221 protein-coding genes, 1 tRNA gene and 1 other RNA gene (2 of these 223 cut by a window edge) are annotated in these 230,686 nt (G+C 37.5%); 123 read left to right on the top strand and 100 right to left on the bottom strand.

Translation table 11 applies throughout. The features are described from left to right. The 4 genes in view from DKG77_RS08910 to DKG77_RS08895 are tightly spaced (each overlapping or abutting the next) and all read left to right on the top strand, a layout consistent with a single transcriptional unit that may run on beyond the window. Positions 1 to 369: the 3' end of an MFS transporter gene (locus tag DKG77_RS08910; RefSeq protein ID WP_109662286.1), read on the top strand. The gene continues 915 nt to the left of window position 1, outside the view; 369 of the gene's 1,284 nt are visible here — the last part of the coding sequence; its start codon lies beyond the left edge, outside the window; the stop codon is at positions 367 to 369. After that, a complete protein-coding gene (locus DKG77_RS08905) occupies positions 359 to 1,966 on the top strand; it encodes a glycoside hydrolase family 3 protein (RefSeq protein WP_109662284.1) in 1,608 nt (535 codons plus the stop codon). Before DKG77_RS08910 ends, DKG77_RS08905 begins: the two co-directional genes overlap by 11 nt. Next, positions 1,963 to 2,628 (top strand): class I SAM-dependent methyltransferase, encoded by a 666-nt coding sequence (locus tag DKG77_RS08900; protein WP_109662282.1) that lies wholly within the window; start codon positions 1,963 to 1,965, stop codon positions 2,626 to 2,628. Before DKG77_RS08905 ends, DKG77_RS08900 begins: the two co-directional genes overlap by 4 nt. Next, positions 2,628 to 3,710: an anhydro-N-acetylmuramic acid kinase gene (locus tag DKG77_RS08895; protein ID WP_109662281.1), complete on the top strand. Its 1,083-nt coding sequence runs from the start codon at positions 2,628 to 2,630 to the stop codon at positions 3,708 to 3,710. Before DKG77_RS08900 ends, DKG77_RS08895 begins: the two co-directional genes overlap by 1 nt. Here DKG77_RS08895 and DKG77_RS08890 read toward each other — a convergent pair. The 4 genes from DKG77_RS08890 to DKG77_RS08875 all read right to left on the bottom strand — a co-directional run bounded on the left by DKG77_RS08890 (position 3,707) and on the right by DKG77_RS08875 (position 8,493). Beyond that, the gene (locus tag DKG77_RS08890; protein WP_109662279.1) at positions 3,707 to 4,915 is read right to left on the bottom strand and encodes a multidrug effflux MFS transporter; all 1,209 of its coding nucleotides are present in this window, start codon (positions 4,913 to 4,915) and stop codon (positions 3,707 to 3,709) included. The two genes, DKG77_RS08895 and DKG77_RS08890, sit on opposite strands and share 4 nt — an antisense overlap. Positions 4,916 to 5,011: 96 nt before the next feature. Then, a complete protein-coding gene (locus tag DKG77_RS08885; RefSeq protein WP_109662276.1) occupies positions 5,012 to 6,553 on the bottom strand; it encodes an acyl-CoA carboxylase subunit beta in 1,542 nt (513 codons plus the stop codon). Between the two features lie 5 nt (positions 6,554 to 6,558). Further along, complete coding sequence (locus DKG77_RS08880; RefSeq protein ID WP_109662274.1) at positions 6,559 to 8,001, bottom strand: acetyl-CoA carboxylase biotin carboxylase subunit; 1,443 nt, start codon at positions 7,999 to 8,001, stop codon at positions 6,559 to 6,561. A gap of 6 nt (positions 8,002 to 8,007) precedes the next feature. Beyond that, entirely contained in the window at positions 8,008 to 8,493 is a 486-nt protein-coding gene (locus tag DKG77_RS08875) for an acyl-CoA carboxylase biotin carboxyl carrier protein subunit (RefSeq protein ID WP_109662273.1), read from the bottom strand. A 193-nt stretch (positions 8,494 to 8,686) separates the two neighbouring features. On the opposite strand from DKG77_RS08875, the gene udk reads away from it, so the two are divergent. The 11 genes from udk (at position 8,687) to DKG77_RS08820 (ending at position 18,961) form a co-directional block, all read left to right on the top strand. Further along, a complete protein-coding gene (gene udk, locus DKG77_RS08870) occupies positions 8,687 to 9,295 on the top strand; it encodes a uridine kinase (RefSeq protein ID WP_109662271.1) in 609 nt (202 codons plus the stop codon). Positions 9,296 to 9,298: 3 nt separating this feature from the next. Further along, positions 9,299 to 9,631 carry an FtsB family cell division protein gene (locus DKG77_RS08865; RefSeq protein ID WP_109662269.1) on the top strand — a complete coding sequence of 111 codons (333 nt, stop codon included), beginning with the start codon at positions 9,299 to 9,301 and terminating at the stop codon, positions 9,629 to 9,631. Beyond that, the gene (locus tag DKG77_RS08860) at positions 9,624 to 11,021 is read left to right on the top strand and encodes a methylmalonyl-CoA mutase subunit beta (protein WP_109662267.1); all 1,398 of its coding nucleotides are present in this window, start codon (positions 9,624 to 9,626) and stop codon (positions 11,019 to 11,021) included. Before DKG77_RS08865 ends, DKG77_RS08860 begins: the two co-directional genes overlap by 8 nt. Next, on the top strand, positions 11,014 to 13,080 hold the full coding sequence (gene scpA / locus DKG77_RS08855) for a methylmalonyl-CoA mutase (protein WP_109662265.1): 2,067 nt from the start codon (positions 11,014 to 11,016) through the stop codon (positions 13,078 to 13,080). The genes DKG77_RS08860 and scpA overlap by 8 nt, the downstream gene beginning before the upstream one ends. Before the next feature lie 135 nt (positions 13,081 to 13,215). Then, entirely contained in the window at positions 13,216 to 13,989 is a 774-nt protein-coding gene (locus DKG77_RS08850) for a ParA family protein (protein ID WP_109662263.1), read from the top strand. Then, complete coding sequence (locus DKG77_RS08845) at positions 13,990 to 14,904, top strand: ParB/RepB/Spo0J family partition protein (RefSeq protein WP_109662261.1); 915 nt, start codon at positions 13,990 to 13,992, stop codon at positions 14,902 to 14,904. Beyond that, positions 14,897 to 15,538 carry a DUF5683 domain-containing protein gene (locus tag DKG77_RS08840; RefSeq protein ID WP_417935469.1) on the top strand — a complete coding sequence of 214 codons (642 nt, stop codon included), beginning with the start codon at positions 14,897 to 14,899 and terminating at the stop codon, positions 15,536 to 15,538. Before DKG77_RS08845 ends, DKG77_RS08840 begins: the two co-directional genes overlap by 8 nt. Positions 15,539 to 15,541: 3 nt before the next feature. Further along, positions 15,542 to 16,243 (top strand): 4-hydroxy-tetrahydrodipicolinate reductase, encoded by a 702-nt coding sequence (dapB, locus tag DKG77_RS08835; RefSeq protein WP_109662258.1) that lies wholly within the window; start codon positions 15,542 to 15,544, stop codon positions 16,241 to 16,243. 48 nt (positions 16,244 to 16,291) lie between these two features. Next, positions 16,292 to 18,031, top strand: a complete 1,740-nt coding sequence (gene lepB, locus DKG77_RS08830; RefSeq protein WP_109662256.1) for a signal peptidase I — start codon at positions 16,292 to 16,294, stop codon at positions 18,029 to 18,031. Continuing rightward, positions 18,028 to 18,660 carry a WbqC family protein gene (locus DKG77_RS08825; protein ID WP_109662254.1) on the top strand — a complete coding sequence of 211 codons (633 nt, stop codon included), beginning with the start codon at positions 18,028 to 18,030 and terminating at the stop codon, positions 18,658 to 18,660. Before lepB ends, DKG77_RS08825 begins: the two co-directional genes overlap by 4 nt. Continuing rightward, on the top strand, positions 18,653 to 18,961 hold the full coding sequence (locus DKG77_RS08820) for a DUF6122 family protein (protein WP_109662253.1): 309 nt from the start codon (positions 18,653 to 18,655) through the stop codon (positions 18,959 to 18,961). Before DKG77_RS08825 ends, DKG77_RS08820 begins: the two co-directional genes overlap by 8 nt. Here DKG77_RS08820 and DKG77_RS08815 read toward each other — a convergent pair. The 6 genes from DKG77_RS08815 to DKG77_RS08785 all read right to left on the bottom strand — a co-directional run bounded on the left by DKG77_RS08815 (position 18,953) and on the right by DKG77_RS08785 (position 25,117). Further along, positions 18,953 to 19,993 carry an endonuclease/exonuclease/phosphatase family protein gene (locus tag DKG77_RS08815; RefSeq protein WP_109662251.1) on the bottom strand — a complete coding sequence of 347 codons (1,041 nt, stop codon included), beginning with the start codon at positions 19,991 to 19,993 and terminating at the stop codon, positions 18,953 to 18,955. The two genes, DKG77_RS08820 and DKG77_RS08815, sit on opposite strands and share 9 nt — an antisense overlap. A gap of 3 nt (positions 19,994 to 19,996) precedes the next feature. Further along, a complete protein-coding gene (locus DKG77_RS08810; protein ID WP_109662249.1) occupies positions 19,997 to 20,863 on the bottom strand; it encodes a rhomboid family intramembrane serine protease in 867 nt (288 codons plus the stop codon). Positions 20,864 to 20,866: 3 nt separating this feature from the next. After that, positions 20,867 to 21,607 carry a rhomboid family intramembrane serine protease gene (locus DKG77_RS08805; protein WP_109662247.1) on the bottom strand — a complete coding sequence of 247 codons (741 nt, stop codon included), beginning with the start codon at positions 21,605 to 21,607 and terminating at the stop codon, positions 20,867 to 20,869. Next, complete coding sequence (gene mutL, locus DKG77_RS08800) at positions 21,608 to 23,455, bottom strand: DNA mismatch repair endonuclease MutL (RefSeq protein ID WP_109662245.1); 1,848 nt, start codon at positions 23,453 to 23,455, stop codon at positions 21,608 to 21,610. Between the two features lie 413 nt (positions 23,456 to 23,868). Beyond that, positions 23,869 to 24,351, bottom strand: coding sequence for a 6,7-dimethyl-8-ribityllumazine synthase (ribH, locus tag DKG77_RS08790; RefSeq protein WP_109662242.1), 483 nt, complete (start codon positions 24,349 to 24,351; stop codon positions 23,869 to 23,871). Between the two features lie 4 nt (positions 24,352 to 24,355). Then, positions 24,356 to 25,117 (bottom strand): tetratricopeptide repeat protein, encoded by a 762-nt coding sequence (locus tag DKG77_RS08785; protein WP_109662240.1) that lies wholly within the window; start codon positions 25,115 to 25,117, stop codon positions 24,356 to 24,358. A 126-nt stretch (positions 25,118 to 25,243) separates the two neighbouring features. Here DKG77_RS08785 and recF point away from each other — a divergent pair, with 126 nt between their 5' ends. Genes recF through DKG77_RS08765 form a run of 4 tightly spaced genes read left to right on the top strand, consistent with a single transcriptional unit; the run spans position 25,244 to position 27,577 of the window. Continuing rightward, positions 25,244 to 26,323: a DNA replication/repair protein RecF gene (gene recF / locus DKG77_RS08780; RefSeq protein ID WP_109662239.1), complete on the top strand. Its 1,080-nt coding sequence runs from the start codon at positions 25,244 to 25,246 to the stop codon at positions 26,321 to 26,323. Position 26,324: 1 nt separating this feature from the next. Further along, complete coding sequence (locus tag DKG77_RS08775) at positions 26,325 to 26,747, top strand: hypothetical protein (RefSeq protein ID WP_109662237.1); 423 nt, start codon at positions 26,325 to 26,327, stop codon at positions 26,745 to 26,747. Beyond that, positions 26,747 to 27,043 (top strand): DciA family protein, encoded by a 297-nt coding sequence (locus DKG77_RS08770; protein ID WP_109662235.1) that lies wholly within the window; start codon positions 26,747 to 26,749, stop codon positions 27,041 to 27,043. Before DKG77_RS08775 ends, DKG77_RS08770 begins: the two co-directional genes overlap by 1 nt. Positions 27,044 to 27,070: 27 nt before the next feature. After that, the gene (locus DKG77_RS08765; RefSeq protein WP_243414893.1) at positions 27,071 to 27,577 is read left to right on the top strand and encodes a GNAT family N-acetyltransferase; all 507 of its coding nucleotides are present in this window, start codon (positions 27,071 to 27,073) and stop codon (positions 27,575 to 27,577) included. Between the two features lie 54 nt (positions 27,578 to 27,631). On the opposite strand, the gene DKG77_RS08760 is transcribed toward DKG77_RS08765, so the two are convergent. Further along, positions 27,632 to 28,051 (bottom strand): nucleoside-diphosphate kinase, encoded by a 420-nt coding sequence (locus DKG77_RS08760; RefSeq protein WP_109662234.1) that lies wholly within the window; start codon positions 28,049 to 28,051, stop codon positions 27,632 to 27,634. A 256-nt stretch (positions 28,052 to 28,307) separates the two neighbouring features. On the opposite strand from DKG77_RS08760, the gene DKG77_RS08750 reads away from it, so the two are divergent. The 6 genes from DKG77_RS08750 to DKG77_RS08725 all read left to right on the top strand — a co-directional run bounded on the left by DKG77_RS08750 (position 28,308) and on the right by DKG77_RS08725 (position 36,527). Then, complete coding sequence (locus tag DKG77_RS08750) at positions 28,308 to 29,324, top strand: DHH family phosphoesterase (protein ID WP_109662230.1); 1,017 nt, start codon at positions 28,308 to 28,310, stop codon at positions 29,322 to 29,324. Next, on the top strand, positions 29,321 to 29,878 hold the full coding sequence (gene gldI, locus DKG77_RS08745) for a gliding motility-associated peptidyl-prolyl isomerase GldI (protein WP_109662228.1): 558 nt from the start codon (positions 29,321 to 29,323) through the stop codon (positions 29,876 to 29,878). The genes DKG77_RS08750 and gldI overlap by 4 nt, the downstream gene beginning before the upstream one ends. A 5-nt stretch (positions 29,879 to 29,883) precedes the next feature. Continuing rightward, positions 29,884 to 30,993: a peptidylprolyl isomerase gene (locus DKG77_RS08740; RefSeq protein WP_109662227.1), complete on the top strand. Its 1,110-nt coding sequence runs from the start codon at positions 29,884 to 29,886 to the stop codon at positions 30,991 to 30,993. A 155-nt stretch (positions 30,994 to 31,148) separates the two neighbouring features. After that, on the top strand, positions 31,149 to 32,216 hold the full coding sequence (locus DKG77_RS08735; RefSeq protein WP_109662225.1) for a DUF3810 domain-containing protein: 1,068 nt from the start codon (positions 31,149 to 31,151) through the stop codon (positions 32,214 to 32,216). A 64-nt stretch (positions 32,217 to 32,280) separates the two neighbouring features. After that, entirely contained in the window at positions 32,281 to 35,223 is a 2,943-nt protein-coding gene (locus tag DKG77_RS08730) for an amidohydrolase family protein (protein ID WP_109662223.1), read from the top strand. An 11-nt stretch (positions 35,224 to 35,234) separates the two neighbouring features. Continuing rightward, positions 35,235 to 36,527 carry an amidohydrolase family protein gene (locus tag DKG77_RS08725; protein ID WP_109662221.1) on the top strand — a complete coding sequence of 431 codons (1,293 nt, stop codon included), beginning with the start codon at positions 35,235 to 35,237 and terminating at the stop codon, positions 36,525 to 36,527. Between the two features lie 46 nt (positions 36,528 to 36,573). On the opposite strand, the gene DKG77_RS08720 is transcribed toward DKG77_RS08725, so the two are convergent. Continuing rightward, a complete protein-coding gene (locus DKG77_RS08720) occupies positions 36,574 to 37,377 on the bottom strand; it encodes a DUF6503 family protein (RefSeq protein ID WP_109662219.1) in 804 nt (267 codons plus the stop codon). A 67-nt stretch (positions 37,378 to 37,444) separates the two neighbouring features. Between DKG77_RS08720 and DKG77_RS08715 the strand changes: the two genes are divergently transcribed. The 12 genes from DKG77_RS08715 to DKG77_RS08660 all read left to right on the top strand — a co-directional run bounded on the left by DKG77_RS08715 (position 37,445) and on the right by DKG77_RS08660 (position 52,938). Next, complete coding sequence (locus tag DKG77_RS08715) at positions 37,445 to 38,248, top strand: TrmH family RNA methyltransferase (protein WP_109662218.1); 804 nt, start codon at positions 37,445 to 37,447, stop codon at positions 38,246 to 38,248. Positions 38,249 to 38,251: 3 nt separating this feature from the next. Then, the gene (locus DKG77_RS08710; RefSeq protein WP_109662216.1) at positions 38,252 to 39,484 is read left to right on the top strand and encodes a M48 family metallopeptidase; all 1,233 of its coding nucleotides are present in this window, start codon (positions 38,252 to 38,254) and stop codon (positions 39,482 to 39,484) included. 44 nt (positions 39,485 to 39,528) lie between these two features. Further along, positions 39,529 to 41,733, top strand: a complete 2,205-nt coding sequence (locus DKG77_RS08705) for a RelA/SpoT family protein (RefSeq protein WP_109662214.1) — start codon at positions 39,529 to 39,531, stop codon at positions 41,731 to 41,733. A 45-nt stretch (positions 41,734 to 41,778) separates the two neighbouring features. Next, on the top strand, positions 41,779 to 42,234 hold the full coding sequence (locus tag DKG77_RS08700; protein WP_109662212.1) for a Fur family transcriptional regulator: 456 nt from the start codon (positions 41,779 to 41,781) through the stop codon (positions 42,232 to 42,234). 12 nt (positions 42,235 to 42,246) lie between these two features. Then, the gene (locus tag DKG77_RS08695; protein ID WP_109662210.1) at positions 42,247 to 43,515 is read left to right on the top strand and encodes an adenylosuccinate synthase; all 1,269 of its coding nucleotides are present in this window, start codon (positions 42,247 to 42,249) and stop codon (positions 43,513 to 43,515) included. Positions 43,516 to 43,582: 67 nt separating this feature from the next. After that, complete coding sequence (locus DKG77_RS08690) at positions 43,583 to 45,283, top strand: OstA-like protein (RefSeq protein ID WP_109662208.1); 1,701 nt, start codon at positions 43,583 to 43,585, stop codon at positions 45,281 to 45,283. Next, positions 45,283 to 46,479 carry an aspartate aminotransferase family protein gene (locus tag DKG77_RS08685; protein WP_109662206.1) on the top strand — a complete coding sequence of 399 codons (1,197 nt, stop codon included), beginning with the start codon at positions 45,283 to 45,285 and terminating at the stop codon, positions 46,477 to 46,479. The genes DKG77_RS08690 and DKG77_RS08685 overlap by 1 nt, the downstream gene beginning before the upstream one ends. An 86-nt stretch (positions 46,480 to 46,565) precedes the next feature. Beyond that, positions 46,566 to 47,966, top strand: a complete 1,401-nt coding sequence (locus DKG77_RS08680) for a tetratricopeptide repeat protein (protein ID WP_109662204.1) — start codon at positions 46,566 to 46,568, stop codon at positions 47,964 to 47,966. Positions 47,967 to 47,990: 24 nt separating this feature from the next. Further along, positions 47,991 to 48,908 (top strand): polyprenyl-phosphate transporter, encoded by a 918-nt coding sequence (locus DKG77_RS08675; protein WP_109662203.1) that lies wholly within the window; start codon positions 47,991 to 47,993, stop codon positions 48,906 to 48,908. Positions 48,909 to 48,926: 18 nt separating this feature from the next. Next, positions 48,927 to 49,964: a DUF368 domain-containing protein gene (locus tag DKG77_RS08670; RefSeq protein ID WP_109662201.1), complete on the top strand. Its 1,038-nt coding sequence runs from the start codon at positions 48,927 to 48,929 to the stop codon at positions 49,962 to 49,964. After that, positions 49,918 to 50,670 carry a shikimate dehydrogenase family protein gene (locus tag DKG77_RS08665; protein ID WP_109662200.1) on the top strand — a complete coding sequence of 251 codons (753 nt, stop codon included), beginning with the start codon at positions 49,918 to 49,920 and terminating at the stop codon, positions 50,668 to 50,670. Before DKG77_RS08670 ends, DKG77_RS08665 begins: the two co-directional genes overlap by 47 nt. A 138-nt stretch (positions 50,671 to 50,808) precedes the next feature. Next, positions 50,809 to 52,938, top strand: coding sequence for a DUF349 domain-containing protein (locus tag DKG77_RS08660; protein ID WP_417935477.1), 2,130 nt, complete (start codon positions 50,809 to 50,811; stop codon positions 52,936 to 52,938). A gap of 81 nt (positions 52,939 to 53,019) precedes the next feature. Here the strand turns inward: DKG77_RS08660 and DKG77_RS08655 are convergent, their stop codons facing one another. From DKG77_RS08655 to DKG77_RS08635, 5 genes are all read right to left on the bottom strand, one after another. Next, positions 53,020 to 53,439, bottom strand: a complete 420-nt coding sequence (locus DKG77_RS08655; protein ID WP_109662198.1) for a CBS domain-containing protein — start codon at positions 53,437 to 53,439, stop codon at positions 53,020 to 53,022. Positions 53,440 to 53,510: 71 nt separating this feature from the next. After that, positions 53,511 to 55,082: a ribonuclease Y gene (rny, locus tag DKG77_RS08650; protein ID WP_109662196.1), complete on the bottom strand. Its 1,572-nt coding sequence runs from the start codon at positions 55,080 to 55,082 to the stop codon at positions 53,511 to 53,513. A 51-nt stretch (positions 55,083 to 55,133) separates the two neighbouring features. Next, positions 55,134 to 55,243: non-coding RNA, 6S RNA (gene ssrS / locus DKG77_RS08645), on the bottom strand. A gap of 55 nt (positions 55,244 to 55,298) precedes the next feature. Beyond that, complete coding sequence (locus DKG77_RS08640) at positions 55,299 to 55,592, bottom strand: cell division protein ZapA (protein ID WP_109662195.1); 294 nt, start codon at positions 55,590 to 55,592, stop codon at positions 55,299 to 55,301. 14 nt (positions 55,593 to 55,606) lie between these two features. Next, on the bottom strand, positions 55,607 to 55,897 hold the full coding sequence (locus tag DKG77_RS08635; protein ID WP_109662193.1) for a hypothetical protein: 291 nt from the start codon (positions 55,895 to 55,897) through the stop codon (positions 55,607 to 55,609). 166 nt (positions 55,898 to 56,063) lie between these two features. Here DKG77_RS08635 and DKG77_RS08630 point away from each other — a divergent pair, with 166 nt between their 5' ends. The 3 genes from DKG77_RS08630 to DKG77_RS08620 are packed head-to-tail and all read left to right on the top strand — an operon-like array spanning position 56,064 to position 60,891. Beyond that, on the top strand, positions 56,064 to 57,755 hold the full coding sequence (locus tag DKG77_RS08630) for a M23 family metallopeptidase (protein WP_109662191.1): 1,692 nt from the start codon (positions 56,064 to 56,066) through the stop codon (positions 57,753 to 57,755). Next, positions 57,709 to 60,228: a TonB-dependent receptor gene (locus tag DKG77_RS08625; RefSeq protein WP_417935468.1), complete on the top strand. Its 2,520-nt coding sequence runs from the start codon at positions 57,709 to 57,711 to the stop codon at positions 60,226 to 60,228. Before DKG77_RS08630 ends, DKG77_RS08625 begins: the two co-directional genes overlap by 47 nt. Positions 60,229 to 60,237: 9 nt before the next feature. Continuing rightward, positions 60,238 to 60,891 (top strand): hypothetical protein, encoded by a 654-nt coding sequence (locus DKG77_RS08620; RefSeq protein ID WP_109663689.1) that lies wholly within the window; start codon positions 60,238 to 60,240, stop codon positions 60,889 to 60,891. Here DKG77_RS08620 and DKG77_RS08615 read toward each other — a convergent pair. Beyond that, a complete protein-coding gene (locus DKG77_RS08615) occupies positions 60,888 to 62,036 on the bottom strand; it encodes a cysteine desulfurase family protein (RefSeq protein ID WP_109662189.1) in 1,149 nt (382 codons plus the stop codon). The genes DKG77_RS08620 and DKG77_RS08615 overlap by 4 nt on opposite strands. 110 nt (positions 62,037 to 62,146) lie before the next feature. On the opposite strand from DKG77_RS08615, the gene DKG77_RS08610 reads away from it, so the two are divergent. Then, positions 62,147 to 62,662, top strand: coding sequence for a hypothetical protein (locus DKG77_RS08610; protein ID WP_109662187.1), 516 nt, complete (start codon positions 62,147 to 62,149; stop codon positions 62,660 to 62,662). On the opposite strand, the gene DKG77_RS08605 is transcribed toward DKG77_RS08610, so the two are convergent. After that, complete coding sequence (locus DKG77_RS08605) at positions 62,659 to 63,201, bottom strand: Smr/MutS family protein (RefSeq protein WP_109663687.1); 543 nt, start codon at positions 63,199 to 63,201, stop codon at positions 62,659 to 62,661. The two genes, DKG77_RS08610 and DKG77_RS08605, sit on opposite strands and share 4 nt — an antisense overlap. A gap of 26 nt (positions 63,202 to 63,227) precedes the next feature. Here DKG77_RS08605 and DKG77_RS08600 point away from each other — a divergent pair, with 26 nt between their 5' ends. Genes DKG77_RS08600 through DKG77_RS08585 form a run of 4 tightly spaced genes read left to right on the top strand, consistent with a single transcriptional unit; the run spans position 63,228 to position 64,633 of the window. Beyond that, entirely contained in the window at positions 63,228 to 63,596 is a 369-nt protein-coding gene (locus DKG77_RS08600) for a DUF2752 domain-containing protein (protein ID WP_313789837.1), read from the top strand. Between the two features lie 10 nt (positions 63,597 to 63,606). Next, positions 63,607 to 63,939, top strand: a complete 333-nt coding sequence (locus DKG77_RS08595) for a CCC motif membrane protein (RefSeq protein ID WP_109662186.1) — start codon at positions 63,607 to 63,609, stop codon at positions 63,937 to 63,939. 24 nt (positions 63,940 to 63,963) lie between these two features. Further along, positions 63,964 to 64,251 carry a CD225/dispanin family protein gene (locus DKG77_RS08590; protein WP_109662184.1) on the top strand — a complete coding sequence of 96 codons (288 nt, stop codon included), beginning with the start codon at positions 63,964 to 63,966 and terminating at the stop codon, positions 64,249 to 64,251. After that, on the top strand, positions 64,235 to 64,633 hold the full coding sequence (locus DKG77_RS08585) for a DUF2752 domain-containing protein (protein ID WP_109662182.1): 399 nt from the start codon (positions 64,235 to 64,237) through the stop codon (positions 64,631 to 64,633). Before DKG77_RS08590 ends, DKG77_RS08585 begins: the two co-directional genes overlap by 17 nt. Here the strand turns inward: DKG77_RS08585 and DKG77_RS08580 are convergent. Further along, positions 64,630 to 66,831 (bottom strand): RecQ family ATP-dependent DNA helicase, encoded by a 2,202-nt coding sequence (locus tag DKG77_RS08580; RefSeq protein WP_109662181.1) that lies wholly within the window; start codon positions 66,829 to 66,831, stop codon positions 64,630 to 64,632. The genes DKG77_RS08585 and DKG77_RS08580 overlap by 4 nt on opposite strands. Positions 66,832 to 67,020: 189 nt before the next feature. Here DKG77_RS08580 and DKG77_RS08575 point away from each other — a divergent pair, with 189 nt between their 5' ends. From DKG77_RS08575 to lptB, 4 genes are read left to right on the top strand one after another with little or no spacing between them, the layout of a single operon-like run. After that, positions 67,021 to 67,986, top strand: coding sequence for a KpsF/GutQ family sugar-phosphate isomerase (locus DKG77_RS08575; protein WP_109662179.1), 966 nt, complete (start codon positions 67,021 to 67,023; stop codon positions 67,984 to 67,986). Then, positions 67,986 to 68,819 carry a twin-arginine translocase subunit TatC gene (gene tatC, locus DKG77_RS08570; RefSeq protein ID WP_109662177.1) on the top strand — a complete coding sequence of 278 codons (834 nt, stop codon included), beginning with the start codon at positions 67,986 to 67,988 and terminating at the stop codon, positions 68,817 to 68,819. Before DKG77_RS08575 ends, tatC begins: the two co-directional genes overlap by 1 nt. Next, entirely contained in the window at positions 68,809 to 69,159 is a 351-nt protein-coding gene (locus DKG77_RS08565; RefSeq protein WP_109662175.1) for a carboxymuconolactone decarboxylase family protein, read from the top strand. Before tatC ends, DKG77_RS08565 begins: the two co-directional genes overlap by 11 nt. Positions 69,160 to 69,215: 56 nt before the next feature. Further along, positions 69,216 to 69,956, top strand: coding sequence for an LPS export ABC transporter ATP-binding protein (gene lptB / locus DKG77_RS08560; protein WP_109662174.1), 741 nt, complete (start codon positions 69,216 to 69,218; stop codon positions 69,954 to 69,956). Here the strand turns inward: lptB and DKG77_RS08555 are convergent. Beyond that, entirely contained in the window at positions 69,953 to 70,684 is a 732-nt protein-coding gene (locus DKG77_RS08555) for a CDP-alcohol phosphatidyltransferase family protein (RefSeq protein ID WP_109662172.1), read from the bottom strand. The two genes, lptB and DKG77_RS08555, sit on opposite strands and share 4 nt — an antisense overlap. A 101-nt stretch (positions 70,685 to 70,785) precedes the next feature. Between DKG77_RS08555 and DKG77_RS08550 the strand changes: the two genes are divergently transcribed. From DKG77_RS08550 to DKG77_RS08510, 10 genes are all read left to right on the top strand, one after another. Next, complete coding sequence (locus DKG77_RS08550; RefSeq protein ID WP_109662170.1) at positions 70,786 to 71,955, top strand: lipoprotein N-acyltransferase Lnb domain-containing protein; 1,170 nt, start codon at positions 70,786 to 70,788, stop codon at positions 71,953 to 71,955. A gap of 23 nt (positions 71,956 to 71,978) precedes the next feature. Further along, a complete protein-coding gene (locus DKG77_RS08545; RefSeq protein ID WP_109662168.1) occupies positions 71,979 to 73,856 on the top strand; it encodes an ABC-F family ATP-binding cassette domain-containing protein in 1,878 nt (625 codons plus the stop codon). 4 nt (positions 73,857 to 73,860) lie between these two features. After that, on the top strand, positions 73,861 to 74,361 hold the full coding sequence (locus DKG77_RS08540) for a hypothetical protein (protein WP_109662167.1): 501 nt from the start codon (positions 73,861 to 73,863) through the stop codon (positions 74,359 to 74,361). Positions 74,362 to 74,395: 34 nt separating this feature from the next. After that, positions 74,396 to 74,530 (top strand): hypothetical protein, encoded by a 135-nt coding sequence (locus DKG77_RS17215; RefSeq protein WP_279305971.1) that lies wholly within the window; start codon positions 74,396 to 74,398, stop codon positions 74,528 to 74,530. After that, complete coding sequence (locus DKG77_RS08535) at positions 74,527 to 75,084, top strand: cob(I)yrinic acid a,c-diamide adenosyltransferase (protein WP_109662165.1); 558 nt, start codon at positions 74,527 to 74,529, stop codon at positions 75,082 to 75,084. The genes DKG77_RS17215 and DKG77_RS08535 overlap by 4 nt, the downstream gene beginning before the upstream one ends. Positions 75,085 to 75,208: 124 nt before the next feature. Then, on the top strand, positions 75,209 to 75,433 hold the full coding sequence (locus DKG77_RS08530; RefSeq protein ID WP_013551418.1) for a DUF2795 domain-containing protein: 225 nt from the start codon (positions 75,209 to 75,211) through the stop codon (positions 75,431 to 75,433). Between the two features lie 133 nt (positions 75,434 to 75,566). After that, positions 75,567 to 78,929 (top strand): preprotein translocase subunit SecA, encoded by a 3,363-nt coding sequence (secA, locus tag DKG77_RS08525; RefSeq protein ID WP_109662163.1) that lies wholly within the window; start codon positions 75,567 to 75,569, stop codon positions 78,927 to 78,929. A gap of 163 nt (positions 78,930 to 79,092) precedes the next feature. Then, positions 79,093 to 80,310 carry a sensor histidine kinase gene (locus DKG77_RS08520; protein ID WP_109663683.1) on the top strand — a complete coding sequence of 406 codons (1,218 nt, stop codon included), beginning with the start codon at positions 79,093 to 79,095 and terminating at the stop codon, positions 80,308 to 80,310. A 41-nt stretch (positions 80,311 to 80,351) separates the two neighbouring features. Next, a complete protein-coding gene (locus DKG77_RS08515; RefSeq protein ID WP_109662162.1) occupies positions 80,352 to 82,865 on the top strand; it encodes a M14 metallopeptidase family protein in 2,514 nt (837 codons plus the stop codon). A gap of 7 nt (positions 82,866 to 82,872) precedes the next feature. Continuing rightward, on the top strand, positions 82,873 to 84,450 hold the full coding sequence (locus tag DKG77_RS08510) for an amidohydrolase family protein (RefSeq protein WP_109662160.1): 1,578 nt from the start codon (positions 82,873 to 82,875) through the stop codon (positions 84,448 to 84,450). A 252-nt stretch (positions 84,451 to 84,702) separates the two neighbouring features. Here DKG77_RS08510 and DKG77_RS08505 read toward each other — a convergent pair whose 3' ends face one another. Continuing rightward, the gene (locus DKG77_RS08505; protein WP_109662159.1) at positions 84,703 to 84,930 is read right to left on the bottom strand and encodes a hypothetical protein; all 228 of its coding nucleotides are present in this window, start codon (positions 84,928 to 84,930) and stop codon (positions 84,703 to 84,705) included. Positions 84,931 to 85,112: 182 nt separating this feature from the next. Beyond that, positions 85,113 to 85,793: a peptidoglycan DD-metalloendopeptidase family protein gene (locus DKG77_RS08500; protein ID WP_109662157.1), complete on the bottom strand. Its 681-nt coding sequence runs from the start codon at positions 85,791 to 85,793 to the stop codon at positions 85,113 to 85,115. 87 nt (positions 85,794 to 85,880) lie between these two features. Between DKG77_RS08500 and msrA the strand changes: the two genes are divergently transcribed. Further along, positions 85,881 to 86,564, top strand: coding sequence for a peptide-methionine (S)-S-oxide reductase MsrA (gene msrA, locus DKG77_RS08495; protein WP_109663681.1), 684 nt, complete (start codon positions 85,881 to 85,883; stop codon positions 86,562 to 86,564). A 181-nt stretch (positions 86,565 to 86,745) separates the two neighbouring features. Here msrA and DKG77_RS08490 read toward each other — a convergent pair whose 3' ends face one another. The 4 genes from DKG77_RS08490 to DKG77_RS08475 form a co-directional block, all read right to left on the bottom strand. Next, a complete protein-coding gene (locus DKG77_RS08490) occupies positions 86,746 to 88,215 on the bottom strand; it encodes a DUF4097 family beta strand repeat-containing protein (RefSeq protein WP_109662155.1) in 1,470 nt (489 codons plus the stop codon). Next, positions 88,187 to 88,780 carry a hypothetical protein gene (locus DKG77_RS08485; RefSeq protein ID WP_109662153.1) on the bottom strand — a complete coding sequence of 198 codons (594 nt, stop codon included), beginning with the start codon at positions 88,778 to 88,780 and terminating at the stop codon, positions 88,187 to 88,189. Before DKG77_RS08485 ends, DKG77_RS08490 begins: the two co-directional genes overlap by 29 nt. Further along, positions 88,764 to 89,306 (bottom strand): RNA polymerase sigma factor, encoded by a 543-nt coding sequence (locus DKG77_RS08480; RefSeq protein WP_109662151.1) that lies wholly within the window; start codon positions 89,304 to 89,306, stop codon positions 88,764 to 88,766. The genes DKG77_RS08485 and DKG77_RS08480 overlap by 17 nt, the downstream gene beginning before the upstream one ends. A 151-nt stretch (positions 89,307 to 89,457) precedes the next feature. Continuing rightward, on the bottom strand, positions 89,458 to 89,883 hold the full coding sequence (locus DKG77_RS08475; RefSeq protein ID WP_109662150.1) for an organic hydroperoxide resistance protein: 426 nt from the start codon (positions 89,881 to 89,883) through the stop codon (positions 89,458 to 89,460). Between the two features lie 186 nt (positions 89,884 to 90,069). On the opposite strand from DKG77_RS08475, the gene meaB reads away from it, so the two are divergent. Genes meaB through DKG77_RS08460 form a run of 3 tightly spaced genes read left to right on the top strand, consistent with a single transcriptional unit; the run spans position 90,070 to position 92,966 of the window. Continuing rightward, positions 90,070 to 91,116: a methylmalonyl Co-A mutase-associated GTPase MeaB gene (gene meaB, locus DKG77_RS08470; protein WP_109662148.1), complete on the top strand. Its 1,047-nt coding sequence runs from the start codon at positions 90,070 to 90,072 to the stop codon at positions 91,114 to 91,116. Between the two features lie 34 nt (positions 91,117 to 91,150). After that, positions 91,151 to 92,113, top strand: a complete 963-nt coding sequence (locus DKG77_RS08465; protein ID WP_109662146.1) for a glycosyltransferase family 2 protein — start codon at positions 91,151 to 91,153, stop codon at positions 92,111 to 92,113. After that, the gene (locus tag DKG77_RS08460) at positions 92,094 to 92,966 is read left to right on the top strand and encodes a lysylphosphatidylglycerol synthase transmembrane domain-containing protein (protein ID WP_109662144.1); all 873 of its coding nucleotides are present in this window, start codon (positions 92,094 to 92,096) and stop codon (positions 92,964 to 92,966) included. Before DKG77_RS08465 ends, DKG77_RS08460 begins: the two co-directional genes overlap by 20 nt. On the opposite strand, the gene DKG77_RS08455 is transcribed toward DKG77_RS08460, so the two are convergent. The 5 genes from DKG77_RS08455 to mazG form a co-directional block, all read right to left on the bottom strand. Beyond that, entirely contained in the window at positions 92,963 to 94,621 is a 1,659-nt protein-coding gene (locus DKG77_RS08455; protein WP_109662143.1) for an ArnT family glycosyltransferase, read from the bottom strand. The two genes, DKG77_RS08460 and DKG77_RS08455, sit on opposite strands and share 4 nt — an antisense overlap. Continuing rightward, on the bottom strand, positions 94,618 to 95,187 hold the full coding sequence (locus tag DKG77_RS08450; protein ID WP_109662140.1) for a phosphatase PAP2 family protein: 570 nt from the start codon (positions 95,185 to 95,187) through the stop codon (positions 94,618 to 94,620). Before DKG77_RS08450 ends, DKG77_RS08455 begins: the two co-directional genes overlap by 4 nt. Next, positions 95,187 to 95,417, bottom strand: a complete 231-nt coding sequence (locus DKG77_RS08445; protein ID WP_109662139.1) for a hypothetical protein — start codon at positions 95,415 to 95,417, stop codon at positions 95,187 to 95,189. The genes DKG77_RS08450 and DKG77_RS08445 overlap by 1 nt, the downstream gene beginning before the upstream one ends. Before the next feature lie 36 nt (positions 95,418 to 95,453). Beyond that, positions 95,454 to 96,821 carry an MATE family efflux transporter gene (locus DKG77_RS08440; RefSeq protein WP_109662137.1) on the bottom strand — a complete coding sequence of 456 codons (1,368 nt, stop codon included), beginning with the start codon at positions 96,819 to 96,821 and terminating at the stop codon, positions 95,454 to 95,456. Between the two features lie 96 nt (positions 96,822 to 96,917). Beyond that, positions 96,918 to 97,691: a nucleoside triphosphate pyrophosphohydrolase gene (mazG, locus tag DKG77_RS08435; RefSeq protein ID WP_109662135.1), complete on the bottom strand. Its 774-nt coding sequence runs from the start codon at positions 97,689 to 97,691 to the stop codon at positions 96,918 to 96,920. A 159-nt stretch (positions 97,692 to 97,850) separates the two neighbouring features. Between mazG and bglX the strand changes: the two genes are divergently transcribed. Genes bglX through DKG77_RS08420 form a run of 3 tightly spaced genes read left to right on the top strand, consistent with a single transcriptional unit; the run spans position 97,851 to position 102,273 of the window. Further along, positions 97,851 to 100,037 (top strand): beta-glucosidase BglX, encoded by a 2,187-nt coding sequence (gene bglX / locus DKG77_RS08430; RefSeq protein ID WP_243414892.1) that lies wholly within the window; start codon positions 97,851 to 97,853, stop codon positions 100,035 to 100,037. 11 nt (positions 100,038 to 100,048) lie between these two features. Further along, positions 100,049 to 100,705, top strand: a complete 657-nt coding sequence (locus tag DKG77_RS08425) for a GDSL-type esterase/lipase family protein (protein WP_109662131.1) — start codon at positions 100,049 to 100,051, stop codon at positions 100,703 to 100,705. Between the two features lie 2 nt (positions 100,706 to 100,707). Continuing rightward, a complete protein-coding gene (locus tag DKG77_RS08420) occupies positions 100,708 to 102,273 on the top strand; it encodes a family 20 glycosylhydrolase (protein WP_109662129.1) in 1,566 nt (521 codons plus the stop codon). A gap of 3 nt (positions 102,274 to 102,276) precedes the next feature. On the opposite strand, the gene DKG77_RS08415 is transcribed toward DKG77_RS08420, so the two are convergent. From DKG77_RS08415 to ruvX, 3 genes are read right to left on the bottom strand one after another with little or no spacing between them, the layout of a single operon-like run. After that, positions 102,277 to 102,720: a DUF5606 family protein gene (locus DKG77_RS08415; RefSeq protein WP_109662127.1), complete on the bottom strand. Its 444-nt coding sequence runs from the start codon at positions 102,718 to 102,720 to the stop codon at positions 102,277 to 102,279. A gap of 53 nt (positions 102,721 to 102,773) precedes the next feature. After that, positions 102,774 to 103,364 carry a peptide deformylase gene (def, locus tag DKG77_RS08410; RefSeq protein ID WP_109662125.1) on the bottom strand — a complete coding sequence of 197 codons (591 nt, stop codon included), beginning with the start codon at positions 103,362 to 103,364 and terminating at the stop codon, positions 102,774 to 102,776. A 4-nt stretch (positions 103,365 to 103,368) separates the two neighbouring features. After that, the gene (gene ruvX, locus DKG77_RS08405) at positions 103,369 to 103,779 is read right to left on the bottom strand and encodes a Holliday junction resolvase RuvX (protein ID WP_109662123.1); all 411 of its coding nucleotides are present in this window, start codon (positions 103,777 to 103,779) and stop codon (positions 103,369 to 103,371) included. 99 nt (positions 103,780 to 103,878) lie between these two features. On the opposite strand from ruvX, the gene DKG77_RS08400 reads away from it, so the two are divergent. Both DKG77_RS08400 and DKG77_RS08390 read left to right on the top strand, forming a co-directional pair. Further along, positions 103,879 to 104,694: a 2,3,4,5-tetrahydropyridine-2,6-dicarboxylate N-succinyltransferase gene (locus tag DKG77_RS08400; RefSeq protein WP_109662122.1), complete on the top strand. Its 816-nt coding sequence runs from the start codon at positions 103,879 to 103,881 to the stop codon at positions 104,692 to 104,694. Between the two features lie 267 nt (positions 104,695 to 104,961). Further along, positions 104,962 to 105,765 (top strand): glycosyltransferase family 2 protein, encoded by an 804-nt coding sequence (locus DKG77_RS08390; protein WP_109662118.1) that lies wholly within the window; start codon positions 104,962 to 104,964, stop codon positions 105,763 to 105,765. On the opposite strand, the gene DKG77_RS08385 is transcribed toward DKG77_RS08390, so the two are convergent. Beyond that, on the bottom strand, positions 105,747 to 106,583 hold the full coding sequence (locus tag DKG77_RS08385; RefSeq protein ID WP_417935467.1) for a glycosyltransferase family 2 protein: 837 nt from the start codon (positions 106,581 to 106,583) through the stop codon (positions 105,747 to 105,749). The genes DKG77_RS08390 and DKG77_RS08385 overlap by 19 nt on opposite strands. 61 nt (positions 106,584 to 106,644) lie before the next feature. Here DKG77_RS08385 and DKG77_RS08380 point away from each other — a divergent pair, with 61 nt between their 5' ends. The 6 genes from DKG77_RS08380 to DKG77_RS08355 are packed head-to-tail and all read left to right on the top strand — an operon-like array spanning position 106,645 to position 112,087. Next, positions 106,645 to 107,460, top strand: coding sequence for a zinc-binding alcohol dehydrogenase (locus DKG77_RS08380; RefSeq protein ID WP_109662114.1), 816 nt, complete (start codon positions 106,645 to 106,647; stop codon positions 107,458 to 107,460). Position 107,461: 1 nt separating this feature from the next. Next, complete coding sequence (locus DKG77_RS08375; protein ID WP_109662113.1) at positions 107,462 to 108,022, top strand: L-threonylcarbamoyladenylate synthase; 561 nt, start codon at positions 107,462 to 107,464, stop codon at positions 108,020 to 108,022. Between the two features lies 1 nt (position 108,023). Next, on the top strand, positions 108,024 to 109,448 hold the full coding sequence (locus DKG77_RS08370; protein WP_109662111.1) for a CCA tRNA nucleotidyltransferase: 1,425 nt from the start codon (positions 108,024 to 108,026) through the stop codon (positions 109,446 to 109,448). Position 109,449: 1 nt separating this feature from the next. Beyond that, positions 109,450 to 110,463: a COX15/CtaA family protein gene (locus tag DKG77_RS08365; RefSeq protein ID WP_109662110.1), complete on the top strand. Its 1,014-nt coding sequence runs from the start codon at positions 109,450 to 109,452 to the stop codon at positions 110,461 to 110,463. A 43-nt stretch (positions 110,464 to 110,506) separates the two neighbouring features. After that, the gene (locus tag DKG77_RS08360; RefSeq protein WP_109662108.1) at positions 110,507 to 111,001 is read left to right on the top strand and encodes an IS1096 element passenger TnpR family protein; all 495 of its coding nucleotides are present in this window, start codon (positions 110,507 to 110,509) and stop codon (positions 110,999 to 111,001) included. 27 nt (positions 111,002 to 111,028) lie between these two features. Further along, positions 111,029 to 112,087: a nucleoid-associated protein gene (locus DKG77_RS08355; RefSeq protein WP_109662106.1), complete on the top strand. Its 1,059-nt coding sequence runs from the start codon at positions 111,029 to 111,031 to the stop codon at positions 112,085 to 112,087. On the opposite strand, the gene DKG77_RS08350 is transcribed toward DKG77_RS08355, so the two are convergent. After that, positions 112,084 to 113,160, bottom strand: a complete 1,077-nt coding sequence (locus DKG77_RS08350) for a hypothetical protein (RefSeq protein WP_109662104.1) — start codon at positions 113,158 to 113,160, stop codon at positions 112,084 to 112,086. The two genes, DKG77_RS08355 and DKG77_RS08350, sit on opposite strands and share 4 nt — an antisense overlap. Positions 113,161 to 113,235: 75 nt before the next feature. Here DKG77_RS08350 and DKG77_RS08345 point away from each other — a divergent pair, with 75 nt between their 5' ends. Genes DKG77_RS08345 through DKG77_RS08320 form a run of 6 tightly spaced genes read left to right on the top strand, consistent with a single transcriptional unit; the run spans position 113,236 to position 123,073 of the window. Then, the gene (locus tag DKG77_RS08345; RefSeq protein WP_109662102.1) at positions 113,236 to 114,132 is read left to right on the top strand and encodes an ABC transporter ATP-binding protein; all 897 of its coding nucleotides are present in this window, start codon (positions 113,236 to 113,238) and stop codon (positions 114,130 to 114,132) included. Between the two features lie 12 nt (positions 114,133 to 114,144). After that, positions 114,145 to 114,978 carry an ABC transporter permease gene (locus DKG77_RS08340; protein WP_109662101.1) on the top strand — a complete coding sequence of 278 codons (834 nt, stop codon included), beginning with the start codon at positions 114,145 to 114,147 and terminating at the stop codon, positions 114,976 to 114,978. 29 nt (positions 114,979 to 115,007) lie between these two features. Next, positions 115,008 to 117,722, top strand: a complete 2,715-nt coding sequence (locus DKG77_RS08335) for a T9SS type B sorting domain-containing protein (protein ID WP_109662099.1) — start codon at positions 115,008 to 115,010, stop codon at positions 117,720 to 117,722. A gap of 47 nt (positions 117,723 to 117,769) precedes the next feature. Then, entirely contained in the window at positions 117,770 to 119,512 is a 1,743-nt protein-coding gene (locus DKG77_RS08330) for a T9SS type B sorting domain-containing protein (RefSeq protein ID WP_133248440.1), read from the top strand. A gap of 43 nt (positions 119,513 to 119,555) precedes the next feature. Beyond that, positions 119,556 to 121,541 carry an excinuclease ABC subunit UvrB gene (uvrB, locus tag DKG77_RS08325; protein ID WP_109662095.1) on the top strand — a complete coding sequence of 662 codons (1,986 nt, stop codon included), beginning with the start codon at positions 119,556 to 119,558 and terminating at the stop codon, positions 121,539 to 121,541. Beyond that, a complete protein-coding gene (locus DKG77_RS08320) occupies positions 121,538 to 123,073 on the top strand; it encodes a M20/M25/M40 family metallo-hydrolase (RefSeq protein ID WP_109662094.1) in 1,536 nt (511 codons plus the stop codon). The genes uvrB and DKG77_RS08320 overlap by 4 nt, the downstream gene beginning before the upstream one ends. Before the next feature lie 134 nt (positions 123,074 to 123,207). Here the strand turns inward: DKG77_RS08320 and DKG77_RS08315 are convergent, their stop codons facing one another. From DKG77_RS08315 to DKG77_RS08300, 4 genes are all read right to left on the bottom strand, one after another. Continuing rightward, on the bottom strand, positions 123,208 to 123,633 hold the full coding sequence (locus DKG77_RS08315) for an Hsp20/alpha crystallin family protein (protein ID WP_109662092.1): 426 nt from the start codon (positions 123,631 to 123,633) through the stop codon (positions 123,208 to 123,210). A 117-nt stretch (positions 123,634 to 123,750) separates the two neighbouring features. Continuing rightward, on the bottom strand, positions 123,751 to 124,152 hold the full coding sequence (locus DKG77_RS08310; protein ID WP_109662090.1) for a hypothetical protein: 402 nt from the start codon (positions 124,150 to 124,152) through the stop codon (positions 123,751 to 123,753). 235 nt (positions 124,153 to 124,387) lie between these two features. Then, positions 124,388 to 125,581 (bottom strand): ADP-forming succinate--CoA ligase subunit beta, encoded by a 1,194-nt coding sequence (gene sucC, locus DKG77_RS08305; protein ID WP_109662089.1) that lies wholly within the window; start codon positions 125,579 to 125,581, stop codon positions 124,388 to 124,390. A gap of 145 nt (positions 125,582 to 125,726) precedes the next feature. After that, a complete protein-coding gene (locus tag DKG77_RS08300; RefSeq protein ID WP_243414891.1) occupies positions 125,727 to 126,368 on the bottom strand; it encodes an LON peptidase substrate-binding domain-containing protein in 642 nt (213 codons plus the stop codon). A 162-nt stretch (positions 126,369 to 126,530) separates the two neighbouring features. Between DKG77_RS08300 and lysA the strand changes: the two genes are divergently transcribed. From lysA to DKG77_RS08285, 3 genes are all read left to right on the top strand, one after another. After that, entirely contained in the window at positions 126,531 to 127,769 is a 1,239-nt protein-coding gene (gene lysA, locus DKG77_RS08295; RefSeq protein ID WP_109662085.1) for a diaminopimelate decarboxylase, read from the top strand. Position 127,770: 1 nt separating this feature from the next. Further along, on the top strand, positions 127,771 to 128,184 hold the full coding sequence (locus DKG77_RS08290) for a DUF3995 domain-containing protein (RefSeq protein ID WP_109662083.1): 414 nt from the start codon (positions 127,771 to 127,773) through the stop codon (positions 128,182 to 128,184). Between the two features lie 69 nt (positions 128,185 to 128,253). Next, the gene (locus DKG77_RS08285) at positions 128,254 to 128,784 is read left to right on the top strand and encodes a thioredoxin family protein (protein WP_109662081.1); all 531 of its coding nucleotides are present in this window, start codon (positions 128,254 to 128,256) and stop codon (positions 128,782 to 128,784) included. Between the two features lie 12 nt (positions 128,785 to 128,796). Here DKG77_RS08285 and DKG77_RS08280 read toward each other — a convergent pair whose 3' ends face one another. Together DKG77_RS08280 and guaB are read right to left on the bottom strand one after the other, a co-directional pair. Continuing rightward, complete coding sequence (locus DKG77_RS08280) at positions 128,797 to 129,882, bottom strand: DUF819 family protein (protein WP_109663680.1); 1,086 nt, start codon at positions 129,880 to 129,882, stop codon at positions 128,797 to 128,799. Positions 129,883 to 130,032: 150 nt separating this feature from the next. Then, positions 130,033 to 131,505, bottom strand: coding sequence for an IMP dehydrogenase (gene guaB, locus DKG77_RS08275; RefSeq protein ID WP_109662079.1), 1,473 nt, complete (start codon positions 131,503 to 131,505; stop codon positions 130,033 to 130,035). Positions 131,506 to 131,645: 140 nt separating this feature from the next. Between guaB and DKG77_RS17260 the strand changes: the two genes are divergently transcribed. Continuing rightward, positions 131,646 to 131,996: a DUF6686 family protein gene (locus DKG77_RS17260; protein ID WP_109662077.1), complete on the top strand. Its 351-nt coding sequence runs from the start codon at positions 131,646 to 131,648 to the stop codon at positions 131,994 to 131,996. Positions 131,997 to 132,068: 72 nt separating this feature from the next. On the opposite strand, the gene DKG77_RS08265 is transcribed toward DKG77_RS17260, so the two are convergent. The 8 genes from DKG77_RS08265 to DKG77_RS08230 all read right to left on the bottom strand — a co-directional run bounded on the left by DKG77_RS08265 (position 132,069) and on the right by DKG77_RS08230 (position 138,086). Continuing rightward, entirely contained in the window at positions 132,069 to 132,563 is a 495-nt protein-coding gene (locus tag DKG77_RS08265; protein WP_109662075.1) for a hypothetical protein, read from the bottom strand. Continuing rightward, on the bottom strand, positions 132,563 to 133,093 hold the full coding sequence (locus DKG77_RS08260) for an FMN-binding protein (protein ID WP_109662074.1): 531 nt from the start codon (positions 133,091 to 133,093) through the stop codon (positions 132,563 to 132,565). The genes DKG77_RS08265 and DKG77_RS08260 overlap by 1 nt, the downstream gene beginning before the upstream one ends. Before the next feature lie 80 nt (positions 133,094 to 133,173). Continuing rightward, positions 133,174 to 134,352, bottom strand: a complete 1,179-nt coding sequence (locus tag DKG77_RS08255; RefSeq protein WP_109662072.1) for a hypothetical protein — start codon at positions 134,350 to 134,352, stop codon at positions 133,174 to 133,176. Between the two features lie 154 nt (positions 134,353 to 134,506). Further along, on the bottom strand, positions 134,507 to 135,370 hold the full coding sequence (locus DKG77_RS08250; protein WP_109662070.1) for a hydroxymethylglutaryl-CoA lyase: 864 nt from the start codon (positions 135,368 to 135,370) through the stop codon (positions 134,507 to 134,509). A gap of 21 nt (positions 135,371 to 135,391) precedes the next feature. Next, positions 135,392 to 136,015 (bottom strand): LysE family translocator, encoded by a 624-nt coding sequence (locus tag DKG77_RS08245; protein ID WP_243414890.1) that lies wholly within the window; start codon positions 136,013 to 136,015, stop codon positions 135,392 to 135,394. 57 nt (positions 136,016 to 136,072) lie between these two features. Next, a complete protein-coding gene (locus DKG77_RS08240; protein WP_109662066.1) occupies positions 136,073 to 136,609 on the bottom strand; it encodes a DinB family protein in 537 nt (178 codons plus the stop codon). A gap of 13 nt (positions 136,610 to 136,622) precedes the next feature. Beyond that, complete coding sequence (locus DKG77_RS08235; RefSeq protein WP_109662064.1) at positions 136,623 to 137,660, bottom strand: quinone-dependent dihydroorotate dehydrogenase; 1,038 nt, start codon at positions 137,658 to 137,660, stop codon at positions 136,623 to 136,625. A gap of 54 nt (positions 137,661 to 137,714) precedes the next feature. Then, the gene (locus tag DKG77_RS08230) at positions 137,715 to 138,086 is read right to left on the bottom strand and encodes a hypothetical protein (RefSeq protein ID WP_133248439.1); all 372 of its coding nucleotides are present in this window, start codon (positions 138,084 to 138,086) and stop codon (positions 137,715 to 137,717) included. Between the two features lie 146 nt (positions 138,087 to 138,232). Between DKG77_RS08230 and pepT the strand changes: the two genes are divergently transcribed. The 3 genes from pepT (at position 138,233) to DKG77_RS08215 (ending at position 140,738) form a co-directional block, all read left to right on the top strand. Next, entirely contained in the window at positions 138,233 to 139,462 is a 1,230-nt protein-coding gene (gene pepT / locus DKG77_RS08225) for a peptidase T (RefSeq protein ID WP_109662059.1), read from the top strand. Position 139,463: 1 nt separating this feature from the next. Further along, positions 139,464 to 140,057, top strand: a complete 594-nt coding sequence (locus tag DKG77_RS08220) for a YdeI/OmpD-associated family protein (protein WP_109662057.1) — start codon at positions 139,464 to 139,466, stop codon at positions 140,055 to 140,057. Positions 140,058 to 140,261: 204 nt separating this feature from the next. Next, positions 140,262 to 140,738, top strand: a complete 477-nt coding sequence (locus tag DKG77_RS08215; protein WP_109662055.1) for a cupin domain-containing protein — start codon at positions 140,262 to 140,264, stop codon at positions 140,736 to 140,738. Positions 140,739 to 140,907: 169 nt separating this feature from the next. Here the strand turns inward: DKG77_RS08215 and DKG77_RS08210 are convergent, their stop codons facing one another. The 4 genes from DKG77_RS08210 to nusB form a co-directional block, all read right to left on the bottom strand. Beyond that, a complete protein-coding gene (locus DKG77_RS08210) occupies positions 140,908 to 142,257 on the bottom strand; it encodes a Gfo/Idh/MocA family protein (RefSeq protein ID WP_109662053.1) in 1,350 nt (449 codons plus the stop codon). A 102-nt stretch (positions 142,258 to 142,359) separates the two neighbouring features. Continuing rightward, entirely contained in the window at positions 142,360 to 142,647 is a 288-nt protein-coding gene (gene yajC, locus DKG77_RS08205; RefSeq protein ID WP_109662052.1) for a preprotein translocase subunit YajC, read from the bottom strand. A 13-nt stretch (positions 142,648 to 142,660) separates the two neighbouring features. Then, entirely contained in the window at positions 142,661 to 143,140 is a 480-nt protein-coding gene (locus tag DKG77_RS08200) for a DUF1573 domain-containing protein (protein ID WP_109662049.1), read from the bottom strand. 39 nt (positions 143,141 to 143,179) lie between these two features. Continuing rightward, positions 143,180 to 144,127: a transcription antitermination factor NusB gene (gene nusB / locus DKG77_RS08195; RefSeq protein WP_109662048.1), complete on the bottom strand. Its 948-nt coding sequence runs from the start codon at positions 144,125 to 144,127 to the stop codon at positions 143,180 to 143,182. Between the two features lie 180 nt (positions 144,128 to 144,307). Here nusB and DKG77_RS08190 point away from each other — a divergent pair, with 180 nt between their 5' ends. The 6 genes from DKG77_RS08190 (at position 144,308) to DKG77_RS08165 (ending at position 150,609) form a co-directional block, all read left to right on the top strand. Continuing rightward, complete coding sequence (locus DKG77_RS08190) at positions 144,308 to 146,059, top strand: ABC transporter ATP-binding protein (protein ID WP_109662046.1); 1,752 nt, start codon at positions 144,308 to 144,310, stop codon at positions 146,057 to 146,059. Positions 146,060 to 146,140: 81 nt separating this feature from the next. Beyond that, complete coding sequence (locus DKG77_RS08185; protein ID WP_109662044.1) at positions 146,141 to 146,515, top strand: PUR family DNA/RNA-binding protein; 375 nt, start codon at positions 146,141 to 146,143, stop codon at positions 146,513 to 146,515. Between the two features lie 86 nt (positions 146,516 to 146,601). Then, entirely contained in the window at positions 146,602 to 149,118 is a 2,517-nt protein-coding gene (locus tag DKG77_RS08180; protein ID WP_109662042.1) for a M14 family metallopeptidase, read from the top strand. 45 nt (positions 149,119 to 149,163) lie between these two features. Beyond that, entirely contained in the window at positions 149,164 to 149,724 is a 561-nt protein-coding gene (locus DKG77_RS08175; RefSeq protein WP_109662040.1) for a thioredoxin family protein, read from the top strand. Between the two features lie 36 nt (positions 149,725 to 149,760). Beyond that, entirely contained in the window at positions 149,761 to 150,081 is a 321-nt protein-coding gene (locus DKG77_RS08170; RefSeq protein WP_109662038.1) for a cupin domain-containing protein, read from the top strand. A gap of 6 nt (positions 150,082 to 150,087) precedes the next feature. Continuing rightward, positions 150,088 to 150,609: a GNAT family N-acetyltransferase gene (locus DKG77_RS08165; protein WP_109662036.1), complete on the top strand. Its 522-nt coding sequence runs from the start codon at positions 150,088 to 150,090 to the stop codon at positions 150,607 to 150,609. 1 nt (position 150,610) lies between these two features. Here the strand turns inward: DKG77_RS08165 and DKG77_RS08160 are convergent, their stop codons facing one another. Continuing rightward, entirely contained in the window at positions 150,611 to 151,153 is a 543-nt protein-coding gene (locus tag DKG77_RS08160; protein ID WP_109662034.1) for a YfiT family bacillithiol transferase, read from the bottom strand. Positions 151,154 to 151,317: 164 nt separating this feature from the next. On the opposite strand from DKG77_RS08160, the gene DKG77_RS08155 reads away from it, so the two are divergent. Beyond that, positions 151,318 to 151,956 (top strand): peroxiredoxin, encoded by a 639-nt coding sequence (locus tag DKG77_RS08155; RefSeq protein WP_109662032.1) that lies wholly within the window; start codon positions 151,318 to 151,320, stop codon positions 151,954 to 151,956. A 91-nt stretch (positions 151,957 to 152,047) separates the two neighbouring features. Further along, entirely contained in the window at positions 152,048 to 152,242 is a 195-nt protein-coding gene (locus DKG77_RS08150) for a cold-shock protein (protein ID WP_055397609.1), read from the top strand. Between the two features lie 492 nt (positions 152,243 to 152,734). Here DKG77_RS08150 and DKG77_RS08145 read toward each other — a convergent pair whose 3' ends face one another. After that, positions 152,735 to 153,667 carry a peptidylprolyl isomerase gene (locus DKG77_RS08145; RefSeq protein ID WP_109662030.1) on the bottom strand — a complete coding sequence of 311 codons (933 nt, stop codon included), beginning with the start codon at positions 153,665 to 153,667 and terminating at the stop codon, positions 152,735 to 152,737. Between the two features lie 216 nt (positions 153,668 to 153,883). Between DKG77_RS08145 and DKG77_RS08140 the strand changes: the two genes are divergently transcribed. Then, positions 153,884 to 154,219 (top strand): DUF1272 domain-containing protein, encoded by a 336-nt coding sequence (locus tag DKG77_RS08140; RefSeq protein WP_313789804.1) that lies wholly within the window; start codon positions 153,884 to 153,886, stop codon positions 154,217 to 154,219. A gap of 46 nt (positions 154,220 to 154,265) precedes the next feature. Here the strand turns inward: DKG77_RS08140 and DKG77_RS08135 are convergent, their stop codons facing one another. Beyond that, positions 154,266 to 155,663, bottom strand: a complete 1,398-nt coding sequence (locus DKG77_RS08135) for a M20/M25/M40 family metallo-hydrolase (RefSeq protein ID WP_109662026.1) — start codon at positions 155,661 to 155,663, stop codon at positions 154,266 to 154,268. After that, entirely contained in the window at positions 155,663 to 156,544 is an 882-nt protein-coding gene (locus DKG77_RS08130; RefSeq protein ID WP_109663678.1) for a PPK2 family polyphosphate kinase, read from the bottom strand. The genes DKG77_RS08135 and DKG77_RS08130 overlap by 1 nt, the downstream gene beginning before the upstream one ends. Before the next feature lie 178 nt (positions 156,545 to 156,722). Here DKG77_RS08130 and DKG77_RS08125 point away from each other — a divergent pair, with 178 nt between their 5' ends. Beyond that, a complete protein-coding gene (locus DKG77_RS08125; protein ID WP_133248438.1) occupies positions 156,723 to 157,436 on the top strand; it encodes a hypothetical protein in 714 nt (237 codons plus the stop codon). Here the strand turns inward: DKG77_RS08125 and DKG77_RS08120 are convergent, their stop codons facing one another. From DKG77_RS08120 to DKG77_RS08075, 10 genes are all read right to left on the bottom strand, one after another. Beyond that, complete coding sequence (locus tag DKG77_RS08120) at positions 157,437 to 158,600, bottom strand: sigma-54-dependent transcriptional regulator (RefSeq protein ID WP_109662022.1); 1,164 nt, start codon at positions 158,598 to 158,600, stop codon at positions 157,437 to 157,439. A gap of 10 nt (positions 158,601 to 158,610) precedes the next feature. After that, entirely contained in the window at positions 158,611 to 159,453 is an 843-nt protein-coding gene (locus tag DKG77_RS08115) for a DUF6268 family outer membrane beta-barrel protein (protein WP_109662021.1), read from the bottom strand. A 50-nt stretch (positions 159,454 to 159,503) separates the two neighbouring features. Next, the gene (locus tag DKG77_RS08110) at positions 159,504 to 160,403 is read right to left on the bottom strand and encodes a mechanosensitive ion channel family protein (RefSeq protein WP_109662019.1); all 900 of its coding nucleotides are present in this window, start codon (positions 160,401 to 160,403) and stop codon (positions 159,504 to 159,506) included. Positions 160,404 to 160,409: 6 nt separating this feature from the next. Beyond that, entirely contained in the window at positions 160,410 to 161,753 is a 1,344-nt protein-coding gene (locus DKG77_RS08105) for an ABC transporter permease (protein ID WP_109662017.1), read from the bottom strand. Next, entirely contained in the window at positions 161,743 to 162,681 is a 939-nt protein-coding gene (locus DKG77_RS08100; RefSeq protein ID WP_109662015.1) for an ABC transporter ATP-binding protein, read from the bottom strand. The genes DKG77_RS08105 and DKG77_RS08100 overlap by 11 nt, the downstream gene beginning before the upstream one ends. A gap of 181 nt (positions 162,682 to 162,862) precedes the next feature. After that, entirely contained in the window at positions 162,863 to 163,978 is a 1,116-nt protein-coding gene (gene dnaJ, locus DKG77_RS08095; RefSeq protein ID WP_109662014.1) for a molecular chaperone DnaJ, read from the bottom strand. 6 nt (positions 163,979 to 163,984) lie between these two features. After that, positions 163,985 to 164,560 carry a nucleotide exchange factor GrpE gene (locus tag DKG77_RS08090; protein ID WP_109662012.1) on the bottom strand — a complete coding sequence of 192 codons (576 nt, stop codon included), beginning with the start codon at positions 164,558 to 164,560 and terminating at the stop codon, positions 163,985 to 163,987. Positions 164,561 to 164,694: 134 nt separating this feature from the next. Further along, complete coding sequence (locus DKG77_RS08085; protein WP_313789799.1) at positions 164,695 to 165,708, bottom strand: TIGR01777 family oxidoreductase; 1,014 nt, start codon at positions 165,706 to 165,708, stop codon at positions 164,695 to 164,697. Between the two features lie 84 nt (positions 165,709 to 165,792). Continuing rightward, the gene (gene mnmC2, locus DKG77_RS08080; RefSeq protein WP_109662010.1) at positions 165,793 to 166,455 is read right to left on the bottom strand and encodes a tRNA (5-methylaminomethyl-2-thiouridine)(34)-methyltransferase MnmC2; all 663 of its coding nucleotides are present in this window, start codon (positions 166,453 to 166,455) and stop codon (positions 165,793 to 165,795) included. Position 166,456: 1 nt separating this feature from the next. Then, positions 166,457 to 166,915, bottom strand: a complete 459-nt coding sequence (locus tag DKG77_RS08075; RefSeq protein ID WP_109662008.1) for a DUF4920 domain-containing protein — start codon at positions 166,913 to 166,915, stop codon at positions 166,457 to 166,459. Positions 166,916 to 167,031: 116 nt separating this feature from the next. Between DKG77_RS08075 and DKG77_RS08070 the strand changes: the two genes are divergently transcribed. Continuing rightward, the gene (locus DKG77_RS08070; RefSeq protein ID WP_109663674.1) at positions 167,032 to 168,090 is read left to right on the top strand and encodes a branched-chain amino acid aminotransferase; all 1,059 of its coding nucleotides are present in this window, start codon (positions 167,032 to 167,034) and stop codon (positions 168,088 to 168,090) included. Positions 168,091 to 168,117: 27 nt separating this feature from the next. Here DKG77_RS08070 and DKG77_RS08065 read toward each other — a convergent pair whose 3' ends face one another. After that, positions 168,118 to 168,504, bottom strand: coding sequence for a pyrophosphohydrolase domain-containing protein (locus DKG77_RS08065; protein WP_109662006.1), 387 nt, complete (start codon positions 168,502 to 168,504; stop codon positions 168,118 to 168,120). Between the two features lie 539 nt (positions 168,505 to 169,043). On the opposite strand from DKG77_RS08065, the gene crcB reads away from it, so the two are divergent. The 4 genes from crcB to DKG77_RS08035 all read left to right on the top strand — a co-directional run bounded on the left by crcB (position 169,044) and on the right by DKG77_RS08035 (position 172,488). Further along, positions 169,044 to 169,418 (top strand): fluoride efflux transporter CrcB, encoded by a 375-nt coding sequence (gene crcB, locus DKG77_RS08050; protein WP_109662002.1) that lies wholly within the window; start codon positions 169,044 to 169,046, stop codon positions 169,416 to 169,418. A gap of 268 nt (positions 169,419 to 169,686) precedes the next feature. Then, complete coding sequence (locus DKG77_RS08045) at positions 169,687 to 170,025, top strand: P-II family nitrogen regulator (RefSeq protein ID WP_109662000.1); 339 nt, start codon at positions 169,687 to 169,689, stop codon at positions 170,023 to 170,025. A gap of 32 nt (positions 170,026 to 170,057) precedes the next feature. Further along, complete coding sequence (locus DKG77_RS08040; RefSeq protein WP_109661998.1) at positions 170,058 to 171,314, top strand: ammonium transporter; 1,257 nt, start codon at positions 170,058 to 170,060, stop codon at positions 171,312 to 171,314. A 112-nt stretch (positions 171,315 to 171,426) separates the two neighbouring features. Further along, on the top strand, positions 171,427 to 172,488 hold the full coding sequence (locus tag DKG77_RS08035) for an outer membrane beta-barrel protein (RefSeq protein WP_109661996.1): 1,062 nt from the start codon (positions 171,427 to 171,429) through the stop codon (positions 172,486 to 172,488). Between the two features lie 60 nt (positions 172,489 to 172,548). Here the strand turns inward: DKG77_RS08035 and DKG77_RS08030 are convergent, their stop codons facing one another. Beyond that, positions 172,549 to 173,187: a DUF1684 domain-containing protein gene (locus tag DKG77_RS08030; RefSeq protein WP_109661994.1), complete on the bottom strand. Its 639-nt coding sequence runs from the start codon at positions 173,185 to 173,187 to the stop codon at positions 172,549 to 172,551. A gap of 86 nt (positions 173,188 to 173,273) precedes the next feature. Between DKG77_RS08030 and DKG77_RS08025 the strand changes: the two genes are divergently transcribed. Further along, entirely contained in the window at positions 173,274 to 174,011 is a 738-nt protein-coding gene (locus DKG77_RS08025; RefSeq protein ID WP_109661993.1) for a DJ-1/PfpI family protein, read from the top strand. On the opposite strand, the gene DKG77_RS08020 is transcribed toward DKG77_RS08025, so the two are convergent. Together DKG77_RS08020 and DKG77_RS08015 are read right to left on the bottom strand one after the other, a co-directional pair. Then, complete coding sequence (locus DKG77_RS08020; protein ID WP_109661991.1) at positions 173,998 to 175,413, bottom strand: alpha/beta hydrolase; 1,416 nt, start codon at positions 175,411 to 175,413, stop codon at positions 173,998 to 174,000. The two genes, DKG77_RS08025 and DKG77_RS08020, sit on opposite strands and share 14 nt — an antisense overlap. A 62-nt stretch (positions 175,414 to 175,475) precedes the next feature. Further along, positions 175,476 to 175,928 carry an Lrp/AsnC family transcriptional regulator gene (locus DKG77_RS08015; protein ID WP_109661988.1) on the bottom strand — a complete coding sequence of 151 codons (453 nt, stop codon included), beginning with the start codon at positions 175,926 to 175,928 and terminating at the stop codon, positions 175,476 to 175,478. A 122-nt stretch (positions 175,929 to 176,050) separates the two neighbouring features. On the opposite strand from DKG77_RS08015, the gene DKG77_RS08010 reads away from it, so the two are divergent. Beyond that, positions 176,051 to 176,452 (top strand): hypothetical protein, encoded by a 402-nt coding sequence (locus DKG77_RS08010; protein WP_109661987.1) that lies wholly within the window; start codon positions 176,051 to 176,053, stop codon positions 176,450 to 176,452. A 19-nt stretch (positions 176,453 to 176,471) separates the two neighbouring features. On the opposite strand, the gene DKG77_RS08005 is transcribed toward DKG77_RS08010, so the two are convergent. Then, complete coding sequence (locus DKG77_RS08005) at positions 176,472 to 179,918, bottom strand: methylmalonyl-CoA mutase family protein (protein ID WP_109661985.1); 3,447 nt, start codon at positions 179,916 to 179,918, stop codon at positions 176,472 to 176,474. Positions 179,919 to 180,060: 142 nt separating this feature from the next. On the opposite strand from DKG77_RS08005, the gene purU reads away from it, so the two are divergent. The 3 genes from purU (at position 180,061) to DKG77_RS07990 (ending at position 183,571) form a co-directional block, all read left to right on the top strand. Next, positions 180,061 to 180,909 carry a formyltetrahydrofolate deformylase gene (gene purU / locus DKG77_RS08000; protein WP_109661983.1) on the top strand — a complete coding sequence of 283 codons (849 nt, stop codon included), beginning with the start codon at positions 180,061 to 180,063 and terminating at the stop codon, positions 180,907 to 180,909. Between the two features lie 69 nt (positions 180,910 to 180,978). After that, positions 180,979 to 181,683: a DUF4197 domain-containing protein gene (locus tag DKG77_RS07995; RefSeq protein ID WP_109661981.1), complete on the top strand. Its 705-nt coding sequence runs from the start codon at positions 180,979 to 180,981 to the stop codon at positions 181,681 to 181,683. A gap of 364 nt (positions 181,684 to 182,047) precedes the next feature. After that, a complete protein-coding gene (locus DKG77_RS07990; protein ID WP_109661979.1) occupies positions 182,048 to 183,571 on the top strand; it encodes a helix-turn-helix domain-containing protein in 1,524 nt (507 codons plus the stop codon). A 177-nt stretch (positions 183,572 to 183,748) separates the two neighbouring features. On the opposite strand, the gene DKG77_RS07985 is transcribed toward DKG77_RS07990, so the two are convergent. Both DKG77_RS07985 and DKG77_RS07980 read right to left on the bottom strand, forming a co-directional pair. After that, the gene (locus tag DKG77_RS07985) at positions 183,749 to 184,255 is read right to left on the bottom strand and encodes a hypothetical protein (protein WP_109661977.1); all 507 of its coding nucleotides are present in this window, start codon (positions 184,253 to 184,255) and stop codon (positions 183,749 to 183,751) included. A 6-nt stretch (positions 184,256 to 184,261) separates the two neighbouring features. Further along, positions 184,262 to 185,044: an alpha/beta fold hydrolase gene (locus DKG77_RS07980; RefSeq protein WP_109661975.1), complete on the bottom strand. Its 783-nt coding sequence runs from the start codon at positions 185,042 to 185,044 to the stop codon at positions 184,262 to 184,264. Between the two features lie 177 nt (positions 185,045 to 185,221). Here DKG77_RS07980 and DKG77_RS07975 point away from each other — a divergent pair, with 177 nt between their 5' ends. Next, positions 185,222 to 185,416: a hypothetical protein gene (locus DKG77_RS07975; protein ID WP_109661973.1), complete on the top strand. Its 195-nt coding sequence runs from the start codon at positions 185,222 to 185,224 to the stop codon at positions 185,414 to 185,416. 7 nt (positions 185,417 to 185,423) lie between these two features. On the opposite strand, the gene pyrF is transcribed toward DKG77_RS07975, so the two are convergent. The 9 genes from pyrF to DKG77_RS07930 all read right to left on the bottom strand — a co-directional run bounded on the left by pyrF (position 185,424) and on the right by DKG77_RS07930 (position 194,344). Further along, positions 185,424 to 186,242, bottom strand: a complete 819-nt coding sequence (gene pyrF, locus DKG77_RS07970; RefSeq protein WP_109661971.1) for an orotidine-5'-phosphate decarboxylase — start codon at positions 186,240 to 186,242, stop codon at positions 185,424 to 185,426. A 3-nt stretch (positions 186,243 to 186,245) separates the two neighbouring features. Further along, complete coding sequence (gene prfA / locus DKG77_RS07965; RefSeq protein ID WP_109661969.1) at positions 186,246 to 187,322, bottom strand: peptide chain release factor 1; 1,077 nt, start codon at positions 187,320 to 187,322, stop codon at positions 186,246 to 186,248. Between the two features lie 68 nt (positions 187,323 to 187,390). Beyond that, positions 187,391 to 188,626 carry a DUF3570 domain-containing protein gene (locus tag DKG77_RS07960; RefSeq protein ID WP_109663672.1) on the bottom strand — a complete coding sequence of 412 codons (1,236 nt, stop codon included), beginning with the start codon at positions 188,624 to 188,626 and terminating at the stop codon, positions 187,391 to 187,393. An 85-nt stretch (positions 188,627 to 188,711) separates the two neighbouring features. After that, a complete protein-coding gene (locus tag DKG77_RS07955) occupies positions 188,712 to 188,921 on the bottom strand; it encodes a DUF4266 domain-containing protein (protein WP_109661967.1) in 210 nt (69 codons plus the stop codon). A gap of 9 nt (positions 188,922 to 188,930) precedes the next feature. Beyond that, positions 188,931 to 189,926, bottom strand: a complete 996-nt coding sequence (locus DKG77_RS07950) for an FAD:protein FMN transferase (RefSeq protein ID WP_109661965.1) — start codon at positions 189,924 to 189,926, stop codon at positions 188,931 to 188,933. Beyond that, entirely contained in the window at positions 189,923 to 190,360 is a 438-nt protein-coding gene (locus DKG77_RS07945; protein ID WP_109661963.1) for a thioredoxin family protein, read from the bottom strand. Before DKG77_RS07945 ends, DKG77_RS07950 begins: the two co-directional genes overlap by 4 nt. 20 nt (positions 190,361 to 190,380) lie before the next feature. Next, positions 190,381 to 190,836 carry a QcrA and Rieske domain-containing protein gene (locus DKG77_RS07940; RefSeq protein WP_109661962.1) on the bottom strand — a complete coding sequence of 152 codons (456 nt, stop codon included), beginning with the start codon at positions 190,834 to 190,836 and terminating at the stop codon, positions 190,381 to 190,383. A gap of 46 nt (positions 190,837 to 190,882) precedes the next feature. Beyond that, positions 190,883 to 192,061 (bottom strand): AIR synthase related protein, encoded by a 1,179-nt coding sequence (locus DKG77_RS07935; RefSeq protein ID WP_109661960.1) that lies wholly within the window; start codon positions 192,059 to 192,061, stop codon positions 190,883 to 190,885. Between the two features lie 96 nt (positions 192,062 to 192,157). Then, on the bottom strand, positions 192,158 to 194,344 hold the full coding sequence (locus DKG77_RS07930) for a glutamine synthetase III family protein (RefSeq protein ID WP_109661958.1): 2,187 nt from the start codon (positions 194,342 to 194,344) through the stop codon (positions 192,158 to 192,160). Positions 194,345 to 194,555: 211 nt separating this feature from the next. Here DKG77_RS07930 and DKG77_RS07925 point away from each other — a divergent pair, with 211 nt between their 5' ends. Next, complete coding sequence (locus DKG77_RS07925) at positions 194,556 to 195,566, top strand: glutamine synthetase beta-grasp domain-containing protein (RefSeq protein WP_109661956.1); 1,011 nt, start codon at positions 194,556 to 194,558, stop codon at positions 195,564 to 195,566. A 53-nt stretch (positions 195,567 to 195,619) separates the two neighbouring features. On the opposite strand, the gene DKG77_RS07920 is transcribed toward DKG77_RS07925, so the two are convergent. Further along, on the bottom strand, positions 195,620 to 196,558 hold the full coding sequence (locus DKG77_RS07920) for a calcium/sodium antiporter (protein WP_109663670.1): 939 nt from the start codon (positions 196,556 to 196,558) through the stop codon (positions 195,620 to 195,622). A 525-nt stretch (positions 196,559 to 197,083) separates the two neighbouring features. Here DKG77_RS07920 and DKG77_RS07915 point away from each other — a divergent pair. From DKG77_RS07915 to DKG77_RS07905, 3 genes are all read left to right on the top strand, one after another. Then, positions 197,084 to 198,418 (top strand): SPFH domain-containing protein, encoded by a 1,335-nt coding sequence (locus tag DKG77_RS07915; RefSeq protein WP_109661955.1) that lies wholly within the window; start codon positions 197,084 to 197,086, stop codon positions 198,416 to 198,418. Positions 198,419 to 198,542: 124 nt separating this feature from the next. Further along, a complete protein-coding gene (locus DKG77_RS07910; protein ID WP_109661952.1) occupies positions 198,543 to 200,324 on the top strand; it encodes a DUF885 domain-containing protein in 1,782 nt (593 codons plus the stop codon). A gap of 91 nt (positions 200,325 to 200,415) precedes the next feature. Further along, positions 200,416 to 200,559 (top strand): SsrA-binding protein, encoded by a 144-nt coding sequence (locus DKG77_RS07905; protein WP_109661950.1) that lies wholly within the window; start codon positions 200,416 to 200,418, stop codon positions 200,557 to 200,559. Here the strand turns inward: DKG77_RS07905 and DKG77_RS07900 are convergent. Continuing rightward, complete coding sequence (locus DKG77_RS07900; RefSeq protein ID WP_109661948.1) at positions 200,556 to 201,068, bottom strand: adenine phosphoribosyltransferase; 513 nt, start codon at positions 201,066 to 201,068, stop codon at positions 200,556 to 200,558. The genes DKG77_RS07905 and DKG77_RS07900 overlap by 4 nt on opposite strands. 63 nt (positions 201,069 to 201,131) lie before the next feature. Here DKG77_RS07900 and DKG77_RS07895 point away from each other — a divergent pair. Then, positions 201,132 to 201,205 (top strand) — tRNA-Arg (locus tag DKG77_RS07895). Positions 201,206 to 201,308: 103 nt separating this feature from the next. On the opposite strand, the gene DKG77_RS07890 is transcribed toward DKG77_RS07895, so the two are convergent. The 9 genes from DKG77_RS07890 to DKG77_RS07850 all read right to left on the bottom strand — a co-directional run bounded on the left by DKG77_RS07890 (position 201,309) and on the right by DKG77_RS07850 (position 209,064). Continuing rightward, complete coding sequence (locus tag DKG77_RS07890; RefSeq protein ID WP_133248437.1) at positions 201,309 to 201,932, bottom strand: hypothetical protein; 624 nt, start codon at positions 201,930 to 201,932, stop codon at positions 201,309 to 201,311. An 86-nt stretch (positions 201,933 to 202,018) separates the two neighbouring features. Continuing rightward, the gene (locus DKG77_RS07885; RefSeq protein ID WP_243414889.1) at positions 202,019 to 202,690 is read right to left on the bottom strand and encodes an NAD(P)H-dependent oxidoreductase; all 672 of its coding nucleotides are present in this window, start codon (positions 202,688 to 202,690) and stop codon (positions 202,019 to 202,021) included. A gap of 9 nt (positions 202,691 to 202,699) precedes the next feature. Then, positions 202,700 to 203,428 (bottom strand): GNAT family N-acetyltransferase, encoded by a 729-nt coding sequence (locus DKG77_RS07880; protein ID WP_109661944.1) that lies wholly within the window; start codon positions 203,426 to 203,428, stop codon positions 202,700 to 202,702. Between the two features lie 2 nt (positions 203,429 to 203,430). Continuing rightward, the gene (locus DKG77_RS07875) at positions 203,431 to 203,880 is read right to left on the bottom strand and encodes a DMT family transporter (RefSeq protein ID WP_109661942.1); all 450 of its coding nucleotides are present in this window, start codon (positions 203,878 to 203,880) and stop codon (positions 203,431 to 203,433) included. A gap of 80 nt (positions 203,881 to 203,960) precedes the next feature. Continuing rightward, positions 203,961 to 204,554, bottom strand: a complete 594-nt coding sequence (locus DKG77_RS07870; protein ID WP_109661940.1) for a Crp/Fnr family transcriptional regulator — start codon at positions 204,552 to 204,554, stop codon at positions 203,961 to 203,963. 220 nt (positions 204,555 to 204,774) lie between these two features. Continuing rightward, on the bottom strand, positions 204,775 to 205,629 hold the full coding sequence (locus DKG77_RS07865) for an SDR family NAD(P)-dependent oxidoreductase (protein WP_109661938.1): 855 nt from the start codon (positions 205,627 to 205,629) through the stop codon (positions 204,775 to 204,777). Between the two features lie 41 nt (positions 205,630 to 205,670). Next, on the bottom strand, positions 205,671 to 207,674 hold the full coding sequence (locus tag DKG77_RS07860; protein WP_165819368.1) for an MBL fold metallo-hydrolase: 2,004 nt from the start codon (positions 207,672 to 207,674) through the stop codon (positions 205,671 to 205,673). Positions 207,675 to 207,922: 248 nt separating this feature from the next. After that, a complete protein-coding gene (locus DKG77_RS07855) occupies positions 207,923 to 208,324 on the bottom strand; it encodes a MarR family winged helix-turn-helix transcriptional regulator (RefSeq protein ID WP_109661934.1) in 402 nt (133 codons plus the stop codon). Between the two features lie 122 nt (positions 208,325 to 208,446). Next, a complete protein-coding gene (locus DKG77_RS07850; RefSeq protein ID WP_109661932.1) occupies positions 208,447 to 209,064 on the bottom strand; it encodes a hypothetical protein in 618 nt (205 codons plus the stop codon). Positions 209,065 to 209,425: 361 nt separating this feature from the next. Here DKG77_RS07850 and DKG77_RS07845 point away from each other — a divergent pair, with 361 nt between their 5' ends. The 10 genes from DKG77_RS07845 (at position 209,426) to DKG77_RS07800 (ending at position 228,438) form a co-directional block, all read left to right on the top strand. Beyond that, on the top strand, positions 209,426 to 212,242 hold the full coding sequence (locus DKG77_RS07845) for a helix-turn-helix and ligand-binding sensor domain-containing protein (protein ID WP_109661931.1): 2,817 nt from the start codon (positions 209,426 to 209,428) through the stop codon (positions 212,240 to 212,242). 312 nt (positions 212,243 to 212,554) lie between these two features. Further along, on the top strand, positions 212,555 to 215,746 hold the full coding sequence (locus DKG77_RS07840; protein WP_109661929.1) for a glycoside hydrolase family 2 TIM barrel-domain containing protein: 3,192 nt from the start codon (positions 212,555 to 212,557) through the stop codon (positions 215,744 to 215,746). A 12-nt stretch (positions 215,747 to 215,758) separates the two neighbouring features. Beyond that, on the top strand, positions 215,759 to 217,180 hold the full coding sequence (locus DKG77_RS07835; protein ID WP_109661927.1) for a glycosyl hydrolase family 16: 1,422 nt from the start codon (positions 215,759 to 215,761) through the stop codon (positions 217,178 to 217,180). Between the two features lie 35 nt (positions 217,181 to 217,215). After that, positions 217,216 to 218,055: a glycoside hydrolase family 16 protein gene (locus tag DKG77_RS07830; protein ID WP_109663667.1), complete on the top strand. Its 840-nt coding sequence runs from the start codon at positions 217,216 to 217,218 to the stop codon at positions 218,053 to 218,055. Positions 218,056 to 218,077: 22 nt separating this feature from the next. Further along, a complete protein-coding gene (locus DKG77_RS07825) occupies positions 218,078 to 221,053 on the top strand; it encodes a carbohydrate binding domain-containing protein (protein ID WP_109661925.1) in 2,976 nt (991 codons plus the stop codon). A 263-nt stretch (positions 221,054 to 221,316) separates the two neighbouring features. Further along, positions 221,317 to 223,056: a glycoside hydrolase family 3 protein gene (locus DKG77_RS07820; protein WP_109663665.1), complete on the top strand. Its 1,740-nt coding sequence runs from the start codon at positions 221,317 to 221,319 to the stop codon at positions 223,054 to 223,056. A gap of 76 nt (positions 223,057 to 223,132) precedes the next feature. Then, positions 223,133 to 224,425, top strand: coding sequence for a glycosyl hydrolase family 17 protein (locus DKG77_RS07815; protein ID WP_109661923.1), 1,293 nt, complete (start codon positions 223,133 to 223,135; stop codon positions 224,423 to 224,425). A 7-nt stretch (positions 224,426 to 224,432) separates the two neighbouring features. Beyond that, positions 224,433 to 225,929 (top strand): glycoside hydrolase family 30 protein, encoded by a 1,497-nt coding sequence (locus tag DKG77_RS07810; protein ID WP_243414888.1) that lies wholly within the window; start codon positions 224,433 to 224,435, stop codon positions 225,927 to 225,929. A gap of 12 nt (positions 225,930 to 225,941) precedes the next feature. Beyond that, positions 225,942 to 227,507 (top strand): MFS transporter, encoded by a 1,566-nt coding sequence (locus DKG77_RS07805; RefSeq protein WP_109661918.1) that lies wholly within the window; start codon positions 225,942 to 225,944, stop codon positions 227,505 to 227,507. 43 nt (positions 227,508 to 227,550) lie between these two features. Beyond that, positions 227,551 to 228,438, top strand: a complete 888-nt coding sequence (locus DKG77_RS07800) for a glycoside hydrolase family 17 protein (protein WP_109661916.1) — start codon at positions 227,551 to 227,553, stop codon at positions 228,436 to 228,438. 25 nt (positions 228,439 to 228,463) lie between these two features. Here the strand turns inward: DKG77_RS07800 and DKG77_RS07795 are convergent, their stop codons facing one another. The 4 genes in view from DKG77_RS07795 to DKG77_RS07780 are tightly spaced (at most 27 nt apart) and all read right to left on the bottom strand, a layout consistent with a single transcriptional unit that may run on beyond the window. Beyond that, positions 228,464 to 228,739 carry an ATP-dependent Clp protease adaptor ClpS gene (locus DKG77_RS07795; RefSeq protein ID WP_109663663.1) on the bottom strand — a complete coding sequence of 92 codons (276 nt, stop codon included), beginning with the start codon at positions 228,737 to 228,739 and terminating at the stop codon, positions 228,464 to 228,466. A gap of 20 nt (positions 228,740 to 228,759) precedes the next feature. Further along, positions 228,760 to 229,596, bottom strand: a complete 837-nt coding sequence (gene prmA / locus DKG77_RS07790) for a 50S ribosomal protein L11 methyltransferase (protein ID WP_109661914.1) — start codon at positions 229,594 to 229,596, stop codon at positions 228,760 to 228,762. An 11-nt stretch (positions 229,597 to 229,607) separates the two neighbouring features. Next, positions 229,608 to 230,357, bottom strand: coding sequence for a triose-phosphate isomerase (gene tpiA / locus DKG77_RS07785; RefSeq protein ID WP_109661912.1), 750 nt, complete (start codon positions 230,355 to 230,357; stop codon positions 229,608 to 229,610). 27 nt (positions 230,358 to 230,384) lie between these two features. After that, on the bottom strand, positions 230,385 to 230,686 hold the end of the coding sequence (locus tag DKG77_RS07780) for a BT_3928 family protein (RefSeq protein WP_109661910.1). Its footprint extends 793 nt past the window's final position; only the last 302 of its 1,095 coding nucleotides appear in the window; the start codon falls outside the window, past its right edge — the gene reads right to left on this strand; its stop codon occupies positions 230,385 to 230,387.

The following is a 230,686-nucleotide window of genomic DNA, read 5'->3' as shown; positions in this document are numbered from 1 at the left end:
GCTCTAAATTTACCAAACGCGCTCTATGCTATTCTTGCCGTCACTCAATCTACAAGTCTATTTGCAGTAGTAGGAACAGTGGTCATTGAACAGTTTGGTTACGGATTTGGGTTTGCGGCTTTCCTCATTTACCTCATATATGTTGCCGAAGGAGTCTCTAAAACTTCGCATTATGCCATAGCTACAGGTTTTATGGCCTTGGGAATGATGATTCCTGGGATGTTGAGCGGATATATTCAAGAATGGTTGGGGTATGATGGATTCTTTCTCTGGGTAGTCATTGCGGCACTCCCGGCGTTTTTGGTTCTTAGGTATTTAAAATACCCAGAAGATTATGGTAAAAAAACCAATGTAAGCGATGCCCAATAGTCTACCTTCCTATTCCAGTGCAACAAAAGAACTAACCCTAAAACAAAAAGTTGGTCAATTGTTCATGCCTGCTGCATTTATAAATGATAGTGAGGAAGAAATTCAAAAGATTGAAAACTCAATTAGGACAAATAATATAGGGGCTGTTTGTTTTTTTCATAGTAGAGCAAGTGCTGCCACCAATTTTGAAGGCAAAAAGAAAGTAGTTTACAATGATGATAGTTATGTAAGATTAAAACATCTTATTTCTAGGTATCAAAAAGCTGCAAACGTTCCTTTACTCATTGCAATTGATGCGGAATGGGGCTTGGCCATGCGTATAGAAAAAACACCGCAATACCCCTATGCAATTACCTTAGGTGCCATACAAGATAATAACGATTTAATTTTTGAAGTTGGAAAGCAAATAGCACTAAACTGCAAAGAAGCAGGTGTTCATTGGAATTTAGCCCCAGTAGTAGATATTAATAATAATCCAGCAAACCCAGTTATTGGATATCGATCTTTCGGTGATGATAAAAACTTGGTTTTAACAAAGGCTGAGGCCTATGTAAAAGGGATGGAGAGTGTTGGGGTTTTAGGCGCGCTTAAACATTTTCCCGGGCATGGCGATACGGCCACCGATTCACATCTGGGCTTACCTATAATCAACAAATCAAGAGAAGAATTATTGGAAAATGAGCTATATCCCTATCAGAAGCTCATAAAAAAAGGTGTTGATGCAGTGATGATAGGCCACTTATCTGTCCCTGGGTTGGACGATTCTGGAAATCCGTCCACGACCTCATCAAAAATCATAACCGACTTGTTGAGAACAGATATGGGGTTTGAAGGTGTTATTATTTCGGATGCCTTGAACATGCACGCCGTATCAAAAAAATATAAGGAAAAAGGTATCTTGGAGGCTACTGCCTTTATAGCGGGGATGGATGTGATGTGCTTCTCTGAAAACTCAAAAGAAGGGATTGAAAAAATAACTTCCAGTGCTACAGAAAAAAGAATTGAAGAAAGCTTTAAAAGAGTTTGGAGGTTAAAAGAACGAGCTTTTTTAGACACTCATGAAGAAAAGAATATCAACCTTCAATCATCAGAGTTAAACAAGAAAATAGCGGAGCACAGCATTACGGAGCTTTTTGGAAACCTAGATGTAACAAAAGAAATCCGAACAAATGATTTCCTCAACATTTCATTGAAAAATCAAGTAGAAAATGTTTTCTCCAAAAAAATTGAAGAGAAATTTGGTCAAAAACACCATCAAATAGAGACCACCACAATGGACACGGTAAAGAGCTTAGTATCCAAACACAAAAATGTTGTTTTAGCGCTCTTTCCTCCATCCATGAAACCAAAAAACAAGTTCGGAATTGATGAAAAATTGTTGGAATTCATCAATTCTTTAACAAGCAAAAAAAATGTGTTGATCTATCTCTTTGGAAACCCTTATGTACTTGATTTACTAAAGTTTAAATCCAATACAAATGTTATGGTAGTTTATCAAGATTTTTCAGAATTCCAAGAAGTTGCTTACCAACATTTTGATGGAAAAATAGAGGCTCGTGGAAAACTCCCCATAACACTTAAAACCTTTCAAGTATGAAATCAGATATCATTTCGTCATGGGAAAAGAATGCTTCTGAATGGATTAAGGTAATTCAGGATAATCAGATTCCTTCCAGAAAATTCACCAACAAGGCAATTTTGGAAACCGTTGCCAGTCTTGATTGTAAAAAGTTAGCGGACATTGGTTGCGGTGAAGGGTGGCTTACACATGAAATTAGCAAAATGGGGCGCCAAGCTATTGGCTTCGATGCCATAGAAGATCTGATTGTCGAAGCCAAAAAAAAGCATTTGGGCAATTATCATGTGCTCACTTTTGAGGATATCATAGAGGGAAAGCCTATTCCCAATGCCCCTTTTGATGCAGCTGTTTTTAATTTTTGTCTTTATTTGGAGGAAGGGCTACAAGAGCTTCTGGAAAATACACTAAAGTCCATTTCGGATAATGGATTCATCATAATTCAAACCTTGCACCCATTTTTTCTGATACAGAATGAACTTCCATATAAGAGTCAATGGCTATCTGATGCTTGGAAAGGTTTACCTGGTAATTTTGAAGATGGTCATTCTTGGTTTGCCAGAACATTTGAAAATTGGCTAGATGTACTTGGAAGGTTTAAAAGCGTGAAGATAAATTTTCAAGAAGTATTGAATAAAGATGAAAAACCTATTTCATTAATCATTAAAATCGAAAAACAATAATGGAAAAATACAAGGTTCTAGGGTTAATGTCCGGTACTTCTTTAGATGGTTTGGATCTAGCCTATTGTCATCTTTGGCTAAACAATGGTAATTGGGAGTTTTCCATAGAAAACACTAAAGATGTTAGTTATACGGAAAAAATGAGGGACTACCTTAAAAATGCAATTCACCTATCCGAGCAAGACCATGATCAATTGCATAAGGACTATGGCATATGGTTAGGAGAACAAGCTAAGAGTTTTATTGAACAACATAATTTAGAAGTCGATTTTATTGCGAGCCATGGGCATACCTCTCATCATAGGCCAGAAGAGGGTTTTACTTTTCAGTTGGGGGATGGACAGTTGCTAGCCGATGGCAGTGAAAAACAAGTTGTATGTGATTTTAGAACCAAAGATGTCTCCTTAGGAGGACAAGGCGCTCCATTGGTCCCCATTGGGGATCGATTGTTATTTCACGATTATGATTTTTGCCTGAATTTAGGAGGGATAAGCAATATTTCTTTTGAGAAAAACGGGGAGAGAATTGCATACGATATTGGGATGGCCAATATGCCTTTAAATTATGTTACCCAAAAAATGGGATTGGCTTATGATGAAGGGGGCAAGCTGGCCAGAACCGGAAGGGTAGATAGACCATTGGCCAGAAAGCTTAACCAATTAGCGTATTACAAGCTACCCTATCCTAAATCTACAGGTTACGAGTTGTTTACAGAGGAGATTGTTCCTTTGATTAAAGCTTCTGGAGCTTCTCATATTAATTTGCTTCATACATTTATCCATCATAATTGCGAACAAATTGCCATAGAAATCCACAAACATGCCACAAAACAACGTAGTAAACTATTTGTAGCAGGAGGTGGGGCTCTAAATCATTTTTTTATAGACACGCTTAAAGAAAAACTTGGAGCATCAATAGATATTGTTATTCTTTCCAAAACGTTGATTACGTTTAAGGAAGCTTTGGTTTTTGCCTTAATGGGAGTACTTCGTCTGGAAGGTAAAATCAACGTGCTTAGCTCGGTAACTGGGGCGAGAGAAGATTCCTGTAGCGGAGAGGTTTTTTTCCCTAAAAACTCCTAGGCCGCAGCAATTCTTTTTGGTTTTTTAACCATCATCAATGTAAACAAAGAAAACAGGCCACAGACGGCTAAGCCAACAAAGAGTGGCCAAACACTGTCCTTTACAAAATCTCCTATAAATGTTGCGATAGGAATTGCCAACAAGGTAGAAACAAAACCATTAATAGCTGCTCCAATTCCTGCAATATGACCTATAGGCTCCATAGCAATGGAACGGTAGTTTCCCCACATGAAACCTAAACAGAAAAACTGCGCCGAAAGAAACGCAACCAACACAAAAATACTGGGGTTGGGTGAATTCCAAAATAGGAATGTGTACATGATTGCTATAACACAAAAAGCGATAAGCGCCAACCGTGAAAGCTTACGCATGCCAAATTTCATTACCAAGGTGCCATTTAACAATGTTGAAAGCCCTATAGAAATTGCCAGTCCAGCAAAAATATAAGGAAACGCCTCTTTTAATCCGTATTGATTTTCAAAAACATGCTGTGCGGCACTTAAATACACTAAAAAAGCTCCTGTCACCATGCCAGACATTAAGGTGTAAACGATAGTCTCCCTGTACTTTAAAAACTCTTTGGCGCCATCAATAAACACAGTACTGGAAATTGGAATCTTATATTCTGGGCGAAGCGTTTCAGCTTGCCTCTTCCAAAACCAAAAACAGACAACGAGCCCAAAAATTAACTGGATGTAAAAAATTGCTTTCCATCCCAAACTATCAAGAATGATTTTCCCAATTGCCGGTGCCACAACTGGTATTAAAATAAAGAAAGCAACCACAAAGGACATCACTTTGGCCATATAATCTCCTTTATAGGTATCCCTAATAATGGATATTGCAAGTGTTCTAGGGCCCGAAAGACCAATTCCTTGCAAAATTCTACCTAAAACCATTATTTCAAGAGAAGGAGCAAACAAGCAAATTATGCTCGCAATAACAAACAAGGTAAAACCCAAATAAACCATTGGTTTTCTCCCATAACTATCGGATAATGGTCCAAAGAACAATTGCCCAACTCCAAGTCCCAAAAAAATCATGGTGATTAACAACTGGTTATCTATTGGGTCAAGACTATTTATTGCCACTCCAATGTTTGAAATAGCGGGTAGAATAGCATCAATGGCAAGTGCCACAATTGACATTAAAGCAGCCATTAAAGCTATAAACTCAAAATTGGGTTTCTGGGTTTCTTTTTGCATTGTGCAAAACTAGGCATACCCAGCTTAGCGGTGAAGCTTTTTAAGAGGTATTTATATTATATTTATACAAGTCCGTCAGCTAGAAATACCAGCAAATCAAAGGGGAATGTTCCCGTGCTTTTTCTTTGGTGTCTGTACTTGTTTTTTCTCCAACATGGCAAAAGCCTTCAATAGTTTTCGCCTCGTATTTTTGGGAAGAATTACCTCATCTATAAACCCTCTTTGAGCTGCTCTGTATGGGTTTGCAAACTTTTCCGCATACTCGGCCTCTTTTTCAGCTAATTTTTCTACTGGATCCTTTGCTGCTGAAATTTCTCGTCTAAAAATAATCTCACTAGCTCCTTTTGCGCCCATTACCGCTATTTCTGCATTGGGCCATGCAAAATTGAAATCAGCTCCTATGTGTTTGGAATTCATAACATCGTAAGCGCCGCCATATGCTTTTCTGGTAATAACGGTGACTCGCGGTACCGTTGCCTCGCTTAGAGCATACAAAAGCTTTGCTCCATGCATGATAATACCGTTCCACTCTTGATCTGTACCGGGCAGGAAACCAGGAACATCCACTAAAACCAACAGCGGAATATTAAAGGCGTCGCAAAAACGGGTGAAACGAGCCGCCTTTCTAGAGCTTTGCACCCCTAGTACCCCCGCCAAAAACATAGGTTGGTTAGCAATAATTCCTATACTTCTACCTCCTAATCTTGCAAAACCAACTATTATGTTTTCTGCATAATCCTTATGGATTTCATAAAAAGTATCCCTGTCTATAATCCCATTGATTACATCATGCATATTATAGGGCTTATTAGGATTATCAGGCACCATACCCGATAGTTCCTCTCTTACTTCATCTGCTAACTTATATGCTTTTGATTTTGGTAATTCTGTATTGTTTTGAGGCAAATAGTCCAAGAGGTTTCTAATATCATCCAAACAAGTGGCATCATTGGAAGAAGTTTTATGAGCAACTCCAGATTTTATGGCATGTGCGCTGGCACCTCCCAATTCTTCCGATGTTACCTCTTCATTGGTCACCGTTTTTACCACATTAGGACCAGTAACGAACATATAGCTGGTCTCTTCTACCATCACAATAAAATCGGTCATTGCTGGCGAATACACGGCACCACCTGCACACGGCCCCATAACTGCAGATATTTGAGGGATTACTCCTGATGCCTGCACATTTCTGTAAAATATATCGGCATACCCACCAAGAGACCTAACTCCTTCTTGGATTCGGGCACCACCAGAATCGTTCAATCCAATGATCGGTGCACCCACTTTCATGGCTAAATCCATCACCTTACATATTTTTTCAGCATGGGTCTCAGACAGGGCACCTCCAAAAACGGTAAAGTCCTGTGCATAAACATAAACCAATCGCCCATTAATGGTTCCATAGCCCGTTACCACACCATCTCCATAATATATTTCCTTTTCCATACCAAAATCAGTGGTACGATGGGTTACCAGGACTCCCATTTCTTCAAAAGAGCCTTCATCCAACAAATATTGTATTCGTTCCCTGGCAGTTAATTTTTTCTTTTGGTGTTGCTTTTCAATTCGTTTTTCGCCCCCTCCTAAATGAGCCTGAGCTACTTTGTCCTTTAATATTTTTATTTTGGAATCCATACGAATTAGTTTGAAGGTAATTTTACTGTTTTTTGGTCTTCTAGGTATTGATACAGGGCCACCATAGCTGCTATTTCCGCCTCATCCTTATTTTCTTGTTCAAGAATTTCAGGAGAATAATAGTTTTTTACAAAATGAGTGTCAAAATTCCCTGACCTGAATGCATCATGTTTAAAAACGAAAGTTCCAAAAGGCAGTGTGGTCTGTACTCCTTTTACTTTGTAGTTTTGAATAGCATCAAGTATTAATTCAATTGTCTCTTCTCTTGTTTCACCGTATGTAATCAATTTTGAAAGCATTGGGTCATAATAAATTGGAATATCCATTCCTTCTTCAAAACCATTGTCAACCCTTATTCCTTCTCCCACTGGTAACTTATAAACTTCCAAATTACCAACACTGGGCAAGAAGTCGTTCAAGGGATCCTCTGCATAAACCCTTAATTCCATTGCATGACCATGTATCTTTAAATCTTCTTGTTTTAGAGGTAGCTCTTCTCCCCTAGCGACTTTTATTTGCAACTCTACCAAATCAACTCCAGAAATCAATTCTGTAACCGGATGCTCCACCTGTAACCTGGTATTCATCTCTAAAAAGTAGAAGTTTAAATCAGCGTCCATTAAAAACTCCACCGTACCTGCTCCCACATAATCGCAAGCTTCAGCAACTTTAGTTGCAGCTATACCCATTTCTTGCCTAAGTTCTGGAGTCAATACTGAAGAGGGAGCTTCTTCTACAACCTTTTGATGTCGTCTTTGGATACTACATTCCCTTTCAAAAAAGTGTAAAACATTACCATGGGTATCTGCCATTACTTGAATCTCAATATGTCTAGGGGAGGTCACATATTTTTCCACAAAAACGGAACCGTCGCCAAAGGCGGATGTGGCTTCGCTAATGGCTCGTTTCATCTGAGACTCAAGGTCCTCTTCCTTTTCAACAATTCGCATCCCTTTTCCCCCTCCTCCAGCAGAAGCCTTTATTAAAACTGGATATCCAATCTCATTTGCAATTTCATGTGCTTTGGCCACATCGGTTATGGCTTCATCAATACCAGGTACCATGGGAATATTATATGCTTTTACAGCTTCTTTGGCTGCCAGCTTGCTACCCATTATCCGAATGGCCTTGGATTTTGGACCAATGAAAGTAAGTCCTTTCTTTTCCACAGCTTCTGCAAAATCTGCATTTTCACTTAAAAAACCATATCCAGGATGGATTCCATCAACGTTTAGTTTTAAAGCTACTTCAATGATTTTATCCCCTAACAAATAAGATTTGTTAGATGGTGCCTCTCCAATACAGACTGCTTCATCTGCAAAACGGACATGCGGAGCATTTCTGTCGGCTTCTGAAAACACCGCTACGGTGCTTATCCCCATTTTCTTTGCGGTCTTCATAACCCGTAAGGCAATTTCTCCGCGATTTGCAATCAATATTTTTTTCATAGTTGACTATTGAAATTCAATCAGTAATTGTTTTTTTTCCACAGCTTCTCCCTTTTTTATAGCAATTTTCTTGATCACACCGTTTCTTGGAGAAGTAATAATATTTTCCATTTTCATCGCTTCCAAAATCAACAACTGATCATCTTCTTTAACCTCTTCTCCCTCTTTAACCAGTATGTCCAAAATCAAACCTGGCATTGGAGCGGCTATGGAATCTATGTTTTTAGACCCATTAGTGGCGAAACCCATTTTTTTAATGAGCACTTCCAAAGGAGTGTCTATTGAGATTTGGTGCTCATTACCATTTACTTTTATTGCATAAAACCTATTGTTAAAATCTGTTTTCACAATTTGAATATGGTACGAAATTCCATTTTTTAACAAGTGTAATTTACCATTGCTTGTCTTTAAAATGTCCAAAGCGGAAATATCGTCGTCGGAGAGCTGAAAATCAAAGTTTTCATTGACCTTTATAACATAGGAATTTTCCATAAAAAAAGTTGTTACAGGTTATCTAGATAAATATAAGGTTAAAGCCTTAATCCAATACAAAACTAGCCCTAGAAACTTTCAAGGTTTATGATAAACGTCATTCATTTTTTTATAAATACATACTATCTATGCAAGAATATTAGCTGATTGCAAATCTTATCAAATGCTTACTTTTGAGATTTAAATTATCATTATGCTGATTTTAGGGATTGCCGGTGGTACCGGGTGTGGAAAAACTACTGTGGTCAATCAAATAGTTGATGAACTGCCAGAGAATGAAGTGGGAGTCATTTCACAAGACTCCTATTACAACGATCTTTCCCACTTGAGCAAAGAAGAACGGGAAAAAGTTAATTTTGACCACCCAAATTCCATAGATTTTGACCTATTGATTTCTCATCTTGAAAAATTAAGACAAGGTAAATCAATCCATAAACCTATATATTCTTTTGTTGAGGAGACACGTTTAGAAAAGACTATTTTAACAGCTCCAAGAAAGGTAATGATTGTTGAAGGTATATTGGTTTTAAGTAATCCTAAGCTCCGTAATATGTTCGATATAAAAATATACGTGCATGCAGATTCTGATGAGCGTTTGATCAGAAGATTGCAACGCGATATAAAAGAACGAGGGCATGACCTTGAAAAAGCACTGACCAGGTATCAAACAGCTGTAAAACCAATGCATCAGCAGTTTATAGAGCCTTCAAAAGAATTTGCAGACATCATCATACCAAATAACCACTATAATACCGTAGCTGTAGACATTGTGCGGACCATTATAAATGATAGATTAGGTTAAGTAATGGGCTTTAAAGAAATAAAAAATAAAAAATGGTTTAAAGTTATGACCAATATGTACGTTTTGGTTTTGACCATTTTTGTGATTTGGATGGTTTTTTTTGACACCAATTCTTTGATGATACATTTAGAATTACGGAATGAGGTTAAAAAATTAGAGAAGCAAAAAGAGTTTTTACAAGGTGAGATCAACAAGGACAAAGAGATTCTTGAAAAACTTTCTGACAAAGGTGAACTGGAAAAATTTGCTCGAGAAAAGTATTACATGAAAAAAGAAAATGAAGAGATTTTTTTGATTGAGTACGAGGATAGCTTAAAGACAAAAAAGAATGAGTAAGCAAGGATTGTTTGATGAATTTCCTGAAGTTTCCGCCAAACAATGGAAACAGAAAATTCAATTCGATTTAAAGGGAGCGGATTATAATGAAACTTTACTTTGGGAATCCCTAGAAGGTATAAAAGTAAAACCTTTTTACCATGCCGAAGATGTAGAAAATGTGAAGACCTTTAGACTTCCAAAAGATCACAATTGGAAAATAGCACAAGCTATTTTTGCCGGTGAGTCCAAAAAAGCAAACACCAAGGCCATAGATTGCTTAAAAAGAGGAGCTGAAAGTATACTTTTTACCATTCCAAATGAGAACATCGATTTTAAGGAACTACTTTCTGGAATAGATATAGAACGTACCCCTATTCATCTGGACTTTAAGTTTTTGAATATTGAATCAATCAAAAAACTACTAGAATATACAGATGGGAAAAAGTCGGAAATAACGCTGAATGTTGATTTAATCGGCAACTTAGCCAAAGAAGGGAATTGGTTCTATAGCTTGGAACAGGATCATGCCGTTTTAGAAGAGGTTCATAATCTTACATCTGGTGTAAAGGAAATTACCGCAATTGGTGTTGATACTACTGGGTATCAAAATGCCGGAGCTAATATGGTGCAACAATTAGCTTATGGCTTGGCACATGCCAATGAATACTTAAACCATTTTTCCAATATTACTCCAAACGCACTCAATAGGCCTTTTTCGATAACCTTTAAAGTTGCAACTAGCGGAAATTACTTCTTCGAAATAGCAAAACTCAGAGCGTTAAGATGGTTGTGGCAAAGCCTAACATCAAAATACGGAATTGAAAGTAATTGCCACATTCTGGCAATTCCTTCCAAACGGAACAAAACGTTGTACGATTACAATGTTAACATGCTAAGGACAACATCAGAATGTATGTCCGCCATACTTGGAGGAGCAGATACTGTAGCTAATTCATCGTATGATGCCATTTATCACAAAGACAATGAATTTGGTGAACGTATTGCCAGAAACCAACTGTTGCTGCTAAAAGAGGAAAGTTATTTCAATCAAGTATCAAAAGCTGCCGAAGGAACATATTACATCGAATCTTTGACTCAACAACTTGCAGAAAAAGCATTGGAGCTTTTTAAACAAATTGAAAATTCAGGAGGGTTTTTGAGTGAATTGAAAAAAGGGGTAATCCAACGAAAAATAAAAGAGAGCTCCCAAAAAGAACAACAACTTTTCAATACCAAAGAAATAACATTGGTCGGGACCAATAAATATCAAAACCAGCAAGATCGAATGAAGGATGATTTAGAGCTCTATCCTTTTGTAAAAACCCAACCAAGAAAAACAATTGTAGAGCCTATTATTGAAAAACGATTGGCAGAAGTATTAGAACAAAAAAGACTTGATGATGAGTAGAAAGAATCTTCAGAATCTGTCATTGTCCTCGACGGCAAAACCTGCAGAGACAGAAACCCAAAAGAATTTTGCCGCCGGTATCTCTCCATTTTTGCGTGGCCCATACTCCACCATGTATGTTCGCAGGCCTTGGACCATACGGCAATATGCCGGATTTTCAACGGCAGAAGAAAGTAATGCCTTTTACAGAAGAAATTTAGAAGCCGGGCAAAAAGGGCTATCAGTTGCCTTTGACCTTCCTACTCATAGAGGCTATGACAGTGATAACGAACGTGTAGTTGGCGATGTTGGAAAAGCTGGGGTTGCAATAGATTCAGTGGAAGACATGAAAGTTCTCTTTGATGGAATTCCTTTAGATAAAATGTCAGTTTCCATGACAATGAATGGGGCCGTTTTGCCTATTATGGCCTTTTACATTGTTGCTGCCGAAGAACAAGGTGTTTCCATGCAACATCTATCCGGAACCATCCAAAACGATATACTTAAAGAATTTATGGTGCGGAACACCTATATCTATCCACCATCACCGTCTATGCAATTAGTGGCTGATATTTTTGGGTTTACCAGCAAACACATGCCAAAATTTAATAGTATCAGTATTTCTGGTTATCATATGCATGAGGCCGGTGCACCAGCCGCGTTGGAATTAGCCTATACACTTTCTGACGGAATTGAATACATCCGAACAGGTTTAAAAGCAGGACTTCAAATAGATGATTTTGCACCTCGCCTTTCTTTTTTCTGGGGAATTGGAATGAATCATTTTACAGAAATTGCCAAAATGAGGGCAGGTAGAATGCTTTGGGCAAAATTGGTGAAAAAATTCAATCCAAAAAATGAAAAATCCTTAATGCTACGCACCCATAGCCAGACCAGTGGTTGGAGTTTAACAGAACAAGACCCTTTTAACAATGTTGCCAGAACTACAATTGAAGCTATGTCCGCAGCCTTTGGCGGAACACAAAGTTTGCATACCAATGCTTTGGATGAAGCAATAGCATTACCAACGGATTTTTCGGCAAGAATTGCTCGGAATACCCAAATTTACCTTCAACAGGAAACACATATCACTAAAACCGTTGACCCTTGGGCAGGAAGTCATGCAGTAGAGGCTTTGACAGCACAAATAGCAAAAGAAGCCTGGAGACTTATTGAAGAAGTAGAAGAGCTTGGCGGAATGACCAAGGCAATAGAAGCTGGTATTCCAAAAATGAGGATTGAAGAGGCAGCGGCTAAAAAACAAGCAAGAATAGACAGCGCCCAAGATACTATTCTAGGAGTGAACAAATACCGTTTAGAAGATGAGGACGACCTCCAAATTTTAGAGGTTGACAATGATAAGGTCCGTAAACAGCAGGTAGCACAACTACAACAGATCAGAACCAGCAGAGATGAAGAAGCGGTCCAAAAAGCTTTGGATCAAATCACTCTAGCATCCAAGAAAGTAATCAAAAATGACTCCGAGCGAGAAAATTTGTTAGCTTTAGCCATAGAAGCAGCAAAAGCCCGAGCCACCCTAGGAGAAATTAGCGATGCGATGGAAAAGGCATTTGGGCGTTACAGGGCAAAAATCCAATCATTTACAGGAGTGTATTCCAAAGAAATCAAAAATGACGCAAGTTTTGAAGAGGCCAAAAAAATGGCGGATGACTTTGCTTTGGAAGAAGGAAGAAGACCAAGAATTATGATAGCAAAAATGGGGCAAGATGGGCATGACCGTGGAGCAAAAGTAGTTGCCACCGGTTATGCAGATCTTGGTTTTGATGTAGACATTGGTCCACTTTTTCAGACCCCAGCGGAAGTAGCAAAACAAGCTGTAGAAAACGATGTTCATATTCTAGGAATATCTTCTCTGGCAGGTGGGCATAAAACTTTGGTTCCTGAAGTAATCCAAGAGTTGAAAAACTTTGGAAGAGAGGACATTATGGTCATTGTTGGAGGCGTCATTCCTAAACAAGATTATGAACACCTACTAAAACATGGTGCGGTTGCGGTATTCGGACCAGGCACAAAAATCAGCAGTGCGGCTATTGAAATCTTAAAGATTTTAATGGACTAAAACCACTTAACATCCTAATTACTAAAACTTTAACTTTCTTTAACGCTCAATGTTAAGGTTATTCACCTAGTGTTAACAAAATACATTTTTTAGCATCCTAAATAATCGTATTTTTAGCCTCTAACTTACTATGAAATGGGCAAGATTATTGCTATTGCAAATCAGAAGGGTGGAGTAGGTAAAACGACCACTACCGTTAACCTAGCTGCCTCGCTGGGTGTATTGGAAAAAAAAGTATTGCTAATTGATGCAGATCCCCAGGCCAATGCAACATCGGGTTTAGGTGTTGATGTGGACAGTATAGAAAAAGGAACATACCAGTTGCTGGAACATACCAAGACAGTGGATGATGTAATTATATCAACAGATTCTCCAAATGTGGACCTTATTCCGGCTCATATTGATCTTGTAGCAATTGAAATAGAATTGGTTGACAAGGACAACAGGGAGTACATGTTGAAAGAAGCTCTTAAAAATTTGGGAGATAGATATGATTTCATTTTAATTGATTGCGCTCCTTCTCTAGGTTTGTTGACTTTGAATGCTCTTACTGCGGCAGATTCAGTTATGATTCCAATACAATGCGAATATTTTGCTTTAGAAGGCTTAGGAAAGCTATTGAACACAATAAAGAGCGTTCAAAAGATTCATAATAACGATTTGGATATAGAAGGTATGTTGTTGACCATGTATGATTCAAGGTTGCGACTTTCGAACCAAGTTGTGGAAGAAGTTAAAAAACACTTTGCGGACATGGTTTTTGACACCATAATCCAAAGGAATGTTAGGTTGAGTGAAGCGCCAAGTTATGGTGAAAGCATTATAAAATACGATGCCAGTAGCAAAGGCGCCACAAATTATCTAAACCTGGCCAACGAAGTATTGAAGAAAAATAAGGAGAAAGTTTAAATGGCGAAGGCAACTAAAAAGCAGGCTTTAGGAAGAGGTCTCTCCGCTCTATTGAAAGATCCAGAGAATGACATTCAATCAGTTTCGGATAAGAATGCGGATAAGGTCATTGGCAATGTAGTTGAGTTAGAGATCGATTCTATTGAGGTAAATCCTTTTCAACCACGTTCCAATTTTAATGATGAAGCTCTTAAGGAGCTTGCAAGTTCAATTAGAGAATTGGGAATTATCCAACCTATAACGGTAAGAAAGCTCGATTTCAACAAATTTCAGTTGGTTTCTGGTGAAAGAAGGTTCAGAGCTTCTAAGTTGGTAGGGTTAAAAACTATTCCATCTTATATTCGTATTGCAAACGATCAAGAATCATTGGAAATGGCCTTGGTGGAGAACATACAACGCCAAGATCTGGACCCTATCGAAATTGCACTATCGTATCAACGACTTATAGATGAGATTGAGGTTACCCAAGAAAAATTAAGTGATCGTGTAGGCAAAAAGCGTTCTACCATTACCAACTATTTGCGTTTACTTAAACTACACCCCATCATTCAAACAGGAATGAGAGATGGTTTTGTGAGCATGGGTCATGGTCGGGCTCTTATCAATATTGAAAAGAAAAAAGACCAAATCAATATTTACGAAAAAGTGGTTTCTGAAGGGCTTTCAGTCAGAGAAACAGAGCATTTGGTGAAAGCATATAAAGAATCAAAAAACGGAAACCCTGCTGAAATAAAAAAAACAACCTCTAAAGAAGTTCCAAATTTTGTCAGCAAAGGCATGGATGCTTTAAAGCAACATCTTTCCACCAAAGTTGATATTACCACCTCTCAAAATGGAAAAGGCAAAATTGTGATTCCCTTTCATTCTAAAGAAGAATTTCAGCGTTTAAGAAAACTATTGACAGGTGGTGAGTAAACGCTTTTTTTTACTATTTTTTTCATTGCTTTTTGTGCAGTTTTCTTTTTCCCAAGAAGATGAAGTAGTACCGCGTCCCAATGAAATAGATTCATTGGCGCAAGATTTGGAGGGTGATGGCATTACAATTCAAGAGGTCACATATCAAAAGAAAAGGATAAATCCACTTGCGCCCAGTAAAGCCGCATTTTACTCGGCCATACTGCCGGGATTAGGTCAAATTTACAACAAGCGCTATTGGAAAGCCCCTATAGTTTGGGGAGCCATTGGAACAGGAATTTATGTCTATTCCTTCAACAATACAGAGTATAACAAGGCTCGAGATGCATTTAAGAGAAGACGGACCGGTTTTACAGATGATGAATTTTATGACATTAACGGTGACGGAAGCGGTCCAGATATCTCTGATGATGCTTTGCAAGATGCACAAGAGGCCAGACAAAGAGATAGAGATTTATCTTTACTGGTTACCATAGCGCTATATGCACTAAACATAATAGATGCAAATGTAGATGCACATCTTAAACAATATAATGTTGATGATGATTTATCTCTTGATTTTAAACCTTATTTAGACCTTAACCCCCTGACCAATAGTCCAAATTACGGAATTGCTCTGGTGGTAAAATTTTAGTTTATGAATATTGGATTGTTTGGATATGGGAAAATGGGGCAAATGATTGAGCAAATAGCTCAAGACAGAGGGCATTCCATAGTTGCTAAGATAGATGTGGAGACAGAAGAAGTAGATTATAAAAAGATTGATATTGCTATTGACTTTAGCACTCCAGATGCTGCATTTAATAACATAACCACCTGTTTTGAACAGAATATCCCCGTTATTTCCGGGACTACTGGATGGTTATCAAATTATGATAAGGCAGTGCGTATCTGTAATGAGAAAAATGGAGCATTTATATATGCCTCCAATTTTAGTTTGGGCGTTAATGTTTTTTTTGAATTAAATTCATATTTGGCCAAAATGATGTCCAATTTAAATCAATATAAGATTGAAATGGAGGAAATTCATCATACCCAGAAATTGGATGCACCAAGTGGCACAGCCATCACATTGGCAGATGGAATTGTAGAAAACACTGAGTATACTGGATGGGAATTGGATAAATCTGACGAAAAGAAGATTCCAATCACCTCTAAGCGTGAAGGATCCGTGCCAGGCACTCATTCCATTTCATACAATAGCATGGTAGATAGTATTGAAATTAAACATACTGCCCACGGTCGACAAGGTTTCGCATTAGGGGCCGTTATAGCTGCCGAGTGGATCCAGGGTAAAACTGGTGTGTTTTCTATGAAAGATGTGTTAAATCTTAACTAAAAAAAGTAACAACAATATAGACTTGCAGTCTTACAAATAAATTTCTTTATGAACGGTACACAGTGGATCATTTTTATTTTAGTTGTACAAGTCATACATTTTTTAGGCACTTGGAAACTCTATGTAAAAGCAGGAAGAAAAGCATGGGAAGCAGCAATTCCAATATACAATGGTTTTGTTTTAATGAAAATAATAAACAGACCTTGGTGGTGGGTTTTACTGTTGTTCATTCCAATTATCAATCTATTGATGTTCCCTGTTGTCTGGGTAGAAACCATAAGAAGTTTTGGAAAAACCAAACTTTTGGATACATGGCTGGTTATTCTAACACTTGGGTTTTACATCTATTATGTAAACTATGCGGAGGATGTAAAATATATTGAAGACCGAGACTTAAAACCAAGAACAGGCCTAGGAGAATGGGTAAGCTCCATTGTTTTTGCCATTGTTGCTGCAACCTTTGTTCACACCTATTTTATTCAGCCATATGTAATTCCTACAGGTTCATTGGAGCGCACCCTTAGGATAGGGGATTTTTTATTCGTAAGTAAGTTTCATTACGGCGCAAGAATACCGATGACCACATTGGCTCTCCCAATGGTTCATGATACCATTCCCGGCCTAAAAAAGAGATCCTATGTAGCAGATGTTGATCCTGCAACATATAAAACCTCATGGAAGAATAAACTACAGTTACCCTACATGCGCCTTCCAGGATTCAACACCATCAAAAAAAATGATATTGTTGTCTTTAGCTTGCCGTCAGACACTTTGTACCAATTTTTTAAGGCAGAAAAAGCCGTTAAAAAGCCAATAGATAAAAAATCCAACTATGTTAAGAGATGCGTTGGAACCCCTGGGGACTCGTTGGCAGTCATAGACGGCTTTGTTCATATCAATGGGAAGAAATTTCAACTTTCAGATAGAGCAAAAGTGATGTACGATTATACCATTTATTCGCAAAAGGGGGTCTCCAGTAGATTGCTGGCCGAAGTTGATGCTTCAGATTACCTTAGAAAATATATCACCCCTAGCCTAAACCAAAATCAATATGATGCGCTATCCGGTTTTGCTCTGGGCGCTAACCAAACTCCAGATGGCAAAATTGAACTAATAACAAGGGAAAAAGGTATTCCTACTGCTGTTATAAGACAGTTAAGATTGTCCCTGACCGAAGAAAAACCAAGGTCAAGAATTGCGAATTTAACCGATGAAATGGTTACAACTTTGCAAAACAACCAAGATATAGATTCGGTAGTAAGAACAAATGAAGGTAAAGGAGTTTATGCAGGGGCTTACCCTCAAAAACCGAATTTTTATCCATGGAACAATGACAATTTTGGCCCTATTTATATTCCCAAAGCGGGCGCCACCGTTAAAATAGATCACAAAACGATACCACTTTACAAAAAAATAATAAGGGACTACGAATACAATGATGTAAAAGTCACCGGACAAAAGGTACTGATCAATGGGAAAGAGGCGACCTCTTACACATTTAAGCAAGACTATTATTGGATGATGGGTGACAATCGTGATCACTCAGAAGACAGCAGAACATGGGGGCATGTTCCAGCCAACCATATAGTTGGAAAGCCAGTATTTCTATGGTTAAGCTTTGATAATTTTAATGATGGCCTATTAAAATGGCGCCCTCGTTGGGATCGTATTTTTACCACCGTTGGCGGCAGTGGACAACCAGTGTCCTATCTGAAGTACTTTTTAATTGTACTTGCAGGGTGGTTCGTATTTGACTTTTTTAGAAAACGGAGAAAAAAGAATTCTTGAGTTTATTAATTCACCCTACTTATTTTCCTAACATTGCTACTTTTTCCCTAATTGCTCAAAAGAGCATTATTTGGGAAGCATGCGATAATTTTCAGAAACAGACCTATAGAAATCGCTGTTATATCTGTACTGATCAAGGGAGACATATGCTCAATATCCCAATAAAACACCTAAAGGGAAAGCAAGACCATCAAAAATATCATGAGATTGAAATGGATAATAGTTTCAATTGGCAAAAACAACATTGGCGAACTTTGGAAACCGCTTACAGAACATCTCCTTTTTTTGAGTTTTATGAAGATGATCTAAAACCATTATTTGAAGAGGCTAAAGGTTCTCTTTTTGATTTTAATCTAAAGACGATAAAAACCATAGCTGATTGTTTGGGCATTGAAACACCAACAAAAAAAACCACTATGTACAAACTATCACCTTCTAATAATGCTGATGTTAGATTCTTAGCAGAGTCAAAAAGGAAGTTAAATATTGAAATGGTTGAGTATTCACAAGTTTTTGAGGAAAGACATGGTTTTATAGGCAACCTTAGCATTTTGGATTTATTGTTTAATGAAGGAACAAATGCACTTGCGTATTTAAAAAATCAATCCTTGAACTTTTTAGATGCTTAGGTTCGTCATCCATTATGGTATTCATTTTATTGTTCCCATTCTAATAGGGATTTTATTTTTTAAGGACAATAGAATTAAGGTAATACTTATTCTTTTAGCAGGAATCGTAATTGACCTGGATCACATTCTTGCTGAACCAATATTTGACCCAAACCGTTGCAGTATCAATTTTCACCCATTACATGGCTACTGGGCCATTATGCTGTATTGTATTCTTCCTTTTTTTAAACAAACCAAAATTATAGGTTTGGCCCTTATCATCCACATTATTGCGGATGTAATGGATTGCTTTTTAATCTGATTTAAGGCGAAGTGTAGCCATGACCGGATAATGGTCAGACAATTTCTCATCAAAGTTTTTATGTGAGACAACTTCAAAAGCCGGATCAGAAAAAATGAAATCTATCCGAATAGGGAATCCCAGTAAATCGTATGTACGTCCAAATCCCCTTCCTTTTTCCAAAAAAGAATCGGTCAACCCACCTTTAATAGTTTTATATATGTTGGAATATTGCGTGTTATTAAAGTCTCCCACCACAATTTTTTTATAATGATTTTCTTCCATGTTTTGCCTAATTAAATTGGCCTGCTCATATTGCTTAAGCATAACTCTTTCAGATTTGGCAAGTAATTTAGATGATTCCTCACTTCTTATTGCGTCAATCTGAGGTATTATCCTAAACGACTGCAAGTGAATGTTATAAACTCTTATCGTGTCTTTCTTATATAAAATATCAGCATAAATAGCACTATTTGAGCTTTTTGGAAAATTAATAGAATCAATAGCTATAATTGGATATTTTGAATAAACTGCCTGAATTACTTTGGTAGCTGGAACTCCATAAACATGATCAACATATTCATATTTGTATTGACTCAATGCTTTACTTCTTTTCATTCCATAAAAACATTCCTGAAAGCAAAGAATATCTGGGTTCTTTTTTGTGACGAATTCCAGTATGAGACTATCAACATTTTCAGTATTTAACTGTCCATGGTCATTAAAATTCCTAGAGTTGAAAGACATTATGGACAAATCTTTGACATTCACATTTTTCTCTTTCTTAGAAAATTGATAAAAAGGTCCTAGGATAACATACCAAAGTAAAAGCAGTACAGCAGATAACAAAAAATGTCTTTTCTTTCTAAGAGACCAATAGAACAAAAATCCAATATTGGCATAGACCAAAAATGGCACAACTAGACTAATTGCAGAGATCGTTGGCATGAAAGTAACTGAAACATACGGCACCAGAAATGAGATGGTGGTCACCAGAGCACAAAGTATATTTGTAAGGTAAATAGCTTTATCAAAAAAGGGGAGTTGTTTCACGTACTAATTCTCTTTACCCGCTTTAAACAAAAAGTCTTTTTCATCCTTGGATAGGCTCTCATAGCCAGACTTACTTATCTTATCCAAAATCGCATCTATTTTACGTTGATGAGCTTGTTTATCATAATCAGCTGAACTCTTACCTTTTGTAGCATTCTTTTTGTAAACTGTTTTAAGGGGTCCTTTTTTTTCTTTGGTTTTAAGTAATTGAACTGCCGCTTCTCTAAACTTGGTAAAGCCAGAACCAATATCATTTCCGTTCAACAGCTGTCTTGCGTATATGTATCCAAGTAGTGCACCTCCCAAATGCGCCAATCTTCCACCCACATTTCCGCCATAGGCAATTTGTATCAAATCAACCAAAACAAAAAATACTCCTACGTACCAAAGCTTTACATTAAAGAAGATAATGCGTACTTCTTGATTTGGTATATAAGCACATATAAAAATTAATACAGCCGTAACTCCTGCCGAGGCACCTATCAAAGCCGTGTTTGTATTTAACAGGGTTGGAAAAACATTATAGCTGAGCAAGAAAATTAGTCCCCCAACAATAACCCCTAAAAAGTACACATTGATAAAACGTTGATTATCAAAAAGGTTTAGAAAAATTCTACCGGCAAAATAGAGCATGATCATATTCCAAAAGATATGACCCAAACCAGCATGAAAAAAAGAGTATGTGACTATAGACCATGGTTGTCCAAAAAATTCCATGAAATCTTTAGGTAACTGAAACCATTCAGACACTGAATTGCCAAGTAAAGCCAAAGACAGCCCATCTAAAATAAAGACCAGAACATTGACCGTAATCAGTTTTTCAGCAATGTTGAGCCTAGCAAAATTATATTTTAATCCACCGTGTGCCATAGCCTAATTCCAACGGTTTTGGTTAAACTGATTTTTCTTCCAATACCACATCATAATGAAGCCAATTAACGCTCCTCCAATATGGGCAAAATGGGCAATCCCTGTATTGATATTGCCAATTCCAAAGAATAGGTCCGCCGCCAACAACAAAGGCACAAAATACTTCGCCTTAATGGGCACAGGCAAAAATATCAGCATCAATTTTGCTTCTGAATACATAAATGCAAATGCCACCAAAATCCCATAAATAGCACCAGAAGCTCCAACAGCCCTTCCATAAAATGCATTTCCAAAATTGTCTATTACTCCTGAGGGAACATATTCTTTAAGCTTGTTTAAATTAGCTCCATAAGGGCTTTGAAGAGCTTCCATCATTTGAGATTTCTCAAATCCAGCTCCAATTAATGCATTAATCCCTTCATTAAAATAATAATAATTTACGCCTGTATACAACAGCGCAGATCCAAGCCCTGCTGAAAAATAAAAGAACAAAAACTTGTTCCTGCCCCAAGCTTGCTCCAAAGGAGTTCCAAATGCCCATAATGCATACATATTAAATACAATATGCATAAGGCTGCCGTGCATAAACATATGGGTAATTATTTGCCACCATTCAAAGCTAGTATTCTTAGGAAACCATAGGGACAATAACTGATACATTTGATCCCCATATAATTGTGTGGCCACAAATAAAATCACGTTGATAATCAACAAGTGTTTTACAGCCTCCGTTAATCTACCCATTTAATTAAACTTTTTTTCAATATCTCCTTCAGAGATTATGGTGTATGTCATTTTTTGGGACGGACTCAATGAAGGTTCCTTACAACCGAACAAGTCATTCACCAAACCTAATTGTGAATCTTTATCCAGTATTTCCCCCGTTTTCACCGCCAGGTTTTTAGAAAGTGCCTTGGCCAACAATTCTGCTTGAGAAATTGAGTTCCCATCAAACCCTTCCTTGTAATCTGCTATTAAACGATCCAATACCATGCCAATTCCGCTTTCGGAAATAATCAAGGGTACGCCTGTCACTTTAACAGTCTCTTCTTCCAAGTTTTCAAAAGCAAAACCAACATTTACCAGACTCTCTTTGATCTCTTTTAAAATGGTCAATTCTTGTTTACTGAAGGTGAGTTCCAAAGGAAATAATAGTTGTTGGCTAACACCTTCTTTTACAGTGATTTCAGTTAGAAATTTTTCAAAAAGCACCCGTTCATGAGCGCGATTTTGATTAACGACCAGCATACCAGATTTAATGGTACTGACTATATATTTTCTTCTAAGCTGAAAAGTGGTGCCAACGTGCTCTTGTGATTCAGTATCAGAATAAAATGTTCCTTGTACTTCTGTGTCCGATTCAATTTCTATACTGCTAAAATTATCTGTACCTAGTTCGGCGTTTAAGCCTTCATATAGGTTCTCCCACCCTTTTGTGCTTGTTTTTTGGTATCTAGATTTAGGGCTTGTACTTTCTACTGTTTCTTGAAAAGGATTAAAAGAAGCGTCTATGGTAACTTTTGGCAACACAGCGCCTTTTTCCTTGTATGCGTAAGGTGTGTCAAGGTTAGGGTCATGTTCAAAATCCAGAACTGGAGCTACATTAAACTGTCCTAGGCTATGTTTTATTGTTGAACGAATAATTGCGTACATAGTATTCTCATCATCAAACTTCACTTCTGTTTTTGTGGGATGTATGTTGATATCTATAGATGCTGGATCTACATCTAAAAACAAAAAGTATCCAGGATACAGGTCAGACTTTATAAGCCCTTCAAACGCTGCCACCACGGCATGATGCAAATATGGGCTTTTTATATACCTATTATTGGCAAAGAAGAACTGCTCTCCCCTACTCTTTTTGGCAAATTCCGGTTTACATACAAATCCAGAAATTTTAACCACTTCAGTCTCTTCGTTGACAGGTACCAAACGATCTCCCATTTTATTTCCAAAAACATTGCTTATTCGCTGTCTGTATTTGGTCTTTGGAAGATTAAATAGTTCTGATCCATTGTTATAGTAGTGAAATTCGATGTTTGGGTGAACCAACGCCACTCGCTGAAATTCATCAGTAATATGCCTTGATTCCACTTGGTTTGATTTTAAAAAATTGCGTCTTGCGGGAATATTAAAAAAAAGGTTTTTAACCGCTATTGATGTTCCCTTGGCAGTGGCAATCACTTCTTGAGACACTATTTTACTGCCTTCAATCTTTAGGTGGGTCCCAACTTCGGCATTGTCCATCCGTGTTTGCATATCTACATGTGCAATTGCTGCAATGGAGGCTAAGGCTTCCCCTCGGAATCCTTTTGTTCGTAAATTAAATAAATCTTGCGCCGTCGATATTTTTGATGTAGCGTGCCTTTCAAAAGAGAGCCTGGCATCTGTCTCGCTCATTCCAGAACCATCGTCCACAACTTGTATAAGCGCCTTACCTCCATCTTTTATAATCAATTTGATAATGGTGGCGCCCGAATCTATGGCATTCTCCAATAGTTCTTTTACAACTGAAGCCGGTCGCTGAACCACTTCCCCTGCTGCAATTTGATTTGCGACATGGTCTGGCAAGAGTTTAATGATATCTGCCATTAGGGATTCAGGAATATGGATAAATCAAAGTCAATGATGAAGAGGAATAGCAATATTAAGACACCTACAATAACTATGAAACGAATTTTCAGGTTTTTGTCCCCTTCATTTTTCAAGTCATCAAATGCTGAGGAAAATTTATTTTTTAGGCCTCTTTGCGTATTCGCAGTACTTCTATATTTATCAAGTTTATGTTCTATTTTATACGGATTACCTTCACCTTTATAATAACGTGGTGAATAATTGTAGGTTCTATTTTTTCTAAGTTTTAGAAAATTTCGCATTACATCGTTTTCCGTGTAATCTCAAAGGTACTCAAAATCGAAAAACAGGATTAGGAAGTACTGCCAAAAAATGTTAACAGTCTAACATTGATTTAAGTTTCTATCCTGCCTACTATGGAAAATACAACACTACTTTCCCAATGTTGCCATTTTAATAGCGGCAATAGCGGCTTCAGTCCCCTTGTTACCATGTTTTCCCCCACTACGATCTATGGCTTGCTGTAGGGTGTTATCTGTAAGTACACAAAATATAACAGGTATATCATAAGCAACGTTTAGGTCCTTTATACCTTGAGCCGCTGCACTACAAACAAAATCAAAGTGACTGGTCTCTCCACGAATAACGCTACCAATTGCAATTACTACATCTACTTTCTGGGTGTTGAGCATTTTTTTGGAACCAAAGGTAAGCTCATAAGTTCCTGGAACATTCCATCTAAGAATATTATCTGTTAAAGCTCCACAATCCATCAAAGCCTCCAAGGCACCATTATATAGCCCTTCCGTAATATTATCATTCCACTCAGAAACAACGATCCCAAACCGAAGTTCTTTCGCGTTTGGGATCGTTGTCTTATCGTAAGCAGATAAGTTTTTGTTTTCAGTGGCCATATACCTAATTTTTGGCTAGCCCAATAAGTACATCTATACCATTTGCCTCTTGAGAAGAAGAAAATTCATTTTTAATGCGCTCAAAAAAGCCCAATGCTTTTTCTTTTTGGTTTAAATCCATCGCAATAACACCAGCTTTGTATAAAAATCTTGGTGCCGTATACTCATTATTGCTATGTGCAATCGCTTTTTCGTAATATTCCAAAGCATCTTCATTCTGATTCAATTGCGAAAAAGCATCCCCTATTCCCCCTTTGGCCATGGCACCTAACACGGCGTCGCTCGAAGAAAAGCTTTCTAGATTTGCAATCGCCTCATCATATTGCTGCATGTTCAAATAGGTCATTCCTGCAGAGTATTTAGCAAGATTGGCCGCTTTGGTACCTTTATACTCTTCAATTATGTCCAGAAAGCCATATTTACCTTCTGCCCCATTTAATGCCAAAGTAAACAATGAATCTTTAGCCGTTTCATTTGTAAGCGCTTGATCAAAATATTGTTGCGGATAAAAAAGCTCATTGGCCGCAGATGCTTCTTTTGGTTTTTGAATAAACTCATTATATCCCAAATACCCTAAAACACCAATTGCAATGGCACCAATTGCGCCCAAAATGTAATTCTGGTTTTTCTGAACCCAAGCCTCGGTTTTTGAAGCACTTTCATCCAAGGTACTGAATACCTCTGCCGTTGTACTGTTCTGCTCATCCAACTGAGCTTCTTCAACCTTGTTTTTTGGCTTAAAGCCTCGCTTCTTGTATGTTGCCATTCTTCATTTGATTAATCGCGCAAAAATAAAGTTTTTATCCAAAACCAAAAGGTAATTTATTCGTTATTTTTGGAATCTTTAATTAGTCGTTAAATGGCTAAAACCATAATATTCCTTTAGCTTTTTATGTTTTTAAAGCACTTGTCTTTAGTTAATTATAAGAATTTCTCTTCGAAGAGTCTAGAATTTGACCCGGTTATCAACTGTCTTGTTGGCGATAATGGTGTTGGAAAAACCAATATCTTGGATGCCATTTACCATCTTTCTTTTGGGAAAAGTTATTTTAATCCGGTTTCTACTCAAAACATAAAACATGAAACCGATTTTTTTGTAATTGAAGGTGAATTTGAAAAAGATGGAAGGGTAGAAAAAATCATCTGCAGCTTTAAACGAGGAATGAAAAAGGTCATTAAGAGAAACGGAAAGGCATACGAAAAGTTTTCTGAGCATATTGGTTTTTTGCCCTTGGTCATAATATCCCCTTCAGATAGGGACCTTATTACAGAAGGAAGTGATACCCGAAGAAAATTTATGGACGGTGTTATTTCACAATCAGATAAAGAATACCTTAAAACTCTGATCAAGTATAACAAAGTTTTGGTACAGCGTAACTCATTGCTCAAGTACTTTGCAGCCAACAATACTTTTGATTCCAATACATTGGCCATTTACAACGAGCAATTACATTCGTTGGGAACAGAAATTCACCAAAAAAGAGTCGAGTTTATAACCTCTTTTATTCCAATATTCAAGGAACAGTATGCGCACATTTCAGAAAAGGAAGAAGAGATCATGCTTTCTTATGAAAGTCAACTTTTAAACAACAAATTGTTAAGGCTTTTAGAAACTGCCATTGATAAGGACAAAGCAATACAATATACCAGTGTTGGCATCCATAAAGACGACCTCAATTTCACCATTGCCAATCATCCCATTAAAAAATTTGGTAGCCAAGGCCAACAAAAATCTTTCTTGATTGCCCTAAAACTGGCTCAATTCCATTTTATAAAGGAACAAGCTAAGACCACACCAATTCTTCTGCTTGACGATATTTTTGATAAACTGGATGAAAAACGAGTATCCCAGATTGTGGCGTTAGTTGACAATGATAATTTTGGACAGATATTTATTAGCGATACTCACGCTGAACGTACCGAAAATGTAGTTAAAAATATAAGACAGAGTTATAAAATATTTAACTTGTAGCATGAGAGAAATCTTGTTGTTCTTTTTAATTCTTTTTTTCTGGGGATGTGAAGAAACCTCCTTAGTAGAAGAAGATCTGCATCATTTAAATGGGTATTGGGAAATTACAGAAGTTACTTTTCAAGATGGTGCAGAAAAAAACTACACCGTAAATCCAAGTGTTGACTTTATACAATTAAAAGGAACCAAAGGCTACCGGAAAAAAGTTCAACCTAAATTTGACGGTACTTTTAGTACTTCCGATGATGCTGAGGTCTTTGAGGTTTTTGCCATAAACAAAGGTTTTACATTGCAATACAAGAATAGTTTAAGTGAACGGGAAGAAAAACTGGTTCAATTGGATTCAATATCTTTTTCAGTGCGCAGTGAAGATGGAATATTATATTCCTACAAAAGGTTTGAACCCATTTCAATACCAAAATAATGGCAAAAAGACACAACTCCCATATTCCTTTAAGTGATGCCCTCGGCGAATTTATCAAAGAAAATAAGCTTCAAAAAGGCATGGACAAGGTGAACGCAAAAGATGCTTGGGTAAAATTGATGGGGAATGGGGTCAATAATTATACTACCGCGATTGAACTTAGGAATGAAACCCTGTTCATATCCCTTTCCTCCTCGGTACTTAGGGAAGAGTTGAGTTTGGGAAAAACCAAAATCATCGCTATGCTCAATGAAGAATTGGGAAAAGAGTTGGTAAAAAAGTTGGTGCTCCGTTAATAGTATTACTTATTATTCTAAAATCAAGTGAAAAGAATTATTGAAACTGAACGATTAATAATCTGCGAAGCACAGATTGAAGATTCCAAGTTCTTTAAAAAATTATTGAACAGCCCAAATTGGATAGAATTCATTGGAGATAGAGGTGTAAGAACAGATAAACAGGCTGTAAAGTATATAAAGTCCAGTTTAATTGATTCTTATAATGAGAATGGCTATGGGCTCTATAAAATGTGCCTTAAAAAATCCTCAACACCCATTGGCATATGTGGTTTTGTAAAACGAGACTATTTGGATAACCCAGATATAGGATTTGCAATTCTGCCAGAGCATGAAGGAAAGGGTTACACCACAGAAGCCTGCATGGCAACAATGACATATGGAAAATCAGAACTAAAGCTGAGCCCCATATTAGGAATTACCACTCAAAAAAACAGCAAATCCCGTCATCTTCTTAGCAAAATTGGACTTCAAGAGACCGGGAAAATAACACCTAAAGGAGGCAACGAAGAACTCCTTTTGTTTTCAACTTAAAAAGCCACTGCAATGAGTGGCTTAGATACTTTAAAAAAAATTGCTTAATACGAGCTAGAATACTTCCCTACCGGAAAAATGGAAAGCTCCCTCTATTGCCGCATTTTCATCACTATCAGAGCCGTGAACAGCATTTTCACCTATGCTTGTAGCAAACAATTTACGAATAGTTCCTTCTGCAGCTTCTGCAGGATTGGTTGCTCCGATCAATGCACGAAAATCATCAACTGCATTATCTTTTTCCAAAATAGCTGGCACAATAGGCCCCCTCGTCATAAATTCAACCAATTCTCCAAAGAAAGGTCTTTCCTTGTGTATAGCATAGAATTCCTCAGCATCTCTTTTACTTAGCTGAGTATATTTCATTGCCACAATTCTGAATCCAGCAGCAGTTATTTTTTCCAAAATTGCACCAATATGTCCGTTTTCAACAGCATCTGGTTTGATCATGGTAAATGTTCTATTTCCAGTCATTTTTTAAATTTTGCGCAAACTTACGTTTTTTCGACCAACGAGCAAGGCTTAACATGCCTGTTTTAACTCTTGAAATACCTTCCTGTTTTCTCCTATTATTTTTTATCTGAGCTTCTTTATTGCTGAAATCCAACACAATAACTCCAAAACCAAGAAAGGAGGTCACCTTGTGCATTCAATAATTTTAAGTTTCAGGTGAACAAAATATAGATGATCGTGGTTTACCTCTATGTTATATTATTGTATCTTTGCCCGCATGAATTTAGAGGATATCACGACGATCAAGTCTATTCTTTCCCAGCCCCAAAAAATCGTAATCATACCCCATAAGAACCCTGATGGTGATGCCATAGGCTCATGCCTTGGACTGTTGGGCTTTTTAAAAGGTAAAGGATTGGAAGCTACCATAATCTCTCCAAATGATTACCCCAAGTTTCTAAAATGGATGCCCGGAAGTGATGCTGTCTTAAATTTTGAAAAGGAAAACTCACAATCCAAAAAAATACTTGAAGAAGCCACTGTAATTTTCACCTTAGATTTTAATGATCTATCCCGTACTGGTCAGTTAGAAGCTTTTTTAAAAGACAAAAAGGCGGATTTTATTATGATAGACCATCATCAACAACCCGGTAATTATGCAAGAGTGGCCTACTCAGATGTAAGCATGAGTTCCACTTGCGAGATGGTTTACAATTTTATAGAGTACTTGGGAGAGTTGAATAGCATGACCAAGGCTATTGCAACTAATCTATATACAGGAATTATGACCGATACAGGGTCGTTTAAATACAGATCAACATCCAGCAGAACGCACCGGGTAGTTGCGGACCTAATAGATAATGGAGCAGAAAACATGATGATTCATCAAAACATTTACGATAACAATGCTCCTGCTCGGCTCCATTTGTTGGGGGTTGCATTAAGCAACATGGTGATTCTATCAGAATATAACACCGCTTATATTACATTGACGCAGGAAGAACTTGATGCACATGATTATAAGAAAGGAGACACAGAGGGTTTTGTAAATTATGGATTAACACTCGAAGGAATTATTTTTGCAGTGATTTTTATTGAAAATAGAGAAGAGGGCATTATAAAAATATCATTCCGTTCGGTAGGTGATTTTTCGGTTAATGAATTTGCAAGAAACCATTTTAACGGTGGTGGTCACGACAACGCCGCTGGAGGAAGAAGCGAAATAAGCATAGAAGAAACCATTGAACAATTTAAGACTATCCTAAAAGCTTATAAAAGTCAGTTAAATCCATGAAAGGTCTTTTCTTAATTTTTGCTGCAATCTTATTCGTCAACTGTGGAGGTCCTGAACCCAGAAGACCCGTAGAGGTAAAATCTGGCAGTTTTTTTAAAGAATCCGTGGAACGGAATAAACAACTATTAGAACTAGAAGAAAAAATCATTGCCAATATTATTGAACAGGATACCGTTCATGATTATTTGGCCAGTCCAAGTGGGTTTATGTACTTTTTTGAATTCAAAAACGATACGGCTACCTATTTGCCAAGAACCAATGACCAGATATTATTTTCCTATAACCTTGTTACTCTTGACAATGATACCATCTATTCCATGAAGGAAATTGGCCCCACTTCATATGTTGTGGACAAAGAACAGCTGTTTCCTGGTTTGCAAAATGCGGTCAAATTGCTTAAAATCAGTGAGCGTGCAACATTTTTGTTCCCTTCTTTGCAGGCATACGGCTATCATGGTGACGGAAATGACATTGGACCAAAAACACCTTTAAAATCAACAATCGAATTACATACCATTATTATTAATCAAGATAGTTTAAATCTAAAACCATAACAACAATGAAACAATCACTTGTTTTAATCACTCTACTTTCAATAGTATTTTTTGGATGCAAGTCTGGCAAATATGCTGACTTAGGTGATGGAATTTTTGCGGATATACAGACCAGTCAAGGTGACATAATTGTAAAACTAGAACACGAAAAGACACCTGTTACAGTGGCCAACTTTGTATCACTGGCGGAAGGTAACAACCCTTTTGTAGCTGATACCCTTAAAGGAAAAAAATATTATGACGGTATTGTTTTTCACAGAATAATCAAAGACTTCATGATACAAGGTGGAGATCCTACCGGAACAGGAAGCGGGAGTCCGGGGTATAAGTTTAAGGACGAGTTCCATGACTCTCTTTCACATTCTAAAAAAGGAATTCTATCGATGGCCAATTCAGGCCCCAAAACAAATGGAAGCCAATTTTTTATTACACATAAGGAAACTCCTTGGCTAAATGGAAGGCATTCTGTTTTTGGCGAAGTAGTAATGGGTATTGAGGTAGTGGACACAATTGCAAATGTTGAGGTCATTGCTCCCGCAAACAAACCCAAAGTGGACGTGGTAATGAACAAGGTGGAAATAGTAAGAAATGGCAAAGAGGCCAGGAAATTTGATGCCATTCAAATCATGACCGATTACTTTGCCGAGGAAGAAGCTGCTGTGGCCGCTTTCAAGAAAATGAAAGAGGATTTTGTTGCGGAGCTTAATAAACAAAAGGAAGATGCAGAAGGAACTGCTTCTGGGCTTAAAATCTTTTCTTTGGTCAAAGGAGATGGGGAACAGCCAAAAATAGGACAAAGAGTGTTGGTCAACTATGCAGGTTGGTTATCTAATGGTGATTTGTTTGACAGCAACTATGAAGAAGTAGCGACCAAACACAACAAGTTTGATGCTAAAAGAAAACAAGGCAATGGATATTCACCCGTATTAATGGAGTATAGTCCAGAAGCCAGACTCATTCCAGGTTTTAAAGAAGGTCTTCAAACAATGAAAGTTGGAGATAAGATCCGCTTGTTTATTCCTCCTCATTTAGGGTATGGAGCTCAGGGCGGTGGCCCCATACCTCCAAATTCTGATTTGGTTTTTGATTTGGAAATTACAGGAATTGAAGAGTAAACCCGCACTATAAAGGAAAAAGCTGCATATACCAATGCGGCTTTTTTTATGCTTTTGCCCAAAGCTTTGTTAACACACAAAACCTTATTGTCCATCTAAGAATTAAAAGTTAGATTAGAAGCTTTTATACATTATCCAATATTTTTTAATTTTTGATGGGACAGAAAATTAAAACAATTATTGCCATTGCTCTACCATTGCAAATAATTCTGGTAAAATGGGTTGGTAGTTATCCTGAGTTTATTGAAGAATATTACAGCAACGGATTCTATCAAGGTATCTCGTGGGTCTTAAGAACGCTTTTTGGCTGGGTGCCGTTTTCTATGGGCGATCTTTTTTATCTAACACTTTTCATTTTGGCCGGAAGGTATTTGTATATGCATTGGAAATCTATTAAAAAGAAGCCATTGCTCTTTTTGAAGGATATAATAGTGGTATTGTCCATTGCGTATTTTGCATTCCATCTACTTTGGGGAATGAACTACTACAGACAACCTATTACATGGAAATTGGATATAGAAAAAGAATACACCAAGGATGAACTTGGCTCTTTCACACAGTATTTGGCAGAAAAAACCAATCATTACCAAACCAAAATTACCGGAGACAGTATTGATCCGGTAAAAATTCCATACTCAAAAAAAGAAATATTTAAAAAAACAAAAGCCGGTTATGAATTGTTGAAGGAGAACTACCCGAATTTTGAATATAAAAAACCCAGTCTTAAATCATCTCTTTTTAGTCTTCCCTTAACCTATATGGGATATGGGGGGTATTTAAATCCATTTTCCAATGAAGCACAGGTAAACGGAATAACCCCTCTTCATAGATTACCCACAGTAAGTGGGCATGAAATAGGGCATCAACTAGGTTATTCTGCAGAAGATGCAACTAATTTTATAGGGTTTTTGGTCACCGCCAAAAACGAAGACATGTACTTTAAGTACGCCGCTTACTCGCACGCCTTGGCCTATTGCCTATCTGATTTATCAAGAAAAGATGATGTAAGGTTTAAAGAAATTGCTGAACAACTAAATCCTGGGGTCAAAAAAAATTTCAAAGAGGTTTCCGAGTTTTGGAAACAATATGAAAATCCTTTGGAACCTGTGTTCAAGTCTATTTTCAACACCTTTTTAAAAGCAAATAATCAAGAAGAGGGCATCAATAGTTATAATTCGGTGGTGGGACTTTTGATCAATTATCATGACAAGTATATATTCTAAATTGTAGCTTGTACAATACTCTTACTTCCGCTACCTTTAAAGCGACTAATCCAATAAGTATTATATGAAAATGAGACTGCTAGCACTAACCCTACTTTGGGGAAGTGTCTCTTTGTTCGCACAAGATTATTTCCCAAAAAATGATGGTGTCAAAACAAAAAACAACAATTACATGGCATTTACCAATGCCAAGATCTATGTTACTCCTAACCAGATTATCGAAAACGGAACACTGCTTATCCAAAATGGAAAAGTTATTCAGGTAGGAAACACGGTAAGTATTCCCAAAAATACCGTGGTGGAAGATTTAGAGGGAAAATACATCTACCCCTCATTTATTGATGTGTTCTCAAGCTTTGGTGTAAAAAAACCTAAAAAGGCCGAGAGTCGAGGTAGATCCGCCCAATACAATGCTTCTCGTGAAGGGTTTTACTGGAACGATCATATAATGCCTGAAAACGATGCCATTTCAAGCTTCAATTATGACGATAAAAAGGCCAAAGAACTCAGAAAAGCAGGTTTTGGGGTTGTCAATTCTCATATCCAAGATGGTATTGCCAGAGGTTCTGGGGTTTTAGTTGCACTAAACGACCACGGAAGTGAATCCAAAAGAATCTTGGAAGATAGATCGGCTCAATATTTTTCTTTCAAAAAAAGCATTGCAAAAAATCAATCCTATCCAACCTCATTAATGGGTGCCACTGCTTTAATGCGCCAGTTGTATTATGATATGGCCTGGTACAGCAAAGGTAATGTAGATACAAAAGACCGCTCAATAGAAGCCTTGTTAGAAAATAAAGGAATGACTCAGATTTTTGCTGCTGGCAACAATGGAAATGTTTTGAGGGCCGATAAAATTGGTGATCAATTTGGAGTTCAATATGCCATTTTAGCTGGCGGGGATGAATACGAATACATACAAGAGGTAAAAGCTACCAATGCCAAATTAATAGTACCGCTCAACTTCCCTAAAGCATATGACGTTTCAAATCCGTATGAAGCACACTATGTTACCCTAAAAGATATGAAACATTGGAATCTGGCCCCCTCAAACCCTAAGGCACTAGAAGAGAATTCAATTCAATTTTCATTCACTTTACAAAATTTAAAGTCGCCATCGGAATTTAAATCGAAGCTGATGAAGGCCATTGACCATGGACTTTCCAAAACTAAAGCATTGGAAGCATTGACAACTGTTCCAGCAAACATTTTAGGAAAATCCAATGAGATAGGTTCCTTACAGGTAGGTAGACAAGCAAATTTGTTGATTGCTTCTGGAGATATTTTCGAAAAAGGAGCAACGTTGTATGAGAATTGGGTGCAAGGAGAAAAAAATGTCATCAATTCTAAAGATCATGAAGACATTCGTGGAGATTACAATCTTGTCATAAACGGCATCACATATGCCTTATCCATAACTGGCGAATCAAGCAAACCCAAGGCAGTTGTAAAAAGAGATACCGTAAAACTTGACTCCAAAATTGAATACAAGACAGATTGGCTGAACCTGTCCTTTTCCAATAACGATGGGGAATCCTATAGATTGATAGCTTTGATTACCGAAGACAGAGAAAACATTAAGGGTAGAATTACATTACCTAATGGAAATGAATCTTCAGTAAACATTCAAAAAACTGCTTCTTTTGAAGAAAAGGAAAAAACACACTCCAAAGGCGATAGCCCCAAGTTGATGCCTCTAACCTATCCAAACGTGGGCTATGGTTACAAGGTAATGCCAAAACAAGAAAACTTCCTTTTTAAAAATGCAACGGTCTGGACCGGTGAAACCATAATGGAAACTACGGATGTTTTGGTCAAAAACGGTAAGATCACCAAAATTGGAAAAGGGCTTAACGCCGGAAATTCCAAATTGGTCGATGCCACTGGAAAACACTTAACCGCGGGCATTATTGATGAACATTCCCATATTGGAGCTCTTGCCGTAAATGAAGCGGGTCATAATTCCACTGCAGAAGTAAAAATGACAGATGTGGTAGATCCCAAGGACATGGACATCTATAGAAACTTAGCCGGAGGAGTAACTACCATTCAACTGCTTCATGGCTCAGCAAACCCAATTGGTGGACGTTCAGCCATTTTACGTTTAAAATGGGGTGAAAGCGCAGATGGACTCATATTTCAAAACTCTCCTAAATTCATAAAATTTGCTTTGGGAGAAAATGTAAAACAATCTAACTGGCAAAGCTTTTCACGTTTTCCACAAACCAGAATGGGAGTGGAACAACTCTTTGTGGACTACTTTCAGCGTGCCAAGGAATATGATACAAAAAAGAAAAGTGGACAGGCTTTCCGATATGATGAGGAAATGGAAACCTTGGCAGAGATTTTAAATGGAGAGCGCTTTATTAGCTGTCATTCCTATGTTCAAAGTGAAATCAATATGCTGATGAAGGTTGCGGAAAAATTCAATTTCCGTGTAAATACCTTCACTCATATTTTGGAAGGTTACAAAGTAGCGGACAAAATGGCCGAACATGGTGTAGGTGGTTCCACATTTAGTGACTGGTGGGCTTACAAATACGAGGTAAATGACGCAATCCCCTACAATGCTGCAATCATGGCCGCTCAAGGAGTAACCGTAGCCATAAATAGTGATGATGCGGAAATGTCAAGAAGATTGAACCAAGAGGCTGGAAAAACCGTAAAATACGGAGGAATGTCAGAAATTGAGGCATGGAAAACAGTTACTCTCAATCCAGCTAAACTATTGCACATTGATGATCGGGTAGGAAGCATTGAAATAGGTAAAGATGCAGATTTGGTGCTATGGAACGATCATCCTCTTTCTGTATACGCCAAAGCGGAAAAAACCATGATAGAAGGTGTGGTTTATTTCGATTTAGAAAAAGACAAATCACTTCGCGAATCTGTAAAAAAGGAGCGAAGTCAACTTATTAGCATGATGTTGAACGAAAAAGCAAATGGAGCAAAAATGCAAGGTCCTAAAGAAAACAAAAAACCAAAGTTTCACTGCGAAAGCCTATAAAAGATAAAATGATGAAAAAAATTATATCACAATTCATATTATTAGGGCTGATGGGCATTTTTGCGGTGACGGCGCAACAAACTCCTGCTCCCATTCAGAAAGAGATAATTACCATAACAGGAGCTACCGCCCATATTGGTAACGGTACCATTGTAGAAAACTGTACAGTAGTATTCGAAAATGGAAAAATAACTGCAATAGGTGGGCCTGAGGTAGAAAACAAAGGTCAAATTATTACCGCGGAGGGAAAACACATCTACCCTGGTTTTATAGCTCCGGGAAAGTCTTTGGGCTTGGTTGAGGTAAATGCAGTAAGGGCAAGTAATGATCAGGATGAAATTGGAGACATTATTCCACATATAAGAAGCATTATAGCCTACAATGCGGAATCTAAAGTTGTGGAAAGCATGAGGCCCAATGGAGTATTGCTAGGGCAAATAACCCCTAAAGGAGGAAGAATTTCAGGCACATCTTCAATTGTGCAATTTGATGCTTGGAACTGGGAAGATGCTGCCGTAAAAATGGATGATGGAATTCACTTGAACTGGCCAGCCATTTTCAGAAGAGGTAGATGGTGGATGGGAGAGCCAAGTGGCTTTATCCCTAATAAAGACTATCAAAAACAAGCAGACGAAGTGAAATCCTTTATGAACAATGCCAATGCCTATGGTAAAGACAAAGTAAAAGAAAGGAATGCCGCTTTTGCTGCTATGCAAGGTGTTTTTAATGGCACAAAACGTTTATACATCTATGCCGATGGTGAAAAAGAAATGATGGATGCCATCACCACGGCAAAGAAATCTGGAGCAGAAAACATTGTCCTTGTCGGCGGGTATCATGCACATAAAATCAGTGATTTCTTAAAGGAACATAATATCCCTGTTTTGGTCAATTTCACCCATACCCTCCCTAAGTTTGATGATGACGATTATGATTTCACTTTCAAATTGCCAAAATTGTTGTTGGAAGCCGGTTTGCTGGTAGGTCTTCAGAATGCATCTGCATCCAATTTTCAGACTAGAAATCTTCCTTTTTATGCCGGTCAAGTAGTTGCGCAAGGGCTAGAAAAGGAAAAAGCGTTACAAATGTTAACGGGAAATACAGCTAAAATTTTAGGAATCGATTCAGATTACGGCACGTTGGAAGTTGGAAAAAGTGCCACTTTGTTTATTTCTGAAGGAGATGCTCTGGACATGAGAACCAATAGGCTTTCAAGAGCTTTTATAGATGGAAGGGACATTTCTTTGGAAACCCATCAAACTAAACTCTGGAAACGATATATGGGTAAGTACGAAGGAAAATAAGAAAAAATAAGGGCGGCGTTCCTAGGAACGCCGCCCTTATTACTTTTTAGTTCTTTTTTACTGTTACAAACTCAGCCTTTTCAGGCTTTGCATAAAACTCATTGGGCAATGAAGCCTTACTCAAGGTAACGTTCTCAAACTGAACGGTACTTCTAGCATCCAATATTTTTTTACCTTCAAAATTATACCAGGTTATTGATTTTGGAAGCACTGCCCCATCAATGGTCTGCCAATCATTGTACCTGATCCATTTAACAGTTTCTGACACCTCCCCTGTTCTATAGGTCACCGTATATCCCAACCAAGCCATTTGGTGAGTATTTGAATCAAAATAAATGAAGTATTCGTCTTTGGAGGAGGTACCTACTCCAGATTCGTATGAGATTCTAATACCTGGATAACTTTTGTCATCATATACCAAATCTTCTGTCTCAGAATAGATTATACCATCATCGGCCAAAACAAATGGCATGGCATAAAAGTAAAACATTAGATTATGGTAAAACCCAGCATCTCCTTTGTAGTTTTTTTCAGTATCCAGCAACCAAACCTCTTTACCATCGGACCCCAAAGAGAACTGCTCAGAATCTACACGATCTTTTCTGGACCATAAATCTATGGTGTGCGTCTCTGTAAAATCTTTTTTTGGCATGTCATATGTGAGGGTGCGCTGCTCTTTCCAGACCGCCAAACCACCGTGGGCCTCAAAGATTTTTTCCATAGCTTCTGGAAACTTTGGGTTGGGTTCAACAGTTTCCTCTTGAACGGCCTTCATGGTTTCTTCTTTTTTTGTAGCAGGTTTGCACGCCCCAATAGCAAGTGCAAGAAATAGGATAGTTGCTTTCTTCATAGTTGTATAGTTTGCCGCTTCGTCGGAAATTCCTTCTTAAGATTACAAGATTACGTATTTTTGATGTGTGAAGGAAGCCAAATTAATCAGCAGTATCCAAAACCCTCTGGTAAAGAAGATATTGCTCCTTAAAGAAAAGTCGAGAGAACGAAAGAAAACTGGGCTTTTTGTTGTGGAAGGGAAACGTGAAATTGAACTGGCACAAAAAGGAAGTTTCACTTTAAAAACCATCCTGTTTTGCCCAGAGATTTTAAAGGATTTTGCTTTAAATCCTCTCATACAAAACTCCAAGATTGAAGTTATTGAAATATCCAGGCCCGTTTATGAAAAAATTGCACATAGAGAAACTACTGAAGGTATATTGGCTATTGTAAAAAGTAAAGAGCATGGATTGGAAAAAATCCTATTTAAAAATGACTATCCTCTGGTCTTAGTTGCCGAAGCTCCTGAAAAACCCGGTAATATTGGGGCGCTTTTAAGAACAGCTGATGCTGCTGCGGTTGATGCCGTTTTTATTGCCAACCCAAAATCAGACATCTATAGCCCCAACATCATTCGTTCTAGTGTAGGCTGTGTATTCACCAACCAAATTGGCATGGGCGCCACGGAGGACATCATTGATTTTCTTAAAGAAAAAGAGATTAAAATATACTGTGCAGCCCTTACGGCATCTAAAAACTATGTAGAATGCAATTTTAAAGGAGGTATAGCCATAGTTGTAGGCACGGAAGCATCTGGTCTTACCGATACTTGGCTTCAAAGTTCCGACCAAAACCTAATTATCCCGATGCAAGGTGAAATAGATTCTATGAACGTTTCCGTATCGGCGGCAATACTTATATTTGAAGCGAAGCGGCAACGCGGATATTAGCCTATGGAAAAAACTACTCTCTTTTACACCATCATTTTTATTTTGGTAATTCAGTACTTAGTCCATCAAGTACTGGAGCACCTTAACGCAAAGCGTTTCACATCCAACGTTCCATCTGAACTGAGCGATGTTTTTGATGATGTAGAATACCAAAAATCGCAGAAATATAAAAGAACCAATTACAGATTTGGATTGTTTTCTGATGGGTTTTCGTTGATTCTGACCCTTTGCTTCCTATTTTTTGGAGGATTTGAATGGATTGATACCATTACCCGTTCAATAACGGACAAAACAATTCCCATGGCCTTGATTTTCTTTGGGTTTATGCTTTTAGGGAGTAGTATTCTGGGAACGCCTTTTTCTTATTACCAGACTTTTGTCATCGAGGAAAAGTATGGCTTTAACAAAACAACCAAAAAACTGTTTTTCTTGGACAAAATTAAGGGCTGGGTGCTTTCTATAGTTTTTGGAGGAGGAGTGCTATCCCTATTCATACTTTTTTATCAATGGACGGGAGCGGACTTTTGGATTTATACTTGGATCCTTGTTGGTTCCATCATATTGTTCATGAATTTGTTTTATAGCAGATTGATTGTGCCTCTTTTTAATAAACAAACACCGTTAACAGATGGCAGTTTAAAAAGTGCTATTGAAAACTACTCCAAGAAAGTGGGCTTTGAGCTTAAAAACATTTTTGTGATTGACGGTTCCAAAAGATCTACCAAAGCCAATGCTTACTTTTCTGGATTTGGAAAGGAAAAACGCATCACATTGTTTGACACCCTTATCAATGATTTAAGTGAAGAAGAAATTGTGGCAGTTTTGGCACATGAAGTGGGGCACTACAAACGAAAACACATAATTTTTAACCTATTGGTTTCTTTAGGGTTAACGGGGTTTACACTTTTCATACTGTCCCTGTTCATAAACAGTCCAGAAATATCGTTGGCAATTGGGGTATCAACACCAAGCTTTCATGCAGGACTTGTCGGCTTTGTATTGCTCTATAGTCCAATTTCCGAAGTTACCGGACTTGCTATGAACTATCTATCAAGAAAGTTTGAGTTCCAAGCAGATGATTATGCCAAGAAAACCTTTGATGCAACACCTTTGGTAACATCGTTAAAAAAGCTTTCTAAGAACAATTTAAGTAACTTGACGCCACACCCCGCCTATGTATTTGTGCATTACTCCCACCCTCCTCTAGTAGAGCGCATTAGAAACCTAAAGGCATGATTTTTGTTGGTTACCTTTAAAGATTGTGGTAATTTTAATATACTATGACGGAGGCTGCTATTGAAAAAGAGAACAAAGAGATTGCGAAGCAGTACAAAGAATTGCTTCGTATCAGTTATCAAACCTTGTCCGATAAGGACAAGAAATTGATACGCTCTGCTTTTGATGTTGCCGTAGATGCCCATAAAGAACAACGCCGAAAGTCTGGAGAGGCCTACATATTTCATCCTATTGCCGTAGCAAAAATTGTAGCTTCAAAAATTGGGTTGGATGCGGTCTCCATAGCATCTGCCCTTTTACATGATGTTGTAGAAGACACACCTTATACTTTAGATGATATTGAGCGCATGTTTGGGGAAAGTGTTGCTCGTATTGTAGATGGCCTGACCAAAATATCCCATTTAAAAAAAGATAAGGACATAAGTCAACAGGCTGAGAACTTCAGAAAAATGCTGTTGACACTGCATGATGATGTTAGGGTAATAATCATCAAAATTGCAGACAGATATCATAATATGCTCACCATGGATTCCATGCCTGAGCACAAACAAGTGAAAATAGCTTCGGAAACGCTTTACATCTATGCTCCATTAGCGCACAGAATTGGCCTGTACAATATTAAAACCCATCTGGAAGACCTTAGTCTAAAGTATACCGAGCCCGAGGTGTATAAAGATATTCAAGCCAAAATTGACAATACTGAAGAAGAGCAGCTGGCATACATTGAGGATTTTTCCAATGTTATTAGAAATTCCCTTGATAAGGAAGGTTTAAATTATAATATCAAAGGGCGAATGAAATCCATTTTTTCTATCCGTAGAAAAATGAAGGCCCAAAATGTTTCTTTTGATGAGGTCTACGACAAATTTGCCATTAGAATTATTTACAAGTCCGACAAAAAGAACGAAAAGTTTTTGGCTTGGAAAATCTACTCCATTGTAACAGATCACTTTACTCCAAACCCAATCCGATTGCGGGATTGGATTACTTCTCCAAAATCCACAGGTTATGAAGCGCTTCATATTACCGTAATGGGACCAAAAGGCAAATGGGTTGAAGTACAGATTCGAAGTGAGCGAATGCATGAAATTGCGGAAAAAGGCTATGCTGCGCATTTTAAGTATAAGCACGGAGAACAAAAAGAACAAGGTATAGAAGATTGGCTCAACAGACTGCAAGAGGCGTTAGAAACTTCTAACAGCAATGCGGTTGACTTTGTAGAAGAGTTTAAACTAAACCTGTATTCTAAAGAGATTTTTGTCTTTACACCAAAAGGTGAATTAAAATCAATGCCAAAAGGTGCTACACCCTTAGACTTTGCATTTCACATACACACAGAGGTTGGAATGAAAACTCGTGGAGCAAGGGTAAATGGAAAATTGGTTCCGTTGGGGTCAGAACTCCATAGTGGTGATCAAGTAGAGATCATAACCTCTGAAAGTGCAAAACCCAGTCAAAGTTGGTTGGACTATGCGCAAACCGCAAGGGCACGGGCAAAAATTAAATCCTCATTAAGCGAAGAAAAAAAGAGTATTGCGGCTGACGGAAAAGAAATCCTTAGAAGAAAGCTAAAATCCCAAAAAATAAATCTTAACGAGGATACCGTAAACAAATTAGTAACATTCTTTAAACTCAAAACCAGTTTGGACTTGTTCTATAGAGTTGGGATTGGCGTTATTGACAATGAGCGGATAAAGGAGTTTGCTTCTTCGTACCACAATGCCTTCTTAAATTTCTTTAAAAACAGGATTCGTAGAAATCCTGCTCCAAAAGACGTTGACAAAGAAGAAATCACTACTAAATATGATATGCTCGTATTTGGTAAGGAAGAGGAAAAATTGTCCTACAAACTTTCGCAGTGCTGCAATCCGATCCCTGGGGATGATGTTTTTGGGTTTGTAAGTGTAAATGATGGCATCAAAGTTCATAAAAAGAACTGCCCCAATGCCATTTCTTTGCAATCCAATTACGCATATAGAATTATGTCCGCCAAATGGATAGATTCCTCTCAAGAAGATTTTACGGTAGATGTTCAAATTACTGGAATAGATAATTTAGGTCTTGTTAACGATATCACTAATATCATATCAGATAATATGCATGTTAATATGCGTAACCTTAATTTTAATGCAGAGGGCGGCACCTTTACTGGCAAAATCACGTTGGTTGTAAAAAACAACAGTATTCTTAAAAAACTAATCAATAATTTGAAGCAGGTAGAGGGGATAGACAAAGTAACCAGAATTTAATTTTTAGCTGTACCTTTGTCCTTTAGTTTTGGTGAGAAAGCAGCTATGGGGAACAATAAGAATCAGGAAATTGTAAAAAATGTGTTCACTTCTTTCCTAGAAGAAAAGGGGCATCGCAAAACCCCGGAACGCTACGCCATCCTACAAGAAATTTATAATAGCGATGACCATTTTGATGTGGAATCCTTGTACATCAAAATGAAAACAAAGAATTATAGGGTAAGCCGTGCCACGCTATACAACACCATAGAACTTTTGCTGGACTGCAAACTGGTTAGAAAGCATCAATTTGGAAAAAATCAGGCACAATATGAAAAATCATATTTTGATCGTCAGCACGACCATGTGATTTTAACAGACACTGGAGAAGTTGTTGAGTTTTGCGACCCTCGCATTCAATCTATAAAAAAAACCATTGAGGAAGTTTTTGATATTAAAATCAACAACCACTCATTATATTTCTACGGAACCAGAAACAAAGAAGAAAACCTAACAGAATAACCAACACATTTCATGGTAGATTTATTGCTTGGACTCCAATGGGGAGATGAAGGAAAAGGGAAAATTGTTGATGTACTTACTAAAGACTATGACATTATTGCACGATTTCAAGGAGGTCCAAATGCAGGACACACCCTGGAGTTTGACGGCATAAAACATGTGCTGCATACCATCCCTTCAGGAATTTTTCACAAAAACGCATTAAATATTGTTGGTAACGGAGTAGTGATAGACCCTGTTATTTTCAAAAAAGAATTGGACAATCTTGAAAAATTTGAAATTGATATTACATCAAAACTGTTTATCTCAAGAAAAGCACATCTTATTTTACCCACCCATCGTTTACTGGATGCAGCGTCAGAAGCTGCAAAGGGAAAAGCCAAGATTGGTTCTACCTTAAAAGGTATTGGACCAACCTATATGGATAAAACCGGCAGAAATGGTATGCGAGTTGGAGATTTAGAGTTTGACAACTGGGAAGAGAAATATAGAGCTTTAGCGGACAAGCATGAGGCCATGATCGGGTTTTATAACGTGGATATCCAATATGACCTGGCAGAATTGGAGGCAGAATTTTATGAAGGAGTAGCTACACTAAGACAATTGAAGTTTATTGATAGCGAAGAGTATATTTTCAAGGCACAGGAACAAGGCAAGAAAATATTGGCGGAAGGAGCACAGGGGTCTTTATTGGATATTGATTTTGGCACCTATCCTTTTGTGACTTCTTCTAATACAACAGCTGCTGGAGCCTGTACAGGTTTGGGAGTAGCGCCCAATAAAATAGGTCGAGTATTGGGGATTTTTAAAGCATATACCACTAGAGTAGGTAGTGGCCCCTTCCCTACTGAGCTGTTCGATAATGACGGCGAAACCATGGGTCGTGTTGGTAATGAATTTGGTGCTACTACTGGTAGACCTAGGCGATGCGGTTGGCTTGATCTGGTGGCACTAAAATATGCAGTACAAATCAACGGTGTAACGGAGTTAATGATGATGAAAGGAGATGTGCTTAGCGGCTTTAAAACCCTAAAAGTATGTACTGCTTATAAATACAAAGGAGAAGAAATTCAACATCTACCCTACAATATTGAAAGTGAAAATGTGACTCCAGTTTATAAAGAGATGAAAGGTTGGGCAAAAGACTTAACCCAATTGACTAAAGCTGAAGAGTTACCTCCTGCCTTAAACGATTACATTGCATTTTTGGAAGAACAGTTGAACGTTCCCATTAAAATTGTTTCGGTAGGCCCGGACAGAACGCAGACTATTCATCGTTAGGAATACTAAACCTTTCTAAATCTATAGCTATACTTTGCTTAAATATCCTACTTTTGGGCAAAATTTAATGGATTTGAAAAGAATTTCGTTTTTCATTTTTGCCTTTTCATTTTTCTTTTCTTCAGCGCAAATTGAAACCCCTGAAGGCAGGCAAATCAATATTGTTTACGGTGCCAATTTCACTAAAGATGAGGTCCAATTTCCAGGAGCTTCTATTTTTAGCAAGGATGATGAACGGCAAGTACAATTTGAACACCAAGGGGCAGATTTGTGGTGCGATATAGCTATTTTTTATTCCCAAGAAAACCGTTTAAAAGCAATAGGGAATGTTAGGTTACAACAGGGTGATTCTATTGAAATGAACAGTAGCTATATGAGTTATAATGGTGACTCAAAATTGGCAAAGGCATGGGAAAAAGTGGATCTTACCGACGGCCAAATGACCCTGACCACTGACACTCTATATTTTAATAGAGAAAAACAAGAATCTTTCTACAATTCTGGGGGAAAAGTGGTTGACTCCGTCAATGTGCTTACAAGTAAGATCGGTACCTATTTTACCGAGTTGAAAAAAGTACAGTTTCGAAACGATGTCCATATCGACAATCCAGAATATATCATAGATTCCGAACAACTGGATTACTATCGCATCTCTAAAAATGCTTACATGTATGGGCCATCTACCATAACCGGCGAAGAATACAAAATTTATTGTGAACGTGGTTTTTACGACACCAAGATTGAACAAGGATATGGCATAAAAAACACTAGGATCGATTATGACAATAAAATCATAGAGGGTGACAGTCTTTATTTTGATAAGACATCTGAATTTGCATCTGCCACCAATAACATCCAGATAACGGATACCATAAACAATGGGGTTATTAGAGCACATTATGCCGAAGTCTTCAAAGCAAAAGATTCCGTTTTTGCCACAAAAAGAGCTGTTTCAATAAATCTGGTGCAACAAGATTCACTTTATATGCATGGTGATACACTAATGGTTACCGGAAAACCAGAAGCTCGTATTCTTCGTGCTTTTAGAAATGCCAAATTCTACAAAACGGATTTAAGCGGAAAATGTGATTCTATACATTCCGAGGAAAAAACCGGAATCACCCAACTTATCAAAAATCCAATCTTATGGAATGTAGATAATCAAATCACAGGTGATAGTATCCATTTAATTTCGGACTTAGAGACCGAAAAATTAGACTCCCTTAAAGTATTGGGGAATGCTTTTATCATTTCATTGGATACTATTGGTAAAACTGGCTACAACCAAGCCAAAGGGAAAGATCTTTTTGGAAAGTTCATCGAAAATGAACTTAAAATCATTGATTTGATTAGAAATACCGAAGTCATTTATTACATGTACAATGACGACGATGAACTAATAGGAATTAATAAAACTATTTGCAGTAAGATAAGGCTGCTAATGGCCAATAGCGATATTGAGGATATAACGTTTTTTGTAAATCCGGATGGCGATATTTTTCCTGACAAGGATTTACCAATTGAAAGTAGAAAATTAAAAGGATTCATATGGCGTGGAGATGAACGGATCCTAAGTAAGGATGACATTTTTGATGAAGATGACAACAATATAGAACTTGTGAAAATACGAGGCATAGATAATCCCATAGATATAGATGCGGAGGAAAAAGAACGTCAGGAGAATGAAAACGACCCAGTGAACAAAATATCTACCGCAAAGGCTATAAAACCTAAAAAAGTCGCCATAAAGAAAGTACAAAGTCCCTGATGCTTAAAGATAACTTTTTCACATATCAGGCCCAGACCACTCCTCACCCTTTGGGTATAGAAGTTTCACATGCAAAGGGCAGCTACGTTTATGATAATCAAGGTAGGGGCCATTTAGATTTTGTAGCAGGTGTTTCTGCAGTCAGCTTAGGCCATTGCCACCCAAGAGTAGTAAATGCAGTAAAAGAGCAGCTCGAAAAATATATGCATGTAATGGTATATGGTGAATACATTCAGCAACCTGCGGTGGAATTTACAAAGCTCTTGGCCTCTAAACTCCCAGAAGAACTAGAAACCACATATTTGGTCAATTCTGGAACCGAAGCTATAGAAGGCGCCATAAAAATGGCAAGAAGGTATACCGGGCGATCACAGCTCATTGCTGCACACCATGCCTATCACGGTAACACTATTGGCAGTTTAAGCCTAATGGGGTACGAAGAACGCAAAAGTGCGTTTAGACCATTAATGCCAGATGTCTCCTTTATCAAGTTTAATGTTGAAAAAGATTTAGAAAAAATAACTGAAAAAACCGCAGCTGTTGTTCTAGAAACCATTCAGGGAGGGGCTGGATTCATACTACCAGAAAAAGGGTACTTGGAAAAAGTAAGACAACGCTGCGATCAAGTAGGCGCCCTATTGATTTTAGATGAGATACAACCCGGTTTTGGAAGAACGGGTAAACTATTTGCATTTGAACATTTTAATTGTATTCCAGACATTTTGGTAATTGGCAAGGGAATGGCTTCAGGACTTCCTGTGGGAGGTTTTGTTGCTTCAAAAAAAATAATGGACAGCTTACAAATCAGTCCAAAACTTGGTCATATTACCACATTTGGCGGAAATCCGGTAATTGCAGCTGCCAGCCTGGCAACTTTACGGGAAATCACTGAAACACAACTTATTCAACAGACTCTAGAGAAAGAAAAACTATTTAGAACCCTTTTGGTACATCCTTTGATTAAGGAAGTAAGAGGTAAGGGTTTAATGCTTGCTCTGCTTTTTGATAATGAAGTAATTGCCAATTATTTAGTGTTGACATCATCCAAAAAAGGGCTTATTCTTTTCTGGTTGCTTTTTGAACCTAAAGCAGTTCGAATATCACCGCCTTTGACCATTTCAATGAAAGAAATAACTAAAGGATGCGACCAAATCATTGGCATTTTAAACGATTATAAACCCACTGCTGTTAACTAATTTGTTGATAACATACCCAAAACAGAGGCTTAAAGATAGCTGCAAAGGGCTAATTTTAAGTCCATAGTTAAACCAAACTCGTTCCTATGGCGTTAGATTCTAACGAATATCCTGACAAATCCATAAGTAAATTTGAGTCCATGCTCAAGACAGATGATGTCTACTTTTTTGATGCGGAGGACTTTGAGGAAATCATTCATTATTATTTAAATAACGGAAAGGTCTCATTAGGTAAAAAAGCGATTCAAATAGGCTTAGAACAACACCCTAACTCATTGGAATTAAAATTATTACGTGTTGAGATTTTAGTTTTTGAAGATAAGTTTGAAACTGCAGAAAAACTGTTGGATGAACTTCAAAACATAGACTCTCACAACGAAGAAATATATATACAACGAGCCAACATTCAATCCAAACAGGATAATCACCAAGAAGCGGTAAATCTACTTTTGGAAGCATTACATAGAACCGAAGATAGTTTTGATATCTATTCACTTTTAGGAATGGAATACCTGTTCATGGATGATTTTGAAAGTGCAAAACGTAGTTTTATGAGATGTGTGGAGTTTGATGATCGAGACTATTCCTCCCTCTACAACGTAATCTACTGTTTTGAATTTTTAGAAGATTTTGATGGTGCAATTCACTATTTGAACGACTATTTAGAGCGGAACCCATATTGCGAGGTAGCATGGCATCAATTAGGCAAGATGTACTTAGGTATGGATATGTTCCAAGAAGCATTGACTTCTTTTGATTTTGCAATAATATCTGATGATTCTTTCATTGGAGCTTACTTTGAAAAAGGAAAGGTTCTAGAAAAGCTAGGGAAGTATAACGAAGCCATTGAAAACTACGAAACCACTATTTCAATAGAGGATCCAACGTCACATGCCTACCTCAGAATAGGAAGGTGCCATGAAAAATTAGGAAACAACGACCTAGCAAAATACTACTATTACAATACAGTTCATGAAGACCCCTTACTTGATAAAGGATGGTTGGCAATAACAGATTTTCACTACAAGTTAGAGAACTACGAAAAAGCGTTGTACTATATCAATAAAGCTATAAACATTGATGGCGAAAATCCGTTGTATTGGAAAAAATGCGCAAAAATCTATTTTGCCCTCAATAATTTTGACGAAGCAGATTTTGCATACAAACAAGCTGTTGATTTAGGTAACTATGAACTCGATACTTGGAAAAATTGGGCAGATGTTTTAAAAAAAACTGGAGATTTTGGTTCCTCAATCCAAGTGCTGATCCAAGGACTTGAATTTTATCCCGAAAGTGCAGAACTCCTATACAAACTGGCCGGGGTATACCTTAAGAACGATGAAGTTTTAAATACCAGGGAGAAATTGGCAGAGGCCATGCAATTGAATATTGAAAAATTGCAGCTGTTTGAAGAAGAATTTCCCGAGTTCAACAAGGTAAAGTGGCTACAGACCTTAGTTTCCGAAATCAAAAAAACATCTACATAGCCTAAGTTTTTACCCCTAAAATTTATGAAAGGACGTCAACTGCTAGATTACGTGTTTATCACGCTCAAAGGAATTGCCATGGGTGCTGCTGATGTGGTTCCAGGCGTTTCGGGAGGTACTATAGCCTTTATCTCTGGTATTTATGAAGAACTCATAAGCTCCATCAACAACATAAATCTTTCTCTTTTTATCACGTTAAGAAAAGAAGGGGCAAAAGTGTTTTGGGACAAGGTCAACGGTAATTTTTTGCTTGCTTTATTCTCTGGTATTTTTATAAGTGTACTTTCACTCGCTAAATTTCTAAGTTGGTTGTTAGAAAATCAACCGATTTTGTTATGGTCATTTTTCTTTGGATTAGTGCTCGCCAGCATCTTTTTTGTGGGAAAAGAAATTAAGAGATGGTCAGCTGGCACTATCATCATTTTTATTATTGGTGCGGCAATGGCTTATTTTATTACCGAACTCCCTCCCAACGAAAATGTGAATAGTCTTCCCTATCTCTTCTTATCTGGTGCCTTGGCGGTATGCGCCATGATTTTACCAGGAATATCAGGAGCATTTATACTAGTCCTTTTAGGTTCCTATAAAACCATTTTAGATGCCGTTCATGAACGAGATGTCAAAATCGTCATTACTGTTGCCCTAGGAGCCGTATTTGGGCTTTTAAGCTTTGCTAGGCTATTAAAATGGATGTTCAGCCATTACAAAAACATTACCCTGGCCCTGTTAACAGGTTTTATATTAGGATCATTGAACAAAATATGGCCATGGAAAAAAGTATTGGAGACCAAAACTTTTGGCGATAAAACAATAGTTATTGATGATATAAATGTGCTGCCTTGGGCATTTGATGGTGACAATCAGTTAATACTTGCCATAATCCTAGCTATAATAGGTTTTTCGCTTATTTTTATCTTGGAAAAACTTGCTTCCAAAAAATAAGCGAAACTTACCCAATATATGCATCAGCCTAGAACATTTCTGGATAACTTTTTTTTGGTGATAAAAGGCCTTTGCATGGGCGCTGCCAACAAAGTGCCTGGAGTTTCTGGGGGTATAGTTGCTTTTGTAGGTGGTTTTTATGAAGAGTTTATCTATTCTCTTCAAAAAGTAAATTCCAAAGCTTTAAAGCTACTGCTCAATGGAAGGTTCAAGAGTTTTTATCGGTATACAAATGGACAATTTTTATTATTGCTCATCTTCGGTATGCTTGTTAGTTATTTTAGCATATCCAGAGTGCTCGACTTTTTTCTAGAACAAAAAGAACTGTTCGTATGGGCAAGCTTTTTTGGTATGATTTTAGGTTCAATCTATTACATATCCAAAGATTTTGACCATTGGAACAAAAGGACCGTTCCTTTAGGAGTACTTGGTCTAATTATAGGTATTTCAATCAGTTTTTTAAGCCCTGCCAAAGAAAATGACAATCTCTTTTTTATTTTCTTTTGCGGTATTATTAGTGTTTCTGGAATGACATTGCCAGGGCTTTCGGGTTCTTTTATTCTAATTCTTTTAGGAAACTATGTACTCTTATTAGTCGATTCTGTAAATGCCCTTTATGATACTTTTTCGGAAGTATTTTCAGGGGATTTTGGTTTCATGGACAATCCTAAACGGATGCAAACACTCAAGATTTTATCGGTTTTTACCTTGGGTTCCGCAACCGGTTTGGTAACTTTTAGTCATTTACTCAGTTATGTGCTCAAACATTACAAAGCAAGTTCCACTGCTGTTATCCTAGGCTTTATAACGGGTTCTTTAGGAGTGCTATGGCCGTGGAAAAGAACCATGTACAAAATGGATGCCCTTGGTAACATATTACTGGATTCCAACGGAGATAAAATAGTTCTTAATTATGAGCGCTATCTACCAAATCTGGCAACTCCAGAAACCTGGTGGGCCATATTTTTTGTGGTTCTTGGAATTTTGGTATTATTGCTTTTAGATTGGTATGGAAAAAACAGAAAAGAAAGAAAACAGATACGGACTGCTAGGTAAAGATATTTCCTATTCTTTTTCTCAAGGCTATTTTGCAAAAAAATTTGTAGAACTAAAGCTGAATGATCATAGTTATGAAAATTTTGATATTCCAGAAATATCGGAATTTAAAGCACTTGTAACCCAAAGGCACTTAAAAGGGCTTAACGTTACCATTCCATATAAAGAACAGGTCATCACGTATTTGGATGATTTAGATGCTGATGCAAAAAAAATTGGAGCGGTAAACACCATAAAATTTACCAAAAAAGGATTAAAGGGATATAACACCGATGCCTATGGCTTTCAGAAATCCATAGAACCATTCTTAAAACCACATCATAAGAAAGCACTGATCTTAGGAACTGGTGGGGCATCAAAAGCTATTTGTTTTGTTTTAGAAAGGTTGGGTATTGAATATACCTATGTTTCTAGAACCAAAAAAGAGCATCAATTTACCTATAAAGAGCTAAGTAAGGAGGTTATGTTGGCTCATTCCATCATTGTTAACTGTACTCCGCAAGGCACGTTTCCCAATATAAATGACAAACCTGACCTTCCCTATCAGCACTTGAACGAGAAACACCTTTTGTTTGATCTTATTTACAACCCTGATAAAACGGCTTTTTTAATTGAAGGGGAGTCTAAAGGAACTAAAATATGTAATGGCTTGAAAATGTTGCAATTACAAGCTGAAAAGAGCTGGGAAATTTGGAATTCAACCTAAAAAAGGTCAGGAACACTTCATTTTGATTAATCCACACATCGTAAAACTTAAACAAAAGAAGAAGCGCTACTTTTGTTATTAGGTAATTTAGTTGTTAACTTGGCTATAATTATCATCAATTCAAAGGAAAAGAAACTACTGATGCAGGACAACGAACAAAAACTTCAGGAAACTGAAGGTGGTGGTACTGAGCATAATGCGGATGTTATAAAAACTACTGTAGAAGAAAGCCCCATTTCTGAACCAAAAACAGCCGATAATCCAGTACAAGAAAACACAGATACAGATATTGAACCTCCAAAGGAATCTCAATCTTCTGAAGAAAACCCAGCTTCCGACGATGAGAAACCGGAAAAGGCGACTTCAGAATCCAATGCCAAAGATTTAGAAAACGAATCTTCAAAACCTGAGAAACCAGATGAAGTTATTGAAGAAATTGAAGAATCCAATGCTGAAGATGCCGAAGATGTAGATAACCACAAACGTCATCATATTCCAATGTTGGATTATCACTCCATGTCCATTGAGAACTTGGTTGGAGAGTTGCAACGCTTGGTCAAGAATGAAAAAATCCAAGCCATAAATAAACATGTCAGTTCTATTAAATATGAATTTGACCAAAAATTTCAGGAGTTTTTAGAACACAAAAAAGAAGAGTTTATAGCCAATGGCGGTAATGAAATAGATTTTAGATATAATTCCGTATCCAAGAGACAGTTCAATGAAGTATTTGGAGAATATCGTGAAAAACGAGACCAATATTACAAACAACTGGAACAAAACCTTAAAGGCAATCTTAATAAGCGCTTGGAAATTATTGAAGAACTTAAGGGTCTTATTAATGTAGAAGAGGATATTAATACCACATATAAGAATTTTAAGGAATTACAAGAAAACTGGAGAAACGCTGGTCCTGTTCCGCGAAACAATTATAACGATGTTTGGAGAACATACCACCACCATATGGAGATCTTCTATGATTTTCTCCATCTTAACCGAGAATTAAGAGATCTTGATTTTAAGCATAACCTAGAAGAAAAATTAAAACTAGTACAACGTGCAGAAGCACTGGTCAATGAACCTGATCTAGGAAAGGCTTTTAGGGAGCTACAAACGCTTCACAAGATTTGGAAAGAAGATATAGGCCCGGTTGCAAAGGAACAACGGGAGGAAGTCTGGAATCGTTTTAGCAGTGCCACCAAAGCCATGCACGAGAGAAGGCAAGAGCATTACCAAGAACTAGAAAAGGATTATGAAAAGAACCTAGAAAAAAAACAGGAGGTCATAGCATCCATATTGAAAATTTCGGAAAATGTTACAGACAATCACAAAGCTCTTCAGTTACAGATAAAAGAGGTAGAAGCTCTCCGAGATACTTTTTTTAAAGCGGGTAAAGTACCTCAAAAAGTGAATGAACAAACTTGGAGTACCTTCAAAGATGCCGTGCGTAAATTTAATCGCAATAAAAATTCTTTTTATAAAAATCAAAAAAAGGAGCAGCATGAGAATTTAGAAAAGAAAAAGGCTCTCTTGGAACTTGCTCTAGCACTTAAAGATAGTGACGATAGGGAGATGGCTACTCCTGAAATGAAGCGCATACAAAGCGAATGGAAAAAAATTGGCCACGTACCAAGAAAATATTCCGATAAGATTTGGAACGAATTTAAAAATGCCTGTAATCATTATTTTAACAGACTACATTCTGAAAGAAATGAAAGTCAAAAAGAAGAGTACGAAAATCTTGAGAAGAAAAATGCATGTCTGGAACGCCTAAAAGCCTTTCAATTAAGCGGAGATAACGAAAAAGACCTTACCACATTAAAGAAGTTTATTTCCGAGTGGAAAACATACGGGCGAATTCCCTATAATAAAAAGCACATAAACGGTAAGTTCAACAAAATTGTAGATGCCTTGTTCACAAAATTGGGAGTAAGCAGACAAGAATCAGAATTGCTCAGGTATGGAGATAAAATGCAGCAACTTGCAAAAACTGACGACAATAGGGCAATTGGAAATGAACGAATCTTTATACGAAGGAAAATAGAAGAAAATAAATCAGAGATAAGACAGTTAGAAAACAATCTTCAATTCTTTTCGAATGCCTCTGAAGACAACCCTCTTGTAAAGGACGTGGTTAAAAATATAAATAGACACAAGGAAGCGCTTGAAACTTGGAAAGCCAAAATTAAAAAGCTAAATATCATGGAAAACAATCGCAATAAGGCGATTGAAGAGGAGAATGCACAAAACAGTGGCGAAGAAGAGTAAAACAACATTTTATTTAATAGATGAGCCTGGTGCATTAATTCCTCAATGTACCAGGCTTAAACTTTTTTGAATCTGTTCTATTTAATATAGCTTTAGAAGGTAATTTATTAAATCTGTTGTAGTAACGATGCCAACAAGTTTTCCGTCATCCACAACTGGCAAAGCATGAAATTCCTTTTTTGCCAAAAATTGGGCGACTTCTTTTATAGTGGTATGGGAAGGAACACTAACTACATCTCTTGCCATTACCTGAGAAATAGTGAACATATTATAAACCATAGTATCCACTCTTTCTTCATACTCATCAACAGCATCTGCAAAACTAATTCTCAACAAATCAGTATAGCTCAACATGCCCACAATAGTATTCCCACTGATCACTGGAATGTGCCTTATATTGTGTTTCTTAAAAAGTTCTTCAGCAGTTACAAGATCATCATTAGTGGTCAATGTGATTAGGTCTCTGGACATTATTTCTAAAACTGGTACACGCTTTTTCATATTTGATAGGTTTTAATCTATCAATGAAATTACCTAGTTTCTTTTTAGAAAATAATGATAATTATCAGGGGCTACTTTGCAACATTAACTGATCTTGTCTCGCGAATAACCGTAACTTTCACCTGCCCAGGATAGGTCATGTCTGTCTGTATTTTTTGAGAAATCTCAAAAGATAGCTCAGCCGCCTTATCATCGCTTACTTTTTCACTTTCAACAATTACGCGAAGTTCCCTACCTGCCTGTATGGCATACGCCTTTTGAACACCATTAAAACCGAAGGCAACATCCTCTAAGTCCTTTAAGCGTTGAATATATGAATCCAAAACCTGTCTTCTTGCACCAGGGCGTGCTCCACTTATTGCATCACATACCTGTACAATTGGAGAAATTAAGGTGTTCATTTCAATTTCGTCATGGTGAGCCCCAATTGCATTGCACACTTCCTTATTCTCCCCAAATTTTTTGGCCCACTGCATTCCAAGAATTGCATGCGGGGTTTCTACCTCTACTTCTGTGTTTGGCACTTTTCCAATATCATGCAATAACCCAGCACGTTTAGCAATTTTGGGGTTAAGTCCTAATTCTGCTGCCATTACACCACAAAGTTTGGCAACCTCTCTTGAATGCTGTAACAAATTTTGCCCATAAGAAGAACGATACTTCATTCTACCTACAGCTTTTATCAATTCTGGATGTAATCCGTGAATTCCAAGGTCTATAACGGTGCGCTTACCAATTTCCGCAATCTCTTCGTTGATTTGCTTTTCCGTCTTTTTAACGATCTCCTCAATACGTGCGGGATGAATTCTTCCATCAGTAACCAAGCGGTGCAAAGAAAGTCGGGCCACTTCTCTTCTAACGGAGTCAAAACATGAAAGTATTATTGCTTCTGGTGTATCATCCACTATAATCTCTACTCCAGTTGCAGATTCAATGGCTCGAATGTTACGACCCTCTCTTCCGATTATTCGGCCCTTCACATCGTCAGATTCTAAATTAAATACAGATACACAGTTCTCTACAGCTTCCTCAGTTCCAATTCTCTGAATAGTATTGATTACTATTTTTCGGGCTTCTTGCTGCGCTGTCAACTTTGTTTCCTCCAAAGTACTTTGCAAATATGCCATAGCATCTGTTTTTGCAGTTTCCTTAAGAGATTCCAATAACTGACTTTTGGCATCTTCAGCAGAAAGTCCAGAGATTACCTCTAACTGCTGTACTTGGCTCTTGTGAAGTCTTTCGGTTTCTGATTGTTTTTTGTCAAGGATTTCCCCCTTGTGCGTAACTTCCTTGATTTGTTCCTGAAGTTGCTCGTTTAGTTTTTTGCTTTTGGAAAGCTCATTGCTGATTTGGGATTCTTTATCTCTTGTCCTTTTCTCAGCTTCAACAATCTTTTTGTCTTTGTTTATAATGACCTTTTCGTGTTCCGCTTTCAATTCTAAAAACTTTTCCTTGGCCTGAAATATTTTGTCTTTCTTTATATTCTCTCCTTCTTTTTTTGCTTCTTTTAATATATCCGCAGCTTCTCGTTTAGCATTGGAAATGGTTTTTGCAGCTTTACCTTTTTCCATCATCTTGGCAATTACAAATCCTATCGCCAACCCAACAACTGCAGCTACAACAATTACTATAGTGTTATCCATGTTGATTGTGTTTGGTTAAAAAAAAAGCCCACATTAGCCGAAGTTTTGTACAAACTCCAAATTACAGGTTTAGGGCTAACAAGCTGCTCAAGGATCCCTATACAGGTAGGGCCTGCTTTTACAACTTAAACTCACCCTTTTCAAATATAATAGTGTTGAGTTTGTCAAAAAATAATTACCAATGTGGGCAGTAACAATATTTTTATTTAAAAGAACTTATTCCCCTAGCTTGGAGTGTACCAAGTCATTTAAGGCCCGAAGGCGTTCAAATGCAGCGCTGGTATTTTCTGAGCGGTCTATGCCGCCTTGCTCAATTTTAGAAGCAAACTGTAAGGCACACATGGCCAATACATCTTGCTTATCACGTACAGCATAGTTTTGCTCAAACTTTTTTACTAAGTTTTCAATACTCTTGGCTGCTTTTCGCAATCCCTCCTCTTGCTTAGGATCTATGGTCAATGGATACACCCTATCTGCAATGGAAAGCTTTATTTTGAGCTTCTCCTCCATATTTTAATTACAAATTAATCCGCAAGTTTAGCAATGCAAACATCCAGTTCGCGGATTAATGTATTTATCTTGAGCTTAGCTTCGGTTTTATTAGTATTACTACCCAACATCGTGTTTGCCATTTTTAGGGAATCATATTTTTCTTCCCATTCTAAAACAGCGCTCTGTGCAAGTTGGTTTTCTTCTTTTGCAAGGTTCAATTCTTCTTTTAATTTAGAATTAGCCTTATGCAACAACTCTAGTTTGTGCAACAGCTTACTTACCTTATTCTCTAAAGAATCAACAATCTCAACTAGTTCGCCCATATGCAAACACCAATGCGTATTACACAAAGTTAACCAACCTAACCTAACCTCGCAATACTTTTGGTATTTATTCTTCAAGTATTGCTTCAAGGTTATTTATTGCATAATAAAAGCCTTTTACAGATCAAAACATTGGTTATTTTCGTAAGTAATTATAAACTACAGTATGCGCTTATATTTTTTTGGAGCCATTTTAGTATTTTCTCAAATTCTTATCGCACAAGAAAAATACCCACAAGATGTTTTTCAATCCCCTTTGGACATTCCCTTAATTTTAGCCGGAACTTTTGGTGAACTGCGTTCCAACCATTTTCATGCTGGAATAGACATTAAGACCCAAAGAAGGCAGGGGCTACCTGTCCTCGCCATTGCAGACGGCACTGTTACCCGTATTAAAATATCGCAATGGGGTTATGGTAAAGCACTTTACGTTGCCCACCCTAACGGATATACTTCTGTGTATGCCCACCTTCAAAAATTTGGTCCAGAGATCGAGGATTTCATAAAAAAGATTCAATACAGAAAACAATCTTATGAAGTTGAAGTGTTTCCGGATTATGGGGAATTAAAAGTACTTAAAGGAAGTACTATTGCTTACTCTGGTAATACCGGAGGTTCATCCGGACCTCACCTACATTTTGAAATAAGAAGCAGCGTTACCGAGAAACCTACCAATCCATTGTTATATGGCTATGAGATCAGAGATGCCACAAACCCATCTTTAGTAGGGCTTTTTGGATATCCTTTGTCTAATGATGCCATTGTAAACCAAAGTGCAAAAAAGATACAGCTCAACTTCTCCAAACAACCAGACGGTACCTTTTTGGCAGACAAAATAAATGCGATAGGTACAATTGGGTTTGGCTTTAATGGATTTGACCGTCAAGATATGGCAGCCAACAAAAATGGGGTTTATTCCGTAAAGCAAACCGTAAATGGAAAAACGTACTCTGAATATCACTTTGAAACCTTCTCTTTTGGAGAAACAAGGTATATCAATACTTTAATTGATTATGAACATTTTGGAAAATTCAGACAACGTATACAAAAGTGCTTTAAAGAACCTTACAACCGCTTAGCTATTTATAAAACCCTCTACAACAATGGAAAAATAACCATCAAAGAGGGATTATCCTACAATATTGAGTTATTGATTTCGGATATTGAGGGAAATAAAACAAAACTTATCATCCCAGTGGAAGGAAAAAGGGAGGCAATTAAAATAAAAAGAAATGATAATAAGACCGATGATTATATCATTGCGGACAAACCCAACAATTTTGATTTAGGTGCGGCTAAAGTTTATTTTCCGGCAAACACATTTTATGAAGACTTTTACATTGACTTAAAAAAAGGCGGTGACACTGTTACAATTCATAACAATAGTGTCGCTGCTCATAGGAATTTTACGATTAGCTTTGATGTTTCCAAATATGCCCCCGGCAATAGAAAACAACTCTTTATAGCCCGTCTTGATAAAGACATGGAGCCAAGGCATTCTAAAACCTACAAACGAGACGGTTCTTTTACAACACGCACACGCACATTGGGAACCTACACTCTGGTCAAGGACAGTATTTCTCCAACGATTACGGCCAGAAATTTTAAAGAGAAGCAATGGTTGAGCAATTATAGCTATTTAAGTTTAGGAATAAGTGATGACCTAAGTGGAATACAAAGTTATACAGCAACCCTCAATGGAGAATGGATTTTAATGGAATATGAACCTAAAACAAAGACCATTACATACAACTTTGATGATAAGATTCTAAATAAGACACAATGCAAACTCAAGGTGATTGTAACCGATAATGTCGGCAATTCCAGTACCTTTGAGCATTCTTTTTTCAGAAAATAGTGTATTGACCGTTACAAAACCCATAATTGTAATACTATTGATTTTTGGGATGTTCGCTGCCAAAAGTCAGACGGCCTCGGTTGCAGGGACAGTTTTAGATCAAAACAATCTTCCAATTTCCAATGTAAATATTGTATCCGGGAATTTAGGGACCACCACCGACAATAATGGGTACTATATTCTTCAATTAACCGCGGAAACCAAGAACACCATTACTTTTTCTCATTTAGGTCATGAAAACGTGATTCTTGAAAACCTAGTTTTGACCACAAACGAAACTTTTGAATTTAATCCGGTAATGAAAAGGGATGCAATTCAAGTTGCTGGAGTTGATGTTACCGCTACAGGAAAAAAGAGTATTGAAGGTATTACAACGATTTCTCCAGAAGTGGTGCGTAAAATACCTGGGGCCAATGCAGGGGCGGAAAACATTCTAAAACTTTTACCAGGTGTTTCTTTTAACAACGAATTGAGCACCCAATACAACGTTCGCGGTGGCAATTTTGATGAAAATCTAGTTTATGTCAATGGTATTGAGGTCTATCGGCCTTTTCTTGTAAGATCTGCCCAACAAGAAGGCTTGAGTTTCGTGAACAGTGATATGATTACCGGCCTGGAATTTTCTTCTGGAGGATTTCAAGCAAAATATGGGGATAAACTATCCTCTGTTTTGGATATCACTTATAAAAATCCTGTTGATTTTTCATTACGTGTTCAAGGAAGTCTTTTAGGAGCTGGCACCACTTTGGAGACCATTTCAAAAAACAAAAAATTTAGCAGTATCACTGGCGTTCGTTATAGAGATAACAGCTTGTTCGTAAATACGCAACGGACAGAGACCAACTTCAATCCAAAATTTGTAGATGCCCAAAGTTATCTTACCTACAGATTTTCCAAGAAGTATCATTTAAGTTTTTTAGGAGCTTTTTCAATTAATGATTATCAAAACGAACCTCTTACACGCCAAACTAATTTTGGAACCATTAATGACCCTAGAGCATTACTTGTTTTTTACGAGGGGCAAGAAAACAGCAAGTATAATAATGCTCTTGGTGCCTTAAAAGCTGATTATGTTGTGAATGACAACACCAAAATCGATATCATCACTTCTATTTACCATGCCCAAGAAGAAGAATTCTCAGATGTCATAGCATCATATGAACTAGGTGAAATAGATACTGGTTTGGGTAGCGAGAATTTAGGCGAGGTAACAACTTCTAGAGGTATTGGATCACAAATTAATAGAGCCAGAAACCAATTGGATGCCCTAATTTTTAATTTTTCTCATCGTGGTAAATTCAACAAAGAGGGAAAATCTTTGGAATGGGGAGTCAAATTTACCCATGAAGACATTCGTGACCAACTTAGAGAAAGTGAATTTATTGATTCCGCAGGTTTTTTTATCCGTCCTAACGAACCTGAATTTGTCAACAATCAACCAGAAGAACCATTTACGGGAAATATTGTTGCCTTTGAAAGCGTTCAAGCCACCAATTTTGTAAAAACCAATCGATTCTCCGGATTTGCGCAATACAGTCAACAGACCAAATTAGGGCCACATGATGTTTATTTCAATTTGGGCTTAAGGGCACAACATTGGGTTTTAAGTGGAGAGGCGTTTGATGATAATTCCCAAACACTTTTTAGTCCAAGAGGGCAGTTCTCCATAAAACCAGATTGGAAAAAAGACATTCTTTTCAGGTTTGCAATGGGAAGTTACCAACAACCTCCCTTTTATAGAGAATTAAGGGATTTAACCGGAACCATAAACCCAAACGTAGAAGCTCAAAAATCCGTCCATTATGTATTGGGAAGTGAATTCAGTTTTAATCTTTGGGACAGGCCTTTTACCTTAATCAGTGAAGCCTATTACAAAGACCTGACCAACGTAAATACGTATACAGTAGAAGATGTTAGAGTTAGGTATGCTGCCCAAAACAATGCAACGGCCTTCGCTTATGGGTTCGATTTCAGGCTTACTGGAACTTTTGTTCCGGGTGCAGAATCTTGGGTAAGTTTAGGATACCTGCAAACAGAAGAAAATATTGATAATAGAGGGTTTATTTCTAGACCAACGGACCAACGTTTAAAATTTGCCGTATTGTTTCAGGATTATGTGCCAACAATTCCAAACCTTAAGCTATATCTTAACCTTGTTTATAACACTGGTGTTCCCGGAGGTTCACCAAATAACGCAGATCCGTATCAATTTCAGAATAGATTAAGAGATTATAGAAGGGCGGATATGGGAATTTCCTATATTTTTGCCGACAGTAAGAATCAATATCCACAAGGGCATTGGTTGCATAAGTTTAAAGAATTTAGTTTTGGTTTTGAAATCTTTAATATGTTCAACAATCAAAACTCCATAACAAACACTTGGGTCAGGGACGTGGATTCCCAAAGACAATTTGCTGTACCCAATTTTTTGACAAGCCGTATTCTTAATGTAAAATTTGGAATGCGATTTTAAAATATGTTGATGAAAAAAATCATTCCCCTTTTTGCCTTTTTGATCGTTACTCTGGGGTACGCTCAAAAAAACATTTATGAAAACAGGAAATTTGATGAGCTAAGTGAAAACCACAAGGTATTGGCCATAGTTCCTTTCATAGCAAACTTGGACCTTAAAAGGGACGTAAACCAAGAAGAACTAAAAAGTTTGGCGAAAAGAGAAGGCTATGCTGTACAAAACGCCTTGGAAACTTACTTTTCCAAACGAAAAAAACGTAAAAAGTTCAATGTAGAATTCCAGAATATAGAGGATACCAATGCCATTCTTAGTCAAAATGGAATCAAGTATGACAATCTGGACATTTACACCATTACCCAGCTGTGCAAAATCTTAAAAGTTGACGGCATTATTAGCGGCAACCTTAGTTTGAACATTCTGCTTTCCAAAGGCGTACCTACAGATTTTAACCTTTTAGATTACTTTAGTGGAGATGCCAACTATGGAAGGATTGGAGTGAAAGTCAGTGACGGAAATTCTGGAAAGCTTCTTTGGAAATATGAAAAAGCCATCACTAAAAAAACAGGCAAAAATACAACGGAGCTTATTGACAGAATGATGAAATTAGCGTCCCGTAAGTTTCCATACGACAAAGAAAAAAAGCAACGAAAAAACAAGAGTTAGCTCTGGGCAAATTCTTTGAGTATTTCTATGGTATAATCCAATTCTTGAATGGTATTGTACTTAGAGAAAGAGAAACGAAGAGAAGGTTTTTCCAATTCCGTATCATCCAATATTTCTGTAAGTACGTGCGACCCCATATTGCTTCCAGACTGGCATGCGCTTCCTTTAGAACAGGCTATTCCTTTTATATCCAAATGAAAAAGTAGCATCAATCCCTTTTGTTTGTCAAAGGGCAATCGCACATTCACCAAGGTGTAGGTGCTTTTATCCATATCTCCCGAAAAGCCATTAAACTCTACTTCTGGAATTTCCTTCTTTATTTTTTCTACAAAATGTTGCTTTAAACCCCTTACAAGTTTAACCTCTTCCTCTAGATTTTCATAAGAACTCACAAAGGCCTCTTCTAAACCAACAATGTTATGAAAAGGTTCTGTACCAGCCCTAAAACCGCGTTCTTGCGAACCCCCAAAAATCATGGGTTTTAATCCTGAGTTTTTTCTAATGAATGCAAACCCAATTCCTTTAGGGCCATGGAATTTATGGGCAGCAGCTGTAAAAAAGTCAATAGGTATCTTTTCTACATCCCAAGGATAATGCCCTACGGATTGAACGGTATCTGAATGAAAAAACGCATCGTTCTCTTTGCATATCTCTCCAATAGCCGCAATGTCAGTTATATTCCCAATTTCATTGTTAACATGCATTAAACTAACCAATTTCTTTGAGGCATCTTTAGCCAATAACTCCTCAAGATGAGCAAGAACCGGATTACCTTTGGCATCTAAATCAACATAATCAAGCGAAATACCATATTCCTTTTCCAGCTCCTCAGCTGTATGCAAAACGGCATGGTGTTCAATTTTTGAGGTAATTATTGTTTTCACTCCTAAATCCCGTACAGCACAACGCAAGATCATATTGTCAGCTTCCGTACCGCCAGATGTGAAAATAATCTCCGAAGGTTGGGCATTTAAAGTTTTTGCAATGGTTTTTCGCGCTTTTTCCACGGCTGTCTTTGCAGATCTTCCGTAACTATGGGTTGAAGATGGGTTTCCATAATACAAGGCCAAAGCTTCTTGCATTTTAGCAATAACCCCTTCTCTTACTTGGGTAGTTGCCGCATTGTCCAAATACACTTTTTGCATGATTTAGCTATCATTTTAACTAGCTCAAAAATAAGCCAAATAAAGTTAATTTCTTTTAAAGTATTTATTAGTCTTGGTGTATTAAAACGGAATTCTTTTAAATTTGGCGTATGAGAAAATTATCGCTCCCAATCTTGCTAATGTTGGTGCTATCTTGTAGTGATGGTGATTTACAAATTGAAACAATAGATTTTGACAATGTTTTGCCACAATCTTGCAATGATCTTGAGGCTTCATCAACAAATGTTTTGTTCAAGATCAACGTTGATGAGGCTTTAATCTTGGATTTACAAAGTAGTGTTTTGAACAATGGTGTGGTTGGAGAAACTGTTACTACCGAGAGCACTGTGCCAGGTCAAACCAGCATAACTTACCGTATTTTTTCAGGTGATGTCAGCAACAACTATTTTTGCGATGAGATTCCACCTGTTACCCCTACAGTTGTTCAAGAAATAGTGGCAGAGGACGGATTGGTCACTGTACAGACCACTGCTGATGCGGACAGCACAAATTTTGTTCACACCATAAGTCTGAGCGGTGTTTCCTTTGTAACCGCCGCTGGTGAACGCATTACAAATTTGACCATTGATGAATTCGGGGAAGTTACAACGGTAATTCCCAACTAAGAATTTTGATATATATAGACCTCTGTTGCACCTAGCCCATATTTTTGGTAGTCCGCATCATAAAACTTGATGTTATCATATTTCCTAAATAGATAATACAGTTCCTCTTTAAGGACGCCTTCACCCACTCCATGTATAAAAATCACTTTTTGAATACGTTTGTCCATTGCAAAGTGCAACTGTCTTTTGGCACTCTCCAACTGTAAGTTTAGCATTTCGAAATTGGAAAGGCCCTTTGTCGATTTTACTAACTGATTCACATGCAAATCCACCTCCATTTTAGGTGCATTTCGCTCTTTTGGCTTTAAAACAGGAATTGGTTTCTTTTTGGTAAGCTCCTTGGCTTTTTGGCCTTGTGCAGCTTCAAAATTTGTAACATTTATACCCCCTTCTACCTTTACAAGTTCTTTGGTAGCATACTTCAGCGTAAAACCGTCAGAGGTGACAAGGGTAATCACATCCCCATCCTTTGCCTTGACCATACCGGATATGGTTTCGTCCAACACTGCCACTTGATCACCTATATTAAAGACCGCCATCCTTAAAATTCTTTGCTGAAAATATTTTGAAAAGTTTAATATCAATAGCAAAAATAGTAGTATTTTTCTTGGCAGTAATTGCTATTATGTATCTACAACCGACTATTTTCTTGCTTTATGCAAAGAACTATATGTTGCCTTGCCTAAACAAGAAACTGTTTGGCTTTGAATGTCCTGGATGTGGTATGCAACGTTCAGTCAGTTTAATTTTTCAGGGTGAGTTTTTAGCTGCATTTACAATGTATCCGGCTATTTATCCGTTATTTTTACTGTTCAGTTTTTTATTGGTAAATAACTTTCGTAAAATTAAACACGCCAATCAAATTATTATTACCCTAGGTATTGTTAGCGTAGCAACTATTTTAACCAATTATTTATTTAAACTTTTACAATAACTTTAAAATTATGGAACAAAAAAAGCTGCCAAATGGGGTATTGAGTATTGTCCTTGGTATTTTCGGATTCATTTGTTGCTGTACCGGTATTTTTGGTACAATTTCATCAGGAATTGGTTTTTTCCTGGCTACAAAATCTGAAAAACTGTATAAGGAAAACCCGGATGAATATGATAATTACAGTCAGATAAAAACTGGGAAAATAATATCGCTAATAGCGCTTATTTTAAGTGTGTTGATGGTGGTAAGATGGATTTACATTATTTATAACGCAGGTGGATTTGGGGAGTTCATTGAAGAATTCAAGTCTGCTTATCAAGAAGCAATGGAACAATATAATTAATAACTAAATATTTAATCAACTATAATGGAAAACAATTCAAACATGCCGCCTAAACCAGATAATTATTTGGTCTGGGCCATTTTAAGCACAATATTCTGTTGTATTGCTACGGGAATTGCAAGTATTATTTACGCCTCTAAAGTTAATGAAGCATATGCCAGAGGTGAATATGAAGAAGCTCAAAAAGCATCTAAAAACGCAAAAATGTGGGCGTTGATAGGTGCTGGCCTTTCAGTTTTGATTTGGATCATCTATTTCGCAATATTTGGATTTGCAATTCTTGGAGGTATGGCAAATGCCGGAAGCTATTAAAAAAATATCCGTAATAGTATTTTTAGGAGTATTGTCTGTTTTGGCAATACTCCTTTACTTTTCTTTCAATCCGGAAAGAGGACTGTTATTTCCAAAGTGCCCTTTTAATACATACCTTGGAATTTACTGTTCCGGATGTGGGAGCCAAAGGGCAATTCATGATTTACTGCATTTAAGAATCAAAGATGCCATAAGCCATAATCTATTGTTCCTTCCAGCCATGTTCGTTATTGGGCAACATGTAACCTCAAAATTGGGAATTTTAAAGCAGGAAAGTCTTCTTAACCATAGATATTCTCCATTGGTTATTTTAGGTATAGTCCTTCTTTTTATGGTATTGCGAAATTTAAAAGGTTTTCCTTTTGAGTATCTGGCACCTTAATTCGCCACTTCACTAATGAATTTGAGCCTGTAGAGCCTTAATTCTTCATCTTCATAGTCGCCATCAAACTCATCAATTGCTTGAGATATGGAGTCTGAATCTGCTTCTAAAAAATATTCATGGATTTCTTCTTGTTGGTCTTCGTCAAGTATTTCATCAACCCAATACCCAATGTTCAACTTTGTTCCGCTAAATACAATCTGTTCCATTTCTTTAATAAGAGATGGCAATTCCAAACCCTTTGCCGAAGCAATATCATCTAAAGGCAACTTTCTGTCAACATTTTGGATGATGTACAGTTTTAAACCAGAATTGGCACCAGTGCTTTTAACCACAAGATCATCTGGTCTGATGATATCGTTCTCTTCCACATAACCGGCAATTAGATTTAAAAATGGTTTGCCATACTTTTTGGCCTTTCCTTCTCCAACCCCGTGAATGGTAAGGAGCTCTTCATTGTTAATAGGATATTTTAGGGCCATATCCTCCAAAGATGGATCCTGAAACACCACAAAAGGTGGTACACCAATCTTTTTTGCTTCATTTTTTCGCAAATCACGCAACAATTTCAGCAATTTATCATCTGTAGAGCCACCTCCCGATTTACTTGCTGTTATGATGGCATCATTATTCTCCTCGCTATAAATATGGTCTTTGGTCATTAGAAAAGAGCAGGGTTCAATTAAAAAATTCCTGCCTGCTTCGGTTAAATGTAAAATACCGTATTGCTCAATTTCTTTTTTTAACAGGCCTGCCACCAGCACCTGCCTAGTCAATGCCATCCAATAAGCTTCATCCCTTTCAGAGCCAATTCCGAAGAAATCCTTTTCGTCTGTTTTGTGTGATGATATCATGGCATTTACTTTGCCAACCAATATTTTTACGGTTTCTTTTGTCTTAAATTTTTCGTTGGTTCCTTTAACAACGGTCAAAAGTTTAATTACATCATCTTGAGCCTCTTCTTTTTTCTTGGGGTTTCTTGCATTATCATCCATATCCGCACCTTCTCCCTTTTCCCCATCAAAATCTTCCCCAAAATAATGGAGGATGAATTTTCTGCGAGACATAGAAGTTTCTGCATATGCTACAATTTCTTGTAAGAGAGCATTCCCGATTTCCTGCTCAGCCACTGGTTTTCCAGACATGAACTTTTCTAATTTTTCAACGTCCTTGTAAGAATAAAACGCCAAACAATGTCCCTCACCACCATCTCTTCCTGCTCTTCCTGTCTCTTGATAGTAACTTTCAATACTTTTTGGAATGTCATGATGAATCACAAAACGCACATCTGGTTTATCTATGCCCATGCCAAAGGCAATTGTGGCAACTACCACATCAACATCTTCCATTAAAAACATGTCTTGGTACTTTGACCGTGTTTTAGCATCAAAACCGGCATGATATGGCACCGCACTAACCCCATTAACCTGTAAAACTTGGGCCAGTTCTTCTACTCTTTTTCTACTAAGACAATAGATAATCCCAGATTTTCCTTGGTTCTGTTTTACAAAACGAATGATATCGCCATCAACATTTTGTGTTTTAGGGCGTACTTCATAAAACAAATTGGGTCTGTTAAAAGATGCCTTGAAAACCTTGGCATCTGTCATTCCTAAGTTTTTGATAATATCTTCCTGCACCTTTGGCGTAGCCGTTGCAGTAAGCCCAATAATGGGAATGTTTTCACCCAAACGATTAATTATACTTTTTAGATTGCGATACTCTGGCCTAAAGTCATGACCCCATTCTGAGATACAGTGTGCTTCGTCCACCGCGACAAAGGATAGTGGAACACCTTTTAAAAACTCCACGTTCTCCTCCTTTGTCAAAGACTCCGGAGCAACGTATAATAATTTCGTGATCCCATTGGTAATATCTTCTTTTACCTGTTTTACCTCAGTTTTTGTTAGTGAAGAATTTAAAACATGGGCAATGCCGTGCTCATCGGATACACCGCGAATGGCATCAACTTGGTTCTTCATAAGCGCAATTAAGGGAGAAACCACGATAGAGGTACCCTCTTTCATAATTGCCGGCAGTTGATAACAAAGAGACTTGCCTCCACCTGTAGGCATTATTACAAAAGTGTCCTTGTTCTCTAGTATGTTTTGTATTACTTTTTCTTGTAGCCCCTTAAATTTTGAAAAACCAAAATATTTTTTTAGTGAGGAGTGCAAATCGGTATTAGTAAGACCCATTTCCGTATTTTCGATTTAAATCTGGCAATCTAAATTATAAGACTGCAAATTTTTAATTTTGAATATCAATTTTAAGGAAGAAGTATTCTATCCTCCATAAATGGTTAGTAAAAGATAGTTTGTTTAGTTTTGTAATCTTAAATATAACATATTCTTTTAGGAATACAATTAGATAATCTGTTTATTACATTGAACAACATCCAGTCTATTTTATCCATTGCGAAAAGAACCATTGAAACTGAGAGTAAGGCCATACAAAATTTGGTCAACCTACTTGATGAACAATTCGCCCATGCCGTACAATATATTCTAGCATCCGAAGGAAGGGTTGTGGTATCCGGAGTCGGCAAAAGTGCTATAATAGCATCTAAAATTGTTGCTACCCTTAATTCTACGGGCACGCCAGCCATCTTTATGCATGCTGCTGATGCCATTCATGGAGATTTAGGAACCATCCAAGAAAATGATGTTGTAGTATGCATCTCTAAGAGTGGAAACACCCCCGAAATAAAGGCACTACTCCCTTTGATAAAGATTGGAAAGAACAAATTAATAGGCATTACCGGAAACATGGATTCTGTGTTGGCTAAACAGGCAGATTTTGCTCTAAGCACCTATGTTGAGAAAGAAGCTTGCCCAAACAATCTGGCTCCCACCACAAGTACTTCCGCACAATTGGCAATGGGAGATGCCCTTGCAATAAGCCTTTTGGAGCTTAGGGGATTTAGTAGTTCAGACTTTGCCAAGTACCACCCAGGTGGCGCTTTGGGCAAAAAACTATACCTACGTGTTGCGGACATTGTTATAAACAATCAGAAACCTCTTGTTGATGCTAACTCAAGTGTAAAAAAGGTTATTGTTGAGATATCTGAGAAAATGTTAGGTGTAACTGCCGTAATGGAAAACAATGCAGTTGTTGGTATCGTAACGGATGGAGATATTAGAAGAATGCTGAGTAAATATGATAATATAAATGGTCTTACGGCAAAAGATATTATGACCTCAAATCCTAAATCAGTAGATGTTGATACATTGGCAGTTAAGGCATTGGCTATACTTCAGGGAAAAGGGATTTCACAGCTTCTGGCTTTTGACAAAGGCCAATATGCAGGTGTGGTTCATATTCATAACCTCATAAACGAAGGAATTCTATAATGGCAAAAAAGTTAGAGAACCCTGACGAAATGTCTTTTTTAGACCATTTGGAAGAATTAAGGTGGCACTTAATTAGGTCTGTAGTTGCAATTGTTTTAGTAGCCTGTGCTGCTTTTTTTATGAAGGACTTCATCTTTGATACAGTTCTTTTTGGTCCCAAAAAAATGGATTTTCCAACCTACCAGTTTTTTTGTAAAATAGCCACCTTCTTTGGAATCAACTCTGAATTTTGTTCAGATTCATTACCGTTTACCATACAGAACCGCACAATGGCCGGGCAGTTTTCTGCTCATATTTGGACATCTATTTGGGCTGGTTTCATCATTGCATTTCCATATGTTTTATGGGAAGTTTGGCGATTTATTAGCCCAGGACTCCATGAAAATGAACGCAAACATTCTAGAGGTTTTATTCTTGTGGCATCAGCACTCTTTTTTATGGGGGTGCTATTTGGCTATTACGTAGTGGCCCCTTTGTCCATTAATTTTTTGGGGACCTATCAAGTAAGCAAAGAGGTGCTCAATGAGATCGATATTAGTTCTTTTATTGCCACTGTAAGAGCCTCGGTCATTGCTTGCGGAATAATGTTTGAGCTTCCCATCATCATTTACTTTTTAACCAAAGTTGGATTGGTAACCCCAGAAATCTTAAAAAAATACAGAAAAATAGCTCTGGTTGTTGTCCTTATTCTGTCTGCGGTAATAACCCCTCCTGATGTGGCAAGTCAAATTGTGGTATCCGTTCCAGTACTTATTTTATATCAGATCAGTATTTATATTTCAAAAGTGGTTTTAAAAAAAGAGGCAAAAAAGGCAAAAAGGAATGCAAAATAAAGTAGAAGAGTTCAATACCTATCGTTCTCAAATGAACGACAAATTATTGGCGGAAAACAATAAACTAATCAAGAGGATTTTTAATTTAGATACCAACGCTTTCATGGCAGGAGCATTGGACGTAAAAACAAAAGAACTTTTGGGACTCGTGGCTTCAGCGGTAATGCGTTGTGATGATTGCGTAAAATACCATTTAGAAAGCTCCAAGAACGAAGGTGTAACCAAGGAAGAAGTTATGGAAACCCTCGGTATTGCAACTTTGATAGGAGGTACTATAGTTATCCCGCACCTAAGGCGAGCGTTTGAATACTGGGAAGAATTGGAAAATATGGAGACATAAAAAATTCACAAAGTCCAATGCCTGATCTGGATTATGTTTAGTTTTGACGAATTCTTATGAAGCTAAGAGCTGAAAACATTATGAAGGCCTATAGAGGCCGAAAAGTTGTAAAAGGAATTTCTCTTGAAGTAAATCAAGGGGAGATCGTTGGCCTATTAGGGCCAAATGGTGCTGGAAAAACCACTTCATTTTATATGATTGTTGGTCTAATAAAACCAAACGGCGGAAAAATCTACTTGGATAACATGGAAATTACCAATTTCCCCATGTATAAACGAGCTCAAAACGGAATTGGCTATTTGGCCCAAGAAGCTTCAGTTTTTAGAAAGTTGAGCATTGAAAAAAATATTTTAAGCGTTCTGCAGCTTACCAAATTAAGCAAGAAAGAACAACATATGAAAATGGAATCCTTGATTGATGAATTTGGTTTAGGCCATATTCGAAAAAACAGAGGGGACCTATTATCAGGTGGTGAGCGTAGACGAACAGAAATTGCACGTGCGTTGGCAACCGACCCTAAATTCATACTTTTAGATGAACCCTTTGCCGGTGTTGACCCTGTTGCTGTAGAAGATATTCAACGAATAGTTGCCCAACTAAAAAACAAGAATATTGGTATTTTGATCACAGACCATAATGTACAGGAAACCTTGGCTATAACAGAACGGTCTTATTTAATGTTTGAAGGAGGCATATTAAAAGCGGGTATCCCAGAAGATTTGGCACAAGACGAAATGGTAAGAAAAGTGTACCTAGGTCAAAATTTTGAGCTCAGAAAAAAGAAATTGGATTTTTAGGCTTTCTTGCTATTTGTAGTTAACAGTGAAGCTAAAATATAAAATACCACAATAAGGGGGACTGCCAGAAATTTTAAAGTAAGCAGCATAACCAAACTTCCAATCAAAAAAAGATAGCGGACCGAGTTATCCTTAAAACTCCAGTTATCGAACTTCAGTGCAAACAGTTTTATTTTAGAATTCAGTAAATAAGCGCTTACCAAAGTTAAGCCCATTAAAAACCATTGATTTAGAATAACCTCGTTCAATTCATTACTGTTATGATATAGCAAAATCAAGGGTAACGCAAGGATAAAAAGGCTATTTGCAGGTGTGGGCAATCCAATAAAAGAAGAAACTTGGTTTTCATCCAAGTTGAATTTAGCCAATCTATATGCAGAGGCCAAAGTGATAATAAATCCGAAAAAAGGAAGTATGGTCATCTCCGTTTCGTGGCCAAAGAACCCAAGATTCCAACCACCGGTTTCCGACATTTGCAATAATTGGAACATTACAATCCCAGGCACCAATCCACTTGTAACCATGTCCGCCAAAGAATCTAGTTGAACGCCTATCTCGCTTTGAACGTTTAAAAGACGAGCTGCCAATCCATCAAAAAAATCAAAGAAAATTCCTATAAACACAAAAAGTGCAGCCAGTTCTAGATGGTTCAGCACAGCAAAGACGGTTGCTACACAACCACTTAATAGATTGAGAAGTGTTAAAAAGTTGGGAATGTATCGCCTCATATGCTTCGATTTTCGTAAAAATAAGGTAAAAAACAAAGTGTTGGGTTTTCATGTTCCTCCTTGTGGTATTTATTTAGATATTTGCGCTGATAAAGTCAGAAATGAGACATTACATTTTCTTTTTGGTAATGCTTTTTATAGTTGGGAAAAGTAGTTTTTCCCAAACCCCTACCCTAACCGAAAATTCCAAAATCAGTTTTCTTACCTGTGCATCAGGAGATCAGCTCTTTTCTGCTTTTGGCCATAGCGCTTTTCGCGTTCAAGATTCTGTTTTAGGCATTGACGTGGTCTACAATTATGGAACTTTTGACTTTAACAGACCCAACTTCTATTTAAACTTTGCCAAAGGAAAATTGATTTATTCACTTTCCAGAAGAAGTTTTGATAGATTTCTGTTTGAATATGAAATGGAAAAGAGATGGGTAAAAGAGCAGATTTTGGACCTGAGTTTAGCGGAAAAAAACAACTTGCTCATTTTTTTCGAGAATAATTATTTACCAGAAAACAGGGATTATCTATACGACCCCTTACTGAACAACTGCTCTAGTATTACAGGAGATATCTTAGTACAGCAATTTGGCGATGCCATCGTTTTTGACGGTTCACATTTAGATAGGTTATACTCTTTTAGGGAGCTTGTAAGACAAAATTTGGACATTAATTCATGGTCCTCTTTTGGTATTGATTTAGCTTTTGGAGCTGTAGTGGATAGAAAGGCAACTGTAAAAGAGCACATGTTTTTGCCTTATTATGCCATGGAACAGATGAGAAATACAACAAAGAGTGGCAAACCTCTGTTAGAAAGGGAACGTACCATCCTAGACTACAGCGAACATACCAGAAATGGTTTCTTTCCAATGTCTCCGCTATTTTGGTTCACTTTATTGTTTTTGTTCACGGGCATAGTAACATATCTTGACCACAAACATAAAACTCGAAGCCGTTGGCTAGACTTTTCATTGTTTTTGATAACTGGGATTATTGGCACCTGCATACTATTGCTATGGTTCGCCACTGACCACACTTCCACCCCAAAAAATTTTAATTCTTTGTGGGCCCTACCTTTAAATTTAGTTGTTGCTTTTGTTTTTGTGTTTCAAAATCAATTGCCCACTTGGTTGCCTAAATATATTTGGTTTGCTTTAGCGCTTCTATGTGTTTTGATCTTATTGTGGATTTTAGGGGTTCAAGTTTTTTCTCCAATAGTAATTCCTTTACTTTTAACTTTGGCAACCCGCTATTTCTATCTCTTAAAATTCATGAAGAAGTAGGAGAATCACCGTAAATTATTTCAATGAATTTATTGACCGTAGAAAATATATCTAAATCTTATGGAGAGCTGGTTCTTTTCTCCGACATTTCCTTTGGAATAAACAAAGACCAAAAAATTGCGCTAATTGCCAAAAATGGAAGCGGAAAAACTTCCATTCTCAATATCATTTCTGGCAAGGACAGCTCAGAAACTGGACAAGTGACAAGCAGAAAAGGAATAAAAATTGCCTTTTTGGAACAAGAACCTAATCTAAATCCAGATTTAACCATTGAGGAAACCATTTTCAGTACGGATAATGAAGTTTTAAAAATTATCTCCAACTATGAGCAGGCCGTTCAAAATCCTGATAATGCAGAACAATACCAAAAAGCTTTTGAAGCTATGGAGCGGCATAACGCTTGGGATTTTGAGACCCAATACAAACAGATTCTCTTTAGATTACATTTAGATAAGCTTCATTTAAAAGTAGGAACGCTATCTGGTGGACAAAAAAAACGCCTGGCTCTAGCCAACGCTATCCTGAACAGGCCAGACTTACTTATTCTAGATGAACCAACAAATCATTTAGATTTAGAAATGATCGAATGGTTAGAGGCTTATTTCACTAAAGAAAACATAACCCTTTTCATGGTTACGCATGATCGCTATTTCTTAGAGCGCGTTTGTAATGAAATCATAGAACTGGACAATAATCAATTGTACAGCTATAAAGGTAATTACTCCTATTATCTAAGGGAAAAAGAAGCGCGAATGGAGCGTGAAGTTGTTGAACAGCACAAATCAAAATTGCTTTTTAAAAAAGAATTGGATTGGATGCGCAGACAACCAAAGGCCCGTACTACCAAATCCAAATCCAGAATTGATGATTTTAAAGAAATAAAACAAAAGGCACACCAAAGAAGAAGCGATCATCAAGTGCAATTGGAGTTAAACATGGAGCGCTTAGGAAGTAAAATTTTAGAACTGCACAATGTTTCCAAATCATTCGATGATAAGATTATTTTAGAAAAGTTTGACTATAACTTCTCTAAAGGAGAACGTGTTGGGATAATTGGTGAAAATGGAACAGGAAAATCCACATTCTTAAACATCATTACCCAAAAAGAAACTGTTGATGGAGGAAAAGTAGTAGTGGGTGATACCCTAAAATTTGGGTACTACACTCAAAAAGGAATACATGCAAAGGAAGGACAAAAGGTTATTGATGTTATTAGGGAATTTGGAGATTACATTCCCTTAAAAAAGGGAAAACAGATTTCGGCACAACAATTATTGGAGCGCTTTCTTTTTGACCGAAAAAAACAGTATGATTTTGTTGAAAAACTAAGTGGTGGAGAACGTAAACGTTTATATCTCTGTACTGTTCTTATCCAAAACCCAAACTTCCTAATTTTGGATGAACCCACCAACGATCTGGATATTGTTACCTTGAATGTTTTAGAGAGTTTTTTATTGGACTTTCCTGGGTGCTTGATCGTAGTCTCCCATGACCGTTATTTTATGGATAAAATTGTGGATCATTTGTTTGTATTTAAAGGAAAGGGGATTATAGAAGACTTTCCTGGAAATTACTCAGATTACAGAACCTATGAAAGTAGCAAGGTAATAGCAGAGCGAGAGGCTAAAAACCACAGCTCAGAAAAAATCGAAAAAACCAGTTGGAAAGAAAAAGGAGTTTCTAAAAAGCTTTCTTATTCAGAACAAAAGGAGCATAAACAGCTAGAAAAGGAAATACAAAAATTAGAAGAACAAAAAAAAGTATTGCATACTAATTTTACTGACCCTGCTTTAACTGGAGATGAAATTGCACAGTTATCTATTGAGTTGAAGAAAATATCAGACTCAATTGAAACCAAAACCGAACGCTGGTTTGAACTTTCTGCCATTTTAGAGGGATAATCAAATGTATTTTAAATTTATTTCATTCCTTAAATTCCTTATTAAATCAACTAATCAGCATGGTGTCCACTCCCCTTTTGTTTTCAATTATGTTACTAAATGCCTGTACTCAAAGCAAAAATGGGGCAAAGCAAAATCAATCAACATACTCCTAAAAAGTATTGCATACTTTAACTATAAACACATTGAGCTTGATGGAAATCAAGATCTTAATAGCCTGTTACGAATCCATTTTCCAAATACTGTCATAGGGGGAAATACGATTGATTTAGTTTATGCCGAAGAATTGGAAATTGATACGCTGAAGCAGTTGTTTTCTGAAGGCAAACTCCACAATAACAGCATGATTTTCATCAACTCAATTCATCAAACTGCCAAAAAACAAAAGCTTTGGAGAAAACTTGTTGAACTGCCAATAGTCACGGTAAGCATAGATATGTTCCATTGCGGAGTTCTTTTTATCAGAAAGGAACAAGTAAAAGAACATTTCACCATCCGGATTTAAAAAAGTAATTTTATGTATCAAAAACACTTCTATCATGAGTGATACTATTTATTACATTTTAGGGGTTTTGGCCATCATTTATCTAGTAATACTTTTTAAAAATAGACGAGGTACAAGAAATAGAAAGTCCCGTAAATTTATGGACGGTAAACGTAGACATGAAAAATGAAAATTTATACCAAAACCGGCGATAAGGCCACCACAGCTCTTTTTACAGGCAAACGAGTACCCAAACACCATATTAGAATTGAAAGCTATGGCACTGTAGATGAGTTGAACTCCTTTTTGGGATTGTTGCGAGACCAAGAGATTGATTCAGATTCGAAAGAAATTCTTGCCTTGATCCAAAACAAACTCTTCACCGTGGGTGCTATTTTGGCGACCGAGCCAAAAAAAGAAAACCGTTTGAAAATCCCCAAAATAACTCTGGACGATATTCAACTTTTAGAGGAGAAAATTGATCAAATGAACGAAAAACTTCCAGAGATGACCCATTTTATACTTCCTGGAGGGCATACAACCGTGTCATACTGTCATATTGCCAGAACAATTTGCAGACGGGCAGAGCGTATGATTTCGTACCTACACGAAAATGAGCCAATACCAGACACTCTTCTTGCATACGTAAACCGTCTTTCCGATTACCTTTTTGTCTTGGCACGGAAGTTGTCAAAAGATTTGCATGCAGAAGAGGTCAAGTGGATTCCTGAAAAATTGGACTAATAAATCCCTATTTTCTGCGTTACAGATTAACAAGTTGAAAATATTTTTTAAATAATGTCAATTTTGCTTGGCAAATTGAGTTTAAAAATTATTTTTGCAAAAAATTTAAAATCAAACCGTTACTATGTACTGGACATTAGAATTAGCTTCATATTTAAGTGATGCGCCTTGGCCAGCCACCAAAGACGAATTAATAGATTATGCTATCCGTACCGGAGCGCCATTGGAAGTTGTTGAAAATCTTCAATCAATGGAGGAAGAGGGTGGTGAAATTTACGAGTCCATCGAGGAAATATGGCCCGATTATCCCACTGAGGAAGATTACCTCTGGAATGAGGACGAGTATTAATTTTAGAAAAACAAACACTACTAAAAAGTCTCTTTTGAGGCTTTTTTTTATGTAATTTTGACAGCCTAGCAAAAGGTTTCTACCCTTCTCTGGACAATGGAACAGCTTTTGCAATCCAAAAGAAAAATTATTCATGAGCTTTATTAATTCCGTACTTAAGGTTTTTGTTGGAGATAAATCAGAAAAAGACGTAAAATCGCTACAGCCTTTGGTCAAAGAGATAAAATCCTTTGAAAAACAGCTTGAAGAATTGTCCCACGATGAACTAAGACAAAAAACTATTTCCTTTAAATCTCAGATACAAGATGATTGCAAGGAATTAGATGATAAAATCAAAGCCCTTAAAGAAGAAGTTCAAAATTCAACAGATATAGATCGCAATGAAGAAATCTATGCTGAAATTGATAAGCTGAACGAAGAGGCCTACAAAATTTCGGAAAATACTCTAAATACTATTCTTCCAGAAGCTTTTGCTGTGGTCAAGGAAACCGCAAAACGTTTTGCGGCCAACGAAACCATTACCGTGACCGCCACTGAATTTGACAGGTCACTTTCTGGTTCAAAAGACTATGTTACCCTTGATGGGGACAGTGCCGTATGGAAAAATTCTTGGGACGCAGCCGGAAAAGAAGTTACCTGGGACATGGTGCACTATGATGTTCAGCTTATTGGAGGTATAGCACTGCACCAAGGAAAAATTGCAGAGATGCAAACCGGAGAAGGTAAAACTTTGGTGGCCACCCTTCCACTCTACTTGAATGCATTGCCTGGCAAAGGATCACATTTGGTAACTGTAAACGATTATCTGGCTAAAAGGGATAGTGCATGGATGGCTCCTATTTTTGAATTTCATGGTCTTTCCGTGGATTGTATAGATAAACATCAACCAAATTCCGAAGGAAGGAGAGCAGCTTACAACTCTGATATTACCTATGGTACCAACAATGAATTTGGTTTTGACTATCTAAGAGACAATATGGCCCATACACCAGATGACCTAGTGCAGCCTCCGCATCATTATGCCATAGTGGATGAGGTTGATTCCGTTTTGGTGGATGATGCCCGTACGCCCTTGATCATTTCTGGTCCGGTTCCAGAGGGTGACAGACACGAATTCAATGAATTAAAACCAAAAGTTAGCGATATTGTTCAAAAACAAAGACAATATTTAACAGGTGTATTGGCAGAAGCCAAAAAGTTGATTAACGAAGGAGATACAAAAGAAGGCGGGTTTCAACTATTGCGAGTGCATAGAGGTTTGCCAAAAAACAAGGCGCTTATCAAGTTCTTAAGTGAAGAAGGTGTGAAGCAGTTGCTGCAAAAGACCGAAAACTTCTATATGCAGGACAATAACCGTGAAATGCCCAAGGTTGATGCAGAGTTGTTGTTCACAATTGATGAAAAGAACAATCAAATTGAACTAACGGACAAAGGGGTTGATTACATTTCTGGAGATCAGGACAAGGACTTTTTTGTAATGCCAGATATTGGTGGCGAAATTGCAAAAATAGAAGATCAAAATTTAGAGATTGAAAAGGAAGCTGAACTCAAAGAAGAGCTTTTTAAAGAATTTGCCGTTAAAAGTGAGCGAATCCATACCATGAGCCAATTGTTAAAGGCTTATACCCTTTTTGAAAAAGATGTAGAGTATGTGGTCATGGAAAACAAGGTTATGATCGTAGATGAGCAAACTGGTCGAATTATGGACGGAAGACGATACTCCGATGGTCTCCACCAAGCAATTGAAGCCAAAGAGAGTGTAAAGATTGAGGCCATGACCCAAACTTTTGCTACCATTACTCTTCAGAATTACTTTAGAATGTACAACAAGCTGGCTGGGATGACCGGTACAGCTGTTACGGAAGCCGGTGAATTCTGGGAAATCTATAAGTTGGATGTAATGGAGATTCCAACCAATAGGCCCATTGCACGTGATGATAGACATGATCTTATCTACAAGACCAAGCGTGAAAAGTACAATGCCATTATTGAAGAAGTTACCCAATTATCAAATGCAGGGAGACCTGTATTGATAGGTACCACATCAGTAGAAATATCTGAGCTGCTTTCTAAACTATTGAGCGTTAGAAAAGTTCCACACAACGTACTTAACGCAAAGCTTCATAAAAAAGAAGCAGATATTGTTGCAGAGGCCGGTAATGCAGGTATTGTTACCATTGCTACCAACATGGCAGGTCGTGGAACCGATATTAAACTGAGTACCGAGGTAAAAGATGCTGGTGGATTGGCCATTGTAGGCACAGAGCGCCACGATTCAAGACGAGTGGACAGACAGTTACGTGGCCGTTCTGGACGTCAAGGTGATCCGGGAAGCTCACAGTTCTATGTTTCATTAGAGGACAACTTAATGCGCTTGTTCGGTTCGGACAGGGTTGCAAAAATGATGGACCGCATGGGCTTGGAAGACGGAGAGGTAATACAGCACTCGATGATGACCAAATCCATTGAACGTGCCCAGAAAAAAGTAGAAGAGAATAATTTTGGCATTCGTAAGCGTTTGCTGGAATATGATGATGTAATGAACGCTCAGCGTGAGGTTGTTTACAAAAGAAGACGTCATGCATTACAAGGAGAACGCCTTAAAGTGGATATTGCCAATATGATCTATGATACGTCTGAAGTTATTGCCGATACCAACAAAGCCGCAGATGACTACAAAAATTTTGAGTTTGAATTGATCAAATATTTTTCAATTACTTCTCCCGTAACTGAAGAGGAATTTAAAAGGTTGAGTTTTCAGGAGATTGCAACTAGTGTCTACAATGCCGCTTATGATTTCTATCAGCAAAAAATGGAGAGAAGTGCTACGGTAGCTTTTCAGGTAATCAAAAAGGTATATGAAGATCAGTCCAATAAATTTGAACGTATTGTAGTTCCGTTTACAGATGGCATTAAATCTCTCAACGTAGTAACCAATTTGGAAGGGGCCTATTCCAGTAATGGAAAACAATTGATCACTGATTTTGAAAAGAATATTTCTTTGGCCATCATAGATGATTCTTGGAAAACACATTTGCGTAAAATGGATGAATTAAAGCAATCCGTACAATTGGCAGTTCACGAACAAAAAGATCCTCTTTTAATATACAAGTTCGAAGCTTTTGAACTTTTTAAAGAAATGATTGACAAGGTGAACAAAGAGATTATTTCCTTCTTGTTCAAAGGAGAATTACCTTCAGAAAATACAAATCAGATTCAAGAGGCCAGAAATGTTCGTAGGCCAAAGGAAAACATACAAACTTCAAAAGAAGAAATCCCCAACAGCGATGAATTGGCCGCTCAAAATAGGGCAGCTGGGCAAACTCAAAGAGGAAGACCTCCCGTGACAGAAACAATTGTTAGAGAGAAGCCGAAAATTGGAAGAAATGACCGGGTCACTATTAAAAATGTAATGTCGGGGGAAAGTAAGACTGTTAAATACAAACAAGCGGAACCTCTCATACTCAAAGGTGAATGGGTATTAGTGGAAGACTAACCCCAATAAACAGAAAACAATTAAACGACAGCTTTTTAGAGTTGTCGTTTTTATTATATGAAAAACATATTTAGATTTATAGCTTAAACACTCCTTAATAAGCTACTTTTACTGCCTCATTTTAACAAGAATCTGTAGTAAGGGAGGACAACCAATGCAACATATGAAAATTCCTAATAAGGACAAATATCGTTTACAGGACAAAATTCAATTGGTGCTCAAGGTTAACTATTATTCTTCTTTATTTGCTGTTGTAATAGGTCTAATCTGCTTGTTTCTTTTAGATATTAAAGGAATAATTCCATACACATTCTTTGTTTATGCGGCTCTAAACCTACTAAACACTTTTTTGTTTAGTAAGCATAAAAGCCTAACGGCAACGTATAATATTACCTCCATACTTGCAATGATTGGAGCCACTATCATAACACTGTTCAGCGGAGGTATTCTAAGTCCATTCATTTTTGTACTGGCCATTGTAGTATTTGCTGGTTACGTAACCACAAAAATCTATGGCCAAGTTTATCTTATTATTAACCTAGTTGTTGTTTCAATAATTTTTCTTTACGATTTAGGTGATTTCAAGATTTCAGAAAATACGGTACCCATGGCATCTAGGAATTGGTTTGCCTTTTTTAGTGTAATTTTTGCCGTCTATTTATTGGGAGGTGTTTTTGGAAAGAATTTATTGAGGGTGCATCATAAGTTGTACAAATCCAGACGGGAAATTCAAGAACGAATTGATGAAAAGGAAACACTCCTAAAAGAAGTGCACCATAGAGTAAAAAACAACCTCCAAACAGTTTCAAGTTTATTGAGCCTGCAATCTAGATCCATTGCAGATGAAAAAATCAGCAGCATTATTAAGAGTAGCCAAAATAGAGTGGTTTCTATGGCAATGGTACATGAAATGCTTTATAAACGTGATGACTACATATCCAAAATAGAACTAAGACCTTATGTAAAAGAACTTACCGAATATTTACTGCGATCTGTTAAGGGCAATACTAATAATATAAAATTGGACTTAGATATAGATGATTTCAAGTTGAGTATTGACACGGTGATTCCCTTAGGACTAATTATCAATGAAACCATTACCAACGCCCTTAAATATGGTATTACCGAAGACAATGGTGGTGAAATTAGTATTTCGTTCAAAAACCTGAAAGATAATCGTTACGAACTGTACCTAGGTGATAACGGTGTAGGGTACTCCCATAATTTTGATCCAAAAAACTCAAAATCCCTAGGATTAAAACTTATATATAATCTTACAAGACAGTTGCGCGGAACCATTGCAAGAGATATGGCAAAGAAGGGCACTTATTATCGTATTGAGTTTGAAGAAATAGTGGAAGATTTCAACGGAATCATTTAATCCTTTTCATATCTTTAGAAGATTAACCAATCTTCGTATACATGTTGAAAAAATTACTCCTTGGAGTACTATTTTTAAGTACCTCTCTTTCAGCTCAGGACTATTTCTTTAAAAAATTTCATCCCTTTAACTCTAACATTCCATCTCCAGAAGAATTCTTAGGATATGGTATTGGAGAAAGGCACACCAGACATGACCTAATTGTCAATTATCTCACTAAACTTTCTGAAGTATCCGATAGAGCTTCTATTCAAGAATACGGAAGAACCCATGAAGGTAGAAAGCTGGTTATTCTTACTATAACCTCACCTGAAAACTTGCAAAATTTGGATCAGTTAAAATCGCAGCATCTGGAATTTACCGATCCAACAAAAAACCCTACAAACTATGAAGATGTGCCCATATTCATAAACCTGGGGTACAATGTGCATGGCAATGAGCCTTCTAGTTCAGAAGCTGCCTTGTTAACAGCCTATACCTTAACAGCTTCCAACAGTCCGGAGATTTTAAAATACATTGATAAAGGGGTAGTGTTCATTGATCCCACTATAAACCCAGATGGCAGAGACAGACATACGCAATGGGCAAATATGTACCAAGGCAACCCACTAGTAGCCGACCCACAAGATGCCGAACACAATGAGTATTGGCCCAGAGGCAGAACAAACCATTATTGGTTTGATTTGAATAGAGACTGGTTATTGGGCATCAATCCAGAGAGTAGAGGCAAATTAACCTGGTATCATGAGTGGTATCCCAACGTAGTTACAGATTTTCATGAAATGGGGACCCAAAGTTCCTACTTTTTTGAGCCCATGAAAGATAATGGCTCCTTGAATCCGATAATGCCAAAGGAGAATTACGTAGACCTCAACAATTTATTTGGTGATTATTTCTCTAAAGCTTTGGATAGTATCGGTTCATTTTATTTTACAAAAGAAGTGTTTGACGGTACCTATCCAGGCTATGGCTCCTCCTATCCAGATTTGCAAGGTGGATTGGGGCTATTATTTGAACAAGCAAGTTCAAGAGGGCATAAACAGACCACGGATTTTGGAGAAATCACGTTTCCGTTTACTATAAGAAACCAATACACATCCAGTATAACCACCATTAAAGCAGCGGTTGAAAATAAAGGTGTTTTGCGCAAGTACCAACAAGAATTCTTTAAAAGTGGAATGGCAAATGCGTCCAAAACCAGGGTAAAAGGATATTCATTCAAAGATGAACATGATCCCAACCGCGTAAAAGCATTTGTTGACAAACTACTTCTTCATAAAATTGATGTCTATAAATCAGGCAACAGTTTCGTAGTACCTACAAGACAACCACAATATAGAATGGTACAAACCATGTTTGAGACCTATGAGAAGTACCGTGATAGCGTTTATTACGATGCATCTGCCTGGTCCGTAGCCAATTTTTACAATATGAAGTACAAGCCAGCCACTGCTCTAAATCTTGGTGAGAAGGTTACATCATTGGATAATTTGGTAAAGACAACGTCTATTGGCAAATCTGAATATGCCTATATCATTGATTATGATGATTACAATGCTGTGGCAGCGCTGAATTATTTACAGTCTAAAGGACTTGTTATTTCTTCCTCCGCCAAACCTTTTACAGCGAACACCACAAGCGGAAGTCAAAAGTTTGGCTATGGCGCGCTTGTAGTTCCAGTAAGTCTACAAAAAAAGGATGCAAATGCGGTTTATCAGTTGGTGAAACAAGCGCAAGAGAAATATCATGTTCCTATTTATACTGTTAATTCAGGATACAGTTTACAAGGCATTGATTTAGGAAGTAGGTGGATTTCTCCTTTAAAAAAACCTAAAGCCGCCATGATAATTGGTGACGGAGTGCGTTCTTATGAAGCTGGAGAAGTATGGCATCTGTTGGACACTAGGGTGCATATGCCAATAACCAAAATCCCGGTTCGAAATTTTGGAAGAGCCAACCTAGACAAATACAACACGTTGGTGATGGTCTCGGGCGGTTACGATTTCAGCAAAAAACAACAAGAAAAAATAAAGAATTGGGTAAGCAAGGGTAACACCCTGATTACCATTGGAACCGCTTCAAAATGGGCAGTTGACAAAAAATTAGTCGATGAAAAATTAATCAAGAAAGAAAAGGATTCAACAAAAGCCATTAAACGCAAAGCATATGTAAATGCACCCGAAGACCTAGGGAAAGAAAGTGTGGGCGGCGCAATTTTTAAAGTGGATTTGGATATTACCCATCCTCTTGCATTTGGTTATAATGATACTTCCATTCCAATTTATAAAAACAACTCAGTCTGGTTGGCGCCCAGCAAAAACGAATATGCTACTGTAGCAAAGTATTCCAAAGACCCACATATTGATGGATTTATTACCAAGAAAAATATGGAAGAATACCTAAAACCTTCAGCTTCCTTAATTGTAAGCAAATTGGGGAGCGGCAGAGTGGTTCTATTTGCAGATAACCCAAACTTTAGAGGGTCTTGGTACGGCACCAATCGGTTATTTTTAAATGCCTTGTTTTTGGGCGATAAAATCAGAATTCTAGACTAATATACTTATGAAAAAATTACTTTGTTTTTTATTTCTTTTCCAATTTCTTTTCAGTAATGGACAGGAAAAAATGAGTGAAGGTCCTTTTCCTCAACTTATTATTAGAGGTGTTACGCTGATCAACGGAAATGGTGCACCACCTCGCGGCCCAATTGATATAGTGGTCGAGAACAACAAAATTGTAAAAATACAGGTGGTAGGTTACCCTGGCGTTAAAATAGATGATTCTAAAAGACCCAAGTTAAAACCTGGAGGAAAAGAGCTTGATTGCAATGGCATGTACCTTTTACCTGGTTTTGTGGACATGCACGGCCATATTGGAGGAATAGCACAGGGGGCGGATTATGATTATGTTTTTAAACTATGGATGAGCCATGGAATCACCACCGTTAGGGAACCTAGTGGGCGCGGGGTCGACTGGACTTTGGACTTGAAGCGAAAAAGCGCAAAAAATGAGATCATAGCACCTAGAATCTTTGCATATACAGGTTTTGGGCAAAAAACAAAAGATTTTAATCCTTTGAATGATGCACCTATTAGCACTCCCGCCCAGGCAAGAAAATGGGTTAGGGCCAATGCCGAGAGAGGTGCAGATGGCATTAAGTTCTTTGGGGCAGCCCCAGAAATAATGGCGGCGGCCTTGGACGAAAACAAAAAACTAGGGCTGCGTTCCGCATGCCACCATGCACAATTGGATGTTGCTCGATGGAATGTATTGCATTCAGCAAGAGCAGGGCTAACAAGCATGGAGCATTGGTATGGCTTACCTGAGGCTTTGTTTGAAGATAGAACGGTTCAAAACTATCCTCTAGGTTACAACTACCAAAATGAACAGCATAGGTTTGAAGAAGCCGGAAAATTATGGAAACAAGCCGCCAAGCCCTATTCTGATCATTGGAACAAAGTCATGGATGAGCTAATAAGTTTGGATTTTACGCTTGACCCAACTTTTAATATCTATGAGGCCAGTCGTGACTTACATAGGGCAAGAAGGGCAGAATGGCATGAAGATTATACATTACCCTCCCTGTGGGACTTTTATCAACCTAGTAAAATCTCCCATGGTTCCTATTGGCATGATTGGGGTACCGAGCAAGAAGTGGCATGGAGAGAGAACTATAAACTTTGGATGACATTTATTAACGAATACAAGAACAGAGGTGGTAGAGTGACCACTGGATCAGATTCTGGATTTATCTTCCAATTGTATGGTTTTGCATATATCAGAGAAATGGAATTGCTTCGAGAAGCCGGCTTCCACCCTCTGGAAATTATTAGATCATCAACCTTAAACGGTGCAGAAGCCTTGGGAATGGCTGATAAAATTGGAACAGTAGAAGTAGGGAAATTGGCAGATTTTGTGGTAGTATCAGAAAACCCACTTAAAAACTTAAAAGTTTTGTACGGAACTGGGGCCGTTAAATTAACGGAAGACAATGAAGTTGTTCGTGTGGGAGGTGTTACCTACACCATTAAAGATGGTGTTATTTACGACGCGAAGGCACTTCTGCAAGACGTAAAAACAACAGTACAGCAGCAGAAACAAAAATTAAACTACAAAATAAAGCAACCGGGATTAAAATAGCGTACATATTTTAGAGGTTTAAAGGTTAAGATGGGCAAAAATATTCTAACTGTTCCAAGAACCACTTAAATATCGCCCCGTTACAGTTTTTTCCGATTAAGTGTTAAAGTGGGTCATTTTGGTTAAAATGGCCCATTTTCTTTGATGTGTTGTCCGAATCTTTTTTTTTTCGAAATGAAAAAGCCACGGATGCAATAACAAACGCAGTACTAAAAAATAGAGCAAGTGGAATAGCTATTCCCATAATCATGATTAAGCCAATTTAGATTTGTTTCTTTTAGTTCTAAAAGAAAGCTCTTTTTTAATCCTAGAATTTTTGAACATATAAAGTCTAGCAACTTCAGTTTCTGTTTCCTGAATTTCAATATTCAATTCAACACCCATAGCAATAGTTTCAACTTTTACTTCCTTAGCAGTGTCTTGTGCCATTGCTAGAGTTCCGAAGAAGATTATTGCGATGATGGTTAAAATTGCTTTCATGACTTGGGTTTTTATTACAATGTAAATGTACCCTCACATGCTATGTAGCCTGGATTTAACTCGTTTAACCTTCTTTTTTTTTCGGTGTGGGAACCTTTTTCAGATAAAGTGTATTTTATCCTCGACAAACGTTTTTAAGGTCAAAAACACCCTATCGATTCCACGTGCATTTCATCGATGTTTTAAAAAGAGAGTTTCAATAAAAGGTTGGGATTTGGGCAGTTTTTCCGATAAAAATCTAAATCGTTCTTAGAAGATACCCCAGGATAATCGCCTAGGCACCCCTGTAAATCTGATATTAATTGAAAATGTAAATGCGGGGCATAGTTCACATTAATATCTGGAGTCCCCAAAGTTGCAAGCATTTGCCCTCTTTTAAACTTCATACCTATTTGAAGTCCCTCTATCGACTCTAAAGAAAGGTGACCATAAAGTGTGTAAAAGGTAATTCCTCTTAAATCATGCTCCAAAACTATGGTGGGGCCATAATTCCCAATATCACAATTGTTTTTAAAACTATGAACTTTTCCTTCTATTGGAGTAATCACCTTAGTACCTGCCTTGCACCAAAAATCCATACCTAAATGTATATTGCGTTGGCCTGTGCTAAGAAAACGTTCAGATTTGGCATATAATGACCTCTGTTCCAAATATCCGCCAAAAGCCACGGTTGCATTTTTGTCTTTTAGAACTTCATTTATATATTCTTGACAGGAGTCAGACGAAGTAATATCAAATCTTTCTAAACTCTTATTGTTTGAAGATAAGTCTATTAGACAATAATCCGTAAGGGGTATATCTGAACCCAATATGGATATAGAGCCAGAATCATATTCTTGGAGGAATGTTTCCAATCTATTCATTATGCACAAAACATTGATGATTAACAATTTTTAACAGCTACACAAGTAATACTTCTTATCTTGATGCAACTAAATACTAAAACCAAAATGAAGATAGCAACAATTACCTTTTTAGTATCTGTTTTGTTGGCATCCGCAAGCTGTCAACCCAAAAATACCTCAATTAAACCCGTTCTTGCACAGCAAGAAGCCATAGAAAAAATTGAACTCTCTTCTGAAGTATTGCAAGAATACGAGACTGCTTATTTTGCAAGTGGTTGTTTTTGGTGTGTAGAAGCCATTTTTGAGAGTGTAAAAGGCGTTAAGGAAGTCGTTTCCGGTTATTCCGGTGGAACTGAGAAAAACCCCACCTATGAGCAAGTGGCTTATGGACGTACCAGACATGCAGAAGCAGTAGAAGTGTTTTATGACCCAGAGGTTATATCCTTTACCAAATTGGTCCAAGTGTTTTTTGGTTCTCACGACCCTACCTCATTAAATAGACAAGGACCTGATAGTGGGGCTCAATATCGTTCCATTGCTTTTTATAAAAACGCTGCAGAAAAGAAAATCATAACGAACTATATGACTCTTTTAGAATCCAAAGGGGTGTACGACCGTCCTATTGTTACACAGGTTAAGGAATTCGATGTTTTTTACAAAGCAGAAGACTATCATCAAGACTTTGAAAAAAGAAACCCAAACAACTCCTATATAAGAAACGTGTCAATTCCAAGGTACAATAGGTTTAAGGAAAATTTCAAATCTTATTTGAAAGAGGGATCACATTAATACGTAGAGGAAGTTTCTTATGGCGATGCAAAAACCCATAAGTTTTGCCGAAGACTATGGTGATAATGATACTGGTGCGGTGAAAGAAAACTTTATAGGATCCGTATTTGTTTCTAGAGAAGATAAGAATCAGGGATGAATCAATATTGATGTTTTTGGGACTTTAATACTTAAATAACCTTTATTCTTGTAAAACTACTTCGCTGTATTTAGAGTTGATCTTGATGGATTTACCCTGTTTATTATTGATATGATAACCTTTATGAACAATAGCGCCATAGTGATCTGATGAGCCAATTGCAAGAACTTTAGGATATTTAAATTCTGAAGCTATTTCATTAACATACACAGAAAACGGAGTTGAGGGAATTTTACAATTAACCTCTCCATTCTCCACAGTAATATCAATGATGGAAAAGTTATCGGATATAGAGTTTATATTTAGATCACCAAGGTTATTGGTGACAAATACCTTGCCCTCTAAATGATCAATGACTACGTTAGAAGAAATAGCATTTAATTTAAGTTCTTTCACTTCTTTTAAATTGACCAAATCTGAATAATCCGTTTTTAGCTGCCCTAAATTCCATTTCTGAACAACCACTGGCGAATATGATGCTCTTATGTCTGTTCGATCACCATCAATGGTAGAAGCATGCAAGCTTGCGTAAGACAAGCTTGCATTAATGTTTTTGGTGTTAGCGGCCAATTTCACCTCTCCATGCCTAACGTTCATTTTTAGTTTAACCGATTTGGGCATCTTTATTTTTATGCTCTTTTTTACCTTATATTTTTTATTCTCTCCATCTGAGGAAAAGTAAAATGTATCAGAATCAGTGTCCCTCGTGATTGTAAAGGACCTTTCTGATCTTGCCTCGTGCCTAGCCTCATTTCTTACTGCCCTAGCCTCATCCCTTTGCATTCTAGCCTCGTTCCGAACAGCGCGTGCTTCTTTGCGCAGGGCATTGCGTTCTTCCAAAAGTTTCTGTCTTTCCTCTTGTCTTTCTTGAATTTCTCTCTCTCTCTCCTCAGCCCTCTGCTCCACTTCTTCGCTCCACTCCTCAAAACGGTCTTTATACTCTTTATCAAAGTTTTTGTCAAAATCTTTTTTCCATTCCTTAAGATATTTGTCCCCATCCTTTTTGTACTTGTCGTAATCAAACTGGACAAAAGGTATTGGAGGCATGGGCGGTAATTCTGGAATTACAAACACTTCCGGGACTCTTGGAACAGCTTCCAGTTCTGGCAATTCCGGAATTCTTAAGCTTTCAAAGAGCGGCTCTACAAAAGACACATCTGGAATCACAATGTCCAAATCTCTAAAATCAAATGAATTTCCAAAATTTACTCCTGCAGTACTTACCGTGATTTCTTTACTGTTTCCTACAATTTTAATGGCGTCTTTTTCAAAATAAGACTTGGCTTCTTCATCTGTCGCTTCTTCCAGTTCAACTGTAGCAGTAATTTCCACTTGATTTTTGTCCCAAGTTTCAAATTCTATATCGGCATGGCTGGTATCAATGTTCAATACGGCATCTTTGCCTACATTAAAAGTCTCCTTGTATGTCTTAGATTTTTCTTGGCCATAGCAGATAATGCTCCCCATGGTAAAAAGAAAGACATTAAACAATATTTGATGATTTCTGTTCATTTTTTGATGATTTTAATTGATTCAACTTTGTTTTTAATTTTTGTAATAACTGTAATCTTAGTTGCAGGTTTTTAACCAGTGCCGTTATAGTCTGGTCATTGGGCCCAATCTCATTAAGTTCAATATTCAATCTATTGTACTCTTTGTCAAGTTCCCCAAGTCTTTCCATATAGCCGTCTATTATCACTTTATTGTCTCCGGTAAACTCCAAATCAGACAGTTCTAAATTAATATTGGTAACATAATAGCTTTCTATTTTCTTCAAGTCTGGAGAAAGATCACCCAGAGAAATGGTTTCTTGTACTTCTTTTGAAGTATTGTTTTCGACCACTGTGGGGTTTGAATTTGTTCCTACATGATCAGTGGAAGAAAAAAAGTAAAGTCCCAACCCAACAATCACAACTACAGATGCTGCAATGGACAACCACATAAGAGAACTGGACTTTTTCTCAGTCGGCATTTCCACTTCCAATTTGGACAGGAAACGATTTTCATGTCCACTTTTAATTTTGTGAGTGATCTGCTCACGTTCCTTTTCAAACAATTCTCTAAGATCCTGTGCCATAAGCTTTGTCTTTAAGTGTTTCTTTTAACCTTGCTTTTCCTCTCAATAACCTTGTTCTGGATGCAGTATCAGAAATTTCCAGTATTTGTGCAATTTCACCATGGTCATAACCTTCTAAAAGAAATAATTTCACAACATATTTATACTTGTCCGGTAATTCTTCAATTGCCATTTTTACTTGTTCAATAGTGATACCATCTTCTACAGTCCAGTCTTCATCCTCAGCAAGATGTAAATACCCTTCATTCAACTCCACGGTTTTTTGATGTTTTGATTTTAAAAAATCAATACTTCTGTTCACTACAATTCTTTTTAACCAAGCGCCAAATGTTACTTCTCCCTTAAACTGATCTATCCTTTGGAACGCCTTGATGAATGATTCTTGCAATACATCTTCCGCATCATCTGGATTTTTTAAAAAACGCATCGCTACACAGAACATGCCGTCACAATATTGCTTGTAGAGCTTCAATTGTGCCTTTCGGTCGTTAGTCTTGCATTGTTCTACCAGTTCAATTTGAAACATGGGCAGCTGTTATTTGGTATTTTGGTCGTTTGTATTAAGGACGATGAAAAAAATGCGCCGTTGCAAAGTAGCCCTCTTTTATGTGATTTTTAACAAAAAAATCCCGTTGAGGGCTCAACAGGATCTTATTTTTTTGAAAATTTTCAGTTCGCTATTCGTCCATCAATAAATTTAAATGAACAGTAATGTTGTCCATTGTGGCCTTGCTGTACGGGCAAATCTCATGAGCTGCATTTATTAAATTCTCGCCAGTTTCTTTATCAACAGTTGGTAGATAAGAATCTAAGGTAGCTTCTAGAAAGGCCCCATCTTCATCTGTATTAAAAGATATAGTTGCGGTTACACTAAAGTCTCCCAAATCAGCAACCCCGTGCTCTTTAGCAACAACCTGAAGTGCGCCAGCAAAACAACTAGAATACGCCGCGGCAAAGAGTTCTTCTGGATTAGTGGATTTTGCATTGGGCTTTCCTTTGGAATTTGGCATACTAATGTCAAAATTCAATACCCCATCCTCACTTTCAACATGTCCCGATCTACCTCCTGTATTGGTAGCTTTACTTTCAAAAATAGTTTTCATCTGTAAGTCTTTTAATTCTTATTCTCTGAAACAAGCAATAGCACAAAAGCAAATTGCTTGACTCATTTATATTTAACTAGAGAAGTTACTACTTGTAAGTGGATAGTAACCAATACCAACCATTAAATTTGTGTGAAATACATTGAAAACTTTATACCTTAGTAATGAATTCCATGAATTTGATCCTTGGCAAGTAAAAAAGATATATCCACAAATACAGTTTCAAAAATAAAGCAGCTTCGGAAACAAGAAACATCGATTGAATCGTTGGTCGATGGTATTTTTAGAGGAGATAAGGCTATTCTTGCAAAGGCCATTACGCTTTTGGAAAGCGCCAAGCCCGAACATTTTGAAAAGGCCAACGCCATTATTGAAAAATGCCTTTCCAAACCCAGCAAAAGTATCCGAATTGGAATTACAGGAGTTCCAGGTGTAGGAAAAAGTTCTTTTATAGAGGTATTTGGAAAGACACTTACCGGTCTAGGTAAAAAAGTGGCCGTTTTGGCCGTTGATCCAACGAGCACTCTCACCAAAGGAAGTATTCTTGGAGACAAAACCAGAATGGAAACATTGGCCAAAGACCCTAATGCCTTTATTAGGCCTTCACCTTCTGGGGAATCTTTGGGAGGGGTAGCAAGAAAAACCAGAGAAAGTATTATTCTATGTGAAGCTGCCGGTTATGATATTATCCTTGTAGAAACAGTAGGTGTTGGGCAGAGTGAAACTGTTGTGCACAGCATGGTAGATTTTTTCTTACTATTAAAGTTATCTGGTGCCGGCGATGAATTGCAAGGCATAAAAAGAGGTATTATGGAGATGGCAGATGCCATTGCCATTAACAAAGCGGATGGTGATAATCTTAAAAAAGCAAAACTGGCAGAAACAGAGTTTTCACGGGCTTTACACCTATATCCCCCAAAAGAAAATGGATGGACACCTAAAGTCATGAGCTGTTCTTCAATTGAAAACAAAGGAATTTTAGAAATATGGCAAATGGTAACGGACTTCGTATCCAACAATCAGCAAAACGATTTTTTTGAAAAAAATAGGAAAATGCAAAATAAGAATTGGTTTCTTCAAACTGTTGACGAACAGCTAAAGCAATTCTTCCATCAGAAAAGATACTATAAAGAGATTAAGGAAAAAATGTTGAAAGCAGTTGAGCAAAACAGAATATCACCCTTTTACGCTGCTAAAACAGTACTGGACCACATCACCAAGGAACTTAAATAAAAGAAGTAAATTTGCCCAGATCATAAGCTAATACATGAGCATAATCACCAACTCTCTCCTATCTATTGTAGTTCCTTTGTACAATGAAGAAGACAATGTGGTCCTATTGACCAAAAAAATCCATGAAAGTCTTTCAGGGTATACTTACCAAATAATTTATATTGATGATTTTTCTACGGATAACACCCGGAAAATTGTCAAGGATATGGATGATAACCATGTTCATCTTATTGAGCTGAAAAAAAACTACGGACAGAGCTTGGCATTGGCAGCAGGAATTGATTACGCCGAAGGGGAATTTATAATTACAATGGATGGCGATCTACAGAACGACCCTTCTGACATACCCCAAATGCTTGAGCACGCAGTAGGCGAAGACTACGACTTAATAACTGGAATTCGGCAAAAAAGAAAGGACTCCTTGGTAAAGAAAATACCTTCTAAAATTGCCAATTTCTTGGTCAGAAGAGTCACTAAACTGGACATTAAGGATAATGGATGTGCATTAAAAGTTTTCACCAAGGATATTGCCAAAGGATTGAACCTTTATGGTGAAATGCACCGTTTTATAACACTTCTGGCACATTTGGAGGGCGCACAGATCAAGCAAGTGCCCGTAAAACACCATGCACGGCATGCTGGTGTCTCTAAATATGGATTAGAACGCGTTTTTAAAGTTGTAGCAGACATGATGCTGTTGCTCTTTATTAGAAAATACTTTCAAAGGCCCATCCATCTTTTTGGAATCTTTGGGGTGCTCCTTATTATTCTTGGATTCTTCATCAATATTTACTTGCTCATACTAAAATTGGGCTTGGGAGAGGATATTGGAAGCAGACCTTTATTGATTTTTGGAATGATGTTTATTTTAGGGGGGATTCAACTTTTTACTATTGGGATTGTCATGGAGTTGCTCATTCGCACGTATTATGAATCTCAACAAAAAAGACCATATAGGGTCAAAAAAATTACAATAGGTGACGGAAAAGCTGCGTAAAAAGCTCATCACTGTATTAAAAATCATTGTCAGTGCAGCTTTGATTTACTTTATTTTCACCAAAATCAGTCTTGAGGATGTAATAGGCACTTTAAAAAAGAGTAATCCTCTATATTTGGTCTTGGGGGTATCACTGGTTGCTTTTTCAAAAGTGATGGCCGCTTTTAGACTCAATCTATACTTTCACGAAATAGGCGTTAAGATTACCCAGGGCAGCAATCTTAAATTATACCTGCTGGGTATGTTCTACAATCTTTTTCTTCCTGGAGGAATTGGTGGGGATGCATATAAAGGGTATGTAATTCAAAAGGAATACAAATCAGGCACAAAAAAAGTAGTCTCGGTATTGCTATTGGATCGCTTGAGTGGGATGTTGTTGATTTTTATCTATGCCTGTATTTCTGCACTTTTAATAAAAAGTAGTCTCTTTCAGGATTTTGTATGGTTCATTGCATTGGCCATTCCTCTAAGCGTTATTACGTTTTGGTTGCTCCATAAAAAATTCTTTGCGTATACTTTGCCAGTTTTTTGGAAATCTGTAGGTTATTCGGCACTTGTGCAACTTTCCCAACTTGTTTGTATCCTTTGTATTTTAAAGTCACTTTCCATTGACCTAGCCACTTACGAATATCTTTTTGTCTTCTTAATCTCTTCAATAATATCTGTGGTTCCATTAACCATTGGTGGAATTGGAAGTAGGGAGGTGACTTTTTTGTATGGAGCTAAATGGTTGGGGCTAGACGCAAATACATCTATCAGCATCAGTTTTGTATTCTTTCTTATAACTGCTTTGATTTCTCTATTTGGGATAATCTATCATTTTAAGAAACCTAGATTGGAAGTAACACCTTAATCCAAACTTACCAAATGCATTTTATTCAGTTTTTTTGATCGCGTAAGAGGGTTTAAAAATCCAATTTGCAGCCGAGTAATCCTAAACTGGTCTACCGTAAGTTGTTCATGCCAATGAAAATTTGCGCTTTGAAGCTCTTCTAGCTCCTGATCCGTGGCATATATCCAAATACCGCTTTTGTCCATTAATTCTGATTTGGAAACAATGTTAACTGGGTTTCTATTATAAAAATCCATGGCCCAAGTGTGCCTGTCAGAAATCTTATAGATCTTATCCACTGGAATATCATGTTCAGAGATTTTTTCTGCCATTGCAGAGCCAGCCTGATACTTTAGCAAAGAAGGATAAAAATGAGTGTTCAGTACACCATTCAATAATAAAGAACTATAAACGGACAATGTGATTATACGCATATAATATTCTTCTCGCTTTAAACAGAAATATGTGATTAAAGCAAGTACCGCCAATAGTATTATATAACAGTGAATACCTTTAAACTTAAAAACATGAAAACATACCAACAATGTGAAGATAAACACCAAGCTGAGGATAAAATATTGTACTCCTAAAATTCCTTTTATTATGGAATGCTTGGCGTGGCGGTATAAACTATATAAATAAGATGCAGTTAGTATGGAATATAACGGTATTAGAATATTTATATAATGTGGAAGTTTAAATTGAGCAAGGCTTATGAGGAAAAATAGGATAGTAATTCCCCCTAAAGTTAAAAACTCAAATTGCGGCCTATATGCAAACTTCATTTTCCAAAATGTCTTGGCTCTTCGCCAATAGGCGATCAAAGCCAAAACTGTCCAGGGTAAAAACACCCATAAAAATGTATGGAAAAAGAAAAAGAAATCATTGCTGTTCTTGCCAACGCCTTCTCCACTCAGTCTTTCAAAACTTTGTTCCCAAAAAATAAAAAAGATACCACTGCGGTTACTTTTTCCTCTAATGATCTTTTCTGGGTGAAGATCAAACTGCAAATAATATGCATAGAGCATGGGTGCTATCGTTATTCCAAAAACGAGTAAAGCCATTAAGACTTTCCAGCTTAACAAGCGCGCCCATTTACGGGTGTATGCCAAATGGCAGAGAATACAAATACCAATGACCACCAAGGCAATCTGACCTTTTGTAGAAAAGGCCATGCCTGCTCCAAAAGCACCTAACATAATGTTTTGGAGTGTATTTTTTTCAATATATAAAACCAGTTGCCAGATTGAGAAAATAGTGAAACCGGTCAACACCGCATCTGTACGAACATCTATATTGGATAAAACAATGGTTTGGGCAGTCATGAAAATAAGCGCAGAAAACTTACCTATATCATTATTATAAAGCAACTTCCCCAATCCATAACAACTATATGCTCCCAATAGCGCGGCCAAAATCCCAGGAATCCTATAAGCCCAATCATAAATGCCAAAAACTTTAAAAGACAAAGCTGCAAGCCAGTAGTGCATATGGGGCTTGTCTAAATATTCCTCTGTTCCTTTAATTAAAGTGAAAAAGTCATTCTCTTGAACCATTCTCATGGCCATTACGGCAAATTGCGCCGAATCGTTCTCAAAAAGGGTCACGAACATTCCAGCAATGTATACCAGAACTACAAGGGTAAGTAAAAACCAATATCTGGTTTGTGATATCATGGCCCAATTTTTTGGAATGCAAATATAGCTAACTTGGCAAATAACCATCCAAAAACTGCACCAATCAAAATACCTGTAATTATATCTAAGGGAAAATGAACTCCAATATATATTCTGCTATAGGCCACGATCAAAGCCCATAAAATGAGCAAACTTCCAATGTATTTTACTTTATTAAAAAACAAAATGGAAAAAAAAGTGGCAGGTGCAAAAGAATTTGCTGCATGTGCAGAAAAGTATCCAAACTTGCCACCACAATAACTTTTCACCAAACGCATGATTCCGTTTATTTCTGGATCATGACATGGTCTTAAGCGACCTACACCGTATTTAAAAAAATTAGATAATTGATCAGTACAGGTTATCAATAAAGCGATGCTAACCAAAATCACGGCCGTCTTCTTTAATCCAAAACTTTTAAAGGATAAATAGAGCAATAGGATGTAAAGAGGTGCCGAATTTCGTGTCCTGGTCATAAACATCCAAAAGCCATCCCATGTTTCAGTCCCTAAACCATTTAGGAATAAAAAGGCTTCTTTGTCTATTTCTATTAGTGATTCAAGCATTATCCTGCGTCATATCTAGATACTTCTCGGTCGTAAAACGCCGTAGCAGCTTCTATTTGTATCTCTGCTTCTGCTGTTAGCTCTTCTTCATCTTCTTTGGAGAATTCTTCCAGCCACTCTACCTCATCATTTTCCAGATTGATGACGAAACGAGGATATTCCGTATGTACAATAAAAATTGAATTGGGGTAATCCGTGTTATCTCCTAATAAAAATTTAGGTAATTCCATTTTATATGAGTTGAATTCCAATAACAGGAATCTAGTTTAACTTTTTATCAATTTTTTGGTCAAATAGTTAAATCGAATATACAACATTACCGCTGATGCGGTTAGCCCAAGCAACAACCCAATCCAAATACCTGTACTTTTATATTCTGAAAACAATCCAAAATAATAGCTTACAGGAAATCCGATTAACCAATACGCAATAAAGGTTATCAAAGTAGGAATCTTAACATCTTGAAGGCCTCTTAATGCACCCAAAACCACTACTTGGATACCATCAGAAATCTGAAAAAACGCAGAAACCAATAATAATTTGGCCGCAATGATTATCACCTCCATATTATCTACTTGGTTGACCACGTCATCTACATCCAGATATATTGTAGGTAACCAATATCTTCCAATCAGGAAAAGAGCTGCGAAAACTATTTCTAACAAAAATGTGAGAAAAAAAATCGATTTTGCAATTCTTCTTAACTCTCTAAAATTTTGCAATCCTTTTTGGTTTCCTACACGTACCATCGCGGCCACGCTCAGACCCATACCAACCATAAAGGTCATACTGCTAAGGTTTAGCGCAATTTGATTTGCCGCTTGGGCATTTTTTCCCAATACACCACTTAACCAAATTGCTGCCGTAAAAATTGCTACCTCAAAAAACATTTGTAAAGCGGATGGAAATCCTAAGCTGATGATTTTTTTAATGACTTTCTTTTCAATCAACTTAAAATTAAAACCAGTAACGTAAGCTTCAAATTTTTCCTTTCGCTTTAACAAAAACCAAATATACCCCACCATGATAAACCTAGAGGCCAGTGTACCAATAGCTGCGCCTACAATTCCAAGTTTTGGGAATCCAAAAGAGCCAAAAATCAACAGGTAGTTAATGACTATGTTTATCACATTTGCCAAAATTGTGGCATACATTGGGTATTTGGTTTGAGAGAGCCCTTCAGAAAATTGCTTAAATGCCTGAAATATAATGAGCGGAACCAAGGAAAAAGCTACCAATTCCAAATATGGAATAGCAAGCTCCACAACTTCAGGGGGTTGCTTCATATAATACAAAAGAGGCTTACAAAGAAGTATAATTCCAAAAAGTGAAAGACCTAAAACAGTGCACAATACCAGTCCATGCTTCAAAGCACTTTTGCCATCTGCCCTGCTCCCTGCCCCATCTGCCTCTGCAACCAACGGAGTTATTGCCGTGGAAAACCCTATACCTAAAGACATGGCAATGAATACAAAACTGTTTCCCAATGAGACGGCAGCCAATTCTGCAGTGCCTAGCTGACCAACCATAATGTTATCGGCAAACGCAACAAACGTATGGCCCAACATACCTAAAATAACAGGGTAAGCTAACCTTAAATTGTATTTGAATTCTTTAGTGTATTGCTGGAACAAAGTGGAAATTTAAAAGAACGTAAAGATAACTGGATTGATTAGATATTTGAGCTGCCCCGTAGCTAGTTTTTGACAAAGAATGAACAAAGGGTTAGATCAAAGGCTTTTGGCCTCTTCCCAAAAAACATCCATTTCGGCCAAGGTCATATCTTTTAAAGATTTTCCCATTTGTTTGGCTTTGTTTTCTAAGTGTTGAAACCTCTTAATAAATTTTTTATTTGTTCTTTCCAAGGCATTCTCCGGGTTTACATTTAAGAAACGTGCATAATTAATCATGGAAAAAAGAACATCTCCAAACTCAGATTCCAATCTATCAGGATTGCCTTGTTTGATTTCTGCTTGTAGTTCTGAGAGCTCCTCTTTTACTTTCTCAAAAACCTGTTCTGGATGTTCCCAATCAAATCCCACACCGGCAACTTTCTCTTGAATTCTATTTGCTTTCACCATTGAAGGAAGGCTGTTAGGAACCCCTTCCAACACACTTTTTTTTCCTTCTTCAAGTTTTATCTTTTCCCAATTCTGTTTTACTTGCTCTTCGTTTTCAACTTTTACATCCCCATAAATATGCGGGTGTCTGTTGATAAGCTTTTCACATATTCCATTGGCAACATCTGCAATATCAAAATCTTTGGTTTCCGAACCTATTTTGGCGTAAAAAATTATATGCAACAATAAATCCCCCAGCTCCTTTTTGATCTCTTCCAGGTCATTTTCTAAAATGGCATCGCCCAGTTCATATGTTTCTTCAATAGTTAAATGTCTAAGAGATTCCATGGTTTGTTTTTTATCCCAAGGACATTGGTCACGCAACTCATCCATTATGTTCAGCAGCCTATCTATAGCCTTTAACTGCCCAGCTCTTTCGTTCATCTATAAAATTTTATCTAAAAATACAAAGACCGTATATTAGAAAGTGATAGATTTTGAGCTTATTTTAGAAGACTATCAACACTTTTTACAATCATGAAAGCTAACCTGTACTATCTTCTCATAATTTCACTTTACTTTGCACCTTTTAACAATTGCGTTATGGCTCAGGAAAAAAGTATTGAAAAAAATATAGATTCGCTATTACAACAAATGACCTTAGAGGAGAAGGTTGGTCAAATGAACCAATACAATGGATTTTGGGATGTTACCGGCCCTGCTCCAAAAGGGGGGAATGCAGAAATAAAATATGAGCACCTTAAAAAAGGGCTTGTTGGTTCTATGTTGAATGTTGTTGGCACTGAAGAAGTAAGAAAATTACAAAAACTCGTAGTTGAAGAAACCCGATTGGGCATACCTCTAATTTTTGGATATGATGTTATACATGGATACAAAACCCTAGCCCCAATACCTTTGGCAGAAGCTGCCAGTTGGGATATGGAAGCTATTGAAAATTCTGCAAAAATTGCTGCCCAAGAGGCTTCGGCCGTAGGACTTAATTGGACTTTTGCGCCAATGGTGGATATTTCTAGGGACCCTCGTTGGGGGCGTGTTATGGAAGGTGGTGGAGAAGACACATTCTTAGGTGCCAAAATTGCTGAGGCCCGTGTAAAAGGCTTTCAAGGTGATGATCTTTCTAAACCAAATACACTTGCTGCCTGTGCCAAGCATTTTGCAGCTTATGGTTTTGCAGAAGCCGGTAAAGAATATAACACAGCTGATATTGGCACTTCAACTCTTTACAACACGGTGTTACCTCCTTTTAACGCTGCGGTCGATGCAGATGTTAAAACAATAATGAATGGTTTCAATATTCTTAACGGAATTCCAGTTACTGGCAATAAAATGCTGCAACGAGACATTCTAAAAGAAAAATGGGGGTTTGATGGCTTTGTAATATCGGACTGGTCATCTGTTGGAGAAATGGTGCCACATGGATTTGCCGAAGACTTGAAACATGCTGCAGAACTAGGAGTTAAAGCTGGTTCTGATATGGATATGGAATCATCCGCATACGTATTACATTTGGTGGAAAATGTAAAAGAAGGTAAGGTTGATGAAAGTTTAATAGACGATGCCGTAAGACGTATTTTAAGGGTAAAATATGAATTGGGCCTATTTGATGATCCATATAGATATTGCGATGAAGAAAGGGAGAAAGAAGAGCTATATCACAAAAAACATCAAGCTGCTGTTTTGGATATGGCCTTAAAGTCAATTGTACTTTTGAAAAACGACAACGACCTTCTTCCTCTTAAAAAAGGGCAACAAAAAATTGCGGTCATAGGTCAATTGGCAGATGATAACAACAGTTCTCTTGGGAGCTGGCGATTAGGTTCAGATGACAATACCGGAGTTTCAGTTTTAGAAGGTTTAAAAAACCACTCCATAAATTTTTCTTACTCACAAGGGCCAAAAGTATTTGAGGATGCCAATTTTTTAAATGAAGTAAAAGTTAATCATACCAATACTTCAGGTATTGAAGAAGCCGTTGCTCTTGCCAAAAAATCTGATGTTGTCTTAATGGTTTTGGGAGAGCATGGGTTTCAAAGTGGGGAGGGTCGCAGCCGTACCAAGTTGGATTTGCCCGGCCTGCAATTGGATTTATTGAAGGCTGTACATGAAGTCAACAAAAATATAGTACTAATATTAATGAATGGCCGTCCCTTGACAATTAATTGGGAAGCCGAGAATATTCCTGCCATTTTGGAGACATGGCAGTTAGGCTCTCAAGCAGGAAACGCCATTGCAAAAGTATTGTTTGGAGACCATAACCCAAGTGGAAAACTGCCAATGACATTTCCAAGAAGCGTTGGACAAATACCTATTTATTACAATCATTTCAGTACTGGAAGACCTGACCCAGAATCCACAGTTTTCTGGACACATTATGGAGATGAAAAAAATGAACCACTTTTTCATTTTGGCCATGGGTTAAGTTATACCGAATTCAAATATTCCAATTTAAAAATTGATGCCACTGATGAGAAAGCGATCAAGGTTTCAGCTACCATCCAGAATATAGGAGGTGTAACTGGTAAAGAGGTGGTGCAACTTTATATTCATGATAAAGTTGCAAGCGTAGCCAGACCTGTCAAAGAGCTAAAGGGTTTTCAAAAAATAAGTTTAGATCAAGGAGCTTCGCAGGAAGTGACATTTGTTCTTACAGATAAAGAACTTGGTTTTTACAACCATGATTATGAGTTTGTCGTTGAACCTGGAACATTTGAGGTTATGATAGGGACAAGCTCTCAGGAAGGTTTAACAGGAACATTTGTTTTAAAATAATTGACCAGTAAATGATAAGATATTTTCCTCTTCTCTTTTTATCGGTATTGAGCATAAATGCGCAGCAAGACCTGCCATTTGCCGAAGAAGTCAAAGAAGTACAGCAGCGAGTGGATTCAATTTGGGATTCTTCAAAAAACACCATTGTTTTTACAGGAAGTTCGAGTATCCGTCTTTGGGAAGATCTTCAAAAAAGGTTTCCTGGGCACCATGTTCTAAATACGGGTTTTGGAGGGTCCCAATCTTCAGATCTAGAACATTATCTAGATGAATTGATTCTTAATTACACCCCTGCCAAGGTTTTTATTTATGAAGGGGACAATGATATAAGCGCAAAAAGAAAACCCAAAGCCATTATTGGCACATTAGAAGATATTGTAGAGGACTTGCATCTAAAAAGACCTAAAATGGAAATTGTTCTTATCTCGGCAAAACCAAGTATTTCTAGATGGCACTTAAAACGCAGGTACAAACGTTTAAACAAACAAATGTCCAAATTGGCCTCTAATATCAATGGTGTTGAATTTGCAGACGTATGGAACATCATGCTTGATAAAAGAAAACTGAAAGCTGATCTTTTTATAGAAGACGGACTCCATATGAATGTCAAAGGGTATGATCTCTGGTATGAGATCATCAAGAATTTTATGAACAAATCCAATCCTTAAACATGTTATCTAGATTAATATTGATTGTTACCGCCATTAGCTTCATGGCGGCCTGCCAACCAAAGAAAAGAGAAATAATCTTTCCAAAAACGGACCTCTCAAAAACCGCTTTAATCCCAAAACCCTTAAAAACAGTTCCAACGAACAGTGCCTTTGGTTTATCAAAAAATACGGTCATTTACACTTCAGGTTCCAAATATGAACAGGTAGGCCTGTTTCTATCGGAAAAAGTGAAATCAAAAACAGATTTGGATATTTCTGTCAATACAAACAATGGTGAAGTATCTGCAGATAGGCACATTTACATCACCGAGTCTGATAGTGTTGATCTAAAAACTCCAGAATCTTACCAGCTGTACATCAAAAAAGATTCTATTTTTTTAAATGCAAAAACAGCAGCTGGTGCATTTAGGGGAATACAGACCCTAAGGCAACTTATCCCAAATAAGAGTAACGATACCCTAACAGACCATCCGCTATGGTTAATTCCGACTGGAAAGATATTTGACGAGCCAAAATTTGAATATAGAGGGGCCATGTTAGATGTTGCCAGACACTTTTTCACCGTTGACGAAGTTAAAAAGTACGTGGATATTTTGGCCTATTACAAATACAATGTATTACACCTTCATCTTTCTGACGATCAAGGGTGGCGAATTGAAATAAAATCTTGGCCTAAGCTCACTCAAATTGGTGGTGCCACTGAAGTTGGTGGAGGTGCAGGAGGTTATTATACACAAGATGACTATAGGGAATTAGTAGAATATGCTGCTCAAAGACATATGATCATTATTCCAGAAATAGATACACCTGGGCATACCAATGCAGCTTCTTTAAGCTACCCCATTCTAAATGGGAATGGCAAAACGGTTAAATCATATACAGGTACTCGTGTTGGTTTTAGCACTTTTGATACAAGAAAAGATACTGTCTATTCATTTTTGGACGATGTTATCAGAGAGATTGCCTCTCTCTCTCCGGGGCCTTACTTTCATATTGGCGGAGATGAAAGTCATGTGACCAGAAAAAGAGACTATATCCATTTTGTTGAAAAAGTGGAAAAGATTGTTCAAAAACATAATAAACAGATGATGGGCTGGAATGAAATTGCTCAAGGAAACATAAGCGCATCAACCGTGACACAGTTATGGAATGAACCTCATAATGCTCTAAAAGCGGCCAAAAACGGTTCTAAAATTGTTTTGTCTCCCGGTGAAAAAACTTATTTGGACATGAAATATGATTCCCTTTCCAAATATGGCCTAGATTGGGCCGGACTTATTCCTGTTGATGTTGCTTACAAATGGAATCCCGAAACTTATGTTGAAGGCTTATCAACTGAGAGCATTTTAGGTATTGAAGCCCCTCTTTGGTCAGAGACTATATCCAATATTGAAGAACTGGAGTACTTGGCTTTTCCAAGAGCAATTGGTTATGCCGAACTAGGTTGGTCCTCTTCAGAAAATTGTAATTGGGAAGGTTATAGAAAGCGCTTGGCTATGCACGTTTCGTTTTTAAATCGAATGAATGTAAATTATTATCCAACCAAGTTGGTAGATTGGGAATAGTGGTTACTCTTCTTCGTTGGAGGAAGCTAAAACCTTTTCATCATCAGTATCATCAGTATCTGAAAAGTCATTGATTTTATTGTCCAAAAGAATATTATACCATTGAATGATTTTCTTTATATCACTGGCGTATACCCTATCTTCATCATAGTTTGGTAGAATCTCAAAGAAGTATTCTTCAAGTTGTATTTTTTCCACCTTGTGGCTAATGCTGGTTTTTTTACCACCTTCTTTGTCTTTTATCTTTTGAAACACCTCTCTAAGCGGCACTTCTTCTTCCAGGGTATAAATGGCTATTTCAGATAACACACTTACATTGCTTCTGATGCCCACGGTAATTCGTTTTCCATCCAATAAAGATTCCCCAACAAAACCGCTCCTTGTTTGGGTCAATAACTTAAAAAGTCCGGGTTTACCCCCAATTGATAAAATCTTGTCCAGTACCATCTTTTCTATTTTCTGCGCGCAAAATTATACTTTTATCCCAAACACGGTTTTTTTTAACGTCCTTTTTTGATATTTGGGAACCGCATTTTATAATCTACACTGATTTTACCTTTTGAAATCTTGTCCAATCTGCTTTTTAGAAGCCTTTTTTTCAATGAAGAAAGCTTATCGGTAAAAAGAACGCCTTCAATATGGTCATACTCATGTTGAATGACTCTGGCCAAAAGGCCATCGTACGTTTGGGTATGCGGTTTAAAGTCTTCATCCAAATAGCTAATTGTAATTTCAGGTTTACGCTTTACATCCTCTCTAATGTCCGGAATACTTAAACAACCTTCATTAAAATCCCATTCATTACCTGTTTCTTCTTCAATTTTGGCATTGATGAATACTTTTTTAAAACCATTTAAGGCTTCTTGATCCTCTTTGCTCAAATCCTCATCATCTGAAAATGGTGTAGTATCTACCAAAAATAAGCGAATGGGCAATCCTATCTGTGGCGCTGCCAAACCAACACCATGAGCGTTGTACATGGTCTCCCACATATTGGATATTAATTCCTTCAATTTGGGGTATTCTGTGGTAATTTCCTTTCCAACCCTACGTAAAACAGGTTCTCCGTATGCAACTATAGGTAAAATCATATAACTAAATTCTGTTAAGGTACGCCTGCAAAATTAGTGTAGCACTTATTTCGTCAACAATAGCCTTGTTTTGTCTTTTTTTCTTTTTCATTCCGCTGTCCAACATGGATTGAAACGCCATTTTGGAGGTAAAACGTTCATCTTGACGCTCTATTTTCATAGCTGGAAATCTGCCAGACAACTTCTTTAAAAAGGGTTGAATTAATTCTTCGGATTCTGATGGTGTGTTGTCCATTTGTTTTGGAAGTCCTACTACTATCTTTTCAACTGCCTCCTTCTCACAGTAATCCGCAAGAAAAGCAATCAAACCCTTTGTTTCAACTGTAGTTAATCCTGAGGCAATTAATTGAAGTTCGTCTGTAACCGCTATTCCAGTTCTCAATTTCCCATAATCCAAAGCCAAAATTCTTGCCAAGTCTAAATTTTTGGCAAAAATAAACCTAAAAATGTTATGCTTTTAAAATAAGCTGCGATATTCTATTCTGCAGATTATCTTTGTCAAAAATTAAAACAAATGACGCAGCTAAGAGCACTTATAGAAAATGCTTGGGAAAATAGGGATTTACTAAAAGAAAATAAAACCCAGGAGGCAATCAGAGAGGTAATTAATTTGATTGATTTGGGTGAACTAAGATGTGCGGAACCCACAGAAAATGATTGGCAAATCAACGAATGGGTCAAAAAAGCCGTTGTGCTCTACTTTCCTATTCAAAAAATGGAGGTTTTGGAAGCTGGAATTTTTGAATATCATGACAAAATTCCCTTAAAAAGTGGATATAAAGAAAAAGGTGTTCGAGTGGTTCCCCATGCCGTTGCCAGACATGGTGCATATATTTCCAAAGGCACCATTCTAATGCCAAGCTATGTGAACATTGGTGCTTATGTAGACGAAGGCACTATGGTAGATACTTGGGCCACCGTAGGCAGTTGCGCGCAAATAGGCAAAAACGTTCATTTAAGTGGCGGTGTTGGAATTGGCGGTGTTCTAGAGCCTTTACAAGCTGCTCCGGTAATAATAGAAGACAATGCCTTTATAGGTTCACGGTGTATTGTTGTTGAGGGAGTAAGAGTTGAAAAAGAAGCCGTTTTGGGAGCAAATGTGGTGCTAACCGCCTCCACAAAGATTATTGATGTAACAGGGGAAGAACCTATTGAGCTAAAAGGTAGGGTCCCTGCTAGATCTGTGGTTATTCCAGGAAGCTATACCAAAAAATTTCCAGCTGGGGAATTCCAAGTTCCTTGTGCCTTAATTATAGGAAGAAGAAAAGAAAGCACCAACAAAAAAACTTCATTAAACAATGCGTTAAGGGAGCATGATGTTGCGGTTTAATGATTTCTATGAATGTATTTTGCAAAACATTTTACAATAAGTCCATTATCCTTATTTGAAAGTATTTAATTTTTCTATACAAATTAAGCAACCTATTGGTTTTTTATCATCTTTTAAGCTCAACAACAACCTAGATTTTAAAAATTTCAATGAAAAACAAGGGATACTCAAAAACCTCCATTGTGTAAGAAAATTACGCCTAAAAACAATTTTCCTTGTTTTTTTTTGTTATAATTTTGTGAATATCAAATACGAATACCAATAAATATGGATGGATTGAGCACCCCAAAGCAAAAATTATCCGCGTTGATCATAACTTACAATGAGATGGGCTACATTGAAAAATGTATAAATTCCATATCATTTGCAGATGAAATCATCGTTGTAGATTCCTTCAGTAATGATGGCACCTATGAATACTTACAAAAGCACTCTAAAGTCAAAGTGATTCAAAATCCGTTTGAGAATTTTACGGCGCAAAAATCATTTACCCTTAAACAAGCTACAAATGATTGGATACTATTTGTGGATGCCGATGAAGTTGTAAGTAATAAGCTTCAAGAAGAAATTACAGACACAATAAACAATCCTAATGCTTGTGAAGCGTATTGGTTCTACCGCAAATTTATGTTTCAAAATACCCCTTTAAACTTTAGCGGTTGGCAGACGGACAAAAACCATAGGCTGTTTAGAAAAAGTAAAGCCAGGTTTACGGATAAAAAGATTGTCCATGAAACCTTAGAGGTTGATGGAAACTCCTGTATTCTTAATGAAAAGCTCATTCACTATTGCTATAAGAATTACGAAGATTATAAAGGAAAAATGCTTCGTTATGGTCAACTAAAGGCAAAAGAGGCTTTTTATAAGGAAAAGCAATTCAATTATCTCTTTATGACCATAAAACCCATTTGGAAATTCTTCAATCATTATATTCTAAGGCTGGGCTTTTTAGACGGTAAAAAAGGGATTACTATTTCGTATTTAAATGCTCTTGGTGTCTTGGAAAGGTACAGAGAGCTGAAAAGATTAGAAAAGAAAAATGAGCTTACTTATTATTTGGTAATGCCGTAATGGCTCCAAACAAGCTTCTTATTTCTTGTTTCCTTTCTAATGGCCAGATTTTTGGCAATGGATTCTGGCGTTTTATAACCTCTTTTGTGATCAAGATGAACGCAAACAGCACTATATCTCAATTGCTTGGATTTTAAACCAAAATTGAACATACGTTCTCCCAATTCTCTATCCTGACCTCCATATTGCATCCGTTCGTCAAAACCATTTACATTTAGGATATCTTTTTTCCAACCTGAAGAATTATGGCCGTTCCAACTTGCGTTAGTGGGTGTAAAAGTGTTTAAAAGTTTGGATATTATTCCATTAGCTGTGAGCTTATTGTTTTTAAACGTCTTTGGAACACCCTTCTCCTTTAACCACTGAATATTGAAACAGTTTTGTTTCTGAATATCTTCCAATGTTATCATCTTTGAGATGTTCATGGGAAGCATATAATACCCCCCAGAAATAAAATACCCCTTCTCTTTATTAATATAATGTACTTCAACAAAATCCTCTCGTGGAATACAATCCCCATCCGTCATTATAATGTAATCTGCATTGCATGCCTCAACAGATTTATTAAGTATCCTCGATTTTTGAAAACCCTCGTCTTCTTGCCAAACATGGATTATTTTGTAGAACACTTCTTTGGACATGGTGTTCAAGAGTTCTCTTGTTTTGGGGCCAGATCCATCATCTGCAATAACAACTTCAAAATTTTTGAAGATTTGACAATTAAATCCCCAAAGCACTTTTTTTAACCATTCTTCAGAATTATAGGTGCTTACTATAATCGATATTTTAGGATTATCTTTTTCGTCTTTATTCATCATGGCAAAAATAGAAATATTAAATATTATCGCATATCCTTAATTTTGTTTTAAAATACATCTAATGAAGGTAAAAGAAATACCTGTTTCCCTTTTTCATCACATTAAGCTGTCAAATAGATCTAAAGAGAAGTTAATAGAAGGAAAAAATCAGATTCCTGTCATTGTATCCTTAGCTTCAATTCCATCTAGATTGCATATTGTGGACCTTACCATTAAAAGTATTTTAAACCAAGATGTCTTGCCTAAACAAATAATTCTTTGGTTACATGAAGATTTAAAAAACAACATTCCAAAAAAACTGTTGAATTTAACCGGCTCTATATTTTCAATTAAATTTTCGTCTTATACAAGTTCACATAGAAAATTGGTTGAAACTCTGAACATATTTCCAAATATGGTCATTGTTACTTGCGACGATGATATGATGTACAGAAAAAATTGGTTGTCCAAATTGTATCAGTTTCATCAAAAAAACCCCACAGAAATAATAGGGAATCAAACTAGGTGCATTACATATAATAATGGAGAATTATTGTCGTACAAAGAATGGCGATCAGGAAGCAAACCTTGTCCAAATCAAGACAACACCCTGCCAATTGGTGCTGGCGGTACCCTTTACCCTATCCATTGTTTGGATAATCAAGTATATGATCAAAAGCTTTTTATGAAACTGGCCCCAAAAGCTGATGATTTATGGTTTAAGGCAATGGGCTTGCTAAAAGGAACAAAATCCATTAAGGCGGAAGACAGCGGAAAAGAACCAATTCCTATTTGGGGGTCCCAAAAGGTCTCTTTAAAAAAAACCAATATTACCGAGGATAAAAATAGAATTCAGTGGCAAGCGTTAGACGACCACTTCAACTTTAAATTGAAATAAATTGATTGAACAAATCAACAACTGCATTAAAGAACTTAAAGAAGGGAACTTAATTCTCTATCCTACGGACACCGTGTGGGGAATAGGTTGCGATGCCACAAATGAGCATGCAGTAAAAAAAATATATGAACTAAAAAATAGATCCGATAGCAAAGCTTTAATTTGCCTTGTTGCACACCAAGCTATGTTAGAGCGTCATGTAAATGAGGTTCCCGAAGTTGCCTATGACATCATGGATCTTGCAGAAAAGCCAACCACCATAGTTTTTGACAAACCAAAAAATGTAGCCAAGAACCTAGTAGCGGAAGATAACACTTTAGCTATACGAGTAGCATCCGATAAATTTTGCCAATATCTGATCAATAAATTTGGAAAACCCATAGTGTCAACATCTGCAAATATCTCTGGTAAGCCCGCCCCAAAACATTTTAAAGAGATAAGCCAAGAAATTTTAAAAGGAGTCGACTATGTGGTAAATTTGCAGTTAGAAAACGAAAATCCTTCCCCTTCATCTATAATTAAGCTTAGTAATGATGGCCAGGTTAAGGTAATCAGGGAATAAAATGACGCAGGAACTCCATAAAGAAGCAATACAAAACCCCATTTTTAAACTCATTGGAGAAACCTCTCAAGAATTAGGAACAGATTCTTATGTTATTGGAGGATTTGTAAGGGATTATCTTTTAAAAAGAGGAACTCCAAAAGATATTGACATAGTCACCATTGGCAGTGGTATTGAACTTGCTAAAAAAGTGGCTTCCAAATTGAAAGGAAAGCCACAAGTTTCCATTTTTAAGAATTTTGGCACCGCCATGATCAAGCATCAGGAACTAGAGCTGGAATTTGTTGGAGCAAGAAAAGAAAGCTATCATCATGACAGTAGAAAACCGGTTGTAGAGGATGGATCGCTAGAAGATGACCAAAATAGAAGGGATTTTACTATAAATGCAATCGCATTGGCATTGAATCAGTTAAACTACGGTCAACTTCTGGATCCTTTTAATGGACTTGGGGATTTAGAAAAAAAACTTATCAGAACCCCTTTAGAACCCAGTATAACCTATTCAGATGACCCTCTTCGTATGATGCGCGCCATACGCTTTGCTACTCAACTGGACTTTACGATAGAATTAAAATCGCTCCAGGCTATTACTGAAAACAAAGAACGCATCAAGATTGTTTCAAAAGAAAGAATCATAGATGAACTTCATAAGATCATTCTGAGCAAAAAACCTTCTATTGGCTTCAAATTATTGCACCAAACCAGTCTGTTGCATATTATTCTTCCTGAACTCACCGCTCTGCAGGGTATTGAAGAAATTGAAGGACAACGCCACAAAGATAATTTTTGGCACACGCTGGAAGTGGTCGATAATATCTCTGAAAACACAGATAACCTATGGTTAAGATGGGCGGCACTCTTGCACGATATTGGCAAAGCGCCCACCAAGCGTTTTCATAAAAAAAACGGGTGGACGTTTCATGCGCATGAATTTGTGGGATCAAAGATGGTCTATAAACTCTTCAAAAGACTAAGAATGCCATTGAATGATAAAATGAAATTTGTGCAAAAAATGGTGTTGATGAGCTCTAGGCCAATTATTCTTTCTGAAGATCATGTTACCGATTCTGCCGTACGCCGATTAGTTTTTGATGCTGGAGAGTATGTAGAGGACCTTATGACTTTATGTGAAGCGGATATCACCACAAAAAATCCAAGAAAACAACGAAAGTACAAGAACAACTTTCAAATAGTTAGAAGAAAAATAGTGGAAGTTGAGGAGAGAGATCATGTACGCAACTTTCAACCACCCGTTACCGGAGAGGAAATCATGAAGGTATTCAATCTAAAACCTTCTAAAGAAATAGGAATCTTAAAGGAGGCCATCAAAGAAGCTATTTTAGATGGTGAAATTCCCAATGAATACGAAGCGGCATATCAATTTATGCTGGAAAAGGGAAAAAAAATGAATTTGAAAACAAATTGAAGTGAAAAAAAACAAGCCTGTAATATACTGGTTATTAATTGGTTGTGTGTTAATTTTTATAATGGTGCTTGTTGGCGGCATTACTAGGCTGACCCATTCAGGGCTTTCAATGTCTGACTATAAACTAATCAGTGGTACCCTGCCACCGATGAACGAGTTGGAATGGCAAGAAGCTTTTGATCTCTACAAACAATACCCAGAGTACCAAAAACTGAACTACCATTTTACACTTGATGATTTTAAAAATATTTATTTCTGGGAATGGTTCCATAGAGTCATTGGTAGATTTATAGGGATTGTTTTTATTGTTCCCTTCATTTTCTTTCTATTGACAAAAAAACTAGATAGACCCACCATAAAAAAGTGCCTAATATTGCTTTTTATGGGCGGGTTTCAAGGGTTTTTGGGTTGGTACATGGTTAAAAGTGGGTTGGTTGATCGCCCAGATGTCTCACATTATAGGTTGGCGGCTCACCTAACCACCGCTTTTTTAACTTTTGCCTATAGTCTTTGGGTTGCCTTGGACTTAATTTACCCATCAAAAAAAGAGGTCAATAAAAGGGTTCGCAACTTGCTCAGGTTTGGGTTGTTCGTTCTTATTGTTCAGATTGTTTGGGGTGCTTTTGTTGCCGGTTTGGATGCTGGTTTCATCCATAACCACTGGCCATTAATGAGTGATGGCAAACTAATTCATGAAACGGTATACATTGAACAACAGCCCTTGCTTAAAAACTTTATTGAAGGTAAAAGTGGTGTCCAGTTTATTCATAGATACCTTGCCTACATAGTTGTGGGCCTTATCGTTCTCTTATGGTACAGGACCAGAAAAATTGAGTGTACCGCTATGCAAAAAAATGGTATCAAAGCACTATTGGCATTAGTTGGTTTGCAATTTTTGTTGGGCGTACTAACATTGATATATGCCGTGCCTCTTTGGTTAGGGGTTGCACATCAGATTGGCGCTTTTTTTCTGTTGGCGGCCATGACCTATACTTTACACAGATTCTCGAAATAACACACTATTTGTTGTAACTTTGCGTCCATTTTAAAATTTGGGGATGATTTATAAAATAAGGATAATACTTGATACTGAGGAGGATATCTTTAGGGATATTGAAATGGAGGATGCCAGTACCTTAGAAGATTTTCATAATGCAATTACCCAGGCTTTTGGATTTGGAGGCAGCGAAATGGCTTCCTTTTATACTTGTGATGAGGAATGGAACCAGGATGAAGAGATTGCACTTTTTGATATGAGCGAAACGGGTTCCGATATCAGATTAATGAATGAGACCGGACTTAGTGAAGTGATGACCGAACAAAACCCAAAATTAATCTATGTCTACGACTTTTTTAGCATGTGGACATTTTTTGTTGAGTTGGCGGATATCATTGAAAAGGAAGATGGAAGAGTCTATCCAAATCTGTTGTTCAGTTTTGGTGAACTACCCGATTCTCCTCCTGAAAAAAAGTTCGAATCCAAACCATCAATAGACTTTGATGATTCGCTAGACAGTTATGATGACCTTGACTTTGACGAAAACTGGAACTAATAATTAACCTACCTATCAAAAAAACATATGCTAAACCTGTACCCTGCCCAAATTGAAAGTGTTTCACTGCACAGAGTTGGCAATAAAAGTAAGAACGAACCTATTTTTCTATCCGCAGAGCCTTTTTCGTTAAATGATGAAATGTCAGGTCTGCTAAAAGAATATTTCTTTAAGCCATTTAGGGAAAAAGAAGAGAATTACTTCAAATTTTCTCATGAGGTGGATTTGGAATTCAATGAGATTTTTAAGTCCGTTTCCGAAATTTTTGAAGACGGATCAAAATCGCATTTAATTTCTAAAAGAATTACAACCCTGCTTTATGAAGAATCCAATCACCCGCACATAAAAAGCGGAGAGGTCTATGTTGTTCATTTTTCAGATATGGTCATCGACAATCAAAAGACAGATGCAGTAGGAATCTTTAAAAGTGAACTAAAGCACGATTTTCTACAGTTCAAAGAAAAAGAGCAAAACTTGGAAATTTTGATACGCCAAGGCATCAACATAAACAAATTGGACAAGGGTTGCATTGTGTTCAACGTGAACAAGGAAGAGGGATATAAGGTCCTATCTGTTGACAGTAATCGTTATGATGCCAAATATTGGTTAGAAAATTTCTTGGGCTTGGCACCTTTGACCGATGAAAATTTTTATACTAAAAACTACCTAAAGTTCTGTCAAAACTTTGCAAAGGATGTGGTTCTTCCTGCAGAAGACAAACAACAAGAAGTACTTTTCATGAACAGAGCTGTAAACCATTTTGCCAAAAATGATGCTTTTGAGGAGAGTTCCTTTTTAAATGAAGTAATGGAAAACCCTGAGTTTATTCCAGAGTTTAAACACTATAAAGTTGAAAAAGGACCTAAGTATAGCATTGAGGACGTTTCCAATTTTGATATTGCCAACAAAGCGGTTTCCGATGCGCGTAAAAAAATAAAAAACGTAATCAACCTAGACACCAATATTCAAATAAAAATGGACTTTATAAATCCAGAATCTGCTGAAAAATTCGTAGAAAAAGGTTGGGATGAAGAACGGCAGATGTACTATTATCTAGTGTATTTTAACAAAGAGCAGAAAAGTTAAAGTTTGTTGTCCAAAATCTGTTTCATGTTTACATCTTGGTAGTTTCGCTTTACAAAATCCAGGGCCAGGGACAATACTTCTCCCATTGTTGTGCTTTTTTTAAAGTTAAGGTCTTTGGTCAACTCATATATTTGAAGCTTTAGTTGATCAATATTCTCTTCCAAAGAAATATCATCTGTTTTGCTGATACTCACTAGTCTTTTAATTCGGTTACCTGAACTTAAAATTCGTTTGGCCACAATTGAACGTTCTTCAATCTTGTATTGATCAACGGAGTTTTTTTGCAATTTGGTCCTTACCAATTCAACCATTTTAAAGTTTTCTTTGAAGAACTGGGGCCTATAGACTTTTAGTTTTCCTTCAAAACATTGCTGATCAAAATCTATGGCCCTAATCTTGTAAACCACATGGTCAAAATCATGTACTGGTACAATTACATAATTGTAGGACCTCATATCCCCCAGCAGACGAATCATGCAACGCTCATTGAACTTTACAAATTCCTTGGCCAATTGTGCCTTTTCTGCCTCAGTGCATTTGGGCAACATATCGTTAATAAATACGTCTCCTGGAATTCCGGCAATATGCTCCTCAATCAACGTATCCCCATAGACCAAAAAATTAAGGTTATAAGGTGAAAGCATATGCTCCAGCTCCAGACCATAAACCCTGGAAGCATCTGTTTTCTTAACATAGAAATAAGTGTAATTATCATTTAGAATGTTCCTTATCTTGATTCTAAAGGGTTTTGAGTTCCCAAAAGTGCAATAATCAACAGCGTCCACATTAAGGAATTCTAGAATTCCATCACTACCATCCGAATGTAAAATAGAATAGACCCTCTTAAGGCTCAGATCAATCTCCTCACGTTCAAAATCTGAGTAATATACACGTACCCACAGCGTATCCTCACCTTCTGAGTCATAAACCACAACAGAACCGGCAAACCTTAATAGATCTTCATAGAAAATAGGAATTTCAATTTTTCTATTATAGCGATGCAGGTATCCATCCAATTTTTTGTTGACTGGATATGCAGGTTTTTTCTTGGACATTAATTTTTCCTCGGACATTCTTTCCCTATTTTGTAACAAAATCCATTATACCTCGTCAAGTTACTATAAACAAATCAAAAAACGATTCCGACTTTGGAGACAATACTGACCGTAAATCATCTAACAAAAAAATTCGGCTACCTCACCGCCGTCAAAGACCTGTCTTTTACAATTGAAAAAGGCAATGTTTATGGCATTTTAGGACCAAATGGCAGTGGTAAATCCACCACATTGGGCATTATTTTAAACGTGGTCAACCGGACTTCTGGTGACTTTAACTGGTTTGAAGGCAATACCTCTACACACGAAGCCTTAAAAAAGGTTGGCGCCATTATAGAGCGACCCAATTTTTATCCGTATATGACTGCTATACAGAACCTTAAATTGGTTTGCAAAATAAAAGAGGTCCCAGCAACCAAAATTGAGGAAAAACTCCAACTTGTTGGTCTTTGGGAACGAAAAGACAGTAAGTTCAAAACTTATTCATTAGGGATGAAACAGCGCCTGGCCATTGCATCTGCCCTATTGAATGACCCAGAAATTCTTATTCTAGATGAACCCACCAACGGGTTGGATCCCCAGGGTATCCATCAAATTAGGGAAATCATAAAGAAAATTGCTGGGCAAGGCACTACAATCCTATTAGCATCGCATTTACTGGATGAAGTAGAAAAAGTGTGCTCTCATGTAGTAATTCTTCGTAAAGGAGAGAAGTTGTACTCGGGCCCTGTGGATAGCATGCTGGCAAGCCATGGTTTTTTTGAATTACGCACAACGGATATGGAAAAACTGGAAGCCCTCCTAGAAAAGAATGCGAGTTTTGGGAAAATTTCAAGGGAAAATGGCACTCTAACTGCTTTTCTAAAAGAAGAAATGAATGCCGAAGAGCTCAACAAAATGTTATTTGAGAAAGGCATGGTACTTTCTCATCTGGTAAAACGTAAAGAAAGCTTGGAAGAACAATTTTTAGCCTTGACCAAAAACAATTAATCAAAAAAACGAATGGTACGCTTACTACAAATAGAATTCATAAAACTCTGGAACAATAGGGCAAGTAAAATATTAATAATCTCATATTTTACCCTTTTAACCTCAATAGCACTTATTGCCGCTATAAAATTTGACATTGGTCCCATTAAATTTCATCTGGCAGAAATAGGGATTTTCAATTTTCCTTACATCTGGCATTTCAACACATTTGTAACAGCTTTCTTTAAACTATTCTTGGCAATTGTCATTGTTTCCATGATGGCCAACGAGTACAGTAACAAAACTATAAAGCAAAATTTAATAGATGGACTTTCAAAAAAAGAATTCATTCTGTCAAAATTTTTGACCGTTGTTTCTTTTGCTTTAATATCCACACTGTTCGTGTTCGTGGTATCACTCATTCTTGGTTCTATCTATTCCGATTATGATGAACTGTCCATAGTATTTTCTGATCTGGAATTCGTCGCTGCATTCTTTGTAAAACTTCTGGGGTTCTTTTCATTTTGTCTTTTCTTGGGCATTCTGGTAAAACGTTCCGCCTTCTCATTAGGCTTTCTTGTCATTTGGCAAATAGTCGAAGGTATCACTACAGGTCTTCTAAGATGGAAGCTTTTTGATAAGGATACAACAGAAATGGTCATGGGTTTCTTTCCATTGCAATCCATGTACAACCTCATCAAAGAACCTATTACCCGACTAGAAGCCGTACAAACCGTGGCCGATCAAGTAGGAGAAGAAATTATTCTGGACTATCAAGTACAATGGCATGAAATCCTAATTGTACTTGGTTGGACCGCCATTTTCATCTATTTGTCCTATGCATTATTGAAAAAGCGTGATTTATAGTATCTTGTCAGGTACTATTTATCTGTTGAATGCCAAACAAATACATTTGTTTACTTCTTTCATTCCTGTTTTCCTTTTTCGTTTTTGGTCAAGGAGAAACGGCTAATTGGTATTTTGGAAATGGCGCTGGAATCAGGTTTAACAATGATGGAACTGTTGTACCGCTTAATGACGGTAAGATAAATACATTTGAGGGCTGTGCTTCCATTTCAGATGCTGTTGGCAATCTTTTGCTCTACACAGACGGTATTAGCGTTTATGATCAGAATCATGATATCATACAAAATGGAGCGGGCCTTTATGGTGACCCTTCCAGCACGCAATCTGCCATAATAGTTCAAAAACCGGATGACCCCAATATCTTGTACATTTTTACGGTTGATACTTCCACTGCAGAAAATGATCCCAATTTTGGATTAAACTACTCTGTTGTAGATCTTACACTTAATGGAGGAAATGGTGCTGTAACACAAAAGAACATTAATCTTTTAAGGTTTTGCTCTGAAAAGATATCGGCAGTTTTAAAGAACTGCTTGGACAAATCCATTTGGGTAGTTGCTCTTGGTCTTGAAAATCCGGATACAGGTCCGTTCAATACATACCATGCCTTCGAAGTCACTTCGGCAGGTGTAAATACAACGCCTGTAGATAGCAAGTTTGATGATCTTAACGTTCTTGACCCCAGAGGATACCTAAAATTCTCTCCAGATGGAAATACTCTGGCAAGTGCCAACTCAGCCTCTGGTCTATATTTGTATGACTTTGATTTAGGTACTGGAGTGTTAACCAATCAAAATCAAATTCTGGTGTCCGCGCCAAATAAATTTCCCTATGGTATTGAATTTTCTCCCGACCAAAGGTTCTTATATGCCCATACCTCTAACAATGCGCCAGCAGGTCAAGTAGGTGGGCACTCATCATCACTTGTCCAATATGACCTTACCACACCCAACATTTCTGCCTCAGAAGTAGAAATTGATAGAAGAGCAATGTACAGAGGTGCACTTCAACTTGGCCAGAATGGAAAAATATACAGGACCATAGCGGAAAACTACCTTACAGGAACACCCTATCTAGGCGTTATAGAAAGTCCTAACGAAAAAGGTGATGCCGCAAACTACAGACACAACGCAGTTTTTCTAAATGGAAGAAATGCAACCCAAGGGTTACCCCCTTTTATTCAATCCTTTTTTGATAGAATTGAAATAATCAAAAATGCAGATGGCTCAACGGGAACATCATTGACCATCTGTGAAGGGGAACAATTCACTCTTGAAGCCGACAATATTCCAGGAGCAGTTTATGCCTGGGAAAAGGACGGAAGTCCAATTAGTAATTCCGGCAATACATTGGTAATAAATGCTGCAGATGTGACTGATTCTGGACGTTATAGCCTAGAAATAACGTTAAGCGACCCCAGCGAATGCCCAATAATAGGTGAAGGCTTCATAGCTGTAAACCCTTTACCAGAAGCGCCCCCCATTTTTTTGGCACAATGTGATGTTGACACAAATAATGCTACAGATGGCGTAACATCGTTCAATTTAGAACAGGCCATTTTCAGCCTTGATTACACTTTTTTATTCTACGAATCTGTGGCTGATTTAAATTCAGGCAACCCTATTCTTAATCCTATTGGCTATGTTAACTCCGTACCATTTAATCAGACTATTCAATATAAAATTGAAGATGAAAATGGATGTGAGAATTTTGGCGAGTTAGAACTTCAAGTACGGTCCGTTGTTTTAGATCCAAACGATGAACTTTTTTACTACTCATGTGATGATGTACCTGAAGACCAGTTTTTGGAGGGGTTTTTTGATTTGGACAATTTTCAGCAAATAAATTACCCTAATCAGGATATTGCGTTTTATACATCCTTAGAAGATGTAAGTCTTGAGCAAAATCCAATTTCAGGAGATTACAGAACCTCCTCTACATCAATTTATGTAAGAATAGAGGATATAAATGAATGTGAGGATATTGACGTAATTAATCTTATAGTTAATCCCACACCTTTATTCACTTACGAAAATGAACTATTATGGTGTACTGACGGCCCTCCACTACCAATAAAAGCCCCAGATGGGTTTGATCTATATAGATGGTTCAAAAACATAGAGGGGTCTTCTCAGCTGGTTGGGGATCAGCAAGATTTACAGATATCCTCTATTGGCAGCTATACCCTTGAAGCGGGGTATAGCTATACAACAAATAGCGGCGTTTTCGAGTGTTTCAATGAAGTTAGCTTTGAGGTGGCACCCTCCAACATTGCCAAAATTGAAAACATTCTGGTGGAAGACATTTCTGATAACAATCTAGTAGAAATTACTGTTTCTGGAGATGGTGATTATGAATATTCAATAGATGCCGTCAATTATCAAGACTCGCCAATGTTTGAAAATATTCAACCCGGGTTCATCACGGTGTATGTAAGAGATAAAAATGGTTGTGGTGTTTCAACCGATTTGGTCTCAGTAATTGGATATCCCAAGTTTTTTACTCCCAATGGTGATGGTGTTAATGATCTATGGCAAATCATTGGGATTAATGATCAGTTCCAAGCAGAAAGCATCATTTCAATTTACAACCGATTTGGAAAATTAATGGCTCAAGTAAGTCCAAAAAACCAAGGCTGGAATGGCACTTTCAACAACAATGAGTTACCGGCATCGGATTATTGGTTTAAGGTGGCCTTGGAAGATGGTAGAGTTTTTAAGGGACATTTTGCGCTCAAGCGTTAGTGCATAAAAAAAGAAATGATTATTTTAAAGGGTTTGATTTTTATCAAATGTTAAAAAAATTGCTATACATAGGGCTTCTACTAGCCCCTGTTTTGGTTAATTCCCAAAGCTGCCCGTCCTTATTGAGTCCCATTGCAGGTTCAACAAATGTCCCTGTGGAGGCTACTATTGTGTGGGACGAGGTTCCAGGTGTGCCAGGGTATAGAATATCATTGGGAACAACATCAGGTGGAGATGATATTGTTTCCAATCAACTGGTTGGAAGCGCGACTTTTTTTTCACCTCCTTTTGGCCTACCAGAAAACACACAGATATTTGTTACCATAACACTTTTCTTTTTTGACAACCAAGGAGACATCGTTTGTCCTAGCATACCTTTTACCACCGAAAGCATTACCGCTGTTCCTGAGTGCGCTAATCTTAGTAGTCCCATAAATGGTGCTACAAATGTAAACGCATCAACAAACATTTCTTGGGCTTATGCTCCAAGAGCCTCCTCTTATGAAATTGACCTAGGTACTTCTGCTGGAAATAACGACCTTGGTACTTTCAACAATTCAGGAAATCAACTTTTTGTAAATCCACCTGCTAACTTACCCACCAATACGCAGGTTTTTGTAGAGATACGTTCTTTTAACGCCATTGGACAATCTATTGGATGTATAACACAGTCATTTACTACAGCGGATATTGTCCTCAACCTTGGGTGCACTACATTGATATCTCCAAGAAATGGGGATTCAAACGTTGCTTTAACACCAGTATTGGAATGGGTTCCTGTTTCAGGCGCCTCAGGGTATAGAGTTTCTATTGGCACTACTCCAGACGATAACAATATTTTACAAGACGGGTTATTTACCAATAATCGAACTTTGGTCATTGAGTTTGAACCAAACAGAACCCTTTTTGTTACCATAATCCCATTTAATGATTTGGGAGAAGCCATAAACTGTGGGCAAGAAACATTTTCAACAGCAATTGGATGTGGCCCTTTTCTAGATCGTGTTTCGGGAGAGTTTATCACCCTTTTCCCAGAATTGGATTTCCCTGATACTATATCTCTTTGCGATAACTCTCCAGGAATAACATTGTCTACGAGTACTTTGGCTGAAACGTATAGATGGGCACTTATTACATCTAGAGGTACAGAAATAGAACTGTTATCGGAAACATCAGAAGCTCAAATAACAGAGGGAGGACTTTACAGGCTTGATGTTTCAAATTTTGCAGACCCAAATGGCAATAATATTCCTTGTACCACATCTCAGGAATTCACAGTTGAAGTAATCCCTGGACCAAATATAAACGCAATAGATGTAGAAAGAGATGGTGATAATCTAAGGTTAACAGTAAATGTTTCTGGTAATAGCCAATATGATTTTGCTTTAAATGACATCAACGGCCCATATCAGGATAGTAATGTGTTTACAAATGTTCCTTTAGGGGACAATACAGTTTACGTTAGGGATAAAAACGAGAATGGTTGTATTCTTGCTCAAGATGTAGAGCAAGATCTTATTTCTGAAGGCTTTCCAAAATTCTTTACACCAAATGGCGATGGATTTAATGATTTTTGGCAATTTATTCCGCCCCCAAATGCTGAAGATTTTGAGATTCTGTCAATTTCAATATTTGACAGGTTCGGGAGGTTACTCTCACAGATTGGAGGAGATTCTATAGGATGGAACGGCTTATTCAATGGGCGCCCTCTTCCTTCAAGTGATTACTGGTACAGGGCAGTAGGAATAGACAATCGAGAATTTAAAGGTCATTTTGCACTAAGACGATAACATTTTTCTTTCCAAGTACTTTTTTGCTTCGTAATTTTAAACAATGAAGTTTCAAGTAGTATCAGAATTCAGCCCAACTGGTGATCAACCTCAAGCCATAGAACAATTAGTTAACGGTATTGCCGACAAAGAAAGTCACCAAACCTTGCTTGGTGTAACAGGTTCCGGAAAAACATTTACAGTTGCCAATGTAGTGGAAAAAACACAACGTCCAACCTTGGTTTTGGCCCATAATAAAACATTGGCCGCTCAGTTGTATTCCGAGTTTAAGCAGTTTTTTCCAAACAATGCCGTTGAATATTTTGTTTCTTACTATGACTATTATCAACCCGAAGCGTACATCCCAACAAGTGGACTCTATATAGAGAAGGATCTATCCATTAACGAAGACATTGAAAAACTTAGGCTAAGTGCAACTTCATCATTATTGTCAGGACGTAGAGATGTACTTGTAGTAGCATCCGTTTCTTGTTTGTATGGTATTGGAAATCCTGTTGAATTTCAAAAAAATGTGATATCCATTCATAGAGATCAAATTATCCCAAGGACAAAATTTCTAAAACAATTGGTACAAAGTCTATATTCCAGAACCACCGCAGACTTTAGAAATGGAAATTTTAGAGTTAAGGGAGATGTTGTGGACGTTTTTCCCGGTTATGCTGACCATGCATTTAGAATTCACTTTTTTGGAGATGAAATCGAAGAAATTGAAGCCTTAGACCCCTTCAACAACAAAGTTATTGAGGTCTATGATTCGCTAAACATCTATCCGGCAAACATGTTTGTAACCTCTCCAGATGTTCTTCAAAACGCTATTCATCTGATTCAAGATGATTTGGTTAAGCAAATAGATTATTTCAAAGAAATAAGCAGACCTCTTGAAGCAAAACGTTTGGAGGAACGTACCAATTTTGACTTAGAGATGATAAGGGAACTAGGCTATTGCTCTGGAATTGAAAACTATTCTAGATATCTGGATGGTAGGGAACCTGGCACAAGACCCTTTTGCCTGTTAGATTATTTTCCAGATGATTATCTAATGATTATTGACGAAAGTCACGTAACCATCCCCCAAGTTCACGCCATGTATGGAGGGGACCGTTCCAGAAAAGAAAATTTAGTGGAATATGGATTCCGACTGCCAGCCGCTATGGACAACAGACCTCTGAAGTTTGAAGAATTTGAAGCACTCCAAAATCAGGTGATTTATGTAAGCGCAACCCCTGCAGACTATGAATTACAGTTAAGCCAGGGAGTATATGTGGAGCAAGTAATAAGACCTACTGGTTTGTTAGATCCAATTATTGAAGTACGTCCCAGCCTAAATCAAATAGACGATTTGGTCGAAGAAATTCAACAACGTGTTGATGCTGATGAACGTACCTTGGTAACAACTCTGACCAAACGTATGGCTGAAGAATTGGCAAAATACCTGACCAGAATTAATGTTAGGTGCCGATACATACATAGCGATGTGGATACTCTAGAACGTGTTGAAATTATGCAGGACCTAAGGAAAGGTATTTTTGATGTTCTCATTGGAGTAAACCTGCTGCGAGAGGGCTTGGATTTACCAGAGGTGTCGCTTGTTGCCATTTTGGATGCTGACAAAGAAGGATTTTTACGCAGTAATCGCTCTTTGACCCAAACCGTGGGCAGGGCAGCTCGTAACCTAAACGGAATGGCAATAATGTATGCCGATACTATTACCGAAAGCATGCGTAAAACTATAGATGAAACCAACTACCGAAGAGAAAAGCAAATTACGTACAATACAGAAAACAACATCGTTCCTAAAGCACTAAATAAAAATTTGGACAGTGCATTGGCTAAAAATTCTGTTTCTACTTATCATTTTCAAAAAGAAGAACTCCGAGCCGCAGAACCCGAATTGGAGTATTTGACCTCACAGCAAAAGGAAAAAATGATTCGCGATAAAAGAAAAGCCATGGAAAAAGCTGCCAAAGAATTAAACTTTATGGAGGCTGCGAAGTTGAGAGATGAAATAAAAATTTTGCAAGAATCATGATAAAAAGACTTTTACCAAAGCAATGTTTACTTGTCTTTTCCTGCCTATTATTTGCCTTAGCAAGCAATGCGCAAAGTCTGAGTAAAAAACAAATTGAAGATGCTTCTGAAAATGCGTTGCCAGAAGCCGTGAAAGATTTGTTGGAGTTTTTACAAATTCCCAACAATGGAAATTTTCCAGAACAAATTGAAAAAAACTTGAACAGGTGTTCAGTTATTTTCTCTGATTTGGGATTTAAAACCCAAAGATTGGAGACAACAGGTGCCCCTCTCCTTTTTGCAGAAAAGATATATAAAAAAAAGGCGAAGACCATGTTATTTTACTTACAGATTGATGGTCAGCCGGTAGATACTTTGGCATGGAACCAACCTAGCCCTTACCTACCGGTAATCAAGAAAAAAGTTGATGATAACTGGGTAATTGTGCCTAGTATTGAAAATAATGCAGAGCTTGATAAAGACTGGAGAATCTTTGCCCGCTCTGCTTCAGATTCCAAGGGACCTGCGATGGCCTTTATTTCTGCATTACGAGTTTTGAAAAAATTGAATAAAAAACCGGAATACAACATAAAGGTGATTATGGATTTTCAAGAAGAACTTGGCTCACCCGATCTCCCTGGCGTGGTCAAGAGCTACAGTGCACTTCTTAAAGCTGATGCCATACTGATTATGGATGGTACAAGACATCTATCCAACTTACCTACTCTTACATATGGAGCAAGAGGAATTGCAACAGCTACCTTAAGGGTTTTTGGTGCCAAACGGTCTTTGCATAGTGGGCAATATGGAAATTTTGCACCAAACCCAGTTTATGAGGCATCTCGTTTAATAGCTTCTTTTAAGAATGAAAAGGGTCAAGTCGTAATCCCAGGTTTTTATGATGGTATTGAATTAAGCGCTATGGAAAAGGAAAAACTGAATCAAGTTCCAGAAGACATGGAGGTAATTAAAACTACTCTTGGGATTTCCCAACCAGATATGGTGGGAGAGACTTATCAGGAATCGCTTCAATATCCTTCACTAAACATCAGGGGATTAAAAGCTGCCTGGGTAGGTGAAGAGGTGAGAACACTTATTCCTTCTGAAGTGATTGTAGAAATTGATATGCGTTTGGTACCAGAATCAAATGGAAAAAGGTTGATGAATCTATTAAAGCAGCATATTATTAATCAAGGTTTTCATCTGGTCGATTCAGCCCCTACTGATGAAGACAGGGCCAAATATAAAAAAATGGCATCTTTTGATTATCGCCTTGGTTCAAGTGCTTTCCGTACCTCCTTTGATTCTTCTCTGGGCAAAATGCTAAATCTTGCAATGACCCGCTTATTTGACAACAACTATATTAATATGAGAACAACAGGAGGGTCACAGCCTATTGGCCCATTTATAAATACGCTTGGCGTGCCAGCGGTATCCCTGCGAATACCTAATCCCGATAATAGTATTCATGCACCAAATGAGAATTTAAGAATAGGAAATTTTTTGGAAGGCATTATGTCCTGTATTACTGTCTTAAATCAACCTATGCAATAAGGTTTCTTAAGTTTTAACAAAAAGAAAGCGCGCTCCCAGCACAAAAATGTGCAGAAACGCGCTTCCAAACTAACCAACTAAACCAACCATCATGAAACACCTAGTTAGGTGCTCTTTCAATATCTTTCTTATACTTACTCGATTGTAATTAATCGTTTGGGTCTTGGCAAAGCCTCTTCTTTTTTAGGTAAAGTCAACCTAAGGATTCCATTTTCATATGCAGCGTCAATTCTAGTGCCATCGACTGTTTCTGGTAGTGTAAATACTCTTTTAAAAGATGAAAAAGAGAATTCTCTTCGGGTATAATTCTCCTTTGTTTCTTTACTATCTGTTTTTACCTCAGTGGAAATGGTTAAAACATCATTGTCCACCTCTATCTTAAAATCATCTTTGTTACCACCTGGAACGGCAAGTTCCAACTCAAAATTTTCGTCGTTATCCTTTATGTTGACAGCAGGTAAATCAGTATTCAGATTTTCCATGCCACCAAACCAATCTGGTCTTACCAAATCATTCATTAAAGAGGGAAAAAACAAGCTATTTCTTTTTACTATACTCATGGCGATTCATTTTTTATATTAAACATTTAAATCAACCATTTATAGTCAAATCCTATACCGTTAGAATAAATATGCCATTTTGGCATTTTATTAACAAATAGTAATGACAAAATGTCTTTAATTGTAATGTGCTTTAAAAATATTGATGAGTACATCAGGCGGAACAACCTTATCAGGGTATTTATGCATTACCTCTAAAACTTGCCCAATTGCAGATGGGGGCAGCCCCATATTAAGACCAATGTTGTGAAGCGTATGTATCTCTTTCTCGTGCTGTTCTTGGTCTATATTCATTAAAAGCAGCAGTCTATGAAACTGAACAATACGTTCAGCCTGAGATTTCAATACTATTTTTGGAGATTTTTCTTTTAAGAGCGCATCAAATATTTCTTTATCAACACCTAAATTAGAGGCCACCCCAAGTAAAAAATGGTATTCAGACTCTTTAAGAGAATAATCCACTCTAGCGAAGGCAATCATTTCTGAAAGAATGCTTAATTTTTCTTTTTGAGTACCCATTATGTTGGTTTTGGGGCTTGGTTCATATAAGATAACTCCAAAACAACCAACTTTAGTGCATAAAAACCCTGAATTGCTTTAAGACCCGGCTTGCCAACTCAAATAATCTAGTGTAATTATGTATGAATTTCTTTAAAGGGCATTACCAAAGGAATGATATTCCAAGTAATTAAAAAAAACAAAAAAAGGCAACGTTAGTAAAACGTTGCCCCGTATTTTGTAAAATGAGAAAGTTCTATCCCAATACTTCTTTTACCTTATCAGCCGCTTCTTGAAACTGAACAGCAGAATGTACTGCCAATCCAGAGTTGTCTATAATCTCTTTGGCCAATTCTGCATTTGTACCTTGCAATCTTACTATGATTGGCACTTTTATAGCGTCTCCCATATTTTTATAAGCATCTACAACACCTTGTGCTACACGGTCACAACGTACAATACCTCCAAAAATATTGATGAGTATTGCCTTTACATTAGGGTCTTTCAAAATAATACGGAATGCCTCCTCAACTCTTTTAGCATCTGCAGTACCTCCCACATCCAAAAAGTTAGCTGGTTCACCTCCTGCCATTTTTATCAAATCCATCGTTGCCATTGCAAGTCCGGCTCCATTTACCATACACCCTACATTACCATCTAGATCAACATAGTTTAGTCCCACTTCCCGTGCTTCAACCTCAATTGGGTTTTCTTCACGTAAATCACGCATTTCTGCATAGGCCTTTCTTCTATATAGGGCGTTATCATCTATGGACACCTTGGCATCTACCGCCATGATCTTATCGTCAGATGTTTTTAGAACAGGGTTGATTTCAAACATATTTGAATCACTTTCAACATAAGCCTTATATAGTGATGATACAAATTTTGTCATTTCTTTAAAAGCCGTACCAGATAGTCCAAGGTTAAAAGCAATTTTACGCGCTTGAAAAGGCATTAATCCTGTTGCTGGGTCAATCTCTTCGGTATAAATAAGATGCGGAGTCTTTTCTGCCACTTCTTCAATGTCCATTCCTCCCTCCGTAGAATACATGACCATATTTCTACCGGTAGCCCTGTTTAACAAAACCGACATGTAAAACTCATTGGTCTCACTATCACCAGGATAATAAACATCCTCCGCAACAAGTACTTGGTGTACTTTTTTACCTTCAGCAGAAGTTTGAGGAGTTATAAGGTTCATTCCTATTATATTTCCTGCTATCTCTTCTACTTCTTTCAAGTTCTTGGCAAGTTTTACTCCACCACCTTTACCTCGGCCACCTGCATGTACCTGCGCCTTTATAACATGCCATCCTGTACCTGTTTCCTGTGTAAGTCTTTTGGCAGCATCTACTGCTTCTTTTGCATTGCGTGCAACTAATCCGCGTTGGATTCTTACTCCAAAACTGGCTAAAATTTCTTTCCCTTGATATTCATGAAGATTCATCTGTGAACTAACTTTTATTTGCCGACAAAAATAGAAAACGACATTGACAAATAGAAGGTGAAGAAAGAATAATTGGAAATGTGCTCTATTTTAATAGTATTATCCAAAAAAGCCACTCCCCATTTTGCAAAAAAACGACAATAAACTAGACCGTGAAATTTTTAAAATCCAGAGGATCAAAATTTTTAAAATGCCCGTTCATTTCAATAATTCCTTTTGTGCGATTAACTTCTCCCAGCACTGTAGTAGTGGTTTCTAGGTGCTTTTTAATAAACAACAACCGATCTGTCTCATTCGAAATTTGAAGAAGTTCATATTCCTGTTCAAAAGAGAGTCCCATTTTATGTGCAAGTGAATAGCTATTAAAATGCTTGGGAGAGATCTTTGTGAAAGGTACATCCATCAGATTATATAATTGTTCAACCTTTAACAGAACTTCTTTTCTCAATTCTTCGTCAGCTTCATTTTCAATATCCAAAAATTCCACATCACCTCCAGCATAAAGCTTCCCTTCCATCTGATTCTCAAAAGACAGAATTCTAAACACTTGTCTAGCTACACAAACTACATCCATTTCCCCACTTTCATATGTTGTTACAACCTCAACCAATTGTACTTCAACACCAAAAGACAAAGTATTGTTAATAAAAACGGGGATACCAAATGTTACAGCCTCTTGTCTACAATCATTGATCAATTGCTTGTAGCGTTCTTCAAAAATATGCAGTGGTACGGTTTCTCCTGGAAAGAAAACAGATTGCAATGGCAATAGGGGTAATCTCATCATTGTAATTTGTGTTAAATGTACAATGTCAAGTTTAAAGGAACAAGTAGAAATATTTGATTGATTGTTATTTTTAAAACAAATTGTTATATTTATATTAATTGACCTGATATTCTTGTAGAACTAGATGGCAACGTTTAGTTTTGTTCAAAAGACTTATAGCATATGAATTCCTTAAATCTATTGAAAATTGCAGAGCAATTTGGTGCCCCCCTATACGTATACGATGCTGAAAAAATTTCTTCTCAATTTAAACGCTTAACCAATGCTTTCAAAGGGGTTAGCAATCTACGTCTAAACTATGCGGCTAAAGCTCTTTCCAATATATCGATCCTTCGTCTAATGGAACATTTGGGAAGTGGTTTAGATACCGTTTCCATTCAAGAAGTAAAATTGGGACTTATGGCGGGGTTTAAGCCAGAATCCATTATTTATACGCCAAATGGAGTTTCTCTAGAGGAAATTGAAGAGGCCTCTGCTCTTGGTGTTCAAATTAATATTGATAATTTATCTGTATTGGAACAGTTTGGCAGCAAGCATCCAGATGTTCCGGTGTGCATACGCATTAACCCCCATGTAATGGCAGGGGGCAACTCTAACATCTCTGTAGGTCATATAGATTCAAAATTTGGTATCAGCATTCATCAGATTCCACATTTGTTGCGTATTGTGGATTTGACCCAAATGAACATCAATGGAATTCATATGCATACTGGGAGTGATATTTTGGACATTGACGTCTTTCTTTATGCATCTGAGATTTTATTTGAAACAGCCAAAAATTTCAAAGATTTGGATTTCATAGACTTTGGAAGTGGTTTTAAAGTTCCATACAAAGCTGGAGACATTGAAACCAACATTGAAGAATTGGGAAAAAAATTAACAACAAGATTCAACGAATTCTGCACAGAGTATGGAAAAGAACTTACCTTAGCTTTTGAACCGGGGAAGTTTTTAGTGAGTGAGGCAGGCTACTTTTTGGCCAAAGTAAATGTGGTAAAGCAAACAACTTCTACTGTTTTTGCCAGTGTAGATTCAGGGTTCAACCACCTAATTAGGCCTATGTTATACGGAGCATCACATCAAATAAGTAACATTTCCAACCCAAAGGGAAGAGAGCGCTATTACTCTGTTGTTGGCTATATATGTGAAACGGACACATTTGGAAGCAACCGAAGGATTAGTGAAATCTCTGAAGGTGATGTTTTATGTTTTAAAAATGCCGGTGCCTATTGTTTTACAATGGCCAGTAATTATAACTCCAGATTTAGACCTCCTGAAGTGCTTTGGCATAATGGAAAAGCCCATTTAATACGAGAACGAGAGACTTTTGATGACATTCTTAGAAATCAAGTAGATGTAAAAGAACTATTTGAATCTCCAGAAAAAATAGCCGCCAAATAGCATGGGGGTTATTGCTATATTCATATCCATTACTTTAATCTTTCTGGCTGGTCTTCATTTTTACTGGGCCTTATTTGGCATTAAGGATCCCTCTACCGTACTTCCCACTAACTTAAAAAGCAATAAAGTAAAGTCTCCGGGGAAATTTGGAGCCGTATTAGTAGGTATCGCATTACTTTTCTTTGCTTTTGTGTTCATAAACAAAGTAACTGTTTATATTGAATCTGGCTGGTTAAACTATACTTCAGCAGGTATTGGTCTTTTGTTTATTGTGCGTGCTTTGGGGGATTTTAAATACGTTGGTTTTTTCAAATCTGCCAAGAATAGTAAGTTTTCTGCTCTTGACACTCGATACTATTCACCTTTATGCCTTCTTTTAGGAGCTTTAATACTTATTTTAGAGGTATTCGGTTAAATACTATTTTGGCACAATTTTCGTTAGTTTTGTAATAGTCGTAAGACTAAACCCTCAAAATAAAGAACGATGCGCTCAGTTTTTACCTACATTACTAAAATAAGTTTACTTCTTTTTCTTTTGGTTGGATTTCAAACCCAAGCCCAAAATGTGGAATGGTTAAGTTGGGACGAAGCGGTTGAATTGTCACAGACCGATGCGGAGCCAAAAAAAATGTTTATTGATGTTTATACAGACTGGTGTGGCTGGTGTAAAAAAATGGATAAAGACACCTTTCAAAATGATGAGGTAGCTGCCTACATGCAAGACAATTTCTATATGGTCAAATTAGATGCCGAAGGTAAAGACCCCATTGATTTTCAAGGTAAAACATTCAACTTTGTGGCTTCTGGTCGAAGAGGATATCATGAATTTGCTGCTGCTTTGTTACAGGGGAAAATGAGTTACCCTACAGTTGTATTTCTAGATGAAAAATTAAATATGCTATCTCCTGTTCCTGGATATCAGAAAGTAAAACCTTTTTTACAGATTGCTCGTTATTTTGGTGACAATATCTACAAGGATAAAGATTGGAACACCTATGCTGGTCTAGGAAAATAGATTGGCCTTTATTTACAAAATCGACACTACTAGAAAGCCCAAGTAGGTCCCAAGGGCATTACCCAAAGTCCCAACTAATATTGCAGGTAAAATCAGCTCTTTTCTATTAAAAGTCTCTGCAAGTGCAATAGCAGAAGTACCACCTCCAATGTTCGCTTGACTTGCTATTGAAATCATATCCCAATCTCTAAAGGTGAAAGCTCCTAAAAGAACAATAATACATCCGTGAATAAAAACTGCTATTGATGTAAATAGCAATAGTGTAAGTCCAACTTCCTTTAACGCTATTACTGAACTTATTTCACAATAAGCACCAATTACGGCAAGAAACAGATAAACCAAATATAGCCCTAGTGTGTGACCACCTTTTAGTTTAGATACAAAGGAGGTTTGCGCAAGTATGATCCCGAAAGTAGAAAGTGTAATTATAGATGGTATTCTTGGAAATACCTCAGCAATGAGTTCAGAGACCAAGAACGCGGCCAACCCAATAAACAATAACCAACCCATTGATTGTAAATTGATCATATCGTTTTCGGTTTTATCATTTTCAGTAGAAGACGCCCTTATTTTTTTATCCTTAAAAAAACGTCTTAGCAACACAGGAAAAGCTATGGTGACAATTACCCAAATTGCTGTAATTACATTATCTACGGCAATGGCTCCCGCATAAAGTGTTCCACGCTCCTGAAAATCATATGCCAATGCAACAGCATTAAAATTTACACTACCACCAGTATAGGTTCCGGTTAACATTCCTGCTAAAATTTTTCCATCACCACCCAATACATTTTGTGGAGAAACCAGGTACCATGAAACCAAAATACCCATTACGGTGGCCAATGAACCTATCAAAAATAAACCTATCATGGGTCCACCAGCCATTTTAATGGATCTTAGGTTTGCCCCCAGTAATAAGAAAAATATGGAGATAGGTGCCAAATAACTAAAAATAGCATCATACAGTGGAATCGTATTTGAAGCGGATGGAATCAGCTTCAAATTGGCAACAATTGCGGTGAAAACAATGACCAATAATGCAGCACCCATAGGTTTGCCCCATTTTGTTTTAGCTGCATACAATGATAAAATTACCATCAGGCATAAAACTGTTAATACGTAAACAGGGTTTTCTATAAAATTCATGCTCTAGAATGTAATTCCAATAGCAAACATAACAAATGGGTTTAGTTATCCAACAAACCATTTGGATAAATAATAAAAAGAGAATTAGAATCCGGTTATGGACTATCTGCTATAATTAGGACTTTCTTTAGTGATGGTAACATCGTGTGGGTGACTTTCGTTGATGCCACTAGCAGTAATCTTGACGAAGCGTCCCGATTCTTTTAAGGCTTCAATGTCCCCAGCACCACAATAGCCCATTCCGGCTCGCAAGCCTCCAACAAATTGGTGAATACTCTCGAACAAGTCGCCTTTGTATGGAACGCGACCTACAATGCCTTCTGGAACCAATTTTTTAATATCGTCCTCCACATCTTGAAAGTACCTGTCTTTACTTCCTTCCTTCATGGCTTCAACAGAACCCATTCCTCGGTAAGATTTAAATTTCCGTCCTTCATAAATAATCGTTTCTCCTGGAGATTCTTTGGTTCCTGCCAACAATGAACCCAGCATAACAGTATCTGCTCCGGCAGCAATGGCTTTTGGAATATCGCCTGTATATCGGATTCCTCCATCTGCAATTACCGGAACTCCGCTTCCTTTTATGGCAGCAGCTACCTCCAGAACAGCAGAAAATTGGGGAAACCCTACTCCTGCAACCACTCGCGTGGTACAAATAGAGCCGGGGCCAATACCCACTTTTACAGCGTCTGCACCTGCTTCAACTAAATACTTTGCCGCTTCTCCAGTGGCAATATTTCCTACTATCACCTCCAATTGTGGGAAAGCTTTCTTAACTTCCTTGAGCACATTTACAACTCCTTTGGTATGGCCGTGCGCCGTATCAATTACAATGGCATCGACTCCAGCATTGACCAAAGCTCCTGCCCTATCCACTGCATCTCCTGTGACACCAATTGCCGCGGCAACCCTTAGCCGGCCATATTGATCCTTATTGGCCATTGGCTTTTGGGTAAGTTTAGTGATATCCCTAAAGGTGATTAACCCAACCAACACATAATCATCATTGACCACCGGGAGTTTTTCAATCTTGTTCTTCTGTAAAATGACCTCTGCCTCCTCAAGTGAAGTTCCTTCACCTACGGTAACCAAGTTTTCTGTGGTCATCACTTCTGCAATAGGTCTATCATCATTTTTTTCAAAACGTAGATCACGATTGGTAACAATCCCTATTAGTTTTTTATCAGAATCGACAATAGGAATTCCACCAATGCTGTGCTCTTTCATGTTAGCCTTTGCATCTCCAACAATGGAATTTAAGGGGAGTGTAACAGGATCCATTATCATTCCGCTTTCCGCCCTTTTCACCTTCCTGACCTTGATAGCTTGCTGTTCTATGGTCATGTTTTTGTGCAAAACGCCAATGCCGCCTTCTTGTGCCATGGCAATGGCCATTTGCGACTCTGTAACCGTGTCCATGGCAGCGGAAACTATAGGGACATTAATAGTTATGTTTCTTGTAAATTTGGTCTGAATATTGACTTCTCTTGGGAGTACTTCTGAATATCCCGGCACAAGTAGTACATCATCGTACGTTAAACCTTCGCCAAGAATTTTGTTAAGGTGGGCTTCCATTGCAATTACGGATTAATTGCGTGCAAATATACCATATTTTAATTCAAATCTTCCTGTTATAAAATTGACAATAGTTTTATCATTATTTTTATTTAGACTTATTATAAATAATTTTATCTTTACATTATAACTTCTACTATATGTGCCCTTCTTCAAAAATATTGAATCAGTCCAAAAATGGGATATTGACCTTTTGTAATGAGAGCAAACTTTTTCAAATGGTTTTTAATAATTTGTGCTTTGAATATTACGAATGGGAATTAGAATCATTTAAATCGCATCTTTCAGAATTGGATTTAGAATATTGGGAAAAAACTTTTAAGAAATCATTGCATCAGCGAAAAATACCCATTTCCGTCGGTAACAAATGCTTTATAATTCTTGTAAATAGACAGGAGATATCTGAAATAAAGAGTTTGTTGAACATTCAGAAGAATCCAATCAAGTTTTTGAAGCTAAAGGATATTGATTATACCTTGTTAGAAAACTAATCCCCAAGTGTTCTCAGGGTTTAGTGGTTTTGAAAGCGGTTATTGGATTCAGCGGCTTTCCTTTTTATACTGTTAATGTTCACTTTTTTTAAGACATTGCAGTAGAACCAAGCAAGAGGAAAATGTAAAGGTAAGGGTCATTAATATACCTGAAAAAATAACAACAAACTTAAACCATGTAATACCTATCCACATTAGGTATATTCCGCCAAAAGTTAGCAGCACGGAAAGGAAAGGTTCAATAGTTAAAAAAAGTTTCCATTTTTTAGGGAGTTTTGTAATCCACACAAGTGCGCCCAATAAAAAAAAGACAAAGGACATAGATAGAATGTGAGTGTGCACAATGGTAAGCATTTCGCGCTCTCCTTTTTTGAACTTCATTATTGTGGCATCCGCATCCTGTTCGTTACCAAGGTAGTTTTCTTCAACACCGGCTGGAGTGGTCGCTTCTGTTTGTTTTACAAATAACAATCCTGTAAAAAACCCTATGGAAAGTATAACAACAAATACCGCAATGAAAAGGCGTATTTCCCTTGGAAATGTGCTCAAAAGCCCATTATAGTTCATTATAGTTGTCCTTTTTCCTGAAGAATACCTATGGTTTGAAAAAGGTTGTCCATGGACCTGGTCATTGAACGAACCGATATTGTTGCTCCTGAAATGGCATCAATGTTAGTTTCAGCATCCACCCTATCTCCCCCAGTCATACCAAGAAATTGTTTTAACCAGCGTTTACTTCCTATCTCCCCACCATATTCCTCTCTATATACCAAAACCTTTGAATTAATAACTTTCACCTCATCATCAAATACTACTAAATAGTCAAATTTGGCTGTCTTGCTCGGGGCTTGGCCCACAAAAACATATCCTAAAAGCCCCTCTCCGGCATGAACCCTAAATAAATTGTCTCCGGAAATTTTAGTGGGAAGTTCTACGTTCAAATCTTCCTGAACTTCAATTGGATTCAAAGTAAAATCGGTCACCTCAAATGTTTTTCCCACTTCTTTAACAACTCTTTTGTGCACTCCAGTTGTCATTCCAAAACCACAGATTATGATGAGTGTAAGTATGGCGACATATGATTTAACCAATTTCATACTTCAAATATATTAATTTAGACTTATTATGAATAAAAATAAGCTAAAGAATGTATTAACAATTTTAAAAAAGGTATGAACTAAAACCACACTCCAATCCCAAAGTTAAGTCTGTCAGTAACATCATCGCCATCAAGGGCGTTGCTCCTGAACTGATAATCCCCTTTTATAACAACTCCTGGAGCAATATGGTAAGTAAGCCCCGTTGTAACATCTGTTCTATCATATGCTTCGTTTTCCACCAAAATGCTATCAGTGTCGGCATGCGTATCATATTTTTCATAGCGGGTAAAAGCAAAAAGCTTTTGCCTTTTATCTGCCGGAAGCAGATTATAAGCCCCCTCAACATACCATCCCTGCAAGGCACTGCCCAAATCTCTTCCGGTGGCATTGTTATAAACTTCTGTATCTGAAAGTGAAGCGTGGATAAATTGTCCTCTTGCTGTAAATCTTTGGTAGGCATATCTAGCATCAAGCCCCAGCATGGCAATACCAATATCTGAACCATCAACTTCTTCTATATCATCATCTGCTTGGGTTCTTCCAAAATAAGTTGATAGTCCCAATCGTAAGCCACGAATGCCATAATAATCCAGTTTGGTAGAAAATGTTGGACTATCTATCGTAGATCTAATTCCTTTTTGACGCCCACTGCGTAACCCATTAGACCCTCTTAAAATACCATTTACACCTCCTTCACCATCTGCCTCTGCAGATTTGAATCCATTAAAAAGATAGGCTTGGTACCCCAATGAAATAGAATTGAATCTACCGGTAACCCCAACTCCAAGTTCACGCCAAGTCGTGGGCACTATTACGTTATCTATAGCCGGCCTTTCTGTACCATTAAAAGTAGTAGGTTCATGAAACTCATTAATTATGCCCATTGGCACTAACATTAACCCTCCACGTACATTGAAGTTAGGAGCTGCATTGTAATTTACAAATGCTTGTTCCACAAATACCTCTTCAACATGTTCAAACTCAATTTCCGTAACAAACTGTGTACGGTCGTCAAATCGATATCCGAACAAAACAACCAATCGTTGCACATCAATTTCACCATTCTCACCATTTGGTTGATTGTACAACATCTCTCCATAGGCACCAACCGTAACAGCAGAAGCGTAATTGCCCGAAAGTAGTCTTTGGGCCGCATTAATTTGTTTTTGGGGGTCTAATGTGATTGAATCTGTTTGGGTTTGTGCAAAAATCAGAGATGAAAATAATACTGTTGAAAAGAGAATAAAATGTCTCATTGAAAAGTATGTTATGTTTATTTAGATTAGTTTTAAATAAAAGAGAGCGCAAATTTATTTAGACCAACAGAATAGACCAAATTTATTTAGACTTAATTTAAATAAATTTTAAGATTTAACATTTTGGCAAACTTCAAAGTAGCATTTAAAGAATTTAATGATAGACGGAAAAGAGTTCTGTGGCCTTATTATAGGCGGCTTCAAAAACCATCCAGTTCACCCCCGAATCGGCTTTTTCTGTGGTAAAATAAGATAGCATCTTTTCTGTTGGCATATTCCCGGTAAGTTCATCCTTTGCCATAGGACATCCACCAAAACCCTGCACGGCACCATCAAAACGTCTGCACCCCGCCTTGTAGGCAGCATCTACTTTTTCATGCCACTTGGTTGGTGTTGTGTGCAGATGGGCTCCAAATTCGATATCGGGGTATTTGGGGATTAAATTGGAAAACAAATAGTCTATAATTTCTGGTGTTGAACTACCAATAGTATCCGACAATGACAGGATTTTAGCTCCCATTCCCGCTAGTTTTTCCGTCCACTCCCCTACTATTTCCACATTCCAAGGGTCTCCATAAGGGTTTCCGAAACCCATAGAAATGTAGGTGACCACCTCTTTATTTTTGGTATTTGCAATCTCCAAAATACCTTTTAAAGTTTCCACAGACTGTGCAATAGTTTTATGTGTGTTTCGCATTTGAAAATTTTCCGAAATTGAAAATGGATATCCCAGATAATCAATGGCATCATGTTCACATGCGTCGCTAGCTCCTCTTGTGTTGGCTACAATTGCCAATAGCTTGCTCTTGGTCTTGGTCAAATCCAGCTGTGCTAACACATCTGCTGTATCTACCATTTGTGGAATAGCTTTCGGGGAAACAAAGCTTCCAAAATCAATGGTATCAAAACCGCACCCTAACAAGGATTGAATGTACTTTACTTTTTCCTGGGTTGGAATAAAAGTTTTAATGCCTTGCATGGCATCTCTAGGACATTCTATGAGTTTAATTTTTGACATAGGTTGCCTGTAAAATTAACACTATTTATCCGATAGAAATAAGTAAATGGCAATCCCAATGAAAACTAGAATTTGTAACCATTTTAGGTAAACACCTGTATTTGGATTTTTTAAAAGGTAGCCAGAAATACTTCCGGCCAAGAATGCAATGGTACTGAACACCACAAAGGCTGACAACATAAAGAGTAATCCCAGTACATAGAATTGAATTACGATGTTTAACTCATTGCTGAAAAGAAAACCTGGAAAGAAAGCCAAAAAGAAAATAGTCACTTTAGGGTTAAGTACGTTCATTGTAAAGCCTTTCCAGAATAGTTTGGACAACCCCTCTATTCTGGCTTTCTTGTTCAAAGAAATACCAGCATCACTTCTATAGACCATTATGGCTAAATATATTAGATAGGCGGCTCCAAAAAGTTTGATGCCGAAAAAGAGTGAATCACTTCGTTTAATGACCTCAGAAACACCAAAGGCCAACAAAGTAGTATGTACAAGACATCCGCTGACCAAGCCAGCTACCGTGGCCAATCCGGATTTCACTCCATTGGAGATACTTTGGGTGAGCACAAAAATGTTATCTGGACCCGGCGAAATGGCAAGTGCCGAAGAAGCCATTATAAATACCAAAAGCGTGTCGTAGTTCAAATTACCAGGTTTAGTCTAGAAATTTACAAAATAATGTATACGGCAAAGATGAGTGTTCTACCAGGTATATGCTGGTGGTTCTATATTGTTCATTCTTAGGTAAAGATTGGCCTTGGCCCTATGATTGGTTAAATGGTCTTGCACATAGAAAAAGGCAAAAGCCCTACTTACTGTATTTCCGCTATGGTACATAACGCAGGTTTCTTCCAATTTTGATTGCTCAATAGTATGAATAACCTCTGTTGTATATGAAAATCCTTTTTTCAAGAGCTGTATTATCTCTGCTTTGGTCATTTTAGAAGCATCCGGCGTATTTGGCTTCACATCCATTCCTTGCACATATCTTTTGGTTAGTAATTCTATGGTATATCCAATATGGACCATTTGCTCAGCAAATGTCTTACTCTCGGGTGTGGGCCGATATCCATATAAGTCTTCGGGCATGGCATTCGCAACTTCCAAACAGTGTTCTTGGGCCTCAACCCAAACGGGCAGGTACATTTTTGTGAACTCTGTCTTGGGTTCCCCATTATTTTGTGCAAGCATCATTAACACAGATAGAAATGCTGCGGATGTACAAACTATATTTTTCATTGTAACTATTGAATTAGACTTTTGCGAGTATAGCCTGATTTATTTTTTTGATAAGTGCAGGTCCTTCATAAACAAAACCTGTATAAAGCTGTACCAAATCAGCACCTGCATCCAACTTTTCAAGGGCATCCTCAGCTGAATGTATCCCTCCCACCCCAATAATGGGAAACGCTTTGTTGCTTTTTTCCGCTAAAAACCTAATTACTTCCGTACTTCTTTTGGCAAGTGGTTTTCCGCTTAAACCACCTTTTTCTTCCGCTAGGGTAAGGTGGGCTTTTAAGCCTTTTCTTGAAATAGTCGTATTCGTTGCAATAATTCCGTCAATTGCCGAATCCTCCATGATCGAAATAATATCCAGCAACTGGTCATCTGTTAAATCTGGGGCAATTTTTAGTAGAATAGGTTTTTCTTTTAATTGGTGTTTTTTAGCCAATTTCCCATTTTGATTCTTTAACTTTTTCAATAACTTGGTTAAAGGCTTTTTGTCCTGTAACTCCCTAAGCCCTGGTGTATTGGGCGAGCTTACATTTACAACGAAGTAATCCACATGTTCAAAAAGAGCCTCAAAACATATAAGATAGTCCTTTGTGGCATTCTCATTGGGCGTTAATTTATTCTTGCCAATGTTGCCCCCAATAAGTACTCTATGTTTTTTCTTTAGCTGCTCTACCGCTTCAAAAACACCCTTATTATTGAAGCCCATACGATTGATAATTCCTTCGTCATCCAACAACCTAAACAATCTTTTTTTAGGATTTCCTTCTTGCGGCTTAGGTGTTAGTGTGCCTATTTCAACAAAGCCAAAACCAAAATCGGAGAGTTCGTTGTAGAGTTTGGCATCTTTATCAAATCCTGCTGCCAATCCAACTGGGTTTTTGAACTTCAACCCAAAAACCTCACGTTCCAAAGATGGGTCATTGATAACAAACGCTTTTCTAAAAAGTCCAGAAAACCCTAATTTGGAAAGTATCTTTATCGCCCGGAAAGAGAAATGATGAGCCATTTCAGCATCAAGCAAAAAAACTAAAGGACGGATAAGAAGCTTGTACATCTAAAAAATTTTGAACAAAAATATAAACTCTTAAAACAGTATTTAACAAATCCTCTATTTTTCGTCAACTGACCTACTTACATATATAGGTTGCAAGGTCAACTGGCTACAAAGTTCTAGATAGAAATTGTACTGTTTCTCATTAAAAATTGATAGTAATCTTTTGTCCTGCCGTAGCACATTCTGTTTCATACTATCTAAAATGTCCTTGTACTTTTGGGACATGGCCACCAAATCCTCAGGTGAACTCTGCGCATGTTTTTTTAAAAGAAACTCTGCCTGATTCTTTAAAATCTCATTTCTAATTCTGAGCTCGGCACTCCAGTTTCTCATTTTTTCCATTTGCTCGTCATTAAGTTGAAAAACCTCTGAAATCATTTCGTCATCTTGACCACCAATGCCTAAAATGCAATCTTGCTGGGCCATTCCATATAGGTTGGCAAACAGAAAAAAATAAAAAAGAGTTGCTTTCAATTGGGTTGGTTTTCAAAAGTTGGGAAAGATAACTTTTCAAGCACTTTTTTTCTTAAAATCACGATTGAATAAACGTTATTTTTGATGAAACGCACTTTATGGAAAAATTACTACCTCGATTTCTAGAATATGTGTCCATTGATACGCAAAGTGACCCCCATTCCAAAACTACTCCAAGTACAGAAAAACAATGGAATTTGGCCAAAAAACTGGTTATGGAACTTCACCAGGTTGGAATGCAGGAAGTATCCATAGATGAAAACGCCTATATCATGGCAACTCTGCCCAGCAACATTGACAAAAAAGTGCCCATTATAGGTTTTATCTCCCATATAGATACTACACCAGATTTTACAGGGAAAAACGTTAAGCCACAAATAGTGGAAAATTATGATGGAAAAGATATTGTCCTCAATAAAGCCAAAGACATTGTATTATCTCCAGATTATTTTGAAGACTTGCTGCAGTATGAAGGTCAAACATTGATTACTACAGATGGCACCACCTTATTGGGAGCGGATGATAAGGCAGGAATTGCAGAGATTATTACAGCAATGGAATATCTTACGCAGCATCCGGAAATAAAGCATGGCGAAATCCGTATTGCTTTTACTCCTGATGAAGAAATTGGCAGGGGAGCCCATAAATTTGATGTGGATAAATTTGGTGCAGCTTGGGCTTACACAATGGATGGAAGTCAAGTAGGTGAATTGGAGTTTGAAAACTTCAATGCAGCCAAAGCAAAAATCAAGATTGAAGGAAAAAGTGTCCACCCGGGCTATGCCAAGAATAAAATGGTAAACGCCATTGGTATTGCCAATGAATTTTTGAGTCTTTTACCCCCTAAAGAAGTCCCAGAAAAGACCTCGGACAGGGAAGGTTTTTTCCATGTGCACAAAATTAAAGGAGAAATTGAAAAAGCAGAAATAGAACTTATTATCCGAGATCATGATGAAAACCACTTTGAAGCAAGAAAAGAACTACTTAAGGACATTACTGAAAAACTTATAAGTAAATATGGTGATTTTTTAACGATTGAGATAGAAGATCAATACCGCAACATGAGAGAAAAAGTGGAACCAGTTTTTCATATTGTTGAAATTGCAAAGGAAGCTATGGAGTCTCTTGGTATTGAGCCTATTATAAAACCAATACGCGGAGGAACAGATGGTTCCCAATTAAGCTATAAAGACTTACCTTGTCCTAATATCTTTGCTGGAGGTCACAATTTTCATGGTAAATATGAGTATGTACCATTAGAAAGTATGGAAAAGGCGGTTCAAGTAATTGTTAAGATTTGTGAGCTTACAGCAATTCAAATTAAGTAAGATGGAAAAATCAGAAAAACTGGATATCTATTTTCAGGAAGAGCATCATTTTAGGCAAGGAATCTGCATTCTGCGAGAACTAGCTTCGCAAACAAACAGTGTAGAAGACTATAAGTGGAACATACCTGTTTATACTGTAAAAGATAAAAATGTATTTGGTATTTGTAGGTTTAAAAATCATTTTGGCGTGTGGTTCTATAATGGTGTTTTTCTTAAAGATCCAAAAAAAGTGTTGCGCAATGCCCAGGAGGGCAAAACCAAAGCAATGCGCCATTGGTATTTTTCCTCTGAAAAAGATATTGATCAAGCAACTGTACTGGCTTATATGAACGAAGCTATTGAAAACCAAGAAAATGGTATAGAAATGGTTGCTGCCAAAAATACAGAGCCCATAAAGGCTCCTGCATTACTGCAAACCAAACTAACACAAAGTGATGTTCTTAAAGCTTCTTTTGATACACTCTCTCCATATAAACGAAAGGAATATTGCGAATACATTAATGAAGCCAAACAAGAAAAAACAAAAATTAGAAGGCTGGAAAAAATCATTCCAATGATAGAAAAAGGCATAGGACTTAATGACGCTTACCGTTAACAAGTTTAAAAGCTCCTTTTGCTCGTCATCCTGAGCTCGTCGAGGGAAGGAACTATGTTCCTAAATTCATACGGGTCATCCATTAATTTGGTCTGGATTTTTACAATAAAAATCCCGAACTTCACTTATCAGTTGCTAAAGAATCATTGAAACGATTTTTAGCTTATCGTTGTACGCAAGCAATCGATACTAAAGAAATATAAAATGAAAAATTCAATTTTAATCCTATTTATTTTTGCCTCATTATCCGCATTTTCCCAAGATTCTGAATATAAGGTTTCATCATATCTTACTGAAGGTACAAAAGCACCAAATACTCATTACATTGGAGAAGCTTGGCTAAATGCCATTATTCACGATGACAAAGAATTGGGTTATAATATCACAAAAGCAACCTTTAAAGCAAATTCAACCTTGGATTGGCATAAACATAGTTCTGCCCAAGTCTTAATAATTGTGGATGGAGAAGCTTATTATCAGGAAAAAGGAAAAGAACCCGTAATTCTGAAAGAAGGAGATGTAATTAAATGCGAAAAAGATATAGAACACTGGCATACCTCTACCAAACTTAGTGATGTAACATATTTGGCTTTATATGGTGGCGGAAAACCAACCACTTGGACTGAAGTAGTAACGCAAGAATATTACGATGGTATAGCCAAAAAGTTGAAAAGTAATTGAATTAAAATGCCAGCGTACAACAACGGCTATAATTCATTGTGGCGGAGTTTTACATCGAAAATTCCTATCATTCAATCATCGCTTGGTTCTCGCGGAATGGTCCTAGCGGACAATTCCACAACGAAACCATAGCCAAACTGATAAGTGCAACCATATCAAAGGATATTGCTTATCCAACTTTTGGTAGCTTCCAGCCATTGTGATAGGCTGTCTTCAAAAGCGCATCGGCTTCACTTTTATTAAAACTCGATTTTTCGGTATCCCAGAACAATCGTTCCCCTGTTTTAAAAGCAATATTGCCCATGTGGCAAACCTTGGCCGCATCGTATCCAACTTTTATAGGGGCTCTTAATATGGTTCGATCTCGCTGTTTTACTGCTTCAACAAAGTTGGCAGTATGTAGGTCCAATCCGTTACCGGTATTGGGTTGCAATGAAACCGGTTCTATTTTGGGCCCAAGGTCCTCACTCCAATTTGGACGGTTTTTTTCTGGAATTACTTCCCAACCTCCACGATCTAACACCAAAGTACCATTGTTTCCAATAAAAGCTATTCCGTGGTTTCGTCCATAACTACCTCCATCAATACCCGTTGCATGTTCCCATAAAAGTGAGAAATCATCAAATTCATAAACGGTCTGTAAAGTGTCCGGGGTTTCAGACGCATCATTGGGGTATGCGAATTTTCCACCCAAAGCCATAATAGACTTAGGTGTTGAAGCTTTCATTCCATACAGTGCATAATCTATTAGGTGAACCCCCCAATCAGTCATTAATCCACCCGCGTAATCCCAAAACCATCTAAAATTAAAGTGGAAGCGATTTTGGTTGAAAGGACGATTTTGCGCAGGTCCCAGCCACATTTTATAATCCACTCCGTTTGGAACTGCACTATTGGGAACTACCGGCACGGGTTTCATCCAACCTTGAAATGCCCAGGCTTTGGCCATGCGTATTTTTCCCAAGGCCCCGGAGTGCACATAATTTATTGCGTCAACAAAATGAGGTTGACTACGCTGCCATTGTCCTATTTGAACGATCCGATCGCTAGAATTGACCCGGTTCAACATTACATCACACTCGGCTATGGAGTTGGCAATAGGTTTCTCGCAATACACATCTTTCCCTGCTTGCAAGGCGTCAATCAATTGTAAGCAATGCCAATGGTCCGGAGTACCCACAATTACAATATCCAAATCTTTATTCTCTAGTAATTTACGGTAGTCGCTGTATAACTTGGGTTTTTTAAGACCCGCTTTTTCTAAATCTGCCACACGTTGGTTAAGCACATTTTCATCTACGTCGCATAATCCCAAAATATTGATTTCTGACATTTTTAGCATGGAAGTCAGATTGGCAAAGCCCATTCCTTTGCATCCAATTAGGCCGACATTGATTCTGTCGTTGGCTCCAACTTTTTTTCGCATTGTTGCCAAAAGTTCCATTGGGAATAGTGTTGAGACTGCCACTCCTCCAGCAAACAATGTATTTCTTTTGATGAAATTTCTTCTAGTTTCCATGATAAAAATTGATATTCAACAAGTTATCACTTTTTTATCATTTTCGGTCCGAAACAAAAAAAGCACCCAAAGGGTGCTTTTTCATCAAACATTTAATCTTGTTTACTTTTTGGCCGGAGCTGATAATTTTTTGCTCATCTCCATGGATATGGCGGAACGGTCAAATTTTAAACGACCTGCCATAGTTTCTATGACGCAAGAAAAATCTTTGTCATTTAATTCCACAATTTTGCCGTGAAGTCCGCTTTTGGTGATTATTTTATCACCTTTTTTGAGCTCCGAAGTAAATTTTTTCTCATCCTTCTGACGTTTCATCTGTGGGCGAATCATAAAAAAATAAGCCACAACAAAAATCAATATCAGTGGTAAAAACTGTCCAATATTTTCCATCTAAAAAATTGCTCTATTTAACAGGACCCGCAGCTTGTGCGTTCTTTGGGTTAACAAAGGCCTTTATTCTTAAAAGTTCTGAGCCTTTTTCTGTATTTGCGGTAACAGTTACCGTTTTGGTCACTTGATTTTGACCAGAACCGTTAAATTTCACTAACAATTCGCCTGTATCTCCTGGAGCAATTGGTGTGTTTTTTGGATATTCAGGAACTGTACATCCACAACTGCTCTTGGCATCGGTAATAATTAAAGGTGCATTCCCTGTATTTGTAAATTTAAATACCGTCTCTTGCGCAGTACCTTGTGCAATTGTACCAAAATCATGTTCTGATTTATCAAAACTCATTACAGGAAGTTGCTTTTGCGCCTCATCTCTGTCTGTGGCACTTTCAACATTGTCAGCAACTATTTTACTTGAAGCTTTGTCCTTGCAAGAAACACTTACAAGAGTTACAGCTAAAATCAAACTTAAAATTGTTGTTATTTTTTTCATACTAAAAAATTATTTTTTCCAAAATTAATCAAATATTGTTTATTGTAGACCTCTTCCCATTTTTTGCAGTTTACCATTGGATTTATATTCCTTGGCCAACTTATCCAAAACCCCATTAATAAAAATACTGCTCTTGGGCGTGGAATACTCTTTTGCTATTTCCAAATATTCGTTGAGTGTTACCTTCTCAGGTATAGATGGGAAATTGAGCAACTCGCAAATAGCCATTTTTAGGATAATGGAATCAATTTCTGCAATACGGTCATTATCCCAGTTTGGGGTTTTTCCTTCGATTTCTTTTTCCCATTTAGCATCATTCAACAAAGTTTTGGTCAGTAGCTCATTGGCATATTCCATGTCTTGTTGATCCTTTAACAAGGAAGGAAGGAAAAAACTTTCTTCAGAAGATACAGTGGCTTTCCTCAACCGTTTTACCAAGTAAGTGTTTACTATTGGAATATCATCCACCCAAGTAAGCTTGTCATCTTCAAAGTATTCGTAAATCTTGTCATTGGGTGCTATAATGCTTTTGTAAAGTTGCAGTATTACTTCTTTATCATGTTCATAGCCACCTTTATCGCTTGTCATGTACTGCTTATAGATATCGCTTGCAACAACCTCTTTGTAAATGATTTTAACGTACTCCTCATTCAAGTACCAATTGTTCAATTTTCTTTTGGAGAGTTCTTTTTTTAGCGATTCATTGTTGGAGATTTGAAGCAATAATTTGTTTTGAACAAATTTTTCTCCATTTGGATACTTGTCATCCTCTGTGGCAACATATTTTTTAGAGGCATGGCTCACATGCTTTTCGGCCATTTTATGTAATTCGGCCAAAAGACTCAAAACAAGTAAGTAGAGGACATACATGTTGTCAATACTTACTTTTAGAAATTTCTGTTGTTTCTCCAAAGAATCATCCTTGGATTGAATCAATGCATAAATGCATTGCATTACTTTTACTCTGATATGCCTTCTGGTAAGCATTTTTAAAGAACTTTTAAAGTCGTTAGTTGGCTTTTACTGCGCAAAAGTAATCTTATATTTCATTCCTACCTACCAAAGTTGTTTTCTTATCAGTTTTATAACATTTACTTTGTTCGTAATCCCATATATTTGCTGAATTGTCATCGAAAAACTACTTCTGAAAAACCATCTTTTCCTCTTATGAAGGAACTAAAACACCTTAACAAATACTTTAAAAAATACTGGTTCAAACTTTTTTTGGGGATTTTAATCACCATTATTGCCCGTGTTTTTTCCCTTATCATGCCTTCGTATGTAAATAAATCCATACAGGCTGTTGAGGGTTTCATCTCTGAGACCATTTCCATATCTGAAGCTAAAGGGCTCCTGTTTGAATATATACTTATTATTGTTGGAGCCGCTCTACTTTCTGGGCTTTTTACCTTTTTAATGCGGCAAACTATCATCAACGTTTCCAGATATATAGAATATGATTTAAAGAACGAGGTCTTTGATCATTATCAATTCCTAAATCTTAATTTTTACAAAAAGAATAGGATTGGCGATCTAATGAACCGAATCAGTGAAGACGTCAACCAAGTGCGAATGTATGGGGGACCAGCAATTATGTACGGCATTCAGACCCTTACGCTCTTCGCTTGTTTAATTCCATTAATGTTCATTAAAGCTCCCACTTTGGCAGCTTACACATTGCTCCCTTTACCCTTTTTATCTGTTTTAATCTATCAGATAAGTAAAATCATACACAAAAGAAGTACAAAAGTACAGGAGTATTTATCAACGCTTTCCACGTTTACACAGGAATCCTTTTCTGGAGTTTCGGTAATAAAGGCATATGGACTGGAGCCCAAAATCAATGCTGAACTTAACGATTTGGCCATTGAAGGAAAAGATACCAGTATGGATTTAGCCAAAGTAAATGCTTGGTTCTTTCCGTTAATGATTTTGTTGATAGGAATAAGCAACATTTTTGTTATCTACATTGGCGGCAAACAATACATAAATGGCGAAATAGCTTCCATAGGTATTATTGCCGAGTTTATACTTTATGTGAACATGCTTACATGGCCCGTTGCCGTTGTAGGCTGGTTGACATCCATTGTACAACGAGCAGAGGCTTCCCAAAAAAGAATCAATGAATTTTTACAAGTTCAGCCCACCATTAAAAATGAGGTTGAAACAGCAACACCAATAATCGGAAGCATTGAATTTAGAAACGTGACCTTTACCTACGAGGATACAAATATAACCGCGCTCAACAACATTTCCTTTGCCATAGAAGCAGGGCAAACAGTAGCTTTTCTAGGAAAAACAGGGTCTGGAAAATCCAGCATTCTAGATTTGGTAGCCAGACTTTACGACACTTCATCTGGCGAAGTTTTAATTGATGGTACCCCAGTCCAAGAATTAAATCTAAATAGCTTACGAAGTGCTATTGGAGCAGTGCCCCAAGATGCTTTTCTATTTTCTGACACCATAGAGAACAACATCCGATTTGGTGATGAAAATGCTTCTTTTGAAGAAATTGTTTCCGTTGCAAAAAAAGCAGCGGTTCATGCCAACATTGAAGGATTCACCAATAAATATGATACCGTTCTGGGTGAACGTGGCATTACATTGAGTGGAGGGCAAAAACAACGAGTATCAATAGCCAGGGCCTTATTAAAAAACCCACAAATATTTCTTTTTGATGATTGCCTGTCTGCAGTGGACACTGAAACTGAAGAAGAAATATTGAATAATTTAAAACAAGTATCTCAGAATAAAACTACACTTATTGTAAGCCATAGAGTATCCTCTGCAAAAAATGCAGATAAGATAATTGTGCTTGAAAATGGTTCAATAATCCAAGAAGGCACACATGATGAGTTAAACAATATTGAAGGTTACTACAAAGAGCTCTACCTGAACCAACTCTCTGAGAAAGAATGATAAAAAAGTTGCTGAATTAGCATTTTTTTTACATTTTTGGTAGAATTATTCAACATTGCACTAAACGACACACTATACCATATGGGCGAGAAAGATACAATGGATCAGGAAGAAATTTACTCCAAAGTCCTACGAGCAGGGAGAAGAACCTACTTTTTTGATGTAAGAAGCACCAAAGCAGGTGATTATTATTTAACAATCACTGAAAGCAAAAAATTCACACATGATGATGGCTCCTTTCACTACAAGAAGCATAAAATCTACTTATACAAAGAAGATTTTGCAGCTTTTAAAGAAATCATGGAAGAAATGATGGATTACATCATTGACGAAAAAGGTCAAGAAGTAATTTCCGAAAGACATCAAAAAGATTTCAAAAAAGAAGAAGAAAATAAAGCAAGTCAAAATGGAGAGGCAACAGGAAACTTTACAGATGTTGATTTCGATGACATCTAAACTGAATCTCTAAAAAAAACTTAAAACGACCTCTACTAAGCAGGTCGTTTTTTATTTTTATCAATGACTAACACAAACACAATCTTATGAAACAATTCAACGTCCTTTTTTTTCTGATGTTTGGAATTGGCCTTATGGCCCAAAATGTAACTCTGGACTACTATCTACCAGATAATGTTTCCTATGACCCAAATATTCCAAAACCAGCTGAAATAATTGGACATGAAGTTGGGGAATGGCATGTAACGCATGATAAACTAGTGTTCTATATGCAGCAGCTAGCAGCTTCAAGTGATAGAATCACCATAGCGGACCGCGGCAAAACATTTGAGGGAAGACCAGTGCTGTTACTTACCATCACCACACCAAAAAACCATCAAAATATTGAAACCATAAGACAACAGCATATTGCGTTATCAGAAGGAGGACCTACCAATACTTCAGAAATGCCCATAGTGGTCTATCAAGGGTTTTCCATTCATGGAAATGAACCAAGTGGCTCTAATGCCTCTTTGGCCTATGCTTATTATTTGGCTGCTGCACAAGGTCCAGAAATAGATGCTATGTTAGAGAATATGGTCATTCTTTTAGACCCAAGTTTTAATCCAGATGGCCTTCAACGTTTCGCGTATTGGGCCAATGTCCATAAAAGCCAAAACTTAAATTCTGACAATAATGAGAGGGAATATCACGAAGTATGGCCCGGTGGGCGAACAAACCATTATTGGTTTGATATGAACCGTGATTGGTTACCTGTACAATTGCCAGAAAGCAGGGCACGTATTGAAACTTTCCACAATTGGTTGCCAAATATTTTGACAGATCATCATGAAATGGGAACAAACTCCACATTTTTCTTTCAACCGGGAGAACCTACACGAGTAAATCCTTTGACCCCAAAAGCCAATCAGGAGCTCACAAAAGAAATTGCCACATACCATGCTAAAGCGTTAGATAAAATTGGCTCTCTCTACTATTCAGAAGAAAATTACGACGATTATTATTATGGAAAAGGCTCCACCTTTCCAGATGTTAATGGAAGTATTGGAATTCTTTTTGAGCAAGGAAGTTCCAGAGGTCATATCCAAGAAAGTGAAAACGGAACGTTAACCTTTCCGTTTACCATAAGAAACCAGTTCACTACGGCTTTATCAACCATAGAGGCCGCTAAAAACATGCGTGCCAAAATATTGGACTACCAGCAGAAGTTTTATCGTGACATGCGCACAGAAGCTTCAAAAAGCAGAACCAAAGCAATCGTTTTTGGAGATAGCAAAGATGCTTCCAAAACATGGCATTTAGCCGAAATTTTGAATAGGCACAAAATAAAGTTTCATGAACTGGCCTCAGATGCAACCATTGCTGGCAAAACATACAAAAAAGGATATAGCTATGTTGTTCCAATGAATCAGAAAAACCCAAGATTGATCAATGCAATGTTCGAGAAAAGAACAACGTTCCAGGACAGTCTTTTTTATGATATTTCAGCATGGACGTTCCCTTTGTCATTTAATGTTGATTATGCAAATTTGACCTCTCTGTCCAACGCTGGACCGGAGGTATTGGATTTTAAAGCACCTAATGGCGGAACGGATAAGCACAGTAATTACGCTTATCTATTTGAATGGCATGAGTATTACACTCCAAAAGCATTGAATAAAATTTTACAAAAAGGGTTACGTGCAAAAACCGCCAAATCCCCATTTTCTCTGGAAGGGAAACAATATGACTATGGCACTATAATGGTCCCCGTTCAAAACCAGAAGTTAAATCCAAAGGATTTGTACAACTTTTTAAACAATGTGGCCAAGGACAGCAGAATTAAAATCAAAGCTGTATCTACCGGACTTACGCAAGGAATAGATTTGGGAAGCAATGATTTTGACCCCATTAAAAAGCAAAAAATAGCCATTTTGGTTGGTGACGGTGTACGTTCTTATGACGCTGGTGAAATTTGGCACTTGTTTGACACCAGATATGATATGAAAATCACCAAAATAGATACAAGGTACTTTAACACTGCTGACCTTGATCAATATACAGACCTAATTTTGCCCAGTGGCTGGGGAAATAAAATTTTGGATAAGCAAGGAGCTGAAAAAATCAAGAATTGGGTGAAAAGCGGTGGAACAGTAATCGGGTATAGAAACACTGCCAATTGGTTTAATAAGTACGAGTTCATGAAACTTGAAATGAAGAAAGACACCTTGGTAGCCAAAAACATACCTTTTGATCAAAAGAATGATTTTAGAGGGGCCCAAGTTACTGGCGGTGCCATTTTTGAAACCAAACTAGATCGTTCGCACCCTATAAACTTTGGGTATAAGAATGATAAGCTGGCTATGTTCAGAAATACCAATATTTACCTAAAACCAGAAAAGAATAGCTATGACAACCCTATTCAGTATACCAACAATCCTCTTTTAAGTGGCTATATTTCAGAAGAAAATCAGGAACTCATTAAAAATAGCGTGCCCTTTAAAGCTACAAGAATGGGTAAAGGAAGAGTAATTCTTTTTACGGACAACACCAATTTCAGAGCATTTTGGTACGGAACCAACAAACTGTTGATGAATGCAATTTTCTTTGGTCAAATGATGTAATTGAACTGTAGGGATTTTTAAAAGAATAAGCTTAAAATATTAAAAATGGCAAGGACCCCAAGCAAAATGTTACCCCTAGGTACGAAAGCACCCTTTTTCAATTTAATTGATACGGTAACAGACGTTCCACGTTCCCTAGAGGATTTAAAAGGAAGCAAAGGGACTGTGGTGATGTTCATTTGCAACCATTGCCCTTTTGTAATTCATGTCAATCCTGAAATTTCCAAATTGGGAAAAGAATATCAAGCTAAAGGGATTGGTTTTGTGGCAATTTCCAGTAATGATGTAATCAACTACCCCCAGGACGCACCTCATTTGATGAAACTTAAAGCTGAAGAGGAGGGTTATTCCTTCCCATATCTTTATGACAAAACTCAAGAGGTGGCTAGGGCATACGATGCGGCATGCACACCAGATTTTTACCTTTTCGACACTAATTTGAGTCTAGCGTATCGCGGGCAATTGGATGATTCTAGACCAGGAAATGGCATTCCGTTGACCGGAACAGATTTGAGAAATGCGATGGATGCACTTTTAAAAGGCGCAAAGCCGGTGGCAGATCAAAAACCTAGCATTGGATGCAACATAAAATGGGCGGATAACTGATTCTGTTTCTCTATTCAAACTGGAAATTTACTTAAGATGAAAATCAACTCAGGAAAAGCGCTAGAAAAATTAAAAAGGCAAGACAGCCCTTTTTTAACGTTGTTTGAACATGGAACACTAGCTGTGGAAATCTATAAACCAGAAAAAGTAGATTTACAGCAACCACATTCCAGGGATGAAGTTTATGTTGTGGTATCAGGAACAGGAGAGTTTATGAATGATGGTGAACGCACCACATTTGCCCCAGGCGACTTTTTATTTGTACCTGCAGGAGTAGAACATCGATTTGAAAACTTTACCGATGACTTTGCCACATGGGTTATTTTTTATGGCCCTGAAGGTGGTGAACATGAATAAGATTTTATGAATATTTCTTTAGTACCGGTCAATCCATCAACAATGGACACTTACATTTCAGTAGGAAAGAGATCCTATAAAGAGCACTACCTGCATTTGTGGGAAAATGAAGATTCATTCCCATATATATCAAATAGCTTCACCAAAGCGATAGTTGAAAACGAACTATCAGACCCTAACATAGAAAACTTTTTGGTTCAAACTGAAACTGATACAGTAGGTATTGTAAAGTTGGTCAAGCATAAAGCCCTTGACGAACTTTCGAGCGAAAAATCGTTGCTTGCGGAAAAAATCTATCTTCTTAGAGCATATTCGGGCAAGGGCATTGGGAAAAAAGTTTTACAGCTTATTGAAAACTATGCGAAAAACCTAAAAAAGGACATTGTCTGGCTGGACACCATGAAAAAAGGAAATCCCATTAATTTTTATTTGAAAAATGGTTTCAAAATCAAAAAAGAAAGTGAACTAAAACTACCTGGAGCAAAACCCTCAGAAAAAGCCATGTGGGTATTGACGAAACAGCTTTAAACTACCAGCCTTCTCTTTTGATCAAGTTTTCTATATGGGCAAAATGATGACTGCCATGCCATGCGTAACGACCAATGTTTTCTTCAAGGGTGGTCTCTTCATTGCCGTCAGGATGCGTGAATTTTCGTTTTAAATCTTCTGCGGAAAGTCCTTTTAAAAGATAGACCAGTTTGGCATGTACAACTTTTAGATGATCCAAGGACATTTGAATAGGCGCCGACTTTGCATCAAACAGTTTAGACCATTCTTTTTCCAGATATGGCTTAATTACTGGGTTATCCTCTGTCAATGCCCACTTAAATCTAATATAACTATGGTGATGGCTATCAGATATATGGTGCACCAATTGTCTTACGGTCCAACCACCAGGCCTGTACGGAGTTTCCAATTGCTCATTTGAAAGCTGGTTTACCATAGTTGATAATCTTTGGGGTAAATGCTCTAAAATCGCAATCCACTCTTTCAAGTGGTTTTCAGTAATGGATTGTGGAATTTTATAGATTCCAATAGGGTATCTAAGTTTTTCTAAATTGTCTTTTTCCATAGATTAAAAGTAGCAAACTTTTGAGTTAGTATGCAACTGGAACATGACCAAAATCATTTAGTTTTTTAAAACTTTAATACACTTTTAACGGTAATAAAAATATACGGATTGTTTATCCACTAATTTTGTGTGATACCTATTTTTCAATTTAAAAAACAACATTTATGGCTACAATTAGATTGGGCGATATCGCTCCAGATTTTACCGCTGAAACCTCTCAGGGAACGTTAAACTTTTATGATTATTTAGAAGATGGTTGGGGAATTCTTTTCTCTCATCCTGCTGACTTTACCCCTGTATGCACAACGGAATTGGGAACTGCGGCTAAATTTAAAGGCGAGTTTGAAAAACGAAACGTAAAAATGATGGCATTGAGTGTTGATGGTGCAGCGTCTCACGAAGAATGGATAAAAGATATAAATGAAACGCAAAACACGGTTGTCAACTTTCCCATTATTGCAGATGAAGATAGAAAAGTATCCGATCTTTATGATATGATCCATCCAAATGCAGATGATACGCTTACGGTTCGTTCTGTTTTCATTATTGGTCCTGACAAAAAGGTGAAGTTGATCTTGACATATCCTGCGTCTACCGGTCGTAATTTTTATGAGTTATTACGAGTTATAGATTCGTTGCAGTTGACAGCTCATCATAAAGTGGCCACGCCTGCCAATTGGGAACATGGAGAGAAAGTGGTCGTAAGTCCATCAATCCCTACGGATGAGGCAAAAAACATTTTTTCTAAAGGTGTTGAGGAGGTAAAACCTTATTTGCGATTAACACCAGATCCAACAGCTTAACCTAATCTTAATTTCAAAAAAAAGCAAAAAAGCTTAATTAACAATAAATTAAGTGTACCTTTGCAGCTAATTAATTTTTTTAGTATTTATTATGAGTAAAGGAACAGTAAAATTCTTCAACGATTCAAAAGGCTACGGCTTTATTACAGAAGAAGGTTCAAACACAGATCACTTCGTACACGTTTCAGGCCTAATTGATGAGATTAGAGAAGGTGACGCAGTAGAATTCGAACTACAGCAAGGTAAAAAAGGATTGAACGCCGTAAACGTACAAGTTATAGATTAAGGTAACAGCACACTTTTTTATAGAACAAACCCGGGCAATGCCCGGGTTTTTTATTTTTTTTGTTTAAACTTTACGCAACCTATTTCACTTTTTTTATCTAAAACTTAAACAAACACAGTTTCCCTTACACCATTAAATAAACAACACTATGAACACTTTCTTTGGGATTCTTTCTTTGCTCCTTGTTATTAACCTATTGTTACTTTTATTAAGCGTAAACGGTTCCAAAAAGTAGATTTTGCAAGGCTTCATACTCAAGGTTAAGGACTTATGAACAATATAGTAGGGTTTTTCTACGTTCAGTTGTTATACAGATGAAGTTTCCCCAAAACAAAATCTTGTACAAATGAGTACCTTTTTTATCGTATTACTTTTATTGCTAGCCCTTAACTTATGTCTGTTATTGGTTAGCGTAAATAGATCTAAATAAAAAAAGCTCTCAATTTTGGGAGCTTTTTTTATTTTATATTCCTGCCTTTGTGAGAATATCAACTATTTCACGTTCATCAACTCTACATCAAAAATTAAGGTAGCATCTGGTGGAATAACACCCCCAGCACCGGCGCTACCGTAAGCTAAGTTTGAAGGAATTACAAAACGCGCCTTGTCCCCTACTTTTAACAGGGCAATCCCCTCATCCCATCCTGGGATTACTTGACCTACACCCAATGCAAAATCTATAGGTTGGTTTCGGCTGTAAGAAGAATCAAATACTTGCCCATTGGTTAAACTGCCCTCATAATGTACAGAAACTGTTTTTCCTTTTTCGGCCTTGGCCCCACTTCCTTGTTGAATCATTTTATACCGAAGTCCACTTTCAGTGGTATCAAAGCCAGCGGCTATTTTTTCCATTTCTGCTTCGGCATTGGCCTTGGCATCTGCAATCCTCTTTTCTCTTGCGCCCTCAAACACCCTAAAAGCTTCAATGGCATTCCACGCTTCCGCTTCTGCTCCTACCCTAAGTATTTCAAGATTATCAATAGCATCACCTTGAGCAATGGCATCCACCACTTCCATTCCTGCTTCTACATGACCGAAAACAGTATGCTTGTTATCCAACCAAGGAGTTGCAACATGTGTTATAAAAAACTGGCTTCCGTTGGTACCAGGTCCGGCATTCGCCATTGACAGGATCCCTGGGCCCTCATGAGTTAATTCTGAATGAAACTCATCATCAAATTTGTATCCTGGGTCACCTGTTCCAGTTCCTTGCGGGCATCCTCCCTGAATCATGAAGTCTGCTATAACACGATGAAACTTGAGTCCATCATAATATGGCTTGCCTTGAGGTTTGGCACTGTTCTCCATATTCCCTTCTGCTAAGGCAACAAAGTTACCAACCGTTCCAGGTGTTTTATCATGGGTAAGTTTTACCACTATCTCACCTTTTGTTGTATTGAATTTTGCGTAAATTCCTTCTTGCATTTCTTTGGATTAACTAGATTATTCGATCACTCGATTTTATCTTATTTTAAGGCCGCAAAGATACATGTTTTCTTTGGTTGATAAGTACCAAAAATTAATTTGGGGGCCATATCACAAGATGCTATCACTTGTCCGCAATACCTGTATCTTTGAATAATAGCAGTCAATTTCTTTGAGAATTCTCGCTAACTTGTTAGATTCATCAATGTCTAAAACATGACTCTTCTTAACCTAAACTTTAATTCTATGCTAGAAATGCGACCTGTATGCGAAAACTGCCGTAAATCCCTCCCTAATGAAAGTGATGAGGCTATGATCTGCACTTATGAATGTACTTTTTGCCAAGATTGTGTAGAAAACGTTCTAGACAATGTTTGCCCCAATTGTGGTGGTGGTTTTTCAAAAAGACCCACGCGTCCTAAGACATGCGTCACTCCAAATTGTGTAGAAAATCATCCTGTCACTACAAAAGAGGTTTTTAAACCCATTGACATGGAAAAATTCAAAAAGATTTATGACGCATTTGTTGATTTAGACCCAAGAAAAAGATAGATCAATATAACTAACCGCTAAGAAAACAGTCTCTCAATAAACTGATTTATCCTTTGATCTTGGTTGATGGAATGGTACCATATTTATCTATAAGGTAGACCAAACTGGCCATAGTTGCCGCACCTAATTCCAATTCACGTTTGTTGACGTGCTCAAAAGTGTCGTTTTCTGCATGATGATGATCAAAATAGCGTTGTGAGTCTGGTCGCAAACCGGCTAATACCAATTCATCGTTTTTTAAGGGACCAATATCCGCACCGCTATATCCTTTAACAAACATATGGATCAGGTAAGGTTCAAATAGATTTGCCCAGCTTTGCACTTGTTTTAGGTTTTCCTCTGAACAATCAAAAGAAAAACCTCTAGGGGTAAACCCGCCAGAATCACTTTCTAGGGCAAAAACGTGCTTTTCATTTTTACGCTGCGCCACTTCAGCATATTTATTACCACCGCGGAGTCCGTTCTCTTCATTCATGAACAATACAACCCGAAGCGTACGTTTGGGCCTATAACCAGATTCTTTTAAGAGGCGAAGTACATCCATACTTTGCACACACCCTGCGCCATCATCATGGGAGCCATCTCCTAAGTCCCAAGAATCCAGATGACCGCCAACAACCATAATTTCATTGGGGTAGGTAGAACCTTTTATCTCTCCTATAACATTGTAGGATTCAACATCATCAAATTGCTTACAGTTTTGCTTGAAGTAAAGTTTAATGTTTGGATTTAATTTTAGTGTTGTACTCAACAATTCTGCTCCCTTGGTGCTTATAGCAGCGGCCGGAATTCGTTCTTCTATCGGTGTATCTCCATAGCTCATGGAACCTGTATGTGGAAAATCATCTAGACTCAGTGTCACAGATCTAACAATAACACCAACTGCACCATACTTGCCCGCCTCTGAGGCACCCGAATACCTCTGATCTACACAACCTGAGTACGAAGCAAAAGTACTTATCAATTTTGGCTCCATTGGACGATTGTAAAACACAATTTTACCTGCTATCCGATCTTTGCCCAGCTTTTCCAAATCCTCTATTCCTTGAACTTCTATAATATTTGCCTTTAGACCTTTGTCTGGAGTTGAAACAGATCCCCCAAGTGCGCAAATGGGAACATTTGTGGTAAGGCCTGGTTTAGTTTCTATGTATGCAAACTCTGGAGTTCCTCTTACCCATTTTGGAACCATTACAGGTTGCAGCCACACACGATCCAAGCCTAAAGAATCCAATTGTGCTTTTGTATAATCAACAGCTTGTTGTGCCTGCACAGAACCAGAAAGGCGACCACCGATCTGATTGGAAAGATGATTTAACCAATCATATGCTTTTCCATTGGTCAAAGCTTGATCGTAAATCGCTCTTATTTGTTTCTCATCATCTGTTTGTGAAAAAAAAGGGGTGCTAATCAATAAAAGGGCTAAAAGTAAGGTTGTTCTCATTAAGTTTCTTTTTCCAGTTGTTCCTTAAAGCTTTCTAAATTAGCTTTTATTTTTTCTTCTAACTCGGGTTCTACAACATCTTTATGCTTTTTTAACGCTTCTAACAAAATAGTTGCCACTATTACCCTTGCAGCCTTTTTATTGTCAGCTGGCACAATATACCAAGGCGCATGGGGCTTTGAGGTTTTATTTATGGCCTTTTCATAACATGCCTGGTAGTCATCCCATAATTTTCTTTCTTTAAGGTCACTTGCTGAAAATTTCCAATTCTTTTCCTTTAACCTCAGTCTTCTAAGTAAACGTTGGCGTTGTTCTTCTTTGGATAGATGTAAGTAAAACTTGAATATTAGTGTGCCATTTTCAGAAATGTGTCTTTCAAAATCATTTATTTGTCGGTATCTGTTTTCCCAAAAACCTTCATCAATATCTGAAACTGATTCAATCCCTGGAATATTCTCTCCAATGATATACTCAGGATGGACCTTTGTAACCAATACATTTTCATAATGTGTTCTATTAAAGACACTGAATTTACCTCGGGCGGGCAGTGCAATATAATGCCGCCACAGGTAATCATGCTTTAATTCCAGTTCTGTAGGAACTTTAAAACTGTGCACCACAACCCCTCTTACATTAAAATCTTTAAAGACCTCTCTAATAAGGCTATCCTTACCAGAGGTATCCATTCCTTGTAGACAGACAAGAACGCCATATTTACCGTGGGCATATAAAACATCCTGAAATTTTCCAAGATCCCTTCTAATAACCCCGAGTCTTTTCCTAAGTTCTTTATCTGAATGGTTAAAATCCTCAAAAGTGCTCTTTTCGGAAAGTTTTAGGGTGTTTTTTGCTTGATATGCATCAATATTGATTTTTTCCATAAGAATGAATATAGTTCTTTTTGTCCATTCCTTCAATCATCGCCTCAAAACTACCATTCAACGATAGTTTATACGTTTTGTAGTTTTAGCAGGCTTTTTATCGATTTTTTTTACCTCCAAACGATTCTTCCCTTAATTTAGTAGGAAACATAAGACGCACAGTCCCAAATCTAGCGTTATGAAAACAAAAAAGATTATTCTCTTTATAGTCTTTATTTTAGGTGTTATTGGCCTATTATTGATGACTTCATTTACAACTCGCAATGCCTGCGAGTATGCAAATTCCAATATTGAGTACATAAAAAGTCAGACGGAGAAAGCCATAATTGCGGATGGCTTTGAAATGTCCAAATACCATGTCTACAAGGCTTTAAACGCCATTGAAAAAAGCAGACTTAACTTTGTAGATTGCGGTTGTGAGGGAACTATAGAAAGTCTTGAAAAAGCTCTTTTCTACCTTAAAGAGGCAACAAAAGCAGAATCATTTAATGATTCAAAAAAATCATTGCACATAGCATTGGAGAGCACTACCATTGGAATTAAAGTGCTTAAAACCTTTGAAGAAGAGCATTCCAGTTCTTATGGCAACAACATGTTGGTTTTGAATACAAAAGATGCCATTGACCAACATAATCCTATTCTTATGCCTCAAGGAGAAGAGCTACGACAACATGTGCATAACTGCTTGCTTGGTTTTGAGACATCTTTGGACAATGTTGTAAATCAGGTAGAATGCAAAGAAGCTCAAGGGTTTATTACCAAAATACATGAAGAAGCTAGGTTAACGCTACTCAATACAGGATTGTCCGAGCCAAAAAAACAGTACTACCAACGAGTTAAGACCATAGCACACGATGCACTTGCCAGGTTGGAGGATTGCCCTTTGGATTAATTATTTACTAGCAAAAAGCTTAACATCTTCTTCAGACACCTCTTTACCTCCTAAAATCATTAGTCTTTCTATAACATTGCGAAGTTCTCGCACGTTCCCGGTCCAGTCATAACTTTTTAACAATTCCATCGCCTTTTTTGAAAAGCTTTTAGGAGTTGTACCCTGCTCTGCCGCTATTTGACTGGAAAAGTGATCTATTAATATAGGAATGTCATCTCTTCTATCATTTAATGAGGGAACCTTTATTAAAATTACGGCCAATCGATGGTATAAATCCTCTCTAAATTTATTGTCAGCAATTTCTCTTTTAAGATCCTTATTGGTAGCGGCCAAAACCCGAACATCTACTTTAATATCTTTATCGCTACCCACTCTGGAAATTTTATTTTCCTGAAGGGCCCTTAGCACTTTAGCCTGAGCAGAAAGGCTCATATCACCAATTTCATCCAAAAAAATGGTCCCTTTGTTTGCAGCTTCAAATTTTCCTGCCCTATCCTTTATGGCAGAGGTAAACGCCCCTTTTACATGTCCGAATAGCTCACTTTCTATCAATTCTGAAGGTATTGCAGCGCAATTTACTTCGATAAAGGGTCCGGAAGAACGCGGACTCTTTTCATGCAACCAATGCGCAACCAACTCTTTTCCAGTACCATTGGACCCGGTAATCAATACACGAGCATCTGTAGGGGCAACTTTCTCAATCATATCCTTTATAACCTCAATCTCATCACTTTCTCCTACCATTTCGTACTTCTTGGAGACCTTCTTCTTTAGGATTTTGTTTTCAACCACTAACTCTTTACGATCCAAAGCATTTCTTACGGTTGTCAGTAACCGATTTAAATCTGGTGGTTTTGAAATGTAGTCAAAGGCGCCTAAACGCATGGTATTCACAGCTGTATCCAAATCTCCATGGCCTGAAATCATGATAAATGGTATTTCAGGTTTTATTGTTCGGGCAGCTTCCAATACTTCAACCCCATCCATTTTTGGCATTTTAATATCACAAAGTACCAAGTCAAAATCTTCTTTTTTAATAGCCTCAATACCTCTTAGACCATCCTCTGCCTCATTTACCTCATAAGTATCACTCTCTTCACTTAAAATCTTTACCAAAACTCTTCTAATGGCTGATTCATCTTCAATTACCAATATTCTTGACATATTATGCTATTTAAAAAATTCCAATCTTGAAACCAGTTCTAATATAAAGATTTGACTCATCATTCAACAAAAAAACGCGGTCCCTTTTGTCATTTCGTAACTTTCCTTCTTGTTCAAATGAACGTCCGACCAGAGCGTACAAAGACATTCTCTTGGTTATATTGTACTGATATCCCAGGGCCCCTATTAGTGCTGAAAGGGAAATCTTTGACCCCAACTGTCCATCTGGCAAAAGAATATTGTTTTGGACATTTATAAAATATCCGTCCAACAACATTGTAGCCTCCAAAGTGTGTTTTTTTGTAATATGGTGTTTAAAGTTAGATCTTGGAATACCAAGGGTATAGGACCATTTTGGGTGAAATCTTCGATAATAGCTCACCAATGGCAATGGTATAGGAAGTCCTGTGGTACTATTGTAAGATAATCCAAGTACTATTCTGAACGGTTTGTCCACATTTGGTTTCTCTTTCCATAACGTTGCTGTTGCATTAAAAAAGAAATCATCGGTTATGGTCCCGTTAGTAAAATTGGAAGCAAACCTCGGTGTTATAATTGTTACCAAGTTCCAATTTTCGTTCCATTTGGTTATAAAACCTAGATTAAGGTCTGCAACATGAAAGCGTATTAATTCACTTTTGTCAAACGGAAAATCACGAGAATAACCAATATCAAGTCTATTATACTCTAAACCTGTAATTAGGTAGTCCTTTTTTTTATTCAGTTTAATAGGAAGGTTGAACAGTAGCTTGTAACGCTGTGTTTTAATCCCAGAGTCATTTTCTGGTATGTTTAAATACTCAAATTTAAATATATCTGAACTTTGACTGTATCCTGTCTGGTATGAAAGCATTCCAAAGAGGAATCCAAGAATCCCAACTACACTATTATATATCGAGGTTTTTATTTTTCCTGAGGTTTTTGATACTGGATTAGGTGTACATCCCGTTGAGGGAAAGGAATACTAACGTTATTTTCTTTGAATTTGGTATTTATGTTGTAACGCATTTCGCTTTTTATCTTTGGATCACCAAAACTGTCATTGGTAAAAAAATGTAGCGAAAATAGCAAAGCAGAGTCACCAAAGTCGTCAAAAAGGACAAATGGTTTTGGGTTTTTTAATACTTGCTTTTGTTCTGCTGCAACTTGCTCTAAAAGTTGGGTGACCAAAACAACATCACTTCCATAGGCAACACCAACATTTACTCTTTCTCGAGTAGTTCTATGGTTTTGGGTGTAGTTGTATACAATATCACTAATGAACTTATGGTTTGGAATAATGATGACTTTATCATCTCTAGTTATGGCCCTTGTCGTTCTTAGTTTAATTTCAAAAACCTTGCCTACTTTGTTATCTACCTCAACAATATCACCTACTTGCAAGGACTTGTCAATAATAATAAAAATACCACCAAGAATATCCTGAAACAGTTCTTGAAGCGCCAACCCAAGCCCCACGAACAAAGCTGCAGAAGCCGTAATGATAAGAGTAATGTCTATTCCGGCAGCACTTAGAGTGACCAAAACAACTACCAAATAGATCACGTAATTGATGAACTTAAAAACACTGGAGAACTTTTGTTTGTCCTCTTGCTCCATTTTTCTGGTAAACAGATATCTAAGCCATTTTAACAAGAACTTGGTGACAATAAAGGCAACAGTTAAAAGTAATAATAGGCCCACGGTAAGGTGTATGGATTTCTCACCTTCGCCCAAATGAAATCCTGTATTTAGGAATTCTTTAATGGAGCCCCAGATATCTTCTTGTATGATTTCTTTTATTTCGCTGGTCTCTTCTTGCACCTTAATTTAATATTTCAACCATTTAAACAATTCTTTATAGGTAGGTCTTTTACCGTACATTAATATTCCCACCCTATAAATTTTGGCCGCTAACCACACTATTCCAAAAAAAGTTCCGATCAGGAGTGTAATAGATAGCAACAATTGCCACAAAGGTACGCCACCTTCCCCAATTCCTCCTGGAAGCCTCATAAGCATAACTATGGGAGAGGTTAATGGAAATAATGAAAAACCAACTGCAATTGGACCGTGCGGGTTGCTGAAAACTGAAAAGAAACCTACATAAATGGCCAACATTAGCGGCAATATAATGGGAAAAATAAACTGTTGCGTATCTGTTTCATTATCAACGGCAGCACCAATTGCTGCATAAATTGAGCTATAAATAAAATACCCTAAAATGAAGTATACCAAAAAGGAGCTAATTAAAAGAAACCAGGGAATATTTAAAATTTCCTTGGCATACAACATCATTTCGGTACTTGGAGGGGTAGAAAACTGTGCCATTCCATTCATGCCTCCAGAGGTCATAGGATTTTCAGCAGCAATTGCTCTTAAATCTATTCCTAAAAACAAGGATACAAGGAATAATAAGAGCGAAGCAGAAATTATCCAAATCGTGAATTGTGTTATTCCCGCCAAAGAAGTACCTATTATTTTGCCCAACATTAATTGAAAAGGCTTTACGGAAGAAATAATCACTTCAATAATCCTGCTGGTTTTTTCCTCAATTACGCTTCTCATTACAAAACCACCATAAATAATAATAAACATCATAATGGCGTATCCAAACCCTCCTCCAATAAATGCCTTGATCTCATTTATACCTTTTATACTTTTCTCACCATCAAACGTGGCAAGGTTAATTTCAAAGGAGGATTCAATATCTGAAAATTGTTCTGGAGAAACCCCTAGGCTTTCCAGTTTTTCTTGCCTTAATTGCTTCTGAAAAATACCTTCTAACTGCTGTGTAACGTTGGTGTTCGGGTTGTCTTTGGTAAACAAGTAGGTTGTTTTGGATACCTGTTCCAAATTGGCACCTTCTGGCAGGTATAGCAATCCGTAATATCCCAACGAACTTGTAGAATCTTTGGCTTCTTGCAAAGAAAGGTCTTCAAAGCGAACATAGGATGTACTTTCCGATGTCCTAAACTGCCCATTAAAAAAACTGCTTTCATTTAAAACCGAAATCACTCTTTTCTCGCTATCATTTATTTTGGTCAGGTAGGCAATCAACACAATCATCCCCACAATTAAAAGAGGACTCAAAATGGTCATGATTATAAACGATTTGTTCCTCACCTTAGCTAGATACTCCCGTCTTATAATTAATAACAGCTTACCGGTCATTCTCCTTATTATTTACTGTTTGAATAAAAATGTCATTGGCTGAAGGAATGGTTTCTTCAAAGTGATTGATATTTGCACGGTTAGACAATTCAGCAAGAACTCCTGCGGTATTGTTAGATGGCAACTGAATTGTAAAATCTAGCTGTTTCTCTTCCTTGTCAAAGCTAGAAGATAGAATTTGAAATTTGTCTTTCAATGTGTTCACGAATGTTTCTCCATCTTGTTGTATTTCTAGTCCAACGTTGAAAATATTATTTTTATATGCCTTTTTAATGTCTGATAATTTACCGTCCAGTATTTTCTCTGATTTATGAATTAAGGCAATGTGCTCACATAGCTCTTCCACGGATTCCATACGGTGTGTTGAAAATATGATGGATGTTCCTTTTTCTTTAAGCTGAAGAATTTCGTCTTTTATGATATTGGCATTGATAGGGTCAAATCCACTAAAAGGTTCATCAAAGATCAATAATTTGGGTTCATGCAAAACAGTCACAATAAACTGAATTTTCTGAGCCATACCTTTGGAAAGTTCCTGAATTTTTTTGTTCCACCAATCACCTATATCCAAGCGGTCAAACCAATATTTTAGCCTTTTTTTTGCCTCGGTCTTAGAAAGTCCCTTAAGCTGGGCCAAATATAATGCCTGTTCTCCTACTTTCATGCTTTTATACAACCCCCTTTCTTCTGGCAAATAGCCTATATGGGAAATGTGTTCTGGCGCTAGAGGATTACCATTAAACAGCACCTCTCCCTTATCTTGATAGGTTATTTGATTAATGATTCGGATGAAGGTGGTCTTTCCTGCCCCATTTGGGCCCAAAAGGCCATAGATACAGTTTTCCGGTATTTCTAGTGAAATGTTGCTCAATGCAGTAAAGTCACCATAAGCTTTGGAGACATTTTTGGCAACAAGGATATGATCCATTTAAACTATTTTTTCAAAGATATGTATTTGACCAAAAAGACTGCTACGCCCCTAAAAACAAAACCCACCCTTAAAAATCAAGGATGGGAAAAAAATTGCTATGAAAAAGAAAATTAGATGCTGGTTTCCCAACATCAGTTTCAAATATACGTTTTTTATTTAAACAGAAAAGCATTAATTGTTAGGAGAACATATCTTTAACCTTTTCAAAAAACGACTTATCTGACTTTTCCGGTTTTGGAACAAAGTTTTCATCATTCTGCATACGCTCGAAGAATTCTTTTTGTTCTCTGTTCAATTCTTTTGGTGTCCAAACGTTTACATGAACCAGTAAATCTCCGCTTCCATACCCATTGATACTGGAGATTCCCTTACCACGTAATCTTAATATTTTTCCTGATTGAATTCCAGGTTCCAATTTTATCCTGACCTTTCCTCCCACGGCGTCAATCTCCTTGGAACTCCCTAACACAGCCTCTGAAAAACTAACATACAGGTCGTAATGTAAATTATCACCTTCTCTTTTTAAGGTATGATGTTCCTCAGTCTCAATTGCCACCAACAAGTCCCCGGGTATTCCATCTCCTGGAGCACCGTTTCCTTTTCCAGAAACCTTTAGTTGCATACCTTCTTCCACACCAGGTGGAATTTTTATAGAAACGGTTTCCTCCTCCATCTTGAGTCCTTGTGCATCTGCTCCACTAGGTCTCTTATCAATAGTTTGTCCAGCTCCACCGCAGGTATTACAAGTAGTCGCCGTTTGCATTCTACCTAGAATCGTATTGGTGATTTTGGTTACTTGACCACTACCATTACAGGTAGGACATGTTTTATAGGTTACTCCTTCTGCTTGGACCTTTCTTCTTACCTTGACTTTTTTCTCCACTCCATTGGCAACTTCCTCTAGTGTTAGCTTAACCCTAATACGGAGATTACTCCCTTTTACTCTGCGTTGCCCTCCGCCAAAGCCTCCAAAGCCACTAAATCCGCCACCAAAAGCACTGCCGAAAATATCTCCAAACTGACTGAAGATATCATCCATATTCATACCTCCACCACCAAATCCTGCACCACCTTCAAAGGCCGCATGGCCAAATTGGTCATACTTAGTACGTTTATCGGGGTCGCTCAGCACCTCATAAGCTTCCGCAGCTTTTTTAAACATTTCCTCGGCCTTGGTATCTCCTGGATTTTTATCTGGGTGAAACTCAATAGCCTTTTTCCGATAAGCTTTTTTTATTTCAGCGGCCGAAGCTCCCTTGGAAACGCCCAATATTTCGTAAAAGTCATCTTTCATATACTCTTAATTTCCAACGACTACTTTTGGGTGTCGTATGATGCGTTCCCCAAGTTTAAATCCTTTTTCGACCACATCTATTATTTTACCTTTCATCTTCTTGTTTGGAGCTGGGATTTGGGTAATCGCATCATGTACTTCTGCATCAAAAACATCGCCCTCACCTACTGCAACTTGTTCCAACCCTTTTCCTTTCAAGGTTTCTTTCAATTTATTGCTAATGAGCTCCACACCTTTGAACATTTCTTTGTCGTCAGATTTGGAAATCTCTTTAAGAGCTCTGTCAAAATCATCTAAAACCGGCAGTAATGAGACTATTACTTCTTGTCCTGCAGTCTTAAACAATTCCATGCGTTCTTTGGAAGTCCTTTTTTTGAAATTTTCAAACTCGGCAAAAAGTCTAAGAAATTTGTCTTTTTCTTTAGCCAAATCTTCTTTGAGTTGGTCTTCTATGGAAAGTTCTTCTTTTCCTTCAATTTCATTTTCCATAGCCATATTCTCATCGCTCAGTTCAGGATTGCTAACGGTTTGGGAATCGTTTAGTTCTCCCTCCATCTCCTCAACCTTACTTTTCTTGCTCATAAACTATTATTTTATTTCCTTTTTTGAAGTGGCAAAAGTACTGCCAATTGTCTAAAAATGTCAAAATGTCACAACAAATCACAAAAAAATCCGCCAATGGCGGATAGTAACATTTAAACCGTTGTTGAACTACATTACACAAATTCTTTATTAAGAGATGCCATCTGTGATTCACTCTCCTCTTTCTTAGGCAAATAAAGGTTTTCTAATGCAGCCCCTATGTTAGGATGTTGAAAGACAAATCCTTTTTCCTCAATACGTTTACAGCTAACCCTTTGGCTAGCAAAAAGGATGTAAGACATTTCACCTAAAATCATCTTCATTGCAAACCTTGGGATGTTTGGAAGAATTAAGGGTTTATCCAGTATTCTGGCCAATTCCTTCGTCATCTTTGCATTGGTGACAGGGTTTGGGGCCACTGCATTAAATGTTCCTTTTAAATTGTTTTCAATCACAAAAGCAAAAATCTGGGCCAAATCTTCTATATGAATCCAGGATTGCCATTGATTTCCCGTTCCAAAAGCGGCTCCCATGAAGTTTTGAATGGGTCTTGTCATTTTAGGCAATACCCCACCTAGGGTTGACAATACAATGCCAATTCTAACTTTGGAAATATTAAAACCAAAACTATTGAATCTTTCAACTTCTTGTTCCCATTTTTCCACAACCTCACCTAAAAAGCTATCATCTACATCTGTCTCATTTTCATCATAAAAATTAATGAGGGAATCTGGATAAGTACCTATGGCCGAAGCTGAAACGAAAGACTTAATTTGAGTTACATCAATTTTATTCAGCGCTTTGTGTAATGTCCGAATACTATCCACTCTACTGGAAAGTATTTTTTTCTTGTAAGTAGGAGACCATCTTTTAGCAACACTTGCTCCTGCAAGATTTATTATGGCAGAAACCCCATCCAAACACGCCATATCTATTTCGCTTTTGGCTGGATTCCAGTAGAAACCATTAAGATTTGGAGATGAAATCATTTTTTCCCTCCGTGTGGTCAAGTAATTTACAGACATCCCTTTATCGTGCAAAACCTTTACAATGGCTTTGCCGACTAATCCTGTGGCACCTGTAATCAACACTTTCATACTATCACTTTGAAACAAATTTAATGGTTTAAAATGCTGTTTATGAGGCATTAATTTAGGTTTAACATAATTGTTTAAACTTTAAACAAATTTATGATAATGTTAGGCGAGCAATTAACAGCGCTTTAGCAAAAGTTACATTTTGGTTGCTCTGAGCATTTCTCGTTTGCCCGGTGGTCCCGGTAACCGTTCAACTTTGAACCCAACATCCTGTAAAGCCCTTCTCACACTACCTTTGGCGGAATACGTAACCAAAACACCTTTATCTTTCAAGGTTTGGTGCATTTTTAAAAATATCTCTTCTGTCCATAATTCTGGTTGGACCCTAGCCCCAAACGCATCAAAATAAATGAGGTTGAACAAATCGGTGTCGTTTATCGATTTAAAATCCTTCATCTGCTTTTTAAGCTGAAACCCATCTGAAATGGAGATATTGGTTTCCCATTCAGAATTGTGCATTTTTTGGAAAAATTCTTCATAATTGCTGGCATTCAACTGAGAACAGTAATCTAGGAGCCCTACCTCTTCAATGGAAACCGGAAAGGCTTCTACCCCCACGTAATCAACTTTTAAATTCAAGCTTTCTATTTCCAAAAAAGTAATCAATGCATTAAGTCCTGTTCCAAAACCTATTTCCAAAATGTTTATATGGTCATTTTTGAATAGTCTAAGTCCATGTTCAATAAAGACATGATAGGCCTCTTGAATTGCTCCATGTTTAGAATGATATTGTTCATCCCAATCTTCAATTTGGATGGTCTTGGAACCATCTGCTGTAGTAATAATTTTACGCTTCAAACTATTTTTCTATCTGTACTCCAGAAGCTTCAAACCTTAAGGTTCTTTTAGGCTTGGTTATTTTGATAACTTCTTCCTTGGATTTTCCTGCATCCTCGGCATAATGCCGTTGTTCATCAATTGAAACTTCTTCAACAAATGCAATTCCATTCATAACGACCTTCCCATTCTCCGAATCAGTTGGAACAAAAAACCCATAGTCCTTGAACTTAACAAAAACCTGTTCTTCGTTACCAATATCCACTTTCATCCAACATCCCTTGGATTTACATACCTCCACGATAGTTCCAGATACTTGGGTCATAATAGTGTCTTTTACACCTATTTTTTCAAAAACTCCATTTTCATAGTTAGAAGTTGTGTTTACTTTAAACGATGTCCCATAAGAATCTGTACCCTGAGCTTGAACAAGTGTTTGAGATAGTAAGAATATGGCAGTTAAAATGTTAAATACTTTCATAATCAAAAAAAATAAATAAAGTGTGAACGAATTACTGAATTTTAAATTAATAAAACATTAAAAAATAGGGATAATTAGCTAATTTTATCTGTTCAAATTCTTTTAGCATGGGAACAATGACAAACACTTTGATGATAGAAAAGGCAAAGACCTCCAAAATTAAGGATGTAGATTTCGACAATCTTTCTTTTGGAAGTATTTATACTGATCATATGCTCGTCTGCGATTATAAGGACGGTGAATGGAAAGCTCCAAAGATTGTCCCTTACCAGCCATTGACCTTGGACCCTTCGGCAAAAATATTTCATTATGGACAATCCATTTTTGAAGGAATGAAGGCCTATAAAGATGATGAAGACAATGTTTGGCTATTTAGGCCGTTGGAGAACTTTAAACGCTTGAATAAATCCGCCAAGCGAATAGCAATCCCAGAACTTCCAGAAGAATTTTTTATGGAAGGATTGACTACGCTTTTGCAAATTGAAAAAGATTGGATTCCAAAAAACCCTGGAAGCTCCTTATATATTCGCCCATTTATTTTAGCCTCTGGAACTGGTTTCCATGCTTCCCCGGCAGATGAATACAAATTTATTATTGCTTGTGCTCCATCTGGAGCTTATTTTTCTGGTAAGGTTAAGGTGTTAATAGAACAGAATTACTCTAGAGCTGCTAACGGTGGTGTTGGTTATGCCAAGGCTGGAGGAAATTATGCCGGGCAGTTTTATCCAACTCAATTAGCTATTGAAAAAGGCTACAATCAAGTTATTTGGACAGATGATAATGAGCATGAGTATATAGAAGAAGCTGGTGCCATGAATATTTTTGTTCGAATAAATGACACTTTGATCACTGGCCCAACTAGTGATCGCATACTTGATGGCATTACCCGCAAAAGTATTTTGGATATTGCAAAAGATGAAGGTATTGCTACCGAAGTGCGCAAAATATCCGTTACCGAAGTTGTAGAAGCGGCTAAAGCTGGAACCTTAAAGGAAATGTTTGGCGCCGGTACTGCTGCCGTTGTATCTCCAATAGCTTCTTTTGGCTACAAGGACAATGACTATGATTTACCAGATTTGGCGGATAGCTATGCCTCTAGACTTAAAAAGCGAATTACAGATATACAGTACAACCGAGCCGAGGATAAGTTTGGCTGGAGGTTTAAAGTACAATAAATAAAAAAGCGCCTTTTAGGCGCTTTTTTATTTATCCAACACTCCCTGAATGTTTGGTTTAAAATAGTTAGGCCCCTTAAGCACTTTTCCGTCTTCTCTATAAATAGGATTACCGTCCGTTCCTAATTTACTCATATTGCTTCTTTGAATTTCTTCAAAAACCTCTTCAATCTTGTGTTGCATCCCATGCTCCAAAATAGTTCCACAAAGAATGTACAGCATATCACCCAAAGCGTCAGCTACCTCAACTAAATCACCATCATTGGCAGCTTCCAAATATTCCTTATTTTCTTCATCCATAAGATTGAACCGCAACTCATTCTTAGCTTTTCCTAGATTGGCCTTTGGCTCTTTTAATACACCTAGACCAAAAGAATTATGAAATATTTCTACTGCCTTTATTTTACTTTCCATTACACTTGAATTGATTTAGCTTTGCGTAAAAATATAAAATATGTTCAGCACAGGACAATTAATTTTTGCAGCGCTTTTCTTTGTCATTTTCGTAGTGATTATAGCCCGATCCTACAGTAAGGACAAAACCATGCATAAAAAAAATTATAAAGGAGTAAAATGGGTTTTAATCTCTTTTATCACATTCGTGATTATTTTGTTCTTCATTAAATACTTTCTTAAAAATTAACAAGAACATTGATTTCCCTACAAAAATTGGGTGTTTTACAACTTTAATCAGAGTACAACTCGTATACTATAGGAAAAGACGTACTTTTGTTTAACATTAGTTTAGCATATTCAAATGGCAACCTTTTTCACAATTTTATTCGTTTTACTTGCTGTCAATTCAATTCTATTGATTTTTAGTATTAATGGAGCTAGGGAGAAGTCTAGGAAAACGATTCAAAAAATTTCAGAGGCTTCAGTTACCAAAATTCTCCCTAGTGAGTCTTCTGGGACCGAATACAAGAAAGCTGTATAGTTTGTACCTTTAGGGTATGAAGCAAGCTCTTCTGGTTTTTTTAGGCGGTGGGTTAGGTAGTGTTCTTCGCTATGTTATATCCAAGCCCTTAAACATTTTACTCCATAACTTCTTTCTAGGTACTTTTTTAGTCAACATTTTTGGCTGTCTACTTATTGGTGTTATCCTAGGGCTATCTTCAAGAAACAATTTACTTTCTATTAACAGCACTCTTTTCCTTGCAACTGGTTTTTGTGGTGGGTTTACAACTTTTTCCGCATTTGCCTTTGAAAAGCATAGCCTGTTAAAAAATAGTGAGCTTTTTCATTTTTCTGTTTATACCATAGCCAGTATTGTAGTCGGCGTTCTTGCTGTCGCTCTTGGCTTATGGCTCTCAAAACTAGGAGAGTAGTTATAAAATCAATTTTTCTTATTTGTTTTTGTTATTTATTGAACATTTTTCATTCATATCGATGATTTTTACTTTAAATCGTTGACATGTAATCTATAGGTTAAGAAAAAATCATTAAAAACTTAATAAAAGCATGTTTAAAATTAGATACCCCTAAAATTATAGGGGTATTTCTTTTTAAAATATAAAAATATACTCAACTACCTCCGTTTATACATGGTCTGTATTGAATTAACATATATTTGGCACATCAATTAACTACTTAATTATGAAAAAAGTCGAGGCAATTATTAGAAAATCAAAATTTGATGAGGTGAAAAAAGCGCTTCATGAAATTGAGGTGAACTTCTTCAGTTACTGGGACGTAACAGGAGTTGGCAATGAGAAACAAGGACATGTATATCGTGGTATTTCATATAGCACATCAGATATACAAAGAAGGTATTTGGTTATCGTGGTATCTGATGACTTCTTAGAACGTACTATAGAAACTTTACTGAGCTCTGCTTCCACAGGAAATGTAGGAGACGGTAAAATCTTTGTTTCTGATGTTATGGAAGCTTACAGAATAAGAACCAAGGAAAGCGGAAGCGCCGGAATAAACTAATCAACTAAACTAACTAACAATATTTAAAGATTATGGACGCAGGATTATTTACAGCAAATAACGTATGGATGATGGTTTGTACCGCCCTTGTGTTTTTTATGCACCTAGGTTTCTCTTTCTTAGAGATTGGTCTTACCAGACAAAAAAATACCGTTAATATTTTATTTAAAAATGTATTTATTATATGTGTAGGGTTACTACTCTATTATATAGGAGGGTTTAATTTAATGTATCCCGGTTTTGAAGACGGCGCTACAGGTTTCTTCAAATTTGCTGGGTTTGGAATTGCAGCTCCTGAAGGTGGAATGACACCCGAGTATGCAGATGGCGGGTATACCTGGTGGACAGATTTCTTGTTCCAAGGCATGTTCGCAGCAACAGCGGCAACAATTGTTTCCGGAGCAGTGGCAGAACGAATCAAACTAGGTGGTTTTATGATTTTTACCTTAATATATGTAGGCCTTGTCTACCCAATAGTAGGTTCTTGGCAGTGGGGTGGTGGTTTCTTATCCTCACTTTCTTATGGTGAAGCTGAAGGATTCTACGATTTTGCAGGATCTACCTTGGTTCACTCAGTAGGTGGATGGGGTGCTTTGATCGCTATTTATCTATTAGGTTCTAGAATTGGAAAATTTGGAGAAGATGGAAAACCAAAGGCAATTCCCGGACACAATTTGCCCTTGGCAGCAGCAGGTGTTCTTATCCTTTGGTTAGGGTGGTTCGGGTTTAATGGTGGATCAGTACTTTCAGGAGATCCAGCAGGCACTTCATTGGTATTGGTAACCACATGTTTGGCAGCAGCAGCAGGTGGTGTTTCCGCCTTCTTAACATCATGGATTAAATACAAAAATTTTGATTTAACCATGTTCTTGAATGGCATTCTTGGAGGATTGGTTGGTATTACTGCTGGCGCAGACCAAATGTCACCAAATGAAGCAGTGATTATTGGACTTCTTGCCGGTGTTATCATTGTATTTGGTGTCGCGCTTATCGATAAGATTAAGCTTGATGACCCCGTAGGAGCTGTTGCAGTTCACTTAATTTGCGGTATCTGGGGCACTTTAGCCGTTGGTATTTTTGGAGAACTTGCCGGGATGGACCAATTTTTAGTGCAATTGGCAGGTGTAGGCGCAGCAGCAACATTTTGTTCCCTTACTGCATTTATTATACTATTTATCATAAAGAAGGTTTCTGGACTGCGGGTTTCCGAAGAAGAAGAATTGGAGGGCTTGGATATCCACGAACATGGTATGGATGCGTACGCTGACTTTAGAATGAATCAACATTAATATATAAAGGAAACGGAGCGTTTGGCAGAACGCTCCGTTAAATAACCTTTTCAACTACAATACTCAATTAAAAATTAAAGCTCTTTATAAGAGCACCTAAATAATTAAGATTATGAAAACGATTATAAACACAAAGTACATAAAAAATTTAGCTTTTACAGCTTTAGCTCTGGTATCTCTAACTGTATTTGCGCAGGAAGAAGAAGAGGTAAAACCAAAATTTGAATTTAGTGGAACTGTAGATGCTTATTACAGAACCAATCTTACTGCCCCAAACGGGGAAGATGCTATTGCCCCTGGTTCTTCATTCGCCAATTTGGATGGATTTGCTCTTGGCATGGCAAATGTAATTGCCGCTTATGAAGGAGAAAAGGTTGGATTTGTTGCTGATTTGGTTTTTGGCCCAAGAGGAACCGATGCAATTTTTGCTTCGCCTCAATATTCAGCCACTGGAGACATTGTTAATCAGTTGTATGTATATTGGAATGTAAGCGATGCAGTAACGTTGACTTTTGGAAATTTCAATACTTTTTTGGGTTATGAGGTGATTTCTCCTGCTGCCAATTTCAACTATAGTACTTCCTATTTATTTTCATACGGCCCATTTAGCCATACAGGTTTAAAAGCAGACTTTGATTTAGGCAATGAATGGTCCGCTATGCTTGCTGTTATGAACCCAACAGATTTAACAGAACTTAATGGTACTGGAGATTATGCTGTTGGTGCACAATTAGGGTATTCAGGTCAATTTTTGAATTTCTTATACAGCCAAGGAGGATTTGAAATTGATTATACTGGAGGTTTTGATCTAAGTGAAGATTTTTTCTTGGGGATAAATGCCGCTCACTTTAGCCAAGAAGATGATGGAGGTAGCTTTACCGGAGCTGCTCTTTATCCTCAATACACAACTTCAGAAAACTTTACCATTGGTTTACGCGGAGAATACTTCATGACTGGAGACGCTTTTGGTAATGGCGCTGGAATAGGCTCCGATGCTGATGGAGATGCAAGTGTATTTGCTGTAACGCTTACAGGAAGTGCCACCATTGGTGATTTGATTCTTAAACCAGAAATAAGATTGGACAGCACTTCTGAAGATGCTTTTATAGATAATGATTTGGAAGCAACTGGCAGTTTGGCATCAGTTCTTTTTGCAGCTATATATTCTTTCTAGACCCAAAAAAATATTTTAATGCTAATAGAAAGCCTTACTCCCAAAGGGATTAAGGCTTTTTTAGTCTCTTTTGAAGTCTTTCACTCCTGCTCTCATATTAGTTCTCAAATAATTTTGCCTTGGCACTAGAGGGCAGGAGTACTTTTTATTGTACACACAATAAGGGTTGTAAGCCCTGTTAAAATCAATTAAGATGGTGTTTCCGTCTGGAATGGTCAAATCAATATAACGTCCTCCCCCATAAGTTTCTGTACCGTTGGTTTCGTCCAAAAATGGTAGAAAAAGATAATCTTTATACTCTTCTGTATCCATTAAATCCAAGGTTTGGTAAACCTCTAGCTTGTGTTTAATTCCGTTAAGCTCAAAATGTGCAATCCCATAAACAACTTCCTCAGTTTTCTCATCAGTGGTGGTAGCAAGTAAAAACGGAATAGCATCTGGAGTTCTCTCGAGTCTGGCCATCACAATATAATTGGTGTCAGGCTCAAAAAAATCTAATCCGTCAAAATCCTTTCTGTATCTATCTGGCAGAGGAGATGTTTCAGGGTTTTTGAAAGTAGCATTTAACTCTTTCTGAAAATCTAATATTCCCCTGATTGTAGACGATTTAACTTGCATCTCACTGGCAGAAGTATGATATTTTTTATCTGGCTTGCATGCCAAAATCAAAAAAGAAAAAATAAACATCCAATATTTCATCTACTCAAAAAATTTATGGTAAAAGTAACGGAAATCATTCTTAATAGTACCTTAGCGATAGCTCTCCAATTTAAATTGTTTACAAAATGAAAAAAAGCGCACTTCTTTTAATACTCCTTATGTTTTCGATTTCTTGTATGAATAAAAATCAAGATGGAGATGTACTAAACACAACTCAACGAAAATTTCCAGAACTGGCGGCTGATAGATACAATGTAGCATTCTTGATTATGGATGGAGTATATAATACAGAATTCACAGCTCCATATGATATTTTTCAGCACACTCAATACCGAAAAGGAATTAAGGCCATGAATACCTTTACCGTTGCCAATACCTTGGAAGCGGTAACTTCTTTTGAAGGCGTGCGGTTTCTTCCAGATTTTGATTATACAAAAGATTCCATACCCAATATCGACATTCTTGTAGTGCCAAGCGCTGAACATCATTTAGATTCAGATTTAAAGGACAGCACTATGTTGAATTTTGTAAAAAAGGTGAGCAAAGAGGCCCTTTTTGTTACTTCACATTGTGATGGAGCATTTGTTTTGGCCAAAACAGGGATTTTGAACGAGGTAGTTTCCACAACTTTTCCTAGTGATATTGAGAAATACAAAGCCATGTTTCCCCAATTAAAAGTTAAGGATAGTGTTCTATTTGTGCATGACGGAAAGTTCATCACCTCGGCCGGTGGGGCCAAAAGTTTTGAAGCTGCCCTGTACCTATGTGAATTTCTTTATGGAAAGGAAATTGCAGAATCCATTGCTGGAGGTTTGGTAATTGATTGGGACCTAAATAGCTTTCCAAGAATCATTCCTCAATAATCTCGTAACGTGCATCCTTTAGGTACTTTTCAACAAGTGCATTGAACTTTGGTGTAATTCTAAGCAAGGCAGTACCTTCTAAACCATACAACTTATCGGAATCTTTGAACCCATTTTTTAGCGCTTCTTCCAAGTAAAACAATGCCGTTCCAAAATCTTCATTTTTTGAACTTAACGATATTGTCTCTAAGTAAAAGTCAAAGTTTTGAGGCTCTAAAATTGTCTTTAGCATATATAAGAGCGCCAAGGCATCCTCATCTATCAATGCTTCAGATTTTACAATATCTATATTGTCCTCTGTCAGTGCATTGATGTAACCGAGCAGACGATTCCCCATTTCCTTCTCATAGATATTATTCCCTGAAATAAACTTATCTATTTCACTCTTCTGGTAATTCCACCAACCAAGATTGTTGAAATTATGAGTAATTACATCCTCTTCTATATAATATTGATAATCTTCTTTCAATAAGGATTCTTTGAACAAAGCCGCATTTTCCGCTCTTCGCATGGTTCTATAACGCTGGTCCTTCCTTATGTTTTTTTGAATTTGCCTTAGGGAATCCAAATTTTTATGAGCACCATAAATTGACATCATTTCCCCTAAATATCGCTCAGCCAAAAGCAACTTTTGAGCATTTTTCAACCTGTTCACCTTGATAATATCTTCCCTAAGCGCCTTTTCAATATAGCTGGAATCCCTTACCGCAAAACCCTTTGCCATTGCAGCCAAAGTAAACAGTTGCAGTGATTTCTTCAAATAACCAATATTTGGCCATTCTGTTTGTTCCTCGTGCAATAAAACTTGATTTGGAAATCTAAATCTGTCCAAAACCTTTTTGGCCGCAAGTATTTCAGTAAAATTAAAGTCATTCTTGTTTGTGATGCCAATAAAATGAAATGGGCGCTTAACATTCAGCAACTCAGTATTGGCAATGGAAGAACCAATAGAAACAACCCCTTTCACATCTTTTATGAAAACAGGCACTAGGTTGGCAAAGCGTGCGCCCGACGAGGCTCCTGCAGTATAAATACGTTCTCTGTGAATAGGGAGCATCCCTACTACTTTGCTAAGCACCTTGCCTGCTTTGACTATACTGTTAGACAGCGAAATACTATCCAAAACCCTTGGTGCAGCAAGGACATAACCTTCATCTTCCGCAGCTTGGACAAACATTGAAAGCGCTTGTTTTTCTTTTCCCTCTAAGTCAAAGATCAACAAAAGGGGCCATTTTTTTTCTGTAGTAAAGTCCGTTGGCAAATAAAGAGAAAAGGTATCTGGAATAGAATCTTGGACTGGAAGAGCATCCAAGATTGTCCCCTTTTTCAATACCATTTGTTGCGAAAAACCATGTTGCAACATGAATACGATAAGAAAAAGTAAAACATATTTTTTTTTCATAACTCTTTTACTACAAAAATCTGGCCAAAAAAAGTTTTGGGCCACTTAAAAATAGTTGAAAATTACTGGAATACCTTATTGGCCTTTATAGGACCATTCGCCACAATATTTGATAAAACAATATGTGTTCTGCATTCACCATAAACGATCAATTCATCAATAAATTTTTCTAAATGAAATTGATCTTTTAATACCACCTCCATAATTATATTGTCATTCCCCGTAATACGATAACAATTAACCACCTCCTGAAACGATTTTACCTTAATTAGAAAAGGTTTTAGTTTGCCCATGAATGCCCGTAACATAATAATTGCTTTTAATTGATGTCCTGCCATGGCGTATGAAACATTGGTCCCATAACCTTCTATGACACCAAGATCTTCCATCTTTTTAACGCGTTCTGCAACAGCGGGAGGAGTTAGTCCAACTTTGCGACCAATATTGGCGAAAGATTCCCTCGCATTTTCCTGCAAACACCCCAAGATTTCCCAATTTAACTCATCTATCTTCATATCTAAAGTAAAAAACAATTAAATTTTGTAATCAAAAGCAAAATATTGATTATGCTTTAAAAAACAAAGTTAAGTTATCTTTTTCATATGTAATTTTATATCCATTAATTGCTTTGAAAAAAATGGAGAGGAATTCTTTAAATTCTCTAGGAGTATATCGTAAATCACTGGCCTTACGCGATTTGAGCGAAGCCGTTGCTTCCTATTTTTCTTGTAACAGAGATATGCTGTCCTTAAGAAAGTATGATAGTATTCGTAATGACATCACCCAATCTTTAATGACAGATGCCGTCCTCATTACCAAAGAGGTGGAGCAAGCCGCTTTAAGCAATTCATATTCCGTAAGGATGAAGAGTTTGACTTTCATTAATATCATGACCCGCAATATTCTTGCCTATTGCAACGGACTTGAAAGAGACGGTGTTAAAGAAAAAGAATACCTAAACCTTTTAAGAAAGGAGATTAAAGTTTTTAGAGGTTCTTTTAAAAAATGGAGAAAGTCTTTTCAAAATGGAAACGACTAATCAATCTTTTCTTTAAAACTTACATATTACGTCTGTATTGCCCTCCTACTTGAAACAATGCTTTTGTAATCTCTCCCAACGAGCAATATTTGGTCACTTCCATCAGCTTTTCAAATAGATTTTCATTTTTTACTGCAGTCTGCTGAAGTTGTTCCAACTGTTTTTCTGTTTCCGCCTTGTTACGGACCTTTAAATTCTGTAATGTTACAATTTGATTTTTCTTTTCTTCTTCAGTGGCCCTAATGACCTCTGCCGGGAGTATTGTTGGCGAGCCTTTAGAGCTTAAAAAGGTATTCACTCCAATTATGGGGTATTCACCAGAATGCTTTAAGGTTTCATAGTGCAAGCTTTCCTCTTGAATTTTTGAGCGTTGGTACATTGTCTCCATTGCACCCAAAACCCCACCTCGTTCAGTGATTCTATCAAACTCCAATAGAACGGCCTCTTCCACCAAATCCGTTAACTCTTCAATAATAAATGAGCCCTGTAACGGGTTTTCATTTTTGGCCAAGCCCAATTCCTTATTGATTATCAATTGGATAGCCATTGCTCTGCGGACAGATTCTTCTGTAGGTGTTGTAATCGCCTCATCATAGGCATTGGTATGAAGCGAATTACAATTATCATAAATCGCATAAAGCGCTTGCAACGTGGTTCTTATGTCATTAAAGTCAATTTCTTGAGCATGCAAGCTCCTCCCAGATGTCTGAATATGGTATTTTAACATTTGAGCTCTAGAATCCGCCGCATATTTTTCTTTCATGGCCTTTGCCCAAATCCTTCTTGCCACCCGTCCTATTACCGCATATTCGGGATCTACTCCGTTAGAGAAAAAGAACGAGAGATTTGGACCAAACTTATTAATATCCATTCCTCTACTTAGGTAGTATTCCACATACGTGAACCCATTTGATAATGTAAAGGCCAACTGGGTAATTGGGTTTGCCCCGGCCTCTGCAATATGATATCCGGAAATGGAAACGGAATAGAAGTTACGTACTTGATGTTCTATAAAATATTCTTGAACATCACCCATTAACCTCAATGCAAACTCAGTGGAAAATATACATGTATTTTGCGCTTGGTCTTCTTTTAAAATATCTGCTTGCACAGTCCCCCTCACCTGATTCAAGGTATCCCTTCTTATTTTATCATATACAGTTTTGGTTAAGACCTGATCACCAGTAACACCCAACAGCATTAGTCCCAATCCATTGTTCCCTTCTGGTAGCTCCCCTAAATAAAAAGGTCTTTTGGTTTTTTTTTGTTTAAAAATAGATTCTATTTTTTGTTCGATTTCTTTTTCCAGCCCATTTTCCCTGATATACTTTTCACAGTTTTGATCGATGGCTGCATTCATAAAAAATGCCAACAACATAGGAGCAGGGCCATTAATGGTCATGCTTACGGAAGTCATTGAATCGCTTAAATCAAAACCAGAGTATAATTTCTTGGCATCGTCCAAGCAACAAATAGAAACTCCTGCATTTCCAATTTTTCCATAGATATCTGGCCTATGGTTTGGATCATTACCGTAAAGTGTAACCGAATCAAAAGCTGTGGAAAGCCTTTTTGCCGGCATGTCTAAACTTACATAATGAAACCGTCTGTTTGTACGTTCCGGACCACCCTCACCGGCAAACATTCTTGTTGGATCCTCTCCTACTCTTTTAAAAGGATATAATCCTGATGTATAAGGAAATTCACCTGGTACATTTTCTTGCAATCCCCATCTAAGAATGTCTCCCCAAGCTTGGTATTTTGGCAATGCTACTTTTGGTATTTTGCTATGGGAAAGGGATTCTGTATGTGTTTTAATATTGACTTCTTTGCCCCTAACCTTAAAAGAATAAATTTCAGATTTATATCTGTTTACCTTTTCTTGCCATTTTAAAATAGATTCCCAGTGATGAGGATCTAGATTCATTTTTACTTTATCAAATTGCCCCAATAACAATTTCACGAACGGGGTTTCCTCATTCTGAACCTGTCCAAGAATTGCATCATTATCAAGTCCTGATTTTATCAAATGAGATGTATTGTTCTCGCTAGAAATAACCGACAAAATGGTTTGGTGTATCCCGTATAACTTTTGTGCAACAACAACTTGTTCTTCAACTTTTCTATCATAGGTCCTGTTGCTCTCAGCTATTTCAGACAGATATCTTGTTCTTGCCGGAGGAATAACAAATACTTTCTCCGCCATTTCATTGTCCACCTCAAAGTTTGAATCTAATTTTGATTCTGCTTTTGTAACCAATGTATCCATCACCACCTTGTAAAGCTTGTTCATTCCAGGGTCGTTGAATTGTGAAGCAATTGTTCCAAAAATGGGTAAATCGTCCTGGTCAACATCCCACAATCCATGATTACGCATATATTGCTTTTTCACGTCGCGCAAAGCATCCAAAGCTCCTCTTTTATCAAATTTGTTTATGGCCACGACATCGGCAAAATCCAGCATGTCAATTTTTTCAAGTTGAGTAGCCGCTCCAAATTCCGGGGTCATCACATATAAAGAAACATCGCTGTGCTCTAAAATCTCGGTATCTGACTGACCAATACCAGAGGTTTCAAGAATTATCAAGTCAAAATTAGCCGCTTTAAGTACCTGAACGGCTTCCGCAACATGTTTGGAGAGGGCCAAATTGGATTGTCTAGTAGCCAAGGAGCGCATGTACACTCGTTCATTATTAATGGCATTCATTCTAATCCTGTCCCCCAACAATGCTCCACCAGTCTTTCTCTTGGAAGGGTCTACAGAAATTATTCCAATATGCTTCTCTGGAAAATCACTCAAAAATCTTCTGACCAACTCATCCACCAAACTAGATTTTCCAGCCCCGCCAGTTCCCGTTATTCCAAGAACCGGAACCTTTTTATGCACTTTATTTATTTCATTTTCATGTTCTTCAAAAGCTTCGTGCCTATTTTCCGCCAAAGAAATAAGCCGTGCTATCGTATTTACCTGTTTCTCTAAAAGTAATTCAGGCAAGTTGGTTCCTTTTGGTATTTCCAAATTGGGTACTTCCGTATCGCAACGTTTTACCAAATCATTGATCATTCCTTGAAGACCCATTTCCCTACCGTCATCAGGTGAATAGATTCGTTCTATTCCATAATCCATCAAATCCTTGATTTCTTCTGGAAGGATTACCCCTCCTCCTCCTCCAAAGATTTTAATATGACCTGCATTTTTTTCTTTGAGCAAATCGAACATATACCTGAAGTACTCATTGTGCCCTCCTTGGTAAGAAGTCATTGCAATAGCGTTGGCATCTTCTTGTATAGCACAATTAACCACCTCCGCCACACTTCTATCATGACCTAAATGAATCACTTCGACCCCAGTAGATTGTATTATCCGTCTCATGATGTTGATAGCAGCATCATGACCATCAAACAATGAAGCGGCGGTAACAATTCTAATTTTGTTTTTAGGTTGATATGGCTTTGATTGTTCCATTGATAATAAAGGGTCTATTTTAGGTGTGCAATTTACAGAAAATGCAACTTATAATTGATTTTGATTAGAATTTTATAAAAATGGATAAGGCTTTGACTTACTTTTTTTGAATATCATAATTTTACCTAGCTAAATAACCATCATGAAGCTAACAATACTCATCCACTGTCCCGATCAATCCGGAATAATAAGCTCCGTCACGCATTTTGTTCATGAGTACAAGGGCAATATCATCTATCTGGATCAACATGTAGACAAAGAGGCCGGGGTATTTTTTATGAGGTTGGAAAGTGAATTTGAAAATGAAATAGACATATCCTTTTTCAAACAATCTTTTGAAAAAAACTTGGCCCAAAACTATAAAATGAAATGGAGCTTGCACCGGGATGGGGAAAAACCTAAAATGGCCATTTTTGTTTCTAAGTACAATCACTGTATCTACGATTTATTAAGTCGATATCATTCAGGGGAATTATTGGTCGATATTCCATTCATCGTAAGCAATCATCAAGACTTAAAATATATAGCAGATCAGTTTCAAATTCCTTATTATCATATACCGGTTACCAAACAGACCAAAACCTTAGCAGAGGAAAAACAATTAGAGCTGTTAAAAGAATATAATGTAGACTTTATTGTACTTGCAAGATATATGCAAATTCTATCATCCAAAGTGATCGATGTTTTTCCAAAAAGAATAATAAATATCCACCATTCCTTTTTACCTGCATTTGCTGGGGCAAAACCATATCATGCAGCTTTTGAGAGAGGAGTGAAGATTATTGGAGCAACCAGTCATTACGTAACAGCAGAATTAGATGCCGGTCCAATTATTGAGCAGGATGTAACAGCGGTTTCCCACTCACATTCCATCAAGGATTTTATATCAAAAGGTAGAGATTTGGAAAAAATTGTGCTTTCTAGGGCGGTTCAACTCCATGTAGCCAGAAAAACAATAGTCTACAATAACAAAACCGTGATTTTTTCTTAAAAAGATTCCTGGAAAATTCTATTTCTTCAGCTTTAGCAGTAATTTCACTTTAACTATAAATACTTAAACATGAAACGAATACTGCTATGTTTATTGGTGTTTCAACTTATGGGTTGCGCTGAACTACAACAAGTTGTAAATCAATTACCACAGGGAACAACCGGCATTGGAAATGCTGAAATAGCCCAAGGCCTCCGAGATGCACTTAATCTTGGTATTGAAAAACAGGTAAATAAATTGACCATAAAAGATGGTTTCTTTAAAAATGAACTGGTTAAGATTTTATTGCCAGAAGAGTTAAAGAAAGTTGATAAAACCCTTAGAGATATAGGTTTGGGTAATTTAGCTGACGAAGGACTCCGCGTGCTAAATAGAGCAGCAGAAGACGCAGTCAATGAAGCTACCCCCATTTTCGTCGATGCAGTAAAAGGAATCACATTTAACGATGCTAGGCAAATCTTGCTTGGAAATGATAATGCTGCAACATCCTACTTGGAACAAACTACCAAAACAAAGCTTTATGAAAAGTTTAATCCAGTAATTAAAAATTCATTTGCAAAAGTAGGTGCAGATCAAATTTGGAACAACCTTATAACCAAATACAACAAATTGCCATTAACCAACGACGTAAATCCAGATTTAACGGATTATACTACCCAAGAAGCTTTAGATGGTGTTTACAAAATGATCGCTGTTGAAGAAAAGGAAATTAGGACTAAAATTTCATCAAGAACAACAGATTTGTTAAAAAAGGTCTTTGCTTTGCAAGATTAATTATAATTTTTTCTTAATTATGCAATAACGATGCAGTTTAATCGTTATTATCTCAATAAAAAGAGGAAATTATAACAAAATCCTAAAGTTAAATTAACCTTGGCTACAGGGTTATGATAGAATTTTGCAACAAATTATCTGAGTTAGCATTTTTTTGAGTTAGTTAGTTTAAACCGGTGTTCGCACCGGTTTTTTCATTTTATACAACTTACTATAAATCAGTGCTTTATTATCTATAATGTAGGAAGTAAAAAAAAGCCTCAAAAGGTAAACTATTATCGGGAGTTACTTTTTTTAAGATTTATTTAACATTTTGAGTCTGTTAAATCAGTAATTTCAAAGAAGGCTAATTCACTAACTTAAAATGAGAAAATCAGATTTCCTTGTTTTTCTATTCTTCCTATTATGTATGTCTTGCATAGCAAAGACATACAAAAATGGTGCCGAATTTGAGGATAAATTAGCTCCCCTCGTACTTCAAGATTCCCTAGAATGGGCGGATTATTATTACAATATACACCGATACAAAAAGGCTATTTCCATTTACAAAAAGAACCTGAACAATCCGAACATTGCAAAAACCCATATCCTTAAAAAATTAGCTTTAAGTGAAGCTGCCCTTGAAAATTCATCCAAGTCCACGGCCAGCTTAAATGACTATTTGCAACTAGATTTTAATCCAAATTTTCTATTAAACGAAGGTTTTGACCCAATAAGAGAATCGAAAGATTTTAAAAACATATCTGAAACTGTGATACCAAGGGTCACCACCTGGTCCTTGTTATATCTATTTGTTGCTATAATAGGGTTCTATGTAGTTCTGCTTATACTATTAAACAGGCAAATACATCCTACTTCTCGATTTTTAATAGCAGTTTTTATTTTCATTCACTCGTTTTTCATTTTACACTTGTGCATCAACAGGGCCAATTATTACTTTGAGTACCCACATACATATTTAATGTCTACTTGGGCCTCCTTTTTGTACGGACCGTTATTATATTTCTATTTTAAAAATACTTCTGAGAAGTACTCTTTTAAACCTTCTGATATATTGCATCTGATACCCACGGTACTTTTAGTAGCATATCTTACACTCAATGTATATGCTTTTTCTGGAGAAAGTAAGGTGCAGCTAATGCTTTCTAGACTTCAAGAAGGGTTAAATCCGCAAGATTCCAGCAAGCTTGCCCTATTGGTGGTTTTAAAAATTGTTTCTCTAACCGTTTACGGTTATTTTATTAGAAAAGTTTACCTGAAGAGCAAAAATGAAAAGCTTTTAGGGGCAAAAAATCAAATATGGCAAAAGAATGTTTATCACATACATATATTTTATGTTTTGACGTATACCGCATACGGCTTCGTGATCATCAACGGCTTTAAAAATGGGATTTTGTTTGATGCTTCTGTTGCCGCCATGGCCTTAATGGTTATTTACGTAGGGTATTCAGCCAACATTCAACCAGATGTTTTTAGTGGGGCCTATGCCTATACAAACAGATTGTTTCCTAAATATGAAAAATCTGGATTAACACCTAGCCTCTCCCATGAACTCAAGGAGAATCTTTTGCATCTTTTTGCTGTTGATAAGATCTATAAAGAGAACAACATAAGTTTGGATATGGTGGCACAAAAACTAAATACCACTCGCCATAATGCCTCGCAAATAATAAATGAGCATTTTAACGTTAGTTTTCATGAATTTGTAAATATGTATCGGATCAAGGAAGCAAAACAATTGCTTATAGATGATAAATCGCGTAGATTAAATATCATCAATGTTGCTTATGAGGTTGGGTACAACAACAAGGTCACATTCAACAAAGCGTTCAAAAAAGATACGCAGCTTACCCCTAGCCAATATCAAAGAAATGTAGCTAGCGCATAACACAAAAAATTAGTAAACATAAATCGGTTGGGTAAAAGTTTATAAGATGTTGCTCCAAGACCTTGGGTTTCCAGTATCTTAAATCCTAATACAGCTCATTAGGACACTTTACAAGATTCTTCGGTTTCATTTTAGGGTAATTATTTGAATTAGTCATCAACATGCTAGTGGGCTGTTTTACCTCTTTTTATACAATCCGTCAAAAGCAGTGTTAACTACCTTGTTCCCTTCCAGCACTTCCCAAAGTTGCCTTACGGTACCATCCTCATTTTTGGTCCATGTAATTCTGTTTACATATTTTTTTCCATCTTCCTTGGCAAACTCATCCGAAGACAGTATCATTTGATTGCCTACCCTATTCCCTTTAAGTTTTAGGTATGTTCCTGCATTGTCAATCCAAAGTTGTTCCCATTGTTTGGTCGTTGTATTGAAAAAATTAAGACTTGTTCCGGTAAAACCAGAACTCGCGCTGGTCCAATTCTCCCGAATGACGCATTCACCTTCCTCTTTGCTAATCTTGCTTTTCCCAGCGGCTGTGTCATTATTTGAGTTTGTAACATCCCATTCTCCTATCCAAAAATCAAAAGCTGAATGATCCGGAGAACAACATGTGCACGGCTTGTCATCTTGGGCATTCGCTAAAAAAGAAATGAAGAAAACCGCTACTAGACATAACTTTTTCATATTCTACTATTTTATGTTTTGTAAATAATTGATCACTTTTTCATTAAACACCATTGGTTCTTCAACATTTACTACGTGCCCACAGTTTTCGATCACAAACAATGTAGATGCAATATGCGAGTCCACAACTTTCTTAATTGTTGGCAGAAACAAATAATCTTCTCCTCCCATAATATAGTACGTTGGAATCTTAATATCAACCGCTCTAAAAAAACGCAACAAAGGGTTAATTTCAGAGGTCAACTTAAACCATCTGATAAATTCCTTTTGATATAATTTTTTGGCCTCCCTAACAAATAGCAATCTAGATTCTCTATGGTTTTTGTTTGGCATAATTACAAACGCAAAAAATTTGTACAACCAGATATAGGGCACTATCGATTTAAAAACAACTCCCAACCGCATTAGAATTTGGGAACGAAGGTTAAGCTTCATTATAGCACCTCCCATTACCATGCTCTTAACTCTATCCGAATATTTCTCCGCTAGATTCCTAATGAGAATCGTTCCTAGGGATATTCCAATAAAATGGGAAGCTTTAACCCTCTCATGGTCTAGTACTTCAATTATATCTGCAGTAATGGAATCAAAAGTATACTTTTCGCTAAATGCATCCTTAATATTGGGTTTAGAGTTGCCATGCCCTCTTAAATCCAAAAGAAGTATATTAAAATGCTTTTTAAAATCTCTTATTTGTTTATACCAGATTGTAGAACTGCCCCCTGCTCCATGAACAAATGTGACCCATTCCTTTGATGTTTTGTGCTGATATTTTGTGTAGTGAAGCAATTCCTTTTTTTATAAATGTACGTTAATTTTTTACTTGGAAATGGCAAGGTTTAAGCCTTGGAAGGCCGAATTTAGTTAAATTTTAGATAAAGTACCTGATTTCTAGATGTATACACTCCATTCCCATAGTCCGTAGCCTTGTTTTCAACGTATCTTTGTTATAACAAATCTTATAGAATGAAAAATCAGTATTGTAGAGTTGGAGCTGTGACTCCAATTACCAGCGGAAATCAGGCCGTGTCCATTTTAGAGTTCAGATATCAAAGTTTTATTGAAAAAGCGGCGGACGCAACTTACATGGACACCAACCTAGGTGAATTTTTTAAGAAAAAAGCTCAAGGAATTAAAAAAGTATTAGAGAATTTAGGTTAGGCAATTATTATAGCTTACCCAATTCAACCTCCATTTCTTGCTGTATATTTCTTGCTTTGTTAGCTGCTTCCTTGGCAAAATCTTCCCCCTGAGAAGCATATAATATACCTCTTGAAGAGTTTACGAGTAGCCCTACATTTTTAGTTATCCCATATTTACAGACTTCCTGTAAATTACCTCCTTGCGCCCCAACTCCTGGAACCAGTAAAAAACTTTCTGGAACAATCTGTCTTACTCCCTCTAAATAAGATGCCTTGGTCGCTCCTACCACATACATTAAATTTTCAGCGTTCTTGTACGTCTTGGATCTTTCCAAAACCTCTTTGTACAATTCATGGTTTCCAACATTTTTAGTCTGAAAATCAAAAGCTCCTTGATTGGATGTAAGTGCCAACAAAATGGTATGCTTGTCCTTAAATTCCAAGAATGGCTCTACAGAATCCCTGCCCATATATGGTGCAATGGTGATAGAATCAAAATTTAGAGCTTCAAAAAATGCTTTGGCATACCTGGTTGAGGTGTTTCCAATATCCCCTCTTTTGGCATCTGCAATGGTAAACATTTCAGGATGTTTTTCATTTAGATACTCCATAGTGCGCTCCAAAGACTTCCAGCCTTGCAAACCGTAAGCCTCATAAAAAGCAATGTTTGGTTTGTATGCAACACAAAATTGGTGGGTTGCATCTATAATTGCCTTATTGAATGAAAAAATTGGGTCTTTATCGCCAAGTAAATGTTTTGGTATTTTGGCTAAATCTGTATCCAAACCAACACACAGAAAAGATTTTTTTTCGAAAATTTGGCCTACTAGGTCTTTAGTGGTCATACATTAAAAAATCTCAGATGCTTCTTTCAGTTTCTCGGTATTCTCAACCAGCATCAATTCATCAATAATTTTCTGAACATCTCCATTGATTATGTTTTGTAGATCATACAACGTTAATCCAATCCTATGATCTGTGACCCTACCTTGTGGGTAATTATAGGTCCTAATTTTTGCAGAACGGTCACCACTACTTACTTGAGAATTACGTTTAGCAGCATCCTCTTCCTGTTTCTTGGCCAACTCTAAATCGTAAAGTCTTGAACGAAGAACCTTGAATGCCTTTTCCTTATTTTTGTGCTGGGATTTTTGATCTTGGCACTGCGCCACCAAACCTGTGGGAATGTGGGTTAAACGAACAGCAGAATAGGTCGTGTTTACCGATTGTCCTCCTGGTCCTGAAGAACAGAAAAAATCAATACGTACATCTTTTGGTTCTATTTGAACATCAAAATCCTCTGCTTCGGGAATTACCATTACCGTAGCTGCGCTTGTATGCACCCTGCCCTGTGTTTCTGTTTGTGGAACACGTTGCACGCGGTGTACACCCGCTTCAAACTTAAGCGTACCATAAACATCTTCTCCAGAGACTTCAAAATGAATTTCCTTATAGCCCCCACTCGTGCCTTCGTTTAAGTCAATAATATTGGTTTTCCAACCTTTGGACTCGCAATATTTTGAATACATGCGGTACAAATCTCCTGCAAAAATACTGGCTTCATCCCCTCCGGTTCCTGCTCTGATCTCCATAACAACATCTTTCTCATCTTCTGGGTCCTTCGGTATCAATAAGAATTTTATTTCCTCCTCTAGCTTTGGAAGTCCACTCTTGGCTTCATCCAACTGCATTTTGGCCATTTCCAGCATTTCTGCATCGCTCCCATCAGAGATTATCTCTTCTGCCTCATTAATGTTATTGGTCAGTTCAAGATATTGATCACGTTTATCAACAAGTGTTTTAAGGTCCTTATATTCCTTATTGAGCTTTACATATCTTTTCTGGTCCGCAATGATATCTGGTTGTATAATAAGGTCGGAAACCTCATCAAAACGTTGTTTTACAATATTGAGTTTGTCAAGCATAAATCAATCCACGTTAGTATTGCGAATTTACGGTTTTTGATTGGATTGTATTTTTTGAAATAAATCAACTAGTTCCCTACAAAAGTAGCCCCAAGTGTTAGTATATAAGCGTCAAGGCCATCGCTTCTATCGTACTTGTTGAATCTCAAATCGATAGTTTTCAATCCGAAGGTTAAAATCTTGGAATTGGCAAAGATATCCTTGTATTGAACGCCCATTCCATACTGATGCGCATCATATTTGGACAAATCATAATCCGAAGTATAAAATTCAAAAGTGGAAACCGCATCTTCTTTTGCGTAAAAGTAATCGGCTGCAGATTGTGTATAGTATCTGTAGGTTGGATACAGCGTAAATTTATCGGTAAGTTTAAGTGGCACCTCTATGCTCGCCGTATGCGAAGTAATTCCCCAATCATCCCAGTAAAATCTGTAATACGACCGCAAAATCACAAAATCGTTTACATAATAATTCAATCTTCCACCAAATGGAATTTTAAACCTTGTATCTGGCAACCGTTCCACATCATCGGCCAGTTGAAAGTCATCAATAAAAAAGTTTTCTGTGTCACCAAAGTAAACCCGTTGAAAGGGTGTGCTCAATAATCCATTTTGAGATACTACATCCATAAAAAGTGCACCTTGCAATTTCTTTCCCAAGATTTGGGAAAAACTCAATGATACGGAATATGAATTTCTATTTTCTTTATCAAATACTGTAAAATTAGGGTTGTAAGTGCCATTTCCCGTAATTCTATCATCAAAGAAGCCTTCACGGAGCTCAATTGGGTAAATGGCATTCCACTTGTCTAAAAATACACGTCCGCTTAAGGTGATTTCTGTATTTTTTTCATTGAAAAGCCTAGAGTAACTTCCACCAAAACCAATTGAAAAATAGTCGTATTCTGTTGAAAAGTAGGCGTTTGCGCTCCAAATTGAATTTCTATCTTCTGAGCTATGTTGGTAACTTGGGTTTATATAAGCCAAAAGGTCTTTTCTGGATTCACCCGAAGAAGCATCAAAAGGTGAGGTATTGACAATGCCGCCATCTAATGGGTTAACGTTGCTTGATGACGCCGAGGTGTAGGCGGACAATCCCACATCAACAGTAAGCACATCATTTTCATTCATTGGCATTCGCAATACGATGGTAGAGGTTGCATCTGTAAGCTCTTCAGTACCTTCACCGCCCGTTACCGCGGCATTTTGCCCATCCTGACTGTAATAACTAAAAAGGACATCTATTTCGCTGGTTTCTAAAACTCTTTTTTGATAGGATGTATTGTTCTGTTGTGCCCATCCCATTGAAAAGAAAAGGAAGAAAACAAGAGTATATTTTGCTTTAGAAAAATTTAAGGGTTTCAAATAGACAGGTTTTATGTCGAACATTTTAATTACAGCCACAGCCACCTCCTGTTTTACCACCATTGGCTCCTGCAGACGCTTCCCTGTAAATTTGGAAGTTCGTTTCAAAACGCTCGGATGCTTTAGCACCCAACTGCATTTCAATGTCATTTATATAAACCTTGTCGTACTCGCGCACCACCACGCAAGAACTAGAGAGGATTAACAGAGCGAACAAAAAAAGAAGTTTGCGCATATTTTAAATTTACTGATTTTTATCAAACACGATTCCTGAGCTTTTGTGAATTTTATTATCAGAATCAACAACCACAACCTCAACACCGTCCATTTGATTAATAAGGTGTATTCCGCTATCCTTTCCCATTATAAATACTGCTGTTGCCAAAGCATCGCAGAGTTCAGCATTTTTTGTAAAAACGGAGACGCTATTTATTCCCCTTGTGGGATAACCAGTTCTTGGGTCTATAATATGAGAGTACTTTTCCCCGTCCAGCACAATATATTTCTCATAATTCCCAGATGTAGCCACTGATGACTCCACTACGGGCAACCAACTAAAAACCTTATCCTTGCTCAATGGATTAGCTATACCGATCAACCATTTTTCTCCGGTAACTTTTGTTCCCCAAGTTGTTAAATCCCCAGAAGCGTTAATTACGCCACCTTTAACCTGTTTAGACACCAAAAGTTCCTTTGCCCTATCCGCGGCATAACCTTTTCCTATTGCCCCAAAACCAATACGCATTCCTGGCTCCAATAAATAAACCGTCTGTTCTATGGGGTCAAGCTGTATTTTTTCATGACCTATTTTAGAAACTGACTGACTCAATAAGGCTTTGGAAGGAATACCTTGCATACTTCCATCAAACTTCCAGATATTGTCCATAGAAGCATAAGAAATATCAAAAGCGCCATCTGTAATCTCTGAAATTTTTTTTGCTCGCTCTATCAACCGAAAAAGTTCAATGGAAACCTTTACGGGCTTTATACCTGCATTTTGGTTAATTTGAGAGGTTTCAGAAGCTTCGTCCCAAGAAGATATTATTTTCTCAATACGTTCAATTTCTGAAACAGCTTCGTCAATATTTATGTAACCAATATCCTCATTGGGGGCAATTACAGTAATCTCAAACCTAGTTCCCATGAGTTTGAGCGTTCTTTTCACAGTAACATCCTCTTGCACTTGCCCTTTGGACAGCATGAAGAATAGGCTGCAAAAAAGAACTATAACTGCTTTCATTTTATAAAATCATTCAACAAGGAAATATACTCTTGTGGCGAGTTTTTTCTATTGAACCCTGTTTTCCCTAAAACTGATTTTTGTTTGTCCATAACCACCACCAAAGGAAAATGTCCTTTTGGGTTATATTGCTCGGCAAGGGATTTGTTGGAGTTAAGTTTGTCCTGCTCAAGTTGGTTTTTCTTTTTTTTGGGAAAATCCGCATTGTACAAAACATAGTTGTCCGCTGCGTACTTTTTAAAATCCTCAGAATCTAAAATGTTCCGTTTTAGCCTAATACAAGGTGGACACCAATCTGAACCTGAGAATACCAAAACAATAGGTTTATCTTCCTCATTGGCCAGTTTAACGGCATCATCAAAGGTGTTTTGCCATTCTTGTGCTTGGATTACTCCACAACAAAGACATAGTGCTATGAGCAATAGTTTTTTCATAGGGTCAAATTAATTTGGTATTATTCAAAAACTCGCAGTGTAGTTCCTGTAAGTTCAGTATTAAAAACTCGCAAAGGATTACTTGTAATTGAATTTAATGGAGTTCCGTTCTGGCTAAACCTTGAACCATGTGTAGAACATCTAAAAATTCCACCATCTTCTGAAATAAATCGTACCTCCTCCGTTTGCTGGTGACTACAGATTTGGCTGGCTGCAATTAGATTCCCTTCCAAATTCCTAGCAACAACAATATCTGTATATCCAAGGCTTTGAGCTGATTTTACTAAAATAAAGCCGCCGTTGTTTGCAAGAGGTGCGGCCTCAGCAGCATCTAAATCTACCGTAAAATCCACTCCATCCGGTTCTGGGAACTGTTCCAAGTCTTCAGAATCACTAGAGCATCCATGTAAACAAGGGAATGTTAGGGCAAATGCGGCACTTGCTCCTAAACTTTTTAAGAATACTTTTCTTTCCATAGCGTGGGGTTTATAGAAAGAACGTTAAATTATACTGAATCGTATGCTAATATTCAAAGAGGCCAAATTCACTTTTGATAGTCAATTTTTTATGCTCGGCGTTTTCTACCCGACCTATAATTTGGGCGTCAACGTTAAAGCTCTTTGATATAGCAATAATATCCTCTGCAACTTGCTCGTCCACATACAGTTCCATTCGATGTCCGCAGTTAAAAACTTGATACATTTCTTTCCAATCGGTACCAGATTGCTCCTGAATTAATTTGAAAAGAGGAGGAACACCAAACATATTGTCCTTAATGATGTGCAAGTCCTCTACAAAGTGAAGAATCTTGGTCTGGGCACCGCCACTGCAGTGTACCATTCCATGAATTTCTTCTGAGGAATATTTTTCTAATATCTTTTTGATGATTGGAGCATATGTTCGGGTGGGAGATAAAACCAATTTTCCAGCATCTAATGGAGAATCGAGAACCTCATCTGTTAGTTTTACATTTCCGGAATATACCAGCTCTTCTGGAACCGCTTCATCAAAACTTTCAGGGTACTTATTAGCTAAGTATTTGCCAAAAACATCATGCCGAGCAGAGGTAAGACCATTACTGCCCATTCCTCCGTTATATTCGGTTTCATAAGTTGCTTGACCAAAAGAGGCCAAACCAACAATAACATCGCCAGCTTTTATATTCGCATTATCAATGACCTCATCTCTTTTAATTCTTGCGGTAACAGTGGAGTCAACAATAATTGTGCGCACCAAATCCCCTACATCTGCTGTTTCCCCTCCTGTTGAATGGATGGACATTCCATGTTTTTCTAGATCTGCTATCAACTCTTCTGTACCATTGATGATGGCAGAAATAACATCGCCGGGAATTAAATTTTTGTTTCGTCCTATGGTGGAAGATAGCATGATATTGTCCACAGCACCAACACAGATCAAATCATCCACATTCATGATAAGCGCATCTTGAGCAATTCCTTTCCATACAGAAATATCACCGGTTTCTTTCCAATACATGTATGCCAGGGAAGATTTTGTTCCCGCCCCATCTGCATGCATAACGAGACAATACTCTTCACTCTCCGTTAAATAGTCAGGCACTATTTTACAGAAAGCTTTAGGGAAGAGGCCTTTATCAATATTCTTTATTGCATTGTGCACATCTTCTTTTGATGCTGAAACCCCACGTTGGGCATATCTTTTACTACTGTCTGAAGACATTAACTAAATTTTGGGCAAAAATAGCAGAAACTGTTTATAAATATTAGGACAGGTGATTCTTTTAAACAGAATGAAAGAATTTTTGCATTGTCGAAATCATTTGGCAAACAACAATTCCCAATACTTGGTCAGTGGCCATAAATCATCAGAGATCAATTTTTCAAGCTTATCGGACTGTTCTCTAATAGCATCAAAACTAGGCTTAACATTGTTGCAATACGCTTGGGCTTTTTTATTGATTGTAGAAAGACCATTTGCACGTCTGCGGGCATTGGTCATTTCGTCTGTCTGTTTCTTAATCTCAATTATATGCTCTCCAATTTGTTCTAAAATGTTCAACTGGCTTTCTGCAACTTTGTTATAGGCAGCTCCATATACATCCTTTAAACCTTTCACATTTTCCAAAAGTAAATTTTGATAGCGTATGGCGGAAGGAATAATATGATTGTAAACCATTTCTCCCAATACCCTTCCTTCAATCTGAAGACGAAAGACATACGCTTCCAATTCCACTTCTTGGTGTGCCTTCAATTCCACCTCACTCAGAACATCCATATCCTTGAAAAGTGAAATACTTTCTTTGGAAGTGAGCACCTGTAAAGCTTCTGGTGTATTTTGGTTATTGCTTAGCTTCCTCCTTCTGGCTTCTTCTTGCCATTCTCTCCCATAACCATCCCCATCAAAACGAATTCTTTTTGAAGTCTTTATGTATTCGCGTAACACATTGAAAACCGCTTCGTCTTTTTTCAGCTTTTTCTTATCTATCAATGCATCTACCTCCTTTTTGAAGCCTTTGAGCTGTTTAGCAACAATCGTGTTTAAAACAGTCATTGGTTTGGCACAATTGGTCTTAGCGCCAACACCTCTCATTTCAAACTTATTTCCTGTAAAAGCAAATGGAGATGTTCTGTTGCGATCTGTATTATCCAATAAAATTTCAGGTATTTTACCAACTACATTAAGTTTTAGCTCTGTTTTTTCTTGAGGAGACAATTTTCCTTTGGATACGCCTTCCAACTCATCCAAAACATCACTCAACTGCTCGCCAATAAAAATCGAAATAATAGAGGGGGGTGCTTCATTTGCTCCCAATCTATGATCATTACTTGCTGATGCTATAGAAGAACGCAACAATTCTTCATATGTATCAACCGCTTTTATGGTATTTATAAAAAAGGTCAAGAATTGAAGGTTCTTCATTGGTGTAGAACCTGGGCTCAACAGATTCACACCAGTATCTGTTGCCAAGGACCAATTATTATGTTTACCAGAACCATTGACGCCCGCAAACGGTTTTTCATGAAACAGCACCGTAAAATTATGTCTGTCCGCAATCTCTTCCATAACATCCATCAACAATAGGTTATGATCTACGGAAAGGTTAGCTTCTTCATAAACCGGGGCAAGCTCAAATTGGTTGGGAGCTACTTCGTTATGCCTTGTTTTAACCGGGATTCCCAGCTTAGTGCACTGTTTTTCCAAATCGCTCATAAAGCTCAAGACTCTAGCAGGAATGACCCCAAAATAATGGTCATCCAACTGCTGTCCTTTAGCTGCCGGATTGCCTACCAAAGTTCGTCCCGTCATCACAATATCAAGCCTAGATTGGGCCAACGCTTTGTCAATTAGAAAATATTCCTGTTCCCACCCCAATGTGGCATGTACCTTACGTACATTTTTGTCAAAATACTGTGCTACCCCTGTTGCTGCTTCGTCAATTGCATGCAAAGCTCTAAGCAAGGGTGCTTTATTGTCTAGGGCTTCTCCCGTATAGGACACAAATATTGTAGGTATACATAGCGTAGTTTTGTAAATAAACGCAGGAGAGGTAGGATCCCAAGCCGTATACCCCCTAGCCTCAAAAGTATTTCGTATTCCGCCACTTGGAAAACTGGAAGCATCTGGTTCTTGCTGCACCAATTGGGCTCCCCCAAATTTTTCCATTGCCTTTCCATCTGGTAGTATGTCAAAAAAGGCGTCGTGTTTCTCCGCTGTGGAGCCCGTTAATGGTTGGAACCAATGCGTGTAATGTGTGGCGCCCATTGATAAAGCCCAAGCTTTCATTCCTTCCGCAACCTGATCTGCGATTTTTCTGTCTATCTTACTACCTTGAAAAATGGCAGATTTTACCTTATCTAATGCTTCTTTGGTTAAAAATTGAAGCATTCTATCTTCATTGAATACATTCCTTCCAAATAACTCGGAACGTCTACCCGTTTCTTCAATACTGGTATGGGTTCTTTTGCGGCTTTCCACCAAGGCTTCAAATCTAGTACTGGACATTGTTTAACACATTTAGATTACAAAGCTACAATTAAGAATTTAATAAAATATCCTTAAAAAATTACTTTTTTTTCATTTATCCCTCTTCAAAGCAGGGGTAATGTAAATAATAACTCCTTGTTTATTATTTTAACCCTTTAAAATGGATATTATCAAATGAAAAATATATTTTTGTCAATCGTAAATTTGAGAACAAATAACTACCGTAATTATGAGTAAATCAAAATTAGAATACATCTGGTTAGATGGTCACGAACCAACTCAAAACATGAGGAGCAAAACCAAGGTTGAAAACGACTTTAGTGGAAAGCTAGAAGACTGCCCAATATGGTCTTTTGACGGCTCATCAACCGAACAAGCATCAGGAGGTTCTTCTGATTGTTTATTGAAACCTGTAGCCATCTTCCCTGACCCAATAAGAAAAAATGGATTTTTGGTCATGGCAGAAGTTTTAAGTGCTGATGGCACTCCGCACCCTTCTAACGCAAGAGCTACCATTGATGATGATGATGATGATTTTTGGTTTGGATTTGAGCAAGAATATTTCTTGATGGATACAAAAACGGATTTACCATTAGGTTTCCCTCGTGGCGGATTCCCTGGTCCTCAAGGTAAATACTATTGTTCTGTAGGTGGAAGATATACTTGGGGCAGAGATCTTGTTGAAGAGCATGCTGATCTTTGTATTGAAGCTGGATTGAATTTTGAAGGGATAAACCAAGAGGTTGCTCCAGGACAATGGGAATTCCAACTTTTTGCAAAAGGCGCTAAAAAAGCAGGTGATGAAATTTGGATTGCCCGTTATTTATTAGACAGATTAACAGAAAAATACGGTTATTACATTGAATATCACCCAAAACCGGTAAAAGGAGATTGGAATGGTTCTGGAATGCACGCCAACTTCTCTAACACCACTTTAAGAACATGTGGTTCTAAAGAGACTTATGAAAAAATTTGCGAAGCATTTAGACCAGTTACAGCTGAACATATAGATGTTTATGGAGAATTTAATGATGAGCGCTTAACTGGATTGCATGAGACTGCCCACGTATCTGATTTCTCTTATGGCGTTTCAGATAGAGGAGCATCTATTAGAATCCCCATCATTACCGTAGAAAAAGGATGGAAAGGATGGTTAGAAGACAGAAGACCCGCTTCTAATGGTGATCCTTACAAAATTGCAGGCAGGATTATAAAAACGGTAAAGTCTGCTGACGTATAGTTTATAAATTAATTGTTGATTATAGTTTTAGAACCGCTCCAATTGGAGCGGTTTTATTTTATGGTCAAATAGACAAAAACTATATAGAAAATTATCAACACCAGACCATCTCTCCACCCCAAGCGCAATCCTCTTGGAAAGAACACCAAAGGCAGAATTAGAAAGGAAATGCCCAACATCCAGAAAATATCGTTAGATAACAAGCCTTGATCAACCACCGTTATAGGAGTAATTATTGAAGTAATTCCCAGAACCGCCAAAAGATTAAAAATATTGGAACCGATTAAGTTCCCTAAGGAAATAGCTTTTTCCTTCTTTAAAATTGCAATGATAGATGCGGCCAGTTCTGGGATGCTGGTACCTACAGAAACAATGGTTATCCCTATTATCCTATCGCTTACACCAAAGGAAGATGCCATTCCAACAGCACCATCGATCAATAGTTCTGAACCCCCCCAAAGAGCGGTTCCACCTATTCCCAAAAACAGCACAATTTTATATAAGGGCAAGGGAATATCATCCTCTGGCATTTCATCAACAACGGCTGTTTTCTGAAATCTGAGCAGATAAATAAGGAACAAAAACAAAAAAACCACCATAATGATACCCTCGTACTGTTGTAGCACCCCGTCAAAATAAATAAAGCCAACAAAAAGCAAGGAAGCTACCATCATAACTGGCCAGTCCGTGGTATAAAAACTTTTGCGCACATCAATGCTTCCAAGTAAAACAGTAATCGCGAGCACCAAACCCAAATTTGCAATATTGGACCCAACCACATTTCCAAGTGCCAAATCAGGAAATCCATCTAAAGCGGCTTTTATACTAACGATAAGTTCTGGTGCAGAAGTTGCAAAGGAAACCACGGTCATCCCTATTACAATTTTAGGAATTGCCAATCTAAGTGATAAAGCAACCGCGGCCTTTAACAGCCAATTTCCCCCCATAATGAGGAGAATAAGACCCAGAATAATAAAAAGTAGATTTCCCAACAATAAGAATTTGGTGTAAATATAGATGAAGATTTATTCCTCAACAGATTTCAAAGAAAAAAAAACACGCGCTAAAAATCACTCAAATTCTTCCAAAAAAAACTTTACCAAAAAATAACCCCTCTCTTAATCCCCAATAATGAAATCAACCAAATTGATACTTTTTTAAATGAAAAGCCCCTTGGTTTTTAAAAACATGACCAAAACTCCTCTACAATTATTACATTTTAATATCAATTATATCATTTTATATTACATTATCATACATTATTCAAGGAAGTCACATAAATTTTAAACCCTATTTCATTTTTAAACCTACAATCTTGTATTCAATTGTATTGATTTTGCTCTAAAAATTTGGAGACATGATAATTCTCATTTTATATTAAAAAACGTAACCGGTTAACAACAGTTTTTCAACCCTTAAAATCAATCAACACAATGATTACAATAGCTAAATTCTTGGTGATGTTGCTCATACAACTCATCGCTTTCATTTTTGTTTAACCCTTAAAACCAATCACTATGATTACTTTATTTGGAATACTGATTATACTATTAGGAATTGTTACACTGGTTACAAAACCACTTTTTAAAAATGCCAAGTTACTGGAATGGTTTACTGCAAAGCGAAGTGTTCAGATAATAGGCATTGGAATTGTGCTGAGTATTGTTACCGGAACCTTCTTTTATGCAGAACCTGGTACCGCTTATGCGGTGCAATATCCTTGGGGTGGCCAGAAAGCAGTTTTTAGACAAGGTATACATACTAAAATGTGGGGTAGATTAATCCCTATTCAATTTGAATTGCCCATTAAATATGTAATCCCCAGCCAAGAACATGGTTTAGGCGAGCAAAGCGAATATGCCAATGTGGATGAAGCCAAATACTGGGCCTTTAGTGATGCGGTTAAGGCTAGAATTGCAACTTCGGTTGTTATCAGTATTAATACAGAGGATGAAGGACAGTTTTTATCCGTTGCAGATCGTAACAAAACCGAGAGGAATATGATTCGGTCCAGAATTATCTCCAATATTGACCAGTCTATCAAAAACACGTGCAAACTTATGGATGCACAAGATTACATCTCTGGTCAGGCATCAGATTTTGACCGTTATTTTAAAGATCAGTTAGAGAATGGAATGTACGTACTGGAAGAGTACGCAGATAATCAAACCAGGGAAATTATTGGCGATAGCAGTACTGTTAGGACCATAGTAAATAAAGACACCAAACATAAAAGGTTTCGCATTCAAATTAGAAATGGTGAACCTGTGCGTGAAAAGGGCAATTCGCTCAAAGCCTATGGTTTAACTGTTATACAAGCTGTAGTAACTGAAATTGACTGGGAAGCAACTTTTGATAATAGATTGCAATTACAGAAGGAAGAAGTGGCTCAGACCCAGTTAGAAAAGCAGCAAGCCGAAAGAGAGTTCTACCGAGCGCAAAAAGAAAAAGCACGTGGTGAAGCAGATAAAGCTACAGAAAGAGCTCGCTTGGAAAAAGAACAGATACAAAAGACCATTGCTGCAGAAACTGAAGCCAAAGTGGCCGAATTTAATCTTGTAAAAGAGAAAAAACAGTTTGAAGTAGAAAAATTCAAAGCACTGAGCAAAAAAGTAGCCGCGGATGCCGAATCCTATCAGAATGCCAAACTGGTAAATGCCGGATTAACGCCCCAAGAACGTGCTGAGTGGGACTATAAAACTTCCGTAGGTGTTGCTCGTGAATTGAAAGAACTTAGATTACCTGAGATATTTATTGAAGGTAGCAGTAGTAAAAACTCGGACAACACGCTCTTAGAGTCCTTAATTGGTGCCGATCTTGCCAAGCAAATGATGAACAAGCCAGAAAAGTAAGACTACGCACTTTTTTAAAATCCCGCATCAGCGGGATTTTTTTTATAAAAACTTTAGCAATTCCGTTGTGATCAGTATTCCTTGATTTGACTATTTTACATTTTTCTAACAAATCAAACTCAAAATGCTTAAAAAAATAACATTTTTATTTATTGCAATTGCAACAGTGTACTCCTGCAAACAGGAACCCAAAAAAGAAGAATCATCTAATGTCAGCGCCGATTTTGCAACCTTACTGGACAATTATTATGAAGACGGACTTAGGTTAAACCCCATAAATGCCACAACGGCCGGTGATAATCGTTATGATGATGTGTTCACAAATTTCCTCTCCGATGACTTTGCCGCTAAAGCAAAAACCCATTTTGAAGGCTACAAAAACAAATTGGCTTCTTTTTCAGATGAGGACCTTACTGAAAGTGAGCAAATGAGCAAGGCTATTCTAGCTTGGGAATGTGATATAAATTTGGCCGAATTCAATTACAAAGCCAATCTTACCCCAATTGATCAAATGTGGTCCCCTAACCTATTTATGGGGCAATTGGCAAGCGGCTCCAGTGCACAACCATTTAACACTGTTGAAGATTATGAAAAATGGATGAAAAGGGTAGATGGATACTTGGAATGGATGTCCAGTGCAGAAGAAAAAATGAGAGAGGGGATGGAGAAAGGTCATGTGCTTCCAAAATCTTTGATTAAAAAAGTGTTACCTCAATTAGAATCTCTCACCACGGAGGACATGGATACGCACCTTTTTTACCAACCCATAAAAAACCTTCCGGACAGCTTTACAGAAGAGGAAAAAACCGCTTTAACAGATGCTTATGGAAGTATGGTAAAAGACAAAGTGATTCCTGCCTATCAAAAACTTCACGATTTCATGAAGGATGAATATGCACAAATGGGTCGGGAATCCAGCGGAATCCAAGGAGAGCCCAATGGTGATGCCTATTACGCACATCAAATAAAAAAGTATACCACTACCAACATGACCGCTGCAGAAATTCATGATTTAGGATTGAGCGAGGTTGCCAGAATACGGTCTCAAATGGAAGAAATTAAAGAACAAGTTGGTTTTGAAGGAGATTTAAAAGCCTTCTTTGATTTTGTTCGCAACAATAAAGAATTGATGCCCTACACTGACCCGCAACAAGTTATTGACAACTTCAATGCTATTCATGATCGCATGAAACCCCAAATAGAAAAGCTTTTTGATGTAAAACCTAAAACTCCATTTGAAGTTCGCCGGACGGAGGCATTTAGGGAAAAGTCTGCAAGTGCAGAATACAATCCAGGTTCTTTGGATGGCACGCGTCCGGGTATTTTTTATGCTCCTATTCCTGAGGTTACAAAATATAATGTGTATTCCGATGAATCCTTGTTTTTACATGAAGCAATTCCTGGTCATCATTACCAAATATCATTAACCCAAGAAAGTGAGGTTTTGCCACGGTTTAGAAAAACGCTTTGGTATAGTGGATATGGTGAGGGATGGGCACTTTACAGCGAATCTTTGGGAGCGGAATTAGGTCTTTACACAGACCCATATCAGCTTTTTGGGATGCTTGGTGCCGAAATGCACCGGGCGGTTCGCCTAGTTGTGGACACCGGTCTTCATTACAAAGGATGGACACGTGAAGAGGCCATTCAATATTCTCTGGACAATGAAGCAGAATCCGAAGCTAGTATTATCTCTGAAATTGAACGATACATGGCCAATCCAGGGCAGGCATTATCCTATAAAATTGGGCAGTTGAAGATTATGGAACTCCGTGAAAAAGCAAAAACCACGTTGGGAGATAATTTTGACGTTCGTCAATTCCACAATCAAGTTTTGGAAACAGGATGTGTACCCCTGGCATTGCTCGAGGATAAAATAAACAAATGGATCAAAGAAAAAAGTTAGTATAACAAGGGCCGTTCTAAGCGGCCCTTTTTAATCTTACCAGAAATAAGTAATAACTTGATTATCTTTGCCTTTACCAACACCTTGACCCATGTTCTACAAACTATTGGCCAAAATAAACAAAGTAATCCTCCCGTCGTATTCTAAAAGAAGGTTAGACTTGGCAAAAGCATCCAAACTGCAAATGGCAATTATTGGTTGGCGTTATTTTATAACCACAAAATCCTTGGACTAATAGTTCAACAAGGATTTTATATCATATCCATTGAGCTTATCAGCACCATTTAAAAAAGTAAGATGAATCAGAAAATTACACTGTATTACCTCCCCTCCTAATCTCTCTACCAGTTTGCACACTGCACTCGCCGTGCCTCCCGTGGCCAACACATCGTCATGCACCAATACTTTTTCTCCTTTTAGTATAGCATCTGTATGTATTTCCAGTATATCATCACCATACTCCAGCTCGTAAGATTCTGAAATGGTCTTGTATGGTAGCTTTCCCTTTTTGCGAACGGGAACAAAGCCTGCATTTAGTTTTGAGGCAATTAAGGGGGCAAAAATAAAACCTCTGCTATCCACTCCCACTACTTTATCAATCCTATGATCTTCAACCATATTACAAAGTGTTTCGCAAGCTTTTGAAAGTGCGTTTGAGTCTTTTAAAAGTGGTGTGATGTCCTTAAAAACGACACCGTGTTTAGGGAAGTCTTCAATATCACGAATGTAGGGTTCAAAATCCATTATTTTTAGTTATGAGGTTTTGTCGTAAATTTAAAAAGAAATATATTTGCACCCCATTAAAAAGGCCTCGTGGCGCAACTGAATAGCGCATCTGATTACGGCTCAGAAGGTTGCAGGTTTGAATCCTGCCGAGGTCACTTAAAACAGGAAGTCCATCATCAAGAGTGATGGATTTTTTGTTTTATGGAGAAATGGAAGATTATTATGGCAATAATGGATTTTCAGTTTTCAGAATCGAATTCAAAGAATATTTAATCCTATAAAAAAACCAAAAAGTTCCAATTTTAGGGGCTTAGCGGACAAGGCCTTGAACCAAGGCGTTCCTAAACCAAATCTTATGTTTTTATATTGTAAACCTAGGCGATAAAGATTGGTTAGTTTGTTATTGCCAGAAAAGTCGGTTGAACCATTTACCTGTCCTCGAAAGTATACATGGACCTGCCTGCTAATGGGGGATTTATATTCCAATAACATTCTGGTATACAGGTATCTTTTATCTAAAATTCTGTAGGAGGGAAAAAAGGTGAAACGAAAATTGTTTTTGTTATAGGTGTAGCGGGCCCCAACTGCCAGACTATGGGCTTCTTGATTCAAAGCTGCTTCCGCCGCAAGTGAGACACCTTTCTTTATTTCGTAAAAAACAAAATTATCTAAGAGATAACTTTCAGACACCCTTCCAAAATTGTAGTCCGTACTTATAGAAGTCAAATTAAAAAAACTGAATTTGGTGGCCTCAAAGTCCTTGAAGAAAATGTACTGATGTTTTATTTTCTCGTTCATAAAAGTACTTTCCATAGAAATGTTTTGTGATTGCAAAAACGATTGCATCCCAAACAACATTCCTATGAAAATCATGTACTTCATTACCAAGGTATTTTTTACCTTTTACGTTATTGCTATGTTCTCTATTAAAATTTACCATTCAAGCTGTTCAAGCCTTTAATGCCTTTTTACACTGTTTCAAATAACTCTTCCATAGTTTTTCTAACCTTTTTACGGTACTGTGTCTTGTCCTCTTTGGAACGATATCCTACTGGAGCAATAACAGAAGCATTGAGCCCTCTTTTGTCTAGACCCAGGATCTCATTATAGGCAGACGCATCAAAACCTTCCATTGGACAAGCATCTATCTTTAATTCTGCACATGCGTTCAATAAATTGGCCAGGGATAGATATGTCTGTTGCTTGGACCAGGATTGCCATTCAGAAATGGTTTTCCTACCAAGGCTCTCTTTGATGAAGTCCCCATAACCTTGTATATCTGAAATAGCTATTTGCTGTGTCAAAGCGATGTTATTTATATAGTTGTCTATATATTCCTCTTTATGTTCTGAAAAATTACAAAACACGAATAAGTGTGATGCTTCTGTGACCTGTGACTGCCCCCACGAAGCCTCCCTGAGCTGCTCCCTTAGTGACTTATCCTCAACAATCAACACCTTGTACAGCTGTAAACCATAAGATGATACGGATAGTTGCACAGCCTCTTTCAGAAGTTTTAGGTCTTTCTCTGATACGATTCTCTGTGAATCAAATTTTTTGGTGGCATAGCGCCATTTTAGATTTTCTATGAATTCCATTTTATTCAGTTTATTTGAATTAATAACTATTTGTTTTTCCATTTAGGCCGTTTAAGACAGTGCATAGTTGGCCATCAAGAATTGTTCTTCAAAACCCAATTTCTCGTAAAGGCCTTTTCCCATAGCAGAGGCTTGCAGAGTCCCATACCTATACCCTTTCTTGATAGCATCCGACAAAATGGAACGCATCATCTTTTCCGCATAACCCTTTCTTCTCATCTTGGGAATTATTCCCATGGAATGAATTCCCACCAAATCTTCTCCGCTATTGTATACTAGAGCCACACCCACCGGTGATGCATTGTCATAGGCAATCAGGTATTCAATTTCATCATAACTTCTAAGAAGCAGCTTATGATGAATTCTATAGTTAAAGGACTTTTCGAATAATGATTCCCACAATTGTGCGCCGCTCTTTTCTTTTACTTTGTGAAGCTTAATTCCTGATGGCAAAAAGTCACCTTTTGTAAGATCGCAGGACATCCCAACCTGTTCTAAAACCTTTACAAAGCCATTTCTCTCCAAAAGCGGTCGATAATCATCCCCATTGATTTCCCAATAGGGAACAGTAATTTTAATCGAAGATGAAGTGATGATTTTTTTTGCAACGTCAATATCACTTTGTTTTGGTGCATTAATGAACCAAAGTTTATTAGGCCAATCAGAGTAATCTATTACTCCATGGTCAAAAACATCACCGATTACATACGCCCCAGCTCTTCGGTTTACAAATTGCCATAAAGAAGTTAAATTATCTATGTTACTTTTTACTAAGTCCATTTTTATTTGTTTTTAATTAGAATAATTCCCAAAGTCATGGCGAGCACCCCAAAAATCTTTTTGTACGCTATAGGCTCGGAAGGCAATCCAAACCAACCAAAATGCCCGGCAACGACCGAAAACAAAACTTGTCCAAAGAGGCCGATTGAGATCATTGTAGAAATACCCAATTTGGGTATGGTATAATAATACAGCCCAATACCTGCCACACTGAACAGAGCCCCAGAAAACCATAAGTAGTATGGCACCTCCTTTAGTTTATAGAAAGATGGTAGATGCTTAGTGTATATCACAACTGCTAAAAGAGCAAACAAAGTACTTATAATGTATGCCACCAGAGAAGTCAACAATGGACTTTTAAGTTGCTCGCTAAGTTGTGAATTGAAACCTCCGTGTAATGCCAAAAAAACTCCCCCTAAAAAGGCTAAAAGAATTGGTGTTGACTGACTCATAACTCAATGTATTTATGATTTATAGGTCAAAATTAGTACAGTGCTTCAGGCCCTGCATTTACATATGTTGATAAATGAATCTAAAGGTCTTTTCTTATCCTGCTAAGCTGTGTGGGAGTAATTCCCAAATAAGATGCTATTAACCACTGGGGAACTCTCTGGGGCAACTTTGGGTACTTGTTAAGGAAAGACATATACCGCTCTTTGGCACTTTCCGCGGCGAAAGAGATCTGCCTCCTTTCATTTTCTATAATCCAATTTTGCTCTAGATTAGAAATATAGTAGTTCTTCAAATCCTCATGGTCATATATGATTTCTTTATAGCGCTGATAATTCATCTCCAGTACAATTCCATCCAAAACACATTCAATACCAAATCCAGAAGGGGTGTTTGTAAGCATGGAAACAGTGGAACCGGCCAAATTCCCCTCGACAAAAAAGTTTTTGACATAAACATTGGCTTCATCATCCATCCACTGAGAAACTAATATTCCTTTACAAACAAAATAAATATTTCTTGCCGTCTGACCACGAAATATTATGTTTTCATTTTTCTGAACTTCTTTAACACTTATCAAAGGTAAAAACTCCTTGAAAGATGCTGGGGAAACAGGCGCAAAGCTGTTGACGTATTGGTAGAAAAGTTGGATATACGGTTGGTCAAAAGAAATCATTCTTGATGTATGGATAAAACTTCAATTGAACTAAAGATACCATATTATCAAGAATGAAATCAATACTTGGGCAAAACAGGGTTAAGCGATTTTCATACCTATCTGAGGAACATCAACACTTTTAGAATCATTCCTAAAACGGTTCAGATAAATCTTGGACTGATACCAGTTAGATATTGACTGTGCTTTTTTAATGACGTGTCAAACTTTATTTGTGCCTTCATGATACATTGGGCTTAAGTCGTCTTGAAGCGGTTTCCTCGACATTGCTGTCAGCCAATTTCTTTTTTTGATTTGCCTTCCCTATTAGTTTCCCAAATAATTTGGTGTTGGCATCTCGTGACATTATTCTTTTGGACAAAAAGCCAAGGACTTTGTTGGTAAAACCAGGAATGACATGTGATTTTTTTCCCAAGGAATTCAATGCCACTTTTGCTACATCTTGCGGTTGCATGAGGTCAGAGGGCATATGGCTAAAATCAAATGAATCTGTCATCTCAGTTGCGGTCAATCCAGGGTTCACCGTCAACACATCCACACCTTTTTTAGAAAGTTCATAATGAAGGCTTTCTCCCTTGGAAAGCTCATAGGCTTTGGTTGCTCCATAGACCGAGGAGTACGGCACACTGACATAAGCCAACAGAGAGCCCAGATTAATAATTCCACCTTCACCCCTTTGTCTCAAAAGTTTTCCAAAATGATGTGTTAAAATTGCAGGGGCTTTGATATTTAGATCAATCATATCCAGTTCTTGTTCAAGTGGAATTTCAAGGTATTCACCCATTTTCCACAAACCTGCATTATTGACCAGCAGGCCTATATCCAGATGTGTTGTTTCCTTTTTAATTTGATTTATAAAATCAGGTCGAAGTAAATCTGCTTTGATTGCTTTTACCTTAATTGAGTATTGCCCTTCAAGCTCATCTGAAAGCGCATTCAATAATTCTTGTCTACGGGCTATCAAGATCAGGTTTAACCCTTTTTCGGCCAACTGTTTTGCAAATTCTTTGCCTATTCCAGATGATGCTCCTGTAATCAACGCCCAAGGACCATATTGTTGTCTAAAATTTCTCATGATTTATTGTCTTTTAAATGTTATGATTGATTTAATGTTTTCTATTTCTTGGATATGGGATGATGTTCCTTTTCGATTATTTCAGTATAGGTGACAAACTTAAAGGGGTCAAAAAATTGTACAGATGATCGCAATCGGTCTGCAGCTTCCTCCTTTAATTTCTTAATCTTTAAATTCATGGGATATCTGCCCTCGGCAGCAACGGCCATTTGCAGTGCTAGTTCGTTATCCCCATTATCCATCATTTTCCTTAGTGCATTGGCAACTTGATTGCCAGAAAGCCCAAGATATTGCTGTAGCAGTCGACCCCTTTCTACTGAAGTAATGACATCAAGCCCTTCAGGGTCTTTTCCACTGACCTCTTCTTGCCATATCCCTACCATATGATCTGCAGTACGGGCGATGATATGATCTCTGGGAGATAGATAACCAATAAAAATTTCGGGATGGTCTTGCATTCCGGGTGGAATTAAATTGAGCCTTATAATATCCTTGGCGGAATACCCGTTTCTTACATGTTTTTTCGTCTCGCTGACCAACCATTTATATGCATTACGATATGCCTTTAGTTGTTGGGTATTTTTGTACATAATGGTTATGCCGATATGCCCATGTAAGATATATTTAGGATTAAGTTCAAGTGTGGTGTCCATAACATCCAATGCTTTATCCACAAAACCTTCTTCTGTCCACGGTTCTCCATAAAATGGCATAAGTGCATCTCCCATGAAAACTAGCTCCAGGCTGGGAAAATGAACTAAGAGCGCATCTTCCGTTTCACCTCCGGTTACCGGTATGAGCTCCACATGGGATTCACCAATACTAAACGCACTTATTGAATCCACTACAACATCAGGTTTGTATTCACTGACCCAATCGTCCTTAAAGCCAGCGCCCCTAAATTGGGTATAGGAATGATTTTTTAAAACGCGATCTATCGTTCCATGAAAATTCTCCCGACCGTAAAGGGTGATATCAGGATTTAGAGATTTTAGGTACGTATACCCACCTATATGATCCCAATGTGCATGGGTAATAAAACCCTTGGTCAACGGAGGTAATCCAGGGTATTTCTCTAACAAAAACTCGTATCCTGCTTTATAACTATAAGGTTGGGTTCCAGCATCGATTGACATCAACTCCTTCCCATTTTCAGAAACTACAAAGTGTAGATCCGAAAACCCAAAGCCTCTAACCGCAAAAACCCTATTGGAAATTACTTCTTCAACCCAGGGGGTTGGGGCAAATAAAAGACCCTTTTCCTTAGTTGTCGAGAACCAACCAGAGAATAGCATTTTAGGTTCATAATCCACATAGCCACTGAGCGCTAGATATTTTTTTGCTGATTCTTCGTCACCTTTTTCGGTATATAGTTTGGCCAAATAATGATATACTTCACGATAAAAACCTGGTGTGGGTTCCAGCTCGGGATGACCTATTAACCAAAGAAGTTCTTCAAAGGCCTTTTCTTTCTTATCAAAAAGGGAAGGTACCTGAGAGTAAATTATACCAGATGCCCAATGAGCCAAAGGATTATTTGGTGCAAGGTTTTCAGCATCTTCCAAAACCTTAAAGGTTTCCTTCACCCAGCTTATCCTTGAAATCAGAGAAATGTTATCTGCGTAACTTGCGCGCAAAAGTGCGTAGGCGGATAGATAATTACTTTTGACCTCATCCGTCATTTGAAGGTGAAAGTACCCAAGACTTGATTCAAAATAAGATATTCCATAATTCTGCTGATTGGTAGCTATGTAAGCATTCGCAAGAAGGAATACAGGATTTGGGTCGGTGATTGGGCCGTAGGACATTACCGTTTCATAAAAGGCAATATCAGCGTGAAAACTACGGTCATTTTCGTGCTGTTTAAAAGACTCGAAATCCTTTGAAGGAAGAAGTGATTCACTTAATCCGACGGTTGCTATTTTCTCTTGCAGAGATGTATTCCTTTTATAGGTTTCAAATTTTTGTTCAGGTCTTTCAACAATACAGGCCATTGGTATGGTGACTGTCAGCGCCAACAAATAGTAAAGTGGTTTTAGTTTCATGATTTTAATATTAAGTTGCCTATGCGGCATTTTAAATTGATTAATGTCCGTTTAGTAGAGGTTTTCAACGTATTAAAACAACCTTCGGCCACATGCTCCCTGAGGATATTTCAATAGCTTCCCTTTTTTGTTGGCAAAAAACCAAATGCTGTCATGATTGTTTTTCCTGTTTCTGAAAATTGATATTTTCATCTTTCTTGACTTGTTATTCAGTATATGTTGTATATACAACTTTAAATCTAAATTTTTTAATGCCGCCTGCTTTCTAGCATTTTAAGACTATTTATTCCGTCCTTCTGTAATTGTCCAACAAGCACGTCCATGGCCTTCTCCCACTCAGCAATAAGTGCTTTTACCAAATCTAGACCTCGTCCTGTGAGTTCAATTTCTGGCCTATATTCAGCAGACCGGGACAACAGGTGTTGCTTTTCAAGAAGTTTATTGTTCCTACTTACCGTAGATCTTTCTAAACAAAGCACTTCTCCCACCTTACCTTGATCCACTCTACCCATTTCATGTAATGCAAACAGAATTGTCATTTGGCTTTCAGAAATTTTATGTTCCCCCAGAACCTTTCGGATTTCACCATCCGCTGTCCTAGATAAACTCCTTAATCTTGACCCTATACAATGTTCTAATTGATGTTTCATTGAGCAAAGGTAAAAACGTATGTTGTATATACAACATATTTAACTTCTAGTTAACAGATTATTGAAAATTGCCTCAAACCAATCTTTTATAATTAGGAAAGGAGTTGGTATTCGTAAAAAACTTACTTAGTGGTGCTCTGCTTATTTAATGAATCGATAACTACTTTTGCCCTTTCCAGCTCCCTTTCAAGTGTTTCGTTCTTTTGCTGGTACTCCAAACGTACCTGCTCCAGTTTTTGGTCAAATTCTTCCACCGGAACATATTCTGGCTCCAACAAGACTTCTTTTAAAATACTGAACAGGGTAAACAAAAAGCTTATGACAATTGCAGAAATTAAGGTAATGAGCAATGTCTTTTCTCTCTTTAACCAAGGTGATTTTTTCTTAAGAAGGTTTTTTTCATCTTTTGACAACTTTCTGTGACCTGATAACTGATTTAAAAAGACATCCCACTTTTCTTCCTCTTTAACATGCATATCCTTAAATCCTCCTTCATTTAAGAACAAATGGGTGTTTGGTGTAGAAGCTAGCATAAAAATCTGTACACCATTGCCACTCATGACATCCAATAAACCTGAATCATACTCCCTTATTTCTTTAATCAATTTTCTAACAAACTCCAAGGTGTAATTGGGGCGCAAAAACTCATCATAGAGAACTTGAATTTCAAAATAGTCTCTACGTTTTAATGCATACTCTAAAAAGCGGTCTTTTAATTCAGCTTTGAAAAATTCGCTCATTTACCAACTAAGAAAATTAAGGTTTTGGTTATTGCCCATTATAGACAAAGTTAATTTAAATGCAGGGTGTAATCACCATGGCCAATGTAAAGAATGAGTGATTTTTATATAATTTTCCTCAATTTTTCAGTTTTGTATTATTGATTGTTTTATACCATTTAGGTATCCAAACCACAATAGGTTTTCAAAAAAAGAAGAAAGAAGTAAATGATTTTGCTTAATTTACAACTGCGTGAAGAAGAATCAATTGTCTACAATTTTAATAATTATATTGTTTGACCTGCGGATATTCTTAGACGTATTATTGTAATCGGTCATTAATAATTAATTGACACTTTTATCAAATCCAAACTAAATCTAAGTGAATAACGGTAAGAAAATATTAATCCTAGTTTCTTTGCTCATTGGCGCCTCGGTATTAGCTCAAGAGTTACCACCTATTCAAAATTACTCCCCATCCGATTACCATGCCGAGAACCAAAACTGGGCCATCTCACAGACCGAAGACAAGGTGATTTATATTGCAAACAGCAAAGGTCTTTTAGAATTTAACGGTGCCAGATGGACGTTGTTTCCTTCTCCCAATGAAACCATAATTAGATCTGTAAAAGTTGTTGGAGATAAAATATACACCGGTTGCTATATGGAGTTTGGGTATTGGCAAAGAGACGACTTTGGAATGCTTCAATATACCTCATTGTCAAAAAAAATCAAAAGTGACCTTAAACAAGATGAGGAGTTCTGGAATATTTTAGACATGGACCGATGGATAGTGTTTCAATCCCTTGACCGAATCTATATTTATGATTTAAACGACAACTCGGTCAACGTTATTTATTCTGATACGCTCTTGCCCAAAATATTTAACCTTGATAAAAGTATTTATTTTCAAAAGCTGGAAAAAGGAATTTTTAAGATTGAGAACGGCAAAGATGTTCTGGTCTACGATTCTGAACCCTTTAAAAAAGATGAGGTAATAAACATTTTTCAACACCAAGGAGATTTACTCGTTCTTACACGCCATAATGGTTTTTATAAAATTCAAGACGATTCTTTTACCAAATGGAACATAAGCGCAGACACTTTATTATCAGATGTTAGCATTTATAGTGCACTGGAACTGACAGATGGAAGTTTTGTTTTGGGTACTATCTCCCATGGTCTAATTTATTTGGATCGAACAGGGAGTTTGATATCCCATATGGATCAAATAAAGGGATTAAGGAACAATACCATCCTATCTTTATTTGAAGATCTTGACAACAATATTTGGCTTGGACTCGATAATGGCATCAGTTATATAAACCTTAAATCCACTTTTAAAGTATACCATGACAATAAAGGAGTTGCTGGTAGCGTGTACGCATCTGTAGTTTTTGATAACATCTTGTATTTGGGAACAAACCAAGGGTTGTTCTATAAGGAATTAAATAGTGATTCCGACTTTATGTTAATAAATGGCACACAAGGTCAAGTATGGTCTCTAAATGTGATTGAACAAAGTCTATTCTGCGGTCATCATACCGGCACCTTTATTATTGACAAAAACAAAGCCAGAAGAATTGCGGATGTTCAAGGTACTTGGAACATAAATACCTTAAACGATAACCCCAACCTCCTTTTACAAGGAAATTATGATGGACTATACGTTTTGGAAAAATCAGAAAATGAATGGTTCATCAAAAACAAGATTGAAGGGTTCAATCATTCATCACGTTATTTTGAGACCTTAGGAAATGACATTTTTGTAAACCATGAATACAAAGGTGTTTTTAAAATCAAGGTGGACAGTATTTTTTCTAAAGCCAGGGAAATATCTATAGACACTTTAATAAAAGGTTCTAATTCTGGCATTGTTAAGTATAAAGACGACTTACTTTATTCATATGAAAAGGGGATTTTGAAGTATGACCAAAAGAATGAAACCTTTGTCAAAGACAGTATTCTGAGCAAAGTATATTCAAAAGAGGAATATCTTTCGGGCAAGATGACCGTGGATAGCAAGAACGATTATCTTTGGATTTTTACAAAGTCCAATATTAGCTTTATATCTCGTGGAAACTTGTCCAATTCACCAATCATTAAATCTGTTCCCTTTACTGAAAATGTTCGAAGCGGCATAGTAGGCTATGAAAGTGTTACTGCTTTAGAGAAAGAAGGGAAGTATTTATTTGGAACTAGTTCTGGCTATGTAACCATTGACATAGGCAATTTTCATGAAAGGGATTTTGCCGTGGATATTGGAAGTGTTAGAAAAGCAGGTAAAAACACAAATGAAAATGAAAAAGATTTATTAAATAAAAGCTTTCAAGGGAGTTTTAAAAGTGATGAAAACAATCTTGAAATGTCTTTTTATTCTGCTGACTACAACAAATATTTAAAGCCCAGTTATCAATTTCAACTTTTAGGGATTTACACCAACTGGAGCGAGTGGTCCCAAGAATCATCTGCAACCTTTGAAAATCTGCCCCCTGGGGATTATACCTTTAATGTACGGTCTAAAATCGGAGATAGAATGTCCAGTAATATTGCCAGTTACTCTTTTAAAATTGCAAGACCCTGGTATATCTCGAACTTATTATTGGGGCTTTATTTGTTTTGCGCAATTTTAGGTTCAATTCTTATACATAATTTGTACAAAAGACACTATCACAAGCGACAGCAAAAACTTATCATAAAGAACAAGCGCGACATGGAACTGGCAAAAGCGCAAAACGAAAAAGAAATTATCAAAATTAAGAACGAGCAGCTCAAAGAAGAATTTAGAAGTAAGAGCAATGAGCTTGCCGCCTCAACTTTAAGTATTATAAAAAAGAATGAATTGCTATCCAAAGTCAAAGAACAACTTGTATCCAATGTAGAGGATAAAAGCACGGTAAGGCCTATTATCAATATAATTGATAAAAGCCTTAATCAAAACGATGATTGGGAATTGTTCAAAGAAGCTTTTAATAATGCAGATAGAAAGTTTTTGAAGAAACTAAAGAAAGCTCACCCTAATCTTTCTCCTAATGATATTAGGTTATGCGCTTACCTTCGTTTGAATTTATCATCAAAAGAAATAGCTCCTTTACTGAACATTTCTCCCAGAAGTGTTGAGATCAAAAGGTACAGACTTCGTAAAAAAATGGACTTAACCCATGATGATAACCTAGTTAACTACATCCTTAAACTGTAAATTTCTTTACAACCTTTCAATAACACCTCAACAATACCTATACAAACAAGAATTTGGCAAAAATTTAAAACTTCCGTTTTGCCTCTGAAGCCCTATAAAACAAGGAGTTTTATCAATTTCGTAAAAAAATGGTGTTTTTTTTGCTATGTATGCTTTTTGTTGAGGTGATTTTTAAGGTCTTCCTATTTTTTTAAGATAAGTTTAACCGTTCGCAAAAACAGGAAGTTCCCCAATTCTTCACAGGTTTTGTTTTACTAAAACTGCATACACTATTTCCTCTTAGCGAATATCAAACTAAAACTAAACATTACTATGAAAAACAATTTACTGAGATTACTACTCTTATTGTTTACAACCGGGATATATGCCCAAGCCGATAAGGTTTCAGTTGTGAGCAATGATGACGGAATGAAATTGGTGGTCAATGGAAAGGATTTTATGATGAATGGGATGAACTGGGATTATATTCCAATTGGCACCAACACAGTGAACGCCGCGTTCTGGAAAAAGTCGGATGACATTATCAAGGCAGGTCTTGATACCGAAATGTCTTTATTAAAAAACATGGGGGTCAATGTTATTCGCCAATATACGGGTGTCCCAGCAAAATGGATACAGTATATCTACGAGAATTATGGTATTTACACCATGCTCAACCATTCGTTTGGACGTTATGGCCTAACATTGAATGGCGTTTGGACTCCAGTAACCATTTATGATGACCCTACAACAGTAGAGTTTTTAATGTCCGAAATGGAAGAGTTGGTCAATGGTTATAAAGACACGCCAGGACTACTACTCTACTTGCTAGGTAATGAAAACAACTATGGATTGTTCTGGGCAGGAGCAGAGACGGAAGATTTTCCAGACGATGAAGGAAGGATAAACTTTATAGGTGAGAGTCGAGGAAGGCCTATGTATCGGTTAATGAACGAAGCCGCTAAAAAGATGAAGGCCATGGATGCCTCGCACCCAGTTGCAATTTGTAATGGTGATGTGCTGTTCATTGATATAGTCGCAGAAGAATGTAAAGATGTAGATATCTATGGAACCAATACCTACCGTGGAGCTTCCTTTGGAGATATGTTTGAAGTAGTAAAGGAAAAACTCAACAAACCTGTAATGTTCACAGAATTTGGGGCGGATGCATTCAATGCCATTGAAAATAAAGAAGATCAATATTCCCAGGCCTACTATATGGTAGAAAACTGGAAAGAGATTTATGAAAATGCCGCTGGTCTAGGAAAAGCTAACAATTCAATTGGAGGTTTCACTTTCCAATTTAGTGATGGTTGGTGGAAATTTGGTTTTGATGATAGAAAAAATGCAGATGTGCATGACAACAACGCCTCATGGTCAAATGGTGGGTATGCAAGAGATCTCGCTGCCGAGGGAGTAAACAATATGAACGAGGAATGGTTTGGAATTTGTGCCAAAGGCGCAACAAACCCTAGAGGATTATATGATCTTTATCCCCGTGCTGCCTACTATGCTTTAAAAGATGCACATCAGCTCAATCCATATGATGAAGGTGTAAACCTCGATTTCGTTACAAATCATTTTAATAACATTCAGTTGATGGATGCCGTGCTTAAGGCACGTGGGGATAAAGCAGCATTAAATGGAGAGCAAAGTAATCTGCTTCGCATCAGCAACCTTCAAGCCAAGTTTTCAACCTTCAGTACTGGAGGTAGTTTAATTACGACTCCGGATACTCCTGACCCGGATGACCCTAACACCTTTCCAAATCAGTTAGGATTCGATCACATGCAGTCGTATTTTATTGGAGTAGAAGGAAACCCTGCACCTAACATGAGAGCAGAGGTAAATATGAATGTTGTGGGTAATGTGGCCCGAAACCCAATCAATGAGATTTTTTATGAGAATAACTCCCGTCCTATCGATGTGAGTACTGACCAAGGGGATGTAATTGTTTCAGATGTAAATAGAATTCGGGTATATCAAGCAGAGTTTGAATGGAACGCAAAAGAATTTGATCTAAGAGGTTTCTATAGAACAGGTCATTATCATTGGGGTTATGAAGGTGACTTTTTCGGATTGTATCCAGAAGCCAACTATGGCCCAAACCTAGATATTTACAATGGTGAAATATTAGGAATGGAAATTGACGGCAAGGGCCCTTTAAAAGGATTGAAAGCGGCTATTGGTCCTCAATTATGGTGGGGCGCAAACCCTACAATGCTTTTCAAGTACAAAAAGCATATTGGGAAATTTGATGTAACCGGTATTTACCATAGAGACTTTGAAACCAATCTGGTTTTTGATGAAAATGGACGTCGGGTCTTGAATGCAAATCAAGTACGAAGTGGTGTAATCCCCTTTTGGCCGACCGAAAGGGCCACATTAGCTATTGAAAGGGAGTTCGGCAAATTTGGAGTTATGCTGGGAGGAATTTGGGCTGGAAGCCCTTTGAACGGTACCTCATTTCAAGATGTTAGGGGTACGCCCGGAAATTATGTTGTTTTTGAAGATAGGATTCAATCAAGTGATAACTGGGGCGGTAAAGCTAAGCTTACTTATGAAGGTGGAAAATTCAATTGGTACGGTCAAGCTTCAGCTATGGGTCTAATTGCCAATGGTGGTGCTGATCAAACGATGACTTTTACCGGTTGGAAATTAAGGGATACGGGAAGTGGTAATGTAACCAGTGTATTTTCTGGATTCACCATAGCCGCAGGAAATTTTCAAATTGCTCCCAATTTCATGTGGCAAAAACCATTGGTAGAGGCTATGCCACAAGATGTGCAGGGCCCTGGTAGGTTAAGAAACAATCTTGATGATCCCTTTTCCGTTCGAGGTAACAGAGAGACCACTGCCGGTGAGATTCTCTTGACTTTTGACCCTACCCCAGGTACTTGGATGTACGAGTGGGACAATGATAGGTCAGAAGATGCTAAGTTCGCTATGAACTTAGGGTTTGTATACCGCCACCTTCCTACGACCATTGATTCACATATTGGTTTTAACGCCGACAGGACCTTCTTTGCCTTCCCAAATTCGGTTCCCGCCGAAGATTTATGGGAAGTCCATTCCAGAATGGTATCCAAACTTGGTTCGGATTTCGGTCTAATTGGAAATTTCTACTATGGCAACGGGCAAGCTAATGGAGATAGTGATCGATTGATAAAACGTTTTGGCGGAGATGTCCGAATGATCTATAAGAAATGGAAAGTACAGTACACACAAAAAATTAACGATTGGGGACCATTTGATTACCATCGAGATTTTAACTTAACGTACCCAGTACAATTGATGTTGGACATCTCTACAACTCTTGGCAAACCAGACTGGTTTATTTTGCCAAGTACACAAATAGGAATCCGTGGTACATGGAGGTCATTAAATGAGTTTTCACCACGTTATTTGCCAAACGCGGTACCACCCAACACTTTTTCACAAGAACCTATAGTAAGTCCTGTTGGGTTTGGTGACGGGAGTGAGTGGGAAATTATGACATATGTACATATCAATATCGGGAAATAAAAAGATTGAAAAATGAAAAATAAAAAATATACCAACGTACATTTTATACTTCTTCTGACTTTGGGCATTGCTCTTTTCAGTAGTTGTGAAAGAGAATTTTCAGATGATGTGGAATTTGCCACATTTTCTGCCAATGGGGACATTTTTACAGATGCTCCTGTAGGACTTACGGATGAATTCTTTGATTCTTTTGATCCAAATGAAGGTGCTAATCCCGAAGGCTTTGGTACTGATGATAACGTGGCTTTTGAAGGGTCATCTTCCATACGGATTGATGTTCCCGCTCCAGATGACCCCGATGGAGGATTTATTGGAGGTATTTTCCTAGATCGTGGTGCCGGTAGGGACTTAACAGGTTTTGATGCCTTGACCTTCTATGTTAAAGGTTCTACTACCGCTACCATAGGGGAAGTAGGCTTTGGAACTGATTTTGGTCAAAACAAATTTGCGGTAACTGCCCAGAACATAAGATTATCTACGGATTGGCGAAAAGTTATCATTCCTATTCCAGATTCGTCAAAATTGATACAGGAAAGAGGAATGTTCTTTTTCTCTGCAGGGACGCAAACTACTGGTGGTTTTGGATATACTTTTTGGATAGATGAGTTACGTTTTGAAAAATTAGGAACGATAGCGCAACCAAGCCCGGCTATTTTTAACGGGGTGGATGTTGTACAACAGGCCTTTACCGGGTCCAACCTCTTGGTTAATGGGTTGGCTCAGACCTTTAATTTGGAATCTGGGATTAACCAAACAGTAATTGCGGCACCATCTTATTTCGATTTTAATTCTTCGGATAATTCCGTGGCCATTGTGAACGAACTTGGTCAAGTTTTGGTCATTGGCACAGGTACTGCAAATATTACGGCACAGTTGGCAGGGGTTCGTGCTTCGGGTTCCTTGGAAGTTACCTCTGCTGGTAGTTTAGCTTTAGCTCCGACCCCAACAAGGCCGGCAGCCAACGTAAAATCAATTTTCAGTGAGGCATATACAGCCGATACATCCAGCAATTTTGCTCCCGGTTTTGGAGGGTCTACTACAGAAACTGTTATAACAAACAACAATGGGGATAATGTATTGGCATATACCAATAATAATTTTACTGGTATCATATTCGAAAATACAGTAGATGCCTCGGGACTAACATTCTTGCATGTAGATGTTTATGTGCAGAGCGCCGGGGTTGAGGTCGGGCTCCAAATTAGGGATGTTGGGGCCAACCAAGAATTAGAGACCAATACTACCAATGGTTTGCCACAGGGTGATGATGTGGATTTTAGGTTTGATCTAACAGGATTGACTGTGGGTCAATGGACATCGTTCGAGATACCCTTGGGGGGTGACCTTGCCACCCAGAAAAACAACTTGGGTGCGCTTATTCTTACAGATGGCCCCGATTTCATATTTGACAACATCTATTTCTACACAGAATAATGAAGTCTTCAAAAACGAAAAAAATGATTATGAACATGAAATATTTTAAAAATAAAACAATACAATCGGTAGTACTAAAATGCTTTGCTGTCATTTTGGTTGTAACTATTTCCGGTTGTTCAACAGATGAAACTCAGACAGTGGCAAATTTTACAAACTTAGTTTTAGACGAGAATTTTGATACAGATGGAGCACCAAATAGTGAAGTTTGGGGCTTCGATATCGGTAATGGTATAGATGGATGGGGGAATCAAGAATTGCAATATTATACGAACCGTTCAGAAAACGTAACCATTCAGAACGGGGTGTTATTGATTACTGCGCAACAAGAATCTTTTGAAGGTTCGGAATATACCTCAGCAAGATTATTGACAAAAGATAAGTTTGAGCAACGATATGGTCGTTTTGAGGCCCGTATTCGTTTGCCTTTTGGACAAGGTATCTGGCCTGCATTTTGGATGCTTGGCGCTGACATAGATGAAAATCCATGGCCAGGAGCCGGGGAAATTGACATTATGGAGTATCGAGGACAGAATCCTACTGTTTTAATAGGTAGCGTGCATGGCCCAGGATACTCCGGCGGAGAAGCAATATCAAAAGAATATACTTTAGAAAACGACCGCTTCGATACAGGTTTCCACATTTTTGGAATTGAATGGGGTCCTGAATTTGTAAACTTCTACGTGGATGATGTATTGTACAATCAAATTACACCTGAGGATTTAACAGGCCCCTGGGTCTTTGACAAGCCCTTCTACATTCTAATGAATCTTGCCGTTGGAGGCACTTTTGTAGGTTCACCAAACGCTGAAACCGAATTCCCACAAACCATGCTGGTTGACTATGTGAGGGTATATAAAAATAACACTGATTAAACTAACTAAAACGAAAAAGACAATGAAACTATTACTCAAAAATATCAAGATACTATCCGTATTGATCTTGGCAATATCTTTTCTAGGATGCGAAGAAGATGACGAAGGAACTTCCCTTCCTGAGGTCGTTGCGGGCTTTACACAAACCATTATTGAAAATTCCGGTACGGTATCCTTCATCAATATATCCGAAAATGCCCAAAATTTTGAATGGGATTTTGGAGATGGCACCTCTTCTACAGAGATAGATCCCATAAAAACATACACTTCTGGTACCTATACAGTAATACTAACTGCATCAAATGTCGCAGGTGCTTCAAGTACATTTGAAGATGAACTTACCATTACTATTCCTGATCCAATCATGTTGCCCATTACTTTTGATGATGCCAACGTGGATTATAGTAGTATAGGAACATTCACGGGTGCAGCCTTTGAAATTGTTGCAAACCCTGCGCCAGGAGGTTCTAATGACCAAGCTTCTCAAGTAGGTGAGATTACAAATATTGGCGCAGAATTTGAAGGTATTTTCTTTAATTTGGGCACGGCAATTGACCTTACTACGAATAAAACGGTTCAAATGAACTTCTGGTCTGAAGCTCCTATTGATGTTTTAATGAAATTAGAGCAAGGAACAGGAGCTGATTCAGAAATCACCGCTAGTCATGGAGGAACAGGATGGGAATTAATTTCTTTTGATTTTGCTTCATCGGACAGCTTCTCTAGAATAACGTTATTTGTAGATGGCCCTGGCACAACAGCAGGTGTTTTCTATCTAGATGATATTGAACAAGTAGAAACCATGACTCCACCAAGTGGTTGTGCTGATACACTAGTGGCAGCAACAGAGCTTCCATTGGATTTTGAAGGTTGTGAAACCTTTCTCGCCGATGCTAATTTTGGAGCTGGTCTAACTTCTGCACTTGTAGCGAATCCTTTTCAAACAGGAATAAACACTTCAGATTTTGTATTACAGATAGATAAGCCTACTGGTTCAGAATTCTTTGGAGGGGTTCAAAATACCTTCCCTACTAACTTTGACTTGACCACAACGGATACATTTAAAGCGAAAGTGTATTCTACCAAGGCAAATGTGGTCTTTAGATTAGAACTGGCCGTTATACCAAATGATGGCAGCATCGGAAATCCAGCTCCTGTTTTTGTTACCATTCCTAATGCGAATGAATGGACAGAAATAGAGTTTACGTTTATAAATCTACCTGCTTCACCAACAACATATAATCACTTAGTAATTAAACCAGATAATGATATGGCAGATAGCCCTATCACTGATGGTGGAACATATTACATAGATGATATCACTCTTGGAACTGCTGGTGGCGGTAGTGGATTCGATGATGGTTTACTGACCAACGGAGATTTTGAGAGCGGTGTAGATCCATGGATTGGTAATGCAGCCAACGTTATGGAAGAAGGTGGGAACAGTTTTAACTTTGCCAATGTGGAAACTGCAGATCCTGGTCAACCATTCCTGGTTAACCTAAGCCAAGTAGTAGAACTTACACAAGATGAGAACTATGTTTTAACGTTTGATGCATCTTCTGATCGAGCGCGCACAATCATTGCAGGTATTGGACTTAATGTTAATCCATTTACAAATGTCAATGAAACAGTCAACTTGACGACCGATACCCAAACATTCACATTGGAATTCAATGCTACTGGATTTGGCGGAGTAGATAGCCGAGTACTGTTTGACATGGCTGCTGAGGTCGGTACTGTTGTGATAGATAATGTATCGTTGGTTGTGGGCGGAACTGGTGGTGGTGATACGGTCGCCCCTGTCATTACTTTAAATGGTGATGCAGTTGTTGACCTTATTCAAAATGATTCTTATACAGATCTTGGAGCAACTGCCAACGATGACACTGATGGAGATATTTCTGGCAGTATTACTGTAGGAGGAGATACTGTTGATACCAGCATGATAGGCACATATGTTATTACTTATAATGTTAGTGATGCGGCAGGAAATGCGGCAACTCAAGTAACAAGAACGGTCAACGTAGCTGCTTTTGATAGTGGATTACTAACCAATGGGGATTTTGAGAGCGGCAGCACCCCTTGGATATTAGGCGTGGATGATGGTGCTACTGCACCGGTCACTACGGAAAATGGTAATTCCTTTTATTCCGTAAATGTAATAACTCCAGACCCTGGTCAGCCATTCTTGGTCAATCTTAGCCAGAAACTGGAAATTACACCAGACGCCATGTACACATTGACCTTTGATGCTTGGTCTGACACAGACAGGACCATTATCGCTGGAATTGGGTTAAGTGGCGGAAGTTTTGCCAATACCACTGAAACGGTAAATATTACTACTACCAGACAGACCTATGTGGCCAACTTAACTGCAACCGGATTTGGTGATGCCACTTCGAGAGTTTTATTCGATTTAAATGGAGCAGCTGGTTTGGTAAATATTGATAATGTGTCTCTTATCCTAGATGGAGGTGGCTCTGGTGGAGGAGGTGTCACGGCATTATCCTCTTTACCAGCAGATTTTGAAGGTGGAGAAGAATTTAGTGCTGTTTTTGAGCCAGCAAGTGTCAACGGTGCTATTACGTCAAACACAGTCTCAGGAGGCATCAATACTTCTGCAAACATTTACACATTCAACAAACCTGCAGGGACAGAGTTTTATGGAGGTATGGAAAATGTTTTCGCTTCACCTTTAGATTTGACAACGGCGAGAACATTTAAGGTCAAGGTGTATTCTACAAAACCAAATGTAGTATTTCGGTTTGAATTACAAACAAGACCTGATGGTCCAAACTTTAGTATAGACCAATCCGTAACAAATGCAAATGAGTGGGTAGAATTAACTTTCGATTTTAATGCTGTTACATCAGGTGACCCAGGCTTTAATCCAAATATTTATAATGCTATTGTTATAATTCCTGATTTTGACCCGGGTAATGATCCAACAGGTACTGCAGAAACTTATTATATCGATGATGTAATTCTTGAATAAGGAAAAAGAATAAATACCTATGAATAAGACAAAAGGCTAGCAAAAAGTTTGCTTGATGCTAGCCTTTTTTAACCAATTCGATTGTACAGGTCCATAGGTTTGGGGGCTATCGTAAACTGAAAAGTTTACAGGAATAGGTTCGATCACAACAACAATTGTTGAAGCCAAAGAAGCAGATTAAGATGGATTCAAAAGCTATAAAAATTGTTATCAGATTACTGATAATTGGCAACTGCTTCCTTTCATCTTGCAAAAAACAACAGATGGCCAAAGAAAATAACGCTGATATCATTATAGAACAGAAAATAGATTCTTTGTTGGCATTAATGACCTTAGAAGAAAAAATTGGTCAGATGACACAGGTCAGGCATTTTGATGACCTTTCTGATGACAATGACATTGCTACCAAGTTTATTGGTTCGGTTATACATACTCAAGGGCCTTTGCCCGGGAATGGCGCTGCCGAGTGGCAAGCTAGATTCACAAGGTTACAAGAGCTTGCACTGTCCACTAGATTGGGAATTCCATTATTATTTGGCGTTGATGCAGTGCATGGTCAAAACACCTACGAAGGAGCTACCATATTTCCGCACAATATTGGTTTAGGAGCTACTAGAAATGCTGCTCTTGTTGAGCAAGCTGCCAAAATAACGGCTATAGAAGCACAAGCAACCGGTTTTACTTGGGTGTTTTCTCCATGTATAGCTATCCCATATAACGAAAAGTGGGGAAGAGTTTATGAAGCTTTTTCTGAAAGCACCAAGTTAACTGAAGTGTTGACAAGAGCTTCCGTTAAAGGTCTTCAAGGAAACCTTTTAGATAGACATACGGTAATGGCGACGGCTAAGCATTTTATAGGTGATGGCGCAACGGATTCCGGTACTGAAGGTGGTGAAACCTCTTTAAGCTCTCAACAAGTGCAAGAGCGATTACTTCCTCCATACATTGTTGCGGTTGATGAAGGGGTTGGCTCTGTAATGGCATCATTCAATTCTATGTCTGGCAGGCCAATGCATGCCCATAAAGAACTTATTTCAGATATGCTCAAAAGCGCCATGAAATTTGATGGAATTATGGTATCCGATTGGAAAGGCTACTCACGATTTGGCGAAAATGATGTTATCAATGCGGGTGTAGATGTTATAATGGCCGTAGAAGGGGACTTGGATATGTACTTGGAAGGTCTAAAAAGCGGTGTTGAAAGTGGTTATGTATCCCTAAACAGAATCGATGATGCTGTGCGTCGTGTATTGAGGCAAAAATATAGGTTGGGGCTTTTCGAAAATCCTTTTCCCGATTCAACCTTGATTGAAAAAATAGGAATTCAGGAACATAGAGATATTGCAAGACAAGCTGTAAGAGAGTCATTGGTCTTGCTAAAAAACAGCAAAAACATACTTCCACTAAAAAAGGATCTGAATAAGATTGTTGTCGTTGGTGAACACGCTAACAATTCTGGTCTTCAGTCTGGAGGTTGGACCATAAACTGGCAAGGCTCCACTGAAAACTATGCAGGTGCAACAACAATTCTAAAAGGAATTGAGAAAATAGCAGGTGGCAACGTAGTTTATGATGCGGATGCAACCGGAAATCATGGCGATGCAGATGTTGCCATTGTTGTCGTTGGTGAAACACCGTATGCCGAATCTTTTGGGGATATAGGTGGTGAAATAGATGCTTATGAAATAACATTGACCGAAGCTCATCAGAACTATATCAGTAACTATGTAAACAAAGGTGTTAAGACCGTTGTGCTTCTTATTTCTGGACGCCCACTAGTAACCACCAAACAGATTGAACAATCAGATGCATTTGTTGCGGCTTGGCTGCCAGGTTCTGAAGGAGATGGCATTGCAGAAGTGTTATTCGGAAATTATAGTTTTAAAGGAAAGTTGCCGCACTCTTGGCCAAAATCAGAAGAGGATTATAATGGAAAATACGGACCAAATTTTTGGGATGATTCTATTACACCACTATTTTCTTACGGGTTTGGCTTGCGATAATGATATTTCTAAAAGAATAAAGCAAATGAAACATAAAGATTCATAGAAAACAACAAGGAAAACAAACATCAAGGCTATGAAATCAATAGTAAAAATAATAGTTGTAGCAATGGTTTTAATACTGAACCATTCATGCAAAGAGAAAACGATAAAAAAAGAAGAAAATCAACCCCAAACAATAAAAGAAGTGACAGCTAAAGATATTCTAGGCAATCCTGATTACTTGGCCATATCGTATGGAGGTTATAGAGAAGCTTCCCGAGATGTTCAACCTACGATTGCGGAGCTAAAAGATGACATGAAGATATTATCCGCAATGGGCATCAAAGTGTTGCGAACATATAACGTTCAACTGCAACAGGCTTCCAATTTGTTAAAAGCCATTGCAGAACTGAAGATAGAAGATTCCAGTTTTGAAATGTACGTAATGCTTGGCGCATGGATAGATTGTAAAAATGCTTGGACCGGAGAAACACCAGATCATGATGTGGAGAGTGAACAAAATGAAGGTGAAATTGCAAGAGCTGCGGCATTGGCAAATGAATATCCGGATATTGTAAAAATTATTGCGGTTGGCAATGAAGCCATGGTAAAATGGGCAACCAGTTATTATGTGCAACCATCGGTCATTTTAAAATGGGTAAATCATCTTCAAGACTTAAAGAAAAATGGAGAACTTCCAAAGGATTTATGGATCACAAGCTCTGATGATTTTGCCTCTTGGGGAGGTGGTGATGAGAGCTATCATACTGAGGACCTTGAAAACCTTCTTAATGCTGTGGATTACATCTCCATGCACACCTATGCCTATCACAACTCTCATTACAATCCAGAGTTCTGGGGGGTTCCTGAGGAAGAAGAGCAACTTTCAGATATTGAAAAAATTGATGCCGCAATGCTAAGAGCAAAAGGATTTGCAATGTCTCAGTACAAAGCAGTTTCAGATTATGCAAAAAGTGTTGGTGTAAATAAGCCCATTCATATTGGTGAGACGGGTTGGGCAACAGTGTCCAATGGTCATTATGGACCAACCGGCTCAAAAGCAACAGATGAATACAAAGAAGCTGCTTATCATAAACACATTCGAGATTGGACGAATACCAATGGTATATCTTGCTTTTATTTTGAAGCTTTTAATGAGCAATGGAAAGATGCTCAAAACGCACTGGGTTCCGAAAATCATTTTGGTTTGATCACAATAGATGGGCAAGCAAAATATGCCCTATGGGATTTGGTTGACAAAGGGACTTTTAATGGGTTGACCAGAAATGGAAATCCTATCACCAAAACATATAAAGGAGATAAAGAGGCATTGATGAAAGATGTTTTGGTCCCCCCAACAAAGAAAGAACAAGCTATTACCCATTAAGATGAGAATGTTTAACAAATTTAATATCATATTGACATTGACTGTAATCAGTGCTTGCACCGTTGAGAACAAACTAGAAGTTGAAGTGTATGAAACTTCAGCAGATGGAAACAAGTTAAGTTCCATAACCGAAGTAACAGCAGAAGGAAATGCCTCGCAAATAAAGTTGCTGCCAGAGAAAAAATTTCAGACCATTACTGGTTTTGGCGGCTCATTTACTGAAGCTTCAGCCTATTTGCTGAATCAATTGAGCAAAGAAAATCGAAAAAAAATCATAGATGCTTACTTTGGGGATGATGGTGCCCGATATTCCTTAACAAGGACCCATATGAACTCTTGTGATTTCTCGGTAAGCAACTATTCATATGCTCCTGTTGAAGGAGATATAGAATTAAATCATTTTTCCATTGATGAGGATCGAGACGATATTATTCCGTTTATCAAAGAAGCAATGGCAACTTCCAAAGATGGCTTTAAGATATTGGCATCACCTTGGACGGCTCCACCATGGATGAAAGACAACAATGATTGGCGAGGTGGTAAACTGTTACCTGAATATTATGATTCCTGGGCGTTGTTCTTCTCAAAATACTTAGACGCATATAAACTTGAAGGTATTGATATTTGGGGCTTTACAGTGGAAAATGAACCATTGGGAAACAACAATAACTGGGAAAGCATGCATTACACGCCAGAGGAAATGACCGATTTTGTAAAGCATCATCTGGGGCCTAAACTAGAAGCTGATGAGCATGATGTTAAGATACTTGGCTATGATCAAAACAGGGGTGAAGAATTAGAGGAATGGATTAAGGTTATGTTCCAAGATGAAGCATCTTCCAAATACTTTGATGGCACTGCAATACATTGGTATGCCAGCACCTATGATTGGTTTCCTGAGTCCTTGCAATTTGCCCATAATGCAGCTCCAAAAAAATATTTGATTCAATCCGAAGCATGTGTAGATGCGGAAGTACCCAAATGGAGAGACGATCAGTGGTATTGGTCTAAGGAAGCAACAGACTGGGGATGGGATTGGGCTCCAGAGCATGAAAAACATTTACATCCAAAATATGCTCCCGTATATCGCTACGCACGAGACATAATAGGCTGTCTTAACAATTGGGTAGATGGCTGGATAGACTGGAACATGGTCTTGGACACACAAGGAGGACCCAACTGGTTTAAAAACTGGTGTGTTGCACCTGTAATTGTAGATCCAGAGAAAGACGAGGTATACTTTACTCCCATATACCACACAATGGCTCATTTCAGTAAATATATTCGTCCCGGAGCTATAAGAATTGGATTTGAGAATTCTGATGATTCGTTAATGACCACTGCGGCCAAAAATCCTGATGGTTCCATCGTAGTAGTGCTCTTAAATCAAGATTTGGAAGCAAAGAGTTTTGAACTTATTTTGGGAGAGGCTTCACAACAAATATCAATTAGTGCTCAAGCAATACAAACCGTGGTGATTAAAAAACCAACTAATACTAACTAAAACACAATCCTTATGTCAATTGTAAAAACCGCCAAAAAAGATAGAGTCCCAGTTGGGCAAAAAGCCGCCTTCGGAGCAGGTCATTTTATATTGAATATTTTACCTGGCACACTAGGCGTTTTCATTCAGTTCTTTTTACTTACAGCGTGGGGGGTAGATCCCTTGTGGGCTGGACTTTTGGGCGGTTTGCCAAGAATATTTGACTCAATTACAGATCCAATTATGGGTTTTATTTCGGACAACACCAAATCCAGATGGGGACGAAGAAGGCCTTATATTTTTATTGGTGCCATCATCAGTGGAATACTCTTCTTTTTAATGTGGCAAATTGATGATAATGCTTCACAATCATATATCATATGGCATGTAATGGTGCTGCAATTACTGTTCCTTATTGGTAACACCATGTTTGCAACGCCGTTGGTTGGTCTGGGGTACGAAATGACATCAGATTATAACGAGCGTACCCGTTTAATGGCTTTTTCCAATACTATGGGCCAAATTGCTTGGATGATCGTGCCATGGCTGTATGTAATTATTCCAGACTCAAACACATTTAATACGCAAACCGAGGGTGTAAGAACAATGGCCCTCATAGTTGGAGCACTGTGTATAGTTTTTGGTATTCTACCCGCAATATTTTGTAAGGGAATCGACTCTGCCAATATGGAGAATAGAAAAGAAATTAATTTTAAGACCCTTGCGGCCAATTTAAAGGACCTATTTGCAGGAATTGTTCAAGTTTCCAAAAACAAGCCTTTTATGAAATTGTGCGGAGCAACATTCTTAGTCTTCAATGGGTTTCAGTTGGTAGCAGCATTTGGAGTTTTCATTATCGTGTTTTATATGTATAATGGTAGTTATGAAGCAGCAGGAACATGGCCCGCGTGGTTCAACACGATCAATGCAATGATTACTGCATTCATAGTGATTCCCATAATCTCTAGAATGGCCAATAAATGGGGAAAGAGAAAAGCGTTTATCATTTCAACCTTTTTATCCATTGTCGGATATCTTTTAAAATGGTGGGGGTTTGATAAAGAACTGAATAGTCAATTCAACCAAACAGGATTTGGTAAGAGTTTAAATTCAGGAGTAGGTTCTATTTTTGAATCATTAAATCCAGTACTCGATAATATAGGCATGTCCTGGTTTAGTATAGACCCTGGAAGTGAGGTCCCATGGCTGGTATTTTTACCGATCCCATTATTTGCTTTCGGAATGGGAGGGTTATTTACATTGATGATGTCCATGACAGCCGATGTCTGTGATTTAGATGAATTAGAAAATGGTATGCCAAGAAAAGAAGGTACTTTTGGCGCCATCTATTGGTTAATGGTTAAAATAGGTCAGTCTATTGCACTTGTTTTAGGTGGTTTGATTTTAAGCATTGTAGGATTTGACCCGAATGTCACTGAACAATCTATAGAAACCATGAATAATCTTAGAATTGCTGATATCTTAGTGCCATCGCTTACAGCTGCCCTTGCTATATGGGTAATGTGGAAATATAGCCTTAGCGAAAAAAGAGCAAAAGAAATTAAGGCTGAATTGGTTGCACGAAGAGGAGAACTTTAGTCTAAATTTGAACAAACCTAATAATACAATATAAAGGAACATTATGTCATCATCTAGAAAAGAGAAGTTTTTGGCGTTGGCTGCACTGGAATACGCAGATAAAACTACTGAAGAATTAGAAAGTCTATGTAAACGTGTTTTGGAAGGTGGAATGCATGGACTATGTTTTAGCCCCTATATTGAAGGTCAAAAACCAGGTGATCAGATTACGGAAGACCAAATTCGCAGACGAATGGAAATCATAAAACCATATACCAAATGGATTCGTTCTTTTTCGTGCACGGAAGGCAATGAAGCTATTCCCCGTATTGCCAGAGAATATGGAATTAAGACCATGGTTGGAGCTTGGTTAGGTGATGACCCAAAAATAAATAAGCAAGAAATTGAAAACCTAATTGAATTGGCCAAAGATGGATATGTGGATATTGCAGCAGTAGGTAACGAAGTAATGCTACGCGGAGATTTAACTGAAGATGAGCTGTTGGATTTTATGCATCAAGTTAAACAGGCCGTTCCCAATGTTCCTGTTGGCTACGTTGATGCGTACTATGAGTTTACGGAGCGTGAAAGAATAACCGAGGCATGTGATGTTATTTTAGCCAATTGCTATCCTTTCTGGGAAGGTTGCGATATGGATTATTCTTTGTTGTATATGAAAGATATGTACCAAAGAGTGCTAAAAGTTGCCAATGGTAAAAAGATAATTGTTTCCGAAACCGGATGGCCAAGTCAAGGTACAAGTCTTGAAGGTGCATTTCCGTCTCATGAAAATGCGTTAAAGTATTTCATGAACACCCAAAAATGGTCTGAAGAAGATGATATTGAAGTGTTTTACTTCTCATCTTTTGATGAATCTTGGAAAGTGGGAGCTGAAGGTGATGTAGGCGCCTATTGGGGCCTTTGGGACAAGGATGAGACGTTAAAGTTTTAACCTAGTCGTTTTGCTTGTATAGACATTAAACGATTTCTGCACTTAATCCGGCCTGAAGCAATTTGGAGCATCTAGGCTTTAAATCTGTATACTCCCCTGTTTTTACAGTACATTTACCATTGTGATGTACAATTAAGGAACACTGCTCGGCCTGTTCCGGAGTATGGTCGCAGACATTGATCAGTGTGTCAATGACATGATCAAAAGTGTTCACATCATCATTGAAAAGCACAATCTCACTCTGCTTTACGGTTTCTTCTTCTAAAAGAAGTTCTTCTGATATTTTTTCTTTGGTTCCCATAACCTTGGAATTAATCAATTCTAATTTACATATTTTGCGGAAATCCAATTATTATTTTTTAGTTTTTTTTCAAATTCTAAGCCATATAGTCCACATTTTGAGGAAATTGCATCTAAATCCTCCAAATAAAAGCCACTTAAGAAAAGAATACCTCCCGTATTTAGACATTTTGCATACACTGGAATGTCCTCAAGCAAAATGTTTCTATTAATGTTAGCCAGTATAATATCGTACTTTCTATTGGCCAACAAACTGCTGTCCCCTTGATAAACTTCAATATTGTTGCAGTTGTTCCGCTCAACATTCTCTTTGGAATTTAAGAAACACCACTCATCTATATCAATGGCATCTACAGATTTCGCTCCTTTCATTTTTGCAAGAATTGCCAAAACTCCTGTACCGCAACCCATATCCAAAACCGATTTTCCTTCAAAGTCTGTATCTAAAATGTGTTGCAACATCATATTTGTTGTCTCATGATGTCCTGTTCCAAAACTCATTTTAGGTTCTATGACAATATCATACGCCACATTCTCCGAATCATGAAAGGGAGCTCTTACCATGCATTGGTCACCAACTTTAATGGGATGAAAGTTTTTTTCCCACTCGGCGTTCCAGTTTTGTTGTACAATCTCCTTACTGGACCATGTAATTTTAAAGTCTGGGTTTTGTAGAATGAACAAATCCTTCAAAATATCTTCTTTCCAGTCAGATTTCAATACATACGCCAATAGTCCGGCATCATTCTCCACAAAACTCTCAAATCCTACCTCACCCAACTCAGCAATCAAAATATCAGTTGCTGGTTGAGCAGGATTTATTTTAAAATTGTATTCGATATATATCAAACTAGGCAGTAAGGGTTGGGTTATATAGCCTTGATTATAGCAACAAAATCATCTGCTTTTAGCGATGCACCTCCAATAAGACCACCATCTACATCTGGTTTTGAAAATATTTCTTCCGCATTTGAAGGTTTTACGCTACCGCCATATAAAATGGAAACCTTATCTGCAATTGAATCATTGTACGCTTCCGAAATTGTCTTTCTAATAAATGCATGCATTTCTTGAGCTTGTTCTGGACTTGCCGTCTCACCAGTCCCTATTGCCCAAACTGGTTCGTAGGCTAGAACAATCTTACCCCATGCTCCATTATCCAAACTAAAAAGAGCATTTTTTAGCTGACTTTCCACTACGGAAAAATGGTTTCCTGCCTTTCTGTCTTCCAACTCTTCTCCAAAACAAAAAATCACCCTCATTCCCTTTTCTAATGCAGTTTTGGTCTTTTTTGCCAATAATTCATCTGTTTCTCCAAAAAGTGAACGTCTTTCGGAATGACCAATGATAACAGTATCTACTTCTATATTTAAAAGCATATCTGCTGAAATCTCACCGGTATAGGCCCCATTTTCTGCAAAGTGCATGTTTTGTGCAGCTACATGTATTGTAGATGATTGTAGGTTTCTTTGCGCAGCAACCAAGTTAACAAAGGTTGGTGCTACAATCACATCAGCATGAGTATCAGGTAATTTTGCCGATAGTTCTGATAACAAAACTTCTGTTTCGTCAAGATTCTTATTCATTTTCCAGTTTCCTGCAACTATTTTGGTTCTCATGTTATTGATATTTCTTTAGTATTATGTTCAAAAATTTAGTTCATCTAAATCGTTGTAATGTACTTTTTGCGTGATTGTCCCTCTCTTTAAAACAAGTATTGCCGGATTGGAACGCACAATAGTCTTGAGTGTAGTCTCATCAGTAAAATAAAAGTCAAAATCCAAGTTATGGTCTTTCTTGACTTTATTTGCTCTTTCATTGCTGGAAGCCGACATACCTACAACCATGTATCCTTTTGCTTTTGCTTTTGCAGTGACCGTAGCTACCCCAGCGAAAAAATCCTTATTGCTTTTGGCCAAATCATATGCAATGACCATGACCAAATTAT

The sequence above is a fragment of the Flagellimonas aquimarina genome (assembly GCF_003149745.1).
GTDB lineage: Bacteria > Bacteroidota > Bacteroidia > Flavobacteriales > Flavobacteriaceae > Flagellimonas > Flagellimonas aquimarina.
The sequence above is the reverse complement of the archived record's forward strand: the minus strand, read 5'-3'. Positions and strand labels throughout refer to the sequence as shown.

Excerpts from the sequence above, each read along its gene's own strand:
- DKG77_RS08230 (WP_133248439.1), bottom strand. The coding sequence starts at position 138,086 with ATGGCCCAGCAAGATTGCATTTTAGGCATTGGTGGTCAAGATGACGAA.
- DKG77_RS08300 (WP_243414891.1), bottom strand. The coding sequence starts at position 126,368 with ATGATGAGATTACCCCTATTGCCATTGCAATCTGTTTTCTTTCCAGGA.
- DKG77_RS08010 (WP_109661987.1), top strand. The coding sequence starts at position 176,051 with ATGGAGAGGAATTCTTTAAATTCTCTAGGAGTATATCGTAAATCACTG.
- udk (WP_109662271.1), top strand. The coding sequence starts at position 8,687 with ATGCTGATTTTAGGGATTGCCGGTGGTACCGGGTGTGGAAAAACTACT.
- DKG77_RS07825 (WP_109661925.1), top strand. The coding sequence starts at position 218,078 with ATGAAACTATTACTCAAAAATATCAAGATACTATCCGTATTGATCTTG.
- DKG77_RS08810 (WP_109662249.1), bottom strand. The coding sequence starts at position 20,863 with ATGGCACACGGTGGATTAAAATATAATTTTGCTAGGCTCAACATTGCT.
- DKG77_RS08310 (WP_109662090.1), bottom strand. The coding sequence starts at position 124,152 with ATGGGTACTCAAAAAGAAAAATTAAGCATTCTTTCAGAAATGATTGCC.
- DKG77_RS07890 (WP_133248437.1), bottom strand. The coding sequence starts at position 201,932 with ATGAAGTACATGATTTTCATAGGAATGTTGTTTGGGATGCAATCGTTT.
- DKG77_RS08020 (WP_109661991.1), bottom strand. The coding sequence starts at position 175,413 with ATGAAAAAAAAATATGTTTTACTTTTTCTTATCGTATTCATGTTGCAA.
- DKG77_RS08025 (WP_109661993.1), top strand. The coding sequence starts at position 173,274 with ATGAAAAAAAGCGCACTTCTTTTAATACTCCTTATGTTTTCGATTTCT.
- DKG77_RS08530 (WP_013551418.1), top strand. The coding sequence starts at position 75,209 with ATGTACTGGACATTAGAATTAGCTTCATATTTAAGTGATGCGCCTTGG.
- DKG77_RS08445 (WP_109662139.1), bottom strand. The coding sequence starts at position 95,417 with ATGGAATTACCTAAATTTTTATTAGGAGATAACACGGATTACCCCAAT.
- DKG77_RS07860 (WP_165819368.1), bottom strand. The coding sequence starts at position 207,674 with ATGAAACTAAAACCACTTTACTATTTGTTGGCGCTGACAGTCACCATA.
- DKG77_RS07800 (WP_109661916.1), top strand. The coding sequence starts at position 227,551 with ATGTCATCATCTAGAAAAGAGAAGTTTTTGGCGTTGGCTGCACTGGAA.
- DKG77_RS07915 (WP_109661955.1), top strand. The coding sequence starts at position 197,084 with ATGATTACTTTATTTGGAATACTGATTATACTATTAGGAATTGTTACA.
- DKG77_RS07835 (WP_109661927.1), top strand. The coding sequence starts at position 215,759 with ATGAAAAATAAAAAATATACCAACGTACATTTTATACTTCTTCTGACT.
- DKG77_RS08035 (WP_109661996.1), top strand. The coding sequence starts at position 171,427 with ATGAAAACGATTATAAACACAAAGTACATAAAAAATTTAGCTTTTACA.
- DKG77_RS08520 (WP_109663683.1), top strand. The coding sequence starts at position 79,093 with ATGAAAATTCCTAATAAGGACAAATATCGTTTACAGGACAAAATTCAA.
- yajC (WP_109662052.1), bottom strand. The coding sequence starts at position 142,647 with ATGGAAAATATTGGACAGTTTTTACCACTGATATTGATTTTTGTTGTG.
- DKG77_RS08595 (WP_109662186.1), top strand. The coding sequence starts at position 63,607 with ATGGAACAAAAAAAGCTGCCAAATGGGGTATTGAGTATTGTCCTTGGT.
- DKG77_RS08905 (WP_109662284.1), top strand. The coding sequence starts at position 359 with ATGCCCAATAGTCTACCTTCCTATTCCAGTGCAACAAAAGAACTAACC.
- DKG77_RS08805 (WP_109662247.1), bottom strand. The coding sequence starts at position 21,607 with ATGGGTAGATTAACGGAGGCTGTAAAACACTTGTTGATTATCAACGTG.
- DKG77_RS08075 (WP_109662008.1), bottom strand. The coding sequence starts at position 166,915 with ATGAAAGTATTTAACATTTTAACTGCCATATTCTTACTATCTCAAACA.
- DKG77_RS08535 (WP_109662165.1), top strand. The coding sequence starts at position 74,527 with ATGAAAATTTATACCAAAACCGGCGATAAGGCCACCACAGCTCTTTTT.
- DKG77_RS08850 (WP_109662263.1), top strand. The coding sequence starts at position 13,216 with ATGGGCAAGATTATTGCTATTGCAAATCAGAAGGGTGGAGTAGGTAAA.
- DKG77_RS08235 (WP_109662064.1), bottom strand. The coding sequence starts at position 137,660 with ATGTACAAGCTTCTTATCCGTCCTTTAGTTTTTTTGCTTGATGCTGAA.
- DKG77_RS08605 (WP_109663687.1), bottom strand. The coding sequence starts at position 63,201 with ATGGCGGTCTTTAATATAGGTGATCAAGTGGCAGTGTTGGACGAAACC.
- DKG77_RS07925 (WP_109661956.1), top strand. The coding sequence starts at position 194,556 with ATGAGTAAATCAAAATTAGAATACATCTGGTTAGATGGTCACGAACCA.
- DKG77_RS08730 (WP_109662223.1), top strand. The coding sequence starts at position 32,281 with ATGAAAATGAGACTGCTAGCACTAACCCTACTTTGGGGAAGTGTCTCT.
- DKG77_RS08090 (WP_109662012.1), bottom strand. The coding sequence starts at position 164,560 with ATGAGCAAGAAAAGTAAGGTTGAGGAGATGGAGGGAGAACTAAACGAT.
- DKG77_RS07865 (WP_109661938.1), bottom strand. The coding sequence starts at position 205,629 with ATGAGAAATTTTAGACAACAATATGGTCCTTGGGCGTTGATTACAGGA.
- DKG77_RS08175 (WP_109662040.1), top strand. The coding sequence starts at position 149,164 with ATGGCAAGGACCCCAAGCAAAATGTTACCCCTAGGTACGAAAGCACCC.
- DKG77_RS17260 (WP_109662077.1), top strand. The coding sequence starts at position 131,646 with ATGTGCCCTTCTTCAAAAATATTGAATCAGTCCAAAAATGGGATATTG.
- tpiA (WP_109661912.1), bottom strand. The coding sequence starts at position 230,357 with ATGAGAACCAAAATAGTTGCAGGAAACTGGAAAATGAATAAGAATCTT.
- tatC (WP_109662177.1), top strand. The coding sequence starts at position 67,986 with ATGGCAAAAAAGTTAGAGAACCCTGACGAAATGTCTTTTTTAGACCAT.
- DKG77_RS07855 (WP_109661934.1), bottom strand. The coding sequence starts at position 208,324 with ATGAAACATCAATTAGAACATTGTATAGGGTCAAGATTAAGGAGTTTA.
- lysA (WP_109662085.1), top strand. The coding sequence starts at position 126,531 with ATGAATTCCTTAAATCTATTGAAAATTGCAGAGCAATTTGGTGCCCCC.
- crcB (WP_109662002.1), top strand. The coding sequence starts at position 169,044 with ATGAAGCAAGCTCTTCTGGTTTTTTTAGGCGGTGGGTTAGGTAGTGTT.
- DKG77_RS08015 (WP_109661988.1), bottom strand. The coding sequence starts at position 175,928 with ATGAAGATAGATGAGTTAAATTGGGAAATCTTGGGGTGTTTGCAGGAA.
- DKG77_RS08040 (WP_109661998.1), top strand. The coding sequence starts at position 170,058 with ATGGACGCAGGATTATTTACAGCAAATAACGTATGGATGATGGTTTGT.
- DKG77_RS07955 (WP_109661967.1), bottom strand. The coding sequence starts at position 188,921 with ATGCGCAAACTTCTTTTTTTGTTCGCTCTGTTAATCCTCTCTAGTTCT.
- DKG77_RS08070 (WP_109663674.1), top strand. The coding sequence starts at position 167,032 with ATGACAAACACTTTGATGATAGAAAAGGCAAAGACCTCCAAAATTAAG.
- DKG77_RS08885 (WP_109662276.1), bottom strand. The coding sequence starts at position 6,553 with ATGGATTCCAAAATAAAAATATTAAAGGACAAAGTAGCTCAGGCTCAT.
- gldI (WP_109662228.1), top strand. The coding sequence starts at position 29,321 with ATGAAAGGTCTTTTCTTAATTTTTGCTGCAATCTTATTCGTCAACTGT.
- DKG77_RS08045 (WP_109662000.1), top strand. The coding sequence starts at position 169,687 with ATGAAAAAAGTCGAGGCAATTATTAGAAAATCAAAATTTGATGAGGTG.
- DKG77_RS08625 (WP_417935468.1), top strand. The coding sequence starts at position 57,709 with ATGTCGGCAATTCCAGTACCTTTGAGCATTCTTTTTTCAGAAAATAGT.
- secA (WP_109662163.1), top strand. The coding sequence starts at position 75,567 with ATGAGCTTTATTAATTCCGTACTTAAGGTTTTTGTTGGAGATAAATCA.
- DKG77_RS08350 (WP_109662104.1), bottom strand. The coding sequence starts at position 113,160 with ATGTCCGAGGAAAAATTAATGTCCAAGAAAAAACCTGCATATCCAGTC.
- DKG77_RS08620 (WP_109663689.1), top strand. The coding sequence starts at position 60,238 with ATGAAAAAAATCATTCCCCTTTTTGCCTTTTTGATCGTTACTCTGGGG.
- DKG77_RS08250 (WP_109662070.1), bottom strand. The coding sequence starts at position 135,370 with ATGTCAAAAATTAAACTCATAGAATGTCCTAGAGATGCCATGCAAGGC.
- DKG77_RS08700 (WP_109662212.1), top strand. The coding sequence starts at position 41,779 with ATGGGGAACAATAAGAATCAGGAAATTGTAAAAAATGTGTTCACTTCT.
- DKG77_RS08135 (WP_109662026.1), bottom strand. The coding sequence starts at position 155,663 with ATGAGAACAACCTTACTTTTAGCCCTTTTATTGATTAGCACCCCTTTT.
- DKG77_RS08690 (WP_109662208.1), top strand. The coding sequence starts at position 43,583 with ATGGATTTGAAAAGAATTTCGTTTTTCATTTTTGCCTTTTCATTTTTC.
- pyrF (WP_109661971.1), bottom strand. The coding sequence starts at position 186,242 with ATGACCACTAAAGACCTAGTAGGCCAAATTTTCGAAAAAAAATCTTTT.
- DKG77_RS08640 (WP_109662195.1), bottom strand. The coding sequence starts at position 55,592 with ATGGAGGAGAAGCTCAAAATAAAGCTTTCCATTGCAGATAGGGTGTAT.
- dnaJ (WP_109662014.1), bottom strand. The coding sequence starts at position 163,978 with ATGAAAGATGACTTTTACGAAATATTGGGCGTTTCCAAGGGAGCTTCG.
- DKG77_RS08845 (WP_109662261.1), top strand. The coding sequence starts at position 13,990 with ATGGCGAAGGCAACTAAAAAGCAGGCTTTAGGAAGAGGTCTCTCCGCT.
- DKG77_RS08500 (WP_109662157.1), bottom strand. The coding sequence starts at position 85,793 with ATGAATAGATTGGAAACATTCCTCCAAGAATATGATTCTGGCTCTATA.
- DKG77_RS08710 (WP_109662216.1), top strand. The coding sequence starts at position 38,252 with ATGGAAAAAACTACTCTCTTTTACACCATCATTTTTATTTTGGTAATT.
- def (WP_109662125.1), bottom strand. The coding sequence starts at position 103,364 with ATGATTTTACCTATAGTTGCATACGGAGAACCTGTTTTACGTAGGGTT.
- DKG77_RS08145 (WP_109662030.1), bottom strand. The coding sequence starts at position 153,667 with ATGCAAGAAGGAATTTACGCAAAATTCAATACAACAAAAGGTGAGATA.
- DKG77_RS07905 (WP_109661950.1), top strand. The coding sequence starts at position 200,416 with ATGTTCTACAAACTATTGGCCAAAATAAACAAAGTAATCCTCCCGTCG.
- DKG77_RS08340 (WP_109662101.1), top strand. The coding sequence starts at position 114,145 with ATGGTACGCTTACTACAAATAGAATTCATAAAACTCTGGAACAATAGG.
- DKG77_RS08725 (WP_109662221.1), top strand. The coding sequence starts at position 35,235 with ATGAAAAAAATTATATCACAATTCATATTATTAGGGCTGATGGGCATT.
- DKG77_RS07880 (WP_109661944.1), bottom strand. The coding sequence starts at position 203,428 with ATGGACTTAGTAAAAAGTAACATAGATAATTTAACTTCTTTATGGCAA.
- DKG77_RS08865 (WP_109662269.1), top strand. The coding sequence starts at position 9,299 with ATGGGCTTTAAAGAAATAAAAAATAAAAAATGGTTTAAAGTTATGACC.
- DKG77_RS08545 (WP_109662168.1), top strand. The coding sequence starts at position 71,979 with ATGAATTTATTGACCGTAGAAAATATATCTAAATCTTATGGAGAGCTG.
- DKG77_RS08485 (WP_109662153.1), bottom strand. The coding sequence starts at position 88,780 with ATGGCACAGGATCTTAGAGAATTGTTTGAAAAGGAACGTGAGCAGATC.
- DKG77_RS07870 (WP_109661940.1), bottom strand. The coding sequence starts at position 204,554 with ATGATTTCTTTTGACCAACCGTATATCCAACTTTTCTACCAATACGTC.
- DKG77_RS08635 (WP_109662193.1), bottom strand. The coding sequence starts at position 55,897 with ATGGGCGAACTAGTTGAGATTGTTGATTCTTTAGAGAATAAGGTAAGT.
- DKG77_RS08875 (WP_109662273.1), bottom strand. The coding sequence starts at position 8,493 with ATGGAAAATTCCTATGTTATAAAGGTCAATGAAAACTTTGATTTTCAG.
- DKG77_RS08770 (WP_109662235.1), top strand. The coding sequence starts at position 26,747 with ATGGCAAAAAGACACAACTCCCATATTCCTTTAAGTGATGCCCTCGGC.
- lptB (WP_109662174.1), top strand. The coding sequence starts at position 69,216 with ATGAAGCTAAGAGCTGAAAACATTATGAAGGCCTATAGAGGCCGAAAA.
- DKG77_RS08510 (WP_109662160.1), top strand. The coding sequence starts at position 82,873 with ATGAAAAAATTACTTTGTTTTTTATTTCTTTTCCAATTTCTTTTCAGT.
- DKG77_RS07945 (WP_109661963.1), bottom strand. The coding sequence starts at position 190,360 with ATGAAAAAACTATTGCTCATAGCACTATGTCTTTGTTGTGGAGTAATC.
- DKG77_RS08200 (WP_109662049.1), bottom strand. The coding sequence starts at position 143,140 with ATGAAAAAAATAACAACAATTTTAAGTTTGATTTTAGCTGTAACTCTT.
- DKG77_RS08265 (WP_109662075.1), bottom strand. The coding sequence starts at position 132,563 with ATGAACTATAATGGGCTTTTGAGCACATTTCCAAGGGAAATACGCCTT.
- DKG77_RS08705 (WP_109662214.1), top strand. The coding sequence starts at position 39,529 with ATGACGGAGGCTGCTATTGAAAAAGAGAACAAAGAGATTGCGAAGCAG.
- DKG77_RS08425 (WP_109662131.1), top strand. The coding sequence starts at position 100,049 with ATGATAAGATATTTTCCTCTTCTCTTTTTATCGGTATTGAGCATAAAT.
- lepB (WP_109662256.1), top strand. The coding sequence starts at position 16,292 with ATGAACGGTACACAGTGGATCATTTTTATTTTAGTTGTACAAGTCATA.
- DKG77_RS08450 (WP_109662140.1), bottom strand. The coding sequence starts at position 95,187 with ATGCTTGAATCACTAATAGAAATAGACAAAGAAGCCTTTTTATTCCTA.
- uvrB (WP_109662095.1), top strand. The coding sequence starts at position 119,556 with ATGAAGTTTCAAGTAGTATCAGAATTCAGCCCAACTGGTGATCAACCT.
- DKG77_RS08580 (WP_109662181.1), bottom strand. The coding sequence starts at position 66,831 with ATGGGTCTTACTAATACCGATTTGCACTCCTCACTAAAAAAATATTTT.
- DKG77_RS08615 (WP_109662189.1), bottom strand. The coding sequence starts at position 62,036 with ATGCAAAAAGTGTATTTGGACAATGCGGCAACTACCCAAGTAAGAGAA.
- DKG77_RS08895 (WP_109662281.1), top strand. The coding sequence starts at position 2,628 with ATGGAAAAATACAAGGTTCTAGGGTTAATGTCCGGTACTTCTTTAGAT.
- DKG77_RS07950 (WP_109661965.1), bottom strand. The coding sequence starts at position 189,926 with ATGAAAGCAGTTATAGTTCTTTTTTGCAGCCTATTCTTCATGCTGTCC.
- DKG77_RS17215 (WP_279305971.1), top strand. The coding sequence starts at position 74,396 with ATGAGTGATACTATTTATTACATTTTAGGGGTTTTGGCCATCATTTAT.
- DKG77_RS08490 (WP_109662155.1), bottom strand. The coding sequence starts at position 88,215 with ATGAACAGAAATCATCAAATATTGTTTAATGTCTTTCTTTTTACCATG.
- DKG77_RS07810 (WP_243414888.1), top strand. The coding sequence starts at position 224,433 with ATGTTTAACAAATTTAATATCATATTGACATTGACTGTAATCAGTGCT.
- mutL (WP_109662245.1), bottom strand. The coding sequence starts at position 23,455 with ATGGCAGATATCATTAAACTCTTGCCAGACCATGTCGCAAATCAAATT.
- DKG77_RS08085 (WP_313789799.1), bottom strand. The coding sequence starts at position 165,708 with ATGCCTCATAAACAGCATTTTAAACCATTAAATTTGTTTCAAAGTGAT.
- DKG77_RS08185 (WP_109662044.1), top strand. The coding sequence starts at position 146,141 with ATGGGCGAGAAAGATACAATGGATCAGGAAGAAATTTACTCCAAAGTC.
- DKG77_RS07815 (WP_109661923.1), top strand. The coding sequence starts at position 223,133 with ATGAAATCAATAGTAAAAATAATAGTTGTAGCAATGGTTTTAATACTG.
- DKG77_RS08385 (WP_417935467.1), bottom strand. The coding sequence starts at position 106,583 with ATGATGAATAAAGACGAAAAAGATAATCCTAAAATATCGATTATAGTA.
- DKG77_RS08760 (WP_109662234.1), bottom strand. The coding sequence starts at position 28,051 with ATGACTGGAAATAGAACATTTACCATGATCAAACCAGATGCTGTTGAA.
- DKG77_RS08890 (WP_109662279.1), bottom strand. The coding sequence starts at position 4,915 with ATGCAAAAAGAAACCCAGAAACCCAATTTTGAGTTTATAGCTTTAATG.
- DKG77_RS08785 (WP_109662240.1), bottom strand. The coding sequence starts at position 25,117 with ATGGCAACATACAAGAAGCGAGGCTTTAAGCCAAAAAACAAGGTTGAA.
- DKG77_RS07960 (WP_109663672.1), bottom strand. The coding sequence starts at position 188,626 with ATGGGATGGGCACAACAGAACAATACATCCTATCAAAAAAGAGTTTTA.
- DKG77_RS08630 (WP_109662191.1), top strand. The coding sequence starts at position 56,064 with ATGCGCTTATATTTTTTTGGAGCCATTTTAGTATTTTCTCAAATTCTT.
- DKG77_RS08150 (WP_055397609.1), top strand. The coding sequence starts at position 152,048 with ATGAGTAAAGGAACAGTAAAATTCTTCAACGATTCAAAAGGCTACGGC.
- DKG77_RS07805 (WP_109661918.1), top strand. The coding sequence starts at position 225,942 with ATGTCAATTGTAAAAACCGCCAAAAAAGATAGAGTCCCAGTTGGGCAA.
- DKG77_RS08550 (WP_109662170.1), top strand. The coding sequence starts at position 70,786 with ATGAGACATTACATTTTCTTTTTGGTAATGCTTTTTATAGTTGGGAAA.
- rny (WP_109662196.1), bottom strand. The coding sequence starts at position 55,082 with ATGGATAACACTATAGTAATTGTTGTAGCTGCAGTTGTTGGGTTGGCG.
- DKG77_RS08165 (WP_109662036.1), top strand. The coding sequence starts at position 150,088 with ATGAATATTTCTTTAGTACCGGTCAATCCATCAACAATGGACACTTAC.
- DKG77_RS08370 (WP_109662111.1), top strand. The coding sequence starts at position 108,024 with ATGACGCAGGAACTCCATAAAGAAGCAATACAAAACCCCATTTTTAAA.
- recF (WP_109662239.1), top strand. The coding sequence starts at position 25,244 with ATGTTTTTAAAGCACTTGTCTTTAGTTAATTATAAGAATTTCTCTTCG.
- DKG77_RS08585 (WP_109662182.1), top strand. The coding sequence starts at position 64,235 with ATGCCGGAAGCTATTAAAAAAATATCCGTAATAGTATTTTTAGGAGTA.
- DKG77_RS08280 (WP_109663680.1), bottom strand. The coding sequence starts at position 129,882 with ATGGTAATTTTATCATTGTATGCAGCTAAAACAAAATGGGGCAAACCT.
- DKG77_RS08210 (WP_109662053.1), bottom strand. The coding sequence starts at position 142,257 with ATGGAAACTAGAAGAAATTTCATCAAAAGAAATACATTGTTTGCTGGA.
- scpA (WP_109662265.1), top strand. The coding sequence starts at position 11,014 with ATGAGTAGAAAGAATCTTCAGAATCTGTCATTGTCCTCGACGGCAAAA.
- DKG77_RS08900 (WP_109662282.1), top strand. The coding sequence starts at position 1,963 with ATGAAATCAGATATCATTTCGTCATGGGAAAAGAATGCTTCTGAATGG.
- DKG77_RS08675 (WP_109662203.1), top strand. The coding sequence starts at position 47,991 with ATGAAAGGACGTCAACTGCTAGATTACGTGTTTATCACGCTCAAAGGA.
- DKG77_RS08655 (WP_109662198.1), bottom strand. The coding sequence starts at position 53,439 with ATGAAAAAGCGTGTACCAGTTTTAGAAATAATGTCCAGAGACCTAATC.
- DKG77_RS08170 (WP_109662038.1), top strand. The coding sequence starts at position 149,761 with ATGAAAATCAACTCAGGAAAAGCGCTAGAAAAATTAAAAAGGCAAGAC.
- DKG77_RS08820 (WP_109662253.1), top strand. The coding sequence starts at position 18,653 with ATGCTTAGGTTCGTCATCCATTATGGTATTCATTTTATTGTTCCCATT.
- DKG77_RS07885 (WP_243414889.1), bottom strand. The coding sequence starts at position 202,690 with ATGGAAAAACAAATAGTTATTAATTCAAATAAACTGAATAAAATGGAA.
- DKG77_RS08260 (WP_109662074.1), bottom strand. The coding sequence starts at position 133,093 with ATGAAATTGGTTAAATCATATGTCGCCATACTTACACTCATCATAATC.
- DKG77_RS08415 (WP_109662127.1), bottom strand. The coding sequence starts at position 102,720 with ATGGTACTGGACAAGATTTTATCAATTGGGGGTAAACCCGGACTTTTT.
- sucC (WP_109662089.1), bottom strand. The coding sequence starts at position 125,581 with ATGAATCTTCATGAATATCAAGGGAAAGAAATTTTAGCCAGTTTTGGA.
- DKG77_RS08695 (WP_109662210.1), top strand. The coding sequence starts at position 42,247 with ATGGTAGATTTATTGCTTGGACTCCAATGGGGAGATGAAGGAAAAGGG.
- DKG77_RS08455 (WP_109662143.1), bottom strand. The coding sequence starts at position 94,621 with ATGATATCACAAACCAGATATTGGTTTTTACTTACCCTTGTAGTTCTG.
- msrA (WP_109663681.1), top strand. The coding sequence starts at position 85,881 with ATGAAGATAGCAACAATTACCTTTTTAGTATCTGTTTTGTTGGCATCC.
- DKG77_RS07910 (WP_109661952.1), top strand. The coding sequence starts at position 198,543 with ATGCTTAAAAAAATAACATTTTTATTTATTGCAATTGCAACAGTGTAC.
- DKG77_RS08220 (WP_109662057.1), top strand. The coding sequence starts at position 139,464 with ATGGAAAAATCAGAAAAACTGGATATCTATTTTCAGGAAGAGCATCAT.
- DKG77_RS08335 (WP_109662099.1), top strand. The coding sequence starts at position 115,008 with ATGCCAAACAAATACATTTGTTTACTTCTTTCATTCCTGTTTTCCTTT.
- DKG77_RS08330 (WP_133248440.1), top strand. The coding sequence starts at position 117,770 with ATGTTAAAAAAATTGCTATACATAGGGCTTCTACTAGCCCCTGTTTTG.
- DKG77_RS08420 (WP_109662129.1), top strand. The coding sequence starts at position 100,708 with ATGTTATCTAGATTAATATTGATTGTTACCGCCATTAGCTTCATGGCG.
- DKG77_RS07935 (WP_109661960.1), bottom strand. The coding sequence starts at position 192,061 with ATGTCTTCAGACAGTAGTAAAAGATATGCCCAACGTGGGGTTTCAGCA.
- DKG77_RS07985 (WP_109661977.1), bottom strand. The coding sequence starts at position 184,255 with ATGAAAAAGTTATGTCTAGTAGCGGTTTTCTTCATTTCTTTTTTAGCG.
- pepT (WP_109662059.1), top strand. The coding sequence starts at position 138,233 with ATGGAAAAATTACTACCTCGATTTCTAGAATATGTGTCCATTGATACG.
- DKG77_RS08360 (WP_109662108.1), top strand. The coding sequence starts at position 110,507 with ATGATTTATAAAATAAGGATAATACTTGATACTGAGGAGGATATCTTT.
- DKG77_RS08775 (WP_109662237.1), top strand. The coding sequence starts at position 26,325 with ATGAGAGAAATCTTGTTGTTCTTTTTAATTCTTTTTTTCTGGGGATGT.
- DKG77_RS08565 (WP_109662175.1), top strand. The coding sequence starts at position 68,809 with ATGCAAAATAAAGTAGAAGAGTTCAATACCTATCGTTCTCAAATGAAC.
- DKG77_RS07995 (WP_109661981.1), top strand. The coding sequence starts at position 180,979 with ATGAAACGAATACTGCTATGTTTATTGGTGTTTCAACTTATGGGTTGC.
- DKG77_RS08860 (WP_109662267.1), top strand. The coding sequence starts at position 9,624 with ATGAGTAAGCAAGGATTGTTTGATGAATTTCCTGAAGTTTCCGCCAAA.
- DKG77_RS08120 (WP_109662022.1), bottom strand. The coding sequence starts at position 158,600 with ATGTCAAGAATATTGGTAATTGAAGATGAATCAGCCATTAGAAGAGTT.
- DKG77_RS08180 (WP_109662042.1), top strand. The coding sequence starts at position 146,602 with ATGAAACAATTCAACGTCCTTTTTTTTCTGATGTTTGGAATTGGCCTT.
- DKG77_RS07975 (WP_109661973.1), top strand. The coding sequence starts at position 185,222 with ATGAAAAATCAGTATTGTAGAGTTGGAGCTGTGACTCCAATTACCAGC.
- DKG77_RS08125 (WP_133248438.1), top strand. The coding sequence starts at position 156,723 with ATGAAAACAAAAAAGATTATTCTCTTTATAGTCTTTATTTTAGGTGTT.
- DKG77_RS08315 (WP_109662092.1), bottom strand. The coding sequence starts at position 123,633 with ATGAGTATAGTAAAAAGAAATAGCTTGTTTTTTCCCTCTTTAATGAAT.
- DKG77_RS08665 (WP_109662200.1), top strand. The coding sequence starts at position 49,918 with ATGGAAAAAACAGAAAAGAAAGAAAACAGATACGGACTGCTAGGTAAA.
- DKG77_RS08105 (WP_109662017.1), bottom strand. The coding sequence starts at position 161,753 with ATGACCGGTAAGCTGTTATTAATTATAAGACGGGAGTATCTAGCTAAG.
- nusB (WP_109662048.1), bottom strand. The coding sequence starts at position 144,127 with ATGCTTACCAGAAGGCATATCAGAGTAAAAGTAATGCAATGCATTTAT.
- DKG77_RS08390 (WP_109662118.1), top strand. The coding sequence starts at position 104,962 with ATGGATGGATTGAGCACCCCAAAGCAAAAATTATCCGCGTTGATCATA.
- DKG77_RS08680 (WP_109662204.1), top strand. The coding sequence starts at position 46,566 with ATGGCGTTAGATTCTAACGAATATCCTGACAAATCCATAAGTAAATTT.
- DKG77_RS08355 (WP_109662106.1), top strand. The coding sequence starts at position 111,029 with ATGCTAAACCTGTACCCTGCCCAAATTGAAAGTGTTTCACTGCACAGA.
- DKG77_RS07900 (WP_109661948.1), bottom strand. The coding sequence starts at position 201,068 with ATGGATTTTGAACCCTACATTCGTGATATTGAAGACTTCCCTAAACAC.
- DKG77_RS08115 (WP_109662021.1), bottom strand. The coding sequence starts at position 159,453 with ATGCTTTCATACCAGACAGGATACAGTCAAAGTTCAGATATATTTAAA.
- purU (WP_109661983.1), top strand. The coding sequence starts at position 180,061 with ATGAAGCTAACAATACTCATCCACTGTCCCGATCAATCCGGAATAATA.
- DKG77_RS08740 (WP_109662227.1), top strand. The coding sequence starts at position 29,884 with ATGAAACAATCACTTGTTTTAATCACTCTACTTTCAATAGTATTTTTT.
- DKG77_RS08215 (WP_109662055.1), top strand. The coding sequence starts at position 140,262 with ATGAAAAATTCAATTTTAATCCTATTTATTTTTGCCTCATTATCCGCA.
- ribH (WP_109662242.1), bottom strand. The coding sequence starts at position 24,351 with ATGGCCACTGAAAACAAAAACTTATCTGCTTACGATAAGACAACGATC.
- DKG77_RS08475 (WP_109662150.1), bottom strand. The coding sequence starts at position 89,883 with ATGAAAACTATTTTTGAAAGTAAAGCTACCAATACAGGAGGTAGATCG.
- bglX (WP_243414892.1), top strand. The coding sequence starts at position 97,851 with ATGGCTCAGGAAAAAAGTATTGAAAAAAATATAGATTCGCTATTACAA.
- DKG77_RS07830 (WP_109663667.1), top strand. The coding sequence starts at position 217,216 with ATGAAATATTTTAAAAATAAAACAATACAATCGGTAGTACTAAAATGC.
- DKG77_RS08380 (WP_109662114.1), top strand. The coding sequence starts at position 106,645 with ATGAAGGTAAAAGAAATACCTGTTTCCCTTTTTCATCACATTAAGCTG.
- DKG77_RS08190 (WP_109662046.1), top strand. The coding sequence starts at position 144,308 with ATGAAGGAACTAAAACACCTTAACAAATACTTTAAAAAATACTGGTTC.
- DKG77_RS08100 (WP_109662015.1), bottom strand. The coding sequence starts at position 162,681 with ATGGATCATATCCTTGTTGCCAAAAATGTCTCCAAAGCTTATGGTGAC.
- DKG77_RS08030 (WP_109661994.1), bottom strand. The coding sequence starts at position 173,187 with ATGAAATATTGGATGTTTATTTTTTCTTTTTTGATTTTGGCATGCAAG.
- DKG77_RS08400 (WP_109662122.1), top strand. The coding sequence starts at position 103,879 with ATGACGCAGCTAAGAGCACTTATAGAAAATGCTTGGGAAAATAGGGAT.
- DKG77_RS07820 (WP_109663665.1), top strand. The coding sequence starts at position 221,317 with ATGGCCAAAGAAAATAACGCTGATATCATTATAGAACAGAAAATAGAT.
- DKG77_RS08720 (WP_109662219.1), bottom strand. The coding sequence starts at position 37,377 with ATGAAGAAAGCAACTATCCTATTTCTTGCACTTGCTATTGGGGCGTGC.
- DKG77_RS08590 (WP_109662184.1), top strand. The coding sequence starts at position 63,964 with ATGGAAAACAATTCAAACATGCCGCCTAAACCAGATAATTATTTGGTC.
- DKG77_RS08735 (WP_109662225.1), top strand. The coding sequence starts at position 31,149 with ATGGGACAGAAAATTAAAACAATTATTGCCATTGCTCTACCATTGCAA.
- DKG77_RS07850 (WP_109661932.1), bottom strand. The coding sequence starts at position 209,064 with ATGAGCGAATTTTTCAAAGCTGAATTAAAAGACCGCTTTTTAGAGTAT.
- DKG77_RS08130 (WP_109663678.1), bottom strand. The coding sequence starts at position 156,544 with ATGGAAAAAATCAATATTGATGCATATCAAGCAAAAAACACCCTAAAA.
- DKG77_RS08750 (WP_109662230.1), top strand. The coding sequence starts at position 28,308 with ATGAATTTAGAGGATATCACGACGATCAAGTCTATTCTTTCCCAGCCC.
- prfA (WP_109661969.1), bottom strand. The coding sequence starts at position 187,322 with ATGCTTGACAAACTCAATATTGTAAAACAACGTTTTGATGAGGTTTCC.
- DKG77_RS08880 (WP_109662274.1), bottom strand. The coding sequence starts at position 8,001 with ATGAAAAAAATATTGATTGCAAATCGCGGAGAAATTGCCTTACGGGTT.
- DKG77_RS08065 (WP_109662006.1), bottom strand. The coding sequence starts at position 168,504 with ATGGAAAGTAAAATAAAGGCAGTAGAAATATTTCATAATTCTTTTGGT.
- DKG77_RS08505 (WP_109662159.1), bottom strand. The coding sequence starts at position 84,930 with ATGAAAGCAATTTTAACCATCATCGCAATAATCTTCTTCGGAACTCTA.
- DKG77_RS08290 (WP_109662083.1), top strand. The coding sequence starts at position 127,771 with ATGGGGGTTATTGCTATATTCATATCCATTACTTTAATCTTTCTGGCT.
- DKG77_RS07990 (WP_109661979.1), top strand. The coding sequence starts at position 182,048 with ATGAGAAAATCAGATTTCCTTGTTTTTCTATTCTTCCTATTATGTATG.
- DKG77_RS08160 (WP_109662034.1), bottom strand. The coding sequence starts at position 151,153 with ATGGAAAAAGACAATTTAGAAAAACTTAGATACCCTATTGGAATCTAT.
- DKG77_RS08670 (WP_109662201.1), top strand. The coding sequence starts at position 48,927 with ATGCATCAGCCTAGAACATTTCTGGATAACTTTTTTTTGGTGATAAAA.
- DKG77_RS07840 (WP_109661929.1), top strand. The coding sequence starts at position 212,555 with ATGAAAAACAATTTACTGAGATTACTACTCTTATTGTTTACAACCGGG.
- DKG77_RS08610 (WP_109662187.1), top strand. The coding sequence starts at position 62,147 with ATGAGAAAATTATCGCTCCCAATCTTGCTAATGTTGGTGCTATCTTGT.
- dapB (WP_109662258.1), top strand. The coding sequence starts at position 15,542 with ATGAATATTGGATTGTTTGGATATGGGAAAATGGGGCAAATGATTGAG.
- DKG77_RS08540 (WP_109662167.1), top strand. The coding sequence starts at position 73,861 with ATGTATTTTAAATTTATTTCATTCCTTAAATTCCTTATTAAATCAACT.
- DKG77_RS08685 (WP_109662206.1), top strand. The coding sequence starts at position 45,283 with ATGCTTAAAGATAACTTTTTCACATATCAGGCCCAGACCACTCCTCAC.
- DKG77_RS08005 (WP_109661985.1), bottom strand. The coding sequence starts at position 179,918 with ATGGAACAATCAAAGCCATATCAACCTAAAAACAAAATTAGAATTGTT.
- DKG77_RS07930 (WP_109661958.1), bottom strand. The coding sequence starts at position 194,344 with ATGTCCAGTACTAGATTTGAAGCCTTGGTGGAAAGCCGCAAAAGAACC.
- DKG77_RS08155 (WP_109662032.1), top strand. The coding sequence starts at position 151,318 with ATGGCTACAATTAGATTGGGCGATATCGCTCCAGATTTTACCGCTGAA.
- mazG (WP_109662135.1), bottom strand. The coding sequence starts at position 97,691 with ATGAACGAAAGAGCTGGGCAGTTAAAGGCTATAGATAGGCTGCTGAAC.
- DKG77_RS08515 (WP_109662162.1), top strand. The coding sequence starts at position 80,352 with ATGTTGAAAAAATTACTCCTTGGAGTACTATTTTTAAGTACCTCTCTT.
- DKG77_RS07875 (WP_109661942.1), bottom strand. The coding sequence starts at position 203,880 with ATGAGTCAGTCAACACCAATTCTTTTAGCCTTTTTAGGGGGAGTTTTT.
- guaB (WP_109662079.1), bottom strand. The coding sequence starts at position 131,505 with ATGGAAGCCCACCTTAACAAAATTCTTGGCGAAGGTTTAACGTACGAT.
- DKG77_RS08465 (WP_109662146.1), top strand. The coding sequence starts at position 91,151 with ATGAGCATAATCACCAACTCTCTCCTATCTATTGTAGTTCCTTTGTAC.
- DKG77_RS08480 (WP_109662151.1), bottom strand. The coding sequence starts at position 89,306 with ATGTTTCAAATTGAACTGGTAGAACAATGCAAGACTAACGACCGAAAG.
- DKG77_RS07795 (WP_109663663.1), bottom strand. The coding sequence starts at position 228,739 with ATGGGAACCAAAGAAAAAATATCAGAAGAACTTCTTTTAGAAGAAGAA.
- DKG77_RS08320 (WP_109662094.1), top strand. The coding sequence starts at position 121,538 with ATGATAAAAAGACTTTTACCAAAGCAATGTTTACTTGTCTTTTCCTGC.
- DKG77_RS08555 (WP_109662172.1), bottom strand. The coding sequence starts at position 70,684 with ATGAGGCGATACATTCCCAACTTTTTAACACTTCTCAATCTATTAAGT.
- DKG77_RS08255 (WP_109662072.1), bottom strand. The coding sequence starts at position 134,352 with ATGAGACATTTTATTCTCTTTTCAACAGTATTATTTTCATCTCTGATT.
- DKG77_RS08140 (WP_313789804.1), top strand. The coding sequence starts at position 153,884 with ATGACTCTTCTTAACCTAAACTTTAATTCTATGCTAGAAATGCGACCT.
- DKG77_RS08240 (WP_109662066.1), bottom strand. The coding sequence starts at position 136,609 with ATGAAAAATATAGTTTGTACATCCGCAGCATTTCTATCTGTGTTAATG.
- DKG77_RS08285 (WP_109662081.1), top strand. The coding sequence starts at position 128,254 with ATGCGCTCAGTTTTTACCTACATTACTAAAATAAGTTTACTTCTTTTT.
- DKG77_RS07940 (WP_109661962.1), bottom strand. The coding sequence starts at position 190,836 with ATGGAAAGAAAAGTATTCTTAAAAAGTTTAGGAGCAAGTGCCGCATTT.